Below are 223,623 nucleotides of genomic sequence, written 5' to 3'. Positions count from 1 at the left end.
ACTTGGCGGTGGGATCGTCCATCGTCTTGTCGCTGGTGGCGTAGACGTGGTCGAGCAGGTCGCCCATCTCGTTCTGGCGGATCGGATCGCCCATGTGCAGGCCGAGAACGTAGTAGATCGCGCTCGACAGCGCGTCCGAATACTGGTCCGAACGCAGGCCACGCACCAGTACGAAGCCGCGCCCGAAATCCACGGCGTCCCGCCATGACTTCACCGCAGCGGCGCAGGCGACGAGGGGGTAGTCCTCGGCCTGCACGAAACGCAGATCAGGGTCTTCGTCGAGGAAGCGCTTGCCCAACGCCTCAAGCTCGGCAAGCTGCGCGGCGTCGAGTTCGTAGACCCAGTCCTGCCCTTCCATCAGCCGGTCGCCGCGCCACGCGGCAGCGGTCAGGACGGGGGAGGGGACTTCGGCGACGGTCATGCGGCAATCTCCTATGGCGCTTGCCCGGCACCCTAGCGCCTCGACACGACGCGGTCTTGATGCTGGACGCACGCGAACGTGCGTCCGGTGCCCCTCAGCGCTTCACACGCTCGGCGCTCAGCCGGGTCATGAGAAGGGCTGCGCGCTTGATCTGGCGCGGGAAACTGGAGAGATCGACGCGCTCTTCCGGCGTATGATCGCCGCTGCTGCTCGGGCCGAGGCCTGCAAGACCATCAACATCTCCCGCCACGAAGCTGATGTCGCCCGCGCCGCGCTTCAGCGGGTCGAGTGCAGGCATCGTGGGCAGCGCGAGGTCGGCATTGATCGTGTTGAGCCGGTCCAGCAGCTTCTGGTTGCCCGGTGTCGGAGCCATCGGTGGGTAGCCGTCCTTGAACGCGATCTTCGCATCGGTTTCCGGCAGGTGCGCGGCGACGATGGCCTGCATCTTCGCCTTGACCCGCTCCACCTGATCGGGCGTCAGGGCGCGGAAGTCGCCCTTGGCGATGGCGACGGGCGGGATGATGTTGGTCTTGCCGGTCGCCTCGACCTGCGCCTCGTCTGCGCTCAGCTTCGCCGTCGCACCGCCCGCGACGATGCCGATGTTGAAGGTGAGGTTGGGCTCCGGCAGCTCCCGGCGGAAAGCGTCGATGATCCGCGCCAGTTCATAGACCGCACCGCTGCCGACGCTGGGCGAGAATATGCCGCTCGAATGCGCCGTCTTGCCGGTGACGGTGATGGTGTAATCCCCGGCGGAGCGTCGCGCGACAGAGCCGTAGTCCTGCCCGTCGATCATCACCAGTCCCTCGAAGTCGAGCGCCACGTCAGCCCGCTTGCCTGCTGCGATAAGGTCGGCGCGGGCGATGGACGTCGGCGTGCCGGAAGCTTCCTCGTCTCCGGTCAGCACGACTTCGATGTTGGCGTTGGCCAGCGTACCCGCCGCCTTCATCGCCCTGAGCGCCGCCAGCATCACGACGATGCCGCCCTTGTCGTCGCCCGCACCGGGGCCGTGGAGCATGTCGCCCTCCCGCCTGGCGGTCTGGAACGGCGAACTCGGCTCGAACACCGTGTCGAGGTGGCCGATCAGCAGCATCCGCGTCGTGCCGACCTTGCCCTTGTGCGTGGCGATCAGGTGCCCGGCGCGCTTGACCTGATCCATCGGTACCCAGCGCACCGCAAAGCCCAGCGCCTCCAGTTCGGGCGCGACCATGTCGCGCACCTTCTTCACGCCCTCGACGTTGCGCGTGCCGCTGTTCTGCGCGACCAGTCTTTCGAGAAGGTCGAGGTTCTGCGCCGCCCCCGCATCGGCCGAAGCGACGATCTTCTGTTCGACGGACGATATCCGGGCAAGGGCGGGGCCGGAGACGAGCAGCAGCGGCAATGCTGCGAGGAGGGCGCGGTTCATGGCCGCAACGATACCGCGCCGGAGCCTCGGGGCAAGGTCAGATGCGGAAGGTCAGGTAACCCGCCGCGTAGAACAGGTCGCGCCCCGGCTTGAACTTCTCCGAAACGTCGCCGTAGATCGTGTAGAAGCCAAGCGTCGTGAACGGATTGAGCATATAGCGCCCGGCCGCCGTGGCGCGCGTGCCGAAGAAGCGGGAATCGCTCTCGTTGCCGCGCCGCAGAACCTGCCCGCCGAGCGAGTAGACGCCGTCGTGGATCGAGGTGCGCCACAGCCCCGCCGCCGAGAAGTCCAGTGTCAGCTTGCTCGTCGGCTGCAGCGTCAGCTGGGGCTGGAAGATCATCAGGTTGTGCGGCCCGAGGTCGCCATTGTAGGTGAGAGGCTTCGGGAACAGTGGCCCGTAAGTACCGATTTTTCCGTCATTCGGATTGCGATCGCCCGAGCCGACGTCGATCCGCAGCCCCAGCTTCGGCTTCCATCCACCCTGCCAGCCGTGCGCTACGGTGCCAGTGACATAATAGGCGTCGATGTCGAGATCGCCGAACGAGCCCCACTGCCTGATGCCCTCGACGTCGATGCTCCAGGCATCGGCCTTGCCCGCATAGCGCAGCGACAGCGTGCGGCGCTGGTCGCGTGCCGCGGGCTCGCTGTCGAACGCGACGCTGGCGCGGTCGGACGTGATGAACAGCGCCTCCGCGCGGCCTGTATGGCTGCCCGCCCCGAAATTGCGACCTGCATGCACGCCGGTCAAATCGTAGTCTTGGTTGGTCTTGTCGTCGAAAGTTCCCAGCTTTTCGAGGACAGCGTGACCCGTCAGGAACCCACCGTCCCACTTGCCTGCCGTGCCCATGACGCGCAGCAGATCCAGCGAACGGCGGGTGTTCGCGCCCTCGCGCATGTCGAACACGGTCTGGTTGCCGATGCCGATCTCCTGCCGCCCGAGCCGCGCGGTGATCTTCGCGCCGCCGACCGGGACATGCGCCTCGATGAAAGCCTGGTTGAAGTCGAGGCGGCCTTCCTCGATCGGGGCCATCACGGAATCGAGCCCGGAACTGGTGGCGTGCTCAAGGTCTACGAAGGCCCGCAGAATGCCTTCGATCTGGAGGTCGCCCCAGACGCGGGTGCGTTGCTGGAAGTTGCCGTCGTCGTCCTGAGGGCCGCGGCCCCAGCGTTCGCCGAGGCGCAGTTCGGGGCGCAGGCGCAGTTCGCCGCCGAGTGTCGCGTAAGTATCTCCAGCGATGGGAATATACTTGAGGCGGGTCCAGAGGTTGGCGTCGCGGACCGCGCGGAAGCTGGAGTAGTCCTCGTCGTGGTTGATCGGCTTGAACGCGGGCTTCGGGGCCTTGGGGCGATTCGGGGTTTCGGGTGCGGCGGCTTCGACGGAGACGGCTGTATCCGTCTGTTTTGCTTCGGTTTCTGCAGGCAGGGCAGGGGCTTGGGCGGTGGCTGCGGCGAGGGCGTGCGCCATGATCTGGAACATTGGTATTCTCCCGTTTTATCGTTTGTCTTTGAGCGGGGCGGCTAGCCGGCCGCCGCTTGCGCCGGTCTCGACGCGATGGTCTGGAGCACGTGGACCGCAAGGCCGAAGATCAGCCCCCAGAAGGCCGATCCCAGTCCGAAAAGCGTTATTCCCGAGGTGCTTACCGCGAAGGTGACGAGCGCACCGTCGCGTCCCCGCTCTGCGCGCAGGGCGGTACTGAGCGACACCGAGACGACAGGGAACAGCGCCAGACCGGCACAGGCGGCGACCAGCGTGGCCGGGAGCATGGCGAAAAGCGCCAGCACGGTGGCCGCGAACGCGCCGTAGACGAGATAGGCCACGCCGCCCGCGATCCCGGCCACGTATCGCTTCGCCGGATCGGGGTGCGCGTCCGGCCCGAGGCAGATCGCGGCGGTGAACGCGGCAAGGTTGAGGCCATGGCAGCCGAACGGCGCGAGCAGGATCGAGCCGATGGCGCTCGCTGAGATGATCGGCCGCGCGTCGGGCTTTTCGTACCCCGCCGCGCGCAGCACGGCCATGCCGGGGAGGAACTGCCCGGTCAGCGCGACCACCGCCAGCGGTAGCGCGATGCTGGCCGTTACGGTCCAGTCGAAGCGGGGCGTCGTCCATACCGGCAGGGTCAGGCGCGGCGTGCCGATGGCGCCGGTCAACCCGCCCTCGATCATGGTCAGCGCCACGCCCGTCACCAGCACCGCGACCACCGCATAGCGCGGGGCGAGCACGCGTCCGGCGAAGAACGCGGCGATCATCGCGCAGACCATCAGGGGGGCGGAGGGCACCGCGCCCACCATGTCGATCACGAAGCGGAACAGGATGCCCGCCAGCATCGCGGCGGTGATCGCGGAAGGCAGCATCCCGATCAGCCGGTCGAACGCGCCCGACAGGCCGACCGCCAGCACCGCGAGGTTGGCGACGATATAGGCGCCCACCGCCGTCGCAAAGTCCGTCTGCGGCAGCATCGTCACCAGCAGCGCCGATCCGGGCGCGGACCACGCCACCACGATCGGCACCCGCCAGCGCCAGCTCAGCACGATGCCGAGCACGCCGCTGCCGATCGAGATCGCCCAGATCCATGAGGCGACGAGGGCCGGTTCCAGCCCCTTCGCGGCCTGGAACACGATCACCAGCGGCCCGGCGTAGGATATGGTGGTGGCGATGATCCCGGCGACGATCGCCGGGATCCACGATGTTTGCCTGGTGACCATGGTTATCGTCTCACGCCGCGAGGGCGTAGGTTTCCCGATGGCGCTGGCGGTTGCGGCTGACCGTGTAGACCGCCGTCGCCAGCACCGAGATCACGCCCGGAACCGCGAAGGCGAGGAAGTTCAGCGCCATCGGCAGTTGCGCGGCGAGCAGCAGCCCGCCCAGCATCGGACCGACGATGGCCCCCACGCGGCCCATGCCCGAGGCCCAGCCAAGCCCGGTCGAGCGGACCGACAGGCTGTAGAACTCCGCGACGCTGGCGTAGAGCAGGATCTGCGTGCCCGTGGTGCCCGCACCGGCGATGAAGATCAGCAGGTACAGCACCGGCATCGCGCTGTTGAGGCCGAGCAGAGAGATGCACAGCGCGCCCAGCGCGAAGTAGGCCATGACCACGCGCGGCAATCCGAAGCGGTCGGCAAGGCGGCCACCGGCGATGGCCCCGAACATCCCGCCGAAGTTGAGCGCGAGCAGGAACGACAGGCTGGAGCCGAGGCTGTAACCGGCGTTGCGCATCAGTTGCGGCAGCCACGAACCGAGCGCGTAGACCATCAGCAGGCAGCAGAAGAAGCACAGCCACATCGACAGCGTGCCGAGCGTGCGGTCGTTGCGGAACAGTTCGCCGACCGATGCGGGCGCAGCGGCTTCCTGATGGACGAGAGGACCGTCGATCGCGGCACCGGGGGCAAGGCGCCGCAGGATGGCGCGGGCCTTGTCCTGCTCACCCGAGCGGACGAGGAAGCCGGCCGATTCCGGCAGGCCGCGCAGGATCAGCGGCAGCAGCACCAGCGGGACCGCAGCGGCAAGGAACATCGCCTGCCATCCGAACAGCGGCAGCAGCCAGATGCCGAGGCCCGCCGCGACCATGCCGCCCACCGCGTAGCCGCTGAACATCAGCGCGACGAGGGTGCTCCGCATCCGCCTGGGCGCATATTCGTTGGTCAGCGCCACCGCATTGGGCATCAGTCCGCCGCAGCCCAGGCCCGCCGCGAAGCGCAGCACGCCGAACATCGTCGGCGTAGTGACGAAGCCGTTGAGGAAGGTGGCGAGGCTGAACAGCGTGAAGCACAAGGTGATGCACTTCTTGCGGCCGATCCGGTCGCCCAGCGGTCCGAACAGAAGCGCGCCGGACATCATTCCGAACAGTGCCCAGCTTGCCAGAGAACCGGCCTGCGGCGCGGTAAGTTGCCACTGCTCCATGAGCTTGGGAAGAACGACGCCATAAATGAATACGTCGTAGCCATCGACTATAAGCAGCAGCGCGCAGGCTATTACGATCTTGAGATGCAGATTTCCAAATCTGGCTTCGTCGACAACACGACTTACATCGATACCTTGCATATCGATTCCTCTCCCGTTTCACATTGTGTGATTTGTCGGGAAAGTGAATGACCTGTCGGGTTCCAACAAATACCGTTTAAGTCCCGTTCGAATACGCAAAAGGTATGACAGGCGCGATCCGGCGTCTTTTCACCTTCGTCATTGCGAGCGCAGCGAAGCAATCCAAAGTCGGCCCACGCCGCTGGATTGCTTCGCTGCGCTCGCAATGACGAAGGGGACCCCCTACAACTCCTCCGTCAGCGCCACCGGCACATCATACCCCCACTCCGCATATTGCCGCGCGATCACCGAGGCCATCAGCGCCAGTTCGGGCGAGCGGTCGCCAGGTCGGTGGCTCATGATGATGGGCGAGGTCGCAGGCTCCACCAATTCGCGGAAAGCGACGTCGTGGCTGCGCGCGCGGCGGACCGATTCCGGCACGATGGCCATGCCTTCCTCCGCCGCGACGAGGCCGATGGCGATCTGGAGTTCGCGCGCTTCATGCACCACGCGCGGTTCTATCGCATGGTCGCGGAACAGCGAAATCACCTGGTCGGCATAGCTGGGGCGCGGCGAGCGGGGGTAGATGATCTGCGGTTCCTCCGCGAGATCGCGCAGGGAGATGGGCTCGTCGCTCTGGGCGAGTGGGTGGTCGACCGGGAAGGCGGCGATCAGCTTTTCGTTGCGCAGGATGATGCGGCGCACCGCCGGATCCTCGAAGCGGATGCGACCGAAGCCAACGTCGATGCGGCCGTCCTTCAGCGCGGCGATCTGGTCGAGCGTCGTCGCCTCGACCATGACCAGTTCGACGTTCTCGGCCACCTTGCGGAATTCGCGGATCAGTTCGGGCAGGCGCGCGTAGATGGTGGAGGCGACGAAGCCGATCACCAGACGACGGCGCGGGCTGGTGGCCGCCGCCTTCACCATGGTCTCCACGTCCTCCATGCGCGCGAGCACCTGCAGCGCCTGCGCGTAAAGCAGCTTGCCGACCGAGGTCAGCCGCAGCGGACGGCTCGCCCGGTCGAGCAGCGCGGCGCCGACGTGGGCTTCCAGTTGCTGGATCGCGCGCGAGAGCGGCGGCTGCGCGATGTGCAGGCGCTCGGCCGCGCGGTTGAAGTTCCCTTCATCCGCCACCGCCACGAAATAGCGCAAAAGGCGCAGGTCCATCACGAGATACGTCTCCATCATACCGGTACGGTATAGGGCCCTGACCGCATTGATCTTTGAACGACCTGCTACGGAGGACTACCTCTCGCTCGAAAGCTAAGCATACGGGAGAGTCGCTGCAATGGCCGTGTTGAGCCGAGCCGATACCTTTATCGTCGATATCCCGACGATCAGGCCGCATGTGCTGGCCATGGCGACGATGCACGCCCAGTCGATGGTGATCGTCCGCCTGACCGACGCGGACGGCGTCGAGGGGCTGGGCGAGGGCACCACGATCGGCGGGCTCAGCTACGGCGAGGAAAGCCCCGAGAGCATCAAGTCCGCGATCGACACCTACATCGTTCCGGTGCTGGAAACCTGCGACATCGCGCAGGTTGGCGCGACGATGGCGAAGATCGCCAAGTGCGTGCGCGGCAACCACTTCGCCAAGTGCGCGGTCGAAACCGCGCTGCTGGACATGCAGGGCAAGCGCCTCGGCGTGCCGGTGTCGGAGCTGATCGGCGGCGGGCGCGTGCGCGACAGCCTGCCGGTCGCCTGGACGCTCGCCAGCGGCGACACCGCCCGCGACATCGCCGAGGGCGAGGCCATGCTGGAGGCGCGCCGCCACCGCATCTTCAAGCTCAAGATCGGCAAGCGCGACGTGCGGGACGACGTCGCCCACGTCGGCGCGATCTGCAAGGCGCTGGGCGACCGCGCGAGCGTGCGCGTGGACGTCAACCAGAACTGGAGCGAGGCGCAGGCCAAGCTCGGCATGAAGATGCTCCTCGATGTCGGCTGCGACCTTGTCGAACAGCCCATCGCGGGCGACGCGATCGCCGCCATGGCGCGGTTGTCGAAGTCGCAGGCGGTGCCGCTGATGGCGGACGAGGCCTTGCACGGCCCGCGCTCGGCGCTGCGGATCGCCGCTGCCAATGCGGCGGGCGTCTTCGCGCTCAAGATCGCGCAGTCGGGCGGCCTCTTCGCCACGGCGGAAGTTGCCGCCATCGGCACCGCGGCGGGGATCGGGCTCTATGGCGGCACGATGCTGGAAGGCAGCGTCGGCACCGTCGCTTCGGCCCATGTCTTCGCGACGCTGCCTGAACTCGCCTGGGGCACCGAGCTGTTCGGCCCGCTGCTCCAGACCGAGGAAATCCTGAGCGAACCGCTCGCCTACGGCGACTTCTCGCTTGCCGTTCCGACCGGGCCAGGCCTCGGCATCGCGCTCGACGAGGACAAGATCGCCTTCTTCCGGCGCGACCGGAAGGCCCCCGCCCTCCACGCCGTCAACGCAGGAGCCTGAGACACATGCTTTTCATGGTCGAAATGGACGTCAATATCCCCCTGGACTTCGATCCGGCGGAAGCCACGCGGATCAAGGCGGAGGAGAAGGCCTACTTCCAGACGTTGCAGCAGGCGGGCACCTGGCGGCACATCTGGCGCAAGGTCGGGCTCTATTCCAACGTCTCGATCTTCGATGTCGAGAGCAATGCGGCGCTGCACGACACGCTGATGGCGCTGCCGCTCTACCCCTTCATGACGATGAAGATCACGCCGCTCGCCCGGCATCCCTCCTCAATCCATGACGACGATCGCTGATCGTCAAACCCCCATGACCGCCAACGAACGGGAGAGAATATAATGGACATCAGCTTCGTACAGACCCCGGAAATCCAGCAGCTGCTCGACCGCGCCGCAGGCGTGAACGAGAGCGGCGGCAACCCCCGCCTCAAGGCCATCGTGCGCGACCTGACGCAGAGCGTGATGGAACTGATCGTCAAGCACGACATCTCCGAGAGCGAGTTCTGGCTGGCGATGAAGTACCTCGCGGACAGCTCGGCCGAGATCGGCCTGATCGTTCCGGGCACCGGCATCGAGCACTTCCTCGACCTCTACATGGACGCCAAGGACGCCGAGGCGGGCCTGACCGGCGGCACCCCGCGCACCATCGAAGGCCCGCTCTACGTCGCAGGTGCGCCGCTGGTGGAAGGCAACGTCAACCTCAGCACCGATCCCGACGAGGGCACGCAGGTGCTGCACATGACCGGCACGATCACCGGCCCTGACGGCGAACCGGTACAAGGCGCCATCGTCCATGTCTGGCATGCGAACTCGAAGGGCTGGTACTCGCACTTCGACCCGACGAGCGAGCAGACCCCGTTCAACAACCGCCGTCGCATCAAGCTGGGCTCCGATGCGCGCTATGCGTTCCACTCCAAGCAGCCGAGCGGCTATTCCGTGCCGCCGCAGGGCGCGACCGACCAGCTGATGCAGGCGCTCGGCCGCCACGGCAATCGCCCGGCGCACGTCCACTTCTTCATCGAGGCGCCCGGCTATCGCACGCTGACGACGCAGATCAACTTCGGCGACGACCCCTTCGCCGCGGACGACTTCGCCTTCGGCACCCGCGAGGGCCTGCTGCCGGTGCCGAGCCGCCAGGGCGACAGCGCCTACATCCAGTTCGACTTCCAGCTGCAGCGCGCTCACGACGCGGGCGACGAGGGCTTCTCCTCCCGCACCCGCGCCGAGGCCACTCCGCTGCCCGAAGCCGAGACCGTCTGACAACCACGAAACGGAAGACAGGATCATGCACGAACATCTGATGAGCCGCGTCGCGACCGCCGTGGTCGACGACCCCGAGACCGGCCTGTTCCGCTGCCGCCGCGACGTCTTCACCGACCCGGCGCTGTTCGAACTCGAAATGAAGTACATCTTCGAGAGCAACTGGGTCTACGTCGCGCACGAAAGCCAGCTCGAGAAGAAGAACGACTACTTCACGACCTGGATCGGCCGCACCCCGGTGATCCTGACCCGCGCCAAGGACGGCGGCGTCAACTGCGTGGTCAATGCCTGTGCGCATCGCGGCGCCAAGCTGTGCCGCCGCAAGCGGGGCAATCAGCCGCTGTTCGTGTGCCCCTTCCACGGCTGGAGCTTCAAGACCGACGGCACGCTGATGCGCGCCAAGGACGCCAGCACCGGCGCCTATCCGGACAGCTTCAACCATGAAGGCTCGCACGACCTGACCAAGGCCCGCGTCGAAAGCTATCGCGGCTTCATCTTCGCCTCGCTCAACCACGATGTCCTCCCGCTGGAGCAGCATCTGGGCGAGGCGAAAGTCATCATCGACCAGATGGTCGACCAGGCGCCCGAGGGTCTGGAAGTGCTCACCGGCAATTCCACCTACACCTTCGACGGCAACTGGAAGATGCAGATGGAGAACGGCTGCGACGGCTACCACGTCAGCTCCGTTCACGAGAACTACCAGTCCACCATGGGCCGTCGCGCCGAAGGCGGCACCAAGGCGGTCGACGCCAACGGCTGGTCGAAGGCCCCTGCAAGCGGCGTCTACGGCTTCGAGCACGGCCACATCCTGCTCTGGACGCAGGTGCTGAACCCCGAAGTCCGCCCGATCTGGAGCCACAAGGCGGCGCTGGACGAACGTCTGGGTGAGGATCGCGCGAAGTTCATCCTCGAACAGACCCGCAATCTGGCGCTCTATCCGAACGTGTTCCTGATGGACCAGTTCTCCACCCAGATCCGCGTGGTGCGCCCGATCGACGTGCACACCACCGAAGTCACGATCTACTGCTACGCCCCCAAGGGCGAAAGCGCCGAGGATCGCGCCCACCGCATCCGCCAGTACGAGGACTTCTTCAACGTCACCGGCATGGGCACGCCTGACGATCTGGAGGAATTCCGCAGCTGCCAGAAGGCTTACGAAGGCGCGGGCGAACTGTGGAACGACCTCAGCCGTGGCGCTACCCGCTGGATCGCCGGTCCGGATGCCAATGCGAAGGCGATGGGCATGAACCCGCTGCTCTCCAGCGAGCGCAGCGAGGACGAGGGCCTCTTCGTGCGCCAGCACGAGTTCTGGGCGCAGATCATGCTCGACGGCATGGCCAAGGATGCCAGTCCCATGCTGGAGGCCGCGGAATGACCCTCGTTCTCGAAAAGACCGCCGCGGCGCTGTCCTACGCCGACATCTGCGCCTTCCTCTACCGCGAGGCGCGCCTGCTCGACGATCGCGAGTTCGACGAATGGCTGGAATGCTATTCGGAGGCCGCGGAGTACTGGATGCCCGCGTGGACCGACGACGATGCGCTGACCACCGATCCGCAGACCGAGATCTCGCTGATCTACTATGGGAACCGCAAGGGCCTCGAAGACCGCGTCTATCGCCTCAACACCGAGCGTTCGTCGGCCAGCACGCCGGAGGCGCGCACGGCGCACTTCATCGGCAACGTCGAAGTGCTGGAGACGCGCGAAGGCGCCGTGGACCTGCGCTACAACTGGAACACGCTCGCCCACCGTTACCAGCAGACGCAGCAGTTCTTCGGAACAACGTTCCTGACGCTCGACACATCCGGCGAGACGCCGAAGATCCTGAAGAAGAAGATCGTCCTCAAGGACGACTACATTCACCAGGTCATCGACGTCTACCACGTCTGATGGTGAGAGCAGCCATGGTTCATCATCCTGAAGCATATGCCGCAATCGCCTCCAAAACCTCGTCATTGCGAGGAGGCGCAGCCGACGAAGCAATCCAGCGCTGCACGACGTTGCCGATGGATTGCTTCGCTCCGCTCGCAATGACGAGCGGGGGAGCAACCGCTTCGGAGGTCGCAGCATGATCTTCGCAGGACGGTTCGCCGGCAAGGTCATGGTCGTGACCGGCGCGGCGCAGGGCATCGGGGCGGGCGTCGCCACCCGCGCGGCGGCGGAAGGAGCGAGTGTCGTCCTCGTCGACCGCGCCGACTTCGTGACCGAGGTGGAAGAGGCCATCGTCGCATCGGGCGGCAAGGCCGTGTCCGTGCAATGCGACCTCGAAACCTACGAGGGCGCGGCGCAGGCTATGGCGGCGGCGGTATCAGCGTTCGGACGCATCGACATTCTCGTCAACAACGTCGGCGGCGCGATCCGGATGCGGCCCTATGCCGAGTTTGAGCCCGCACAGATCGACGCGGAAATCCGCCGTTCGCTGATGCCCACGCTCTACTGCTGCCATGCGGTGCTGCCCGCGATGCTGGGGCAGGGTGCAGGCACCATCGTCAACCTCTCGTCCAACGCCACGCGCGGCATCCGCCGGGTGCCCTATTCGGCGGCCAAGGGCGGGATCAACGGGCTGACGCAGGCGCTCGCCATGGAATATGCCGAAGCGGGCATCCGCGTCGTCGCGACCGCACCCGGCGGCACCAGCGCGCCGCCACGCCGCGTCGCCCGCAATGCCGAGGGCGACAATGCTCAGGAACAGGCGTGGATGGCCGAAGCAGTCGCGCAAGTGACCTCCTCCGCCTTCCTGAAGCGCTACGGCACGCTGGAGGAGCAGATCGCCCCGATCCTCTTCCTCGCATCGGACGAGGCCAGCTACGTGACCGGATCGGTGCTTCCGGTCGCCGGCGGCGACATCGGCTGACACGCCACTTCACAGGAATACGACAAAGTGCCCAGACTGATCGTCGTCGACCGTTCGGGAGACGAAACCGCCATCGACGCCCGCGAGGGCGTGACCGTGATGGAAGCCATCCGCGACAACGGCTTCGACGAGCTGCTCGCACTGTGCGGAGGCTGCTGTTCCTGCGCGACCTGCCATGTCTTCGTGGACGCGGACTGGGCCGACCGGGCCGGTGCGCCGGGCGAGGACGAGAACGACCTGCTCGACAGCTCCGACCATCGCGGCCCGCTCTCGCGCCTGTCCTGCCAGATCGCGCTGAGCCCCGCGCTCGACGGCCTGCGCGTCACCATCGCCCCGGAGGATTGAGCCCATGCCCTTCACCCCAGACGGCATCTACTGGAAGCGCGACGGGATCGAGGATGCGCCCGCGCTGGTGCTGCTCAATTCCATCGGCACCGACATGGACCTGTGGGAGCCGGTGCTGCCGTTCCTGCGCGAACGCTTCGCCCTGCTGCGGATCGACACGCGCGGCCATGGTGCGTCGCGGGCCGAGCCGGGCGACCTGACCCTCGCCATGCTGGCCGACGACGTGCTGGCTGCCGCCGATGCTGCCGGGTTCTCGCGCTTTGCGCTGGCGGGCGTGTCGCTCGGCGGCATGATCGGCATGGAACTCGCCCTGCGCGCGCCGGAGCGGGTGGAGAAGCTGATCCCCGTCTGCACGTCGGCAACGATGGACAGCGCGTCGTGGAACGACCGCGTCGCGAAGGTGCGGGGTGAGGGCATGGCCGCGATCGCGCAGCTGGCGATGGGCCGCTTCCTCTCCGACGCCGCCAGCCCCGCGACCTATCAGACCGTGCTGCGCCAGTTGCTGTCCATGGACGCCGAGGGCTACGCGGCGTGCGGTGCGGCGATCCGCGACATGGACCTCGCCACCCGCATCGTCGCAATCGCCGCGCCGACGCTGGTCGTCACCGGCACCCGCGACACCTCGACCCCGTTGGAGGGCCACGGCGAGCACCTGCTGGCGACCATTCCCGGCGCGCAGCACCTGTCGCTCGAAGCGGCGCACCTGGCCCCCCTCGAAGCGCCCGGTGAACTCGCGGCGGGCATGATCCGGTTCCTGCAGGACTGAGCCATGAGCAAATCAGACATCGTCATCGTGGGAGCGGGACATGGTGGAGCGCAGTGTGCGCTTGCCCTGCGCCAGAACGGGTTCGAGGGGACCATCACCGTCATCGGCCGCGAGCCGGAGTATCCGTATGAGCGTCCGCCGCTCTCGAAGGAGTACTTCGCACGGGAGAAGACCTTCGACCGGCTCTACATCCGCCCGCCGACGTTCTGGGCGGAGAAGGACGTGGCGTTCCGGCTCGGCACCGAGGTGACGAAGGTGGACGCCTCGGCGAAGGAACTGACGCTCTCGGACGGCAGCACGTTCGGCTACGGCAGGCTGGTCTGGGCGACGGGCGGCGATCCGCGGCGGCTGTCGTGCTCGGGCGCGGATCTGGCGGGCGTCCATGCGGTGCGCACCCGCGAGGACTGCGACACGCTGATGGCCGAGGTCGATGCCGGGACGAAGAACATCGTCGTCATCGGCGGCGGTTATATCGGGCTGGAAGCGGCGGCGGTGCTCTCGAAGATGGGGCTGAACGTGACGCTGCTCGAAGCGCTGCCGCGGGTGCTGGCGCGCGTGGCGGGCGAGGAACTGTCCGAGTTCTACCAGAACGAGCATCGCGCGCATGGCGTCGACCTGCGCACGGGGGTGGCGGTCGAATGTCTGGAGGGTGACGGTCATCGTGTCACCGGCGTAAAGCTGGCGGATGGCGAGATCGTGCCTGCCGAGGCGGTGATCGTCGGCATCGGCATCGTGCCTGCGGTCGGCCCGCTGATCGTGGCGGGGGCATCGGGCGCGAACGGGGTGGACGTGGACGAGTTCTGCCGCACCTCGCTGCCGGACGTCTACGCCATCGGCGACTGCGCGGCCTTCGCCTGCGACTATGCGGGCGGCACGGTGATGCGCGTGGAATCGGTGCAGAACGCCAACGACATGGCGACCTGCGTGGCCAAGGCGATCTGCGGGGACGAGAAGCCGTACAAGGCGTTCCCGTGGTTCTGGTCGAACCAGTACGATCTCAAGCTGCAGACGGCGGGGATCAACATGGGCTTCGACCGGACCGTGGTGCGCGGCGATGTCGAGGGGCGTTCGTTCTCGGTGGTGTACCTGAAGGACGGGCGCGTGGTGGCGCTGGACTGCGTGAACATGGTCAAGGACTACGTGCAGGGCCGCAAGCTGGTCGAAGCCGGCGCGGCGCCCGATGTGGAGCGCCTCGCCGATGCGGGGACGCCGCTCAAGGAAATGGTGTAGCGCCCGGAACGCGCAGCCGCCGGATCGTGTGCCGTTCCCGCACGGTGCCGCGCAGGCGCTGGCGGATGGTTTCCAGCCCGGCCTCGGGATCGGCGGTCTCTCCGCAGACGAACAGGTCGACGGCGGCGAGACCGTCCTCGGGCCAGGTGTGGATCGAGATATGCGATTCCGCCAGCAGCGCCACGCCCGTCACGCCCATGCCCGCGCCGAAGTGGTGAAGCCGCACGTCCAGCACCCTGACGCGCGCCGCCTCCGCTGCCTCGCGCAGCGTCACCTCAATCAGCGCTAGGTCGTCGAGCCCGTGGGCGTCGGCGATATCGGCGATCAGGTGGACGCTGGTGCCTGCGCTGTGAGCCATGGTCAGGCGATGCTTTCGTAGGCGAAGCCGAGGTGCTCCAGCGCGCGCTCGGCGGCGGTGACCCCGTGGTGGTGGGCTTCCTCGAACAGTGACAGGCCACTGAGGTCGGAATGGGCGAATAGCACCGGCGGCGCGGAAGCGCGCGCGGCAAGCCGGGCCGGCTCGGTCAGGAAGCCGGGCGTCGGGCGGATCATCGCGTGGCCCCAGCGCCAGATGTCGATCCGCTCGATCGCGCCGTCGAGATCGGGGTTCATCTCCAGCAGATCCTCCCGCACGATCGCCTGCCAGCGTTCCAGCGAGCGGGTGAGCAGGATCTTGCGTGCCTCCTCCGGCGTCTCACGCGAGAGGGGCATGTACCAGGTGAGCACGGTCGGCCCGGCCCCACTGGAATTCTGGTGCGTGGCGACGACGTAGCCGAGCGACTCGCTCGCACTCGACACGTTGTCCCACGCCAGCGGCACGCCCTTGCCTTCGGGGTGCCGGTTCACGGTGACGTTGGCGACGACCCAAGGGGCATAGCTGAACCCGCCTTCCGCGCAGAGACCCGGCGCGACGCGAGCCGCCACGAAATGCGGCATGGCGAGGATCGCGGTACGTGCGCGAAGGCGACGGCTGCGGCGCGATGCGTGATCGAACACGTCGATCTCGGCATGGCTATCCGCTGTCCGCGCCACTCGGAATACACTGTGCGCCGGGCGCAGTTGGTGCCCGATCCGCTCGGCCATCAGCGTCGCGAGGCGGTCGTTGCCTTCGGGCCAGGTCAGTTCCCGGTCGCCGTTGCCGTGGGCCGCCCACCCGCGCCGCGCGGCGAAGTAGTGGATGCCCGCCCATGCCGAGACATGCTCCGGCTCGGCGCCGTAATCGTCCCGGCAGCAATAGCGCAGATAGGCGCGCAGCGCCGGGGCGGTGAACCCCTCGGCGTCGAGCCAGGCGGCGAAGGTCATGCCGTCGAGCACGGTGAAGCGCGGGTCGGTGCTCGACAATGCCATCGGGATCGCGAAGGCAGGGCGGCCATCCTTGCCCTCCGCCTCCCGATACTCCGAGATGCGTGCGTCGAAGGCCTTGCGCTGGGCGAGTTCGGGCTCGGGCAGGGCGCTCTGCGGAACCAGCCCTTCCTGCCACCTGCCGCGCCACAGCAACCGTTCCTCAAGGTCGGCGCAGAGCTGGTAGGGATCGTAGACCGGCCCCTGCGGCGTATCGCCGACGATCATGCCGAAGCCGCGCAGCATGTGGCGCAGCGCCCCGGCCTCGCGGTTGGGCACCGGCAGGTAATGCGCGCCGAGCGGATAGGCACTGACGGCGTTGCGGCCCGAGCGGGCATTGCCTCCGGTGCGGTCCTCCAGTTCGAACAGCGCGAAATCCTCGAACCTGGCCTCGGCGAAGCGCCAGCCCGCAGCCAGCCCGGCGACGCCGCCGCCGCAGATCGCGACGCCGATCTCCTCGACCGGACCTTCGGGCGGCGGAAAGCGCCGGTCGCGCAGCAGGTGCCCGCGCCGCCAGTCCGCACCGTCGAGCGTGCCCGCCATCGCGGGCGCCGCGCATCCCCCCGCCAGCGCCGTGCCGAGCACCGCCGAGCCGCCGGCAAGCACGCCGCGACGGCTCGTCTCAGCCTTCATAGCGGCCCCACTCGCGCGCGAAGCTGCGGACGAGCGCCTGATTGTCGAGCCGGTTAACAGGCGTTGGGCGGCGCGCCATGTCGGGCGGGAAGTCGAACATCGCCCGCTCGCTCGATTGCGTGAGGAACCTCAGATGAGCGGGCAGGCGCACGGCGTCGCCGATGGGATTGTGGGCGGCAAGGGTGAAGCCCCACTCGCCGAAGCTCGGCACATAGGCGTGATAGCCGCGCGCCCGGAAACCTGCGGCTTCCAGCGTCGTTGCGACGGTCCAGTAGGACTGCGGCGCGACCAGCGGCGAGGTGCTCTGCACCGTCATCACGCCGTCCGGGGCAAGCAGGCGCGAGACTTCGCGGTAGAAGCTTTCGGTATAGAGCTTGCCGAGCGAGAACTCGGTCGGATCGGGAAAGTCCACGATCACCGCGTCATAGCTGTCCCGCGCCTCGCGCACCCAGCGGAACGCATCGGCGTTGAGCACGCGCAGGCGCGGCGAGGCGAGCGATCTCGCGTTGAGCGCCGAGAGCTGCGGCGTATCGCGGAACAGGCGCGTCATCTCCGGGTCGAGATCGACGAGGGTGACGCGCTGCACGCGCGGATCGCGCAGCACTTCGCGCGCGGCAAGGCCGTCTCCGCCGCCAAGGATCAGGACGTTGGCGGGCTTCGCCACGCGGCCCAGCACCGGCCAGACCAGCGCCTCGTGATAGCGATACTCGTCGCGCGTGGAGAACTGGAGGTTGCCGTTGAGGTAGAGCCGCAGGTCGTCGCCGCGCCGGGTCAGGACGATGCGCTGGTACGGCGTGGAGCGGGCGTAGATCACCGGCTCGGCGTAGAAGGCCACTTCGGACCAGCGCTGCAACCGGTCGGCATAGGCCATCCCGGCGAGCAGGCTGGCGGCGACGATCAGCGCGGCGGCGACGTCCACCACGATGCGGCGCTGATGGCGCAGTGCGACCAGCAAAGCCAGCGCGACGGCGACGTTGGCCAGCCCGAACACGAAGCCGGTGCGCATCATCCCCAGCCACGGCACCAGCACCAGCGGGAACAGCAGCGAAGCGATCAGCGCGCCGACGTAGTCGTAGGTCAGGACGTTGGAGACAAGTTCCCGGAACGCGAAGCGGTGGCGCAGGATGCGGATAAGGAGCGGGATCTCCAGCCCCACGAGCACGCCGATCGCCAGCACCAGCGCATAGAGCACGATCCGGAAATCGCCGACGAGGGGGAACAGCAGGAACAGCCCCGCCGCCGACCAGCCTCCCAGCGCCGCGATCAGGATCTCGACCCGCACGAAGACGCCCATTTCGTCGCGCCGGACGTGGCGAGACAGCCAACTGCCGACGCCCATCGCGAAGAGGTAGGTGCCGATCACCGTCGAGAACTGGGTGACGCTGTCGCCCAGCAGGTAGCTGGCAAGAGTGCCCGCAAGCAGTTCGTAGATCAGGCCGCAGGTGGCGACGACCAGCACGGAGACGAGCAGGATCACCGCCAGCGACGCGGGCGCGCGGTCTGCGGATCGGGTATCGGTCACGACATTGGGTACAGGATCGGCCTCGGCCATGCGGGTCAGCCGTGGATGGCGGCGGCGATGATGTTCGAGATGCCGATGGCCACCGCGCCTGCGAGCAGGGCGACCGCGGTGTTGCGCTTCTCGATGATCTCGCGCCACAGCTCCCCGGGCGTGAGCTTGTCGACCAGCACGAAGCTGACCACGAAGATCAGGATGCCGAGCCCGGCGTAGAGCAGGGTGGCGAGGAAGACCGTGAGTGTCAGCATGGGTGTCTCCTTGGCTTTGGGCGGATCACTTGTGCGTCGGTCCGCGCGACCCGCCGCCGCGCGCGTAAAGGGACTGGTCCTCGTCCGAATAGGGCGACCAGGCGTAGTAGGACGCGCTCGCGCAACCGGCGAGGATCATCGCGATCCACAGGATGAAGGCGAAGAGGCGCAGGGTCATGGCCAGTGTCTGTTGCGCAGGCGCTGCCAGATCACGGTGCCGGGGAACAGGAACAGCAGCACCGCCGCCGTCCACCAGTTACCCCACGGCAGTGCGCCGGTCTCGACATTGATCGAAACGGTGATCGTCTCCGCCAGCGACCAGCCCGACGTATCGGGCGGCGGGTCCGAGGGCCAGGCATGCGCGGCGGCATCCACGTAGAGATCGTAAGTGCCGCGCGGCACCTTGCCCAGAAGCGTGGTGCCGCTGCGGCTGCCTTCGGTCCAGCTACCGTCGCTGTCGCGCCCGCTGTAGTGCTCGACGATGCCGTAGGCGTCGATCGACTGGCCGGTGGTGCGGTCGACGAGGCTGTAGTCGAGATCGACCCAGCGGTTGTCGAAGTCCCCCGCGTCCGCCGTCACCTTGACGAACTGCCACGGGCGGCGGACCGAGATCGTGCCGATCTTAACGCCCTCCCGCGTCGAGCCGAACGGTGCGGCGACAGTGCCGGAAGCACGTTCGACCGGGCCGGAAACGAAGACCATCACCAGCAGCAGGAGCACCAGTGCCGCGCAGGCGAGGCCCAGCATCGCGGGCAGGTCGTCCGCCTCGCGCTCCGGCTCGGCGATCTTGAACGCGCGCGGGGCGCGGCGGCGGGGCTCGCGGCTGACGCGGCCGAAGGCCTCGGTGATGGTGTCGCCGCTGACCGGGATCAGTTGCGTCCAGTTGACCTCGCCCCCGCCGCCTTCCCGCGAGAGCACGGTGTCGCCCCGCTCGAACGAGAGGGCATCCACGGTGTCACCCTCGCGCACGCGCCAGTAGAATTCGCCGACGACGGCGGTCGTCCGGGTCTTTTCGGCCGTGCCGTCGCGCGTGTAGCGGGCGCCGCGCCAGGCGACGGTATCGTCGTCGCCATCGGGCAGGTCGAGCAGCATCGTGCCGAACTGCCACGCCCCGTCGCTGAGGACGAGCCAGCGGTATCCGGCGTAGGGATTGAACAGCAGGTACTCGTCCCAGGTGTAGAGCCCGGCCTTGCGGCGCAGCGCGCCGATCGCTTCCCACTCCACGTCGAACAGCGTGCCGCGGGTGCCGAGCGGGAGGAACAGGCCCTGCATGGCGCGGCGGTGCGCCTCGATCAGCGCGACTTCGGGGCGGGAGACGTCGAGCAGCGAACCGCAGTAGCGGCAGGCGAGATTGACGCTGTAGCCCGCCGCGCGCACTTCCAGCGTGCCGCCGCAGTTGGGGCAGGAGACCGCGCGCGCCGTCATTGCGCCAGCTCGCGCGGGATCGTCCAGCCATCGACCGCGCGCAGGTTGCGCGGCATCAGCGCGCCAAGAGCGCTGTAGTAGCCCAGCCACGCCGATGCCCCGCGATCATCGCGCTGGAGGCTCACCGCCTCGCGGTTCGGGCCACGAAAGTCGATGCTGGTCATCGTGCGACCGGAAAGGGTGGGGAAGGGCAGATCACCTTCGCTGCCGAGGCACTGCGCCTCCTTGCAGTCGATGGCGACGAGGGACACGCCCTCGATGTCCAGCCGGGTGCCGACCGCGATCTCGCCCCCGGCGGCGAAGCCGTGCAGCATCGGCCGGTCGAGCAGATCGGGCCGCGCGGCGGTGAGCATGAACGCGCCCATCGCCTCGCCCAGCCAGCGCTCCACGCCGTCGCCGCCCTCGAGCAGCCATTCGTTCCATGAGCCGTCCGTCCAGCCCCAGCGGACGCGCCCGACGACCTGCAGCACCATGTCCTCGACATGCAGGGTCGTGCCGAGCTGGATCGGCGAGACGTCGACGGGCAGCACCGCGACCTTGCCCATGTCCTGCGCCGCCAGCCCCTCGCGCATGACGAGCGACTGGCAGTTCGCGCAAGTGGCATAGGGCATCGCGGCGCTGCGCACCGGCAGCGGCGCGCCGCAGGAAGGACAGTCGGTCATGCGCGGCCCCGGGTGCGGGTCAGCGGATGCGGGAGAGGAGCTCGGCCTTCTTGGCGTCGAACTCCTGCTGGCTGAGCGCGCCCAACGTCACCAGCTTGTGCAGCTTCTCGATCGTGGCGATGGGGTCCTCCTCGACCGGAGTAGCCGTGACCGCAGGGGCCGGAACCGCCACAGGAGCCGCCGCCGTGCCGAGGCCCTGCGCCATCGCGCCGCCCAGTGCCGTCGCAGCCGCCACGCCCGCGCCGATCCCGGCCATCGAGCCGCCTTCCTGACCGGCCGCCGCCTCGATCGCTTCCGCCGCCTGGAAGCGGGTGTAGTTGCCGAGATCGCCCAGCACCCGCATCGACGATCCCTTGTCGAGATGCGCCTGAACTTCCTCCGGCAGGGAGATGCTCTCGACGTAGAAGCTGAGGCAGGTCAGCCCCCACTGCGCGAAGGCCTTGTCCACCTCCACCCGGATGCGGTCGGACAGCGCCTGCTGGTTGGCGGCGAGATCGAGGAACGGCACGCCGCCACCGCCCAGCGCGGTCGCCATCGCGGTCTGGATCGCGGCGCGCAGCTGCGGCTCGATGGCATGGACGTTCACTTCGCCCAGCGTGCCGAGTACGCGATCGACGAAAGGCTGCACCGAGGAAATGCGGAACGAGTAGGAACCGAACGCCCGCAGGCGCAGCGCCCCGAATTCGGCATCGCGCACGGTGACGGGCTGGCTGGTGCCCCACTTCAGCCCCTGCTGCTCCTTGAGCGAGAGGAACACCACGTCCGACTTGAACGGCGAGCGGAAGCCCTTGTCCCAGTTCATCAGGCTGGTGAGGATCGGCAGGTTCGCGGTGTCGAGCCGGTGCAGCCCGGATTCGAAGGTGTCCGCCAGCGAGCCCTCGTTGACGAAAATCGCCACCTGGCCCTCGCGCACGGTCAGCTGCGCGCCGTTCTGGATCTCGCGGTCCTCGAACGGAACGCGCCATGCCAGCTCGCCCGGCTGCTCCAGCCAGTCGATGACGTCGACGAACTGCTTCCTCAGGAAATCGAACATGGATCCGCCCACCCCTGTGTTGATCGGCGCGCAGCCTAGAACGGCGATGCGGCGCTGAAAAGGGCAAGCAGTGTGCCCTCGGCATTGCAACGGCGTGACGGCGGGCGGCGAGATTGCTCAGGCGTTCACGAATTTGAACGATTCGTTCGATTCGCGCGGTGTGAGCGATATCGACCGTGGTGCAGGAATTGAAAAACCAGCGCCCAAACCGCGCCGCGGGCCGATCGTTCATCCCGCAAAATCCGGATTTTTCAGGCAAACGTTCGAAATGTTGCCCGACGGCGTCAAATATTTGACAGCCCGCGCCAACTGACCGATGATGTTCATGCATGTGAACAGGTGGTTCGGAAATATGAACGTACCACGAAATGCAGTCAGGGGCCAATGTGAGTGACGAGATCAAGTCTGCTGCGCGCGTGCTGGACATGCTGGAGCTGTTCTCCACGCGATGCGACGGACTGACCCTCAGCGAAGTCGCGCGCGGGCTTGAACTGCCAAAGAGCAGCACCCTCGGCCTGCTCCGCACGCTGCACAAGCGCGGCTACCTCGTCCGCGAGGATGAGGACGACACGTACCGCCTGAACGACATGATCCGCCGCGACGGCTTCGCCCGCCACGGCCGCATCCTGCGCGTCGCCCCGCCAGTCATGACCGCGCTCGCGGCGGACTCGGGCGAGACGGTGCTGCTGGGAATGCCCGACGCACCGGGCCTCGTGCGCCTGATCGCCAAGGAGGCGTCCCCCTCCGACATCCGCTTCGACATCGAACTGCCGCGCAAGGTTCCGGCCTACTGCACCGCGCTCGGCCGCGTGCTGCTCTCGCGCCTCGAACCGGCCGCAGTCGAAGCCGCGCTCGACGCGGTGCCGCGTGCGGCGCTGACCGGCGCGACGCGGGTCGAGCGCGCGGCGGTCGTCGATGCGGTCGATGCGGCGCGCGAAACCGGCTTCGCCATCGTCGAAGACGAGTTCGCGGTCGGCGGCACCGGCGTTGCCGCCGTGATCCCGCTCGGCCCCGGACAGCCGCTCGCCGCGCTCGGGCTCGGCTGCATCTCGCAGCGCTATCGACAGGATCCCGCCCGCCTCCAGGCCCATCTCGGCGCCGCGATCTCGCGCATCGCCGAGGCCATGGCGGGCCAGGGCAACATGTAATCGGCACGAGAAGAAGATGACGGTCGCACAATGAACACGCATTCCATCCGCACTCTCGCCCTTCGCGGGCTGGCGCTCGGCGCGCTCGCGCTTGCAGGCGCTGCCGTCGCCGCGCCGCCGCAGGGCGACACCGTGCCACGCAGCGACCGCCATGAGTGGATCGCGCCGGGCAGTAACACCGACCACACCCCGCGCATGGTGCCCGAGCGTCCCGAAGCGGCGACCGGCCCCGTCACCGTCCTGCGCGGCGGCCTGATCTTCGACACGCCGTCCCTTCGGGTCGCACCGGGCAGCGTGGTGATGCAGGGTCGGCGGGTCATCGCGGTTCTCCCGCCGGAGAGCAGCGCATGGCCCGCCGGTGCGAAGGTGATCGACGTCACCGGCAAGTTCGTGATGCCCGGCCTCATCGACATGCACGTCCACCTGACCTACCCCGACGCCGACACGCCCTACGACGTGCAGGCCGAGGCGGCTGACGGCGTGCTGCGCGGCATGCGCAACATGCGCTGGTTCATCGAATCCGGCTTCACTTCGGTCCGCGATCTCAACGGTGTGGGCGATGCGCCCTACCGCCTTGCGGACTGGAGCGCCGAGGACGCCATCCCCGGCCCGCGGGTATTCACCGCCGGGCACATCATCACCGGCACCGGCGGCCATGCGACGGAGCGCCCGGTGCGCCCCTCGCACGGCCCGGATTATGCGTGGGAACGCGACGGCGCCGACGCTTGGCGCGCCGCCGTGCGCGATACCTTCAAGAAGGGCGCGAGCGTCATCAAGGTCGCCAGCCACTTCGCCCCGGACGAGATCAGGGCCGCCGTCGACGAGGCGCATCGGCTCGGCCTGAAGGTGACGTGCGACTGCGAGACGATCTATACGCAGATGGCGGTGGAGGCAGGCATCGACATGATCGAGCACCCGCTGCCGCGCACCGACGCGACGATTTCGGAGATGGCCAAGCGCCACACGGCGGCGGTGCCGACCCTGCAGGTCTACCAGAACGTGCTCGACCGTGCGGGCGGCTTCTGGGATTCGACTTCGCGCCGTTTCACAATGACTTCGGACGCGAACTTCGACGTGTTCCGCAAGATGAAGGCGGCGGGCATCGTCATGGGCGTCGGCACCGACACTATCGGGGATGCCAACCGCATGACGCCGAACATCTACCTCGCCGAGCTCAAGTGGTTCGTGAAGGGCGGCTACTCGATCCCGCAGGCCCTGCAGGCGGCGACGCTGACCAATGCGAAGCTGCTGGCGATGGACGACCTCATCGGCGCGATCCAGCCGGGCAAGCTGGCCGACGTGATCGTCGTCGACGGGCGGCCCGATCAGGACATCGACGCGCTCCACAAGGTCTCGATGGTGTTCAAGGACGGGCAGATGATGGCGCGGGACGGTGCGGTGGTGATCCCGCCGCATGTGCCCAAGCCGCTGCCCAAGGCTTCGCCCGCCGACACGCAGAACTGACCCGCTTCACCGCGAACGCATAGACGAGAGACCCGCCATGACGACAACGGCGCTACCCGCCGACGGGACAGTCGCGCGCCCGGCATCCGGTTACGCGCCGGGCCGCAAGGACATTGCCCGGGCGCTCGCCTCGGCGATGATCGGCAACTGGTTCGAACTGTTCGACTTCATCATCTACGGCTACTTCGCCGCACAGATCGGCATCGCCATGTTCCCGGAAGCGGACCCGGTGACGACCATCCTGTCGAGCTTCGCGACGTATGGCGTGGGCTTCGTGATGCGCCCGGTCGGCTCGATGGTGCTGGGCTCGATGGGCGACCGCTTCGGACGCAAGTCGGCGCTGGTGCTGACGATGATGCTGATGGCGGGCGCGACTTGCGCCACCGGCCTGATCCCGCCCTATGCCTCGATCGGCATTCTCGCCCCGGCGCTGCTGGTGGTCTGCCGACTGGTGCAGGGCTTCGCGGCGGGCGGCGAGTGGGGCGGGGCGACGACGTTCCTCGTCGAATATGCCCCGGCCAACCGGCGCGGGCTGTTCGGCGCGCTCCAGCAGCTCAGCACCAGCCTTGCGGTCATCTCCGCCGTGCTGGTGGCGCTGACCCTCAACACCGTGCTTTCGCCCGAAGACCTGCAGGCCTGGGGCTGGCGCGTGCCGTTCGTGGCGGGCATCCTGATCGCGCCCCTGGGCTTCTACCTGCGCGCCAAAGTGCCCGAGACCCCGCACTTCACGGCCGAGCGCGAAGTGCCTGAGCACCCCTTGCGTGAGGCGCTGACGATCCACCGCCGCACGGTGCTGACGATCGCGGGCATGGTCGTGATCTGGACCGTCGCGGGCTATACCTACGGCACGTTCCTCGTCAGCTTCGCCAGCCAGGTGCTGGAAGTGCCTTCCCGCTATGCTCTGCTCGGCACGCTGACTGGCGCACTGTGCAACGTTGCGGTGATCCCGCTGGCGGGCTGGGCCTCGGACAATGTCGGCCGCAAGCCCTTCCTGCTGGCGAGCGCCGCCGGGTTCGCGCTCTGCTCGATCCCGCTGTTCGCCTTCATGGCGGAGGCGCGCAGCGGCATCTCGGTCATCACCGCAACGGCGGTGGCGGGCGTGTTCTCCGGCCTGTTCAGCGGCACCGCGCCGACGTACCTGTGCGAACTGCTGCCGACCCGCGTGCGCTACACCGCGCTCTCCGTGGGCTACAACGGCGCGGTCATGCTGTTCGGCGGCTTCGCGCCGTTCATCGCCACGCTGCTGGTGCGGATCACCGGTGCCGACATTGCCCCCGCCTTCTACGTCACCGCCGCCGCTCTGCTCTCCTTCGTGGTGATCGCCTGCGTGCGCGCGCCCGACCCCGCAAAGGCCATCGACCGATGAGACTGACCCGCGCTCTGCTCCTCGCCACCTGCCTGACGCTGGCGACGCCCGTCGCCGCGCAGGAGAGGCCCGTGCTCACGCCCGAGCAGGTTCCTACTCCTGAACAAGTATTGGGTCATCGCATGGGCGAGGACCGCTACGTCCCGTCCTACGACGACATGATGGCCTACTGGAAGGCCGTCGCCGCCGCGAGCGACCGGGTGAAGCTGGTCGACATCGGCCCTACCACCGAAGGGCGGCGGCAGGTCATGGCCGTGGTCTCCTCGCCCGAGAACCTCGCGAAGCTCGACGAATACCGCGAGACGAGCCGTGCCCTCGGCGCCGCGCAGGGCATCGACGAGGCCCGTGCCCGCGTCATGGCCGCGACCGGCAAGGCGATGATCTGGATCGACGGCGGCCTCCACGCCAGCGAGGTCGAGGCGCAGACCGCGCTGATCGCCCAGGTCCACGATCTCGTTGCCTCCGACGACGCCGAGGCGCGCAAGATCCGCGACAACGTCGTCACCCTGTTCGTGCCGGACAACCCGGACGGCCAGCAGTTCGTGGCCGACTGGTACATGCGCTTCAGGGATCCGATGCAGCGCGAGCCGGACCTGAAGTCGCTGCCGCGCCTCTACCACCCCTACGTAGGGCACGACAACAACCGCGACTTCTTCCTCGCCACGCAGGTCGAGACGCAGAACATGGTGCGCGTGCTCTACCGCGACTGGCGCCCGCAGATCGTGATGAACCAGCACCAGACCGGCCCGGCTGGCACCGTGCTGTTCCTCCCGCCGTTCCGCGATCCGTTCAACTACCACTACGAGCCGCTGGTGATCTCCAGCCTCGACGAAGTTGGTGCGACGCTCCAGAGCCGCCTGCTGTCGGAGAACAAGGGCGGCGCGACGAGCCGCAACGGCGCGCATTACGACACCTGGTACAACGGCAACCTGCGCACCTCGACGTACTTTCACAACGCGGTGGGCATCCTCGTCGAGATCATCGGCAGCCCTGTGCCGGAGACGATCCCTTTCGTGCCCGAGCGGCAGGTGCCCGGCAACGACCAACCCTTGCCCGCCAGGCCCGGCCCGTGGTCGATGGCGCAGTCGGTGTCCTACAGCCTCTCGCTCGCGCGCGGGCTGCTGACTTATGCCGCGAACAACCGCGAGAAGCTGCTGTTCGACCGCTGGCAGATGGGCGCGAACGCCATCGCCAAGGGCTCGACCGACAGCTGGACGATCTCCAAGGACCGCATCGAGGCCGCGCACGCCGCCCTTGCCGAGCGCGGCGGCAAGCCGAAGCCGGTGCGCACGCGCGGATGGAGCGAGATCGATCCCGACCTCTACGACAGTGTGCTCCACGATCCGGCCCAGCGCGACGCGCGCGCCTACATCGTGCCCGTAGACCAGCACGACTTCCCGACGACGGCGAAGTTCCTGACCTCGCTCGCGCGGCTCGGCGTGGAGATGGGGCGTGCCGAAGCGCCGTTCACCGCAGCGGGCAGGCAGTGGCCCGCGGGCACTTACGTGATCCCGGCGGCGCAGGCCTATCGCGCCCACGTGCTCGACATGTTCGAGCCGCAGCACTACCCGAACAACTTCGCCTACCCCGGCGGCCCGCCGATCCCGCCCGCCGATGCATCGGGCTATACCCCGGCGTTCCAGGCGGGCGTCGAGTTCGCCCGCGTGCTTGATCCCTTCGCGGTGAAGACCCGCCCGGTCAGCGGCGAGATCGCCCCCGACGCGCAACCGATCGCCGACGCGGGCAGCGAGGGAAGCTCGGGAGGCTGGCTCGTCAGCCACGACCAGAACGATGCGTTCCGCCTCGTCAACCGGTTGCAAAAGGCGGGCATCGCGGTGAGCGCCTACGAGACGCCGCTGTCGGTCGCGAGCCGCCCCGCACAGCCCGGCGCATGGTTCGTCCCGGCGTCGGCAAAGGCTCGCGCGATCGTCGAGGAAGGTGCGAAGTCGCTCGGCCTCTCGGTACAGGCGGTCGCCGCCGCGCCCCAGGGAAGCCGGATTGCGGTGAAGACGCCGCGCGTCGCGGTGGTCGATCTCTACGGCGGGCTGCACCCGACCGGCTGGCTGCGCTGGATCCTCGACGGGCAGGAACTGCCGTACTCGATCGTCTACCCGCAGGAACTGGACAAGGGCGGCCTCGCGAAGAAGTTCGACATCGTCGTCGTCCCCGACGCCGCGATCCCGAACGCGCGCTCGGGCGTGGACGGCGGCATGTTCCGTGGCCGCTTCGACAGCCGCCAGCCCGCCGCGAAGGATATGCCGGCGCAGTACCGCGCCTCGCTTGGCGATATCAGCGTCGAGAAGACGATCCCGGCGCTGGAGCGGTTCGCAGCCGACGGCGGCACGATCCTTGCCATGGGCTCGTCCTCCTCGGGCCTTGCCGCGCTGCTGAAGCTGCCGGTCGTCGATCCGCTGCAGGTCGAGAAGGACGGCAAGCGCGTCCCGCTGCCCAACACGCAGTTCTACGTGCCCGGGGCACTGCTGACGGCGGATGCGGACGTGGCCGACCCGATTGCCTGGGGCCTCAACCCCAAGGTGGACCTGTTCTACGATTCCAGCCCGGTGTTCCGCCCGACCGCGCCGGGCGCGAAGGTCGCGGTGTCGTTCGGCGACGGCAAGCTGCTCCACAGTGGCTGGGCCTGGCATCCCGAGCACCTGAAGGACACCGCCGCCGTGCTCACGGTTCCGAAGGGCAGGGGCAAGGTCGTCCTCGTCGGACCCGAAATCGCCCTGCGCGCCCAGACGCAGGGCGCGTTCAAGATCCTGTTCAACGCCATCGCGCTCTCCGCCGCGACGCCAACCGAAACTTCCGAAGGAAAGTAAGATGCTGCGCGCATCCGTCATCCAGCTCAACACCCAGAACGACAAGACCGCCAACCTCGCCGCGATCGAGGCCGCCGTGCGCGCCAGCGTCGCGCGGGACCGGCCCGACTGGATCCAGCTTCCCGAGCATTGCGAATGGCTCGGCGGATCGAGCGGCGCGCCCGCCGTCGCCGAACCCTCGCGCGACGGCGCGACGTGGACGCTGCTCTCGCGCCTTGCCCGCGAACTGAAGGTGTGGATCCACGGCGGCTCGTTCTACGAGCAGTCGGACAACCCCGGCCGCGCCTACAACACCACCGTCGTCTTCGACCGCGACGGTGCGGAGCGCGCGCGCTACCGCAAGATCCACCTGTTCGACGTGACCACGGCGGACGGCGCGAAGTTCCACGAATCCGCCACCGTCGATCCGGGCCGCGAGATCGTCACTTATGACTGCGAGGGCGTCAGCGTCGGCTGCGCGATCTGCTACGACGTGCGCTTCCCCGAACTGTTCCAGCAACTGATGACGCAGGGCGCGCAGCTGATCGCGGTGCCCGCCGCCTTCACGCTGCTGACCGGCAAGGACCACTGGGAAGTGCTCCTGCGCTCGCGCGCGATCGAGACCGAGTGCTGGGTCGCTGCCGCCGGGCAGTGGGGCACTTATCCGACGCCTGCGGGCGAGCGGCAGTCGTTCGGCCAGTCGATGATCGTCGATCCCTGGGGCGCGGTCGTCGCGCGGGTTTCGGATGGGCTCGGCAGCGCCTCCGCCGCCATCGACATGGACCTGCTCGCCCGCGTGCGCAGCCAGATCCCGGTCGCGGCGAACAAGGCGATCCGCATCGAGGCCAGCCTGTGAACTGCACCCGCGCACATGCCCTGCAGGACTTGAGCCACGCCGCCTTCGCCGCGCGGATTGCGGCGGACCGCCCGGTGATCGTGCTTCCGCTCGGCAGCCAGGAGGAGCAGGGGCCGCACGCACCGATGGGCGATTTCGTCGCCGCCGAACGCATCGCCATGGCCGCCGCAGAGGCCGCAGGCGCGGTCTGCGCGCCGGTGCTGCCGTTCGGGTTCGCGGAGTTCTTCCGAGGCTTCCCCGGCGGCGTGCAGCTTCGCGGGCCGACCTTCCGCGCGGTGCTCCGCGACATGATCGACAGCTTCCTCGACCACGGGCTCGACCGGGTGGTGATCGTCAACGGGCACTCCACCAACGCCCCGCTGATCGCCGAGGTCGTCCATGCCGTGCGGCGCGAGACCGGCGTGGTGGTGCCCGCCATCCACCTCTGGCGCTCGCTGCCCGACGCGGTGTGGGAGGAAGCCCACGCCGATCGCGCCGCCGCTGCGCGCGGGCACGGGGCGGACCCGGTGACTTCGGTCATGATGTACCTCGCCCCCGGCCTCGTCGGGCAGGCGCCCTCAGACACGCCGGAGCGCAAGCCGGTGTTCGGCCTGCCGTCCGACCCGCATTTCGCCAGCGCCCGCTTCGGCGGCGCCTCGGTGGACCTGCCGCTCGACGCGACCGAAGTGGCGGACGACGGCATCGGCTCGGGCGATCCGTCGCTGTCGAGCGCGCAGGCGGGGCGGACCTTCACGCGCTTCCTCGTGCGCCACGTCGCCGACTTCCTCGACCATTTCGCCAAGTGCGATCCGCGCCGCCCCGATCTCGGGCCGGAGGAGCGCTGACATGACGTTCGAGCGCCATGCGATGCCCGCTCCGGTCCCCGCCGATATCGTGCGCGGGCTGGCGGCAGTGGAGACATCGACCCTCGGCCACTGGCGGCTGTGGGGCATGTGCGACCCGGCGCTGCGTCCGCTCTCGCCCGACATGCGCGCCTGCGGGACGGTGGTGACGCTGGCGCTGCCCGGACCCGACGGCGCGCTGCTCCACGAAGCGCTCGCGCAGCTGCGGAGCGGCGACGTGCTGGTGATCGACCGGCTGGGCGACACGATCCATGCGGCGGTCGGCGGCGTGGTCGCGGCAGCCGCCGTGCAGCGCGGAGTGGCGGGCGTGGTCGTCGATGGCCCCGTTGCGGACCTCGGCGAGATCCTCGCCACCGGCCTGCCCGTCTGGGCGCGCGGGGTGAGTGCGCGCACGACGCGGCGGCTCGGGCTCGGCGGGCGGTTCAACGCGCCGGTCAGTGTCGGCGGAGTGGTCGCGCGGCCGGGCGATGTCGCGCTGTGCGACGGAGACGGCGTGGCGTTCCTCTCCCCTGAGGAAGCGGTCGCCGACATCGCCCGCGCCGCTGCCGCCGCGCGGCGCGAAGCGCTGATCCGCGAGGGGCTGGCCAAGGGCATCGCGCTCGTGGACCTGCTCGCCCCGCCCGCCCTGCAGGAGGCCCGCTGACATGGCCGCTTCGATCCCCGGTCGCCTCTCGCTCGACGATGCCGACATCCGCATCCTCTCCGCGCTCCAGAAGGACGGCACGCTGTCGGTCGCGGCGCTGTCGGAGGTCGTCCACATGTCGCACAACAGCTGCTGGCGGCGGCTCAAGCGGCTCGAGGCGGCGGGGGTCATCAAGGGCCGGGTGGCGCTGCTCGATGCGGAGAAGCTCGGCCTCGAACTGACCGCCTACGTCTCGATCCGCACCAGCGAGCACAACGACGAATGGCTGCGCAGCTTCGCCCGCGCGGTGGAGGCGCTGCCCGAGATCGTCGAGCTGTACCGCATGACTGGCGACGTCGACTACCTGCTGAAGATCCGCGTCGCCAACATCGCCGCCTACGACGCGGTCTACAAGAAGCTCATCGGCATGGTGAAGCTCACCGACGTCTCCTCTGCCTTCGCCATGGAGGAGATGAAGAACACCACCGAGCTGCCGCTCTCCACCTCCCCGTGCAGGAGTTCGGGATGAACATGCGGCATCATGAGTAACAAGCATGATGTCCATCCCGAAGTTTCGCGAAATGCGCGAAAATGAGGGTGAGATCGTCACCCCCTACAACGATTAGAACGCCACCGACACCGAACGATCCATGGTCGCCGCAGAATATAACGGGAATTGCCGAGTGAATACCGAAGACGCCGCCAATGCAGAATCCACCCGGATGATCCATCCGGCGACGGATGACACTCTGGTCCTGCGCACGGCTGCGCCGGTACTTCAGCGCGGGACGACGGTTCTTCTCGACGACTACGAGTGCTTCGGCCGCAAGGCGCCCACTTACGGTCGTGGCGGCCTCGCCACGCAGGCCGCGCTGCGCCAGTCGCTCTGCGATCTCGAGGGCGGCGAGGTGGCCGAACTCTACCCCTCCGGCCTCGCCGCGCTGTCGGGCGCGATCCTCGCGGTCTGCCGCACGGGCGACGAGATCCTCGTCTGCGATACCATCTACGGCCCGACCCGGCGCTTCGCCGAGACGACCATGGCCGACTACGGCGTCGCCACGCGCTACTTTCCCGCCGACATCGCGCCGGGCGATCTGGCGGCGATGATCGGCCCGGCGACGCGGTTGATCGTGCTGGAAGCGCCCGGATCGCTGACGCTCGACATGCTGGACATCCCCGCCGTCGCCGCCATCGCGCGGGAGCGGGGCGTGCTGACGCTGGTCGACAACACCTATGCGGCGGGCGTGCTGTTCAAGCCGCTGGCGCACGGGGTCGACATCTCGGTGCAGGCGCTGACCAAGTACGTCTGCGGCCACTCCGACGTGTTCATGGGCAGCGCCGTCGCCAGCGGCGAAGTCGGCGCGTTGCTGAAGCGCGGCGCGCGCAGCGTGGGCTGGGCGGTCTCGTCCGACGACGCCTACCTTGCCCTGCGCGGCCTGCGCACGCTCCACGCGCGGCTCGCCCGGCACGGCGCGGCGGCGCTGGAAGTGGCGACTTGGCTGCGCGGGCAGCCCGCCGTGCGCGAGGTGCTGTGTCCCGCGCTGCCCGGCACGCCGGGACACGATCTCTTCGCGCGGGACTACAGCGCGGGCAACGGCCTCGTCACCGTGATCCTCGACGGGCCGGAGAGCGCCGAGCAGGCCTTCCTCGACGCGCTGCGTCTGTTCGGCCTCGGCTTCTCGTGGGGCGGCTTCGAAAGCCTCGCCATCCCGTGCAACGGCCAGATCCGCCAGCGGCACTTCGCCGCGGACACCTCGAACCCGGTGATCCGGCTCCACGTGGGGCTGGAGGACACCGCGGACCTCATTCGTGAACTCGACGGCGCGCTTTCCGCATTCGCGGCAGCGGTCGGCGAGGACACGCAAACCGGGACGGGACAACCCGCCGGAAACATCGGCGCCGTCGCCCCTTCGGGCCGCGATGCCCAGGGAGACAGCGTCATCAATCCGGCGGTCGCACAGACGCCGCCCACCATGGGGGTTTGAATGCGTAGAATACTGGTTACCTCGTCCATCCTCGCGCTCGGCGCCGCGACCTGCGGCACGGCATTCGCGCAGAGCGCGGAGGATGCCGCCGCACAGGGCGGTTCCGACATCGTCGTCACCGGTTCGCGCGGGCAAGCGCGCACCGTCGCGACCAGCCCGACGCCGATCGACGTCATCAGCGGCGAGCAGATCGCCCAGCTCGGCGGCTCGATGCAGCTTCGCGACGTGCTGTCCCAGCTCGTCCCGTCGTTCCAGTCGCAGCAAGTCGGTTCCTCGTCGTGGAACTCGGTCACGCGACCGGCGGGCCTGCGCGGACTTTCGGGCGTCCACGTCCTCGTGCTCGTCAACGGCAAGCGCCGCCACAACTCCTCGCTGATCGACCTCAACTCGGGCTCGACCTCGATGGGCGGCAACCCGGTCGACCTCGACCAGATCCCGGCGAGCGCCATCGCCCGCATCGAGGTTCTGCGCGACGGCGCGGCGGCGCAGTACGGTTCGGACGCCATCGCCGGCGTCATCAACGTCATCCTCAAGAGCAACCCCGATGCGGGCAGCGGCTCGATCGAGGCGGGCCAGCGCTTCAAGGACAGCGTCAACGGCAGCGACGGCGAGACCGTCTCGGCCCAGTTGTCCAAGGGCTTCCACCTCGGCGAAACCGGCTCCATCGTGGTGTCGGCCGAAGGCAAGCTGCAGAAGCCGACGGTGCGCAACTCGGACTACACCGGCCGCGTCTACTCGCGCGTCAACGGTGCCGACGACCCGCGCGAAGCCACCGCCGACCGCCGTCGCTACCAGGGCGGCCTGCCGGACCTCAAGTCGATCAACCTCGCCCAGAACAGCCAGATCGAGGCGGGCGACCTGACGATCTACAGCAACGCAACTTTCGGCTACCGCGAGGCGCGCGTCGGGCAGGCGGGACGCTATCCGGCGACCACCAGCGACATCGTCGAGATCTATCCGGACGGCTTCACGCCGTACTACACGATGAAGGAAACCGACTGGCAGGCGACCGCCGGCATGAAGCAGACGGTGGACGGCTGGAACCTCGACCTCAGCACCACCTACGGGCGCGACTACGTGCGTTCGGGCGCGGACAATACGCTCAACGCCTCGCTCGGCACCACCAGCCCGACCAGCTTCGACACCTTCAGCGCCGCGTTCGACCAGTGGACCACCAACTTCGACGTCACCAAGGGCTTCGAAATCCTGGGCGGCCGCAACCTGCAGGTCTCGGCAGGCGCGGAATTCCGCTATGAAAGCTACGTCACCAAGTCGCTCGACACGGCGTCGTGGGCCAACGGCGGCTACACCTATCCGGTCGGCTCGCCGCTGGCGGGACAGCCGGGCGCGATCGGCGCGCAGGGCGCGACCGTCATCACCCCGGCGGACGAGGCCGACGCCAAGCGCACCATCGGCGCGGCCTACATCGACCTCGCGCTCGACCTGACCGACCGCCTGCTGGTGACCGGCGCGGGCCGCTTCGAGACTTATGACGACAGCTCGGGCAGCGTGTGGAGCGGCAAGGTCTCGGCGCTGTGGCGCGCGACCGACTGGCTGAACTTCCGCGGCGCGTTCTCGAACGGCTTCCGCGCGCCCTCGCTCTCGCAGCAGGCCTATGCGCAGACGGCGACGCAGGTGTCGCTGGTCAACGGTTCGTACCAGCTGATCGAATCCAAGATCCTCCAGACCGGCTCGCCCATCGCGCAGGCGCTCGGCGCGCAGGATCTGAAGCCCGAAAAGTCGCGCAACTACAGCTTCGGCGTGACGATGACCCCGCTCGCGGGCTTCACGCTGACGGTCGATGCCTACCAGATCAACATCGACGACCGCATCACCCTGACCGGGCTGCTCTCCAGCGCGGGCGTGCGCCAGATCCTGCGCAACAACGGGTTCTCCGGCGACCAGTACGTGCGCTTCTTCGCCAACGCCATCGACACCCGCACGCGCGGCATCGACGCGGTGGCGAACTACAGCTTCTCGCTGGGCGATTTCGGGCAGGTGCGGGCCAGCGCGGCCTACAACTACAACAAGACCAAGATCGCCCGCATCGCGGAGAACCCCGATGAACTGGCGAACCTCGGCCTGACGCTGTTCGACCGCCAGACGCAGGGCTACTTCACGGTCTTCACCCCGCGCGACAAGGTGATCCTCGGCCTCAACTGGTCCAAGGGCCCGTTCTCGATCAACGCCAAGGAAACCCGCTACGGCAGTTGGAAGGCGCTCGCCAACAGCGCCTCCAGCGACCAGAGCTATGGCGCCAAGTGGATCACCGACCTCGAGGCCGGATACCAGGTCACCGAGAAGATGAAGCTCGCGGTCGGCGCCTACAACCTGTTCAACACCTACCCGGACAAGAACACCGTGGTGAACACCATCGGCAGCTCGCCCTACGGCAGCAACTCGCCGTTCGGCGCCTACGGCGGCTACTACTACGGCCGTCTTTCCTTCGACTTCTAACCAGACCCACCCTCGCGGCCGACACGGCACCGACCCCATCAGCCGGTCGGCCGCACTTTTCCCCACAACCAGACGATCACCACGGGCGAGGGCACGGCTTTCGCGCGGGTGACGTCGCGCGCCCGGTCCCCCGCCCATGCTGCTCCTGCTTCATGCCCATCCGCTGATGACCGCGATCTGCTGCGGCGGGCTGATCGGCCTCGTGCTCGCGCTGATCGGCGGGGGCGGGTCGGTGCTGGCGACGCCGATGCTGGTCTACGTGATCGGCCTCGGCAATCCGCACCTCGCCATCGGCACCGGCGCGATCGGCGTCGCCGTCAACGCCGCGATGGCGCTTGCCGGACATGCCCGCGCTGGGCGCGTGCGCTGGCGCAGCGGGGCGCTCTTCGCGCTCTGCGGCCTTGCCGGGGCCAGCCTCGGGTCGAGCCTCGGCAAGCTGTGCGATGCGCAGTGGCTGCTGCGCGGGCTCTCGGTGCTGATGCTGGTGATCGCCGCCTCGATGGTGCTGCGCCGCGCTGCGGAAGCGGCGACCGACCCGGAGCCGACGGGCTGGCGTCGCCTTGCGGGCTTCGGCGCGGGCAGCGGGTCGCTCGCCGGGTTCTTCGGCATCGGCGGCGGCTTCCTGATCGTGCCCGGCCTCGTCAGCGCCACCGGCATGTCGACGGCGGAGGCGGTCGCCACCTCGCTCATCGCGGTGACCGCCTTCGGCGCGGCCACCGCCGCCAACTATGCCATGTCCGGCCTCGTCGACTGGCCGGTCGCGGTGGCGCTCATCGCAGGCGGCCTGATCGGCGGCATCGGCGGCGGCATGATCGCGGGCCGGCTGACGGGTGGCCGCGACCTGCTCCGTTTCCTCTTCTCCACGCTCGTCGCGGCAATGGCCCTGGCCATGCTGGCGAGCACTCTCAACTGAAGGACAATCCCCCATGCTTCGCAAGATCTTCCAGGATCATCCGGAATCGGTCGGCGAGACCTATACCGAGCACTTCCACTCGGCCTTCGGCTTCGGCACCGCCATGATCGCGGGCGGGGTCAAGTGCATCATCCATGGACTGCTGCCGATCGTCTTCACCACCTCGGGCAGCGACGTCGTGCGCAGGCTCCACGTCAGGATGGTGACGCATCGCCGTCGTGATGGACAGGATGCTGCCTCGCCCACCGCCGGTAGTCGCTGAAGGCAGCCATCCGCCGCCTCGGGGCCGCTCAGCGGCCTCCAGGTACGCCTGGGTGCCTCTAGGTTCAGTTCAGTACACCCTTTTTGCCTCCCCGGCGCGGCTTTGTTGCAGCCGACTGCAACATATTTATTTATTTCAAAATATTTCTTATTTCACCAAAACGTCATCATTGAGACCCGGAAGCGTCACGCCCGCTTCCTAGGGGCCCCCGCAAGACTGAACGTCTCACTTCGGGGAAGCTCTCAATGACCATTACAAAGCGCACGCTGGCGTCGTCGGCGTCGATCCTCCTGCTCGCGGCCCTCAGCGCCCCGGCGCTGGCTCAGACCGCGCCGACGCCCGACGCCGAGCCGGCCTCGGGCGAGATCGTCGTCACCGGCACTTACGCGCAGAGCCTGCGCACCGCGACCGAGGCGAAGCGCAAGGCGGCCTACGGCGTCGACTCGATCAATTCGACCGACATCGGCAAGTTCCCCACCCAGAACGTCGCGGAAGCGCTGCAGCTCGTCACCGGCGTCGCCATCACCCGCCCGCGCGGCGAGGGCCTCTACGTGAGCGTCCGCGGCCTCGGCCCGCAGTTCCAGAACACCCTGCTCAACGGCAGCCCGGTCGCCATCAACGAACTGATCGAAAACGGCGGCGCCGCCGGTCGCCAGTTCCGCTTCGAGATGCTCCCGGCCGAGTTCACCTCGGGCATCGACGTGGTGAAGACCCCGACCTCGGACATGACCGAGGGCGCGCTGGGCGGCAACATCAACGTCAAGACCTTCGAGCCCTTCGACGTCGGCACCAAGACCACGCTCAACCTGCGCGGCACCTACACCACCAAGACCGACAAGGTGAAGCCGAACGCCACCCTCATCACGAGCTGGGTGAACAAGGACGACACCTTCGGCGTGCTCGTCGGCGGCCAGTACTGGGCCAAGGACGTGCGCAACGACAAGTTCATGAACTTCGGTTGGTACAAGGACCGCTTCGCGTCCGCGCTGGGCACCGGCTACTACCTGCCGACCCGCACCCGTCCGACCGTTGAGACCGAGCAGCGCGAGCGCGTTTCGGGGATGCTGTCGATGCAGTGGCGCCCGAACCCCGAGATGACGACGACGCTCAACGTCCTGGCAACCCGCCTCGAGGTCGCCTACGACGAGTTCGGCCTCGACATCTACCCCGACGACACGAGCGTCGCCGGCCATCGCCCGACCATCGTTCCGGCCAGCGTCGTCCTCGACGGCGACACCGTGGTCAAGGCGACCATCAACGACGTGCGCTTCATGGCCTCGCGCGAGTACAGCCTGAACCGCCACGACCTCATCAACGTCGGCCTGCGCCAGACCTGGGACCATGACGCCTGGCACGTCTCGGGCAACGTGAACTGGTCGTTCGCGCACAGCTACCACCCCAGCTACGACGTCGGCACGGTGCGCAGCCGCGCGATGTTCTTCGCCCCGCTCACCTACGATGCGACCGGCGGCTACAAGAACGTGCCGACCTTCAACACCACCGTCGATCCGACCAACCCGGCCAACTACCAGCTCTACCAGTTCAACATCGCGCCCAAGAACAGCAAGGACTGGAACCTCTACGCGCGCGGCGACGTGGCGCACGATTTCGAGGGCTTCATCTCGAAGATCGCCGTCGGCGGTGAGTACCAGTGGCGCAAGCGCGACTATTTCCGTCGCGATTTCAACGTGAACCCGGTGGCCGGCACGGCGCTGTCGAGTCTCGGCGCGGGCGCCTACGAGCAGCTGCCGTTCGACGACTACCTGAGCGGTCTCGGCGGCAATATCCCGCGCAGCTTCCTGGTGCCGGTGACGAGCGCCTACCTCGACGCATTCTTCACGCCCACCGTCGAGAACTCGGCGCTGACGCCGGGCGACCTTGCCGCCTCGTTCCATACGACCGAGAAGATCATCAGCGCCTACGCCCGCGCCGACTATGACTTCACGCTCGGCGCGGTGCCCGTCACCGGCAACATCGGCGTGCGCTACGTCCACACCGATCAGGTTGCCAGCGGCAACCTGCGCAGTGGCAACCTCATCACGCCGGTGAGCTATCCCAAGACGTTCAACAACGTCCTGCCGACCTTCAACCTGCGCGCCGAACTGACCGACACGCTGGTCGGCCGCCTGGGCGCAAGCCGCGTCCTGACCCGTCCGAACGTGACCGACAGTGCCCCGCGCATCACCGTCTCGACGGACTCGCCCACCGCGAGCGGCGGCAACCCGGACCTCGTGCCGTTCCTCGCCACGCAGTTCGACGCCTCGCTGGAGTGGTACTTCAACCGCTCGGGCTCGCTCACCGGCGCCGTGTTCTACAAGGCGATGGACGACTACATCACCCAGCAGAACGTCGCGATCGACATTCCGGGACGTGGCACCGTGCAGCTGAGCACACAGGTCAACGGCGGCAACGCCAAGGTCTACGGCTTCGAGGCGGCCTACCATCAGGTCTTCACCTTCCTGCCGCAGCCCTTCGACGGCCTCGGCGTGCAGGCGTCGTATACCCGTACCTCGGTAAAGGCTGACTACACGGCGGGTTCGCGCACCATCAAGGACGAGATGATCGGCCTGTCGAAGAACAGCTTCAACCTCGTCGGCTTCTACGAGAAGGGTCCGATCCTGGCCCGCCTGTCCTACGTCTGGCGCGACCGTTACCTGTCGGGCGTCGGCAGCACCGCGCAGGCACCGACCTACACCGCTTCGTTCGGCTCGCTCGACGGCTCGCTGGGCTATCGCGTGACCGACAACGTGACGCTCAGCCTCGAAGCTATCAACATCGCAGGCGCGCGCCAGTACACCTACAACGACAACCCGCTGCGCTTCGGCGACATCAACGACTACGGCACGACGATCCTCTTCGGCGCGCGGGCAGAGTTCTGATGCGCAGGGCAGGGCTCCTCGCAGTCGCGCTGGGTCTCGGGGTGAGCGGGGGAGCTTCGGCTTCCCCGCCGCCCGCGCATCCGGGTGCGGCGCTGCGCATGAACGACATCCAGGTCGTCGGTTCGCACAACAGCTTCAAGGCGCGCATCCCTGCCGAGGTGATGGCGCAGATCCGCAAACGTGACGCGCGACTGGCGGACGGGCTGGACTACTACCATGTACCGCTCGCCGCCCAGTTGGACGCGGGCGTGCGGCAGCTGGAGATCGACATCTTCGCCGATCCCAAGGGCGGGCGCTATGCCGATCCGAAGGGCGCGAAACTCGTCAAGGCGACGGACAAGGCGAGCGGGTTCGACCGTCCGGCGATGCTCAAGCCGGGCTTCAAGGTGCTCCACATTCCCGACATCGACTACCGCTCGACCTGCGCGACGCTGGTGCGGTGCCTCGGCGAGGTGACCGCATGGTCAAAGGCCCATCCCGGCCACCTGCCGATCATGATTACCCTCAATGCAGCGGACACGCCCCAGTCGCACGGCGTCTCCGACCCGCTGCCGCTGGACGACGCAGCGCTGCTCGACGCGCTCGACGGCGAGATCCGCAAGGCCATTCCGGGCAAGCGCCTTCTCACTCCGGACGAAGTGCGCGGCAAGGATGCGACGCTCGCCGGGGCTGTGAAGGGCAAGGGCTGGCCCACGCTCGATGCAGCGCGCGGGCGCATCTACGTCCTGTTCGATGTGCGCCCGGCGGTATCGGAAGTCTATCGCACCGGGCATCCCTCGCTGCGGGGCCGCGCGATGTTCGGGTGGTATCCCGATGGTGAGGCGGAAAGCGCCGTTCAGATCGTGCAGGATCCGCTGGTCGATGGCGCGAAGATCCGCGAACTGGTTAAGTCCGGCGTGATCGTGCGTACCCGCACCGACGCCAATACCGTGGAAGCGCGCGCGCATGACTTCGCGAAGGCGCGTGCGGCGGTGGAAAGCGGCGCTCAGGCCGTCAGCACCGACTACTACCCCGGCGCACCGGACCCGCTCGGCCTCGGCTTCATGGTCACGTTGCCTCAGGGCGAGATGGCCCGCTGCAATCCGGTTCGCGTTACCGGCCCCTGCGCGGTGAAACCCTGAAACGGAGAACCGCGTGAGCCAGTGGCTCACGCGGTCTCAGATCAGACGTCCTGCGCGCCAAGCCAGTGCTCGTTCTCGGGCGGGACGAAGTTGACGATCCGGTCGATCATCGTATCCGGATCCTTCTCGACGATCAGCATCGAGCGGTGACGGGGCTGGAGGAAGCCTTCTTCCACCACGTTGTCGATGAACTGGCGCAGGCCCGAGTAGAAGCCGTTCACGTCCAGCAGGCCGACCGGCTTGTTGTGATAGCCGAGCTGCGACCAGCACCACGCCTCGAACATCTCCTCGAAGGTGCCGATGCCGCCGGGCAGGGTGACGAACCCGTCCGACAGGTTCGCCATCATCGCCTTGCGCTGGTGCATGGTCTTGACGACATGAAGCTCGGTGATGCCCTGGTGGTCGTGCTCGCGTGCGCGCAGCGCCTCGGGAATGACGCCGATGACTTCGCCGCCCGCCGCGCAGACCGCGTCGGCGACGACGCCCATCAGGCCGACCATGCCGCCACCGTAGACGAGGCCGATGCCGCGCTTCGCGAGCAACGTGCCGAACTCGTTCGCGGCCTCGCGATAGAGCGGGTTAACCCCTGCCGACGAGCCGAGATAGACGCAGATCCGCATGGCGATTTTCCTTCGGCTCCGCTTCGTGAAAGGCAGCCGTCATTGCGAGGCCCGCAGGGCCGCGGCGATCCGGAGCACGGGCCATGACCCCGGATTGCATCGCTTCGCTCGCAATGACGAACGGATCAGGTTTGGATCAGCCCAGTCGCTCGGGGACCGAGCGGGCCTCCTCGACGATGGCTTCCTTGGTACCGACCGATTCCCACGGGAAGACGAACCAGCGCTTGTCCTCGTCGCGGTCGATGGCATCGACCCACAGTTCGGCGACGGCCTTGGAGCGGGTGTTGTTGATGAGCACCGCGAAGCGCAGGTTCTCATTGTCGCAGCCGTTGTCGCCGAGCAGCTTGCGGATGTATTCGATGGTGCCGCCGCTGTCGTTGATGTCGTCTACGAAGAGCAGGCGACGGCCTTCCGCGCTCATGCCAGCGACCTTGCCCAGCAGTTCGTCGGCAAACCCGGGAACCTTGGCCGAATGGTCGATGGAGAGCATCGGCAGTTCGAGCTGGTGCGAGATGTAGACCGCCGGAACCAGACCGCCACGACCGACGCCGATGATGAACTCCGGCTGCCACTCGCCCTCACGGATATTGCGCGAGAGGACGCGGACCTTGGCGAGGAATTCTTCGTAGTATTCGAGGTAATGCAGCTGGGGCTCTGCAGTCTGGCTCATGGCGGCGCGAATCCTGTGCGACGATGTCGGGAAAAATTCGCGATTATCGCCAGACCGGCTCAAGGGCAATCGTGTGTAGGGCTCAGGCGCCTTTATCTTCCGACGCCAGCATCGACTCCGCATAGCTGAGGCTGGCGAAGCCGTTCTCGATCTCCGACAGCACCAGACTGGCCGCATAGGAGGGATTGCGCGCCGAATTGGTGCAGAGCGCCAGCGTCATCGGCCTCAGCAACGCGTCGGAAATACGCGTGAAGGCGACCTTGCCGGTCTTCACTTCGGTGATGACGTCAAGCGAGGACAGGATGCCGACACCTGCGCCAGCCTGCACCAGTGAGGAAACGAGCTGGATATTGTCCGAAGTCACCTTGCGGACCATCTCCATGCCCGTCGTACCTTCCAGCACGGCGATCTGCTGGCTGATCGCCAGACTGTCCGCAGGAACGATCAGCGGCTCGCCGATGGCGGACGAGAAGCGCGCCTCGCGCTGCTGGCCGATGGGATGTCCGGGCGGGGTGATGAAACCGAGCACCACCTCCACGAAGGATCGCACCGTTAGGTCGCGGTAGCTGTGCGGCTCGAACAGGATGCCGAAATCGACCTCGCCGTTGGCGACGGCCTTGCGCACCTCGTCGTTCGCCTGAACTTTCACGCCGACGGTGATGCCGGGATAGCGCTCCTGGATCGAACGGATGGTCGCCGGAATGTAGCCTTTGGCGAGCGCGTCGATGATCGCGAAGTCCACGTGGCCGCGTTTCAGTCCGCGCAAATCCTCGATCTGCGCGCGGATGTCCTGCATGTTCTTCTGCCAGCGGTTGCCCGCCGCCATCATGATCTCGCCCGCCGCCGTCAGCCTGAGCCCGGTGGGCAAACGCTCGAACAGCGGCGTACCGATGTCCGCCTCGACGTTGAGGATCTGCCGCGCGATCGCGGAGGCCGAGACGTTCAGTTCATCGGCCGCCTTGCGGATCGAACCGTGGCGGCCGACCACCATGAAGTAGCGAAGGAAGCGGGAAAACGCGGGCATGAGGGGCTTTCGTGAACCTGCTCTAATTTTTGCAACAGACTGTGGGATTCATTGCGTTTGCTAGCGCCAAGTCAAGTGCCTTACCACCGTTTGCAATACCGGAAGGTGCGATCCGACCCGGCGCGATTTTTCGATCCTCCCCGAAAAATCACCGGCCGCTGAACCGCACTTTCGGGACGGGAGCGCGCTGCGTGCGGGGTCGAGCCACCAAGACCCGGCGCAGCGCGCTCCCGATTGTGGGGTTCGGGGTATAATGACTGTGATTCGTTCCGACCGCCCTCGGAGGGCTCGATTGCGCGCGCTGGCGCTGGCCTGCACGGCTGTGTTGCCTGCGCCGATGGGAGCGCTCGCGGCTGAGCCGCCGGTGCCGGAAGTGCCGAAAGTCACGCCGATCCCGGTCAAGGTCATCGTCATCGCCAATTTCGAGCCGGGCGCCGATACCGGCGACGCTCCGGGCGAGTTCCAGCTCTGGGCCGAGCGTGAGCACCTGGACGAAGTGATCCCGCTCAAGGGTGCGCTCCATCCGCTGCGCCGCAATGCGCAGGGGCTCTACGGCATGGTCTGGGGCAGCCCCGACACGATGCTGGGCGGCGTTGCCGAGCAGTTGATGGCGCTGCTGCTCGATCCCCGCTTCGACTTCACCAAGACCTACTGGCTGTTCACCGGCATTTCCGGCGTCGATCCGCAGCTTGCCTCGGTCGGCAGCGCGGCATGGTCGCGTTGGGTGGTGCAGGGCGATACCCTGCGCGAGTTCGACGACCGCGAGGTTCCGAAGGACTGGCCCTACGGCCTCTTCGCGATCGGCGCGGACAAGCCGAACATGTTGCCCAAGGCGACCGAGGACTTCGCGGGTTTCACCGATACCGGCAAGCTGGCGATGTCGGTGAAGCTCAACCAGGGCCTCGCGTCCTGGGCCTATGCGATGACGAAGGACGTGCCGATCCCGGACTCGCCGGAGTTGAAAGCCGACCGTGCGCGCTGGAAGGGCTATCCGAACGCCCAGAAGCCGCCCTTCGTGCTGATGGGCGAGACTCTCGGCTCGGTGCGCTACTGGCACGGGCCGGGTCGCACGCAATGGGCACGCGACTGGGTGAAGCTGTGGACAGGCGGCAAGGGCCGCTTCGCGATGACCAACATGGAAAGCCAGTCGATGGCCGGCGCGATGCAGATCGCGGCCAAGCAGGGGCTGGTCGATCCGAACCGCGTGCTCGTCCTGCGCACCGGCAGCAATCCCTCGATGCCGCCGCCGGGTGTCTCGGCGGTGGAGAGCGTCGCCAACGAGGGCGCGGGCCAGAAGGCCGCGTTCGAGGCGAATTACCGCGTCGGCGTCCCGGTCGTGCATGAACTGCTGGAGCATTGGGACAAGTACGCGACCGCGATTCCGGAGGCTCCGGCACCGTGAAGCGCCTGATCGCCTCCCTGCTGTCCACGCTGGCGTTGCCTCTCGCCGTGCCCGTCGCGCATGCCGATGCGGCAAGCGAAGCTGCGGCCTCGACGATGCTCGACGAGATGGCGGGCAATGCCGCGCGCCTTCGCGTTTTCCTCCAAGCGATGCCCAAGGGCGGAGACCTGCACAATCACCTCGGCGGCTCGGTCTATGCCGAGGATTTCCTCAAGGTCGCTGCCGCCAAGGGGATGTGCGCGGACGAGGGCATCACCCGCATCGTGGCGGGGCCGTGCCCGGCTGACCTCCAGATCGGCGCGATGGCGGTCAAGGATCCCTTCACTTACGCAAAGCTGATCGACGCGATTTCGACGCGTGGCTTCCAGAAGGGCATCGGCCCGGCGCTCGTGTCCGGGCACAACCAGTTCTTCTCCAGCTTCCGCAAGTTCGGCCCCGCCGCCGATGGAGAGGATGCACGCTGGCTAGCGGATGCCTATGCCAGCGCCGGGCGCAACAACCTCGTCTACCTCGAACTGATGCACAATCCGGACACGCTATCGCGCTTCATGATCGCGGCGCCGGATGCACCACTCGACGTTTCGGGTCTTGCCGCCGCCTACAAGCGCGACCTGCCCGAAGTGCAGGCCCTGCTGGGCGCCACGTCGGCCGAAGTCACGCGCGAGGAGGAGACGGCCCGCAAACGCCTCGCCTGTGACACCAAAGACGCCGACCCGGGTTGCTCTGTCGCCGTCCGCTACCTTTTTTCCGGTATGCGCGGGTTGCCGCCGCAGGTCGTATGGCGTTCGCTGCTGGCGGGTTTCGCACTGGCCGACAGGGATCCGCGCTTCGTCGGCGTCAACATCGTCATGCCCGAGGACGATCCCGTCGCGCTGCGCGACTACGACCTGCACATGGCGATGTATCGCTTCCTCGAAGCGAAGTACCCCAAGGTCAACGTCACCATGCACGCGGGCGAACTGGCTCTCGGGCTCGTCCCCCCCAAGGATCTGGAAGACCACATTGCCAAGGCCGTCGCCTCGGGCGCGAAGCGGATCGGCCATGGCGTCGACATTTCCTACGAAAAGGCAGCACCCGAAACGCTCGCCCGCATGGCACGTGAAGGCATCGGGGTTGAGATCAACCTGACCAGCAACGCCGTCATCCTCGGCGTCGAGGGCGGCGTTCATCCGTTGCACCTCTACCGCTCGATGGGCGTCCCCGTGATGCTCTCGACCGACGACGAGGGCGTGCTGCGTTCCGACATGACGAACGAGCATGTACGCGCAGTCCAGCAGCAGGGCCTGCATTACGCAGACCTCAAGGAACTGGCACGCAACAGCCTCGAATATTCCTTCGCACCGGGCGTCAGCCTCTGGCGCGCGCACCGCTTCGGCACGGTCGCCGAACCGTGCGCGACCGGAATGGCGACGGCGGCCTGCAAGGCTTTCCTCGCGGGAAGCGAGAAGGCGCGGCTGCAAGCGCGCCTGGAAACCAATTTCGACCGGTTCGAGCAATCGCTCGACCGCTTCAGGCAGGGAGCGAAGGGAGACTAAAGCTCGCTTACGAGTGCGGATGCCAGCGTCGATGCAATGCCGGCACCGCAGCACAACTCACGGTGGAAACGTGGAGAGGAGGAACAACAACAGCAACAGCCGGCGGGGCATCCTTATGCCCGCTCCGCCGGATTCAGGGGGCATGAACATGATGGATACGATCCGCTTCAATACGCGCAAGTCGGCTCTGGTCGCCACCGCGCTTCTGTGCTGCACCGCCATGACCACACCTGCCTTCGCGCAGGATCCGCAGGCGACCGACGAGAACGGCAACGAAATCGTCGTCACCGGCTCGCTCGGCGCGCTCCCGATCGAGGGCGTGGGCTCCGTCTTCGGCTTCGACAAGACCATCGTCGAGACGCCGCGCTCGGCCTCGACGATCAGCGCCGAGCAGATGGAACGCTTCGGCATCACCGACATCTACGACCTCGTCGCGCAGGCACCGGGCACGTTCACCAATTCGTTCTTCGGTGTCGGCGGCGCGCTCGACATCCGCGGTACTCCGGGCGAAGTCTACTTCCGCGGCGTGCGTCGTCTCGACAACCCCGGCAACTACCCGACCCCGATCGCCGCTTCGGAACGCATCGACATCGTGCGCGGCCCGGCCTCGCCGATCTACGGCCCGTCCAAGACCGGCGGCTATATGAACTTCGTGCCCAAGTCGGCGCGCGTGCAGGGCGGTTCCTATCTCGCCAGCCCCGAGGGCAAGGTCTCGTTCACCGGCGGTAGCTGGAACAAGGCAGACCTGCAGGCGGAATTCCGCGGCCCCGGCAAGATCGGCACGCAGGAATTCGGCTACAGCCTCTACGCCGAGGTCGAGGATTCCGGCTCCTATTACGACAACATGTCGACTAACCAGACGATCCTTCAGGCCGCGTTCGACACCGACCTCACCCCGAACCTGCGCCTTGAATTCGGCGGCATGTACCAGCGCTATCGCGGTCAGCAGAACGGTGGCTGGAACCGCCTGACGCAGGATCTCGTCGATAACGGCACCTACATCACCGGTTCGGCGATCTCGCTCGACACCAACGGCGACGGCCAGATGTCGCAGCAGGAGATCAACGCGGCAGTGCCTGGCGGCCTGTCGATCTTCGGCGGCTTCGCCTGCGGCGGATCGCCCTTCGCTGCCTCCATCACCGATGCCTGCTTCACCAGCAGCCCGAACAACCTGCTCAACCTGCAGAACGTCGGCACCACGAAGCTGAGCCGCAAGAAGACGCTGACCGGCAAGAACGACCGTCTCGACAACAACGGCACCACGCTCTACGCCGACCTCATCTGGACCGGTCCCGGCGATATCGAGATCAAGAACCAGGCGTTCTACGACAGCTACGAGAACATGAACGAGAACTCCTACGGCTTCTCGCAATTCCACGACTCGTATGTGTTCGAAGACAAGATCGTCATCTCGAAGACCTTCGAGAACACGGCGGGCAAATTCTCGTTCCAGCTCTCCCCGTCCATCCGCTACACGCACTTCAAGCACGGCGAGGATTTCAACTACGAATACTTCCATCGCGTCGATCTGACCCAGGGTTATACCCCGGCCAGCGACCGTCTGCTTTCGACCGAGTGCGATTGCGACTACACCAGCTACGTGAGCGGCCACTACACGGACCTCGCGTTCGCGGGCCTCGTCGATCTCGACTTCAGCTTCGGCCTCGATGTCACGCTGGGCGCGCGCTACGATCGCATCAAGGGTGTATCCAACTACAACCGGGCCAAGATGGAGGTCGATCCCGGCTTCTCGGGCGCCAAGGATACCAAGGGTGCGTGGTCGTGGTCGGCAAGCGCCAACTATAAGCTGCCCTTCGGCATCATCCCCTACGCCACCATCGCACGCCAGTCGGTGGTCATCGTCGGGCAGGGTGCCGAGCTCGACCCGGCCAACCTCCAGGCAGGCACCTGGATTTCGGCCTCGAAGCTCTACGAAGGTGGTGTGAAGGGCAGCTGGCTTGACGATCGCCTCTATGCGGCCGTCTCGGTCTACAAGCAGGAGCGTACCGACTATTCCTCGCAGTCGATCACCGTCAACCAGGCGGTGCAGACCAAGGGCCTCGAAGCCGAAATGCGCTGGGCGGTCGATGACCACCTGCTCGTCACCGGCGCCTACACCCGCACTAAGGTCTACAACCTGACCGCCCTGCAGGACGGCACGTTGTTCAGCTTCTTCGGTATCGAGGATCTGGTCAACGTTTCGAACCCGGCACTGTATCTCGGCGGCCAGCCCATCGGTCTGGTTCCGATCAACTCGAAGAGCGACGCCCGCCGCGCGGGTATCCCGACCAACCTCTACTCGCTGACCGGCACTTACGCCTTCGACAACGGACTGGCGTTCTCGGGCAGCATGGTGGCGGTGGATTCGGTCTATTCGGGCCAGTCGAAGGCGGTGAAGCTGCCCGCCTACGTCAAGTTCGACGCGGGCGTGACCTACGAGACCGGCCCCTGGCTGTTCCGCGGCGTCGTCAAGAATCTGACCGACAAGAAGTACTTCCGCGCGAACTTCACCGAGTTGTTCGGCTCGACGATCGTGCTGCCTGAACTGCCGCGCAGCTTCCAGGCGACCGTGTCGTACAAGTTCTGATCTGAAATGCCGGGGAGTCTGGGCGCAAGCCGAGGCTCCCCGTTTTGTTCGAATTCGAAAGGTTTCCCATGCGCTTCCAGACGCTCGCGACTTTCATGGCGGGCGCCATGCTGTCCATGGCCTCGCCAGCCTTCGCGGCTGACGCCCCTGCCGCTTCCGCAGTTGCCGACTGCGAGCCCGGCGCGCCATGCGATCATCCGCTGCCGGTCAAGGTCGTCGTCGTCTCGCTGTTCGAGATCGGCAAGGACGAGGGCGATGTCGCGGGTGAATTCCAGCTCTGGAAGACGCGTCGCGGTCTGACCCAGCGCATTGCCTTCCCGCAGAGCTTCCACGACCTTTACTACAACCCCGAAACGCAGGTGCTCGGCGTCGTGACCGGGATCGGCACGTCGCGCTCGACAGCGGCGATCATGGCGCTTGGCCTCGATCAGCGCTTTGACTTGTCGCAATCCTACTGGCTCGTCGCGGGCATTGCGGGCATCGATCCCGAGGACGCCTCGATCGGCTCGGTCGCCTGGGCACGCTATGTCGTCGACGGCGATCTTGGCCACGAGATCGATGCGCGCGAAATCCCGGCCGACTGGAAGACCGGCTACTTCGCCCGACATACCAAGGGCCCCAACGATATGAAGGGCAAGGCCGACCCGTCGGGCGGCGAGATGTTCGAGGTCAATCCCAGCCTCGAAAAGTGGGCATACGACCTCACGAAGAACATCGAACTTCCGGACAGCCCCGCCATCGCCGCAGAGCGCGCCAAGTTCACCGACTATCCTCATGCCCTCGAAGCCCCCTTCGTGCTGGAGGGCGACACGCTGTCCGCCATGACCTTCTGGCACGGCGAGAAGCTGACCGACTGGGCGAACGACTGGGTCCGCTACTGGAGCGGCGGCAAGGGCGAGTTCGTGACCTCCGCGATGGAAGACACCGGCGTCATGCAGGCGATGACCTATCTCGACAAGGTCGGCCGCGCCGACCGTGATCGCGTGCTAGTGGTGCGTGCCGGGTCCAACTTCACGATGCCCCCGCCGGACGTCGACGCCGCAACCTACCTCCTGCGCGAGAACGAAGGTTACGCGGGCCTCGAAGCGGCGGTGGAGAACCTCTACACCGTGGGCTCGAAAGTGGTCGACGAACTGCTCGGCAATTGGGATCGCTACAAGGACGCGACGCCCTGATGGGCGTGACCCTGCTCCGCCATGCCGACGTGCTGGTCTGCATGGACGATGCCCGGCGCGAAATCGCCGATGGCGCGCTGGCATGGCGGGACGGGGTGATCGTCGCGGTGGGGACCAGCGCTGAACTGGCCCCGCTGGCGGACGAAGCGGACGAGGTGATCGACGCGCGTGGCTGCGTCGTCACCCCCGGCCTCGTCAACACGCACCACCACCTCTACCAGACGCTGACCCGCGCGCTGCCCGGCGCCATCAACACGTCGTTGTTCGGGTGGCTCAAGCGGCTCTATCCGATCTGGGCACGCTACACGTCGGAGGATGTCTTCGCGGCGACGCAACTGGGGCTGTCCGAACTGGCGCTGTCCGGCTGCACGATGAGTTCGGACCACCACTACCTCTTCCCGGACGGCGTGCGACTCGACGATTCCATCCACGCAGCGCAAGGCGTCGGCCTGCGCTTCCACGCGACGCGCGGGTCCATGAGCGTGGGAGAAAGCAAGGGCGGCCTGCCGCCCGACAGCGTGGTCGAGGATGAGGACGCCATCCTCGCCGACACGATCCGCGTGATCGACAGTTTCCACGACGCTTCCGAAGGCGCGATGCTGCGCGTGGCCGTTGCGCCATGTTCCCCGTTCTCGGTCAGCACCGACCTCATGCGGGAGGCGGCGCTGCTGGCCCGCGACAAGCGCGTGATGCTGCACACGCATCTGGCCGAGGATGCCGACGACGTCGCCTTTTCCCTCGAACGCTTCGGCTGCCGCCCCGGCCAGTACGCCGAGGATCTGGGCTGGACCGGCCCGGACGTCTGGCATGCGCATTGCGTCCAGCTTGACGCGCAGGAGATCGACCTGTTCGCCCGGACCGGCACGGGCGTGGCGCATTGCCCATGCTCGAACTGCCGCCTCGGCTCCGGCATCGCGCCGGTGCGGGCGATGGTCGATGCGGGTGTGCCGCTGGGCCTCGGCGTCGACGGTTCGGCCTCCAACGATTCCGGCCACCTGCTGAACGAAGCGCGGCAGGCGATGCTGCTCCAGCGCGTCCAACTCGGCGCCGACCGCTTCGACCCGCGCGAGGCGCTGCATCTGGCGACACGCGGCGGGGCTCAGGTTCTGGGCCGCAGCGATGTCGGCGCGCTGGAGCCGGGCAAGCGCGCGGACCTTGCCGTATGGGACATGTCCGACATCGCCTCCACCGGCGCGTGGGACAAGGTGGCCGGACTGGTTCTCGCCCCGCCGACCGGCGCGCGCGATGTCTTCGTCGATGGCCGCGCCGTCGTCCGCAGCGGTGAACTCACGCAGGTCCGGCGCGAGGATGTGCTGCGCAATGCCCGCCGCTCGCTCGACCGGCTCATGACTTTCGCCTGACAGGAGTACCTCGGAAAATGACCGCCCTGATCGCCCCCGAAATCGCGGCCGAGCGGGTCACTCCCCCCGCCGGGATTAGCAGGACGGAGGCACGCGACCCGAACTGGTTCCCGGGCTGGGCCACGGCCATTCCGCTCGGCGTCCAGCACGTCCTTGCCATGTTCGTCAGCAACATGACCCCTGCGATCATCATCGCGGGCGCGGCGGGCTTCGGGTTCGGATCGCGCGACACGACCGAGATGGTCTACATGATCCAGATGGCGATGCTGTTCGCAGGGATCGCCACGCTGATGCAGACGATCGGCTTCGGCCCGGTCGGCGCGCGGCTACCGCTCGTGCAGGGCACCAGCTTCGCCTACATCCCGGTGATGATCCCGATCGTCGCGGGCAAGGGCGTGGAGGCCATGGCGACGCTGACGACGGCGGCGCTGTTCGGCGGACTGCTCCACGCGTTCCTGAGCATGTTTGTTGGCCGCATCCGCTTCGCGCTGCCGCCGCTGATCACCGGGCTCGTGGTGCTGATGATCGGGCTGTCGCTCATGCGTATCGGCATCCAGTATGCGGCGGGCGGCGTTCCCGCTGTCGGCACGCCTGCGTTCGGGGCATGGCAGAGTTGGCTGCTGGCGGGCGTGGTCGTGGTGGTGACGCTGGGCCTAAACTTCTTTGGGCGGGGCGTCTGGTCGACGGCTGCGGTGCTGATCGGCCTAATCGCGGGCTACGTCGTGGCCCTTCTGATGGGCCGGATCGACTTTGCGCCCGTGTCGAGCGCCGGGCTGGTCATGGTGCCGATGCCGTTCCACTTCGGCTTCGCGATTTCGGCCTCGGCGATCCTCGGCTTCTGCCTGACGGGTTTCGTCTCCTGCATCGAAACCATCGGCGATGTCGATGCGATCTGCGAGGGCAATGCCGGTCGTCCCGCCACCGACAAGGAGCTTCAGGGCGCCGTTGCGGCGGACGGCGTGGGCACGGCGCTGGCCGCGGTGTTCGGGGCCATGCCCAACACTACGTTCAGCCAGAACGTGGGCCTCATCGCCATAACCGGCGTCATGAGCCGCCATGTCGTGACGATCGGCGCGCTGTTCCTCGTCCTGTGCGGACTGTTGCCCAAGGTCGGCGCGGTCATCACCACGATCCCCATCGAAGTGCTGGGCGGCGGCGTCATCGTGATGTTCGGCATGGTCGCATCCGCAGCGACCTCGATGCTGGCGGGCGTCGAATGGACGCAGCGCAACATGCTGATCTTCGGCGTCTCGCTTTCGCTGGCGCTGGGGCTGCAGCTTGAGCCGACCGCCCTGCAGCACCTGCCGGAGACGGCGCGCATCCTGCTTGGTTCGGGCGTCCTCCCTGCGGCGGTTACTGCCGTGTTGCTGAACCTGCTGGTGCCCGGCAGACGCGATCAGTAAGCGGGCGCATTCCCGAACTGGAATCCGGTCGATACCGCCCAGGCGAGCGCGACCGCGATGGCGATGCCCACCAGCGCGAGCACCGGCGACCAGCGCAGGTCGCCCGCCGTTTCGCCATCCGCTGCCGGGCGCTTGCCGGTAATCATCGGACGGATGAGGTTCTGCCGCTTCCACAGCAGGTAGAACACCACGGCGACAACGTGCAGCGCCACCAGCGCGAGGATCACGTTGAACACGGTGGAGTGGAGGTCCGCCGCGCTCTCGCTCTGCTCGAACGAGACGTAAGTGGCCAGCGGGCCGGACTCGATGCCGTCGACGTCGCTGGCGAACAGCCCCGCGCCGACCATCAGGGCGACCGCTGCCAGCATGGCGACGACGCTCCACCCGCCCAGCGGGTTGTGCCCGTCCGCACGGTGGCTGTCGCGCTTGCCAAGGCACTTCATGTAACCGATCACCGCGCTCGGCCCGCGCACGAAGCTGGAGAACCGCGCGGTTCGGGGGCCGAAGAAGCCCCAGAACACGCGGAACACGATCAGAGCGAGGATCGCGTAGCCGGAGAGGCGGTGGCGCTCCATGTCATGCTGCTCGCCGCTCCACCACGAGAACGCGAGGAGGGCGACCAGCAGCCAGTGGAACAGGCGGACGGTCGGATCCCAGATCCGGGTGGTGGAGGGCGAGGTCATGACTGTGCGCCTCAGTTGTCGGCGCGGAACTGCTTGTGGCACGAACCGCAGGTGCCGCCCACGGCCTTGAACTGCGCGCCGATAGCGGCGGCGTTGCCGGTGCCTGCGGCGGCGACGAGCTTGTCGGCCTGCGCGATGTAGGCCTTCATCTGGCTGTCGAAGGTGGCGCGATTGGTCCAGATCGCGGGGAGGGCGTCAGTCTTCACGCCTGCCGAGGCTCCCGAACCGTTCGGGAACAGACCCGCCTGCGCGCGGCCGGTGGCGGCGAGGGTCTTGGCGGCGGCGACGGCCTGCGCCTTGTCGATCGAACCGCTGGCAAGCTGGTCCTTCAGCACCTTCATCGCGCCGCCCATCTTCTTGAAGTTGGCCTGGCGGGTAGTGACGGCGGTGGCGGCGGGAGAGGCTGCGACGGCCATCGTGCCGGTCACGGCGACGACAGCGGCGGACATGCCGAGGACGGCAAGCGAAAGCTTGTTGGAAAGCGTCATGGTTTGTCGATCCTGATCGGGTTGTTGGGATTCAAGGACGATTGTTGGCTAACACAGGCGCGGCCTTTTGGCCAAAGACTTGATCATAGACCGCTTTCACCGTCGCAAGTCCGCCCTCGGCCATCTGCGCAGGCGTGGTCCCCTTCGCGTTGGCGAGGTCCGGTTTCGCGCCATGCGCGGCAAGAACCCGCAGCATCGGAGCGAGCTGATCGTGTATGCCCGCGCCGAGGACGATATGCAGCGGCGTGGTGCCCTTGGCGTCTCGCACGTTGGCATCGGGAGCAAGGGTAAGTGCCTCTTCCAGCGCAGCGGCACTGTGCCCGGAGGCCGCCGCAAGCACGACGTTGACGCCGTTCTCCGCCGCGAAGCCCGGGTTCGCGCCCGCCGCGATGAGGCGTTTCATCGCCGCTACCTGCCCCGCCTGCGCGGCGATCAGCAGCGGAGGCGTCGGCGGCACCGGCGGCGGGGGCATGCCGAAGTTCGCCTCCGTGACCCACTTGATCCGCGAGGGGCCGGTCAGCCCGTTGACGTCCGCACCCTTGTCCAGAAGCAGCGTGATGAGCGCTTCGTCCCCGCCCGCGACAGCGACGTGCAGCGGCTGTTCGCCATTGCGGTCGCGCTCGGCCAGATCGGCGCGCCCGATCAGCATCTCAGCGGCGCGCCAGTTCTTCTGGTAGAGTGCTAGTTGCAGGGCGCTGGTGTTCTCAGGTCCGCGATGACCGGCCTTGGCCCCGGCATCGAGCAGCAGGCGCGTGGCCTCGCCCGAACCGCTCGCGATCGCGAAGAACAGCGGCGTGAAGCCCTCCTTGGTCTCGCGGTTTGGCTTGGCGCCGGACTTGAGCAGCGCGGAGATACCCTCGACGTTCCCCGACGATGCAGCCCACATCAGCGGCGTCTGGCCGCGCGCGTCGGGTGCATCCACGCGGGCGCCCTTGTCGATCATCCGCACGACCGTCCCACCCGTCGAGAAACGCGCGCATACGGCCAGCGGCGTGGTGCCATCCGGTGCCGTCTTGTTCACATCGGCGCGCGCATCGAGCAGGAGCCCAACAATTGCGGGACTGCCACGTTCGCAGGCGAGCGAAAGAGGCGTGAGGCCCTCGGCATCGACGAAGTTGGGGTTGGCCGCGTGGTCGAGCAGCAGGTTGACCAGCGCCGCGTCCTGCGTCTCGACGGCGCGAGCCAGCGGGCTCTCTCGATAGGCGAGTGGGGCGTTCACATCCGCGCCGCCATCCAGCGCGGCCTTGACCGCAGCGGGATCGGCGGCGGTTAGGGCGTCGCCCAGCGCATCGGCATCCGCCGGGCTCGCCACCAGCGCAGCCGCAGCGAGCAGCAACGCCCGTGTCGGCGCATCACGCATCGGTCAGTTCCCGCAGCGGGGCGGTGCTGTCCCCGAACTTCGTGGCGGGCACGTCCAACGCATGCAATCCGGCGAGCATCAGGTTGGACATCGTCGTCCCCTTCTCGACCTTCGTATGCCGCTCTCCCTTCACCAGCCCTCCGGCGACGATCATCGGCAGGTCCATGTAGTCATGCTCGTTGGAATCGCCGAAGGCGGAGCCCCGGATCACCAGCGTGCGGTCGAGCAGCGAGGCGTCGCCGTCGCGCGCTTCCTTCATGCGCTGGAGGTAATAGGCAAAGAATTCCATGTGATAGCGGTTGATCTTGGCAAGCTGCACCATCTTCTCGGGACTGTTGCCATGGTGGCTGAGCATGTGGTGCGAGTCCGGCACGCCGATCTCAGGATAAGTACGATTAGACAGTTCGCGCCCGATCATGAACGTGCCCACGCGCGTGATGTCCGCCTGCATGGCGAGCACCTGCAGGTCGATCATCAGCTTCACGTGCTCCGCGAAGTCTTCGGGAATCCCAGCAGGTTGCTGGAGGTTCGCCGCCTGCGTGGTAGCGGGCGAAGCGGCGCTGCGCTGGATGCGCTTCTCGATGGCGCGGGTAGCGTCGAGGTATTCGTCCAGCTTGCGGCGGTCCTCCATACCGAGCTGACCGGATAGCCGTTTGGTATCCTCCATCACGAAGTCGAGGATCGAGGACTGGCGGCGCAGCTGGGCGAGGCGGCCAGCTTCATCCGTGTCGCCATCGCCGAACAGCCGCTCGAACACCGCGCGGGGGTTGGCCTCGACCGGCAGCGGCACGCTGGGGGTGAGCCATGATATGCCGTTGGTGTAGGCGCAGGAGTAGTTGATGTCGCACGATCCGAGCAGGCTGGCCGTGTCGATGCCGAGTTCCAGCGAGGATAGCGGCGTCGCGTCGCCGAGATGCGCGGCGAAGACCTGATCCATTGACACACCCGCGCGGATATCCGGCCCCTCGGTCTGCTTGGCGTGCGAGCCGGTCAGGAACGCGGGGCAGGAGCGGCCATGCCCGGCGGGACGGTCGCCCATCGCCGCCGCCTGCGGATGGCCGAGGCCGGTGATCACCGCGATCTCCGCCCGGTGCGGCGCGAGCGGCTCCAGTGATGAGGGCAGGGCATAGTCCGCGCCAGTCGTCGTCGGCACGAAACCGGGCATGGTCATGCCATTGGGGGAGTAGAACACCTGAAGCCGCTTGGGCCGGGACGCGGCATCGGCAGCCCGGGCGGTCGGCATCATCGCTTCGAGGAACGGCAGCGCCATCGCGGCACCGGCGCCACGCAACAGGGTACGGCGGGAGAGGGCGGGGCGGATCACTCTCATGGCGTTGCCCTCCTTGGGGCGAGATAGGCGGCCTTGTAAGGCTCCGGCACGCGGCGCAGGGTGAAGGCGGGGCTTTGTGCGATGCCGCGCACGATGGTCTGGATGCGGTATTGATCCGCTGCGGCCTGTCCGGCGATGGCGCGCACGGTGGGCATGTCGTTGGCGGAGAGGCCGCGTGCGACGGCGTAAGTCATCAGGCGTTCGGTAAAGGCGCGGGTGAATTCGTCCTTGCGATCCATGAGGATGCGCTGGAGACCCGAGATGCCTTCGAACTTCATGCCGTCGGGCATCGTCGCCATCGCGTCTATGGCCTGTCCGGCGTCGACCGTGCGCCAGGCGCCCACGGCGTCGAAGTTTTCGAGGCTGAAGCCCATCGGGTCCATCTTGACGTGGCAGGCGGCGCAGGTCGGGTTGGCGCGGTGCAGTTCCAGCTGCTGGCGCGCAGTGAGCAGGCGCCCGTCATGCTCGGTCTTGAGCGCGGGCACGTCGGGCGGCGGTGGAGGCGGTGCGGCGGCGAGCATGTTGTCGAGGATCCACTTGCCGCGCTTCACCACGCTGGTGTGGTTGCCGTATGACGTGACCGTCAGGATGCTCGCCTGCCCCAGCAAGCCGCCGCGATGCCATTCGGGGCGCAGCGCCACGCGGCGGAAGGCGGGCCCGGAGACGCCCGGAATGCCGTAATGCTCGGCAAGGCGCTGGTTGAGGAAGGTGTAGTCGGCGCTGATGAAGTCCAGCACGGGGCGGTCGTTGCGCAGGACGTCGGCGAAGAACATCTCCGTCTCGGTCGCCATCGCGCTCTTGAGCCGGGTGTCGAACTTCGGGAACACCTCGGTGTCCGGGCGCTGCTGGTCAAGGTTGCGCAAGTAGAGCCACTGGCCCGCGAAGTTCGCCGTCAGCGCCCTGGCGCGCGGGTCGGCCAGCATCCGCGCGATTTCGGCGTCGAGCACGGCGGGCTGGCTCAGCTTGCCCTGTTCGGCGAGCGTCAGCAGGCGGTCGTCGGGGATCGAACTCCACAGGAACAGCGACAGGCGCGTCGCCAGTTCGAGGTCGGAGACGCGGTTGACGCTGCCGGGCATCGCGCCTTGCGGATCGCGCTCGACCACAAAGAGGAACTCGGGCGAGACGAGCACCGCTTCCAGCGCGGCCTCGATGCCATGCTCGAAGTCCGATGCCTTACGCTCCGCCGCGTAGATGCGCATCAGCGGCGCCACGTCGAAGCCGCCGACCGGGCGGCGCCATGCGCGACGGGCGAGGGCGGTGACGATCTTCGTCGCGCAGGCTTCCTCCTCGCTGGCCTTCTTCGGGCGACAGAGGAACACGGCGCGGCGGCTTGGCGTGTCGGGAACCCCAGCGGCCTCGAACGGGCCGGCAACGTCCACCTGCAGCACGTCGCGCGGGAAGTTCTGCTGCGAATAGCGCTGGTGCATACGGTAGCTGGGCACGCTCAGCGTCTTCACCAGCTTGCCGTCGATCCACACGTCGAGCGGCAACATGCGCGGCACGTCGAGCGGCATCGGCACCTTGTCGGTATCGTTGCGCAGCACCTGCACTGCCTCGGACGGGGCGATGGTGCGGCGGAACGACAGCGCGACGAGGTGCGAGCCCGCCGTCATCGGCACGCGGGCGGTGAACTTGTCCTCCGCCAACCGGTCGGTTTCGTTGTTTGTGTTGGCGTTCAGCCACGCTGAGATGTCGTACTGGCCGTCATAGCGCGCGTAATAGCGCTGCGCGTAGCCCCCGCGCGAAGCGAGCGGCAGGTTCGCGCCCGCGCGCTCGTTCCAGGCGGGAACGCCCGAGTTCTGCACCGAACCGTCCTTGGGCACCTGCCATGTCGTGACGATCTCCCGCCGCGGGGTGAGCCCGGTGGCGAGGCGGCCCACCTTGCCCGCGACGGCAACGTAGCGCTCCATCAGCGTCGGCGAGACGGAGAGCACGTCGGCGATGTTGTCGAAGCCGAAGCCGGAGTTGTCGGCGGGCAGTTCCTTCGCGAAGTCCACGTCGAGCGCCAGCAGGTCGCGCACGGCGTTCGCATATTCCATGCGGTTGAGGCGGCGGATCGTCGCGCGGCCGGGATCGGGGTTGGCGGCAAGGAAGCCCGCGCGCGAACCGTCGAGCCAGTTCACGAAGGCGGTGCGCATTTCGGGCGAGGGCTGGTTCTTGCCGTGAGGCGGCATTTCGCCTGCGGCAACGCGGCGCAGGATCTTCTCCCACTGCTCGGCATGCTTGCCGGTGCGAATGTCCTCCGCCTTGAGATCCTCCACCGAGAGGTCGGCTATGTTGTCGATGTCGTTGTGGCAGCGCGAGCAGTACTCGCCGAGCATCGGCTCGACGAAATCGGCGGCCTGCTGCGGGGTCATGCTGTCGAATGCGGGCGCGTCGTCCTGCGCCGCCGCGTAGACGGTGGCGGCAGTGACCAGCGCGCTCAGTGCGAGCGCGGTTCTGCCCAGAGTTGGTCGCCCGGTAAGGCTCATCGCAATTTCCGACCCCATGGCCGGAGCCGCGTCCTTCGCGATTTCCGGCGTGCCCTGTCCCGCCGTGGCGGGCTCCTGTCGGGGAACCGGACTACCGGCAGGGGGTGTTGACGTCCAACACCATTAACCGGACATGGTGTGCGAGAAATTGGAGCGGGGTGGGGAGAGCGATCCGCCGTCGATGTAAAACGAGGGGGCTTCGACAGGCTCAGCCTGAGCGGGGAATAGAGATAAGCTCTAAACCCCGCTCAGGCTGAGCCTGTCGAAGCCCCCTCGTCCTATCGCCTCCGGAGCAGGTCCGGGACGATGAAGTCTCAGAGCGAGCCGATCGCCAGGAAGCGCTCTTCGCGCTGGCGGATCAGTTCGGCGGGCTTGCGACGACCCAGCGCATCCAGTTCGCGACCGATGGCATCGGCGAGAGCGCTCGCGGTAGCCGCCGGATCGCGGTGGGCACCGCCGACAGGCTCGGACACGATGCCGTCGATGACCTTGAGGCCGAGCAGATCCTGCGCCGTCACCTTCATCGCGGTGGCCGCATCGGCTGCCTTGTCGGGCGTGCGCCACAGGATCGAGGAGGCACCCTCGGGCGAGATCACCGAATAGACCGAGTGCTCCAGCATCAGCACGGTGTTGGCCGCCGCGATGGCGACCGCGCCACCCGAACCGCCTTCGCCGACGATCACCGCGACCATCGGCACGCCAAGCGCGAGGCAGGCCTCGGTCGAACGCGCGATGGCTTCGGCCTGACCGCGTTCCTCGGCCTCGACGCCGGGGAAGGCGCCTGCCGTGTCCACCAGCGTCACGACGGGCAGGCCGAACTTGCTGGCCATCTCCATCAGGCGGATCGCCTTGCGGTAGCCTTCGGGCTTGGCCATGCCGAAGTTGTGCTTGATGCGGGTCGCGGTGTCGTGGCCCTTCTCATGGCCGATGACCATGACCTTGCGGCCGCCCAGCGTGGCGAAGCCGCCGATGATCGCCGCGTCCTCGCCATAGAGGCGGTCGCCGCCGAGCGCGACGAAGTCGGTGAACATCAGGCGCAGGTAATCGACGAAGTGCGGGCGCTGCGGATGGCGGGCGACCTGCGTCTTCTGCCAAGGCGAGAGCTTGGCGTACGTGGCCGCCAGCATGCCGCTGCTCTTCTTCTCGAGCTTGCCGATCTCGCTCTCGATGTCGAGGTCGCTGCCGTCGGCGGTCGCACGCAGTTCGGCGATGCGCGCTTCCAGCTCGGCGATCGGCTTTTCAAAATCGAGGAACGAAATCATGCTTATCCAGTCCGTGTCGTCGGCGGGAGAGTGCCCGGCCGATACCACAATGCCTTTACTCACTCGTCACCCTGAACTTGTTTCAGGGTCCATTGTGCCGATCGACCCGCCGTGTGGGCCGAGGGGTGGACCCTGAAACAAGTTCAGGGTGACGCGGTGGTATGGGGAAGGCGTCACACCCGCCCCATACCAGTTAGTTCAGTTCGCGGCCCGCTTCGCCAGCCATTCTTCCAGCCACTTGATCGTGTAGTCGCCGGTCTTGAACTCGGGATCGTCCAGCAGAGCCTGATGGAGCGGGATCGAGGTCTTGACGCCGTCGATCACCATCTCGCCCAGCGCACGCTTCAGGCGCATGATCGCGCCCTCGCGGGTACGGCCCGAGACGATCAGCTTGCCGATCATCGAATCATAGTACGGCGGGATGCGGTATCCGGCGTAGAGCCCGGAATCGACGCGCACGTTCATGCCGCCCGCCGCGTGGTAGCCCGTGACCTGCCCCGGCGAAGGGGTGAAGTTCCACGGGTCTTCCGCGTTGATGCGGCACTCGATGGCGTGGCCCTTGAACTCGATCTCTTCCTGACGGAACGAGAGCGGCTGTCCGTCGGCAACGCGGATCTGTTCGCGGACGAGGTCGACGCCGGTGATGGCCTCCGTCACCGGATGCTCCACCTGCAGGCGGGTGTTCATCTCGATGAAGTAGAACTCGCCGTTTTCCCAGAGGAACTCGATCGTACCCGCACCGCGATAGGCCATGTCGGCCATCGCCTTGGACACGATGCCGCCCATGCGGTCGCGCTCTTCGGGGGTGATGACCGGCGAGGGGGCCTCTTCCAGCACCTTCTGGTGGCGGCGCTGGAGCGAGCAGTCGCGTTCGCCCAGATGGACCGCATGGCCGTTACCGTCGCCGAAGACCTGGAACTCGATGTGGCGCGGGTTGCCGAGGTACTTTTCCATGTAGACCGTGGCGTCGCCGAAGGCCGCCTTGGCCTCCGAACGGGCCTGGCCCATCTGGCTTTCCAGTTCCTCGGCGGAGTTCACGACCTTCATGCCGCGACCGCCGCCGCCCGAAGCGGCCTTGATGATGACCGGATATCCGATCTTCTCGGCCAGTTCGCGCGCCTCGGCGAAGTCCTCGATCGCACCGTCCGAGCCAGGGACGAGCGGGAGGCCCAGCGCGCCAGCGGTGCGCTTGGCCTCGACCTTGTCGCCCATCGTGCGGATGTGCTCGGGCTTGGGGCCGACCCACTTGATGCCGTGTGCCTCGACGATCTCGGCGAAGCGGGCGTTCTCGGAGAGGAAGCCGTAGCCGGGATGGATCGCGTCGGCCTGCGTGATCTCTGCGGCAGAGATGATCGCGGCGACGTTGAGGTAGCTGTCCTTCGCGGCGGGCGGCCCGATGCAGACCGCGTGGTCTGCCAGGCGGACGTGCATCGCGTCGGCGTCGGCGGTCGAATGGACCGCCACGGTCTCGATGCCCATCTCGTGCGCGGCACGATGGATGCGCAGCGCGATCTCGCCGCGGTTGGCAATCAGGAGGCGCTTGATGGCCATGTCAGTCCCGCTCTCAGCCGATCACGACGAGCGGCTGATCGAATTCGACCGGCTGCTGGTTCTCGACGAGGATCTGGGTGATCGTGCCGCCCTTGGGCGCTACGATCTGGTTCATGACCTTCATGGCCTCGACGATGAGGAGCACGTCGCCGGCCTTCACGGTCTTGCCGACGGTGACGAAGTCAGGCGCGCCGGGCTCTGCGGCGAGGTAGACGGTGCCGACCATCGGGGACTTCACGGCATCGACCGGAGCGGCCGGGGCAGCGGCAGGCGCGGCCTCGACGGCGGCGGGTGCGGCAGCGACCGGAGCGGCGGCGGCAGGCGCGAAGGCCGGCATGGCGGCGGCCATCTGCTGGATCATCTGGCGCGAGACGCGGATCTTGCGATCGCCATCCTCGACCTCGATCTCGGAAAGGCCGGTTTCGGCCAGCAGTTCGGCGAGCTCGCGAACGAGGGCGCTATCGATATTCACGCGACTTCCTTTCGTTGAAGGTATCCGAGCAGCGTTGCCAGCGTGCCTTTGAGGTCCTTGCGGTGGACCACCATGTCGACCATGCCGTGGGCATGGAGGTACTCGGCGCGCTGGAAGCCGTCGGGGAGTTTCTCTCGGATCGTATCCTGGATCACGCGCTGGCCGGCAAAGCCGATGAGCGCGCCGGGCTCCGCGATCTGCACGTCGCCGAGCATCGCGTAGCTGGCGGTGACGCCGCCGGTGGTGGGATCGGTCAGAACGACGATGTAGGGCAGGCCCGCTGCGGCAAGGCGACGGGTCGCCACGGTGGTCTTGGGCATCTGCATGAGAGACAGGATGCCCTCCTGCATGCGCGCGCCGCCCGCAGCGGTGACGATGACATAGGCGCACTTTTCGGCGATGGCCTTCTCGACACCGGCGACGAACGCCTCGCCCACCGCCATGCCCATCGAGCCGCCCATGAAGGCGAAGTCCTGCACTCCCACCACCGCCTTGGTGCCGTTCAGTGCACCGTAGGCGTTGGTCAGTGCATCGGGGTACGGGTTGGCGGCGCGGGCGGCCTTGAGGCGGTCGGGATACTTCTTGGTATCGCGGAAATTCAGCGGATTTTCGGGCACCTTGGGCGTCGGCAGGACCGTGTAGCCCGCGTCGAGCAGCAGGTCGAAGCGCGCCTTGGCGCCGATGCGGCCATGATGCTCGCACTTCGGGCACACCGAAAGGTTGGCCTCGAACTCCTTGATGAAGAGCATCTCGCCGCAGCTCTGGCACTTCATCCAGAGGTCATCGGGCGTATCGCGCTTGGCGAGGCTCGATATGGAATTGCGGACCTTGCTGAGCCAACTCATTTCGGTTTCGTACCAATCCTGCAGAAAAAGGGCCTTCGAGACCGGCCTTTTTCCCTGTTTCGGCGCGTCTCGAACACGACCGGCTGCGACCCGGTTCGCCTCATTGCCGAGGACGCCGGAGCCGGTACGAGGCGCGCCCATTAGAGGAATCCGCGGTAGGGTCGCAAGCCAATTCGGGTTGGCCTGTGGGCAACTACGCATCGATTGCATCGCCGGGGCGTAGCGGGAGAGCGATGCCATGAGCTATATTGGATACATAATAGAAATTTTCCTCGGCGATTGTCCGATATTTTCGGATAATTGGATGCATCCTGATGTCTCGACTTTGAACAAGCCTTTTGCGCATCAGCAGGCTTGATCCCGTGCCACAAGAGGGCCTTAAAGAGCCATCAGCGCCCGCTTAAGGAGGCAGTAGTGGACAATCGCGAGCATTCGGTCGGCTCCGTCCCGATCATCGTCCGCCGCAACGCCTACGACGATGCCGATGGCGACGCGCACGAATTTCCCGTGCCCGTAGAGGCACCCATCGCCATCGAGACCAACGGCATCGCCTATGCCGTGATGATGGCGACACCGCTCCAGATCGAGGACTTTGTGATCGGCTTCATCATGGCGGAGGGGCTCGCGCAGCCCGACGAGGTGGGAGAAGTGGCGGTCCATTCGACCGATGACGATCGCTGGGGGCGCGGTTACGTCGCCCGCGTAAATCTGCCGCCCGAACGCCTCGGCCCGATCCTGGAGCGCGCGCGCCGCCGCGTGGGAGACAGTTCCTGCGGTATCTGCGGTATCGAGGGCGTGGAGTCGGCCCTGCGCCCGCTGCCACCGCTGACGCGAGCCTCTCAGAGCAGCCCCGCTGCGATCCGGCGCGGGCTGGATGCCATGCGGGAGCGGCAGGAACTGGGCAATCTGACTCGCGCCACCCATGCCGCTGCATTCTGCGACGAGAGCGGCAACCTGCTGGCACTGCGCGAGGATGTCGGGAGGCACAACGCCCTGGACAAACTGGTCGGCGCCCTCGCGAGTCAGAAAATCGATATTGGACATGGTTTTATCGTCATAACCTCACGCTGTTCCTACGAACTCGTCGAGAAGACCGTGCGCGCCGGGTGTCCGCTGCTGGTGACGATTTCCGCGCCGACCGACCTTGCCGTGCGGCGTGCGCAGGCGGCGGGGCTCAGGCTCGCGGTGGTCGCGCGCGACGATTCCATGCTCATGGTCGATCCCGGTCAGCCGTTCGTCGAGTAGTAAGCTGCGGTTATCCTTGCAGTCCGCCCGGCGCGCACATAGGTTTGCCGACAACCGGGTTTTCACGAGGATTTCTACATGGCTACGGCCACTGAAACTGTTGGCGAACTGAAGCTCACCCCGCCCGATCCGGTGCCGACCGTCGCGCCCGCGCAGGCTGCGGGGCTGGTTCCCGTGGGAGACGAGGCGAAGTCGAAGCTGCAGGTCCGCGTCGACGAGTTCGTCAACGATCTCGTCGCTTCCGACGCCGCCTCGCCCGAATTCGGCCGCAAGGTGGACCAGATCACCAACATGGGCCGCAAGGAGATTTCCGAGGCGTCCGGCCATTCCAACCGCTTCCTCGACCGCCCGGTGCGGGCGATGGACAAGGACGCGGGCGTCGGAGCGGACCTTGCCGAACTGCGCCGTACCGTCGAGGATCTCGATCCGAGCCAGAAGGGCAATCTGCTGGCGCCGCGCAAGATTTTTGGCGTGATCCCCTTCGGCAACAAGCTGAAGAACTACTTCGACGGCTACCAGAGCGCGCAGGGCCACATCAGCGCGATCCTCGCCCGCCTTCAAGGCGGCAAGGACGAGTTGCTGATGGACAATGCCGCCATCGACGTGGAGCGCCAGAACCTCTGGGCGGCGATGGGCAAGCTCGAACAGATGATCTACATGGCCCGCACGCTCGACGATGCGCTGGAGCAGAAGGCCAACGATCTCGACCATATCGATCCCGCCAAGGCCAAGGCCGTGCGCGAATCGGCGCTGTTCTATGTCCGCCAGCGCACGCAGGATCTGCTGACGCAGATGGCGGTGTCGGTGCAGGGCTATCTCGCGCTCGATCTGGTGAAGAAGAACAATGTCGAACTGGTGAAGGGCGTCGACCGCGCCTCCACCACCACGGTCGGCGCGCTGCGCACCGCCGTCACGGTGGCGCAGGCGATGGCGAACCAGAAGCTGGTGCTCGACCAGATCACCGCGCTCAACACCACGACCGCGAACATCATCGACGGCACCGGCCAGATGCTCAAGGACAACACCGCACGCATCCACGAGCAGGCGGCGAACTCCACGATCCCGCTGGAGACGCTCAGCCGCGCGTTCCAGAACATCTACGACACGATGGATTCGATCGACACCTTCAAGCTCAAGGCGCTCGATTCGATGAAGCAGACGGTCACTTCGCTCGAAGGCGAGATCGGCAAGTCGAAGGCCTACATCGCCCGTGCGCAGGGCCAGTCCGAAGGACTTGCCGCCGGTGACGATACCGCCGCCAGGACGCTGCTGGAGGCTCTGGACTGAGCGACATGGCCCAGGTTCCAGCCAAGAACTCCCAGCGCGTCTCGCAGGACATCGTGCGCGCCGCCCGGCGTCAGCGCGCCGCGCGCATCTACAATGCCCGCAAGGAGCAGTGGCGCTTTCGCATGCGCCGCCTGCGCCGGGCGTTCCTTGCCATGGCGGGCATCTACATCGCCGGGCTGGTGGCGGCGCTGGCGCTGGGCGGGGTGTCCTTCACCGCGACGCTGCTGACGTTCCTGCTGGGCGTCGCGGTGTTCACCGTGCTCTCGATCTACCCGGCGACGCCGCGCACGCATGTCGAAGACCTCAACGCCGCCAGCCTGCCGGAGCTGGCCGGTTCGACCGAGCTGTGGCTGGAAGGCAAGCGCAAGGCGCTGCCCAACGCGGCGGTCGATGCGGTGGACATGATCGGCGTGCGCCTCGAACAGCTTGCCCCGCAACTGGCCATGCTGGACGAGCGCGGCCCCGCTGCGCGCGAGGTCCGCAAGTTGTTGACCGAGCACCTGCCCGAGATGGTCAACAGCTATACCCGTATCCCGGCGCAGCTTCGCGGCAAGCAGGGCGCGGGCGGCACGTCGCCGTCCGAGCAGCTGGTCGATGGCCTGTGCGTCATCGCCGACCAGATCGAGGCAATGAGCGAGGACTTGTCCCGCAACGACGTCGATGCGCTCGCCACGCGCGGGCGGTTCCTCGAAGTGAAGTACCTCGACAAGGAGTAGGGTCTGATCGCCCCGGCGGCGGGTGTCGCCTCGGTCGCCGTGCTACCTCTCGTCCCGACAAGAGGGGGAGGCGGCGATGGCGTACAAGATCCTGCTGTTCATGAAGCGGCGGCCGGACATCTCGGTCGAGGCGTTCCGCGACTATTACGAGACGCGCCATGCGCCGCTGGCGGAGAAATACTCGCGAGGGGTGAGCCGCTATATCCGGCGCTACATCGATCCGCAGCCGCACCCGGAGACCGGCGCTTTCACCGATGGGCCGGACGTCATCACCGAACTGTGGTTCGATGACGAAAAGGTCTGGCGCGCCACGCTTGGCTACATCACCACCAGCCTGATGCCGGACGAAATCGTCGCGGACGAGGCGAACCTGTTCGACCGCGCGTCCTTTCGCATCGCTACGGTGGTGGAGCGGGAGTCGGAACCAAGATCGCTGGCTGATGGCCCGGGGGCTTCGACAAGCTCAGCCTGAGCGGATTTGAGAGAATACCGCCAAAGGCCGCTCAGGCTGAGCTTGTCGAAGCCCCGGCGGCAGGGTGCGCTTTACCACCGCACCCCTTCCTCCTTCGGCTTCCACGTAATCGGTCGCTCGTAGGACGGATCCTCCCGGCTCCACTGGTGCTTGAGGAAGCCCTTCACCGCATCAGAGAAGACCCAGTTCGGATCGGCGTCCGCCGTCATCTCGATGGTGCAGCGGCGCACGGCAATGCGCCATTCGCCGCCCCGTTTCTCCAGCCGGTCGAGGTAGCGGCCGAACGCGATGGAGGTGTGGCCGGAATCCTTCCAGAACAGCCCGCCGACCACGTAAGTCTCGCAATTGGCGGTGTCGCCGTCGATGTCGCACAAGTGGTTGGTGATGTTGTGGCTGGTGGCCTGGAAGGCGGCGCGGTGCCCGGCGTTGGCGCGATGGGGATAGTCGGGCGCGAAGGTCACGACCGCGCCGTGTTCGTCCACGCCGTCCTCCCACCAGCACGAGGCGATCTGCTCCGCATCCTGCCGATCCCGCGCGCGGCATTCGCGCACGATACAGTCGAGGATGTCCTGGCGGTCCTTCAGGTATGCCACGGTGGCTGCAAGGTCGCTCACTGCCCGCTGCCTTTCGCGTTGAGGAGGCCGATGATCCCGCCGTCGACCCGGATATCCACCCCGCTGACATAGGACGCGTCGGGCGAGCACAGGAATTCGGCGACGGAGGCGATCTCATCGCCGTGGCCCATGCGGCGCTGCGGGACCATGCCGATCAGGCCGCGCAGCTGCTCATTCGCCTCCGCTTCGGCACGGCCCATCGGGGTGTCGATGAAGCCCGGCGCGATCGAGGCGATGCGCAGTCCCTTCGCACCGAAGGCCGGGGCGTCGCGCTCGACGATACCGATGACCGCCCGCTTGGAGATGGCATAGGCCATGCCCGGATGGTCCATGTACCCGGCGATACCGTCGCGCGAGCCGGTGGTCACGAAGTCGCGGATCGAGGCCAGCAGGGCCGGATCGCCGAGCATGTAGGCCGAGACGGACGAGATCAGCACCGCGCAGCCGCCCTCGGTAAAGTGCGGCAGGAGCCCGGCGACGAGCCGCTCGGTCGCGTCATAGTTCACCGCGAATATGCGCGCGCCGTCGCTCATCGTGGGCGAGAGGCCCGCCGTATGGATCAGGGCGCCGATCCCCGCTCCGTCCAGCGCGGCAATGGCCTGCTCGGCAAAGTCCGGCGCGGCGATGTCGGCGGCGAGCACCGTCACGGTTCCGGCTGCGGGGCGCAGTTCCTCTGCCAGCGCCTCAAGCCGTGCGGCGTCGAGGTCGCACAGCAGCAGCGCCCTGCCCTGCGCGGCGAAGCGGTGGGCGGCGGGGCGGCCCATGCCGCCAGCGGCTCCGGTGATGACGACGGTTCCGGTGGTCATGCTTTCTCCATGCTCTTCGATTGTCATGTAAGGTCGAACCGCGTCGGCGCGATCTTCACTCCGGGCACCGGCGAGCGGCCGCGCTGGAGAGTCGAGGTGCCCGAGAGCGGCCGCCCGGTGCGCAGGCTCTCCCCGGCATCGGCGGGAACGAGGGTGATGTAGATGTCGCGCCCGTCCGCGCCGCCGAAGCGCACTTGCGTCGTCGCGCCCGGCGGGGTGGGCAGGGGTGGTAGTTCCACGCCGTCCGGCGTCACGCGGTGGATGATGCCGGGCGAATAGACGCCGGGAATCCAGATCGCATCCTCGGTGTCGATGGCAAGGCCGTCGCAATCGTTGCGGTCGAGCAGGACGCGGCGGTCGGTCAGCGTGAGGTCGGGCGTGACGCTCCACGCCAGTCCCTGCCCGAATGTCTCGGAGCAGTAGAACTGCGCGAGGCGGGGGTTGTAGCCAAGCCCGTTGGTGAAACGTAGTCCGTCGGCCAGGCGGATCGTGCGGCCATCGCGGGTCAGCCGCCAGATCGCCGTGGGCCGCGCCGGTTTCGCGGCGATGACGTGCTCGATGTCGAGAGTGCCGAAGAACATGCCGCCTTCGCCATCGGGCCACATCTCGTTGATGCCGTTGACCGGCTCGCCGTCGAGCGTGTCGATCAGCCAGCCCGACGTGCCGGTGTCCGGGCGGTTCCAGCGCACTCCGCCCTGACCGCTGGAGAGCACCGCGCCGTCTTCGTTGATGAGGATGCCGCCGGTCCACATGCGTTCGGGATCGAGCACGGCCACTGGGGCGCCGTCGGGCAGGACGCCATGGACCCCGCCGCCCAAGACGTCGCTGTACCAGATGACGTCGCGCGCGTGATCGACCGCGAGGCCCTCAAGGTACACCCCGCTCGCCAGCGTCTCGTACTCCAGCATGTTCCTCTCCTTGGCGCGCACGCTAGCAGTCCGGCGCGTCTGGGCGAGGGGAAGGGCAACGCCGGGGCGGTATCGGGCGGAACATAAGATCCATAGTCGCTCATAAATACTTGCATCGCGGACTGTCCCGGCGTTCAATCCTTGAAACGAAAGGCTGGGAGACACCGCAATGCAGATGACGGGCGAGCAGCGCATCGCCGCGCCGAGGCCGAAGGTCTGGGAGGCGCTCAACGATCCCGCGGTGCTGGCCCAGTGCATTCCCGGCTGCCAGAGCCTTGAGCGGGAAGGGGACGACGGTTTCCTAGCCGTGGCGGAAGTGAAGATCGGACCCATCGGCGCGCGGTTCAAGGGCAATGTCCAGCTGTCCGATCTCGACGCGCCGAACGGCTATACGATCACCGGATCGGGCAACGGCGGCATCGCGGGTTCGGCCAAGGGTGGGGCAAAGGTGCGCCTGTCCGACGTGGAGGGCGGCGGCACGCTGGTCGCCTACGAGGTGGACGCGGAAGTCGGGGGGCGCATGGCGCAACTGGGCGGGCCGATCATCGATGCGACCGCGAAGAACCTTGCGGGCAAGTTCTTCGGCAGGTTCGGGGAAGTCGTCGGCGGAAGTGCGCCGGCGCCATCTACCGCCACGACGGCCACTGCGGCTGCCTCTGTGCCGCCGATCATGGCCGCCGCGCCGGTTCAGGCGGGGCCGGTGATGCTGTGGGGCTGGGTATCGGCCGTGGTGCTGGCGCTCGTCGCCGGGTACATGCTGGCGTCGGTGGGAACCACGGCGATGCTGGTCGTGCCGATCCTGCTGGTCGTCACCGCCGCTGCCGCCTACGAAGCGGGCCATCGGGGGATCGGCTCGTGAAGCCCGCGCCGTTCGATTATGTGCGCCCCTCCGGCATCGAGGAGGCGTGCCGCACCCTTGCCGAAGCGGGCGGCGGCGCGACGATCATCGCGGGCGGGCAGACGCTGATGCCGCTGCTGAACCTGCGGATGAGCCAGCCGTTCATTCTCGTCGACATCAACGGCATCGCCGATCTGAAAGGTGTCTCGCAGGTCGAGGGCGGCACCCGGATCGGTCCGGCGACGCGGCAGGCGGATGCGCTGAAGGACGCAACGCTGGCGCGGCATCTGCCTGCCTTCGTCACCGCGCTCGGCCATGTCGGGCATTACCAGACGCGCAACCGCGGGACCATCGGCGGTTCCGTGGCGCTGGGGGAGCCGGCGGCCGAGATGCCCGCGACCGCCGTGGCGCTGGGCGCGCGGATCGAGATCGCATCGGTGCGCGGCACCCGCACGGTCGCGGCGGATGCCTTCTACCTCGGCCCGTACATGACGGTGCTGGAGACGGACGAACTGGTGACGGGCATCGTCTATCCGGACTGGCCGGACGGCCACCTCGTCCTGTTCCGGGAAGTGGCGCAGCGGCCGGGAGACTTCGCGCTCGTCGGCATGGTCGGGGCGCTGGTGCTGGAGGGCGGCACGGTGACGCGGGCCGGGATCGCGTGGTTCGGCATGGGGGCGACGCCGATCCGGGCGCGGCAGGCGGAAGCGGCGCTGCTGGGCACCGCGCTCGACCGCATCGACCCGCAAGCCGTGGCACGCGCCGCGGTGGCCGACACCGCCCCGTTCGACGACCATCACGCCAGCGCGGAATACCGCCGCACCATAGGCGCGCGCATCTTCGCCCGTGCTCTGGCCGAGACGCTGGACCTCAGGAGCGCGGCATGAGCGAGCATCGCATCGACCTCACCGTCAACGGCCTGCGCCATTCGGCAAGGGTGGAAGCGCGCACCGGGCTGGGCGAATTCCTGCGCGACGCGCTGGGCTATACCGGCACGCACCTCGCCTGCGAACATGGGGTCTGCGGTGCCTGCACGGTCATGGTCGATGGGGTGGCCATGCGATCGTGCCTGATGCTGGCGGTGCAGGCGGACGGTGCCGAGGTGACGACGGTGGAGGGCCTCGCCGCGCCGGACGGCACGCTCCATCCGGTGCAGCAGGCGCTCAAGGACAACTTCGGCCTCCAGTGCGGTTTCTGCACGCCGGGCGTCGCGATCACCCTCGCCACCGTTACGCGCGACAATGCGGGCGTGGAAGGCGCGGCGATGGAGGAGGCGCTGACCAGGGCGATGTCCGGCCACATCTGCCGCTGCACCGGCTATCAAGGCATCCGCCGCGCGATCCGCCAATTGTCGGAGACGGCGCGATGAACGTTCACGCGAAGAGCGTCGGTGCTGCGCGCTATGTCGGGGCCAGAACCCCGCGCAAGGAGGACGGGCGCCTGCTCACCGGGCGGGGCCAGTTCACCGACGACGTGCGCGTGCCGGGGATGCTCCACGTCGCCTACGTCCGGTCGCAGGTGGCGCGCGGGCGAATCCTGTCCATCGACATCAAGGCCGCGCGCGAGATGCCGGGCGTCCATGCGATCTACACGCAGGCCGACCTTTGCGCCGTTCCGGTGAACTTCCAGACCTTCTTCTTCACGCCGGTGGAGGCCCCGGTGACGCTGCTTGCCGACGGTCGCGTCGCCTGCGTGGGGGAGCCCATCGCCATGGTTGTCGCCGAGAGCCGTGCGCTGGCGGAAGACGCGGCATCGCTGGTCGAAGTCGCGATCGAGGAGGAAAAGCCCGTCGTCACCATCGCCGATGCGAAAGTCGGCCCGCTCGTCCACCCCGAGCGCGACGACAACGTGGCGGCGGAAATGGGCGACGAGGACACGCGCGACGCGATCCAGCCGGTGCTCGATGCCAGCGCCCATGTCGTCACCACGCGCATCCGCCACCAGCGCATCGCCCAGTCCCCGATGGAAGCGCGCGCCTGCGCCGTCTCTCCGGAAGGAGAGAACGAGATGACGGTGTGGATCGGCTGCCAGAGCCCGCACCTTGCCGCGCGTTACATCGCGCTGGTGCTCGGGCTGCCGCAGGAGGCGATCCGCGTGATCGCGAAGGATGTGGGCGGCGGCTTCGGCCTCAAGAACATCCCGTGGAAGGAGGAACTGGCGGTCATCGCCGCGGCAAAACTGCTGCGCCGTCCGCTCAAGTGGATCGAGGATCGCTTCGAGGCGCTGACCGCCTCCAGCCACGCGCGCGATCAGGACGTGACGCTGACGGTGGGCTTCGATGCCGAGGCGCGGCTGCAGGCGGCGTGGTGCGACTATGCCTGCAACAACGGTGCCTGGCCCATGGGCGAGGACGCCAACATCGCCGTCCACATGTTCATGTGGCCCTGCTACAAGCTGCCCGCCTACGGCTTCGTGACGCGCGGGTGGTACACGAACACGATGGGCCTCGGCGCCTATCGCGGGCCGTGGGCGATGGAATCGCTGGTGCGCGAGACGCTGCTGGACAAGGCCGCGCGCCGGATCGGCATTGATCCGATCGAACTGCGCCGCCGCAACCTCGTCTACCTGACCGACCAGCCGCACACCTCCACACTCGGCATCCCGGTGGAGGACATCACGCCCGGCGAGTGCCTGGAAAGGCTGGTCGCCAATGTCGATTTCGCCGCGTTCCGGCGCGAGCAGGTCGAGGCGCGCAAGCAGGGTCGCTACCTCGGCATCGGCGTCGCCACCTATATCGAGCCGACCGGCGCGGCAGGCTCCATGGCGCCGATGACGGGCGAGACGGTGCATCTGCGCATCGAGCCGACCGGCAAGGTGGTCGCCATGCTCTCCACCCATTCGCAGGGCCACGGCACCGCGACGACGATGGCGCAGGTCATCGCGGAGCAATTGGGCGTGCCTTACGAGGACGTGGCGGTCTACGAAGGCGACAGCGCCATCGGCGCGTTCTCTCCGGGTGCGGCGGGCAGCCGTCAGGGCGTCATCGCCGGGGGCGCGACGTGGAAGGCGGCGCAACTGCTGGCGGACAAGGTGAAGCTGGTCGCCGCGCACCTCTCCAACGCCAGCGTCGATGCCGTGGTCATCGAAGGCGGCATGGTCCACATCGCGGGCGCGCCGGAAATGTCCCGCTCGCTGCGCGAGGTCGCCGAGATCGCCTACGGGGAGCCCGGTCGCCTGCCGGAAGGCGCGGCGACCGGGCTGGAGGCGCAGTTCCGTTACCAGCCGCCGCCGATGACGATGACCAGCGCCGCTCACTGCTGCATGGTGGAAGTCGACGCCGAGACCGGCTTCGTGAAGATCCTGCGCTGGATCAGTTCGGAGGACTGCGGCACCGTTATCAACCCCGGCGTCGTCGAAGGGCAGATCGCGGGCGGGCTGGCGCAGGCCATCGGGCAGGTGCTGCTGGAGGACATGCCTTACGACGCGCGCGGCAATCCGCTGGCGGCGACGTTCAAGGACTACAGGATGCCGACGATCTCCGACGTGCCGGATTTCGAGTACCTGCACGCCAGCACGCCGTCGCAGACCATCGGCGGGATGCGTGGGGTGGGCGAGGGGGGCTGCATCATCGGCCCGCCGACACTGGTGAACGCCATTGCCGATGCGCTCAGCCCTTTCGGAGAGATCGACGAACTGGTGCTGCCGCTCACCCCGGCGCGCATCCTCGACGTGATCGAGCGGCGCGACGTGTCCGGTACGCGAGCGCATCTGGAGGGGGTGACGCCCGAGCCGGTCGTGGAGGAAGTCGCTCCGGAGGAGATGGCGGCCCCAGTTGGCGCATCCGGCATCGAAGGCGACTGGAACATGGTGCTCAAGACGCCGATGGGGCCGCAGGCGATGGTCGCGCACTTCGACTGCGAAGGGACTGCGGTCTGCGGCTATCTGGAAGCGCCGGAAGGCCGGCAGGACTTCGCGGGCGGGGTGCTCTCGGGCAACCAGTTGAAGTTCGAGATGAAGGTCGAGAAGCCGATGAAGATCACCCTCAAGTACGACCTGACATTTGACGGCGACTCGGTCTCCGGAAAGTGCAAGATGGGCATGTTCGGATCGGCCAAGGTCAGCGGCGAACGGGCCTGACCGGACTGCGCATTTATATGAGGGACATGCGGTTTTACCTCAATTAACCTCGGTGGAGCGCAGTGCCGTGATAGCTTCCCGCTCTGTTCCGGTTCAGTGGGAGCCGGAACGTTTCGGGGCTCGAACAAGACCATGGCCACGCGACTGTCTCTCTCCGATCCGGACGACCTCGGAAGCGATATCGTCGGGGATGAGATTGACCTCAGGATTGCCGAGTATGCCGTAGCGCTCAGCGCCTGGCGTGCCGCTGCCCTGACGCGGCGGGTCAGCCGGGCCCAGAGGCTTGCCGCGACCTCCCGCGAGCGTCAGCAGATGCTCGCCATGCGGTCCAAGTTCGGCATCGAGTAGCCAGCCCATGCTGCCGCCGGGGGGTGCGCGCCCTGCGCCGGTAGTGGCGGACTGCACCGACCTCGCCGTCAGGGCCTGACGCCATGGCAGCCGCCGCACCAGCACCGCCGCTCAGCGTCCGGGGCACATGGTGTGCGCTCCGCATCCCTACGGGCCATGACGTCCTGTTCTCGGCCAAGGCGGCGCTGGCGGCTTCGCTCTGTCTGCTGATCGGGTTCAGCCAGCATCTGGAAAACCCCTACTGGTCGGCGCTCACAGTCTATGTGCTGGTCGGCCAGCCGGAAGCGGGGGCGATCCGGTCCAAGGCAGTGTTCAGGCTGGTTGGCACGCTCGTCGGCGGGGTGATTTCCATCCTGCTGGGCATGGCCTTCGCCAGCAATGTCGGCGCGCTCCTCATCGCCTCGATCATTATGATCCTTGTCACCTACTATCCCAAGACCATCGACCGCACGCCGACGAGCTACACCTGGTTCTCGGCGCCGCTCACCATCGCCGTCATCGCGATCACGCAGGCGCCCGTGCCGGGAACGATCTTCGCTTTCGCGATGACCCGCATGGCCGAGATCGCGCTGGCCATCCTGATGGTCGGGCTGGTCGACAGCGCGATTGCGCCGCGTAGCGCTATGCCCGCTTTCGTGCGGACCATGACCGACTGGCGCGACCGTGCAAGCGAATGGGCCGGGGCCGCTCTCGCCCCCGATGCATCCGCCGCCACCGCGGCGCGGCAGGAACGGCGTCTCGGCCTGCACAAGCTGGCGGGCCTGCTTGTCCCGCTGGACGGTCTCGCGGTGCAGCTTCCCTACGATATCGTCCCGCGTCCGCCGGGCAGGCGGGAGATGCGGCTGATCCGGCTGACCATCGGGCACCTGATAGCCCATTTCGGCTCGGCCAACATATGGGTCGATGCAGCGCGGTGCAGTTCCCACGGCGCAGAGGCGTTCGAAGCGCTCGTCCAGGAAACACGCGACTGGCTGCTCGACCGCCATGCCCTCGACGATCCGGCGATCCTTGAGCATGCGACGCGGGGAGAGGCGCTGTCCGAACGCCTAGCCGCCTTCGAGACGCACATGGCGCTGGCGCAGGACGACGACACGCTCGTCCGCGCGGTGACGTTGCTGCGCCTCGTCGATCTCGTCGAGCACTGGAGCCGAATGGAGCAGACGCTTCACGCCGTTGCGACCGGCAAGGCGCTGCCACGGCTTCTTGCGATTGCCGCGAAGCAGGCGAAGCCGATCCGCAGCACCGACTTCCTGCTCGGCCTGATCGACATGGTGCCGCTTGCGCTGGCGCTCACGCTCTGCGCGGCGCTGTGGTACTCTACGACCTGGACCGCGAGCATCGCGGCGATGGTCTTCGTGTTCATCTCGCTCGGCTTCGTGATCGGCACGCCCGGAGCGCTGCAGGCGGCCAACGGCATTACCGTGTGGATCACGGGCACTTCGGTGATGGCTCTGGTCTACCAGTTCCTCGTTCTGCCACGGGTCACGGCCTTTCAGGTACTGCTAGGTGTTCTTCTGGTCGTGCTGTTTCCGCTGGGGCTGCTTGCCGCCATGTCCCCGGCAGGGGTGCTGATGTTGGCTAATGGCTTCGCGTTCCTCGGCCTGCAGAGCGCCTATACGGCCGATCCCAACGTTACGCTGGAACTGCTGTTCGGATCGCTGGCAGGCTGTTTCATCGCCGCTGCCGCGCTCCACCTGTGCCGGTTCGATCGCGACCGCTTCCATGCGCGCAGGCTGGAAATCGGCCTGCGCCAAGACCTTATCGACATCGCGCGCAACCGCCGCGTCCCTGATCGCGACCGGTTCCTGTCGCTCAGCGTGGACCGCATGGCACTTTACTATGGCATAGTCGATGCGCTGCCAGCCGCCGATCCGCTCCATCGCGCTGACCTCGTCGACACCTTCCGCACGGCCGCAAACCTGCTGCGGATGCGCCTGCGGGAAAGCGCTGTCTCCGACGATACCGCCGCAGCGGCGAGGACCGTCCGCGCCGGTTTCGCCGCGCTGTGCGAAGGGCAGCCGGAGCCGGGACGCGAGCAGTTGCTGGGGCAGGTTGAGGTAGCCTGCCGCGCCGCACTCGCCGAGCCTCCCGGCCCCGCGCGGACGCAGATGCTCGCCGGACTGGTGGGCCTGCGCCTGTCGCTCACCGCGCCGCCCGCATTTTCGCAGGATGGGCAGGCGGCATGAACAACGAACTGCTCATCGGCGGCGTCCTGTTCTCCCCGATCGTCGCCGCCTGCGTGCTGGCGCTGATCGGGACCACATTGCTGTCGATGCTGCTGGTGCGCATCGGCTTCTATCGACTGACCTGGAACAGGCCCTTGGTGGAGGTCTCGATCTTCTGCATCCTTCTGGCGGCGGCGGGCTGGCTGCCCTTCGTGGGCATCTCCACATGACGCGCGTGGCGACAGACATCGGGCGCGTCGTGCTGACGCTGCTCTTCCTCGGCGCGGCGGTGATCGCGCTTATCTACCTGTGGCGGCGCTATGAGAACGACCCATGGACGCGCGACGGCAAGATCCGCGCGGACAGCGTGGAAGTCGCGTCCGACGTTTCCGGCCTCGTCACGCAGATCCTGGTCCACGATAACCAGTTCGTGAAGACCGGGACGGTGCTCTTCGTGGTAGACAAGGAGCGCTTCGCAGCCCAACTCGAACAGGCAGACGCTGCCGTTGCAAGGGCGCAGGCGACACTGGCCAATGCCGCGCGTGAACAAGGGCGCTACATCGCGCTGGGCGATCTTGTCAGCCGCGAGGAGCGCGACCAGCACGTCACCGCCGCCGACGTCGCCCGCGCGGCGCTGCGGCAGGCGCAGGCCGATCGCCGCGTCGCCCGGATAAACTTCGACCGCTCCGACGTGCGCGCCCGGGTGGACGGCTACGTCACCGGGCTCACAATGCGACCGGGCGACTACGTGACGAGTGGCGCCGCACGTTTCGCATTGCTGGATACGTCCAGCTACTACGTGCTGGGCTATTTCGAGGAGAACAAGCTCCACCGCATCCACACCGGAGACCGCGCGCGGATCGTGCTGCTGGGCGATACGCGGCCACTCTACGGGCACGTCGTCAGTATGGCTGCAGGCATCACCGACCGCGAGGATACCGCCCGCGCCGGAACGCTGCCGAACGTGAATCCGACGTTCTCGTGGATCCGGCTCGCCCAGCGGGTGCCGGTGCGACTAGTGATCGACAAGGTGCCAAAAGGCATGAGGCTGGTTGCCGGACGCACCGCCAGCGTTATCGTGCTGCCGACCACGCATCCGACGGATAAGCCCGCCAAGAAGGCTTCGCTCGCTCCGCCTGCGGCACCGGCGTCCGGGCGATGAAGGCGCGCCACACCGCGCTTGCGGTGCTGGGACTGGCGGCATCGTGCTCTTCCGGCCCGGATTACCGTCCTCCGGCGACCCTGACGTCGCCTGCCACTGCACCGTCACTGCTGGAAGCCGCCGCGCCCGAGTATCTGACCGCAGAGCCACCGGCGCAGTGGTGGCGTCTCTACGAAGCGCCGGAACTCGACGGGCTGGTGGACAAGGCGATGCGGCGCAATACCGATCTGCGCGCCGCGCTGGCCAGCCTGGAAGCCGCCGAGGCGGGCCTCCGCGCCATCGAGGTCGAACGCACTGTCCAGACCGGGTTGTCCGCCAGCACGACTTACGGACAGGCCTCGGCCGATCAGGTCGGCGCGTCGAGCGCGCTCGATCCCGGCCCTGTCTTCGCTTGGGGTCAGTCGGTCTCCTACGACTTCGACCTGTTCGGACGCATCAAGCGCGGGATCGAGGCTGGTACGGCGGATGTCGAGGTGGCCCATGCAGCGCTCGATCTCACCCGCGTGAACGTCGCAGCCTCGGTGACGGGGGCCTATGCAGCGGTCTGCGCGGCAGGCAACCAGATCGCGGTCACCAACCGCTCCATAACCCTTGCCCGCAACATCGTCTCGGTGACGCAGCGCCGGTTCAGGGGCGGGATAGCGGGCATCAACGATGTGGTGCGCGCAAAGGCGCTGCTGGCGCAGACCGAGGCGAGCCTTCCGGTCTATGTCGCGAGGCAGAGGGCCGGCCTCTACTTCTTGGCAACGCTTGTCGGCGATCCGCCCGAAGCGTTCCCCGTGGCTGTTGCGCAATGCGCGGTGCCTCCCGCGATCCGCGATCCGATCCCCGTCGGCGACGGGGCCTCGCTGCTGGCCCGCCGTCCCGATGTCCGGCAGGCTGAGCGGCGCCTGGCCGCGTCGGTCGCGCGGATCGGGGTCGCGACGAGCGCGCTCTATCCCTCCATCACGCTCGGCGGCCAGGTGGGCATCGTCGCGACGCGGAGCAGCGACATCGTGCGCGACCGCGCCTTTCGTTGGGGCCTCGGGCCGCTGGTGCAATGGACGTTCCCCAACACCCGCGCCGCGCGCGCCGGCATCGCGGAATCGAACGCGCTTGCGCGTGAGCGGCTTGCCCTGTTCGACGGCACTGTTCTCACGGCGTTGCGGGAAACGGAGACCTCGCTATCCGCGCTGGCCCGGCAACTCGATACCGAGCGCAGCCTTCGGGACGCGCGGCAGGAGGCCGCTGTCGCGGCCCGCAATACGGAACGGCTCTACCGGGGCGGCGTCGGCCAGTTCATCGACACCCTCGACGCCGAGCGCACGCTGATCCAGGCGGACGCGGCGCTGGCCGAGGCGACCGCGCGGGTCTCTGATCTTCAGGTGAGGTTGTTCCTCGCACTCGGAGGAGGGTGGCAAGATGCTCCACCACTATCAGAAACTTCTCTCGGCGAGGTGACGGGCGAGCGCAGATAGGCCCTACGTCGCCGGATTTACGGCGATTCACGAAGTTTAACCTCGCTCTTGGACACATAAGGACTAAACTCGGCGTGCAGGCAAGCGGGGCTACAGACAAGGGTGTCCGGGTGGCCGGCGAGCCGTGCAGGTTCGAGGTCTCGCGATGATTGCACTGACCATAAACGGGGAAGCGCGGCAGGCTGACGTTCCACCCGACATGCCACTGCTCTGGGTGCTGCGCGACGTGCTCGGCCTGACTGGGACGAAGTACGGTTGCGGCATCGCCCAGTGCGGCGCCTGCACTGTCCACATGGATGGTCGTCCGGTACGCTCCTGCGTCCTGCCGGTCGGCACGGTGGGATCTCGCGCCATCACCACCATCGAAGCCATCGGGGAGGAGCCTGACGGCGCCCGCGTCCAGAAGGCCTGGCTGGACCTGGAAGTCATCCAGTGCGGCTATTGCCAGTCCGGACAGATCATGGCGGCGGCGGCATTGCTCAGGGACATTCCACACCCGGACGACAGCGACATCGACGCCGCTCTGGCCGGCAATATCTGCCGCTGCGGCACTTACGTGCGCATCCGCGAGGCGATCAAGCATGCAGCGGCGGGCGTCTGACATGGCCGCGCAACCTGACACGATCGGACAAGCCGCACGCGTCACCCGGCGCGGGGTTCTGGCGCTCGCCACCGGTGGCGCGCTCGTGGTGGCGCTGCAACTCCCGCTCTCGGGCCGCAGCGAGGCCGAAGGTGCAACGCTGGCGCGCAACGGCTTCATCCGGATCGCTCGCGACGGCAGCGTGACGCTCATCATCCCACAGGTCGAGATGGGACAGGGCATCTACACGGCGCTGGCGATGGTCCTTGCCGAAGAACTCGACGCGGACTGGGCAAGCGTGAAGGTCGAGCACGCGCCAGAGGACAAGGCACTTTACGCCAATCCGCTCCTGCAGGAACAGATCACCGGCGGCTCCACGTCGGTCCGTGCGTTCTGGATGCCTCTGCGCAAGGCCGGGGCGGGGGCGCGGGCCTGCCTCGTCGCAGCGGCGGCGGGTAAGCTTGGCGTCACGGCATCGAGCCTGCGCACCGAGAAGGGTGTTGTCATCCACGACGCCTCCGGGCGACGCCTGCCTTACGCCAGCCTGATCGACCGCGCGGCAGGACTTTCCGTGCCCGAAGACCCGGTGCTCAAGACACGGGACACCTTCAGCCTGATCGGCAAGCCGCTGCACCGCCTCGACACGCCGCCGAAGACCGACGGGAAAGTCATATACGGCATCGACGCCATGCCGCCGGGCGTAAAGTTCGCGACGCTGCGGATCAGTCCCGTGCTCGGCGGTCGCGTTGTCAATGTCGATCGCAGCGGCATCAAGGACATTCCCGGCGTGCGGCAGGTCGTGGTGCTCGACGACGTTGTTGCGGTCGTCGGCGATCACATGTGGGCGGCCAAGCGTGGGCTCGACGCGCTCGACATTCGATGGGACGAGGGCTCGAACGCCAGGGTCGATACCGCGATGATCTGGGACCGGCTGCGCAACGCCAGCAAGCGTGACGGCGGCGTGGCCCGCAACGACGGCGATGTTGCCAAGGCCTTCGAGGACGGTGACGTATTCACCGCCGAGTACGAGATGCCTTTCCTCGCCCATACCTGCATGGAGCCGATCAACTGCACGGTGCATATGCGCCCCGGAGAGGCCGAGATCTGGATCGGTACGCAGGTGATGACCCGGGTGCGGGATACCGTTGCCAAGGTCGCCGGCATCCCGCGCGAGAAGGTCCACATCAACCAGCACCTCATCGGCGGCGGTTTCGGGCGCAAGCTCGAACCCGACATGGCAGGATATGCCGCGCGGATCGGGAGGGAAGTGGAAGGGCCGGTCAAGGTCGTCTGGACGCGCGAGGAGGACGTGCGGCACGACTACTTCCGCCCATGCTATCACGACACGCTTTCCGCGCGCGTGCAGAACGGAAAGATCACGGCATGGAAGCACAAGGTCGCGGGGTCTGCGATCACCGCCCGCTTCGCGCCCGTGGTCTTCAAGGACGGCGTGGATGTCGATGGCGTAGAAAGCGCGCACGACATGCCTTACGACATTCCCAACATGCGCGTCGAATTCGTGCAGGAGGAGCCTCCCGGCGTCCATACCGGATGGTGGCGCGGCGTTGGCCCCAACAACAACGTCTACGCCATCGAAAGCTTCATCGAGGAACTGGCGCGGCGGGAGAAGGTCGATTCCATCGAGTTCCGCCGTGCACATCTCGGCAAGGCGCCGCGCGCTCTGGCCGCGCTCGACCTCGCGCGCGAGAAATCGGGCTGGGGAACAATGCTGCCGCCCGGGTGTGGCCGTGGGGTGGCCGTCCAGAACTCCTTCGGGAGCTTCATCGCCACCGTGGTCGAATGCGAAGTGGACGACTATGGCGAGATCAAGTTGCGTCGGGTCATCACCTGCGTGGACACCGGTGTGGTGGTCAATCCCAACTCCGTGATCGCGCAAATGCAGGGCGGCCTGATCTACGGCCTGACGGCGGGTCTATATGGTGAGATCACGCTGAAGAACGGCCGCGTCGAACAGTCCAACTTCCACGACTACCGCGCCTTGCGGATCGACCAGACCCCGCCGATCGAGGTTCACATCATTCCCAGCGCCGAGCTTCCTGGAGGGCTTGGCGAGACCGGCACCACCGCCTCCGTTGCTGCGCTGCGCAACGCGATCTACGATGCCACCGGCGTGCCGCTGCGCAGGATGCCCGCAGAACGCGCTCTGATCGCGAAGGAGGCGCGGCCATGACCCGGCGCTGGAAGATCATCCTCGGTGTCGGTGCCGCCGCTGCGGTCGTGATCGGCGCGCCGCTCACGTGGCATATGCTGCCGCCGGGGCCGTTCAGCTTCGTCGGGGGCAGGAACGTCTCCCTGGCAGAATACGGAGGACCGAGCCCCGTTGGCGTGCCAGCACAGCTGCGCAATGCCAGCCTCGTCGAACGGGGTAAGTACATCACCGAGGCTGCCGACTGCGCCGCGTGCCACACTACCACCGGCGGCACCCCCTATGCCGGTGGTCGCGCATTCCGCACGCCTTTCGGCACGCTCTATTCTCCGAACATCACTGCGGACAAGGAAACCGGCATCGGCACCTGGACCGACGCGGACTTCGTGCGTGCGGTGCATCAGGGCATCGCGAAGGACGGCACGCGGCTCTATCCAGCCTTTCCCTACGAGTCCTATTCGCTGCTGACTGACGACGACGTGAAGGCGATCCGGGCCTACCTGTTCAGCCTCCCGCCGGTGCGCGCCGAGACGCCGGCAAACGCCATGAAGTTCCCGTTCAACCAGCGCTCGCTGATGGCGTTCTGGTCGTTCTTCTATAACCCTGACAAGCGCTTCCGGCCGTATCCCGACCGTTCTCCGGAATGGAACCGCGGAGCCTACGTGACCGAGGCGCTCGCGCACTGCGGGGACTGCCACACGCCCCGCAATCTCGGGCAGGCGCTGGATAACCGTAACAAGTTCGCAGGTTTCGTAGTCGACGGCTGGAATGCCTACAACATCACGCAGGACCGGGATTCCGGCATAGGCGCGTGGACGGACGATCAGATCGTCGAATACCTCAAGACCGGGCACACGGTCGGCCGGGGCGGTGCGGGTGGTCCCATGGCCGAAGTGGTGGAGGTCAGCCTCAGCCGTATGGCGGAATCCGATATCAGGGCGATGGTGACGTACCTGCGCACGATCCCGTCCGTCCGCACGCCGGACCTGCCTGCGCCCAAGGCGGAAGCCGCATCGGACTCCCACCGCAAGATGACTGGCACTTCGGACGCGCGGGGCAAGCAGGTGTTCCAAGGCGCCTGCGTAAGCTGCCATGGCTGGTCGGGCAACAGCCTGCTCACGCCCGAGGCGACACTGATCGGCGCGCGCTCGGTCAACGACATCTCGGCCGCCAACGTCGCGCTGGCCGTCCTGAGCGGCATCGAGCGGCCTGCGCCGGGCTTGTCCATGCCTTCATTCCGCCGCGCCTACACCGATGCAGAGGTCGCCGCCGTCGCCAACTACGTGACGGCGCGGTTCGGAGCCAAGGGTTCAGCGCTTACGGCTAAGGATGTCGCGGAGCTGCGCGCCCAGTCGGAGCCCTGAGGCAGCGACCGGACGCGCAGTTCGACAAGTTCGGAAGAGATCAGGGCTCGGTGATCGAGGCCGGATCGCTGGCAGGGAAGCTGTCGCTCAGTGCATCGTCGAGCGCGTCGGATGCCCCGGCCGGTGGGTGAAGCTTCATCGCCACCTCGGCGATGCGCTTGCCCTGATAGTGTGCCCCGGCGAGTTCTTCCTCACCCGGTTGACGGCTACCGTCCGCCCCGGCGATGGTGGTCGCACCATAAGGCGCACCGCCGCGAACGATGTCCACGCCCATTTGGCCTGCGAAGCCGTAGTCCAGCCCGACGACGACCATGCCGAAGTGCAGCAGGTTGGTGATGATCGAGAACAGCGTCGTTTCCTGTCCCCCATGCTGGCTACCGGTCGAGGTGAAAGCCCCGCCGACCTTGCCGTTCAGCGCACCGCGCGCCCAGAGGCCGCCGCCCTGATCGAGAAACGCCGCCATCTGGCTCGACATGCGGCCGAAGCGGGTGCCCGTGCCGACGATGATCGCATCATAGTCGGCAAGATCGGCGATGGCTGCGACAGGAGCGTCCTGGTCGAGCTTGAAATAGGCACCCTGCGCAACGTCGAGCGGCACCGTTTCCGGCACCCGCTTGACATCGACCTGCGCGCCTGCGGATCGAGCACCTGCGGCGACGGCATTCGCCATCGTTTCGATATGTCCATAGGACGAATAATAGAGCACTAGAACTTTCGCCATCGGGATCTCCTCGGCCTTGTTTTCCCTCAAGCCGCCGTGGCATCGAGGGTCTTGAAGTCGGTGTAGCCCTCGGCGCCGCCGCCATAGTACGTTTCGTGCGGAGCATCGACCAGCAGGGCATTCCGGCGCAGGCGCTCGACCAGATCGGGGTTGCCGATGAACGGGCGACCGAATGCGATCATGTCGGCATGACCGGACTCCACAGCGCTGATCGCAAGATCCCGGTCATAACTGTTGTTCGCGATGTACTTCCCGCCGAACGCCTCGTGCAGTGCCTTGAAGTCGAATGCGTCGGCGGCGTTGGCGCCGCGGGTCTGCCCTTCGACGCAGTGCAGGTACGCGAGCCCAAGCTTGCCGAGCTTTTCGCCCAGATAGCCGTAAGTTCCTTGCGGATCGCTGTCGAGCGGGGCCGCGCCTGCCGACTGGGTGAGCGGCGAGAGCCGCAGGCCGACGCGATCCGTGCTCCAGATTTCCGACACAGCGCTCACCACCTCGATCGCCAGACGCGCACGGTTCTCCACCGATCCACCGTACTGGTCGGTCCGCTTGTTGGTGCTGTCGCGCAGGAATTGTTCGAGCAGGTAGCAGTTGGCGGCGTGAACCTCGATCCCGTCGAATCCGGCCTCCAGCGCTTTCCGGGCAGCGTTGCGATAGTCCTCGATGATCCCGGGAATTTCGCCGGTTTCCAGCGCGCGCGGCATTGAAGGCGGCTGCGGGCCATCGAGCGTGAAGACGGTTTCCCCGCCCTGTATCGCCGATGGGGCGACCGGGCCGCGCCATTCTCCTGCAGGCTGACATGCGACATCCGCCCGACGTGCCAGAGTTGCACGACGATCTTGCCCCCGGCGGCATGCACCGCCTCGGTCACCGGCCTCCACGCCGCTACATGCGCGTCGGTATAAATGCCCGGCGTCAGCGCATAGCCGCGCCCCTGTCGGGAGATGTTGGTGGCTTCGGTGATGATGAGCCCGGAGGAGGCCCGCTGGCGATAGTATTCTACCGCCAGCGGCGTATGCACGCCTTCCATGTCCGCCCGTGACCGGGTCAGTGGCGCCATCGCCACCCTATTGGCGACCTCGATCGCGCCGATGGCGGTGGGCGTGAAAAGCGCTGGCTCGGTCACCAGAAACCTCCTTGAAGCGGCGTCCGAAACATATGGCCCGGTAAGCCTTGCTGCCCGTAAATCGATGTAAAGCCCGGCCCGCCCCCTATCGCTTGACCTGTCGGTCGAGGAAATCGTGGATCAGCGGCGCCATGACATCCAGTTGATCCTCCAGCGCGAAGTGGCCGCTGTTCAGGATGTGCATCTCTGCCTTGGGCAGATCGCGCAAGTAGGGATGAGCCCCTGCCTCGGGGAAGATCTTGTCGTTCTTACCCCAGACGATCAGCGTCGGCGGCTTGTACTTGCGGAAGAATTCCTGGAATTGCGGGTAGAGCGGCACGTTGCTGCCGTAATCGTGGAACAGGTCGAGCTGGATGTCGCGGTTGCCCGGACGGTCCAGCAGCGCCTGATCGACGACCCAGTTGTCCGGGCTGATGTGGCTGAGGTCCGACATGCCGTCGGTGTACTGGAACTTGGTGGTCTCCAGCGTGACCAACCCGTTGAGCGCATCGCGCTTCGCCTGCGATCCATCCGCCCAGTAGGCCTTGATCGGATCCCAGAACTCCCGCAGTCCCTCCGTATAGGCGTTGCCGTTCTGGACGATCAGCGCGCTCACCCGCTCCGGGTGCTTAAGCGCGAGACGATATCCGACCGGGGCGCCGTAATCCATCACGTACATCGCATAGCGCTGGGCGCCGAGCTTCACCGTGAGAGCTTCCACGATATCGGCGTAATGGGCGAAGGTATAGGCGAAGGCGCCGTGATCGGGCGCATCGCTCTGGCCGAAGCCGGGGTAGTCCGGCGCGATCACATGGTAGCGATCAGCCAGCAGCGGAATGAGATTGCGGAACATGTGCGAGGATGTGGGAAAGCCGTGCAGCAGCAGCACGACCGGGGCATCCGCAGGCCCGGCCTCGCGATAGAACACCTTCACGCCCTCGATCGTCGTGGTGTTGTAGCGGATGACGGGGACAGGTCGCATCGCAGTCGTCGTGGGGCTGGCCGCCTGACCCACCGCCGGAGCCATAGCCATTGCGCAGGCCATAGCGATCGCAAGTACACGGTACTTCATGAGTCTCTCTCCGTCGTTGCTGCCGGGACGCTACATGAGCCCGGCGGGACGGGCCGGTAAAAGGATGTAAGATTATGTAGTTCTCGCTCGTCGAGGCCGGGGTCACTCACAAGCGCACATTAAATACATTCACGATTGTCTTTAATGTCATTGCATCTAGTCTTCCATCAAGGCGACAGGCGCCCATCGAGCGCAACGGCCGGAGAGGAGAGATCAATGGTAACCGACGCCGATATCGAGGATCTCGTCGCGCGACGCGACATCTATGCCGTGCTCACCCGCTACTCGCGCGCTCTGGACCGTTGCGACGTGGACCTCATGCGCAGCGTCTACTGGCCCGACGGCACCGACAGCCACGGCGTGTTCGACGGCAACGCAGCGGAGTTCGCCGACTTCATCGTGCGCGAGATCCAGGAATGGTTCGAAGTCACCATGCATGGGCTCATGAATGTGCATATGGAGATCGCCGGGGACCGCGCCGCGACCGAAACCTACCTGTTCGCCTATCACAAGGTCAGGGCGGACAAGGCGGACGAAATCTTCGGCTCCCGCTACATGCAGATGTATGCGGGCAAGGGGCTCGATCCGGCGCATCACACGTTCTATTTCGGCGGCCGCTATCTCGACCGGTTCGAGCGGCGCGATGGCGAGTGGCGCATCCTTCACCGCAAGGTCGTCATGGACTGGAACGATAGTCATCCGTCGAACGAGATTCTCGACCAGGGCATGTTCGCCACGCTGCGCCCGCTCGGAGAGCGCGGCCCGGGCGATCCGGTATGGGCAAACCTGCCGTGAGCGGCGCAAGTACGGCGCGCGAACGCCTCGCCGAACTCGTCGCCCTGCGCGATGTCGGCGACGTGCTCACGCGCTACTGCCGCGCGCTCGACCGGGCGGACCTCGCGCTGATGGAGACCGTGTACTGGCCCGATGGCGAGGACATCCACGGCATCTACGTCGGTCGCGCGAGCGAATTCGTGCCGTTCATCATCGGCGAGATCACGCGCTATTTCACGATGGGCACGCATTGCCTGCTCAACGTGCATATCGATATCGCCGGAGACATCGCGACAGCCGAGAGCTACCTCTATTCCGCCTGCCGCGTGCGCGCCGACATGATCGAAACAATTCTCGGCAGCCGCTACTTCGGACAGATGGCCGGGCGCGGCCTCGATCCCGAAAACGCGATGTTCGTGATGGCGGGGCGCTATCTTGACCGGCTGGAGCGCCGCGACGGCGAATGGCGCATCCTGCGTCGGCAGGTCGTCACCGACTGGAACGATTCCCGTCCGAGCGACGAAATCCGCAATGAAGGGATGCACGCCAGTCTGCGCCCGATCGGAGAATGGGGGATGGGCGACCCTGTCTACGCCAATTCCCGCTTCGTGACCGGATAGCGATCGACCGCACCGGGTTGATGGCGATGATGTTTGACGGTACATGTCTGACAAGGACGCTGCCACAGCCTTCGTGTCGCGGGCGACCGCAGAAGGATGTGCCAGATGACCGGGAAGCCCCCGTCGAAAAAGCTTTACCAGACCATCATCGCCGTACTTCAGGCGGAAATCGCACAAGGCGTCTACCGTGCCGGAGACCGCCTCCCACCCGAACGCCTGCTTGTGGACCGCTTCGACGTCAGTCGACTGACGGTGCGCGAGGCAATGATCGGAATGGAGATACTGGGGCTGGTGGAAACCCGGCGCGGTGCGGGCGTATTCGTCACAGGCAATGCGGTGGAAGTGCGCGCGGCGGCCGATCTCAACATCGGCGCATTCGAACTGACCGAGGCCCGTCGTCTGATCGAGGGCGAATGCGCTGCCTTGGCAGCAGCCGCTGTCACCGAAGCCGATCTTGAGGCGCTCAACGCCATCCTCGACAAGATGACGGCAGAGAACCAGCACGAGATCCACGACGAGATCGCCGACCGGGAATTCCATCTGCGCATTGCCGAGGCCACGCAAAATCAGGCGATGCTGCTGGTGGTCGAGACCCTGTGGGATGTACGCAACCGCTCCCCGCTCTGCGCCGAAATGCTGCAACGATCGCGCTCAGCGGGCGTGAAGCCTATCGTGGACGACCACCGTCGGATCGTCGAAGCCCTCACGAATCGTAATCCCACCGAGGCGCGGCGTGCCATGCGTGACCATCTGGGACGGGTGATCGAGAACCTGCTGGCCGTCACGGAACTCGACGCAATCCGCCGCGTAAAGCAGGAAACTGCCAAACTCCGCAATCGACTGGAGCAACATCCGGCCCTCTGACCGGAGCCTAAAATCGCGCTTGCTTCCGCATTGACGCCTCGTTATCAGACATATCATCCTTGTTGTATGATGAATTATGTGTCGACATCGGGAGAGGGCAATTGGATAAGTCGGGGGCGGGCAGCGCCATCAGGATCACGCGCGCCAATGTGATCGTAACATCTCCCGGGCGCAATTTCGTGACGCTCAAGATCGAGACCGATCAGGGGCTCTATGGTATCGGCGATGCCACGCTGAACGGGCGTGAACTGGCGGTCGTTTCCTATCTCCAGGATCATGTCGTGCCCAACCTCATCGGGCGCGACGCGCAGCAGATCGAGGACATCTGGCAGTTCCTCTATCGCGGCGCTTACTGGCGGCGCGGGCCGGTCACGATGTCGGCGATCGCGGCGGTCGACACGGCGTTGTGGGACATCAAGGCCAAGGCCGCCGGAATGCCGCTCTACCAGTTGCTCGGCGGTCGGTCGCGCGACGGCGTGCTGGTCTATGGTCATGCCAACGGCGGGGATATCGAGGAAACCGTAGATCAGGTCGGTCGCTACAAGGATGCCGGTTACCGCGCGATCCGGGCGCAGAGCGGCATTCCCGGCGTCAGGCACGCCTATGGCGTCGGGCGCGGCGACATGTACTATGAGCCCGCCGACGCCACGCTGCCGACCGAAACGCTCTGGTCCACGTCGAGCTACCTCAACCACACCCCCAAGCTGTTCGAGCGGCTGCGCGACGTCCATGGCCCTGACATCGAACTGCTCCACGACGTCCACCACCGACTGACGCCGATCGAGGCCGGACGCCTTGGCAAGTCGCTGGAGCCGTACCGCCTGTTCTGGATGGAGGACGCCACCCCGGCGGAAAACCAGGAAGCGTTCCGCCTCATCCGCCAGCACACGGTAACACCGCTGGCCGTCGGCGAGATCTTCAACACGATCTGGGATTGCCGGGAGCTGATCCAGAACCAGCTCATCGACTATATCCGCACCACCGTCGTCCATGCTGGCGGCATCACGCACTTGCGCCGCATCGCCGACCTCGCCTCGCTCTATCAGGTGCGCACAGGAAGCCACGGCGCTACCGACCTGTCGCCGGTCTGCATGGGTGCGGCGCTGCATTTCGATACCTGGGTGCCGAACTTCGGCATCCAGGAATACATGCGCCATAGCCCCGAAACCGACGAGGTTTTCCCGCACGATTACAGCTTCGCGGACGGCTACCTGAAGGTCGGTGACACGCCCGGCCACGGCGTCGATATCGACGAGAAGTTGGCGGCGAAATACCCCTACGAACCGCGCCAGTTGCCGATCGCCCGCCTTGCGGACGGCTCGATGTGGAACTGGTGAGCCATCTCCTGCCAGCGCTGGCGTTGGCGACCGCCATCGCGCCGCTGCCTGCCGCCGCCCGCACCGATGTCGTGCTGGCGGACGGCTGGCGCTCGGCCGTGTTCGACGCCGATGCGGAAGGCCGGGCTCCCGAAGCCGACAAGCCGTTCGAGCGCCCCGACTTCGACGACCACGCCTGGCAGACCGTCTCGGTGCCGCACAACTGGCAGGGATACGCCTACAACCGGCAGGTCGTGAAGGGCGCGCGCCATGGTTCCGCATGGTATCGCATGCCGGTCGAGATCGCCGCGCCGAAGGGCGACGAGCGCGTCTTCCTGATGTTCGAGGGCGTCAACAGCTACGCCACCGTCTGGCTGAACGGGCGCGAAGTCGGCAGGCATGGCGGCGGCCTCACCAGCTTCACGCTCGACGTCACCGAGGCGGTCCGCGGCGGGCGCAATGTCCTTGCGGTTCGCGTGGACAATCCCGCCGGGATCACCGACCTGCCGTGGGTGTCGGGCGACGATCAGCCGCAGAACGGCTTTGCGGAGGGCTCGCAGCCCTTCGGCATCTTCCGCCCGGTTCACGTCATGCGCACTTCGGGGCTGCGTGTCCGCCCGTTCGGCCTGTTCGCGTGGGGTGACAAGGGCCGCATCACGGCGCAATCCGCCAGCCTGACGACGCGGACCGAGCTCCAGAACCTGTCCGGGCGCAGCCGTCGGTTCGAGATCGTCACCGAACTGCTTGACCCCTCGGGCCGGGTAGTCTCGAAGGCGCGCCAGACGCAGCAGCTTGCGGCAGGGGCCGAGGCGAGCTTCGACGCCCCGCTGCCGACGATCTCCCGACCGCGCCTGTGGTCGCCCGCAACGCCGACACTCTACACCCTGCGTGCCCGGATCATGGAGGGTTCGCGGACGGTGGATGAGACGTCAACGCCGTTCGGCCTGCGTTCCTACGCGCTCACCGAAACCGCCGGAACGCGGCGGCTGACCGTCAACGGAGCGCCGTTCTTCTTGCGCGGAACGGCTGAATACGAGCATCTCCTTGGCAATTCGCATGCGTTCTCGCCTGACCAGATCGCCGCGCGGGTGGAGCAGGTGCAGGCCGCAGGATTCAACGCATTTCGCGACGCGCATTACCCGCACAACCTGCTTTACGGCGATCTCGTCGCCAAAAAGGGCCTGCTGTGGTGGCCGCAGTTCAGCGCCCACATCTGGTTCGACAATCCGGCCTTCCGCTCCAATTTCAAGGCTTTGCTGGCCGACTGGGTACGCGAGCGGCGCAACAATCCGGCGCTGTTCCTCTGGGGTCTCCAGAACGAAAGCGTCCTGCCGCCGGAGTTCGCGCGCGAGGCCGTGGCGATCATCCGCGAGTTGGACCCGACCGCCTCGGTCGAGCGCCTGATCGTCACCTGCAACGGGGGTGAAGGCTCCGACTGGAACGTGCCGCAGAACTGGTCCGGCACGTATGGCGGCAACCCCGACAACTACGCGCAGGAGCTGGTCAAGCAGGGGCTGGTGGGCGAATACGGCGCGTGGCGCTCGCTCGAAATGCACGGCGAACAGCCGTATTCTGACAGCGCCTTTTCCGAGGATCGCTTCGCCGCGCTGATGGCGAAGAAGGCGAGGCTCGCGGATTCGGTGGCGGATCGGTCAGTCGGCGACTTCCAGTGGCTGCTGACGACGCACGAAAATCCGGGCCGCCCGATGCGCATCGACGGCACCCAGATCTGGGACGGCGTGCGCCCTCTCGACCATGTCGGCCCAGCCAACAACAAGGGCCTGATGACGCTCTGGGGCGAGCCGCTCGATGCCTATTACATGTACCGCGCGCTGCATGTGCCCGCAGCCATGAAGCCGATGGTCTACCTCGTTTCCCACACATGGCCGGATCGCTGGGAAGGCCCCGGAATCCGTTCTGGAATAGAGGCTTACTCAAACTGCGATGCGGTGGAACTGCGCAACGGCGCGGTCTCGCTGGGACGGCGCGAGCGGGACGGAAGCGGCACTTTCCGCTGGGACGGCGTCGCGGTGCGTACCAACCGGCTGTCGGCGCAATGCCTTCAGGGCGGGCGCGTGGCGGCGGAGGACACCGTGCTTCTCAACAACCTGCCTGCGGAGGCGCAGGCCGCGGCACCTGTTTCCGTGACGACGCCGGAGCCGGGCCGCAGCTACCTCTACCGCGTCAACGTAGGCGGGCCGGAGGTCGTGGACAGCCATGGGCAGCGCTGGGCGGCGGACCGGCATCGCAACGCCGGGATGGGCTGGGGATGGCGAAGCTGGGCCGATGCCTATGGCGATCTCGACCCCGGGCTTGGCAGTCGCCGGCCGTTTTCCGATCCGATCGACGGCACGGCGGACGACGCGCTGTTCAGCAGCCTGCGCTATGGGCGCGAGCAGCTGGAGTACAGCTTTGCCATGCCCGAAGGGCGCTACCGCGTCGAACTCTACTTCATCGAGCCGTGGTACGGGCGGGCCGGGATCGATGCGAAGGGGTGGCGGCGCTTCGATGTCGCGGTCAACGGAAGCACGGTCCTGCGCGATCTCGACGTGTTTGCGGAGGCCGGTTTCGGGCGGCCCTTGCGCCGGATCGTGGAGGCGGAGAGCCGAGACGGCAGGCTGGTCGTTACGTTCCCCCGGGTCGATGCCGGGCAGGGAATCCTGTCCGCCATCGCGGTGTCGGCGGCGGGGAAATCGGCGCCCGTGCCGGTTCAGGCGGAGACCGATCTGGTTGCCGGGATGACCGGAGGGCAGGGCACGCTCCAGGCCTATCTCGACAATGGGCAGCCTGCTTTCGGCGCGGAAAACGGCCGTTGGAGCAGACTTCCGGCAGCTCTCCTCGACAGCGACTGGGTGCGCACTGAACGGCACCTAGATGGTACAGAGGGTGTCGTGAAGGTGCGCTACGGGAGCGAGGTGTACCGCACGCTGCCTCAGGACGCGCCCTTGCCGCAGGGCTGGACCGACACCGGGCTTAAGGCCGCGATCATCGCCCCGGAGACGATCGAGCGGGTGCGCTTCGCCTCGCGCCGTTTCCCCGCCGGGGCCGATGTCGAAGTGCCCGCCGGGTGGCCCCTGCTGGTCCGGCGTGCGCTGCCTTCGCCCTATGCGCCCGGCGTCTTCTCGCTGAGCGCGAAGAAGGGCGTCAACGAAGCGGAGAAGGGCGCGCTCACCGGCGGCGCCATCTCATCAGACATCAAGGGGTACGGCGGCAGCGGTTTCGTGAGACTGAGCGCCGGACTGACTGGGGGCCGCATCGAGTGGCCTTACGAGACGGGCATCGCCGCAAGGCACGGGCTCAGCCTGCGTTATTCGCTGCCGACCGGGGCGGCGGGCAGGACCGTGGTCGTGACGCTGCTGGATTCCAGCGGGATCGCGATGTCGGAAACCCGCGTACCGGTGGAGCCGGGCGAAGGCTGGCAGATCGCGAAGGCGACGACGGCGACCGCGGTGAACGCGGGGAAATACACGGTGCGGCTGTCCTGGGAAGACGGCGCACCGCTGGCGGTGGACTCGCTGACCATCGAATAATTATCAGACATCTTTGATGACAAAATCATCATACATATGTCGAATCATCTTGACGAAATCGGCGAATGTGAGAATTTCTTGCGCAACAGATAGCCCCTTGAAGGGCAAATCGGAGGGGATTTATGTCTGATAAGTCGAAATTGCTGGCTTCGGCCGCCTTGCTGCCGTGCCTGTCCGCAGCACTGTTCACCGCAACGCCTGCCCATGCGCAGCAGGCCGCCGATGCGGTGCCGCAGGATGTCGCCGATCAGGCGCCCGAGATCATCGTCACCGGCTTTCGCCAGAGCCTCCAGAACGCCGCGCGGATAAAGCGGGATTCGCCGCAGATCCAGGACTCGATCGTGGCGGAGGACATCGGCAAGCTGCCCGACACCAACATCGCCGAAACGCTGCAGCGCGTGCCGGGCGTCCAGATCCTGCGCAACGCGCGCGGCGAGGGCAACAACTACGCGGTGCACGGGCTCACGCAGGTGCAGACGGTGCTAAACGGTCGCGTCGTCTTCACCACGTCCAACCGCAACGCCAACCTGCTCGACCTTTCGGCCGACATCCTTTCGGGCATCGACGTCTACAAGACCGCGACCGCCGACCAGATCGAGGGCGGCCTCGGCGGCCTCATCAACATCCGCACCGCGCGGCCGTTCGACTATGACGGCTTCCGCCTCGTCGGCTCGGCCAACGCCAACTACAGCCGCATCCGCGAGAAGGCCGAGCCGCGCCTTGCCGCGCTCGTTAGCAATCGCTGGGACACCGGCATCGGCGAAGTCGGCGTGCTGCTGGGCGTGACCTACGAGCGCGTGACGACCGGCGCCTACGACACCAACGTCAACACTTACGTCAACCGCACCGACCTGATCCCCGGATCGACCGTCACCGCGCCGACGCAGGCACAGGCGCGCTATACCTATGGTGACCGCACGCGCTTCACGGTGACGGGATCGGCCCAGTGGAAGCCGACCGACAACCTCAGCTTCTACGTCGACGGGCTCTATGCCTATTCCAACGGCAAGTCGGCCACGCAGTCGCTCGCCGTGCAGACCAGCGCGGGCAACGGCTCCTCCGCCGTGCCGGGCTCGTTCACCTTCAAGCCGGGCACGACGATCCCGGCGACGGCGAGCTACCGCAACGCCGTGATGCTGGCGGGCGCGGGCGCGACGACCAACCCCTACCGCATCTACCAGGGCGCGTTCGGCGCGAACTGGAACTCGGGCGGCCTGACCCTGAGCGGCGAATTCTCGTTCTCGCAGAGCGAAGGCCCGTTCTACTCGCGCTCGCTCAACTTCCGCGGCATCGCGCCCAACGCGACCGTCGACATCTCCGGCGCCACGCCCGACGTATCGGTCAGCGGCGTCGATCCGACCAACCCGGCGGCGTTCAGCTACACGACCTACAGCGACCTCATCACCAACGCCTTCGGCAAGGAGCCGGTCGTCCGCTTCGATGCCAAGTACGATTTCGAGGAAGGCTTCCTCAAGTCGCTGATGGCGGGCGTGCGCTACGTCCATCACACCACCGTCACCGATCAGGTCAGCCTGAACTACAACACCGGCAACTCGGGCCTGACGCAGCCCGTCGCCGACGTGATGGAACTGACGCCCGACAAGCTGTTCCAGGGCCGCACCAGCTCGCTCAACCAGTGGTCCACCGTGGGGCTCGACTACATCCGCGATCCGCGCAAGGTGCGCGAACTGCTGGGCCTCAACGGCGACGACCCGGCCTTCACTCCCGCTTCGCACTACGAAGTGCGCGAAAAGGTGATCGCGGGCTACGGCGAGGCGGTGTTCGGCACCGATCTCGGCGCCATCGGCATCGACGGCAATATCGGCCTGCGCGCGCTCAAGACCACGTCCGAGCAGAAAACCGCCACCGCAGTGGGCAAGAGCTCCTACGAAAACTATCTGCCGAGCGCGAACCTGCGCTTCAAGTTCACGCCGGACTTCTTCCTGCGCCTTGCCGCGTCGAAGGCGATCTCGCGCCCGGCCTACGGCGACCTGTCGCCCGCACTCTCGCTCAGCCCGTCCTCGGGCACCGGTTCGGGCGGCAATCCCAACCTGACACCGGTAAAGGCCGACCAGTACGACGCCTCGCTGGAATACTACTTCGGCCAGTCGAACCTGATCGTCGCCTCGCTGTTCCTCAAGAACGTGAAGGGCTTCGTCCAGAGCTTCGCCGTGGATGAGACCATCGGCGGCACCGTCTACCGCGTCAGCCGCCCGCGCAACGGCGGCGACGGGCGGATCAAGGGCTTCGAGGTCAGCTACCAGCAGTTCTTCGACTTCCTGCCGGGCCCGTTCGACGGCCTCGGCATGCAGGCGAACTACACCTACATCGACAGCTCGATCGAGATCGTCGGCCGCCCGGACAAGGTGCGCGCGGAGAACCTCTCCAAGCACAACTACAACATCACCGGCATCTACGAGAAGGGGCCGGTCTCGGTCCGCCTCGCCTACAACTGGCGCAGCGACTACGTGGCGACGACCTCGGCGGACTCCTCGGGCCGTCCGCTGCTGGTGGCGCCGCTCGGCCAGCTCGACCTGTCGATGACCTACGCGCTGACCGACCGCATCTCGCTCAAGTTCGACGCGGTGAACCTGACGCGGACCTTCCGCGAGCAGTACTACCTGAACAAGGACTATCCGCAGATCGCGAACCAGTTCGACCGCAGCATCGAAGCCGGCGTGCGCGTGCGGTTCTAAGGTTCCTCCCGAGCCCCCGGCCGCCGCTTGTCCGGCGGTCGGGGTGCATCGCAAGGCATGACTACCCGACCACCTTGTCGATCAGGCCCTCGTCGACCGGGATCTGCCCATCGAGCATGAGCATGGCGAGACCGTGGACCAGAGCCCAGGCCTGCACGGCATGGACCTGCGCCTCGCCGCCCTGCCGCGCCGCTTCGGCGGCAGCATTCGCCTGCAACAGCGTATTCGCCTCGGACGACGCCGGACTGTCGAGGCGGCAGGGCGCCACGGCGGGCGTCGCGAAGATCAGGCGAAACAACGCCGGATTCGCCAGCGCGAAGCGGACATAGGCGCGGCCCGTCTCCTTGAAGCCCGCTTCGCCGCCACCCACCGCATCCGAAGCCGCGCGCTGCGCAGCGCCCAGCTGCGCCAGCCCCTCGACCGCCAGCGCCGTCATCAGCGCATCCTTGTCCGGGAAGTGGCGATAGACCGACGTCGCGCTGACCCCGACGCCGCGCGCCAGTTCGCGCAGGGACAGCGAATCGGCATCGCGCTCGCCCAGCACACGCAAGCCTTCGTCGATCAGGCTCTGGCGCAGATCCCCATGATGATAGGGCCTTTTCTCCATGTTGACACTGTTACTATCGTCACTCATAGTAACAGCGTAAACATTGGAGACGAGCATGGGAAGCCCAATCGAGACTCTGATACGCGGCGCCGTGACCAAGGGCGTCGAGGCGCTGGCCGATTTCAACCGCAAGCGCATGACCCCGCCGGTCGGCGGCAATCCCTTCCTCACCGGCATCCATACGCCGATGACCGAGGAACTGACACTCACCGAACTGCCGGTGACCGGCACGATCCCGCCGGGGCTCGACGGGCGCTACATGCGCATCGGGCCGAACCCCATCGACGCCGATCCGGCCTCGCACCACTGGTTCATCGGCGACGGCATGGTCCACGGCCTCGCCATCGCGGACGGCAGCGCGCTGTGGTATCGCAATCGCTGGGTCCGCTCCAATGGCGTGGCGAAGGCGCTGCAGGTCGCGCCCGCACCGGGACCGCGCCTCAACAACCAGTTCGACACGGTGAACACCAACGTCGTCGCCATCGGCGGGCGCACTTTCGCGCTGGTGGAGGCGGGCAGCTATCCGGTCGAACTGGGCGAGCGGCTGAACGAGCAGGTCTACAACCCCTTCGACGGCACGCTGAAAGGCAGCTTCACCGCCCATCCGCACCGCGATCCGCTGACCGGCGAGAACCACGCGATCTGCTACGACAGCCGCGATCCCGGCACGATCCGCCACGTCGTCATCGACACGGCGGGCAAGGTCGTGCGCGAGGAGCCGGTGGCGGTGCAGCACGGCCCGATGATCCACGACTGCGCGATCACCGGGCGCTTCGTGGTGATCCTCGACCTGCCGGTCACCTTCTCCATGCGCACGCTGATCGAGGGGCACGGCTTCCCCTATCGCTGGAACCCGGCGCATGCGGGCAGGGTGGGGCTGATGCCCCGTGGCGGCACGCAGGAGGACATCGTCTGGTGCCCTGTCGCGCCCGGCTACGCGTTCCACGTCGCCAATGCCTACGACACGCCCGACGGCAGCGTGGTGATGGACCTGTGCGTCTACGACACGATGTTCGGCGACGGCGCGCAGGGGCCCGACGCCCGCTCGCGCGGGCTGGAGCGCTGGACCGTCGATCCGGTCGGCCGCACCGTGGACATCCGCACGATCGACGCCGCCGCGCAGGAATTCCCGCGCCCCGACGAACGCTTCTTCGGCCAGCCGTACCGCTTCGCCTGGACCATCGCGATCCCGGAGGAACCGGTGGCGCGCTACATCGGCTCGACCAGCCTCTATGCGCACGACCTCCAGACCGGCACGCGTCAGGAGCATGACTTCGGACCGGGCCGCCATCCGGGCGAGTTCGTCTTCGTGCCCGAAACGCCCGACGCGCTCGAAGGCCACGGCTGGCTGATGGGCTTCGTCATCGACACACGCGATGACACGACCGATCTCGTCATCCTCGACGCCCGCCATTTCGAAGGCCCGCCAGTCGCCAGCATCCACCTGCCGCACCGCGTCCCGCCGGGCTTCCACGGCAACTGGATCGAGCAGAATCAGGGCTGACACGCCCGCGCTTTATATTTTACATAATACTTATTATCAATCCAGTTGGTGGGTAGCAGCAATTCAGGTTGTTGCTGCCCACCAACTGCTGTTTCACGATCCCATGTGTTTTCCGGCACATCATCGACTGATCAACGACGCCACCGGCTCCGAAGACGCTGCCCCTTGCCGCCAGCGGCTCGAAGCACCCCATGGTGGGCGATGTAACCCCGACAAGTCCAAAAAAGCGAAAGCGACGCGACTTCGCAATACCCTCAAGCGCTGAACGTCGCAAACGAAGAGCCTTTAGCCAATCCCATCGAATAGAAGCGGCCTCTTCTCATATTAAACCAAGTTATACTAACGCCGATTAACCAATTGGCCTCGCATAGTAATTTCTCACAAATTCCAACTTTACCGGAAAATCGCGCTTTCGTATTGATTTAAATAGCTAATTTAATTTATGAGGTATGTTCAAAGCGGTTTCAATTGAGATCTTTTACATCCTGAACGACGCCTTGCCGTTGATTATGTTGTCACAACGATCGCCCACGTCTCATTAATATTTTAATATTTTTAGAAGGGGTATGAAATTGAATTCGAACGATCTGAAGGATAACTGCAATTTTACATATAAAATAGAATATTTTTTAAATGACATTTCAAATAATTGCTCAAATTCGGTACTGACATACATGTTCGGGCCATTTTCTCTCCAACCTGAGCGGCAGCTATTACTCCACGGGACCAAGCCCGTCCGAATTGGCGGCCGTGCGCTCGACATTCTGACAGTACTCGTATCTCGTGCAGGTGAAGTCGTGCGAAAGCGAGAATTGATGGAATTAGTTTGGCGTGATTTGACCGTTGAAGAGTGCAATTTGAAGGTCAATATTGCCGCGCTACGCAAAACGCTCGGCGATCAACCTATTGAACCTCGCTATATCGCGACAATCGTCGGTCGGGGCTATCGGTTTGTAAGTCCGGTGCATATTCGTTCCGTCTTACGATAAACCCGCCGCGCATGTGCCGGAGGCGGTGCCGCGCTGTCGCGCCCAGCAGGATCAATTGCAGTCATTATGGGCGCCCCATACCGCCGATGGCGCAGGGGCGATGGACTTGCGCCTCGGGTTGTACCATTCCCGCGATCCTGCCCGATGGAGTCGAGGATGAGCGAGGATCTGCGCACGGTCGGTAATCCCGGGTCGGATGACTTCCGTCTCGACGCTTACCCGTTCTACCTGCTCAATCGCGCGGCCAGCCGGTACAACATGAAGCTGGAAGCCCAGCTGCGCCGCATCGGCGTCGACATCCCGACATGGCGCGCGCTGATGGTGCTCGGCGATCGCGAGCCGCTGGCGATCGGCCAGGTCGCCCGGTCCGCCGCGATCAACCTCTCCACGATGATGCGCATCGTCGAGCGCATGGCCAAGGCGGGCCTCGTCGAGACCGGCACCAGCGAGACCGACGGGCGCGTCACCGAGATCAGGATGACGCCCGAAGGCCGCGCCAAGCTCGCCGAGGCGCGCGGCGTGGCCGCACCGCTCTACGAGAAGATCATCGGCGGGTTCTCCGCGAGCGACTTCTCGAGGATGCTCGAACTGCTTGGCCGACTTTACGACAACCTCGACTGACGCCCCTCAGCCGACGCTGTGCAACCGGGCATCGGCGGACGGCGCGCGGCCCGGACGGCCGAAGTAGTAGCCCTGCGCCTCGTCGCAGCCCTGCTCCTTCAGTAAATCGGCCTGCCCCACCGTCTCCACGCCTTCGGCGAGCACCGGCATGCTGAGGCTCTGGCCCAGCGCGAGCACGGCCTTGATGATCGCCCTCGCCTCCGCGCTCTGCTGCGACTTGAGCACGAACGACTTGTCGATCTTGATCTTGTCGAACGGGAACGAGTGCAGCGTGTCGAGCGAGGAATAGCCGGTCCCGAAATCGTCGATGGCGATGCTCACGCCCAGCGCCTTGATCTGGCGCAGCAGATGCAGCGCGCGCAGCTTGTCGGCGATGATCGCGGTTTCGGTGATCTCCAGTTCGAGGCGCGAGGGATTGAGCCCCGTCTCGATCAGGATGCCGCGCACCACGTCGACGAGATCGGTCTGGAGCAGCTGCACCGCCGAGAGGTTCACCGCCACCTTGAGCGCGGACGGCCAGTTGCGCGCCTCGCGGCAGGCCTCGCGCAGCACCCATTCGCCGATCTGGAAGATCTCGCCGGTTTCCTCGGCGATGGGGATGAACTCGACCGGGGAAACGAGCCCGCGCATCGGGTGATGCCAGCGCAGCAGCGCCTCGTAGCCGTTGAGCCCGTTGGTCGCGAGCGAATGCTGCGCCTGATAGACGAGGCTCAGTTCCCCGCGCTCGATGGCGTGCCGCAGGTCGTTGGCAATCTGGCGGCGCGCGCGCGCGGTCTCGTCCATCTCCGGCTCGTAGTAGGCGATCCGCTCACCCAGATTGCCCTTGGCGCGGTACATCGCGAGGTCGGCGTTGTTGAGGATCTGCTCGCGCCACTCGCCGTCGTGCGGGTAGATCGCGACGCCAAGGCTGCCGCCGAGGTGGAAGGTGTTGTCCGCCGGACCGAACGGCGTCGCAAAGCAGGCTTCGAGGCGTTCGAGGAAGTTCTCGACCTCGGCGCGCTCGCGAAAGCGCTTGGCGGCGGCGAACTCGTCTCCGCCGAGACGGGCGATGACCTCGCCATCCTCGGTCACGTCGAGCAGCCGCTTGGCGAGGTGCTGGAGCGCCATGTCGCCCGCGCCGTGGCCGCGCGTGTCGTTGATTTCCTTGAACCGGTCGAGGTCGATCATGACGGCGGCGAGCTGGTGGCCGAAGTGGCGCGCCTGCTCCAGCTCGGCGTCGATCCAGTGCGCGAAGGCCGGGCGGTTGGGCAGCCCGGTCAGGCTGTCATGCATCGCCATGTGCGCGATCTTCGCCTCGGAGCGGCGGCGCTCGGTGATGTCCTCGAACGTGATGACGCGCCCGCCGTCCGGCATCGAACGGCATAGCATCGAGACGACGAGGTGATCGCCGAAATCCATCTCGACCGAGGAGCCCGAAGCCTGCTCGAACGCCTGCGAAAGCTGGCGGCGAAGCCCCTCGCGACGCTCGCCGGGAAGGCCTGCCGCGGCCTGCGCATCGAGTACGGTGCAGGCGATTGCGCCAAGGGTGCGTCCGCTCGGGTTGGCCCCCTCGCCCAGCCCCCAGATCTCGGCGAAGCGCGGGTTGGCCATCAGCAGGTTCTGGTCGGCATCGAACAGGCACAGGCCCTGATGCATGTTGCCCAGCGCGGCATCGAGGTGCCCGGCCATTTCGCGCAGGCGGTCCTCGTCTTCCTTGAAGCGGCTCATGTCGCGGGTGATCTTGGCGAAGCCGATGTGATCGCCGTTCTCGTTGGCGACCTTCTCGATCGTGACGTGCGCCCAGAAGCGCGAGCCGTCGCGGCGCATCCGCCAGCCCTCGCCGCTGAACTTGCCGGTCGCCGCGGCGCGCGCGACGGCGTGTTCGGGCAGGTGCTGCTCACGATCCTCGGGCGTGTAGAACGCGGCGAGCGGCAGGCCGATGGCCTCGCCCGCCTCGTAGCCCTTGAGGCGCTGCGCACCCGCGTTCCAGTTCATCACCCGGCCGTCGTGGCCGAGCATGTAGATCGCGCAGTCGGTGATGCCCTGCACGAAGATGCTCATGTCGCGCTCACTGGCATGGAGCGCGAGGCGCGACTGGCGGGCCATGGCGAGCAGGGCAATGCAGATGGTGAGCAGGCCGAGCGAGCCTCCGGCGATGGCGGCGGCCATGCTGCCGGGCGAGAGCAGCACGCCGTTGCGCAAGTCGAGCGGCGCGGGCGTGAGGCGCAGCGCCGCCATGCCGGTGAAGTGCAGCAGGACGATGGCGAGCGTCATCAGCAGCCCCGCCGCGATACCGCTCCGCAGCGTCCTGCCGCGCACGGCCAGCGCCAGCGCCGGATAGGCGGGCAGCACGGCGAAGGCCAGCGAGGCGGCCACGTAGCCGCTGCGCCAGTGCATCTCGGCGGGAAGCTCCAGCGCGGACATGCCGATGTAGTGCATCGCCGCGATGCCGCCGCCGCCGAGCACGCTGGCGATCGCGATGCCGCGACGATCCGGCCATGCGAGCGAGACGAAGAACGAAGCCGTCGTCATCGCCACCGCCATGACCAGCGAGATCACCGTCGCAGGCACCTGATAGCCCGCGATCACGCCCGGATCGTAGCCCAGCATCGCGACGAAGTGTGTCGCCCAGATGCCGAAGCCGATGGCGAGCCCCGCTCCCGACACCCACCGCGCGGCGGCAGCGCCGGACAAGTGGCGCGCATGGCGCAGCAGCAGCACCGAACTCATCGTCGCGATGACGCAGATCGCCGCAGCCAGCAGGACGAGCCAGTGGTCGTGCTGATCGTGGATGCAGAGAAGGACGTCGAACATGCAAAAAGCCTCAAGATTTCATGAGGCTGGTAAGGTACATTGGTTAACGTCGGCCTAAGCGCGTTTAGCGGTATTCGATTGGTATACCGGAAAGAATGCCGCTTTCGCGCCACGCGGGCGTGTTTGCGCTATTTCCTGTTGCTCCCCTGCCCCTTGAGGATGCAGGGAGGGATTTCCGTACTTTTCGCAAACGCACACCGGAGCCCAGATTGGCCGTCAGCCCCGCCCGCAAGCGCACCGAGCGCGCCCCTGCCCGCCCCTCGACCCGCAAGGCGGCGACGGAAGGCGGCCCGACGCGCCAGTCGCTCAAGAGCGCGCAGACCCGCGGGAGGCTGATCGAGGCGACCATTCAGTGTCTCGTCAAGGTCGGCTATGCGGGCACCACGACGCCGCTGGTGGCGACCGAGGCGGGCCTGTCGCGCGGGGCGATGCTCCACCATTTCGAGAACAGCGCGACGCTGATCCGCGCGACCATCGTCGAACTCCACGAACGCCGCCTGCGCGCCTTCCGCCGCTCGTCCGAGACGACCGAGCACGAACCGGCGACGATGGTCGCCGCCTACTGGAAGCAGGTTCACAAGCCCGCCTTCGTCGCCTTCCAGGAACTCGCCATGGCGGCGCGCACCGATGCCGATCTCGCGCAGATCATGCGCCCGCTCCAGGTCGAGTACCGCGAGCGGTTCCATGACGAGGCCATCGCCCTCTTCCCCGAATGGCAGTCCGCGCCCGCGCAGTTCGAACAGGCGATGGCGCTCTCGCAGACCCTCATCGAAGGCATGGCGACCGGCCTGATGACCGGCGCGCTGGACGAGGAGATGGTGCCCGCGCTCCTCAAGATGCTCGAGGACCAGATCCGCACGCTGCGCCCCAAGGCGGCCTAACCCGCCCGGCGGTCGCCGTTAGCATCGAAGTAGGTCGGCGCGCGGGCGTAGTACTCCGCACCAAGGCGGCAGTCGACGAGCCCCGCGTCCACCGCAATGACCTGCCCGGTAACGTTGAGGCCGTCGTCGCTGGCGAGATAGGCGAAGGCCCCGGCGATCTCGTCCGCCTCCACCACCCGGCGCAGTGGATTGCGCGCCTCCGCCGCCCGGCGCATCGCCTCGGCATCGCCATAGGCAAGCTCGGTCATCCGCGTGGGCACGTTGCCCGGCGCGACGGCGTTGACGCGGATGCCGTCCGCCGCGAGTTCCGACGCGACCGAGCGGGTCAGCCCGATCACCGCATGCTTGGCCGCGGTGTAGGCATGCGGCCCCAGCGGCGCGAGCCCGGCGGCGCTGGAGGTCGACAGGATCACGCCCGACCCCTGCGGGCGCATCACGCGGGCGGCGTGCTTCATGCCGTAGAACACGCTGTCGAGCAGCACCGCCAGCGTATCGCGCCAGCCCTGCGCCTCGATCTCCTCGACCCGGCCCACGGCGCCAAGCTGCCCGGCGTTGTTGACCATGCAGTCGAGCCTTCCGTGCGTGCTCATCGCTAGGTCGACCAGTGCGGCGACATCCTCCTCGCGGGTGACATCGCAGCGCAGGAATGTCGCGCCCAGTTCGGCGGCCAGCGCCTCGCCCGCATCCTCCCGGATATCGCCGAGGACGAGCGGCGCGCCCTCCCGCGCAAAGCGCCGTGCGGTGGCCTCGCCAAGCCCGCTCGCCGCACCCGTAATGACCGTGACCCTGCCTTCGAGCCGCTGCATCGCATCTCTCCTGTGGTATTACTTCGATCGTTTTCCGGATGCCATCGGCCCGTCGAAGCCGCTGGAATCCGCCGATCCGTTGTCGCCACATCTCCTGCCCGAGCATCCCTGCGCACGTCAAATAAAATACAGTCTTGACTGCTTGTTTTTATACCGTGACAACCGCAGCACTGATCGCAACGACGACGGTGAGAGGATCATGAGCAGGCTCTATGGCGGCGCCATGCAGGCGGGTTATCTGGTCGAGGCGCTGGAGCCTGCCATCGCGTTCTGGACTGGAACGCTGGGCATCGGCCCCTTCTTCATCATGCCCCCGCCGCAGTTCGTCTGGCTGCGCAACGGCGGCGAGGATGCGGACCGGACCGACATCATCTCGCAGGTCGCCCTCGCCCACAGCGGGGCGATACAGATCGAGCTTATCGTCCCCGGCCCCGCGCCCTCGACCTACCGGGACTTCCTCGCCGCCGGTGGACGCGGCCTGCATCACGTCGGCATGGCGAGCGAGGATTTCGACGCGCAGCGGGAGGCCGCGCTCGCGGCGGGGCTGACCATCGCCACCGAAGGCGCATCGCAGCGCACCCGCTTCGCCTACCTGCAACCGCCGCCCGATGCGCCCGGGCCCATCGTCGAGCTGATCGACATGGTGCCGGTGATGCGCGAGATTTTCGAGCGTGTGCGCAGCGCCTCGATCGACTGGGACGGCAGCGATCCCGTCCGCCACCTCTGACCCCGGAGCCCATGCCGTGACCCCACGCCCCCTTGGCCGCACCGGCCTCAGCGCCGCCCCGCTCATGCTGGGCGGCAACGTCTTCGGCTGGACCGCGGATCGCGCCGAAAGCTTCGCCATCCTCGACGCTTTCGTGGATTCCGGAGGCTCCCTGATCGACACGGCAGACGTCTATTCGGCCTTCGCTCCGGGCAATGTCGGCGGCGAATCCGAGACGATCATCGGTGAATGGCTGCGTCACAGCGGGCGGCGAAACGATGTACTGATCGGCACCAAGGTGGGGCTGATGGATGGCAGAGGCGGCACCGGCCTGCACCCGGCGCGCATCATGGGTGCGGTGGAGGAGTCCCTGCAGCGCCTCGGCGTCGAGACAATCGACATCTACTTCGCCCACCGCGACGATCCGTCCACGCCGCTGGAGGAATCGCTCGAAGCGTTCGACCGGCTGGTCCGCGAAGGCAAGGTTCGGGTGCTGGGTGCATCGAACTACGCGCCGGACCGCCTGGAGACGGCACTGGCGATCAGCGACGCGAACGGGTGGGCGCGCTTCGCCGTGATCGAGCCGCTCTACAACCTGCTCCAGCGCGATGTGTACGAAGGCGCGTTGCAGGATATCGCGCTGCGCGAGGGGCTGGCGGTGGTGCCGTTCTACGCCCTCGCCAACGGCCTGCTCACCGGCAAGTACCGCAGCGTCGAGGACATCGCCGGACACGCGCGTGAACCCTACCTGCGCCCACTGTTCGAGCGCCCCGAAGTCCCACGCCTGATCGCCGCCATGGACCGGGTCGCGCAGGACACCGGCGCTTCGATGGTGAGCATCGCCGTCGCCTGGATGCTCACCCGCCCCGGCATCAGCGCGCCGATCGCCAGCGTATCGCGTCCCGGCCAACTGGGTGACCTGATCGCCGGCCCCACGCTGGACCTCGACGCCGCGCACCGCGCGCTGCTGGACGAGGCCGCTGCGTGAGCCTTCGCCGCTCGCCATGGTTCGCGCTCATCGCACTGACCACCACGTTCAGCGTCGGCTTCATCGACCGGCAGGTGCTCAACCTGCTGGTGCAGCCGATCAAGGCCGACTTCCGCCTCAGCGACCTTGAGATCAGCGTGCTGCAAGGCGCGGCGTTCTCCATCGCCTACCTGCTGATGAGCCCGGTGTTCGGGCGCTGGGTGGATACCTCGGGACGACGCCGCATCCTGCTCGGCTGCATCGGCGTGTGGAGCCTGTTCACCGCCGCCTGCGGCTTTGCCCGCAGCTTCGGCGCGCTGTTCGCCGCGCGCTCGGGCGTAGGCGCGGCGGAGGCGGGGCTGACCCCATCGTCATGGTCGCTGCTGAGCGACCTGTTCGACGAACGGCGCCTTGCCCGCGCGCTCAGCATCTACAACATGGGGCCGTATATCGGCAGCGGCATGGCGCTGCTGCTGGGCGGGCTGGTGATGGACTGGGCGGCGGCGACCGACTTCGCCGGAGTGCCGGTGCTGGGCGGCATGGCGCCGTGGCAGATCACCTTCGTCCTCGTCAGCACGCTCGGCCTCGTCTGCATCGCGCTCGTCGCAGTCATGCGCGAGCCGCCGCGCGGGCTGGTGGACCGCGACCACACCGAGGCCCCGCCGCCGCTGACGCTCGGAGCGACGCTCGCCGTCCTCTGGGCCAATCGCGGCTTCTACGGCTGGTTCTACATCGGCATGGCGCTGGCGATCATCCCGATCTACGCCTTCCCGGCCTGGCTGCCGACCGTCGCGATCCGGCAGTACGGCGTGAGCATCGGGCAGGTCGGCATGACCTATGGCCTTGTCACGCTGGTCGGCGGATCGCTCGGCGTGCTGGCCGGGCCGACCTTCGGGAAGTGGCTCAATGGCGCGGGCTATCGCGACGCCAACATGCGCCTCGGCGTCATAAGCGCTTTAGGCGTCTTCGCCTGCTGCGTCGCGCTCATGCTGAGGAGCGGGTACGAGATGGTGCTGGCAGTCGGCGGGATCATCAGCTTCTGCTACTCGATCCCTACCGCCATGGCCGCGACCGCGCTTCAGGTGGTGACGCCCAACCGGATGCGCGGCCTCGCCTCCTCGCTCTATATCGTGCTGGTGACGCTGATGGGCCTCGGCATCGCGCCGGTCAGCGTGGCGTTCCTGACCGACAAGGTGTTCCGCGACGAACTGCGCGTCGGCGATTCCCTCGGCATCGTCTGCGCCATTGCCGCGCTGCTCAGTTGCGTCAGCCTGTGGCTCAGCCTCAAGGCCTACCGCCGCCTGATGGCCGAGCCGATCACGCTGCGCTGAAGCTCAGGGGCCCGTCCACGTCGTCGCGCCCGCGTCCCACAGCGGAGCGCCGCGCGTGGCGCGCAAAGACGGGATCGCGTGGCCGTCCGTGTCGGTCAGGCCGTATTCAGCGGCCAGTTCGGCGTTGATGAAGGTGCCGCCGGACTTCGCCTTGAGGTCCGGGTCCATAGCCAGCGCCGCGATCACCCGGCCCGGAAACTCCGGCGAGGAGCCGACCGCGCTGTTGAGCTGGTTCGCCATGCCGGGCACCGACTTGAGGTTCTCCGTCGCCCGCTCGGTGTAAGTGAAGCCCTGCCAGAGCGACACGGCGCTGACGCCGGTGTCGCGCAGTTCGTGGCCCATGTCGCGCATCATCCGGTCGGTCGCGGTCTTGGTGGTCCCGAACACCACGTCGTAGGTGTAAGTGACGCCGACGTAGCCGGAGAGCGCCGCGATCAGGCCGGAGCCCTGCGGCACCATGATGCGCGCCGCATGCCATGCCACGATGTAGGCGGCGCGCATCCCGGTCTCCCAGATCTGCCACTCCCCGGCGAGCGGCTTTTCCCAGAACCCGGCGCGCTGCGTCATCGTATCGGGAATGGCCATCGCATTGTTGACGAGGAGGTCGAGCCGCCCCTCGTCCCGCGCGATGCGCTCGAACAGGGCGGCGATCTGCGCGTCGTCGAGCAGGTCGAGCGCGACCGCGACACCGCAACCGCCCCGCGCGTTCACCTCCGCCACCGTCTCCTCCAGCGAGCCCGGCAGCGCATGGTCGCCCGCCGCCACGGTGCGCCCGGTCACGTAGACCGTGGCTCCCTGTTCGGCGAGCGCACAGGCGACGCCTTTGCCGATCCCGCGCGTGGCCCCGGTGACGAGCGCGACCTTGCTGACCAGTCCGCTCAAGACGGCTTGCCCGGATTGGCGGGCGCGCGCAGGTTGACCAGCGGCCGGCGGTACGAAGGATCGCTAGGATCGCGGGCAGTGACGCCGTTGACCGCGATATCGGGGACGTCGCCGAAGGGCACCGCCATCGGCGGCGGCAGGCAGCCCCACTCGATCACGTTGGTGCGCAGCGCGATGCGCCATTCGTCGCCGCGCCGCTCCAGACGGTCCACGTAGCGCCCCCCGGCGATCCACAGCGTCTCGCCATGGTTGCGGCCGACGAACTGATAGTAAGTCTCGGCATGGGCGGTGTCGCCGTCGAGATCGATGTTCGACTGCAACAGCGCGTGATGCGTCAGGATCTGCCCCGCGCGGTGCAGCGGAACCGCCCAGTCCCAGCAGTCCGCCGCGCTGCCGACGAACGGCCCGGCGGCCATCTCCGCGTCGTCCCAGAAGGCCGAAAGGTAGATGTCGCGGTCGAACCGGTCCATCCCGCGGGAGAAGCGTTCGAGGCATTCGCGGATCTCGTGCTTGTCGAGCATCGCCGCCATGCGGGTTTCACGGTCACTTGCCACGGTAGTCGACCTCCGAAATCGGTTTCCAGATCGGCGATCCACGGCTCGCCCGCGCCGATGCGATCACGCTTCCGTCCACGTCGGTCACGCCATATTCCTGCGCCAGTTCCGCCGTGACGAACTCCCCTCCCGAGCGTTTCATGACATCGGGATCGGCGGCCAGAGCGGCGATGACACGGCCCGGATGCTCCACGCTGCTGCCCTGCATGGACGTGATCGACGTGGTCATCTTGTCGCCCATCTTCGCGAGGTTGTCTTTCGCTTTCTCGGTCAGCGTCAGCCCCTGCCACAGCGTCAGCGACGCGACGCCGTGGGGTTCCAGTTCGATCGCCATGTCGCGCGCCATGCGGTCCACCGCGGACTTGGACGTGCCGAAGATCACGCCGTAAGTATAAGTCACCGCCGCGAAGCCGGAGATCGCGACGATCAGCCCGCTCTTCTGCGGGGCCATGATCTTCGCCGCGTGCCAGGCCGCAACGTAGTTGGACTTCACGCCGACGTCCCACATCTCCAGATTGGCGAGCGGCTTCTCCCAGAAGCCCTTGGGCTCCAGCAGGTCATCGGACAGCGTGAAGGCGTTGTTGACGAGGATGTCGAGCCGACCCTGCTCGGCACCGATGCGCGCGAACAGGGCTTCAACCGCCGCGTCGTCGCCATGGTCGCAGGCGACCGCGACGCCGCGCCCGCCGCTGGCGCGCCCGCGCTCGTCGCACTCGGCGGCGGTGCCGCCCACGGTGCCGGGGAGGTAATAGTCACCCTCGTTCACGGTGCGCCCGGTGACGTAGACGGTGGCCCCTTGCTCGGCCAGCACCAGCGCGATGCCCTTGCCGATGCCCCGGCTGGCCCCGGTGACGAGCGCCACCTTGCCGGCAAGCGGCGCGCTCACGCGGCGTTCCCCGCGAACCAGCCTTCGCTGAAGTCACCCTTCGCGCGGCCGGGGAAATGCTCGGCGGTGAAGGGATAGCCCATGACGCCCTTCGACCAGTCCGCCGCCGCGCCCCAGTCCTGCTCCCAGTCGTAGAGCATCACGCGGTCGGCGATGCGCCACTCGCCATCGCGCCGCTCGAAGCTGTCGAGGTAGCGCCCGCCGATGCAGGTGTCGCGATCGCCCGCGCCCATATCGACGCGGTGATAGGAGAAGACGTGGGTTTCCGCCTTCGCGGCATCGCCCGCAAGCTCGACATGCGTCTGGCCGAGGAGGTGCTGGGTGTCCTTGATCGCGTCCGCGCCCGGCACCACCCATGCGAGGTACGTCTCGAAGTCCCCGCTGTGGACGCCGTAATCGAAGCGCGCCTCGGGCCACCAGCAGGCGCGGATGAGGTCGGCGCTGCGCCGGTCCTCCCCGCGTGCGAGCCTTGCGACGCAGGCGCGGATCGCCTCGCGGTCGAGCATGTCGCGCAATATCTGCTCCATCGAACCTCTCCTTGATGCGCCGTTCTCGGGACGCCTGCGCCCTGTCTATCGGAACCGGCGCCGGGAAGTTTGACCAATGTGGACAGAATGGGGTGGCGACGCGCATCATCGTCACTGCGGAGTGGCGATGCCGTGAAACCACATCGGCGCGCGTCAACTTGACCGATGTGGACAAAGCAGGCAGCCATGGGCCTGCCCTCACTCGCTCTGCGGAAGGCCCTGCCGATGTCATCGACCACCGACATGGACTTCGCGAAGCTCAACATCCCGCTACTGCGCCATTTCCCCGTGCTGGCGACGGAACTGGGCGGCGATCCCGGCGAACTGCTGCACTCGGCGGGCATCAGCCCCGAGGGATTCCGCGACGACGCCGGCGACCTGACTTATCCCGAAGCGATCCGCCTCCTCGCCCTTGCCGCGCGGCGGCTGGACTGCCCCGACTTCGGAATGCGCCTCGCCCTGCGCCAGCGTCGCGGCGCGATCTTCGGGCCGCTGGGGCAGGTCATGCGCAATTCGAAGACCTTCGGCGACGCCCTGCGCTTTGCCAGCGAGCATATCGGCGCGCACAGCCGCGCCGCGCGGGTCTGGCTCGATCCCGATGCCGGAAACGAGCGGGTGTTCGCCGGGCACGACCTCCTCGTCGAAGGCAGCGGCGACCGCATCCAGGCGATCGAGCAACTCCTCCTGCTCGGCCATCTGCAGGCGATGGACATAACCGGCGGCTATGCCCGCGCCCGCTGCGTCCATTTCCGGCATGAGGCGCTGTCGTCGCCGGACGGCTACCGCCGCCATTTCGGTTGCGAGGTGCGGTTCGGCGAACCGGCGGACGGGATCACCTTCTCGGTCCGCGACCTCTCCAGCCCGATCCTCAGCCAGAACGCGGAAATCCACCGCGATCTCGTCGCCTACGTGGAGGCGCATTTCCCCCGGCAGCGACTACCCTTCGATGCCGAAGTGCGCGGCCTCGTCATGCGCAGGCTGGCCAGCGGCGACTGCGCCAGCGGCGAGGTTGCCCGCGCGCTCGGCATCCATCACCGCACCCTGCGCCGCCGATTGCAGCAGGAGGGCACCGGCTTCCAGGCGGTGAAGGACGACGTGCGCCGCGACCTGACGCTCTACTACCTGCAGCAGACGCGGCTCGATTTCCGCGACATTTCGGAGAAGCTGGGCTTTGCCGAACAAGCGGTGTTCTCGCGCAGTTGCCGCCGCTGGTTCGGCCGGTCACCCACGCAGATCAGGGGCTGAACCGGCCCTCAGACCGCCAGAATGACGCCATCGTCGCTGCGCGGCGGCGCGCCGTCGAACGATCCCAGCGGCTCGAACGGCTCGTCCGTGATCGCAAGCTCGGACAGGCCCGCAAGCTTGAACTGGCCCAGCGTCGGCTCCTCGTCGCTGCGGCGCGCCTTGTTCGGATTCATCGCGCTGATGACGAGGTCGCCATGCCGCTCGAACAGGATGTGCGGCGCGAGGGTGATGGCATTGCCGTTGTAACGCGCGACCACGAACCTGCGTGTCGCGATCGCTTCCATCACTATGAGGCGAGGATCATTCATGTGACCGCAGATCGCATGGCTGGCGCGAAATGGAAAGACAGGTCTGCACCGGAATCCCACGTAACAGAAGGCCGGTGCGCGACATGGAGGCTTCGCGCACCGGCCAGGAGAGGATGGTTGTCCTGCACGCCGGGAGGACGACCGGTCGGTTGCTTGCGGATCAGTAGTGGTACGTGACCTGCACCTGCACCGTGCGCGGGATGTTGGCATAGCCGCGCTGGTCGCCGAGGCGGCCCGCTGCCGTGCCGGTGCCCGAACCCGTGCCCGGCGAGTCCAGCGCGCCGGAGATGACGAACTGGTTGGTCAGGTTCTTGCCGATGACCGCCAGATCCCACCCCGCCTTGGAGCTGAGCGTCACCGAGGCATCGAGGTTCACGTACTTGGGCTGCGTCGCGATCGGGTTGTGGAACGGCGATGCGTTGTAGCTGGCCGAATAGCGGGCGTCCGCCGAGAGCGCGAGCGACAGGTCCGGGGTCAGGTCCGTCTCGTAGCTGGTGCCCAGCGCCGCCGTCCAGCGCGGGGCGTTGGCGGTGGGCTTGCCGCTCAGATCCTGCACGAGCAGACCGCCGTAGGGGCTCGATGCGGTGGGGTTGCAGCCCTGCGCCGGGGTCTGGCCGGTGACGCACGGAGCGATGAAGTCCACGTAGCGCGCCTTGTTGTAGTTCAGCGAGCCACGCATGGTGAGGCCCGGCACCGCGATCGGCGCCCACTCGGTCGAGACTTCGACGCCCTTGGTCCGCGCCGAACCGGCGTTGGTGGTGATGTAGCGGAAGGTCTGCGCCTCGAAGAAGTCCACCTGCAGGTTGGTGTACTCATAGGTATAGAGCGCGACGTCGAAGCGGAGCTGGTTGTTGAACAGCGTGGTCTTCACGCCGCCCTCGAAGCCCTTCGCCTTCTCCGGCTCGAAGTCCAGATCCGCCGGGATCGAGGCGTTGGTATAGGAGCTCTGGTTCGAGAAGCCGCCCGACTTGTAGCCGGTCTTGAAGCCGCCGTAGATGTTGACGTTAGGCACCGGCTTGTACGACGCGGTGACTTCCGGGCTCCAGTTGGTGAAGGTCTGGTCGGTGTAGATAGGGTCGTTCAGGCGGTTGATCTGGCCGGGACGGTTGACCGGGTGGACGAAGAAGCTGTCCTTGGTCTCATGCGTGTAACGGATGCCCGAGGACAGTTCGAGTTCCGGGATGACCTTCCACGTCACCTGCGCGAAGGGAGAGATCGTCTCGCCCTTGGTGTAGGAATCCTTGCCGAAGGCGACGTATTCCCACTCCGGCCGCTGCGTGCTGACGCGCACGTTGCCCGAATAGACGTGCTGGTCGGACTGCAGCTTCGTCTTCTGGTAGAGCACGCCGACCATCATGTTGACGGGGCCGTCGTAGTTGGTCTGCGCGCGCAGTTCCTCGGAGAATGCCCACCACTTCTCGCGCGATCCGACGTAGATCTGCGTGGCGCGCTGCTGGTAGTCGCTGTCGGTCAGCCAGCGGTTGTTCTGGTTCTGGTAGTTCGTCGCCGAAGTCAGCGTGACGTCGCCGAGGTTCCATTCGAGGTTGTTGGTCGCTTGGTACGAGCGGTACTTGGTGTAAAGCTCGCCGTCATCACGCGCGAAGGGGAAGTTCGCGGAAATTTCGGTCGGCATCTGGTTGTGGTAGTATTTCCAGTCGCGCTTGCAGGGCACGCCGGGCTGGAGGGTGCTGAACCCGGTGGCGCAGGAGAACACGATGTTGTTCCACGCACCGTCGTTGGTCGTCGTCTCGTTGGCGGAGACCTTGAAGGTGTTGGTGATGTTGTCGGTCGGCTCCCACTTGAGCGTGATGCGCCCGACGAGCTCCTTCTCCTTCGGCCCGCGACGATCGCCCGGCGGAGCGACGAGGTTCTGCACCGGGCCGCCGGCCTGGTCGGTCACCGTGAAGGGCTGCGCGGTCGCGTAGTTGCGCGAATAGCCGCCGAACATCTTGGACGCGCGCAGCGCCACGCGCACGCCCAGCGTGTCGGTCAGCGGCGTGGAGATCATCTGCTCGATATAGGGGCGCTTGGCGCGGAACTCGTAGCCGACGCGGGTCGAGCCCTCGAAGCTGGCGCCGGGGTCGGCGGTGGTGATCGAGATCACGCCAGCCGTCGCGTTCTTGCCGAAGAACAGCGCCTGCGGGCCTTTCAGCACTTCGATGCGCGAGAGGTCGAAGAAGCCTTCGTTCAGGATGCGGCCGCTGGCGTAGTAGATGCCGTCGACGATGATCGCGGTGGAGGACTCGATGCCCAGCGCGCTCGCCGGGGTGCCGATGCCGCGCAGCGAGATCTGCGCGCCCGAACCGGTGGTCGCGCGACCGACCGTCAGGTTCGGCGTGGTCGCGGCGATGCGTTCGATGTTGGAGATGTCCTGCCGGGCGATCTGCGCGGGCGAATAGGCCGTCACCGCGACAGGGATGTCCTGCAGCGATTCCGTGCGCTTGCGGGCGGTCACGACGATCTCCTCAAGGCCGCCGGTGGCGGCCTGGGGCGCTTCCTCCTGCGCCAGCGCCGGGCTTGCCAGCCCGAACGCCGATGCCGACGCCAGCAATCCGGCGGTCAGGCAGGCGCGATGGAAATTCGGTAGATCCTTCATTCTCTTCTCCCCGTCTATCCCTTCGCTGCGAAGGATGACTTATTTTAGAAATTGAAGGCGTTGTCGCCGTCTCGGGCCTTTGCCGAGTACGTGACCGAGCCAGTCTTCATCCCATTCCCCGAGCCACCGGGCGATTCGCTCCTTGGTGACTCAACCTCTTTTCTACGCCGCTTTATGCGCAGGAAGTGGCGGCATGACAATAAAAAAGTCGATCATGATTGCTTTTTTGTGATGGTAGACGCCCCGCAACCCGGCCAAACCTGCGGGTTTCGCGATGGACACCTCCGCTTCGGGTGACTAAAGAGCAACAATTGAGCTAGACTTACTAGTCGACGCTCGTCATGCTTCGGGTCATCGGCCAGCCACGCCCTGCTTCGCGCAGGGATGCGTCGGCCCAACGACAACCATGAATGGAGAGGCGTCCTATGCCGGTCACGGCCGAAAGGATTTGCGTTGTGCCGCCCGCCGGGAGAACCCGGCAATGAGTGATGGCGACGATCTCGACTACGACGTCATCGTCATCGGCACCGGCGCGGCGGGCCTGAGCGCGGCAGCCCTCGCGGCGGAGAACGGCGCGAGCGTGCTGATGGTGGAAGCGGCCGACCGCACCGGCGGCTCCAGCGCGCTGTCGGGCGGGGTGTTCTACGCCGCCGGAACCTCGCTCCAGCGCGAAGCGGGCCTTGCCGACGATACGGCCGAGGCGATGTATCACTATTACATGACGCTCAACCAGTACAAGCTGGAGCCCGCGCTGGTGCGCAGGCTGTGCGAGCAGTCCGCCGTCGCCTTCGAGTGGCTGCGCGAGATCGGCGTCGGCTTCACCACCGACAACCTCTACGCATCGGGCGTCGACAAAGTGCGGCGCGGCCATCGCGCTACCGGCGACGGCGCGGGCATCGTCGAAGGGCTTGAGGGCTTCCTGTCCGGCCGCAGCGTCGAGACGGCGCTGGAAACCCGCGTCGAAAGCCTGCTGGTCGAGCAGGGCCGCGTCTGCGGCATCGTCGTCGATGGCCAGCCCGTGCGCAGCGCCGCGACGGTGATCGCCACCGGCGGCTTCGGCGCCAATCCCGAGATGCTGGCTCGGCACTATCCCGACGCCGCGCGCTATGGCGACCTGCACTGGTACATCGGCGCGCCGACCTGCCGGGGCGACGGAATTGCCCTTGCCGCGCAGGTCGAGGGGCAGTTGAGCCAGGCGAACCGCGGCCTGCTGCTCATCACGCCCGGTTTCGCCAGAGACCTCGAGAGCTACCTCCCCGGCTGGCTGATGATGGTGAACCGCGAGGGACGCCGCTTCATCGACGAGACCATAGAATACTCGGTGCTCGCCGCCGTGCTCGACGAACAGCCGGGCAAGGACTGCTACGCGATCTTCGACGAGACATCGCGCCTTGCCTCGAAGACCACGCAATACCGCCCTGCGCCAAGCTGGGCGGCGGATCGCCTGCTCGAACACGTCGAGGCCGGAACACTCGTCAGTGCGCCGACGCTAGAGGAACTGGCCGACAAGCTGGGACTTCCTACCACGCGCCTTGCTGCCACCGCCGAGCGCTACAACGCGCTGGTCCAGGCGGGCGAGGATGCCGACTACTTCAAGCCCTCGGCCATGTTGCGCAGCGTTTCTCAGGGACCGTTCTACGCCGCGCACATCCGCCCCGGCATCATCTGCTGGACCGGTACCGGCATCCGCATCGACACCGAGGCGCGCGTGCTGGGTGCCGACGACCGCCCGGTGCCGGGCCTCTACGCCGCCGGGGAGACCACCGGCGGCATGTTCGGACAATGCTACGCGGCGGGCGGTGCCTCGATCGGCAACGCCGTCGTCTTCGGCCGCATCGCAGGGCGAAACGCTGCCATGGAGAAGATAAGCGCATGACGACTTCAGACAGGACCGTCGACGTTCTCATCGCAGGCACCGGCGCCGCCGGCCTTACCGCCGCCGTCACCGCGCGCCGCGCCGGGCTCGACGTGCTGGTGGTGGAGAAGGAGGCCGTGTTCGGCGGCACCACCGCGACTTCGGGCGGGGTGCTCTGGGTGCCTGGCAACCACCACTCCCCCGCCATGCAGCGCGCCACCGGGCAGAGCGACGACGTCGCCAACGCCCGCGCCTATCTGATCGAGGAAACCGGCAACTACATCGAGCCGGACCGTGTCGAGGCCTACCTCGATACCGCACCGCGCATGGTCCGCTTCCTTGAGGAGAACAGCCATGTCCGCTTTTACGGCATGGACTATCCGGACTACCATTCGGAAAGCGGGCACAGTTCCATCGTCCGCTCGATCGGCACCGTCGATTACGAAGCGCGCGAACTCGGCCCGCACCTGAAGAACCTCAAGCAGCAATTGCCGCAGACGCTTTTCCTCGGTTTTGCCGTGGGTTCGGGGGTGGAGATGATCCAGTTCATGAAGGCGGGCCGTTCGGTGAAGGCGCTCGGCTTCGTCGCGAAGAAGCTGGCCAAGCACTTCACCGACGTGGTGCGCTATGGCGAGGGACAGCAGGTCGTGCGCGGGCGCGCGCTGGTGGCCCGGCTTGCCCGCACGCTGTTCGATCTCGACGTGCCGATCTGGCTGTCCTCCCCCGTCGCCGCCCTCACCCGCGAGGACGGGCGCGTAACCGGCGCCGAGATCGACACGCCGCAGGGCCGCGTCCGCGTTACCGCGCGGCGAGGCGTGGTGCTCGCCTGCGGTGGCTATCCCAACGACCCGGAACGCCGCGCCGCCACTTTTCCCGCACCGGCCAACAACCGCGAGCAGCGCAACCCGACGAACCCCGGCAACACCGGCGACGGCATACGCCTCGCCGAGAGCGTCGGCGGCGTGTTCAACGGCAACGTCGCCCATCCCGCGCCGTGGATGCCGGTCTCGGTCCTGCCCGGCTCCAGGGACTTCACCGGCGTCTGGCCGCATCTGATCGACCGGCAGAAGCCCGGCTTCATCGCCGTTCGTCCCGATGGCCGCCGCTTTGGCGACGAGTCCAGCTCCTACCACGACCTCATCCCCCAGATGACCCGCGCCAGCGAGGGCGACAGCAGCGCCTGGGCCTGGCTGATCGGCGATGCGGCGGCGGTGAAGAAGTGGGGCATCGGCATGGTCCGGCCCTTCCCCATCCCGCACGGCCAGCACTTGCGCAGCGGCTACCTCAAGCGCGCCGACACGCTGCAGGCCCTTGCCCAGATCTGCGGCATCGACGCCACTGCGCTGGAGCGCACCGTGACGGCCTTCAACGCCAACGCAGAGGCGGGCGTCGACCCCGATTTCGGGCGCGGCGGGCGCGTCTACGACGTCTATCAGGGCGACCCCGAGCACAAGCCGAACACCTGTCTCGGCCCGCTGACCAAGGGCCCGTTCTACGCCATCCGCATGGAGGCCGGGATCATCGGCACTTTCGCAGGCCTCAAGACCGACCGCCATGCCCGCGTCCTCGACGGCGAGGGCGCGCCCGTGACCGGGCTTTATGCAGTGGGCAACGATCAGGCCAACGTCTTCGCCGGAGCCTATCCCGGCGCGGGCGCGACGATCGGCCCGGCCATGACCTTCGCCTACATCGCGGGCAGGCACCTCGCCGGGCAGGCTGCATGAGCGACGAGTTCGACTTCATCGTCAGCGGTGCGGGCTCGGCCGGCTGCGTGGTCGCGGCGCGGCTCAGCGAGAACGGGCGCTATTCGGTGCTGCTGCTGGAGGCCGGGCCGAGGGACACCGCGTTCTGGATCAAGCCGCCCATGGGCTATCCCATGCTGTTCACCGACCCCAAGGTGAACTGGATGTTCGAGAGCGAGCCGGAGGCGCAGCTCAATGGCCGCCGCATGTACCAGCCTCGCGGCAAGGTGCTGGGCGGGACGAGTTCGATCAACGGCATGCTCTACATCCGCGGCAACCGGCGCGACTACGACCACTGGCGGCAACTCGGCTGCGAGGGGTGGAGCTTCGAGGACGTGCTCCCGTATTTCCGCAAGGCGGAGGACCAGAAGCGCGGACCTAATGCCTACCATGGCGTCGGCGGGCCGCTGACCGTGTCGGACCAGCCCGACCGCTCGGAGATCGCCGTCGCCATCGTCGATGCGGCGCGGCAGGCGGGCATTCCCTACAACCCGGACTTCAACGGGGCTGAGCAGGAAGGCACCGGCTTCTTCCAGACCACAACGCGCAACAACCGGCGCTGGAACACATCGCAGGCATACCTGACCCCGGCGCGGGGCCGCGCGAACCTCAAGGTCGAGACCGGCGCCCACGCCACCCGCGTGCTGATCGAAGGCGGGCAGGCAACCGGGATCGAGTATCGCACAAAGGCGGGCCTGCGCACGGCGAAAGCCCGGCGCGAGGTCGTCGTCTGCGGCGGCGCGTTCGGATCGCCGCAACTCCTGCTGCTGTCGGGCATCGGCCCGGCGGAGCACCTGCGTGCCAACGGTATCGCTCCGCTGCTCGACCTGCCGGGCGTCGGCGCGAACCTGATGGATCATTTCTACATCTCGCTGATGTTCCGCTGCACCAAGCCGATCACGATCAACGAACTGGCCAACAGTCCGCTGAAACAGCTCAAGGCGGGCATCGATTACGTTCTGTTCAACAAGGGGCCGCTCGCCAGCAACGGCATCTATGCGGGCATCTTCACCCGCACGGACGAGCGGCAGGACCGGCCCAATCTTCAGGTCAACACGAACATCTGGACCGTCCAGAGCCGTACCGCAGCGGGCATGAAGGCGCACCCCTTCCCCGGCTTCACCATGAGCCCGGTCCACCTCAACCCGCGCGCCACCGGATCGGTCACGTTGCGCGGGCCTGATCCGCTTGCCGACCCGGTGATCCGCCAGAACTTCCTGACCGACCGCGTCGACGTCGAGGCGATGATCGCGGCGGTCAGGATCGTGCGAGGCGTCGCCGCCCAGCCCGCGCTCGCCCCCTACAACGCGGGCGAGATCTCGCCCGGCGCCGACGCGCGCAGCGACGATGAGATCGAGGCTTTCGTACGCGCCGCCGCCATCGCCAATCTGCACCCGGTCGGCTCGTGCCGCATGGGCGCAGGCGCGGATGCCGTCGTCGATCCCCGCCTGCGCGTCCACGGCATCAGGGGACTGCGCGTCGCCGATGCCTCGATCATGCCGAGCCTGCCCGCAGGCAACACCAATGCCCCCTCGATCATGATCGGCGAGAAATGCGCCGACATGATGCTCGAGGATGCCCGCTGACAATCAAGGAGAGAACCATGCCGACCCTGGAAGAGCGTATCGCCAAACTCGAAGCGGAATCGCAGATCCGCCAGCTTATCGCCCGCTACTGCTTCACCATCGACGACCGCGACATCGATGCCATCCGCGTCCTCTTCGCACCCGATGCCGTTCTCAAGTCGGCGGACGGCGTGATGAACGCCACCGGCATCGACGCGATCATGACGCAGTACGACGGGCGCTTCGATGTGCTTGGTCCCGGCCATCACTTCATGCACGACGTGCAGATCGACTTCGTGGGTGATGGTTCTCAGGAGGCGACCGGCCGGGTGATCGGCCATGCGGAACTGTGGCGCAACGGCAAGATGATGGTCACCGCCATCCGCTACGACGACAAGTACAGAAACACCGATGCGGGGTGGAAGTTTGCCGAGCGCACCATCGGCTTCCTCTACTACGTGCCGATCGAGGAATATCCCGGAATCCTCTCCACGCCCTTGCGCAACCACGCCTATCCCGAGCCAATGCCCGCGGACTTCCCGGAGCGCCTGCCGACCTGGATCGCCTACGAGAAATCGCGCGGCAGAGGCTGAAAATTCCTCCCCGAGCTTGTCTCGGGGAGGTGGCAGCCCGTCAGGGCTGACGGAGGGGGAATGGCGCGAAGTTCTCCCCCTCCACCACCGCCTGCGGCGGCACCCCCCTCCCCGAGACAAGCTCGGGGAGGAATTGGCGCTCTACCCGATCATCGCTTCCACTTCCTCACGGATGATCTTGCCGCTGGCGCTGCGTGGGAATGCCTCCATCTCGATGAAGCGCACATGCTTGGGGCGCTTGTATCCAGCCAGCGCCTGACGGCACATCTCCAGCACCATCGCCTCGTCGAGCGAGGGGTCATTCCGCGCGATCACCGCCACCGGCACCTCGCCCCACTGCGGGTCCGGGCGGCGCACGACGATGGCGTCGTTGACGCGAGCGTCGGCGAACAGGACGCGCTCGATCTCCGCCGGATAGATGTTCTCTCCGCCTGACTTGATGAGATACTTGGAGCGCCCGACGAACTCGAAGCCTTCCGGCTTCCGCCGGAACAGGTCGCCCATGTGGAAGCGGTCCCCTGCGAAGCATTCGGCGTTTGTGGCGTCCGCGTTCCAATAACCGCTGAAAAGCGTCGGCCCGCGCACGCAGGCCTCGCCGGTCTCGCCATCCGCGACCTCGCGCCCCTCGGCATCGAGCAGGCGCAGGTCGCACAGCATGCTGAGTCGCTTGGGAAAGGCGGAGGGCGTCGCGCCGACCGGGATGAGGTCGGCTGAAAGCGGCGGCATCCCCGTTTCCGTCGCGCCAAAGGAGTTGAGGTAAGGAGCCCCCAATGCGGTCGTGATCGCGGCGATCGTCGCAGAGGGGACGAGATCCGCCATGCAGCCCACCGCCTTCACCCCGCGCACACGCGCCTGCCGCGCGGCGAGGCGTTCCAGCAGCGGCTCGATCGTGGCGGGGACCAGCATGAGCCAGCCCACCGGGAATTCCTCCAGCGCATCGACCAGCGCATCGGGATCGAAGCCGTCGACGATGACGCCGGTGCCGCCGCACATCAATGTCGCTAGCAGGTGCTCGGTCCCGCCCATGTGGAACATCGGCGCCCAGGAGATGTAGGCGTCGGACATCTCCACGCCCATGTCGAGCCGCATCGCGCACATCCGCGCGACCTCCGCACGATGGCTGATGACGGCGGCCTTGGGCAGTCCCGTAGTGCCGCTTGTGTAGATGATGAGCAGGCCGTCCTCGGGCTCTGCGACGCTGGCCGTCTCACCCGGCGCGCCGAGCGTGTCGATGGCCGCCAGCGCGCGCCCATTGGCAACCTTGCCTGCCGCCTCCAGATGGCGCGGCGAAGCGACGATCAGCGACGGGGCCACCAGTTCGACGCAGTGCCGCATCTCGGCATCGGACAGGCGCCAGTTGAGGCAGGCGGCGATCAGGCCCAGCTTGGCACAGGCGATCTGCACCGCCGTATACTCGAAACGGTTCTCCGACAGGATCGCCACGCGCTGCCCGCGCACCAATCCGCGGGCGGCGAAGTCGGCGGCGACGGCATCGACGCAGGCCATCACCTCGGCATAGCAGAGGCGCATGTCGCCCTGTACGATAGCCAGCGCCTGCGGAGCCGCCCGCACGCGCATGGCGATCAGGTCATAGACGCTGGCTGCGAAGGCCTTCTCCATCATCAGGCTCTCTCCCGTGAGACATTTCTATTCTTGCCTTGAGGACCGTCTGGTCCGGTGCGACCGCCAGTTCGGCGTCGCAGGTGTCATCATGCCACGTTCCGCGCGCTACGACAGCATCTCCCGCCAGCACGTTGCCGAGCAGCGCCGCCTCGACCGAGCGGATCTCCGCACCCGGCCGCGTCTCCATCGCCATGTTGAGGAGATAGGCGAGGTTCGTCGGCCCCGGATTGACCGTGCGCGGTCCGAAGCCGAGCGCTTCGGCGGCGGCGGGATCGACGTGGATGGCGTTGTCGTCGCCCAGCGCCTCGCACCACAGCGCCATGACTTCGGCAGGCACGGCGTCGAGTTTCCACGCGCTCATGCGATCACCGGCATGATGGTGGTCAGTTGCACCCGCGCATGGGGCCGTCCGCCCGCGCTGACCGTCATGCCCAGCGTCAGATGGTCCGCCGCGCCGAAGCGGCGACTGGCCTTGCGCTCCAGCAAGACGACCTCCGCCGCGACGTCGTAGGCGGTATCGACAGTCATCGGCGCGTCGTAGTCGATCCGGCAGCGGCCCAGCACCGCCCCGCTGTCGAACGCGAGTCCGAGGTCGCGGCATACGTCCCGCACCCGTGCGCCCATGCCGCCGAGCGCGGCGACGAAGGCGAAGATCGGGTGCGCTTCAGCACCGGAGCGAGCGGGCGCGGCGCAGGATGCGCGGATCGCGTCGTCCAGCGCGGCAGACAGGTCGAAGCGCCCGGGGGCAATCGTGAAATGGCCCATGCTTCTCCCGTATCGCATGGTTGATGAGTTCGACCTGACTTCTTGCAAGTCGCCGCAATTGCCGTAAAGCTGCAAGTCCTGCCCTCGGGTGTCAACTGCAAATGAGGATAGTTCAATTACCATGGCGAAGAGCACCGAGGCAGAGCCGCTCGCCTGGCGGCGTCGCAAGGACTACCGCCCGCAGGAAATCCTCGCCGCCGCGCGCCAGCTTATCGAGGAGGAAGGCGCGAAGGCCACCTCCATGGCGAAGATCGCCAAGCTGGCGGGCGTGTCCGAGGCCACGGTCTACAAATACTACGACAACAAGCAGGAGCTTGTGAACCAGGTTCTTGCCGATTGGGCGACGCCCTTCGTCGAGCGGCTCACGGGCGAGTTGCGCAACATCGACGACCTGCGCTCGCAGCTGACGCTGATCGCCGTGCGCTTCATGCGGTCCATGGAGGAGACGCCCAAGCTGCACCGCGTGTTCTACCAGGAACTGCGCTGGCAGGACTATCGCGGCACCGCGCTGCACAAGCTGAACCACCTGTTCGCGAAAAGCGTGGTGGATGCCGTCCAGCAGGCCAAGGACGCGGGCAAGGCGCGGGCCGATGTGGACCCCGTGATGATCCGCGACATGATGTTCGGTGGGCTGGAGCACGTCGCTATGCGCACCAGCTTCATCGGCCGCCCGCTCGACATCGACGCGGAAGCCAAGCGCTACGTGGACGTGCTGCTCTCGGGCGTGCTGTCGGATCCGGGGGAGCCCAAGGGGCCGTCCGAGATCGACCGGCTGGCGGGGCTCGTCGCGCGGATGGAGGCGGTGCTGGATACGTCGTCCCGGACTTGATCCGGGACCGCGGGCCGTGAATAGCCTCATCCTGCCCGATCCAGCACAGAGCGGGTCGCAGCAACGGCGCGGCTGACCCGCTCGGCGGCAGTCATCCCGGCCTTGGCGTCATCAGCGCGAGGGACTTCCACCTCGATCACGGTGCCGTCGCGCAAGGCGCGCACGATCTCGACCAGCGGGAAGTCGCCGGAGCCCGGCAGTTCGCGGGCTCGGACCGCTTCGGCCCACCACTCCTCGCGCGGGCGGAACAGCGGGCCATCGCATAGCTGGGCGTAACCGATGATATCGGCATGGGCCGCTACGTCCGCCACCGAGCCGCCGTTGCGGATCAGGTGGAGCGCGTCACAGGTAATGTTCCCCTTGCCCGCACCGCGCACCACGGCGGCCGCCGCGCCGATGTCGGCGATGGCGGAGAAGCCCATGAACTCCAGCCCCGGGACGATGCCGTAGCCTGCCGCAAGATCGCAGAACGCACCGAAGCGATCCACCGCCTCGGCAATCCCGGACACCTCATGGACATGCGCGGTGGCCTTGGTCGCCCCCAGCTTTGCGCCGGTTTCCAGCGCGCGGGCGAAGGCGTCGAAATCCTCGCTGCCGTCGAGCGGGAAGACTTCGAGGTTGCACAGCGAGACTCCGGCATCGGCCATGCGCGCGGAAAGATCGGGCACATCGGCGGCGCTGACCAGAGGGTAGCGCCCACGCGCGGCCTCGGGCACGAAAGTGAACAGGCAGACGTGATCACAGCCCTCCGCTCCCGCCAGTTCGACGAGGCGCGCGGGGCTGGCATCCAGCGCGGTAAGCTGGTGCAGCGACAGGGCAAATCGGCTTGTCGCGCTCATCGGCGTCTCTCCCGTTCGATTCGCGCCAGCATAATTATAAAAGACATTCATGGATGTCTTTTTTTATGCTCCGGATTGCGCTACCCAATGAAGTTCGCGAGGCCGGACGCACCGGCCCGCCAGCTTGGGAGAGCGCAACACCCGTGAGACGGACCGGCGCGGACGAACCGACGATGCAGGCGCTGAAAAGCGCCCAGACCCGCGCGCGCCTGATCGACGCGACGATCCGGGTGCTCGTCCGCAGCGGCTATTCGCGCACCACCACGCCGCAGGTGGCGATCGAGGCGGGGCTTTCGCGCGGAGCGATGCTCCATCATTTCGACAACGGCGTCTCGCTCATCAAAGCGACGATCATGCACCTGCACGAACGCCGCCTGCGGGCCTTCCGCCGCGCGGCGGAGCGAAGCGCGCTGGACCACGGTGCGATGGTGCGCACCTACTGGAAGCAGATCCAGAAGCCCGCCTTCATCGCCTTCCATGAACTCGCCGTCGCCGCGCGCACCAACCCCGACCTCGCCGCCGTGCTGATGCCGTTGCAGGTAGAGTTCCGGGAACGGTTCAACCAGCTCGCCGTCCAGCTCTATCCCGAATGGCAGGCGAGCCCCGAAAGCTTCGCACTGGCCATGGCGATCTCGCAGGCGACGATGGAGGGCATGGCGGTCAACCTGCTGACCGGCGCGATGGACGCTGGGCTGGTGGAGCCGGTGCTCGAAGCGCTGGAAACCCAGCTCCACGCCCTCAGGCCGGAGGATCAACCGGCGTGAGCAAGCCCCCACGTAATGCCCCGGCGCAGCAGTTCATGGAACACCGGGTAGTTCCAGGCACAGCGCTGCGGATGCGGCCAGAACGGGCTTACCGGCAGCAGGTCGTAATGGCCCCGGCAATGGCCGAGCGTCAGGTACATGATCCCGCCCTGCCCCACCTTGCGCTCGTAGAGCACGGGCACTTCGGCCTCGTCCCAGTCGGCGTCTCGGAACTCGTCGCAGCGGCCGGTGAAGCTGGTGTGCAGCAGCACGTCGATGTCCGCGGTGCGGTGCGTCAGGTAGAGTTCGTCCTCCACCCGGAAATCGCGCAGGCCCTGCGTCATTTCGTGATCGTCGCGGGTGACGAAGACCTTGAACGGCGCGATGGGCGGGTGCCCTGCGAAGCGCGTGCCGAGCAGGCCGGTAAAGGCCGGAACCTCGTCCGGCGTATCGACCACGCCATCCGCGCCGAAGCGCAGCACCGCGTTGGTGCCGTGAAGAGCCAGCCAACGGCCGCCGCGTTCGAGGAAAGTGGTCAGCGCGGCCACTTCGGCGTCGCTCGTCGGCACCATGTCGCAGGTGTAGCTGATCAGCAGGTCCGCCGCTTCGAGGCTCGCCAGATCGGCGTAGTCAGACGCCACCGAAGTGCGGATGCGCGGCCGCTCGGCCAGCAGCTTGAGCAGTTCGAGGCGGGCATAGTCGATATCGTGGAACTTGCCCGCGGCGATCAGGTGAACTTTCATTTCAACGGCCTCCCCTCACGTGTGCTCACGTACATGCGCACGAGGGTAGGACCGGGATCGGGCTTGGCAATGAACAGAAACTTTGGGACCGGAGAATTTCTATGAGCGGCATGGGCAAGGGCCCTCTGGCGGGCGTGAAGGTGCTCGACCTCACCAGCGTGCTGATGGGCCCCTACGCGACCCAGATCTTCGCGGACCTCGGCGCGGACGTGATCAAGGTGGAGAGCCCGCAGGGTGACACCACGCGGTTCATCCCGCCGGGGCCGGACGCCTCGCGCGGGGCGATGTTCCTCAACGTCAACCGCGGCAAGCGCTCCATCGTGCTCGACCTCAAGCAGCCGGAGGCGCGCGCGGCGCTGCTGCGCATGGCGGAGGGCGCGGACGTGTTCATCCACTCGATGCGGTCGAGCGCGATCGGGCGGCTCGGGCTGGACTATACGGCGCTGAAGGCGGCCAATCCGGGGATCATCTACGCCAACATGTACGGCTTTGCCCGCAACGGCCCGTATCGTGACTATCCCGCCTACGACGACATCGTGCAGGCCGCGTCGGGCATCGTCGACCTTCAGGCGCGGCTTTCCGGAGGGCAGCCGACTTATGCCGCGACGGTGATCGCGGACAAGGTTGCGGGGCTTACCGGCGCCTACTCGGTGATCGCCGCGCTCTATGCGCGGGAGAAGACCGGCATCGGTCAGGAGATCGAGGTGCCGATGTTCGAGACGCTGGTCTCCTTCGCCATGGTCGAGCATTTGTGCGGATCGCTGTTCGTGCCGCCCGAAGGCCCGCCCGAATATCCACGCGCGACCTCCGAAGCGCGGCGGCCCTATCGCACGGCGGACGGCTACATCGGCGTAATGATCTACAACGACAAGCACTGGCGCGCCTTCTTCGATGCGCTGGGCAACCCGGAGTGGTCGCGGCACGAGATGTTCGCCTCGATGCGGTCGCGCACGCAGAACATCGGCACGGTGCTGGCCAAAGTGGCGGAAGTGATCGAGACGCGCTCGACCGAGGAATGGGTGGAACTGTTCCGACAGGCGCATATCCCGGCGACCGCGATCAAGAGCCTGACCGACCTGCTCGACGACCCGCATCTGGTCGAGACCGGCTTCTGGCAGGAGCGCGACACGCCCGAAGGCAAGCTGCGCTTCCCCGGCATCCCGACGACCTTCTCCGAAACCCCCGGCGCCATCGGCGATCCCGGCCCCGCTCTCGGGGGCGAGAGCCTCGATGTGCTGCGCGAAGCGGGCTTCTCGGCTGATGAGATCGCCGATTTGCAGGAACGCGGCGCGGTGAGGACGGCGGCATGACCGGACCCGAGGCGCACTGGCGCGCGGCGCTGGCGGAAGGGCGGCTGCTGCTCCAGCGCGCGCCGGACGGCTCGGTGGTTTTCCCGCCCCGCCTCGCCGCACCGGGCTCCAGCGAGGCGCTGGAATGGTTCGAGGCGTCCGGTCGCGGCAGTGTCTATACGCTGTCGTGGATCAGCCGAAAGCCGCCCGCCGAACCCTACCACGTCGCGCTGATCGACCTCGACGAAGGCGCGCGCCTGATGAGCCGGGTGGAGGACGTGACGCCCGAGACACTGCGCATCGGCATGAAGGTCGAAGCCTTCGTGGAGCAGGGCGGCGAGGCTCCGCTGCTCCTGTTCCGTCCGGTGGAGGACTGACGATGGCCGACACCTTCCCCCGTGGGCGTACCGCCATCGCCGGACTGGCCACTTTCGGGATCGGCGAGATGCCGGGCTGGACCTCGATGGAACTGACGGCGCAGGCGGCGCTGCTCGCTGTCGCCGATGCCGGGCTGACGCTGCCGGATGTGGACGCCCTGTTCATCTGCCAGCCCGACGACTTCTTCGCCGGCATGTCCTTCGCCGAGCATCTCGGCCTGCAACCGCGCTATACGGACAACAACCGCACCGGCGGCTCGGCCTTCATGAGCCACATGGCGGTCGCCGCGATGCTGCTGGACGCTGGATATATCGACTGCGCGCTGATCGCCTACGGCTCCAACCAGCGCAGCAATGGCGGCAAGCTGGCGACGAAGATCACCAGCAACCAGTGGGACGCGCCCTATGCGCCGCTGTTCCCCCTCACCTCCTACGCGCTGGCGACCGCGCGGCACATGCATGAATACGGCACCACGCGCGAAGACCTTGCCGCCGTGGCGCTGGCAGCGCGGGCATGGGCGAACACGAACCCCGATGCCTTCGCCAGAGGGCCGCTGACGCTGGAGGACTGCCTCTCCGCCCGGATGATCAGCACACCGATCTCGGTACGCGACTGCTGCCTCGTCACGGATGGAGCGGCGGCCATCGTGATGACGCGGACCGACCGCGCACGCGATCTGCCCAAGCCGCCGGTCCCGGTGCTGGGCGCGGCGGCGGCGACCTGGTGGAACTCGATAGCGCAGGCTAAGGACGTCACCGTCACCGCCGCCAGGGAATCCAGCGCACGGGCCATGGCGATGGCGGGCGTCTCGCCGTCCGATATCCGCACCGCGCAACTCTACGATGCGTTCACGATCAACACGATCCTGTTCCTCGAAGACCTCGGCTTCTGTCCCAAGGGCGAAGGCGGCCGCTTCGTGAGCAGCGGCGCCATCGCGCCCGGTGGCACGCTGCCGGTCAACACCAACGGCGGCGGGCTGTCGTACTGCCACCCGGGGATGTACGGCCTCTTCGCCATCGTCGAGGCCGCCCGACAGATCCGGGGCGAGGCGGCGAACCAGATCGACGCAGTGGACGTCGCGCTGGCTCACGGCAATGGCGGCACGCTATCCAGTCAGGCAACGGTCATTCTGGGCAGCGTGGCTACCCTCTAACCCTACCCCGTCATTGCGAGCGTAGCGAAGCAATCCAGCGCCACGCTCGCAATGCCGAAGGTCAGTAGCCCTTCGCCAGTATCCGCCGATATCCCTTGAGCGCACGCCCGACGAAGAACGCCGAAACCGCAGCCGCGCCCGCACAAGTCACCGAAAGCGACAGTCCGACGCTGCGCTCATCGGCGAAGACATGATCGGTCAGCAGCGCCACGATCGTCGGCGCCGCGCCAAGACCCATGACGCTCGCCACGAAGACATAGACCGAGGACGAAATCCCGCGCATCCGGTTCGGCGTCGCCATCTGGAGGCCGGAAGATGCCAGCGCCTGCGGCAGCGAATAGGCAAAGCTCGCCAGCGTCGCCACGACCATCGCGAAGCCGTAGCTCGGCGCAAAGGCGAGCGCGAGGGAGATCGGGATCAGTGCCAGCGCGGCGAAGAACGGCACCCGCATCAGCGCATCGATGCGCCCGGCCCGTTGCAGTCGACCGGCGATCACCGGCCCGGCAAGCACGCCGACCGATCCGGTGATGAGCACCGCGACGCCATACTCCACCCCGACCTCGGCCGGACTGGCCCCAAAGCGGCGCATCAGCATCGCGGGCATCCACGCCGGGAAGGCGTAGAGCACGATCACCAGCGAGGCCATGCCGGCATAGAAGTTGCCGTAGAAGTCCCGGTGCTCCACGAAAGTCCGCCAGACCTGCGAGAACGGCATCCGCTCCGCCGTATCCTTCGCAGCCAGCTTGCGCACGGGTTCGCGGATGCGCAGCATCATCAGCATGATGAGGAAGCCAGGCAAGCCTGCGACGAGGAACACCACCTGCCACGGCTGCAACGTGCCGAGGTAGGGCACGGCCGACAAGTCCCATCCCTCTGCCGCTTCCAGCAGAAGGCCGCCGAAGATCAACGCCAGCCCGCCGCCAATGTACGGGCCCATCAGGAAGATGCTGAAGGCGCGCGGGATCATCCGCGTGGGAAAGCTGTCGGCGATGATCGACCACGCCGCCGGGGTCAGGCTCGCCTCCGCCCCGCCCACCGCCGCGCGGGCGAAGAACAGTTGCCAGTAATTGCGCGCAAGGCCGCAGAGGCTGGTGCCAAGGCTCCACAGGCCGATGCCGCCGAGCAGGATCGTCTTGCGACTGCCGGTGTCGGCCATGCGCCCGAACACCGGGCTCAGCAGGATATAGGCCAGCGTGAACGCCAGTCCCTGCAACAGGCTGAGCTGCGTATCGGAAATCCCGAAGTCCGCCTTCAGCGGTCCGATCAGCAGGTTGAGCACCTGCCGATCGACGAAACTGACCGTGTAGGCCAGCGTCAGCACGAAGATCAGATACCATGCCGCCGCCGTCGGCGCGGGTTCGTCCATCGGCAAGGGAACCGTCTCGTCCATGGGCTCGGCCATCGCCATTGCCGCGCCGCTCATGCGCCTTTCGCCATGGCTGCGACGTCGATCTTGCCGGTAGGAGCGAAGTTCTCGCGCAGTTCGAACTTCTGGACCTTGGTGGCGCTCATCGGCCATTCGGTGACGAAGCGGACGTAGCGCGGGATCTTGTAGCTGGCGATGCGCCCGATGCAGTGGCGCACCAGTTCCTCCTCGGAGACCGCCCCTCCGGGCGTGACCTCGATATAGGCCGCGGCGACTTCCATCAGCCGGTCGTCGGGCACGCCGATGACCTGCGCCATCTTCACCGCCGGGTGCGTCATCAGGAAGCTCTCAAGTTCCACCGCGGCGACGTTCTCGCCTCCGATCTTGAGCATGTCCTTGACGCGACCGTCGTAGATCACCCGCCCGCCCGGACCGATGCGGCCCCGGTCGCCTGTATGGAGCCAGCCCTCGGGCGTGACAGCGGCGGCGGTCGCCTCAGCATCGTCGTAATACCCCGCGAAGATCGCATAGCCGCGCAGGCAGATCTCGCCCGGCACGCCATCGGGCACGGGCTCTCCGGCGGCATCGACGACGCGCACTTCCATGCCGTCGAACACGCGGCCGTTGGTTTCGAACAGGAGTTCCTGCGGGTCGTCGAGATCGCTGTAGCACGGCACGCCGGTCGCTTCGGTCAGGCCGTAGCTGTTGACCGGCACTGCCTCGGGGAAGTCCTTCGCGTAGCGCCGCAGCAAGTCGGGCGGGCCGACGACGTGGTTGATCCGCAGGCGCGACTGCTCGTAGCGGGCGAAGTCGGGGTGGGTGACGAGTGCGCCGACGATCGTCGGAAAACCGGCGTAGTGGACGGTAGGCTGCTCGGCGATCAGCAGCCTCATCGCGCTGTCGGCGTCGAAATGGCCCATGCCCATGAAGCAGGCGCCCGTCGCGCGGCATCCGGCGAGGGGCAGGATCGTCGACATGTGGAACAGCGGCAGCGGATCCCACACCTTGTCTTCGCTGGTGAAGCGGAACCGCTCGGCCATCGCCGCACCGGTCTGGCATAGGGACAGGTGGGTGAGCATGCATGCCTTGGGGCGTGATGTCGTTCCCGAGGAAAAGATCATCAATCCAATGTCTTGCGGTTTCACTGCCGCTGCCCGTTCGAGCACCTGTGCGCGCGTCACACTTCGCGCCACCGCGTCCAACGCGGCCTCGTTCAGCCATGCCCCGGGGCGCTCGTCGCCGAGTTCGATGACCTGCTCCAGATCGGGCGCACCCGTGGCTTTCCCGCCCTCTGCAAGCTCCGGGAATACGCTCGCCAGCATCGGGCGATAGTCGCAGTGCCGCCAGGCATGGCCGCCGACGAACAGGAAACGAAGCCGCGCCTTGGGGATCACGTAGGCCAGATCGTCGGGTCTATAGCGTGCATTGAGAAGCACCGAGCGCGCACTGACAAGGCTTATGGCGTAGTAGAGCACCACATAATCCCAGCAGTTCGGCATAAGTACGCCGACATGGTCGCCCGGCCTGACACCGAGGCCGATCAGCCCCCTCGCCCGCTCGATCACTTCCTCGAACAACTGCGCATATGTCGCCCGGCGCCCGTCGTAGATCAGCGCTTCCCGTCCGGCGTATTCCCTCGCAGCGCGGGCGAGCGTGCCTCCCACCGTCTGCGGATCGGGAGCGGACAAGGTCTCGGGGTCATCCATCAGTCGTGCATCCTTCATCCGCGCGTCCTCTCCATGCCGCTGCGCTCTGCCGCCCAGCGCCGCGCCTCGGGGGAGGCGACCCAGCGCAGCGCGTTGCCGAGCAGCAGGCGGTAGTTCTCGTTCTCGTATGTCTGGGGACCGTCGCCGGGCTGGAGGTAGACCAGCGGGCTCGCTCCCGCCGCCTTGGCCCACGCGATCACCCGGTCGTCGGCGGGCGGGGTCCAGTCCCCCTGCTCCTCGCGCCGCACCGCGTGCATGGCGGACAGAACGCGCTCCTGCTCGACCGGCGTTTCGCGCGTGAGCAGTGGCACCATCGAGGGATCGGGCAGTCGCTCGCAGGCGTAGAGTTCGTCGAACAGATCGAACCGTTCGGGCAGCCCCGCCAGCACCGGATGCTCGGCAGTCTGTCGCACGGTGTAGCCAATGTCCGGGACGTAGCCCGAACTGCCGCGGCCGCCCGACGGCTTGTAGAGGAACCTCCCGCCCAGCGCCGCGCCATAGTCCGGCCAGGCAGGCCAGCCCGCCAGCGAATGGTGCATGGCGACGATGCCCTTGCCCGCCTGCAACAGCGCGCTGAAGCCCTCCCGAAACGCAGGCTCCGGCTCCACGAAGCCGGGCCTCTCCGACACCGGAGCGCCGAAATCCATGCCGGGCATGTCGTAGAGCAGCACCGCGTCGAACCGCGCCATCGCGCCGGGCTCCAGCAGCATCGCGGCGGCGGGCTGGTCGACCATCGTCGGCTCGACCCCGACCGCCCGCAACATGCCCTCGAAGGCATCCCGGCAGAAGGCATGGCCCTTGGTGGCCACAAAGACTTCCAGTTTGCGCGGCAAGCCGCTCTCCCGCTTCTAAGGTGACGCGGATACGCCACAACTCAGCCCATCTTAATTAGGAAACCCGATTCATCGGGCAGGGATATGAGCCTTCATGAACGAGGCCCTCGCGAATCCCTTCAAACATCACGCTATATAAATAAGTATACCTCATCAAGAGGCGATCCACTCCTCGATCATCGGCCGGATCGGCTCTCCCACCACTTCGAGGACCGGCCCGCCATCCCGCGCCATGTACGCCATCTGGCCGTAGCGGTGCTTCGGCGAGGCGCCCGCCGCGATCACGCGCCAGCCGTCGGTCAGCAGCGCCTCCACTTCCGCGCCGACATCGGCCACCCACGCGCCGACGTGCGCCGGAGAAACCGCGCGCAGCGCCTCGTAAGCGCCGCCCGGAATCATCTCGATCAGTTCGTAATGAATTGGTCCTTGCCGCGAATAGGTCACGGTAAGATGCGCTTCCGACCATCCCATATCCGGCAACCACACACGTAATGGATCGAAACGCCTGATCGGCGCCCATTCGACGCCAAGTTCATTACCCAATACTTCCATGGATCGCGAAATATCATCCACGATCAATCCATGATGATGAAGATTTCCAAAGACTTTCAATCCATCCTCTTTCCGTATTATCAATCTTCTCAATTATCATGCGACTCGCGAATTGCTTCGCCGAAGTCGCCTCTTCGGGAGAAAACCAGGATGACCGGCCTGATCGTCGAACGCCGTGGGGCCGTGTGCCTGCTGACCATAAATCGCGAAGCCGCACGCAACGCGCTCGATGCGGCGACCTCGCAGGCAATGGACACGGCCATCACCGAGGCCGAGGCCGACCCGGAAGTGGGTGCAGTGATCGTCACCGGCACGGGCACGCGCGCCTTCTGCGCAGGCATGGACCTCAAGGAAGCGGAGCGGATCGGCGCGGGCCACGGCCTCATTCCGGGGCGCGGCTTCGGCGGAATCACCGAACGTCGCCGCACCAAGCCGCTCGTCGCCGCGATCAACGGCACCGCCGTCGCGGGCGGGTTCGAGATCATGATGGCCTGCGACATGGTCTTCGCCGCCGAGCACGCACTGATGGGCCTCAGCGAAGTGAAGCGCGGCCTCTTCGCCTTCGCGGGCGGCATCCAGCGCCTCGCCCGCCAAGTGCCGCGCGCCACGGCGCTGGCGATGATCATGACCGGCGAACCGCTGCCCGCTCGCCGCCTCTACGAGCTCGGCATCGTGACCGAAGTGGTGCCCGGCGAGCGACTGCTCGACCGCGCGCTGGAAGTGACGCAGGCGATGCTGGCGAACAGCTGGCAGGCCATCGCCAACGGGCGTGAACTCTACGAACTCTCGATCGGCATGGATATCGCGCAGGCCCTTGCCGTCGGCAATGCCTGGGGCAAGGCGACGCTCGCCAGCGCAGACAGCCGCGAGGGCATCGCCGCGTTCGCGCAGAAGCGCGAAAGCCGGTTCGATTAGGGCTGAGGCGCCAGCTTGTCGAGATGCCAAAATTACAATCACTGTTGACTGTTTTATCGCGCCAAGGATAAGATCGCAAGCATCACATCGACAGAATCAAACATTCATGTCTGTTTTTGATTCGGTCACGGCCGCCCCCGGGTGAACTCGGGACGCAAGGCAAGGGAGAGAAGGCCGATGCTCGATCTGGTCACAGATCAAAAGCCCGAGAACGATTTCGCGCGCATGGACTACGAGCGTGACCGCAAGGGTCCGCCCGAGGGTTTTCCCAAGCTGCCCGACATTCCCGGCAGCCGCTACACCGACCCCGAGTTCCTGAAGCTCGAAAGGGAGATGATGTGGGACAAGGCGTGGCTCTATGCGGGCCATGTCGATCAGGTGCCCAAGCCGGGCTCCTGGTTCCTCAACCGCAATTCGGGCGTGCCGATCATCATCACCCGCACGCTCAAGGGTGAGGTCAAGGCGTTCTACAACACCTGCCAGCATCGTGGCGCCCCCCTCGTCACCGAGGAATCGGGCGAGGCGCGCGGCTTCGTCTGCGGCTATCACGGCTGGAGCTACACCCTCGACGGCAAGCTGACGGCGGTGCGCGACAAGCGCGACTTCGTGGACTTCGACCCCTCCTGCCGCTCGCTGGTGCAGGTGCGCTGCGAACTGCTGGGCACGCTGATCTTCATCAACCGCGATCCCGACGCGCAGCCGCTGATGGAGCACATCGGCCCGATGGCCGCGCAGCTCGAACAGTTCGAGCTGGACACGCTGCGTCTGGTAGACAGCCGCAGCTACGAGGTGGACTGCAACGTCAAGGTGCTGCTCGACGCCTTCCTCGAAGTCTACCACATCAAGTCGATCCACGAGAACACGGTGGACCGCTTCCTCGATCACCGTTCGATGATCGTGACGCTCTGGCCCAACGGGCACAGCCGCATGGCGACGCCGAACCGTCGTCCCGACTGGGTGGACCCGGGCACCGTGGGCATGCCCTCGATCCCCTCGATCACCGAATTCCCGGCGAAGAACAACGTCAGCTACCAGATCTACCCGAACTTCATCATGCCGCCCGCGCCGACCGGCATCCCGATCCTGCAGTTCTGGCCGATCGGAACCACCCGCACGCGCGTCGTGTCGAGCTGGCTGGCGCCGGGGCACGATCCGGAGAACCCGCATCCGCTCTGGCCGACCCGCCTCGGCAACTGGGAGCGTATTCTCTACGAGGATCTCCAGTACGCCCCGCAGATCCAGGAATCGCTCGAAAGCCCTGGCTTCAAGGGCATCCCGCTCAACTATCAGGAGCGGCGCATCTACCACTGGCATGAGGAACTCGACCGCCGCATCGGCCTCAACCGCGTGCCCGAGCATGCGCGGGTAGAGCAGGTGCTGCACGACTGGGTCCAGCGCGACTGAACGATAAGAACAATACGGGAGAGTGCAGGAATGGCCGATCTGGCTGGGAAGGTCGCCGTCGTCGTGGGCGCGGCGAACCGGGACAACATGGCGCAGGTGATTGCCCGCCGCCTCGCCGCCGATGGCGCCACGGTGATCGTCGCCGGGCGCAAGGCCGAGGAACTGGAACGCCTCGCCGGGGAGATCGGCGGCCTTGCCGTGACCGGCTGCGACCTGACCGACGAAGCCGACCTCGCCCGCCTCGGCGACACGGCGAAGGCCACTTACGGCGGCATCGACATCGCCGTGAACGCAACCGGCTGGGGCCTGCTCAAGCCCTTCCTGGACACCACCAAGGCCGAGATCGAGAAGATGACCGCGCTCCAGTTCACCGGGGCGATCCTGTTCTATCAGGCGATGCTGCGGGTGATGCGCGACGGCGGCTCGCTGGTGCAGATATCCTCGGCCACCGCCTCGATCATGCTGGAGGACCACGCGGCCTACATGGGCACCAAGGCTGGCGCGGACCATGTGATCCGCTGCGTCGCCAACGAGTTCGGCCATCGCGGCATCCGCGCCAACTCGGTCGCGCCCGGCTTCACCGTCACGCCGATGACGGAGAAAGCGTCTCAGAACAAGGCGATAATCCAGACTTTTGAGAAGGAATATCCGCTCGGCCGCGTGGGCACCAGCGAGGACATTGCCGAGGCCGTGTCCTGGCTGGCGAGCGACGCCTGCTTCATGAGCGGGCAGGTTCTGCAGGTGAACGGCGGCCTCACCCTGCGTCGCAACCCCACCAATGCCGAGATCGTCACCGCCGTGAAGGCCGCGAGGCAGGCCGCATGATCCGCGGCGTCCACCACCTCGCCATCTCGACCCCGGACCTCGAACGGTTCGTCGACCACTACCAGCGCTGGTTCGGCTTCGAGCGCGCGGGCAAGGAAGGCGGCTGGCAGCCGGGGAACGAGCGGATCGACACCATGGTCGGCCTCAAGGACAGCAGCGCCCGCTACGAGATGATCCGCCTCGGCAACCTCCACATCGAGGTCTTCGAGTACGTCAGCAATGATCCGCAGACCGTCCACCCGCGCATGTGCGACCGGGGCATCACCCACTTGTGCCTCTACTGCGACGACGTCTTCGCCGAATACGAGCGGCTGACCGCGCTGGGCATGCACTTCAACTGCCCGCCCGGCGGCTCGGCGGCGACGCGGGCGACTTACGGCAGGGACTGCGACGGCAATGTCGTCGAACTGCTCCAGATCGTCGATCCGGAATGCGGTTTCGGATTCGAGAAGCTGGCGGTCGCATAATGCGCGATGCGGGGTGTGATACGGGGGTTGATCCGGGGACCGAGGCGGTCTTTAGCAACGGCCGACCTGAGCGGATGGACCCTTTGCCCGAACAAAACCCCTACCCCGACGATCCCGAACTCGAACGCCGCCTCGCCTATGAATTCGAGGAGATTGGCCCTGACCGCTTCCGTGTCGGCCCGATCCCCAGCGGCTTGCTGCGGCTCTACGGCGGCATGGTCCTGTCGCAGAGCCTCGCCGCCGCACGCCTGACGGTGCCGCTGGACAAGGTGACGCACAGCCTCCACGCCTACTTCCTCCAGCCCGGGCTCACCGACAGGCCCGTCGAGTTCGCCGTGACCCGCGAGAGCGACGGGCGAACCTTCGCCAACCGCACCGTGCGCATGACGCAGGAAGGCGCGCCGATCGTGAACCTGATGGCCTCGTTCAAGGCCCCCGAGCCATCCGGCCGCCACGCCTTCGCGATGCCGGACGTGCCTCCGCCGGAGGGCCTCACCAGCCTTGCCGAACTGGTCGCTGCCTATGGCGACCGCCTGCCCGAACGCCACCGCCCGTTCTGGCGACGCGCGCAGCAGGTGGACTGGCGGCCCATCGGTTTCTTCCCCTTCGACGAGCGTAAAATTCGCCCCGCTGCACGAAACTTCTGGTTCCGTTTCAACGGAATGGTCGGTGGACCTCTGGACGTACATCAACGACTACTCGCCTACGCCTCGGACCTCCACATCTTCCACACGGCGCTTGGACCGCTCGGGATCGGCTGGGCGAACGACTTCCTCCAGAGCAGCAGCCTCGACCACGCGATCTGGTTCCACGACGAATTTCGCGTCGACGAATGGATGCTCTACGCGCTCGACAGCCCGGCAGCCACCGACGCGCTGGCGCTGGGCCGGGGCAATGTGTTTCGCCGCGACGGTACCCTCGTCGCCACCGTCAGCCAGCAGGGCCTGGCGCGGATGCTGGAAGAAAAGCGCGAGGGCAAGCTGTGACCGAAGCCTTCGTCCCGGCAAAACCCCATCGCACGTTCGAGGATCTCGAACTCGGCGAGTTCCGCAAGTCCTCGCCGCGCACGGTGACGCAGGAGGAAATCCTCGAGTTCGCGCGGCGATACGACCCACAGTGGTTCCACACCGATCCCGAAAGCGCCACGCAGTCGGTCTTCGGCGAAGTGGTGGCGAGCGGCATCCACGTCCTCGCTCTTTGGCGGCAGATGGACCATGAGATCAACTGGGACATCGACTGGGTCTGCGGCGTCGGCTGGGACGAACTGCGCCTGAAGCGCGCCATCCGCGCCGGGGACACGATCCATGTCACCAGCGAGATCGTCAGCCTCGAACCCTCGAAGACCCGCACCGATCGCGGCACGGCGATGACACGCTATGCGGTCGTGCTGGAGGACGGAACCGAAGCGGTGACGTTCACCTCCATCAACCTCGTCTACACGCGCGGGGCGAGGGAGCGGATGGCCGGCACCGCGCGCTGACAGCGCGGGTGCCGGGCCACCCCCTCATGGCCCGGTCAGCCCTACCGCCGCTGATCGAACCGCCGTCCGAGCATGGCCCCGGCGATGTTGACCTTCTGGATGTCGATCGCGCCGCCCGCGATGCCCCAGCCCCATGAATCGCGCAGGCGGCGCTCCATCGGGAATTCCTTGGAATAGCCGTAGGCACCCATCAGCTGCATCGCATCACCCGTCACCTCGCGCGCGATGGTGTTGGCAAAGCACTTGCCGGTGGAACTGTGGAGGACCGAAGGCAGACCGTCCTCGGCCAGCGAGGCGGCGCGCCAGATCAGCAGGCGGGCGGCCTCGACCTTCATCTGCATCTCGGCCAGCTTGATCTGCACGGCCTGGAACTCGGCGATGGCCTTGCCGAACTGCTTGCGCTCCTGGACATAGGCGCTGACGTCCTCCAGCGCGCCCGAGGCCTGCGCCAGCGACATCGTGGCATTGCCGCAGCGTTCGAGGTCGAACGCCTCCATCAGCTTCTTGAAGCCGCCGCCCGCGTGGACGATCACGTTGTCCAGCGGCACCTCGCAGTCGTCGAAGTTGAGGTCGGACGAGGGAATGCCGCGAAAGCCCATAAGTTGCTCATTCGGCCCGAACGAAAGGCCCGGCGCGTCCTTCTCGACCAGCACCGCGCCGATGCCCTTGGCGCCCGGCTCGTCGGACAGGCGGCAGTAGACCACGTAGGCATCGGCATGGCCGCCGCCCGAGCACCAGCGCTTGGTGCCGTTGATGACGAGCTTGTCGCCCTTCACCACGCCCTTGGTCTTGAGGTCGGTCAGCGCGCTGCCCGCGTCCGGCTCGGACATCGACACGGCCACCACCATCTCGCCCGCGCAGACCGCCGGAACCACCCGCCGCTTCAGCGCATCCGACGCGAAGTGTTCGATGGCACGCACCGGCCCGACCGAGCTTTCGAAGATCGGAAAGCCTACGGCGGAGGAAATCTTGCCGAATTCCTCCAGCACGATCAGCGCCTCGATGTTGCCGAGGCCAAGGCCGCCCAGATCGCTGGACACGTTGATGCCGAGGAAGCCGAGTTCGGCGTAGCGCTTCACCAGCGCGCGGCTGGGTGGCTTGTTGTCGCGCTCCAGCTCTGCAGCGATGGCAGGAAGCTCGGCGCGGGCGAATTCGCGGGCGGCTTCCTGCAGCTGCATTTGATCTTCGGTCAGCTTGAAGTTCATCGCGTAAGTCTTTCAGAGGAAATGAGGTTGTTCGATCAGCTTGGCGAGCGCCGCCATGAAGCGACCCCCGTCCGCGCCGTCGATGGCGCGGTGATCGCAGGACAGCGAAAGGTGGAACACCGGCACGATGCGGATCGCGCCGTCGTCGTCGATAGGCTCCGGCCGGGCAGTGCCGACCGCCAGGATCGCGCCCTGCGGCGGGTTGATGATCGCGTCGAACTGTTCGACGCCGAACCCGCCGAGGTTGGAAAGCGAGAAGCTGCCGCCAGTGAACTCCTCCGGCTTCAGCTTGCCGCTGCGGGCGCGCTGGGCGAGGCCCTTCATGACCCCGCCGATCTCGGCCACGGAAAGGTCGTCCGCACCGAAGACGATAGGGGTAACAAGGCCCTTCTCGGTCGCCACCGCCACCGAGATATCGGCGGAGCCGAAGCGGTGGATCTCGTTGCCGTGGACCTGCACGTTGACGGCAGGCACCTCCATCAGCGCAAGCGCCGCGGCCTTGACGATGAAGTCGTTGACGCTGGGCTTGTCGGCGCCAAGCGAGGCCCGCAGCGCCAAGAGGCGGTCCGCACGAACGCGGCGGCGAACGTAGAAGTGCGGGATCTGCTGTTTGGCCTCGGTGAGCCTGCGCGCGATGGTGCGGCGCATCGAGGACATCGGCATGACGTCGACATCGCCCGAAGCCGGACGCGGTGCCGAGACCGCCGCGACAGGTGCGGGCGCAGCCGCCATCGGAGTGGAAGCAGGTGCCGATGCGGCCTGATGGACGACAGCGAGAACGTCGTCGCGACGAACCTTTCCGCGTGCGCCCGAACCCTTCACCGTCGCAAGGTCCAGCCCATGCAGACTGGCGAGACGCCGCGCTACCGGGGTGGACAGAACCGGACTATCCGGCGTCGCCGCGAACACGCCGACGAGTTGCGGCTTCGCCTCAGGCCGCGCGGCCTGGTGGACGTCCTGCGCGAAGATGCGGCCGTTACGCCCGCTGCCGCTGACAGTCGCCAGATCGACCCCGAGGCGCTGGGCTTCCGCCAGAGCCGCCGGGCTTATGGCGAGACCTTCAGGGATCGGCAGTGCTGCCGGAGCGGCGGACTTTTCCGGTTCGGCGACCGGCGCGGGCGCATCGCCATCAGGGCCGAAGCCTGTTTCGGAAGGGCGGAACGCCGCGATCACGGCGTCGATCTCCGCCGCGCTGGCCTCGCCTCCATCGCTCAGAACCGCCAGCAGCGCACCGACCGGATAGGTCTGGCCCGCTTCGGCGAGGATGCGCACGAAACGGCCGTCCTTTTCCGCCTCGATTTCGTTGGTGATCTTGTCCGTCTCGACGAGCGTGAGCACTGCGCCGCGCTCGAACGGGGCGTTTTCCGCCACCATCCAGTCGGCGATCGTGCCTTCGGCCATCTCGATGCCCCACTTGGGCATCGTGAAGGGAGTGAGTTTGGCCATGTGCCCTCCCCTCAGCGGAAGGCGAGGACGCGGCGCACCGCATCCTCGATCTTCTGCGGTGAAGGCACCCAGGCGCGCTCAAGGTTGCGGGCGAAGGGGATCGGGCTGTGCGGCGCCGTCACCATCGCGGGCGGTGCCTTGAGGCTGGTGAAAGCGCGCTCTGTCACCATCGCGGCGATGTCAGCGGCAAGGCTGCAACGCGGCGGGCTTTCGTCCACGACGACGAGGCGCCCGGTCTGCTCGACGGATTCGAGGATCGCATCTTCGTCGAGTGGGCTGGTGGTGCGCAGGTCGAGCAGGTCGATGCCGATGCCGTCCTTCGCTACCGCATCCGCCGCCTTCTCGGAGAAGTTCACCATGCGTCCGCAGGCGACAACGGTGACATCGCCACCCTCGCGCACCACGCGCGCCTCGCCGAAGCGCTGGCGGTGGTCGCCGTCGGGCACCTCGCCCTTCACGCCGTAGAGCGTCTTGTGTTCGAAGAACATCACCGGATCGTCGCCGCGCAGCGCTTCGGTGAGGAGGCCCTTGGCATCCGCCGGGGTGGTGGGAAGCACAACTTTGAGGCCCGGCATCGCCGTCAGCATCGCATAGACCGACTGGCTGTGCTGCGCCGCCGTCTGCATCCCCGCGCCATAGACCAGACGCACGACGGCGGGGCACTTGGTCTTGCCCCCGAACATGTAGCGGAACTTGGCCATCTGGTTCCAGATCTGGTCGAGGCTGACGCCCACGAAATCCGCGAACATCAATTCCGCAACCGGCCGCTTGCCCGAAAGCGCCGCGCCCGCCGCCGCGCCGATGATGGCGCTTTCACTGATGGGGGTGTCGATAACGCGCTCGGGCCCGAACTTCTTCCAGAGGCCGGGGCTGGTGCCCCAGATGCCGCCGATAGCCTCGGGACCGCCTGCGGTGCCGTTGCCGCCCACGACGTCCTCGCCGAGCAGGATGATGTCGGAATCGCGTTCCATTTCCGCGTGCAGCGTCGAGACGATCGCCTCGCGGATGTTCATGATGGCCATCTGCGGTCCCTCAGTAATATTCGACGTAGACGTCGTCGGCGACGGTCGCGGGATCGGGCTGCTCGTCGGCACGGGCCTCGGCCACGGCCTCGTCGATCAGGGCGAGCACTTCGGCGTCGATCGTATCGAGATCAGCGTCCGTCAGGAGCGCGGCTCCCGTCACCCTGGCGCGGAAAGCCTTGAGGCAGTCCCGCTCGGCGCGGATGCGATCGAGTTCGCCCTTGCCGCGATAGCGCTGCGGGTCGCCCTCGAAGTGGCCGTAGTAACGCTCGGTATCCAGTTCGATGGCTGCGGGTCCGTTGCCGGCGCGAACATATTCGAGAATTTCTGTGAATGCTGCGTAAGTCTCGAAGAAATCACAACCATTTGCCCGCCACGCCTTCATTCCGAAACCTTCGGCGCGACTGGCGATGTCGCGATTGGTGCCGACGGCATAGGCGTCGCCGGTGTGCTCGGAATAGTGGTTGTTCTCGAAGACGAAGATGGCGGGCACCTTGGTGACGACGGCAAGGTTCATCGCCTCGAACGTGGTGCCCTGGTTGCAGGCACCGTCTCCCGAGAAGGTGACGCCCACCCGGCCTTTGCCGTCGATGCGCGCGGCGATCGCGGCGCCCACCGCCTGAGGCGCGCCGCCGCCGACGATGCCGTTGGCGCCCAGCATCCCGACATCGAGGTCGGCGATGTGCATCGAGCCCGCGCGGCCCTTGCAGAGCCCTCCGGCGCGGCCGTAGATTTCCTTCATCATCCCCTTCACGTCGCAGCCCTTGGCGATGCAGTGCCCGTGGCCGCGATGGGTGGAGACGATCTTGTCATCGATCGTAAGCTGGTCGCACAGGCCGACGGCAACCGCCTCCTGCCCGGCATAGAGGTGCGTGAAACCGCCGATCTCGCCGGTCTTGATCTCTTCGTGCAGGCGCTCCTCGAACTCGCGGATGGTCTTCATCCGGCGATAGGCGCCCAGCAGTTCGTCGCGGTTCAGTTGCAAAGCCGCTCTCCCGTGAATTGTTTTTTACAGGTCGGTCGGCTGCTTGCCGTCGCCGTAGATGTAGTCGTCGAGCACCTTGTGGAAGTGGCGGATGCGCAGTTCCTGATCGCCGATGTGCAGTCCGGGGAAGAAGTCCGACTGCATACCTGTCTGCACCGTCGGCAGGTTGAATGCATCCTGGTCAAGTACTTGACCGATGGTTTTATCACCATGCCTGAAGTGTTGATGGCGAACCCGTTCGGGCCATTCCTCGCCCTCCGGAACAAGGCCGAACATCCAGATGTCGTAGTACATCCTGTTCGGGTCGGTGGCGTGGGGGCGCTGGCGGAACAGCATGACGTCGTCCGCGTGGACGTTGACCGACACGTTCGGGAAGATCGTGTAGTGATAGTCGTCGGTCAGCTGCTCGTCGTTCAGCTCGGAATAGTCCTTGCCCTGAGCCGGGCCGTGCTCGCGCTTGAAGAGCTGCACGTCACGGCGGATGTCGGAGACGCGGCCCTCATACTCGGCGGGGTCCATGCCGGCGTGGACCATGATCTCGTGGATCGCGGGCGGAATCTGGCTCGGCATCGCCACGCGCGGAGAGATGGCTGCGAAGGGGATCAGGTAGCGGTTGTGCTTGCCGTAGCAATCGATCTGGACGTTGACGTCATCGAGATACCATTTGAGCTGCGGATGGATGCCCTGGACGTGATACGTCTCGCTGAAGGCGTCGACCGAGGTCTTCCAGTTGCAGTCCCATTCGACGGTGATGTCCCTAGTCCAGGCCATCCGCTCGGGGTGGTAGGGTTCGAGGTGCTGCTTGAGCGGGTCGATGAAATCCTCGAACGATTCGACGTTCGGGTCGAGCGAGAACCACACGAAGCTGTTCCACTCGACGCAGGGCAGCGAGGTCAGCTTCATCCCCGGAGGACCGCCCTGATGGAAGGTACACATATCCGGGATGTGGTTCAGCTTGCCGTCGAGGCCGTAAGTCCAGTGATGGTACATGCACTGGAACTTCTCGGCATTACCGCGTCCTTCGGGGCGCAGGCGGTTGCCGCGATGGAGGCACAGGTTCGGGAAGGCGCGGATCGACCCATCGGCCTGCCGCACGATCAGCACGGATTCCTTGCCGATATCGGTGCAGATGTAGTCGCCCGGTTCCTTCAGGTCGTCACTGCGACCGCCCAGCAGCCAGACCTTGGTCCAGACCCGCTCCCACTCCAGCTTCATGAATTCGGGCGAGTAGTAACGTGCCGCCGGAATGATGTCGGTGCCGAGTTCCGGATCAGGCGCGCGCTCCACCGGGGTGCCGTTGCCCACGGACTCGGGATCGACGCGGAAGACGTCGACGACCCGCCTGACGTCCATCGCCGCGCGGTCCCAGCCCATGACATGCGGTTTCATCAGAAGTGCGTCCTGTTGGTGAAGCCCCCGTCGACGACAAGGTGCGAACCGTTGCACCAGCTCGCCGCGTCGCTGGCGAGGAAAGCGATGGCCTTGGCCACTTCCTCAGGGCGGCCGAGGCGGCCCATCGGCTGCTGGCGAAGCTGGGAAGCGTAGAACTTCTCCATGGTGCCCTTGATCATGTCCCAGTTGCCGCCCTCGAACTCGATCGGGCCGGGGGAGACGACGTTGACGCGGATACCGTTCTTGCCGTGCCAGAGCGCCAGCTGCTTGCCCCAGGTGACGAGGCTGGCCTTCATCGCATTGTAGGGCTGCGGCCCGCCCATGGCTTCCAGCACCGAAGTGGTGGCGATCAGGACGATGGAGCCGCGCTGCTGCTCGGCCATCTTCTCCACCACGCCGTCGACCGCGCGCACGGCGCCCATGACGTCGGTCTCGAAGGCATTGTACCAGTACTTCTCGGAGCCCATGCCGCTGCCCGCGGAGGTGAAGGGGACGAGGATGTCCACGCCATCCAGCTCGTCGATCGCCCACTGGATCCACGCCTTGTAGTCGTCCGCCGACTTGGCGTTGATCGGCTTGCCGACGATGCGGGTGCCGTACTTGGAGAGTTCGGCGACGGCGTCCTTCACGCTGTCCTCGCTGCGGGCGGTGAGTGCGATGTCGCAGCCCTCACGCGCCAGCACTTCGGCCACCGAGTAGCCGATGCCGCGCGCCGCGCCGACGAGAATCGCCTTCTTGCCCGCCAGTCCCAGATCCATTCGCTTCTTCCTTGTGTCGCCGGGCCGCCGAAATCGCCGAAGCGGCCCTTGAGTTCTTGAGAAGACTGTAAGCCCGCTCCATCCCCGGATGCAATAAAAAAGACAATCACGACTGCCTTTTTTAGCGCCTTCGCTTGGGTTCAGACGGCCTGCAGCTCCGCGATCAGCCCTTCGCGCAGGCGGAACTTCTGGATCTTCGAAGTGGACATCGGCCAGTCCGCGACGAAGCGCACATGGCGCGGAATCTTGAAGCTGGCGATGCGGCCCTTGCAGTGGTCGATCAGCTCCTGCTCGCTGGCGGCTCCGCCTTCGGCAAGTTCCACGAAGGCGGCAGGGACTTCGGAGTAACGGTCGTCCGGCAGGCCCACCACCTGCGCCAGCTTCACCGCCGGATGGGTCTGGAGCATGGCCTCGATCTCGGCCGCGGCGACGTTCTCCCCGCCGACCTTGAGCATGTCCTTGGTGCGACCGTGGAACATGACGTTGCCGTTGGCGTCGATCGAGCCGATGTCGCCGGAGAAGAACCAGCCGTCGCGGATGGCCTCGGCGGTCTTTTCAGGCGCGTTGTAGTAGCCTTTGAGGATGTTGGGGCCGCCCAGCACGATCTCGCCCTGCTCGCCGGGGCCGCAATCGAGGCCGGTTTCGGGATCGACGATCCGCACCTTCCATTCATCGAGCGGCACGCCGCAACGACCGGTGCGCACCTCGTAGCTGTCGGAAAGGCGGCTGGTGGAGACGGTGCCCGCGCCTTCGGTGAGGCCATAGGTACCGACCTGGATCGTGTGCGGCATGGCCTCTGCCACCGCCAGCTTGATCCACTCGGGCTGGACCGCGAAGTTGGAGTTCATGACCCGCAGCTTCGACAGGTCGGTGTCCTTGAAGGTCGGGTGCGTGATGAGATCCTGCATGATCGTCACGAAGCTGGGATAGGCGATCGTCGCGCCTTCGCGGCCCAACATCTCCAGCCCAACCCCGGCGTCGAACTTCGGGATAGTCATGTAGGTGCCGCCAAGGTCGAGGATCATCGTCATCGGCAGGATGCCTGCGATGTGGAAGATCGGCAGCGGCGACCAGACCTTATCCTCGCCCGTGCATTCGTAGCGCACGCCGAGGTTGCGGCTGTTCGCCACCTGCGCACGGTGGCTGATCATCGCGCCCTTGGGATTGGCGGTGGTGCCCGAGGTGTAGAGGATCATCGCGGTATCCTGCGGCGACACCTCGTCGATCCGCGCGTCGATCCGCGCCTCCGGCGTCTCCATGCCCGCGCCCAGCGCCGCGCGCGCGGGAACGAGATAGGGCGCGCACCGATCGTCCAGGCACACGATGCTGCGCAGGCGGGGAGCCTCGGGCAAAGAGAGCGCCCAGGGATCCTCCGCCTGCGTCAGCGAGGGCAGCGCCGCCTCGAGGCGTGCACTGAAGTCGAGCCCGTCGGCGACCTTGCCGATGGTGATGATCGTCACGAGGTCCGCGTCGGCAGTCACGAAACCGAGTTCGTTCGCCTGGTAGCGGGCATTGACCGGCACCGCGACCGCGCCGGTCATGGTGATGCCGTAGAAGGCGGTGATGAAGTCCACGCAGGTCGGCAGCAGAAGGCCGACGTTGTCGCCCGGCTTCACGCCCATCGCGACGAGCGCCCGCGCCCATGCGCGCGCCGCCTCGTTCAGTTCGGTGTAGGTCAGCCGCCGATCCGGCAGCACGATCGCGTCGCGGTCGGCGAACTTGCCGGCCGATGATCTTATCATCTCGCCCATAGTCAGGATCGGCTTGTCGCCCATGCCCGCTCTCCCATGTCCTGTGCTCTATCAGATCGCGCGCCGGAATGCGCGACCATGCGAACTGTGTTTGACGCCAGCTTACCAAGCGGACGAAAAAACACAATCAGTCATGTCTGTTTTGTTTACCGCCCCTGAGAGCGCTCTGCGGTCCGGCGATATCCGCAGGAAAGGCCGGACTCCGGCGATGCGTGGCGCTTGCCTAGTCCGTGGCGATGGGCGTAAGCGGCATGAATACACAATCACCGGCGACAGCAATTTCCAGGCGAATCACATGGCCCTCTCGCGCACTCGCACGACCCGCATCGCAAAGCCTACTCCTGCCAAGGCGGCGACCGGCAGCACCCTGCAGGCCACCAAGGCGGCGCAGACGCGCGGACGGCTGATCGATGCGACGGTGCGCTGCATCGTCAAGCACGGCTACGCCAACACCACGACACCGCGCGTAGCGGAAGAGGCGGGTCTGTCTCGCGGGGCGATGATGCACCACTTCGAGAACGGCGCCGCGCTCATCAAGGCGACGATCATCGAACTGCATGAAAAGCGCCTGCGCGCCTTCCGCCGTGCCGCCGAGAAGCCGGAGGAGCATGACGTCGACACGCTGGTCGAAGTCTACTGGGCGCAAGTGCAGAAGCCCGCGTTCATCGCCTTCCACGAACTCGCGGTGGCGGCGCGGACCGACAAGGAACTCGGTGCGATCCTGTTCCCCTTGCAGGAGGAATTCCGCGAAAAGTTCAACGCGCAGGCCGATGCGCTCTTCCCCGAATGGCGCGATGCTCCGCTGGAATTCGACATGGCGATGAACCTGTCGCAGACGATCCTCGAAGGCATGGCCATCGCGGTGCAGACCGGCGCGATGGACAAGGCCAAGGTGCCCGCGATGCTGACGCATCTGGAAAACCAGATCCGCGCTCTGATGCCATGGCACCGCAACGCCACGGCGGTCTGATCGCCTGCACAAAAACAATCTTGTTTGTCTTTTTGATCCGCCGCGTCTAGGCTGACGGCGGGCAGAGGATGAACGCGGCGCAGGCCGGCCTCTGTCTCGATTCGCAAGGACAGAGATTTGAACGCGCCCAAGACCTTCACCGCCAAGACCTTCCGTCCCGAGGACGACGGCCCTAACCGCCCCGCGCGCGGACTGGACGAGGATGCGCTGCGTGAGCAGACGACCGTCTATCGCGAGGATCTGCTGGCCGGGAAGACGATGCTTATCACCGGCGCAGGCAGCGGCATGGGCAAGGCGGCGGCATTTCTCGCGGCGAAGCTCGGCGCCAACGTCGCCATCTGTGGCCGCGATCCGGAGAAGTTGCAGACGACCGTCGATTTCGTGCGCGATGCGGTCGGCAGCGAGGTGCTGGCCGTGCCCACCAACATTCGCGACCCCGAGGCGGTCGAGGCGTTGATCGGCACGGTACATGACCATTTCGGCGGGCTCGATACGCTGGTCAACAACGCGGGCGGACAGTTTCCGCAGGACGCCATCGACTTCAGCCGCAAGGGCTGGATGGCGGTGATCGACACCAATCTCAACGGAACCTGGTGGATGATGCAGGAAGCCGCGAAGCGCTGGCGCGCCGATGGCAAGCCCGGCAACATCGTCAACATCGTCGCCAATGTGGAACGCGGGATGCCGCAGGCCGCGCACACCTGCGCGGCGCGCGCCGGGGTGATCTACCTGTCGAAGACGCTCGCCACCGAATGGTCGCAGTGGAACATCCGCGTAAACTGCATCGGCCCCGGCGTGATCGAGACGGAGGGCTTCCGCATGTACCCGGAAGAAGCCCTCGCCCGCTTCCACAAGGCCAACCCGATGAAGATGCGCGGCAATGCCTGGGACGTGGCCGAGGCCATTGCCTACCTCGCCTCCCCGGCGGCCCGGTTCGTCAACGGCGACCTCATGATCCTCGACGGCGGGCAGGCCCAGTGGGGCGTGATCTGGCCGGCCGGGATGCCTGACTATTTCAAGGAAGATGGGGCGGCGTAACGCTGCTCCGGATCGCTTCGCTACGCTCGCACTGACGAAGCGCTATCACAACGGGAGAGAGACATGGGCAGGGTTGAAGGCAAAGTCGCGCTTGTCACCGGCGGCGGCTCGGGACTGGGCGCGGCGGACTGCGAGGCGCTGGCCCGCGAGGGCGCGACCGTGATCGTCACCGACGTGAAGCTGGAGCCTGCCCTCGCCGTCGCCGACCGTATCGGCAACGGCGCGCTGGCTATGGCGCTCGACGTCGCGGACGAAGCGCAGTGGATCGCGGTAATGCAGGAGATCAAGGCCCGCTTCGGACGGCTCGACGTACTTGTGAATAATGCGGGCGTGGTGCTCAGCGCCGACGTGGAGGACACCACGCTCGAGCAGTTCCGTTGGGTCAGCGCGATCATGACCGACGGCGTGTTCCTCGGCTGCAAGCACGCGATCCCGTTGATGAACAAGGGTGGCGGCGGCTCCATCGTCAACATGAGTTCGACCGGCGCACTGCTCGGCTATCCGATCTTCTTCGCCTATTCCGCCGCCAAGGGCGCGGTGCGGGCAATGACCAAGTCGGTCGCGGTGATGTGCCAGGAAAAGGGCTACAAGATCCGCTGCAACTCGGTCCACCCGGGTGCCATCGAGACGCCGATGGTGCAGACGGCGGAAGGGCGGCTCGACAAGCCGAAGGAGATACCGGACGGCGTCCTGCCGCCGGGCACGCCGGGCCATCCCAAGGACGTGGCAGCGCTGGTGCTGTTCCTCGCATCGGATGAATCGCGCTTCATTACCGGCGCGGAACTGGTGATCGACAACGGGGTGACGATCCGCCCATTCTGAGGCCGCCCATTCTGAGGCCGCCTGTTATGCCGCTTCACAGCAGCAGCGGCTGGCCTTCTTCCATCGCCAGCAGCCATGCTTTCGCTTCGATCCCGCCCGCGAAGCCGGTCAGGCTGCCGCTCTTGCCAATGACGCGATGGCATGGTGCGATGATCGAGATGGGGTTGCGCCCGTTGGCGGCTCCGACCGCACGGCTGGCGTTGGGGCTCCCCAGTAAGCGGGCGATCTCTCCGTAGCTGCGCGTCTCACCGAAGGGAATTTCCAGCAGCGCGGCCCAGACCTTGCGCTGGAATTCCGTGCCGCGAAAGTCGAGCGGCACGTCGAACACGCGCCGCCCGTCCGCGAAATATTCACGCAGTTGCACCTTCGTCGCCGTTAGTACGGGATGCTCCTCGTCGATCAGCGGGCCGAGAGGAACGCGGGCGGGCCGGTCGTTCTCCCACATTACCGCGACCAGCCCGGCGTCCCCGCCCACCAGCGTGAGTTCGCCCACCGGCGACGGCATCGTGCAACTGTAGAGAGGCAGCTCCATCCGCGCCTCCTTGCCCCCGCAAGGCCGGGTGTCAATCCTTCAGCGGATCATAACCGGAACATTTATCCGGCCAGCCAGCGATCCAGTTCGACATGGAAGTGCCGCAGGCGCGCTTCCTGCTCGCCCCACAACGGCCCCCGGAACCCTCGCGACCGGGCACCCGCCTGTACGATTGGCAGAAGGTCGGAGTCCTGATCGAGAACTTCGCCCATATTCGGCGGCTCGCCAAGCCCGGTGTGGACCACTTCGGGTCGCGTCGCGCCGGTGACGTCCACCTCCGCGCCCAGCCCCATCCACCCCGGCGCGCCGTAACCGGGGGCGTCGACATGGCGATAGAGGATGGTCGTCTCGTAAGTGAACTGCTCCGGATCGCTGGCATGCGGCTTGAAGCGGTGGAGGAACACCGCCTCCGGATGGCAGCCGATCTGCGTGTTGGGAAAGATGCCGAAGATCGTGGCATCGGTCAGTTGCGCATCCGAGAAATGCGAATAGTCGAGCCCGATCCGCGCTGCCCTTTCCCGCTTGGCATGGGCCACGGCGGCGCGGCTTTCCATCGCGGTGCCGGTGAAGCTGTCGGGATCGACACCCGCATCGGCCAGCAGCGCGGCGATGCCCGGGTTGATGATCTCCTGATCCGGGAAGTGCGAGTTCGGCTGCGCCATCGGCACGAACTGGCGCGACAGGCCATGCGGGAACAGGTCGATGTGCGTCCTGTCGTCGATCACCCCCATCGTCTGCGGATGGATCGCATGGAGGTGGTAGCTTTCGTAGAAAGCGTCGATCCCGCCCTTCCAGTTCGCCGCCCAGTCCGACCGGCGATGCTGGACAACGTGCATCCGGTCCATGCCGTAAGTCTCAAGCATAGGCAGGATCGGCGCGAGGAACTCGGCCAGCGATGGCCCTTCGTCCGACATGTTGATGAAGACGAGGCCCGCCGCTTCCTCGGCGCGCACCGAGGTCAGGTTGAGGTCGTGGCACAGGACTTCGGGGCGGAAGGTCTCCGGATCGGTGACTTTCTGGTTATGCCCGTCGATGCCGAAGCGCCATGAATGGAACGGGCAGGTGAAGCTGTCCTGGCTGCCCATCTCCCCCGTCACCAGACGACTGCCGCGATGCGGACACACGTTGTAGTGTGCCGCTACCGAGCCGTCCGCCTGTCGCACGACGATGAAGCTCTCCGGCCCGGTGTCGAACTTCACCCAGTCTCCGGGCTCGGGAATGTCGCTGGACGGCGCGGCAAGCTGCCATGTGCGGGCAAAGACGTCCTCCCACTCCCGCGCGAAGAATTCGGGCGAGGTATAGCGGACCGGGTCGGGCCTTGCGGTGCCGTTGTCGATGGGCGGTGCGGGCTGGTCGAACGGGTGATCGGAGCCCTTGTGGACGGTCCAGCTGCGGGGATCGTAGTTCATGCGCGCGCTCCCATCCGGCGGTCGAGTTCGGCATGAAAGTGCCGCAACCGCCCCTCCTGCTCGCTCCAGAGGGGACCACGAAAACCCCGCGACCTTGCGCCCGCCTGCACGATCGGCAGGAGATCGGAATCTTGATCGAGCACTTCGCCCAGCCCCGGCGGTTCTCCCAGCCCGGTATGGACGATCTCTGGCCGGGTGGCGCCGGTCAGGTCGGTCTCATCGCCCAGCCCCATCCACGCGGGCGCGCAGTATCCCGGCGCATCGACGTGCCGGTAGAGGATGCAGGTGTCATACGTGAACTGGTTCGGGTCGCTGGCGTGCGGGATGAAGCGGTGGAGGAAGATCGCCTCCGGATGACAGCCGATCTGCGCATTGGGGAACAGCCCATAGACCACGGAATCGCTCAGTTGGCTGTCGCTGAACTTCTCGTATCCGAGGCCCAGTTCGGCCGAGCGGCGGCGCTTGGCCTGCTGCACGGCGCGGCGCGTCTCGGCGGCGGTGCCGTCGTAGGTCTCCGGGTCGATCCCGGCGTCACGCAGCATCGACTGGATGCCGGGGTTCACCGTCTCCTGATCGGCATAGCGCGAGGCAGGCTGCGCGAAGGGCACGAACTGGCGAGAGAGGCCGCCCGACCATAAGTCGATCTGCGTGCGGTCGTCCATCAGGCATTGCGTCTGCGGGTGGACGGCGTGGAGATGATAGATCTCGGCGAAGGCGTCCACCCCGCCCTTCCAGTTCGCGCCCCAGTCCGACCGACGGTGCTGCACGACGTACATCCGGTCGATGTCGTAGAGTTCGAGGTGCGGCAGGATCGGCGCCAGCCACTGCTTCAGCGGCTCCACTGCCGGGTCCATGCAGATGAACACCAGCCCCACCGCCACTTCGCAGCGCACCGAGGTCAGGTTCCGGTCATGGCAGAGCACTTCGGGACGGAACGTCTCCGGGTCCGTCACCGCGACGTTGCGGCCTTCGAGGTCGAACTTCCACGAATGGAACGGGCAGGTGAAGCGGTCGAGCGAACCGAAGTCCGATGTCACCAGACGGCTGCCGCGATGGGGGCAGACGTTGTAGTGCGCATGGATCTGCCCGTCGTCGCCGCGCACGACGACGAAGCTTTCCGTCCCGACCTCGAAAGTGAAGAAGTCGCCCGGCTCGGGAATGTCGGAGGCGGGACCGGCCAGCAGCCAGCTCTTCGCGAAGACCTTTTCCCACTCCTCGCGCATGAAGGCGCGGTCGTGATAGCGGCGCGGGTCGGGGCGGTCGGTGCCGTTGTCGATCGCGGGCGAGACGCGCGCGTTGAACGGGTGCGGCGTGCCGACGTGGATGTTCCAATCGTCGAATTCGAGCTTCATCATGGTGCTCTTACCTCTCCAGGCCTCTCCTCTGGGGTCCACCGGATGGTCGTCTCTATGGCCGACTCACCCTCGGGGTGGACATTCAGTAGAAAACAGTCATGAATGTTTTTCAAGCAGGATCGCGAACACCCGCGCCGACATGACGCGGGGGCGCGCCATAGCGGGAGAGTGACCGAAATGAGCCGCATCTATGGCCGGATTTTCCAGATCGCCTACGTCGTCCCCGATCTCGACGAGGCTGTCGAGCACTGGACGCGGAACATGGGCGTCGGCCCGTTCTACGACTTCCCGATCCCCCTGCCCTTCGAGGAACTCTCCGTCGCCGACAAGGCCGCGCCGCTGGACGAGCCGATCTTCGGCGGCGTCTCCATCAGCTACAGCGGCGACACCATGATCGAACTGATCCAGCCCGGCATCGCGGCGTCTACCTACCGCGATTTCCTCGAAAGCGGTAAGAGCGGCGTCCACCACTACGGCACCTGGATCGACGATTACAAGGCCACGCTGGCGCAAGCCCGCGCAGACGGCGTGCCGGTGCTGCTGGAAGGCCGCCTTCCCCTGTCGCGCTTCGCCTACCTCGACACCGCACGCGACGGGCTCAGCCCGCTGGTGGAGGTGATCGCGCCGCTGCCGCCGATGGTAGAACTGTTCGGCATGATAAAGGGCGAGGCGGACCGTTGGGACGGCAGCGACCCTCGCCGCTCGATCTGACCCGTCAGAACATGGCGCGCACGCCGACGACGGCGGATACGCCCGAGGCATCGTCGCCTGCCGCCCGCGCCAGGCGGGCGGTCTGGCCGAGCTTGCGCTCCCAGTGGACGCCCACATAGGGCGCCAGCGAACGGTTGCGGTCGTAGCGCAGGCGGGCGCCGAGTTCGAGGCGCTCGAAGCCGGAGCCGACGCTGAGATCGGGCACGTCCTGAAAGGCGAAGTCCACTTCCGCCTCGGGCTCGACCACCAGCGTGCGGGTGATGCGCTGCTGGTAGGCGGCCTTGCCCCGCGCGTGGGTGTCGCCCTTGTCCGAGACGAGCACTTGGCCGCTCACCTCGAACCAGTAGGGCGCAAGCCCCTCGATGCCGATAAGGGCGTAGGTGCGCTGCGGGTCGGGGCGGAAGTCGTGCCGCACGCCCAGTTGCAGGTTGAACCACGGATCGAGTGCGTGGCGCCAGTAGCCCGCCAGTTCGATGCGCTCGGCTCGTTCGCCGAAGCTGCCCTCGCCCTCGCTGGCGAGCACCACGCGATCGATGTCGCCGCCGTACCACGCCTGTGCGTCCCAACCGGAGCCGTCGCGCCCCTTGGCCGCGCGGTATTCCAGTTGATCGACCTGCAGCGCGAAAGTGCTGAAGCGCATCTCGCCGATCATCGCCTTGCGCGACGCGGCCATGCGGTCGGGCGCAAAGATGCGGTCGGCGGGGTGGTCGGTCGGGACCGGAGGGGGCGGTGCATCGCCCGGCTGGTCGGACACGGTGGCTTCGGACGTCGCGTGACCCGCGTGTGCGGAATGGTCCATCACGGGGGTAGCCGTTGGTTGAGGCATTTCCTGCGCAGGCATCTCCATGCCGTGCATCGAGTGGTCCATGCTCGAATGGTCGTGCGTCGCGGCAGCCGAGGCTTCCTGCGCGCAGGCAGCGAAAGGCATCGTCGAGACCAGCAGCGGCGCGAGAATGAGACGGGAAAGCGTCGGCGCCATCAGCCTTCTCCCGCGCCCATATGGCCCTGATGGCCTTCGTGGCCGCTATGGCGTTCCTCGGGCTCGCCATCGCGCCGCACCGTGACCACGCGCATCATCCCGGCGTGCATGTGCAGCAGCATGTGGCAATGGAAGGCCCAGTCGCCCTCCCCGTCCGCCGTCAGGTCGAACGATACCTTGCCGCCGGGGAGCACGTTGACGGTGTGCTTGCGCGGGCGATTCCCCGGTTCGCCGCTCACCAGTTCGAAGAAGTGGCCGTGCAGGTGGATCGGATGCGGCATCATCGTGTCGTTGACGAGGTTTACGCGCACCCGCTCGCCCAGCCGGAACGGGATCGGATCGGGGTTCTCCGACATCGCGGTGCCGTCCATCGACCACATGTAGCGTTCCATGTTCGCGGTCAGGTGGACATCGATCTGCCGGCTCGGCACGCGGGGATCGGGGTTGGGATCGCGCGCGCGCAGTTCGGCATAGGTCAGCACCCGGTGATCGACATCCTCCAGCCCGGTCGGCCGGTCGGCGAGCCTGTCCACCGGCATCGGCGACAGCGTCGCCACGCCCGGCCCCATCTTCACGGTGGGCGCGACCGCAGGGTCGCGCATCTTCATCGAATGCCCGGCCATGCTCTCGTTGGCGGGCTTGCTGAGGTCGATCTCGCCGTCCTGCCCCATGTCCATGCCGGACATGTCCATCCCCATGTCGCGCATGGTGAGGACGGGGCGCCTGCGGATCTCAGGCACCGCCGCCGCCAGCCCCATGCGCCGTGCCAGCGTGGCGCGGACCTGCCCGGAACGGTCGAGCGCCTCGGCGACGATGGCGTAGCTTTCCACCTCGCCCGGCTCGACGATGAAGTCGTAGGTCTCGGCGATGGCGATCTGCACTTCGTCGGTCTCGACCGGCTGCACCGGATTGCCGTCCGCCGCGACCACCTTCAGCGGCAGGCCGGGAATGCGGAAGTTGAAGTTGGTCATCGACGAGGCGTTGATGACGCGCAGCCGCACCCGCTCGCCCGGCGCGAACAGGCCGGTCCAGTTCTCCGCGGTGCCGTGGCCGTTGACGAGGAAGCTGTAGGTCGTGCCCGTCACGTCGGAGATGTCGGTCGCATCCATGCGCATTTGCCCCCAGGCGAGGCGGTCCGCCAGCGACTGGTCCTTGCCCGCCAGCAGCCCGGCCAGATCCTGCTTCTGGCGGTTGAAGTAGCCGCTCATCATCTTGAGGCGGCGCATCTGCTCGTGCGGGTGGATCGGGCTCCAGTCGCTGAGCACGAGGACGTGCTCGCGCTCGCAGGCCAGCGGATCAGGTCCGGCGGGGTCGATGACGATGGGGCCGTAGAGCCCGACCGCCTCCTGCATGCCCGAGTGCGAGTGATACCAGAACGTGCCCGAATGGGTCAGCGGGAACTCGTAGGTAAAAGTCTCGCCGGGGTCGATGCCGGGGAAGCTCACGCCGGGCACGCCATCCATGTGGAACGGAACCAGCAGTCCGTGCCAGTGGATCGAGGTCTGTTCGGCAAGCGTGTTGGTGACGGCGATGCGCACCGTCTGCCCTTCGCGCAGGCGCAGCAGCGGCGCGGGCAGCGTGCCGTTGACCGTCACCGCATGCGAGGATCGCCCGCCGGTCGCGAAGTGGCTTTCGCCGATGCGAAGGGCGATGGCAGCGCCGGACAGCACTCCCGAGCCTGCGGTTGCATGAGGGGAGGCATGGGCGATGCCCGCCGTACCGCTCCGTGCCCAGGCAGGGAACAGGCCCGCCACGCCGAGGCTTCCGGCAAGCGCCCCGCCCATGGCGAGCAGACGGCGGCGGGGGATCGGGGCGGCGGCGGGATCGAACTTCGACATGCCTCTCTATACGCGGGCCAAGCGCCTAGCCCTCGACCAGATGCGACAATTTCTGGCGCGCGCGGTAGATGCGCGTCTCCACCGCCTTGCGGCTGATGCCGAGGATCGCCCCCGCCTCGTCCTGGGACAGCCCCTCGATCGCGCAGAGCAGCAACGGTTCCTTCAATGCAGCAGGCAGCGCGGCGATGGCGGCATTGATGCGCGCGACCTCCTGCCGGGACGCAAGGACGGCTTCGGGGCCGAGCCCATCGTCAGCAACCTCGCCCGCCTCTTCCAGCGGCAGGGCGAACGCGAACAACCGCCGCACCGCACGTCGGCGCGCCCAGTCGTGACACTTGTTGAGCGCGACGCGCAGGATCCACGCCCGGAACGGCCGCGCCGGATCATAGCGATGGAGCGCGAGAAACGCGGCGACGAAGCTCTCCTGAGTGACGTCGAGTGCATCCGCCTCGCTGCCGGTGTGGCCACGCGCCAGTCGGAACACGGCATCGCGATGGGCGCGCATCAGCGCCTCGTAACCGGCTTGCCGCCCGGCAAGCGCCGCCGACACGGCGCGCGCATCTTCGCTCGGCACCATCTCCAGTCCGGTTCCGGCCACGCCGGTTCAATCCACCGTGGGAGAAGTCAGCGCTTCGGCCACCGCCTTGTCGAAGCGGTCGGTCTGATCCGCCCGCAGGACGCCGCGCATCGCGAAGACATGCTGCAACGTCGCCTTCTGGAGTTCGCCCATGGCGACGTGCGACTGGTCGACTGCCTTTTCCACGTCCGGACCGTAAGCATGTTCGCGCACAATGGCCGTTGCGAGGCGGGCATTGGCGGCGCGCAGTTCGCCTTCCAATTGCGCGCGACGCTGCCCGAAACCCCGCTCCAGCGCGTCGACCCTCGCCTCCTGATCGGCGTCGAGCTCCAGTTCGCGATGCATGATGGCATGGATACGCGTTTCCTCGGGCTCACCGCTTCGTACCCGCTGCCCGATCCACAGCGCGCCCAGCGCCACAAGGAACGCTGCCAGCGCGACGATGACGTAGCGATGCATTCCGGAAACTCTCATGAGCCCAGCAGGTGCGACGGCGCAGTTGCGGGCAGGGCAAGCAACGACCGATCATGCGCCCGCGCAGGCATCGGCCCCACAAGGCCACCCCACAGGCCGACACCCGCAGCGACGACACAGGCGAGCATCAGCGTCCTGCGCCCAGCCAGTCGCTCCCGCCCGGCCGCAAGCCCGGCGATCACCCCACCATCAAGCCCGCCGAAAGCCTCGGGCATCGGTTCGTCGCGCAATCGCGCGAACATGCGGTCGAGATCCTCCAAGCCTTCGCTCCTTTCACGCAGACATCCGGCCTGCCCTCGATACGCGGCTGAACCCTGCTTCCCTCATCCATCAGGAATTTTTTCACGGTACAAGAGGGATCGCGAAAAGTGCTGCGTATGACCTCATGCAAGTCCGGACCAAATGGTCGTCCGGATCGAAGAGGAGTTCCCGCAATGCGTTTTGCTGCCCTCGCCGCGACCGTCTGCATGACGCTCGCCGCCCTGCCTTCCGCCGCGTTCGCCCACCCCAAGCTGCTGAGCGCGACTCCCGCAGCCGAGTCCGCGGTCGCCAAGCCAACCTCGATCACCCTCAACTTCTCCGAAGACCTCGTCGCGCCGCTTTCCGGCATCGACCTCGTCATGACAGGCATGCCGGGCATGGCAGACCACAAGCCGATGCCGATCAAGGGCATCGCTGCCAAGGCCAAGGGCAAGACGTTGAGCGCTACGCTCCCCCGCCCCCTGCCCACCGGTACCTACGTCCTCACCTGGCATGCCGTCGCGGCGGACCAGCACCGCATCGAAGGCAGCTACGGTTTCACCGTCCGCTGACCGATGGAACAGGCGAGCCTGACGTGATCCGCAGTCTCGCCGGCTTCATCCCATCGCTTCTACGCTTCCTGCAAATAATCCCGACATCACCGCAGGACACCGACGGACGACCGCGAAGCTGGCAGAATTGCCGCTTTTATGAGCATCGGTTGCTCCACCTGATGGGTAAATGTCAATTTACAGCAAACGTTGCTGCTGTCCTGATGCGGTTGACTTTGCGCCATGATTAGATCTCTGTAGCCGCCGCGCCGGAAATCCGGCGCGACGACATTTCTTCGAAGCGAGCAGATCAGAAGCGGAAGCTGCTGGTCACCATCACGCTCTGGGTATCGAACTTGTCGCCACGATTGATGCTGGCTCCGCCCGAGGGGGTAATGCGGAAGGGATTGGTCGCAGGTGCGGTGCCGGCACCGACATCGACGCGATAATCGTCGGCATTGTAGCGGGTATAGAGGTAGCGCGCGCCGATAGAGAAGTTCTGCGCGACCTTGGCTTCCACGCCGCCACCGACGTTCCAGCCCCAGGCATCTTCCTTGCGGTTCACTTCGGTGAAGCTGTTCGCACCGTTGCTGGTATCAAAGCTGTTCTGCACCTTGGCGTAGGACAGGCCGCCAGTCACGTAGGGCATGATGCCGCTGCGCGTGGTCACGCCCAGTCGGGCGCGCAGGTTGCCGTTCCAGTCGATCTGGCGGCGCATGGTGTAGTATGCGGGTGTCGTCGAGTATTCGCTCACCGCGTCGTCGATGTACGTCTTACCTGCTTCGGCGACCACGCCTGCCACAATGCTGCCGAACTGGCGGTCGTAGCCGACATGGCCCATCCAGCTCAGCGCGTCCTTGTCGCCCCGGCAGCCGCTGGCCGGTGTCGAACCACGCGCCCCGCCGCCGCATGTCCCCGGGGAGAACGCGTTCGCGCCGGTGGTCGTCGTGACCGTGTCGTTGAAGGTGCCGTCGGCATTGGTGTCGAAGCGAAGATGCTCGTTGTTGTCGCTCTTCTGGAACGTGTAGCCAATCGAGCCGCCGACATACGGGCCGCTCCAATCGACCGCATCGCTATCCTGAGCGAATGCCGGCGCGGCAAGAGCGAGCGCCATTGCGCCCATAGGCGCAAAGTACAGTGCCCTCATGGAAATCCTCCTTATCAGTCAGCCAGATCGGCTGCTTTCGGAAGGACAAACAGCGAGGTGGCACCGTTAGTTGCGTCACCTTACCATGACGTTTTGTTGCCCATGTGCCATTGTGCGCACAGACCGATGGCACGCCTCAGCCGAACGTGAATGCGTAGGCCTGAACTCCGGGGTCGAGGAACTCGATCGCGAAAGTGCGCTCAGCCGTGCCGCCCTGCATCCTGATCAACTGGTAGAGCCGCTGGCCATCGACCACGCCGTTGCCACCCGGATCGACATCGGTCCCGTGGTCCGCGCCGGGCGCCTTGCCGTCGACGGTCACCCGGAACCGTACCCGCTGCCCCGAGCGTGCCGGGCCGAGCACGAGATGCACGTCGCGCGCGTGAAAGCGATAGACGATGCGTCCTCCCGCAGCATCGAGCGATGCCTTTTCGCGACCGGCCGTCCATGTACCGGCAAGGCCCCACGCGTCACGCTGCTGGGAAGCAGGAGCGGCATAGTCGTGACGGGCGTCGCGAACGAGACCGCCCGGCGAGGCGAACCGCAGCGCCTTGCCATAGCCGAGGTAGGTTTCGGGCGATCGCGCTTTCCTCTGCCCCGCAGCCGCTCCCGCACCGTCCGCCGACACGTTGACCGTGCCGACGTCGCCCACCGCGCTGCCGTTTTCCGCCAGCAGGCGCTGGATCACCCTCTCCGACTGCGCATAGTCGCCCTCGCCGAAGTGGTGGTAGCGGACGCGGCCCTTGCCATCGATGAAGTAGTGGGCGGGCCAATAGCGATTGCGAAATGCCCGCCAGATGCCATGGTCGTTGTCGATCGCCACCGGATAGGCGATGCCGAGGTCGCGCACCGCCTTGCGGACGTTCGCAGGATCCTTCTCGAACGCGAACTCGGGCGTATGGACGCCGATCACCACCAGACCCTGATCGCGGTACTTCTCCGCCCAGGCCCGCACATAGGGCAGCGAGCGCAAGCAGTTGATGCAGCTGTAAGTCCAGAAATCGACCAGCACGACCTTTCCGCGCAGTGATGCCGGAGTCAGCGGCTGCGAATTGATCCATTCGTTCGCTCCCGCCAGCGACGGGAACGCACCTTCGTCGGCCAGTTGCCCGCCTTTGCGCATGGCAGCCGAAGGCACCGCGTCGTCAGGATGAAACCGGTCGAGCAGGCCCTGTTCGAAACGCGCCGTGCCTGACAGCGAAAGCCGGGTCAGCAGTCCGGTGTCCAGCCCCAGCGCGATCGCGGCGACGCCAACCAGGACGGCGACGCCCAGAACCTTGCGGATACGCTCTCCGACGCCGATCGAGCGCTTCATCGCCGCGAAGACCTTGCCGCCGACCAGCAAGGCCAGCGCCAGCGAGGTCGCCGCCCCTGCCGCGTAAGCCAGCAGCAGCAGGCTCGTATGCGCGCTTGCGCCCTGCAGAGCCGCCCCGGTGAGCACGAGGCCGAGCACCGGCCCCGCGCAGGGCGCCCACAGCAAGCCGGTGGCGACGCCCAGCAGGAGCGAGGCGAGGAAACTCGACGCACCGTGATCCGCCCGATCCGCGGACTGTGACAATCTTCCTCCCAATGCCACCAGCGGACGCGTCGCCCGATCGGCAAGGGAGGGAAACAGCAGCAGCAACCCGAACGCCGCAAGCACGGCCAGCGCCGCGATCCGGCCATAGGCATTCGCCTGGACGGCCCATCCTCCCCCTACCGCCGCCAGCGTCGCGACGGCGGCAAAGGTCATCGCCATGCCCAGCAGCAACGGCAGGCCGCTACGCAGGAACGGTTTGTCGGCGCGCGCGAAAACGAAAGGCAGCACAGGCAGGATGCAGGGGCTGATGATCGTCAGCACACCGCCCAGGTAAGCCAGCAGAAAAAGGATCATGCGTATCGCCACCTTGCCGCAGATGCCGGAACTTGCCGCGCTCCCTGCGTCGGCCGATCGGATGTTGCCGGCCCATAAACGCCCCGACACCATAATGATGGATGAACGACGCCGCCATGCATCCTTTCGACAACTTCTGTCGTATCTTCATGTAGAAGACCACCAAGTCGGAGCATCCCGCCATGAACCGCATAGCCAGCACCGCCGTGTTCGTTGCCGCCCTCGCCGGGAGCATGGTTGGCATCGCCACGCTCCTGCGCGAGAACAGCGTCGAAGCCGCTTCGACGCAGGCCGTATTCCGCATACCCGCCCCGACATTCCAAGCGCCCGTGGCAGGCAAGCGCGAAACCGCGGTCTTCGCGGGCGGGTGCTTCTGGGGCGTTCAAGGCGTATTCCAGCATGTCAAAGGCGTAAGTAGCGCGATATCGGGCTACGCGGGCGGCGACAGGAAAAGCGCGCAGTATGCAGTGGTCTCGCGCGGCGGCACCGGCCATGCCGAGGCGGTCAAGGTCACTTACGATCCCCGGCAGGTCAGCTATGGACAACTCCTGCATGTGTTCTTCTCGGTGGTCGCGGACCCTACGATGTTCAATGCGCAAGGGCCGGATCGCGGGACGCAGTATCGCAGCGCGCTGTTCCCTCAGTCGCCGGGCCAGCGCGAGACAGCCGAGCGGTACATAGCCCAACTAGGCAAAGCCGGGGCATGGAAGCGCCCGATCGTGACACGAGTGGAACCGTTCAAAGGCTTCTATGCAGCCGAAGCCTACCATCAGGACTACCTGACCCTGCACCCGGATTCGGCCTATATCCGCCGCAACGACCTGCCGAAGGTCGCCGCGCTGAAAGCAACCTTCCCTGCACTCTATCGCATCAATCCCGTTCTCGTATCCGGGCCCGGCACAAGTTCTGCGCAGGATCGTTGATGCTTCGGCGAAGCAGGGATGAGACCGGCGAATGCATGAAGCGAGTTCTGCGGCACGGTCGGAAAACCGGGCACTTCTGGTCTCGGCGATCCATCTTGCCGCCAGCGGCGATGCTGCCGGATTGCGCCGCGTCTACGATCTCACCTCCGCCAAGCTGTTCGGCATTTGTCTTCGCATCTGCGCGGACCGGGAAGCCGCGGAGGATGTGCTTCAGGATGTCTACGTGAAAGTCTGGAGACGGGCTGCGTCGTTCGACGACACTCGGGCCAGTCCCATAAGCTGGCTCGCCATGATCGCGCGCAACGCCGCCGTCGACTGGCGCCGGGCCGAACATCGCTATGACGCCATCCCCGATGAGGCGATGGCCGGAATAGCGGATGATGCGCCGCTCGCCGACGCGCTGATGGAAGGCGATCAGGAAAGACGCAGGCTGCTCGTGTGCCTCGAAGATCTTCCTAGCGAGCAGTCCGGGGCGATCCGCAGCGCATTCCTTCAGGGCCTGACCTACCAGCAACTGGCGGAGCGCAGCGATACACCGCTTGGCACGGTCAAGAGCTGGATCCGGCGTGGCATGCTCAGGCTGAAGGACTGCCTTGGCCATGGTTGACACGGCCGAAGAACCGAATCGCGGTGCTCTTGCCGCCGAACTCGCACTTGGGCTGCTGGAAGGAGAAGAGCGTGCGCAGGGCTTGCGCCTGTGCATCTCCAACCCTGCCTTCGCCCGGGAGGTGGAAGGATGGAGCACAAGGCTCGCGCCCCTGCTCGATACGCTGCCGCCCGGCCTGCCTTCGTCCCGGGTCTGGAATGCAGTCGCGGCGCGCATCGGTGACAAGCCGGAGAGACCCAGCCTGAACAGGCTGCGTGCCTGGCGCGCTGGCGCCCTGACCTCGGGAGCCATCGCGGCTGGGCTTGCCCTTTTCATAGTATCGCGTCCTATCGAGCCACCGGCACGCATTCCGATGGCCGTCTCGCAACTCACCGGGACCGGCGAGGCGCAGGTTCTCGCCATAAGCTACGATCCGCAGAAAGGTGTACTTCGGGTCGGCGCGCAGAAGACGCCCGGGGATGGCAAAGGCCCCGAGCTATGGGTCATTCCGCAGGATGGCGTCCCGCGCTCGCTGGGCATGATGACACACGAAGGAGGCGCGATGCCCGTCGATCCCGCAATGCGCCCGCTCCTTGCTGCAGACGCGACGCTGGCCATTACCATGGAAGATCCCACCACGGCTCCCCATGCCGCGCCGAGCGGCCTGCCGGTGATGACAGGAAAAATCTCGATCATCTGATTTCTTGCCGCATCCGGATCGGCGGGTGCTCCGTATCTTCGGGGCACTCCAAACACGAGAGTGCGCGAAAGAGGATGCCTGACATGCAAGCATTATCCCGCAAGTTCGCCTCCGGCCTCGCCGCCTCCCTGTTGCTCACTGGAAGCGTGGCCATTGCGGCCAAGAACCCGATGGTGGGCGGCGCCGCGATGTATTCGACCAAGGACATCATCGACAACGCCGTCAACTCCAGGGACCACACTACACTCGTCGCGGCGGTGAAGGCCGCCGGGCTTGTCGATACGCTCAAGGGACCCGGTCCGTTCACCGTCTTTGCGCCCACCAACGCCGCATTCGCCAAGCTGCCCAAGGGCACCGTGGATTCGCTGCTTGAGCCTGAAAACAAGGCGATGCTCACGAAAGTGCTGACCTACCACGTCGTCGCGGGCCGCATGACCGCAGCCGAGATCGCGGCCAACGCCAAGGCCCACGGCGGCAAGGCAATGCTGACGACCGTCGAGGGCGAGAAGTTGACGGCCTGGAAGGACAAGGCCGGAGGCTGGTGGCTTACTGACGCCAAGGGCGGCAAGGCGAAGATCACCATCGCCAACGTCATGCAGTCGAACGGTGTCATCCACGTGGTCGATACCGTGCTGATGCCCTGACCACAGGAGCAACGACACATGGGGCTTGTGGGTTGTTGGCCCGCAACCCCATGTATCGCCTGCACACTCTCAGCCGACAGGATTTGCGAGGCGATGACTTCGAACGTTTTCTCACTGAACCGCCGTGCGTTTACGTCGACGCTGTTTGTTACGGGTGCCGTCGTACTGGCCGGTGGCGCCGCGATCGCCGCTCCGGCGACAGGTCTCAGCCTGCCGGACGCGGAATGGCGCCGACGGCTGTCCCCTCAGGCCTATGCGGTGCTGCGACAGGGGAGTACCGAGCGTCCCTATTCAAGCCCTCTTCTGAAGGAGCACCGCAAGGGCCGCTTCCTATGCGCGGGCTGCGACCTGCCGCTGTTCTCCTCCTCCACCAAGTTCGATAGCGGGACGGGCTGGCCCAGCTTCTGGAACCATTTCCCCCGCGCGGTGAAGATCGTCACCGATCGCTCCATGGGCATGGTCCGCAAGGAAGTCCGCTGCACCCGTTGCGACGGTCATCTTGGCCATGTCTTCGATGACGGGCCGCCGCCTACCGGGCTACGGTACTGCATGAATGGTGCTGCGCTGGCATTCCGGCCCGCCTGACGCGCGCGACCGGGATGGTCAGGTGCGCGGTCGGAATGGCCAGGCCGTGACGCGCGCCGCCCATAACGGCCACCAGATGAGCACCGGCTGCAACGCAAGGCGTGGTATGTGGTACGCAAGCCCGAGACCATGCTCAGGCCTCGCAAGATCGAGCAGCATGTGCTGAACGTTCGCCGGCCATACGCACAAGGCATGAGCTGCAAGCCCCCAGGCTGCAGTTGAGCGCAGTCGGCACGACCAAGGTTGCCCGATGCCAACGGCGCCAAAGATCTCCGCAATACCGGTTAGAATGACGACTGAGGTAGGCGCAGGAACCCAATCCGGGACGATAGCGACGAATGGCGCCGGAACAATCAAATGCAGAACACCGGCTACAGCATATAGCACAGCCAAGACTGTACAGGAAATTATCCGAATGTTCATTGCGGATCCGGGTCGAGCCCGATGCGTTGCCGAGGATCACCAGTTGGTCCGATGCGGTTACCGCCGCATTTACGTCGAGACGAAGCGCAGCATCGCCCCGACCGACATAGTCGCCGCTCAGGGTCAGCAAATCACCAACTTTGCCATCGCCGAGGTCGATCACGCCGCTGTTCTCGAAGCGCTCCAGCCCGTTGATGGTCGCCTTGCCGCCCGTCAGACGAACAAGGCCGCTGTTGCGTACGACGTCGATGCCCGCACCGAAGTCGCATACATTGTCGCCCGTGCCGTGGATTGATCCGACATCGACCCGGACGTTTCCGCCGATGACCATTTCGATTCCGTTCCCGCCCAAGCCTTCAAGGCTGATGCTACCAGCATTGATATTGATCGCCCCGATCGCGTTCTGCGCGATGATGCCCGATACACCATCGCCGCTGACGGTCACAGAACCGACGTTGATCATTTCGTTACCCCAAGCTGAAGCCGCCAGGATGCCCCCGTGTACATGCCGGGTGCTTCCACCTGCGTGGTTACGCTGGCGAGGTCGATAACCAGATCACCCTGCGCTTCTGCGAAGACCCCGAAACCATCCTTGCTGTTGATCGAGGCACCAGAGCCGTCGATCCACAGAGATCCGCCCGAGCCGATCGTCGAGATCGCCATGAGCGCCGTCTTTCCGGCGACAGTATCCAGCGACAGGCCCGGTTCGAGATGGACGACGAGGTTGCCCGCTTCGTCGTAGCGGATTCCATCATCATAGGGACCGCCGTCCACTGTGCAGGTCACTTCGCCATCGACGAGACCGCAGGCATCCTGGGTAGCAGCAACTACAGGGGTAGCACACAGCATAATCGCCATGGCGCCGACACTGACGGAGCCGAGTTGCAGGCCGGTTCGATGGAGTTTCATTTTTCGTGTTTTCCTCCCCTGGGATCGTATGACGGAAGGAAGACACCACGCCTCGGACATACCCGTACCGGGATTGCGAATTTTTGTTACGCGTCGAGATGGATTGTTGCGCTCTACAGATACAAATCCCCGGGGAACCAGCGGAAAAATGCGCGGTTGAAAATCTTTGCCACCCTTCAGTGGCAGGCCAATAAATGTGCAGGCAAACTGCAGAGATCATCTTGGCCGCCTTCGTGGCATGACGCCTCACCAATGCGACCCAAAGCATAGCGAGGAAAATATTTCAGCACGCTGTGCCATCGCTGATTTGATCACCCGGCAATCTGGTTTTTTCCGACAATCACCGTGATGCAGTCCATCACCAGAGTTGCTGCGAGACGCATCAGAAAATCGATCGCGAACAGTTCAACAGCGGGACAATCCGCATCCTCCTGCGTCAGGTTCGTTGGCACTCATGGAAAGGTAGCGTCCCCGATACCGATGGGAGTGATTTTTTCGAACCCTACGAAATCACTGGTCGTGAAGAATAAATGCGGACAATCCGCACGCACGGTGCCATGCCTCTCCCAACGCGGACAACATCGGGCGCTTCATGGACCTCAAGGAAGAAGACATCCTCGGCGAGCGGATCGAGGATCACTGGTACTATCGTGCCAAGCTGAAGGCGGTCCTGCACGATCTGGACAGCATCCCGTTCGAAAGCGTGCTGGATGTCGGGGCAGGATCGGGCTTCTTCTCGCGTCGCATCCTTGCCGCCACGCAGGCTCGCGAGGCGACTTGCGTCGATCCCAATTATCCTGCTGAAACCGAAGAGACGGTCGCGGGCAAGGCCCTGCGCTTCCGCCGCAGCGTGGAAGCCACGCCGGCAGATCTCGTGCTCATGATGGACGTCATCGAGCATGTGCCGGACGACGTGGCTCTGGTACGCGAATATGCGGCGCAGGCGGCATCGGGCACGCATTTCCTCGTCACGGTCCCCGCCTTCATGTGGCTGTGGAGCGGTCATGACGTATTCCTAGAGCATTATCGCCGGTACACCCTCCCCGGATTGGCCGGAGTTCTGGGCAAGGCCGGGCTGGAGATGGTGCACGGGCACTATTTCTTCGGAGCCGTACTCCCCATGGTCGCGGCCGTCCGCGGCTGGAAACGACTGACCGAAAAAGGAAAGCCTGCCACCAGCGACATGAAGCCCGTGAGCAGGCCGATCAATGACGCGCTATTCGGCCTCAGTGCGCTGGAAGTGTCGCTTATGCGGCTGAACCGGCTGGGCGGCACAAGCGTCTTTGCGCTGGCCCGAAAGGCCTGAGTGCGGCGCTAACGGTCAACCTACGGCAAGGCGGACGGACTTTTCCATTTCCAGCCGGTTGCGCCCCTTCGCCTTGGCCACAAACAGCGCCATCTCGGCCCGCTCAATAGTAGAATCGAGCGTGCCGCCGATGTTCGCCACGCTGGCGCTGACGGTCATGGCGAAGTGGCTGGCACCGACCGTCTGCTTGAGCTCGGCGAGCGTGGTTACCACCCGGCGACATATGGCCTCCGCCTCGGCAGGGGTAACGCGCGGGAGGATCACCGCGAACCGCTCCGACCCGATGCGCGAGATGATGTCCTCCGTCCGCAGGAGTTCGCGCAACAGGTCAGCGAACACCGTGAGCACCTCGTCGCCGACGCTCTGGCCGTACTGCATGTTGATGGTGCGGAAGAAATCGATGCTGAACAGGCCAAGACACCCGTCCATCCGCGCTTCCAGCATGTGCTCCAGCATCGAGATGAAGGCCGTGCGGTTGGTGAGCCCGGTCAGCGGATCGGTGTAAGTCGCAGTGAAGAGCCGTTCGCTGAGCGAGCGCATCTCGTCCACGTTGCGCATTACGCCCAGCACGCCATACGGGGCGCCGTCATGGCGCAGGAGTGCCCGCAGTCGCAGTTCGAACCAGCGCTTGCGTTCGTCGCGGGTCAGCGCGGGAAATTCGATCCAGTCGACATCCTCGCCCGCCATCGCCCGTGCATGAGCGCGAGCGATCTGCTGCTTCGCCTCCGGCGCCACGAGATCGAGGATGTGCGGACCGACCAGCGCCGCGCCATCGCGCGCGGCTTCTTCGGCACCGAGTTCGGCGATGCCCGAGGTCGCGTGGACGATGAAACCCTTGGGGTCGGTCTTCAGGATGACGTCCGTCGTGCTCTCCGCGAGCATGCCGTAGAGGACCGAGCTTTCCTGGAATGTAAAGTTCATGCCCATGCCGACTACTTCCCGGATGCTGCCTCGACCGCCCTTCAGCGGCCCACATGACCGCCTCGAATCCGCCCTAGAAGCTTTTAGTAAAACACTCCGGAGATAAAATTAATATCATTAACCAAATTTCTTTGCGCCTCAATTTTTTGATATTAGTTTTGTTATATAACCAACTTAATCATCATTGTTATTTGTGAAGAATTTACCATTCAATTCATTTACTGAAAGCGCAAACGCGGTCTGCAATTTATTAGAGCGCCACAACAGCACAGAAACTGCCGTGCGGATCGAATCAGAGTTCGATCATGATCCGAACCTTCTCCGGCGTCGTCTCGACGGCGGCGGCAATCTGATCGCGACAGCGGGATATCAGCTCGGACAGGCCTGGCACGGTGCGGCTCGGCCGCAGTTCCGCCACTTCGACCCCAAGCGCTTCCGCGATGGCGTCGATGCGCTCTTCGATCGGACGCGCCCGCCCCTGCTCCCATGCCCAGACCGTCGGCTTGCTGACGCCGAGGCGGTTGGCCAGTTCGCCCTGCGTCAGTCCGCGCAGTTTGCGCAGGCGATGGAGGCGCTCGCCAAGGCTCTCACCTCCGATGGCGCCCGGACCTGCCGGAGCCGGGGCCGCACCAAGGCCAAGCTCGGTCTGCACGGCGCTGCGAAGCTGGGCCGCGCGCAGGGTGGCGCTCGGGATCGGTGTGATGAAGGCACAGCCGTAAAGCTTGCCGCTGGCCCATATCACCTTCGCACGCGAATGCGGCGCGTCGGGCAGATCGAGTTCAATCGTCTCGCCGATCTCCAACTCGACCTGGCTTTCCAGCAGCACGCCGGTTTCGGAGAAATTATGCAGGACCACCGGGGTATGCTGGCCGGATTCCAGCGCGCCTTGCGTCTCAAGAAGCAGTCGACGACGCTCCGCACGAGGACGCCCGACGACTTCGTCTGCTTCGAAATGAGCCGCAATGGCCATGCACCACCTCCATTTGGTGAAGCAAACGTCCATTGGTTCGGTTAAAATTTGGTTAGGACGCGGGTTAATGATGCACCGCAAAAGCTTTTTATTTTCATCCAACCCGTGTGATCTCACCGACCATAAAGCTCCCCTTACCCCCCACAAAGCCATTCTGGCTGGCATGGGAACGCGCTCAGGCCCATCTGCGCCTGACCATGGCACAGAGTCGCGATCCCAAAGCCCCCCGAGTGGGCACAGTCTATCTCGTCGGCGCAGGCCCCGGCGATCCGGACCTGCTGACGCTGCGCGCCGCGCGCCTGCTGATGAGCGCCTCGATCGTCGTGCATGACGGCCTCGTCGATCCCGCGATCCTTTCCATGGCACGCCCGACCGCGCGGCTGATCTCCGTCGCCAAGGCCCGCTCGCGCCACACCATGAAGCAGGAGGAGATCAACGCCCTCCTCGTGCGCGAGGCGCTGGCCGGCAACGATGTCGTGCGGCTGAAGGGCGGCGATCCCTTCGTGTTCGGCCGTGGCGGCGAGGAAGCGGAAGCCTGCAAGGCGGCGGGCGTGCGCGTGGAAGTCGTGCCCGGCATCTCCTCGGCACTCGGCGCATCGGCCGCCGCGCAGATCCCGCTGACCCACCGCGACCATGCCTCGATCGTCAGCTTCGTGGCGGGCCAGTGCAAGGGCCTATCCGACCAGGACTGGTCCGGGCTTGCGGGCAAGGGCCGCACGCTGGTGATCTTCATGGGCATCGCCACCGCCGCGCAGATTTCTGACAAGCTCATCGCCGACGGCCTTGCGCCCGACGTGCCGGTGGCTGTGATCGAGAAGGCGACGCGCGCCGACATGCGCGTGCTGCGCAGCCCGCTCGCCGGACTTGCTCATCTGGTGGAGATCGAAAGGGTGCAAAGCCCCGCGCTTATCGTTATCGGCTCCGTGACCGCGGAAGCGGACAACACCATTCGCGCCGTGGCGCTGGAGGCAGTACAGTGAAGATCCTGACGGGCAACGACCTGAAAAGCGGAGCCGTCGTCTGGTGGACCGGCGTCAGCTGGTCGCTCGACGTGAACGACAGCGCCGACGTGGGCGATCATGGCGCCGCGATCATCGCGCGCGAGGAAGGCGTGCAGAACGTCTTCGCGGCCTACGTCGTCGATGGCGAGAAGACCGAAGAGGGCGTGCGTCCCGCGCATATCAAGGAGCGCATCCGCGCCTTCGGTCCGACCGTGCGCCTCGATCTGACGCTCAAGCCTTCCGATCCCGACGCTCTGAACTGGGTGATCTGATGTACAAGTATGACGAATACGACCAGCAGATGGTCGATGTGCGGGTCGAGGAATTCCGCGATCAGGTCCGTCGCCGCATTTCCGGCGATCTGACCGAAGACCAGTTCAAGCCGCTGCGCCTGCAGAACGGCCTGTACCTCCAGCTGCACGCCTACATGCTGCGCGTGGCGGTGCCCTACGGCACGCTGAACTCCACGCAGATGCACCTGCTGGGCGACATCGCGGACAAGTACGACCGTGGCTATGGCCACTTCACCACCCGCCAGAACATCCAGTACAACTGGATCAAGCTGGAAGAGACGCCCGACATCCTCGCCGAGTTGGCGAAGGTGGAGATGCACGCGATCCAGACCAGCGGGAACTGCATCCGCAACATCAGCTCGGATCAGTTCGCCGGTGCCGCAGCCGACGAGATCATCGACCCGCGCCCTTATGCGGAGCTGCTGCGCCAGTGGTCCAGCTTCCACCCGGAATTCCTGGTGCTGCCGCGCAAGTTCAAGATCGCCGTCATCGCATCCGAAAAGGACCGCGCGGCGATGCGTCTGCACGATATCGGCATCAAGATGGTCCGCAACGATGCGGGCGAGATCGGCGCGCAGTTCTACGCCGGTGGCGGCATGGGCCGCACCCCGATGATCGCGCCGCTGATCCGCGAATTCGTGCCGCTGGACCAGCTCATCACGTTCTCCGAGGCGTGCCTTCGCGTCTACAACCGCTATGGCCGCCGCGACAACAAGTACAAGGCGCGCATCAAGATCCTCGTCCATGAACTGGGCCGTGACGAATACGTCCGCCAGGTCGAGGAGGAGTTCGCCCACCTGCTGACCCAGCCGATCGAGCCGCCGCTTGCCGAGCTGGAGCGCATCAAGGCGCACTTCGTCGAGCCCGCCTTCGAGACCGGCCTTTCGGACGATCTGGACCTGACCGATCCCGACTTCCGCCTCTGGGTGGAGCGCAACACCACCGCGCACAAGCAGCCGGGCTACGTCATCGCGACGGTGAGCCTCAAGCCCGTGGGCGGCATTCCCGGCGACGCCTCGGCCGACCAGATCCGCCTGATGGCAAAGCTGGGCCGTGAATACTCCTTCGACGAACTGCGCGTGACCCATGCCCAGAACATCGTCCTGCCGCATGTGAAGAAGGCGGACCTCTACACCGTCTGGCAGGCGCTGGACGAAGCGGGCCTCGCCACCGCCAACCTCGACACCGTGGGCGACATCATCGCCTGCCCCGGCCTCGACTACTGCTCGCTGGCGAACGCCCGCTCGATCCCGGTCGCGCAGAAGATCTCCGAGCGGTTCGGCTCGGCGCAGAAGCAGGCGGAGATTGGTGAGCTGAAGCTCAAGATCTCGGGCTGCATCAACGCCTGCGGCCACCACCACGCGGGCCACATCGGCATCCTCGGCGTCGACAAGAAGGGCCTGGAAAACTACCAGCTCCTGTTCGGCGGCAGCGAGGGTGCGGACACCTCGCTCGCAAAGATCATCGGCCCCGGTTTCACCGAGGATGGCGTGGTCGACGCGATCGAAAAGGCCACCGAAGTCTATCTCGCCAACAAGCAGGGCGAGGAGCGCTTCCTCGACACCTATCGCCGTATCGGCATGGACCCGTTCAAGGAGGCCATCTATGGTTGACGTCCAGTTCCGCTTCCGTGACGACGAGGCCGTCAACGATCCCGCCGTCACCGTGGATGCGTTCTCCGAACAGTCCAACGCCACCGCCGTGCGCATCGAGCCGGGCGACGACGCCCGCGATCTGCTGCCGCATCTCGACCGTATCTCGCTGGTGGAAGTCAATTTCCCCGCGTGGACGGACGGTCGCGGCTATTCATCGGCCCGCATCCTGCGCGAAGCGGGATACGAAGGCGAGATCCGCGCGGTCGGCGATGTCGTGATCGACATGCTGCGCCACCTGCGCCGCTGCGGTTTCGATGCCTTCGCGCCCGAAAAGGCGCTCAACCCCGCTGACGCGAAGAACGCCTTCGAACGGTGGGACAACGTGTACCAGGCAACCGTCGTGGACGGCCGCCAGGCCATCTGGGCCAAGCGCCACCCCGCCTGAACGGGAGCGTAAGTCCAAGGGCCAGAAGGGATATCCCTATGTTCCGTACCGAAGCTGAAAACGAAGACCGTATCAGAGACCGCATCGACACGTCCGCCCGGTTCACCGAGGCGGACGCGGTGCGGCTCAACCGCCTGTTCCGCGGCACCGACACGAGCGAGATGCTCGAAACGCTGCTGAACGAACGAATGGCGGGCGATGTGGCGATCGTGTCCAGCTTCGGTGCGGAAAGCGCCGTCCTGCTCCACCTCGTCGCGAGCGTGGACCCGAACGTGCCGGTGCTGTTCCTCGAAACCGGCAAGCACTTCCCGGAGACGCTGGCCTATCGCGACACGCTGATCGCGCGCCTCGGCCTGACGAACCTCATCAACCTGACGCCCGACGCGGCGGAGATCGCCAAGAAGGACGAGAACGGCCTGCGCTGGTCATTCGATCCCGACGGCTGCTGCGAGATCCGCAAGGTCAAGCCGCTGGCCAAGGCACTGGCGCACTACGACGCCTCGTTCACCGGGCGCAAGTCGTTCCAGGCCGCGACCCGCTCGCACCTGCCGCGCTTCGAGATCGACACCACCGACGCGCAGGGTCGCCTCAAGATCAACCCGCTGATCGACTGGTCGGCGGAGCGTCTGGCCGAATACATCGCCGAGCATGACCTGCCCCCGCACCCGCTGGTGGCGGAAGGGTATCCCTCGATCGGCTGCATGCCCTGCACCAGCAAGGTCGCGCCGGGCGAAGACCCGCGTTCGGGCCGCTGGAAGGGCTGGGACAAGACCGAGTGCGGCATCCACGTCCCCGGCAGCGACGACAAGAGCGGCCCCGCCAGCGAACTGCCCCCGGGCTTCGATCCGGTCTTCTGAACCGGCACAGGCATGGTAGACTTGCCGGGTCGGGCACACACCCGACTCCGGAGAACTTGCCATGCGCCTGTTCGGGATTCTTGCCGCTTCGCTGATCGCCTTCCCCGCCCTTGCGCAGGATGAGGGTAGTCTGCGTCAGGCCGATGCCGCCCAGCATCAGGCCGCCCGCACTCGCGACGCTGACGCGCTCGACGCCATGATGCACCAGGCATTCGCCGTGAACTCCCCCGAAGGCGAGATCTGGTCGCGCGAGCGAACGCTGGCGCTCTGGCGCAACCGGGGCATCGGCCACGACCGCTTCGACCGTTTCGTCGAGAACGTGTCGCTCGACGGCAATGTCGGCGTAGTGGCGGGGCGGGAGATCGTCCAGCCCTCCACCGACAGCATCGCGGGCAAACGCCGCGCCGACGGCGGGCAGCCGGTCGAACGGCGCTTCACCAACGTGTGGCTATGGAAGGACGGTCGCTGGTGGTTCTTCGCCCGCCACGCCAACGAAAAAGTGGCGAAGTAGGCGGTCAGGTTCGTCCGTCAGCGCTGCTTCTTGGTGATCGCCGCGTTGAAGTCGGGATCCTTCTTGGCCACCCAGTCGACGAACTTGCGCACGTTGGGGTGGAGCAGCAGGCCCTCCACGTCCATGCCGTGGCGCTGCAGTTCGGAATTGGTGAAGTTGGCGATCAGCGTCTGCTGGCAGATCGGGTGCATCGGCACCACGTCGCGCCCGCCCCGACTCTTGGGCACGGGATGATGCCACACGATCGTCTGGCCGGTGGGTCGCCCGCACAGCCAGCAGGGCACGGGCTCTGCCGGGGTTTCCTCTTCCTCGACATGCAGGTCTTCGCGGGGACCATGCTTGGAATACTTACGGGCCATGGGTCTGCCTGAATTGCCTGAAATCGCCCCGGCCTCTACAGCGCCTGCCTTCGCGACACCATAGCCCGCCACGCGCCAACCCGGCGACAACCGCCGGCGATGCAGGTTATTCACAGCAGCGTTGCGTAATTTGCACGGCTCACCGGGTAGCCGTGATACGCAAACGTTTCTATGTTGCAACGCAACATGACTCAGCACAGTTCAGCCCCCAGCCGCGCGACCCACCCCGCGCTCGTCATCCTTGCCCTTGCAATGGGTGCCTTCGCCATCGGTACCACCGAATTCGCGGCGATGAGCCTCGTCCCCTTCTTCGCCCGCGACCTCGGCCTGACCGAGCCACAGGCAGGCCACGCCATCAGCGCCTATGCACTGGGCGTCGTCGTGGGCGCACCGGTGATCGCGGTGCTGGCAGCCAAGCTGGAACGGCGCAAGCTGCTGATCGGCCTCATGGGCGTCTTCGCCATCGGCAACGGGCTGTCGGCGCTCGCCGCCAACTATCCGCTGCTGCTGCTGTGCCGCTTCGTCAGCGGCCTCCCGCATGGCGCCTACTTTGGCATCGCCGCGCTCGTCGCCGCCTCGATGGTGCCCGCCAACAAGCGCACGCAGTCGGTGGCGATGGTGATGTCGGGCCTCACCGTCGCGACCATCATCGGCGTTCCCGCCGCCAACTGGCTGGGTCAGGCGCTTGGCTGGCGCAGCGGCTTTGCGGTCGTGTCGGTGCTCGCCATCACGACGATGGCGCTGGTCGCGCTCTACGCCCCGCGCCAGCCTGCTGACGCCGCCGCCAGCCCCCTGCGCGAACTTGGTGCGCTGCGCCGCCCGCAGGTGCTGCTGACGCTCCTCACCGGCGCGATCGGCTTCGGCGGCCTGTTCTGCGTCTACACTTACGTCGCCTCGACCATGATCGAGGTTACGCACGTCTCCGAGCAGTTCGTCCCTGCCGTGCTCGCCATCTTCGGCATCGGTATGACCGCGGGCAACCTGTTCTGGGCCTGGATCGCCGACCGCGCACAGACCAAGGCAGCCATCGGCGCGCTGCTGTTCAGTGCGGCCTCGCTGGCGCTGTTCTCGCTGATGGCGGGCAATATCGTGACGCTGTGCATCGTCGTGCTGCTGATCGGCTTCGGCGGTGGCCTCGGCACGGTGCTGCAGACGCGCCTGATGGACGTTGCGGGCGATGCGCAGGCACTAGCGGCAGCGGCGCATCACAGCGCCTTCAACATGGCCAATGCGCTCGGCCCATGGCTTGGCGGCATGGCCATCGCGGCAGGCTACGGCCTGACCTCGACCGGCTGGATCGGCGCATGCCTCGCGCTGGCGGGCCTGGCGATCTTCCTCGTCACGATATCGCTGCACAAGCGGGACGCGGCGATGAGCGCCTGCCCCGCCTGACCGTTCAGGCGTCCAGCCTGCGCTCCAGATGCATGTGGACGGCGTCTGCGGTCGTATCGAGTTCGGACACGAAGTAGTTCTCGACCGGGATGTCGTCCTCGAACAGCGGCGCTCCGTTGCCGAGGGTGCGGGATACCACGCGCAGCCAGATCTCGTCCGCATCGCTGGACCGCAGCGCCGCCCGCATGGCGCCGCCCTCTCCCACGACCAGCACCGCCTTGTCACCGGCCGCTTCCTGAGCCGCGGCGAAGGCGGCGGTGTAGCCGGTCATGAAATGGAACACCCCTCGCGCGGGAATAGCGGAAGGCGCATCCGTCACCACGAAGACCGGGGTCTTCGCCGGATAGGCATCCTCGATCCAGCCGGTGTCGGCGGAGAGTTCGAACGAACGGCGGCTCATGACCACCGCGCCGCACACCTCGTCCAGCCGACCTGACAGGCCGGAACCATGGAGATCAGCGGCGGAGACAACACTCCTGCCGCGAGCGTCAGCCCAGAACCCATCGAGGCTCGAGGCCGCATCGACGATCAGTCTGCCCATATCCTTACTCCCGCCTGCATTCTAACGGAACACGGTGTGGTCGCAACGGCGCAAAGCTTGGACTTTCGTATAGGTTTCCGAGATTCAACCCCATTGTTGCCCATTTGCGACAGCGGGAGCGCTGGCGCACGACGAGGCGAACGAGAATACGTTATATTACGGTAGTTTGTCAGCCGATCATCATGAGGCTGGCATTGCCGCCCGCCGCCGTCGTGTTGACCGAAGTCGACACTTCCTCCAGCAAACGCGCGCAATTCGGCCCTGCGCCCTGCTCGTCCCAGCGATAAACCGGCACGATCGGGCCAGACAACTGCGCCGCCGAGTCGCAAGCGGAACGGACGGCCTGTGCGTCGCCCTCGACCAGGCAGGCGGCGAAGACTTCGGCCGGATCAGCCGCAAAGCGCGCCGCGATCGCCGCTGGAAGCCCGCGAGGCAGCGCCATACCCTCCACCGTTGCGACGTTGCCGGTGGCGAGAACGGCGGCCATCTGGCCGATGAGCCCTGCATGCGTCGTCGGCCGCAGTAGCACTCGACCGCGCGGATGCAGCGCATAGACATTGCGCTCACCCACCGGCCCCGGGAGCAGGATTTCCATACCGAGCGCCGAATTCCGACCCAGTTCCCGGGCAGAGGCGCCCAGCGGGCTTTCGCCCTGACCGTCCAGCCATTCGGCGAACTTCGTCAGCAGTGCCGGGGCTTCGCCCGAGGCCGCCAAAACGGCCGGAGCCTGCTGCACCAGACGCCCGAGATAGAGCGGCCCGCCCGCCTTCGGGCCGGTGCCCGAAAGCCCGCGTCCGCCGAATGGCTGGACGCCGACGATGGCGCCGATGGTGTTGCGGTTGACGTAGAGATTGCCCGCCCGGATCGCGCCCGTCACCCGCGCCACCGTCTCGTCGAGGCGGGTGTGCAGGCCAAAGGTCAGGCCGTAGCCGGTGGCGTTGATGCTTTCGATCAGCGCGTCGAGGCCATCGCGGCGGAAGCGCACGACATGCAGGACCGGGCCGAAAACCTCGCGTTCCAGCTGGTCTATCGAAGCAATCTCGATGATCGTGGGGGCGACGAAAGTGCCGCGCGCAGTCTCCTCGCCCAGCGCGACCTGCTCGACGCGGCAGCCCTTGGCGCGCATCGTTTCGATGTGGCGCACGATGTTCGCCTGCGCCCCGGCGGTGATGACGGGGCCGATGTCGATGGCGAGGCGCTCCGGATTCCCGACTTTCAGTTCCGCGAGTGCGCCCTTGAGCATCGTCAGCGTGCGGTCGGCGACGTCTTCCTGCAGGCACAGCACGCGCAGCGCCGAGCAGCGCTGGCCGGCGCTGTCGAAGGCGGAGGCAATGACGTCGGCCACGACCTGCTCGGCCAGCGCGGAGCTGTCGACGATCATGGCGTTCTGGCCGCCGGTCTCCGCAATCAGCGGAATCGGGCGGTTTTCCGCCGAAAGTCGCGTCGAAAGCTGGCGTTGGATGAGGCGCGCGACTTCGGTGGAGCCGGTGAACATCACCGCGCAAACCTGCGGCGCGGCGACCAGCGCAGCGCCGAGTTCGCCTGCTCCCGGCATCAGTTGAAGCGCATCGGCGGGGACGCCCGCTTCGTGCAGGATACGCACCGCTTCGGCGGCGATCAGCGGGGTTTCCTCGGCGGGCTTGGCCAGAACCGGGTTCCCCGCCACCAGCGCCGCAGCCACCTGCCCCGCGAAAATGGCCAGAGGGAAGTTCCACGGAGAGATGCACACAACTGCACCTAGCGGTGCCTGAGCGACACCGAAGGTATCCCGAGCCTGCTGTGCGTAATACCGCAGGAAGTCGATCGCCTCCCGAACCTCGGCGATGGCGTTGGCGGCGGACTTGCCCGCCTCGCGCATGGCAAGACCCATCAGCGGACCCATGCGCGCCTGCATCAGATCGGCGGCGCGTTCCAGCATGGCGGCGCGTTCCGCGACCGGGACCGTGCTCCAGTTCGAGGCGGCGGCACGAGCGACGGCGGCGGCGGCATGTTCGGGCGCGAGTTCGACCACGGTGCCGACCACGTCGTCATGATCGGCGGGGTTGCGGACCGGCTGGCCCTCCCCTTCCACGCCCTCGGGCGCGGCGCGCCATGCGACCTTCGCGGACTCGACCAGCGCCTGCGCGAGCGCGGCCAGCGCGGGCTCGTCGGTGAGGTCGATGCCGTCCGAGTTGCGGCGGTCGGGATAGAGACCGGCGGGCGCCGCGATCAGGTCATGCCGCGCGCCGGGGCTGGGCATGGCGCGCACCACCTCGACCGGATCGGCGACCATAGATTCCACCGGCACCGCAGGATCGGCGATGCGGTTGACGAACGAGGAATTCGCCCCGTTCTCCAGCAGGCGGCGCACCAGATAGGCGAGCAGCGTCTCGTGCGTGCCGACCGGCGCATAGATGCGGCAGGGGCGGTCCAGCTTGTCCTTGCCCACCACCAGCGAATAGAGGGGCTCGCCCATGCCGTGGAGGCACTGGAACTCGTACTGGCCGACAGCAAAGTCCGGTCCGGCAAGCTGGTAGATCGTCGCCAGCGACTGCGCATTGTGCGTCGCGAACTGCGGGAACACCGCATCCGGCGCCGCCAGCAGCTTCTTCGCGCAGGCGACATAGGCGACGTCGGTATGGACCTTGCGCGTGTAGACCGGGAAGTCGGCGAGGCCGTCCACCTGTGCACGCTTGATCTCCGCATCCCAGTAAGCGCCCTTGACCAGCCGCACCATGATCCGACGTCCGGCGCGGCGGGCAAGATCGACGATCCAGTCGATCACGAAGGGGCAGCGCTTGCCGTAAGCCTGGATCACGAAGCCGAGGCCGTTCCAGCCCGCCAGATCCGGGTCGAGCGCCAGGCTTTCCAGCAGGTCGAGCGAGAGTTCGAGGCGATCGGCCTCCTCCGCGTCGATGTTGAAGCCGATGTCGTAGCCCTTGGCCATCAGCGCCAAGGCCTTCACGTCGGGCAGCAGTTCGCCCATGACGCGCTCCGCCTGCGCACGGGCATAGCGCGGGTGCAGGGCGGACAGCTTGATCGAGATGCCCGGCCCCTCGTAGATACCTTTACCAGCAGACGCCTTGCCGATGGCGTGGATCGCGTTCTCGTAATCGGCGTAGTAGCGCTTGGCGTCGGCGGCGGTCGTCGCCGCCTCGCCCAGCATGTCGTAGCTGTAGCGGAAGCCCTTCGCCTCCAGTTCGCGGGCGCGCTTCACTGCCTCGTCGATGGTCTCGCCGGTGACGAACTGCTCGCCCATCATGCGCATCGCAAGGTCGACGCCGCGCCGGATCACTGGCTCACCGGCGCGCGCGACAAGGCGGGTGAGCGCCGCGCCAAGACCCTTGTCGTCCACCGAGCCGACCAGCTTGCCGGTTACGACGAGGCCCCAGGTCGCCGCGTTGACGAACAGCGACTTGCCGCCGCCCAGATGCGCGCCCCAGTCGCCATCGGCGATCTTGTCGCGGATCAGCGCGTCGCGGGTGTCGTTGTCGGGGATGCGCAGCAGCGCCTCGGCAAGGCACATCAGCGCCACGCCTTCCTGGCTGGACAGCGCATATTCCTGCACCAGCCCCTCGACGCCGGTGCCCTTGTGGTTGGCACGCAGCGTGGTGACGAGCGCGGTCGCCGTCTCGCGCACGGCCCTTCCCGTCTGCGCATCCAGCGTCGCCGCGTCGAGCAGCGGCGCAAGGCACTCGGCCTCGTCGCGGCGGCGGGCATCGGCGATGGCCTGACGCAGCGGCGACATGGGACGGACGGCGGGGGCGAACTGGGCGAAGGGCGTGCTCATGGCCGCGATGCTATCCGATTCCCGCTTGTCGATCTGCCTTTTCAGAGCCACAGAATGATCCGATCCGACTTATTATCGGCATTCTTCAAGGTGAATTGCATGGCCAAGGCCAATCAGCCGGTCGATCTGGACGACCTCGACCGCAAGATCATCGCCGTGCTGCGGGCCGACGGGCGGATCACCGTGACCGATCTCGCCAAGGCGGTCGGCATGTCGAAGACGCCGTGTCAGGTGCGGCTGCGGCGGCTGACCGAGACCGGCGTGATCCGGGGCTTTCGCGCCGTGGTCGATCCCGCCAGCCTCGGCCTCGATCACGTCGCCTTCGCCGAGGTCAAGCTGTCCGACACCCGCGAGAGCGCGCTGACCGAGTTCAACCGCGCCGTGCGCCGCATTCCCGAGGTGGAGGAATGCCACATGATCGCCAGCAGCTTCGATTATCTTCTCAAGGTCCGCACCGCCGACATCCGCCGTTACCGCGTGGTGCTGGGCGAGAAGATCTCCAGCCTCCCGCATGTCGCCAGCACCTCCACGTTCGTGGCGATGGAGACGGTGAAGGACGCCTCAAGCTGATCGCTGCGGCGGTGATGGGGGCGGGCGCGTTGACCTGGGTCGCCCTACCCATAGGGTAAGAACAAGGCATCAATCTTCGTCATTGCGAGCGAAGCGAAGCAATCCTGGACAGCTCCACAAGGCTCCGGATTGCTTCGCTTCGCTCGCAATGACGAAATGATTGGCCAAATGGGGAGAACTTGCATGGCCGATCAGCCACCCGTCGCCATCGTGACCGGCGCCAGCCGCGGCGCGGGGCGCGGCATTGCCGTCGCGCTCGGCTCGCACGGTTGCACGGTCTACGTCACCGGCCGCTCGCAGAAGGAAGGCGACGCCTCCATGCCGGGCACCATCCACGCCACCGCGCGCGAAGTGACCGAAGCCGGAGGGCACGGCATCGCGGTCGCCTGCGACAGCGGCGACGACGCGCAGGTGGCGGCGCTCATCGCGCAGGTCATCGCCGAGCAGGGCCGCATCGACATCCTCGTCAACAACGCTTGCGCCGTGCTCGACAGCCTCAGCGCGCCGGGGCAGTTCTGGGAAAAGCCGGTGGAGATCGGCAACATGATCTCGGTCGGCGTGCGGAGCGGCTTCGTGACGAGCTGGCACGCGGCGCGCCACATGGCGAAGCAGGACAAAGGACTGGTGCTGTTCACCTCCTCGCCCGGATCGATGCACTACTGCTTCGGCCCGGCGTATGGCGCGCACAAGGCGGGGCTGGACAAGATGGCCTTCGACATGGGCACCGACTTCGCCGATGCGGGTGCGAACGTGGCGGCGGTGTCGGTGTGGATGGGCTCGCTCACCACCGAGCGGCTGATGCAGATGATGGAGCAGATGCCCGAACGCTTCGCCCATCTGGAAGGCACGCTGGAATCGGCAGGCTATACCGGCCACCTCGCCTGGGCGCTGTGGAGCGACCCGCAGATGATGCGGCACAATGGCCGCACGGTAATCGGCGCGGAGCTTGGCCGCGAATACGGGATCACCGATATCGCCGGGAAATTCCCGCCCTCCTCGCGCGAGGGGACGGGCGCGCAGCCGCCGGTCTATGCGGCCTACAAGGTGAAGTAAGGCATCCCGGAAAAGGCGAAGGCCGCGGCAGGGGCAACCACCGCCGTGCTACCCCACCCGGAACTGCTTCTCTCTGGAGGTTGCGCCGCGCAGCAGTTCCACGCTCGATGCCGCCACCCCCAGCGCCCGCGCCAGCAGTTCCCGCACGGCTTCGTTGGCCTTGCCGTCCTCCGGCTTGGCACGGACTTTCGCGCAGAGGCGGCCCCCGACGATCTCCAAAGCTTCAACCTTTGCGCCGGGGGTGACGCGCAGCGCCAGCCTGCCCTCACCGTCGATCAACGCGCGCAGCATGTCCGCATCGGGAAAGTCCGCCTTTACCCGCGCCATCAGCCTTTCAACCCGAGCGCCTCGGCATGCATGGCGGCATTGACGACGTAACCCCGGACGCCTGCGAGGTTCGCCGCGATGGCCTCGTCGGTCAGGTCGCGCAGGTACTTCGCCGGGCGGCCCATCCAGAGCTGGCGCGCACCGATGCGCTTGCCCGTAAGCTGCGCGCCCGCAGCCAGCATGCCGTCAATCTCGATATAGGAGCCGTCCATGACGATGGCGCCAAGGCCGACGAAGGCGCGGTCCTCCAGCGTGCAGCCGTGGATCATTGCCATGTGGCCGATCAGAACGTCCTCGCCGATGATGGTCGCGTAGCCGTCCGGGCGGGAGGGCTTGGGGCTGTCGCAGTGGACGACGGTGCCGTCCTGGATGTTGCTGCGCGCGCCGATGACCACGCGGTTGACGTCGGCGCGAATCACGCAGTTGTACCAGATGCTGGCATCCGGCCCGATCTCGACGTCGCCGATGATGCGGCAGCCAGGCGCGATGAAGGCGCTGGAATGGATGCGCGGCGTCTTGCCGTGGATCGACGCGATGGTGATGTCGTGGCGCTCTGTCATGGATTCCCCGTCAGCCTGCTCCAGCGGACATGCGGAAGGATGGAGGCATGATCGTCCGTCCACGGTTCCGGCGCCCGTTCTTCGAGCGTCTTCCATGGGCTATCGGGTTGCGAACGCGCAAGCCTGTCCAATACGACAGCGTCCGCCGAAAGCGCGATCCAGCGCGAGGGCGTGTAGCGCACCTCGTCTTCCGGGAAGTCGAGCCGGGACAGCGCCGCCAGCCCGGTCGCCCGCGCATTGGCGCCGACCACCGGCGCCAGGTCGATGTAGCGATTGGAGATGTGCAGCATCAGCAGCCCGCGAGGGGTCAGCGCGCGGCGGTAGACCTGCATCGCTTCCGCCGTCAGCAGATGCATGGGGATCGCGTCGGACGAGAACGCGTCGATCACCAGCACGTCGAAGCTGCGCGGCGCGATCTTCGCCAGCTCCAGCCGCGCATCGCCGATGACGACGCGGGCCTTGGGGGTGCAGTCGCCGAGGAAGGTGAACTTGCGCTCGGTCGAATAGCGCAGGATCACCGGGTCGATCTCGAAGAAGGTCCACGCCTGTCCCGGCTGCGAACGGCAGGCGAGCGATCCGGTGCCGAGGCCCACCACGCCAACACGGGCGCGCGGACCTTCGATGGCGGGCGTGGCGGCAAGCGCGAGGGCGACGCCGGAGGTCGGGCCGTAATACGTCAGCGCATCGTGGGCGTGCCCCGGTTCTAGCGACTGCATGCCGTGCAGCGTCGTCCCGTGGGCGAGCGTGCGCAGGGTGCCCTCGGCATTGTCGCGCAGGGTGTAGATGCCGAAGTAGCTGCGCGTGCGCTCCCCCTCCAGCGTGGCGCGGATGGTCCACAGGCCGCCCTGCCCGACCATCGCGATCAGCAGGACCAGCGCGAAGGCCCAGCGCCAGCCCATCACCATGATCCCGGTGCCGACGAGGAACACCGTCAGCATCATCACGAAGAGCGCGGCATCGTCGTCCAGCACGCTGTCGGCCAGCTGCCAGCCGAGAAACAGCGCGAAGAGCAGCAGCAAAACGAGCGCGATCCGGCGCATGGCGGGATCGGTGCGGTCGGGGTCTTGCCAGTTCAGCAAAGGCTCCAGCGGCATCAGCAACGCGGCGGCGAGGACCAGCAGCGGGTGCTCCCAGGCCCAGTCGAACACCAGCGGCGCGATCAGCGCGGTGAACATCCCGCCCAGCGCGCCGCCCGCCGACATCGTCAGGTAGAAGCGGGTCAGCTGGCCCTCGGCAGGCCGCAGGTCGTAAAGGCGGGCGTGCAGCGAACTCGCCACGCAGAACAGCAGCAGGCAGGTGCCGCCGACCATCCAGAGCGTGCCCGATCCGTTGGACAGCATCGCGAAGCTGCCCGCGCACAGCACCACCACCGGCGCGATCCGGCTCACCAGATGCGCTGGTCCACGCCGGTCGGCGAAGGCGACCACGAAGCTCAGCAGGTAGAGCCCGAGCGGGATCACCCAGAGCAGCGGCATCGCGAAGATGTCGGTGGTGAGGTGCGTCGTCGTCGACAGCATCAGGCCCGAGGGCACGGCGGAAAGCAGCAGCCACAGGGCGATGGTGCGTCCGGGAATGCGCTCGGCACTGCCGGCCTGCACGACCGGCGCGGGCGCATCGCGGCGGCTCGCACCGGCCAGCGCCACCAGCACGACCAGCACCGCGAAGCCGCAGGACCACGCCAGGCTCTGCATCCGCACGCTGAGCAGCGGCTCGGCCAGCAGCGGATAGGCGATCAGCCCCGCGAAGCTGCCGAGGTTGGAGGCGGCATAGAGCGCCCACGGAGCCCCGGCGCTGGGGGATGCGGCGAACCAGCGCTGCATGAGCGGCGCCTGCGCGGAGACGACAAAGAACACCGGCCCGATGCTCGCCGCCAGCAGCAGCGGCACCCACAGCGCCTCGGGCAGACCGGAAACGCGCGGCAGGTCGGCCAGCCCGACCGGCAGGGTCAGCGCGGCTATCAGCAGCAGTGCGACATGGACCATGGCCTGCCGCTTCAGCGTGAACCGGCCCAGCCAATGCGCGTAGGCGTACCCGGCCAGCAGCAGCGCCTGATAGACCAGCATCGCGCTGTTCCACACGTTCGGCGCGCCTCCCAGCCGCGGCAGCGCCATGCGCGCGACCATCGGCTGGACGAGGAACAGCAGGAAGCTCCCGACGAGGATCGTCGCCACGAACAGCCCGCGCCTTGCGCTGGCGGGAGTGGCGGTTTCGTCGGTCTGTTGCGTCATGCGGGCAGTGGTCCCCTGAATGTGGGGAACAGGTACTTGGCGCGGAACGGGAAGGATAGTCCTGAGAGGCCGTATCCCTCATTCGTCATTGCGAGCGCAGCGAAGCAATCCAGCGGAGCGGGCCGACCATGGATTGCTTCGCTGCGCTCGCAATGACGAAGGTTGGAGTTTGAGCATAGGATCTCTCAGCGCCCTGCCCGCCAAGCCTCCGCCGTGATCGAATGCACAATTGTATTGCCCACCGGCGGCTCGAAGCGCGGGTCGACGAAATCCAGTTCCTCGCGCCGGACCATGCCGAGGCGGCGCATCAGGCCCCAGCTGGCGGTGTTCTCGATGTTGGTGATGGCGAAGATCGCGCCCGCACCGAACTTCTCGAACCCGGCCTCCAGCGAAGCGGCGGCGGCTTCCTTCGCATAGCCCTGCCCCCACGATTCCTCGCGAAAGCGCCAGCCGATCTCCATTTCGCCGGGAAAGGTCGCGCCCGGTGCGTCGATGACCTTGAGGCCGCAGAAGCCGAGAATCTCGCCGTCCGTCTTGCGCTCCACCACCCAGAACGTGTGGCCGAGGCGCTGCTGGAAGCCGATGACGCGCTCCTCGAACAGCGCCACTTTCGCCGCGTCCATCACCCCGCCGAGATGGCGCATGACGGCAGGGGTGTTGGTGACTTCGGCGAAGCGCACGATGTCACCCCCGCGCCAGTCGCGCAGTATGAGCCGGTCGGTTTCGAGCCGGAACTCAGGCCGAGGATCAGCCACGCAGCAGCCGCGCGGCGTGGGCGGCGTGGTACGTCAGCACACCCGAGGCCCCTGCCCGCTTGAACGCCAGCAGCGTCTCCAGCACCATCGTGTCACGATCCGCCGCGCCAGCCGCGACGGCATGCTCGATCATCGCGTATTCGCCCGAGACCTGGTAGGCGAAGACGGGAACCTCGAAGGTGTCCTTCACCCGGCGCACGATGTCGAGGTAGGGCAGGCCCGGCTTGACCATCACGCTGTCCGCGCCCTCGGCCAGATCCATCTCGACCTCGCGCAGCGCTTCCTCGGTGTTGCCCGGGTCCATCTGGTAGGTCTTCTTGTCGCCCTTGAGCAGCCCGCGCGAGCCCACCGCGTCGCGGAACGGGCCGTAGAACGCCGAGGCGTATTTGGCGGCATAGCTCATGATCTGGACGTTGATGTGGCCGGCTTCCTCCAGCGCGTCGCGGATCGCGGCGATGCGGCCATCCATCATGTCCGAGGGCGCGATGATGTCCGCGCCCGCGTTCGCCTGGTTGAGCGACTGGCCCACCAGCGCCTCCACCGTGGCGTCGTTGAGGACGTAGCCCGCCTCGTCGATCAGGCCGTCCTGACCGTGGCTGGTATAGGGATCCAGCGCCACGTCGGTCAGCAGGCCGATCCGGTCGCCCAGCTCCGCCCGGATCGCCCGGATCGCGCGGCACATCAGGTTGTCGGGATTGAGCGCCTCGGCCCCGTCCTCCCTGCGCCGCTCGGGCTGGGTGTGCGGGAACAGCGCGAGCACCGGGATTCCCAGCTCCACCGCTTCCTTCGCGCGTTCCACGATCAGATCCACCGACCAGCGCGATACGCCCGGCAGCGCGGCGATGGGCTGCTCGACGCCCTCACCCTCGGTGATGAACAGCGGCCAGATGAGGTCCGCCGGGGTCAGCACCGTCTCGCGATGGAGCGCGCGGCTCCAGGCGGTGGCGCGGGTACGGCGAAGGCGAGTGTGGGGGTAAGTGCCGGTCATGCGGCGCTACCTGCCGGAAAACGGCGGTGGGGGCAATTGGCCGAGGGTTGCGAAGGATGACGGGACGGTTGCGTAATTCCTCCCCGAGCTTGTCTCGGGGAGGAACTCAGTTATCGCGCCAGCTTGTCGATCTCGCGCTGCGGTTCGGCCACATCGCTCGGCGCCGGTTCGATGGAGGACAGCGCCGCGCCGGGGGTCACGCCCAGCAGCGCATTGAGCCGCGCCTTGAAGGCATCGCGCTCGCGCCCGTCGATCTGCGGGCTCTGCACCACGGCGATGCCTGCGGGGTTGATGGTGCGCCCGCCGCGATAGGCTTCGAAATGGAGATGCGGCCCGGTGGAAAGCCCGGTGGAGCCGACATAGCCGATCACCTGCCCGGCCCGCACCCGCGTGCCGTTGCCGACCGCGATGCGGCTCATGTGGCCGTAGCCAGTGCCCAGCCCGCCCGCATGCTGGAGCCGCACGTAGTTGCCGTGCCCGCCGTGCCGCCCGGCGAACGTCACGACGCCGTCGGCCACCGCATAGATCGGCGAGCCGTAGCGCGCGCCGTAGTCGATGCCCGCGTGCATGCGCACATAGCCCAGGATCGGATGGCGGCGCGCGCCGTAGTTGGAGGTAATGTGCCCCGCCACCGGCTGGCCGATCGGCACGCTGCGCGGCTGGCCGACGGCGGTGGCGGCGAACATGTCGCCGTCCTTGCCCCAGCGCAGCAGTTGCAGCTTCGATTTGCCGCCGCGCTCGACGCCCGCATAGAGCAGATCGCCGACTTCACGCTCACCCTTGGCGGAGCGCTTGTAGCTCAGGATCATGTCGAACTGGTCGCCCGAGCGCAGGTCGCCATCAAGGCTGAGATACTTGTCGACCGCGCGCAGGTACGACTGGATCGCCCCCACCGGAGCCCCCGCATTGCGCGCCGAGCGATAGAGGCTGGAGCCCACGGTGCCGCGAATGCGCAGCGGAGTCTCGTCGACGCGGATCGGGTGGCGGACGGCCATGAGCCCGCCTGCACCGCGTTCGATAGAAAGGTCGAGGTCGAAGCGAGCGCGGAACGCCAGCGAATCGAGCCCGCGCGGCGCCCCTTCTGCGGCGCGGCGGCCAAGCGTTATGTCGAACTGGGTGCCGGGGCCGATCTCTCCGGCGGGAACCACCTGCCCGACCAGTTGCGTCACTTGCGCCACGTCGCCGGGGGCAAGCCCCGCGCGGGTGAGCATGCGGGCAAGGTCGTCGCCCTGTCCCAAAGTGGAAACGAGCTGGATGGTCGGGCGCTCGGGCACGCCGGTCAGCGGGCTGACCAGTGGCGTCGCGCCCATGTGGCGGCCGGTGTCGGCGCCGAGCGCGAGCGGGGCGATGGACTGGCTGCGGAACTCGTCGCGCGCATGGACGTCGAGCGGCATCGTCGTGGCGGCCTCTACCGCCGTGAATCCGGGAAGCAGCGCCAGTGCCGCACCGCTGAGGCCCAGCATCGTCGCCAGCCCGCGCAGCCATGTCCTGCTACCGATGTCGCTGGCAAGATCGGGCGCAAGGTCGACGCGCGCGCACCAGCTTTCGATTCTCTCACGCAGGCCGGGCCGGGGAAGGGCGGTCTCATCCTCGGCAGGAACGGTCGGGAAGGCGAGAATGACGGGTTCGTCGTTCGGGCGAGGGGAGCGATGCGGGGACGCGGAATCCGCCGGGACCGCCCGCTGGGCGTCCTCGACTTCTGCCCGATCCTCTCGGTCACGCTGCTGCGCCCTGAACAAGATGCGCGGTTCCCTTTTAGCAACCCATTGCGGCCCGCAGCGCGGACCTCGCGCACTTTCCCTGCCCGAACAAGGTTACGAACATCCTAAGACTGTGGATTCATGGGGGTCCGTCCGACGACCCGAGTCTTGCGAGCGGCGGGTGGCGGTGCCACATTCACCGGCATAATGGTTCATCACCGGAACGGCTCGGCAATCAAGGACGCTCCCGGCGCGGTGAAGGCGGTATTGGGCCCCACCAACACCGGCAAGACCCACCTCGCGATAGAGCGGCTCTGCGCCCATTCCAGCGGCATGATCGGCTTCCCGCTGCGGCTGCTGGCGCGCGAGGTCTACGACCGCGTGGTCAAGATCAAGGGCGAGGGCAGCGTCGCCCTCATCACCGGCGAGGAGCGGATCGAGCCGAAGAACGCGCGCTACCTGCTCTGCACGGCGGAGGCGATGCCGGTCAGCGAGCGCTCGATGGCCTTCGTCGCCATCGACGAGGCGCAGCTTGCGGCGGACCGGGAGCGCGGCCACGTCTTCACCGACCGCCTGCTGCACGCGAGGGGAAGGGAGGAGACGATGATCCTCGGTTCCTCCACCGTCGAACCGCTGGTGCGCGCGCTGGTACCGCAAGCCGAGATCGTCACCCGCCCGCGCTTCTCCACGTTGACGCATGCGGGCGCTAAGAAGCTCAGCCGGGTGCCGCCCAGAAGCGCGATCGTCGCCTTCTCGGCCGAGCAGGTCTACGCCATCGCCGAGATGCTGCGCCGTTTCCGGGGCGGGGCGGCGGTGGTGATGGGTGCGCTTTCGCCCCAGACCCGCAACGCGCAGGTCGCGCTCTACCAGTCGGGCGAGGTGGACTACCTCGTCGCCACCGACGCCATCGGCATGGGCCTCAACCTTGATGTCGAGCATGTCGCCTTCGCCGGGCTCTCGAAGTACGACGGCCGCCGCCATCGCCGCCTGACGCCTTCGGAGATGGCGCAGATCGCGGGCAGGGCGGGGCGCCACCAGAAGGACGGCAGCTTCGGCACGCTCACGGGCTCCGGCGGCCACGATTCCGAGTTCGAGGCGGATGAAATCTACGCGATCGAGGAGCACCGCTTCGCTCCGTTGACCAAGCTGTTCTGGCGCGAACCGGAACCGCGCTTCGACAGCCTCGGCATCCTGATCGCAGATCTGGAAACGCCGCCGATGCGCCCCGAACTCGCCCCCGCACCCGAGGCCATCGACCTTGCCGTGCTCAAGCGCCTGGCGGACGACGGCGATGTGGCCGACACCGTGCGCGGCTTCGGACAGGTCCGCCGGTTCTGGGATGTCTGCCGCCTGCCCGACTTCCGCCAGCAGGGGGTGGAGACGCATTCCCGCTTCGTCGCGCGGCTGTGGCAGGACTTGCGGCATGGCGAACTCGGCGCCGATTTCGTCGCCGCGCAGATCGCCCAGCTCGACCGCACCGGCGGTGACATCGACACGCTGCAGGGCCGCATCGCCGCGATCCGTTCCTGGGCCTACATCGCCCAGCGTCCCGATTGGGTACTCGCCCGCGACGAAATGGCCGCCCGCGCCCGTGCGGTTGAGGCTCGACTTTCGGACGCGCTTCACGGAAAGCTGACGGAACGATTCATCAACCGCAGGACTGCCGTTCTGATGAAGAAACTGGGACCGGATGCCGGACTGCTCTCAGTACGGCTTGAGGATGAGGAAGTGCTGGTCGAAGGCGAGCACATCGGCTCGCTGCGCGGCTTCACGTTCCAGGTCGATCCGGGCGCGCGCCTGTCCGACCGCAAGCTGCTGCTGGCGGCAGCGGAAAAGCACCTCGCCGGCCTGCTTGCCCGGCGCGCCGACGCGCTGGTGGAAGGCATCCACGACGGCAGTGCCCAGATCGCGCTGACCGATGGCGCGCTCGTCTGGGACGGCCAGAAGATCGCCACGCTGGCGCAAGGCCGCTCGCTGCTGGCGCCCGTGCTGGTGCCTGACCGTGCGCTCGACGCGGTTCCCGACGGTTCTCGCAAGGCGCTGGTAGCCGCGCTGGAGGCGTGGCTGGACACTGCGCTCAAGCCGCTCGCCCCGCTTGCCAAGCTGGACGAGGCGAGCCGCGCGACCGACGCCGGGCCTGACCTGCGCGCGCTGCTCATCACCCTCGTCGAACGCGGCGGCATGTCCGCGCGCGAAGGAATGGGGCTCGACCGGCTCGACAAGGCCCGGCGGGCGATGTTGACCCGGCTCGGGGTGAGGGTGGGGACGCTCGACCTGTTCGTGCCCGCCATGCTGCGCACGCCGGTCATCGCACTTTGGCGCCAGCTTGCGAAAGTCGCGGGCAAGAAGGACGGCGGCGTGCCCGATCCCGCGATGCCGCCGGTCCTGCCAGCCGGAAACCACCGTCCGCCACCCGGCTACCGCGGTCTCGGCAAGCAGTTGCTGCGCCTCGACATGGCAGAAAAGCTGCTGCGCGAGGCGCATGAAGCGAGGGGGACTGACAAACGCGGCAGCTTCGCGCTCGATCCGGCGCGGGCGGTGTCGATGGGGCTGACGACCTCCGGTTACGCGCGGTTGCTGCGGCTCGGCGGGTTCCAGCCCGTGATGCCGCGCGCGCTCGTGGAAGGACAGCACGGCCCGCCCGCACCGGTGCGCTGGCGCTGGCGTCCGCCCCGGCGACAGGCCGAGCCCGAGCGCGCGGCTCCGGTCAGGCGCGACGGAGCGTTCGCCGCGCTGGCCGACATGGTTCGATAACGGCGTGATGGTTTGACACGGGAGGCGCGATGAGGGTCGATAAGCTGCTGTGGTTCCTGCGCCTCGCGCGGACCCGTCCCGTCGCTCAGGAGATGGCCGAGGAAGGCCACATGCGCCTCAACGGCCGCCGCATCGACCGCGCCCACCAGAAGATCGCCGTGGGTGATGTACTTACGGTTCCGATAGCTGGCGGTGTGCGGGTGATAGAAGTCCTATCCTTGCCCGAGCGGCGCGGACCCTATAGCGAGGCATCAAGCTGTTACAGGGTGCTTGACGGCAGGCCTGTCCATCCCATAGCTGCGCCCGAATCGAATGACGCCTGAAGGAAGGATACCGCACTCATGACGTATGTCGTCACCGACGCCTGCATCAGGTGCAAGTACACGGACTGCGTGGAAGTCTGCCCCGTGGACTGCTTCTACGAAGGCGAGAACATGCTGGTCATCAACCCCAGCGAGTGCATCGACTGCGGCGTGTGCGAGCCCGAGTGCCCGGCCGAGGCGATCCTGCCCGACACCGAGAGCGGCCTTGAGCAGTGGATGGAGATCAACGCCAAGTACTCGGCGGAATGGCCCAACCTCACCACCCGCAAGGATGCGCCGGACGACGCCGATGCCATGAAGGGCGAGGAAGGCAAGTTCGAGAAATACTTCTCGCCGGAACCCGGCGAAGGCGACTGAATCAGCGCGGCGGGCAGAGTGCTCGCCATCTGATCCGCAGATTTGCGTGGTTTGCGCTTTGCGCAACCCAACCATGAGGCGCGAAACGGAAACGTTTTCGCGCCTCTGGATTTTTTTGCGTATTGCTGCTATATAATCGTTCAACTGCCCGGGCCTTCTGCCCGTTCGGCAGGCATTTTCAATGCGAGGCAGGGTTCGAAAGCAAACGGTTGGGAGAGTGATCTGACCGGGCGCGGAGGCGATTCGTCTCCATGTCGCACCCCCGGCCACTCCCGATTCGTGCACAACGGGAACCCTGCAGGTGAAAGGACGATACATGGCAACCAGGATCGATGCCTTCGATGTTGGAGATTACGTCGTTTACCCGAAGCACGGTGTTGGTCGGGTGATTGAACTGCAAAAGCAGGAAATCGCCGGGATGCAGCTCGAACTTTATGTGCTGCGGTTTGAAAAAGAGCGCATGACCCTGCGCGTTCCGGTGAACAAGGTCGAATCGATCGGCATGCGCAAGCTGTCTTCGGACAAGACGCTGCGTGAAGCCCTCGATACCCTGAAGGGCAAGCCCAAGGTGAAGCGTACCATGTGGTCGCGCCGTGCCCAGGAATACGAAGCCAAGATCAACTCGGGCGATCTCGTCTCGATCGCGGAAGTGACGCGCGACCTCTTCCGCGCTGACGACCAGCCCGAGCAGAGCTATTCGGAGCGCCAGATCTTCGAAGCGGCGTCCTCGCGCCTGGCCCGCGAACTCGCGGCCATGGAAAAGACCGACGAGCCGGCAGCGCTCAAGAAGATCCTCGCGATCCTCAACGAGCATGCTCCGAAGTACTACGATACCGCTGAAACCGCGTAACCCACGCGCGTTCCACGTGAAACCATGAGGCCGCTTCCGCAAGGAAGCGGCCTTTTGCGTTGTGGTGCAGGCTGGCAGGTATTTGCGGCGAAACGGGTGCAACGTTCATTGCGCCGTCATCGCCTGCGTGTGAGGGTGCTGGCATGAACCGCGCATCCGCCCTTGCTCTGGCCCTCATCGCCATTCCCATGCTTTCCGGCTGTGTCCGGACGGTGGCCAGCGTCGTCACCGCGCCCGTGCGCGTGGCGGGCAAGGCGGTCGACTGGACGACGACCAGCCAGTCCGAAGCCGACGAGAAGCGCGGCCGCGAAGCCCGCAAGCGCGACGAGCAACTCGGCAAGCTCGACCGCCGGTATCAGAAGAACATGCGCGAGTGCGAAAAGGGCTCGGACGAAGCCTGCGACCGCGCGCGGGCCGACTACGGCCAGATCCAGGAACTGCGCGGCCGGGGCTACTGAGCCAATCCTTCGTCATTGCGAGCGCAGCGAAGCAATCCAGCGATGGCCCACTCGGCTCTGGATTGCTTCGCTGCGCTCGCAATGACGAAGGATGGAGCTAAACCCGCTCAGGCAGAGCCTGTCGAAGCCCCCTCGGTAGCCCGCAACCTCAATGCACCGGCGGATCGACCGGGGGCACATTGCCGACCGGCGCAACCGGCTCGCCGGGCTCGCGCGGGGGCAGGGCGTTCTCGGGCACCTCGTCGATCTGCATCGCCGGAGTGGGCACCTTCTCCAGATTGCGCGCAGTCACGACGATCCGGTCGCCGTCGATCACGATCTCGTTGAAGCTCGGCGGGGTCGAGCGGATGCGCTTCGACAGCGTACCCGCGCCGATCATCCGCAACGGGCCCGCCGGCGTGTCGGCGGTCAGATCGAAGGGGTCGTGCACATGGCCTGACAGCACGCCCATGACCTTGCGTCCAGCCAGCACCTCCATCGTGCGCGTGCCGTTGATCGTCAACAGCTTACCGTCCGCGCGGCGCTCGGTCAGCGGGTGGTGGCAGGCGACGAGAACGCGCGTGCCCTCGGGCAGTTCGTCGATCGCCGCCAGCGTCTGCTTCAGCGCATGATCCGTCACCCAGCCGTTGGACCAGGGGAAACGCTGGTACTGCGCGCGCGTCGTGGTGCGCAGCGGCACGATGGCGAGGTTGGGCAGGTCGAGCCGCGTCTCCACCATCCGCTCGATCGCCTTGAACCTTTTATAAGGGTCGAAGAAGCGCTGGTAGAGGTTGAAGTAGGGGATGTCGTGGTTGCCCACCTCGACCGTCACCGGCACGTCGAGCGCGATGATCCATTCGCAGGCTGCCTGGAATTCAGGGTGGCGCGCGCGCATCGTCAGGTCGCCGGTGATGGCGACGGCGTGGGGCTGCTCGCGGCGGATGCACTCGACCGCCCATTCCAGCGCGCGGGTGTCCTCCAGCCCGAAATGGATGTCGCTCAGGTGGAACAGCCGCAGCGGACCATTGTACATCGAGGCCGTCCTGCCGTGCATTATCCGTCGAACTCCTTCGTCGTCACCAGCGCCACCTCGCAGGGGCCCAGTTCGAATTCTTCCTCGGCCGCGCCGTCGAACGGCTCGCCGTCGATCAGCAGGCCCATCGGCTCGCCCGTCGGGCAGACCAGCCGCAGCTTCGGATGACGGCCCATTTCATCGTGCGGGCCGTCGCGGAAGTTGCGGTTGAGCAGGGCGATGCCTTGCCCTGCATAGTCCGCCAGCGATTCGGCATAATAGCCGTTCGCCCGCAGGCCGTCGTCCTTGGGAACGATCGTGATCGCCGCATAGCCTTCCTCGCGCGCGCCGTCGACCTCGATGCCGTCGACCTTGACCTTCGGACCACTGGCCGACTGCGCGATGGCTTCCTTGGTCGAGGCGATGAAGTCGATCACGTTCATCGCCCGCATCGCCTCGCGCACTTCGTTCCAGACGGTGCCCGGCCCGGCGAGCGCCCCGGTAAGGCCGATGCCGTGGCGCGAGCGGATCACATTGGGCCGCACCGTGCGCACCGGCGCCGTGCCGAGCCGCGCAACGATCTCCGGGGCAGGGACATCGCCATGCATCCGCTTCGCCAGCAGGTTCATCGTCCCGCCGGGCAGCACCAGCACCGCGCCGTCCCAGCCGCTTGCCTTCATCACCACCGAATGCGTCGTCCCGTCGCCGCCGAATACGGTCAGGACATCGACGCCTGCCACATCGAGATCGGCAGGGGAGGGGGCCGGATCGTCCGGGAAGCGCAGGACGCGGTCGAGGTCCAGCCCTGCAGTCTCGAAGGCCGCGATCAGTTCCTCGACTGCCGCGTCGTTGTTGCTGCCGCTGGCCGCGTTGCAGACGAGCCAGACTTTCGATGATGTACCGGTTTCAGGTGCCATGCGCCCAGAAGCCCCCGAACCGCCGCGAGGTTCCCGTCAGACGCGCCCGCTGAAGATCAGCCAGGCCGAGACGCCGTTGAGCCCGGTATAAAGCGCATAGAGCAGGGCCCAGCCCTCCGATCCCGCCACGACCATGATCATCGCGCCCAGCAGCATCACGAACTCGACGATCAGGCTCAGCCTGCCGCCCAGCGCCTGAAAGAACCATGGCACCTGCAGGAGCATGGGGTGGTTGCTGTCCAGCATCGCCCGATGCGCGGCGAAATTGAGGATTCCAAAGCAGAAGACGAGGATCAGCGGCAGCATTCGCGATCAGTCTACCTTGCGAATCCGACTCGCGCCACTGCCGGACGCACGATTCGAACACCGTTTGCCGTGCAAGCGCATCATCCTGCATGTCGTTCGTCGACTACAGATGTCGTTGGTCCGCCGGACTCCACGTTGGTCGGACGGCTTCGGCGGAAAATCGACCTCCGCGTGATCCGGATCAGCCTCTCGGGCACATCACACTCATCGAGCCGGACGGAACACTTCTTCCCCAAGGCTCAGACCCTGAGGAGGAAAGATCATGTTCAAGACCAACGCCATCGTCGCCGCCGCTCTCTGCACCGCCGCCCTGTTCTCGGCCCCCACCGCTTTCGCCAGCACCGTCGAAGTCCAGTACAAGGATCTCGATCTGGCGACGACCGAAGGTCAGGCCGCCCTCGACAGCCGCATCGACCGCGCCGCCAAGAAGGTATGCCGCGCCGAGCGCCCCGCCACCGGCACGCACCTGACCGGCGCCGTCGACCAGCAGTGCTATCGCCAGGCCCTGAAGGACGTGCGCCAGCATGTCGCCGCTGCGGTGGCCAAGGCTGACGACAACCGGCTCGGCGGCTGAGCCAATCCCCATCCATCCAGGTCCCAAAAGAGAAAAGACCCGGAAAAAGACTGGTGGGCCTAACGGCCCGCCATTTTTTTTACCGCCGGAAGATACGTCCGGCCGATCCGCAACGCCTCGCCATCGGCGGTCTCCGCCGACCAGACGCCCAGCCCTTCATGCCGCAGGCCCGCGACATGGCTGCGCCGCAGGATGCAGCTGCGGTGGATGCGGATGAAGCTCTCGGGGTCGAGCCGCTCCTCCAGGCTGGTGATGGTCTGGAGCAGCAGGTAGCTCTGCGAGCCGACATGCAGGCGCACATAGTCCCGCTCCGCATCGATCCGCTGCACGTCGCTGGCCGGCACCCGCACAAGTTCGGAGCGGTGCGGCACCCAGAACTCATCGAGCCACTGGCTGGCGGGCGGCTGCGACCGTTCCCCGCGACGCGAGACGACGCGCGTGACCGCACGTTGCAGGCGGTCGGGTGCCACGGGCTTCAGCACGTAGTCCACCGCATCGAGGTCGAACGCCTCGACCGCGAATTCGTCATGCGCGGTCACGAAGATCACCGCAGGCGCATTCGCCTGCCCGCCGAGATTGCGCGCGACAGTAAGCCCGTCCGTCTCCGGCATCGTCAGGTCGAGCAGCACCAGATCGGGCGACAGCGCGTCGATCAGGCGCAGCGCCGCCTGCCCATCACTGGCGGTGCCGATCACCGAGATCCCCTCGATCCGCGAACAGATCACCTGCATGCGCTCGACGGCCAGCGGCTCGTCGTCGACGATCAGGGTGCGCAGCGGCGCACCACCTTCGGCATCATGCATTCCCGGCCTCCAGCGGCATGCGCAGGATCGTCGCGAAGCCGCCGTCGGATCGCTTGCCGTAAGTGATGGTCGCCGCATCGCCGTAGCGGGCGCGCAGGCGGTCGCAGACGTTGTTCAGGCCGATGCCGATACCGTCCGCCTTCTTCTGTCCTTCGCCAAGGACGCCGGGGCCGTCGTCGTGGACGGCGATGACGAGCTGGCCGCCTTCGCGCCGCGCCTCAATGGCGATCGTCACCGGCCGCTGCGTGGCGGCCACGGCGTACTTCACGGAATTCTCGACGAGCGGTTGCAGGATCATGCCTGGAACTTTCGCATCCATTACGGCGTCGTCAATATCGATATGCGTCAGCAATCGATTGGGGAAGCGAACCGCCTCGATCGCGAAGTAGAGCCGCTGCAATTCGATCTCGTCAACCAGCGACAGGTCGTTGGTCGGATCACCCGACAACGTGCGGCGGTAGAAGGTGGACAGCGTCTGGATCATCTCCTCCGCATCGTCCTGCCGCCCGACCATCACCAGCGCCGAAAGCGAGTTCAAGGTATTGAACAGGAAGTGCGGATTGACCTGATAGCGCAGCGAGCGCAGCTCCGCCGCCTCCGCCGCGCGCCGGTATTCGCCCTCGCGCCGTTCGGCGGCCCGCGCCTCCTCGGCCTTGGCGAGCGCGAAGTAGAGCGCCGCCCACGCGAGGACGAGGAAGTAGCGCCCGAACGCGGTATCCGCGATCCCGGCCCAGTGGCCGAGGCTCTTGCCGAGCGCGGTCCCGGTATTGATCGTGATCGCCGACGAACTGCTATCCTCGGTCGATTCTTCGCTCGGAACCGTCGGAATCTCCGGCGCCTCGGTCGAACCCGGCACGGGCGGCGCGGGGATCGGCGGCAGCTTCGGCAGATCGACAAGGATGTTGCCCGCCTCGTCGCGGGATATGCGCACGTTGCCCGCCTTCGCTTGCGCCGCCTCGTCCTCGGAGCCGTAGGGGGCGATCTCGATGTCGGCGAAGATCACGTCGTTGACGATGCTCAGCGCCAGCGACAGCGGAAGCGCGCCGATCAGAACGATGCCGAGCCGCATCCCGCCCGACTTGCGCTCCAGCAGTTGCAGCAGCGGCCAGACCGCCGCCATCAGCAGCATGGAGACGATGCAGATCGTCAGACGGCGCGATAGGATCGGCCAGGCCAGCTCGAAGCCCATGACCACGCCGCGCAGGCTCGCGACGATGAAATAGCAGGCCCAGAGGGCCGCGAGCGACAGGAGGACGAGCCGCGCGGGAACGCGGGGATGAAGATCGGCGTCGGACATTACTGCCCGGTCTAGCGCGAAAACGGTTCGTCGCACCAGCGCATCGGTCGGACGGGGAGTGCCGTTGGTCGAAGTGCGGAAAGTTGGAACTTCAAATCACCGCATCGTCATTGCTAGCGCAGCGAAGCAATCCACATTGGCCCTTGCCCGCTGGATTGCTTCGCTGCGCTAGCAATGACGATAAACGGGTGCCTAGCGGTCCCGGTCTGGCACCGGGACCGCCAAAAGCAGATCACGCCAGCAGGTGTTCCTCGGCGATCTTCGTCTTCCACACCGGCGGGGCCAGCGTGTGGACGTTGTTGCCTTCACTGTCGACGGCCACGGTCACCGGCATGTCCTGCACGGTGAACTCGTAGATCGCCTCCATGCCGAGATCCTCGAAGCCGACGACCTTGGCTTCCTTGATCGCGCGGGCGACGAGGTAGGCCGCGCCGCCGACCGCCATGAGGTAGGCCGACTTGTGCTTGGCGATGGATGCGGTCGCCGCCGGGCCCCGCTCGGACTTGCCGATGCTGGCGAGGAGGCCGAGGTCGAGCATGGTGTCGGAGAACTTGTCCATGCGCGTCGCGGTGGTCGGGCCGGCCGGGCCGACGACTTCCTCACGCACCGGATCGACCGGGCCGACGTAGTAGATCACGCGGCCCTTGAAATCGACGGGCAGCTCCTCGCCCTTCGCCAGCATGTCGGCGATGCGCTTGTGCGCGGCGTCGCGGCCGGTGAGCATCTTGCCGTTGAGCAGCAGGCGGTCGCCCTGCTTCCAGCTCTGCACGTCTTCGGCAGTCAGCGTGTCGAGATCGACCTTCTTGGCTTCCTTGCTGGGCTTCCACTCGACCTGCGGCCATTCGTCGAGCTTGGGCGCCTCGAGGAAGCTCGGCCCGGAGCCGTCCAGCGTGAAGTGCGCGTGGCGGGTGGCGGCGCAGTTCGGGATCATCGCGACGGGCTTGCCCGCGGCGTGGCACGGCCAGTCAAGGATCTTGACGTCGAGGATGGTGGCGAGGCCGCCGAGGCCCTGCGCGCCGATGCCGAGCGCATTGACCTTGTCGAAGATCTCGATGCGCAGCGCCTCGATGTCGTTCTGCGGGCCGCGCTGCTTGAGCTGGGCCATGTCGATCGGCTCCATCAGGCTCTGCTTGGCGAGCTTGACGCAGTGCTCGGCGGTGCCGCCGATGCCGATGCCGAGCATGCCCGGCGGGCACCAGCCGGCGCCCATCTGCGGCAGCATCTCGACCACCCAATCGACGATGGAATCGCTGGGATTCATCATCTTGAACTTGGACTTGTTCTCCGAGCCGCCGCCCTTGGCTGCGACGTCGACCGAGATCTTCGAGCCCGGGACCATCTCCACCGACAGCACGCAGGGGGTGTTGTCCTTGGTGTTGCGGCGGGTGAAGGCGGGATCGGCCAGCACCGAGGCGCGCAGCTTGTTCTCGGGGTGGTTGTAGGCGCGGCGCACGCCGTCATCGACCACTTCCTGCAGGGACCGGTCGGACTCGAGGCGGCAGTTCTGGCCCCACTCGATGAAGACGTTGACGATGCCGGTGTCCTGGCAGATCGGACGGTGACCCTCGGCGCACATGCGGCTGTTGGTCAGGATCTGCGCGATCGCGTCCTTCGCCGCCGGGCCCTGCTCGGCGTCATAGGCATCGCCCAGTGCGCGGATGTAGTCCATCGGGTGGTAGTAGCTGATGTACTGCAATGCGTCGGCGACGGACTCGATCAAGTCCTCTTCGCGGATGGTCACCATTTCTGTCATGGAATCGGCTCCGGTCTTTTGGCCCGTTGTGGCGGATTATGTCGGATTTGCGCCGTCCCATAAGCCGCATGGGGGTGATCGTCAAAGTGCTTGATCGGATCGACGGGCGTCGTCGCATAGGGCTTGGCCTGAACGGCGCGTTCGCATAGAAGCGCCGCATCAGTGCCGTCTTCGCGATTGCAGCGGATTGCCGCATCTTTCGCGAGCGAGTGAGGGAATTACACGAATGACCTTGACCGAAGACCGGTCCGCGTCCGCCAACTTCGCTGACGCCCGTCGCGCCATGATCTCCAGCCAGCTGCGCACCAGCGGCGTCAACGAGCCTTGGGTGCTCGAGGCGATGGCGAGTGTTCCACGTGAAAACTTCGTCCCCGCCGACCTGCGCGACGCCGCCTATATCGACCGCGCGGTTGCGCTGGGCGAGGGCCGCTTCCTTGCCGCGCCGCTGGTCCAGGGCAAGATGCTGTCCGAAGCCGTGCCGACCGCGACCGACAAGGTGCTGCTCGTCGGCGACGGCGAAGGCTATCTCGCCGCGCTGCTGCGCCCGCTGTCCGGCTCGCTCGACGCCGTGGCTCCGGCCGAAGCCGCCAATGCAGGTGAGGGCGGTTACACCCTCATCGTCGTCGACGGCGCGATCGAAGTCCTGCCCGAACCGCTCGGCGCGCGTCTTGCCGAAGGCGGCCGCATCGTCACCGGTCTCGTCGAGCGTGGCGTGACCCGTCTCGCCGCCGGCACGAAGACCGCGGGCACCGTCTCGCTGCTGCCGCTGGCAGAGATCGGGATTCCGGTTCTCCCCGAATTCGCCGCTCCCAAACGCTGGAGCTTCTGAGCATGGCCCGGTTCGCTAAGCGTGCCGGGCTGCTCGCGGGGGGATGTCTGATTTTGGCAGCCGGCGCGCCAGCGCAGGCCGATACCCTGCGCGATGCACTTGTCGCGGCATACCAGTCCAACCCCACGCTCGAAGCGGCACGCGCACAGCAGCGCGCCACCGACGAGGGCGTGCCGATCGCCAAGGCGGCGGGACGGCCCACCGCCAGCGTCAGCGGCACCTACACCGAGTATCTCAAGCAGAGCGAGAACTCGTTCAACGCGCCCTCTCGCGTGTTCAGCGGCGGTGCCGACCTCGGCGTGCCGATCTATTCGGGCGGCGGCGTCAAGAACCGCATCAAGGCTGCGAAGATCCGTGTCGAGGCAGGCCAGGCCGACCTGCGCGCCACCGAGGCTTCGGTGTTCTCGCAGACCGTCGCCGCCTACATGGACGTGATCCGCACTGAAGCGATCGTCGGGCTGAACCGCAAGAACGTCGGCGTGCTGAAGACGAACCTCGACGCGACCAGCGACCGCTTCGAGATCGGCAACCTCACGCGCACCGACGTCGCGCAGTCGCAGTCGCGCCTTGCCGTGGCGCAGAGCGATCTGCTGACCGCCGAGGCCAACCTCGCCGCCGCGCGCGAGACATACATCCGCCTCATCGGCCGTGCGCCGGGCGCCCTCGAAGCACCGCCGCCGCTGCCGAACCTGCCCGCCAACGCCGACGCCGCGACCGAGATGGCGCTTGACACCAATCCCGACCTCATCGCCGCGCGCGAACGCACGAAGGCGGCGGAGAAGGACATCGACGTCGCCGGTGCGAGCCGCCTGCCGACGGTGCGCCTGTTCGGGCAGGGCAGCTACAACAACTACTTCAACACGCTGGCGCGCGGCGTGCCCAGTTCGGGCGTGTCGCAGCACGATTCCGCCGCACAGGCCGGGGCGCAGCTTTCGATCCCCATCTTTCAGGGCGGTCTTCCCGCCGCGCAGCGCCGGCAAGCCCAGGCGACCGCCTCGGCCTCGCTTGAGCAGGAGATCGCGACCGAGCGCGACGTGATTGCGCAGGTCCGTTCGGCCTTCACGTCGTACACCGCCTCGAACGACCTGATCCGTTCGTCGCAGGTGGCGGTGGACGCAGCCGCGCTCAGCCTCGAAGGCGTGCGGGCGGAGAACTCGGTCGGTCGCCGCACGGTGCTCGACATCCTCGACGCCGAGCGCGAACTGCTGAACGCGCAAGTCACGCTGGTGACGGCACGGCGCAACGCCTACGTCGCCGGGTTCACGCTGCTGGCCGCGATGGGCAAGGCCGAAGCGCGCGACCTCAACCTCGACGGCGGCACGCTCTACGACCCCGAGGTCAACTACGAGCGCGTGAACGACAAGTTCCTCGACTGGGGTGACGACGACGATGCGCCCGTCGCCCGCTCGACGCGCACCGTTGACACGCCCGTGCAGGACGGCAACATTCCCGCTTCGCAGCAGCCCTGATCCCGTTTAGGGAGAACGGCTTGCGACAACAGGGGTCGGTTGAGATGCGTCAGAACGGTGAACCTTCGGTGGAGGAGATCCTCCAGTCGATCAAGCAGGTCATCGCGCGCGACAGCCGCCTGGAAACCCGCACCAGCCGCACCGAGCGCCTGATGCGCGAGCCTGAGCCGATCTACGACGACGAGGATGAGGACGATATCCTCGAACTTCAGGAAACGGCACAGATTCCCGCGGCTCCCGAAGCCGAGGACGAACCGCTCCTGCACAATCAGGCCCACGATTCGATGCGCGAGTCGCTGGCGGCGCTCGCGATGCTCTCCGAACCCGGCGCGCAGCCGCAGATCGTCCGCTCGGGCGAGACCTCGCTTGAGGCGCTGACCCGCGAACTACTGCGCCCGGCACTCGCCGAATGGCTGGACAAGAACCTGCCGCCAATGGTCGAGCGCCTCGTCGCCGCCGAGATCGCGCGCATCGTCGGCAAGAAGGGCTGACGCACTATCGCGCAAGCGGGCTGGACCTGAGGCTGCCCGCTTCCTACCTTCGGGACTTATGCCAAAGCCCGATCCCGCGCTGCTCGACGCCGCACGCTATCCGTTCTCCTGCCGCATCGAGCCCCGTTTCGGCGACCTCGACGTCAACATGCACATCAACAATGTCGCGATGGCCGGATTCCTAGAGGATGGTCGCGTGCGATTCCACCGCCAGAGCGGTTACCGTGAGGGGCTGGTCGGCCTGTCATCGATGATCGCCAGCGTCGCGATCGAGTACCTCGGCGAAGGGCACTATCCCGATGCGTTGACGGTGCATTGCGCGATGGAGGACATCGGGCGCACCAGCCACCGCCTCGTCCAGCTGGTGACGCAGGATGACCGTCTCGTCGCCTTCGCCCGCTCGACCATGGTGACGGTCGGCAAGGACGGCCCCGCACCGCTGCCCTCCGTGTTTGCCGACCGGGCAAGGGAATGGAGCCTTCGTTCATGAGCCACGGACACGACATCAGGAAGGCCCAGGCCGCCTTCGCCAAGACCGGCAGCGACGCCATCGAGCGCCATATCTTCATCTGCGCCGAACCGCAGAAGGGCGAATGCTGCTCCCCCGAAAAGGGGCAGGCGGCATGGAAGTACCTCAAGAAGCGCCTGAAGCAGCTCGGGCTGGATGGGCCGAAGACCGCCGAGGGCGGCGGCGTCGCCCGAACCAAGGCAGACTGCCTGCGCATCTGCCATGGCGGACCGATCGCGGTCGTCTGGCCCGATGGCGTCTGGTATCACTCCTGCACCGAGGACGTGCTGGAGCGCGTGATCCAGGAACACCTGATCGGCGGTCAGCCGGTGGAGGATTATCGCCTCCACGCACCGCGCGACTGACGCCTATTTGTAAGGATTGTCCTCTTCGAGCGGATCGACGATCGACTCGTCGTGACCGGTCCCGCTCGACAGGAAGGCGAGCCCCATCAGCGCCGAGGCCAGCAGCATGGTGAACCCGATTCCCAGCGCCGTCGCGATGTAGAAGTGGATCGAGACCATCCCGTTCGAACGGTAGAGCAGGATGATCGAACCGATCACCAGCCCCACCGTCACCGTCATCATCCAGCGCATGATCCGCAGGTATCGCGCCCATGCGTGCGCCGCCTTCTGCGGATCGTCGAGGGGGGAGGGCGGTATCATCGCGCCTATCTGGGCCCGATGGCATCGCGCCGCAAGCATTGCGTGACTAGATGCGTGACGGAGCGGCAATCCCTGTGATACATTTCGCGTCGGGGGCAAGCTGCGGGAACAGAGGCTCCGTCTACAACAGGGAGAGCTGACGATGACCATTGGTCGCATTATCGAAGGCCGCGCCGACGTCATTACCTGCGACGTCGCCATGTCCGTGCGTGACGCCACGGGAATCCTCGCCGAAAAGCGCATCGGCGCCGTGCCCGTGATGGAGAACGGCGAGATCGCCGGGATCTTTTCCGAACGTGACGTGATCTACAAGCTGCGCGAGATCGGCGCCGCCGTGCTCGACATGCCGCTCGGCCACATCATGACCGCGCTGCCGGTGACGATCGAGCCGGAAACCTCGGTCATGGCCGCACTGTCGCTGATGACCCGCCGCCGCATCCGGCACCTGCCGGTGGTCAAGGACGGGCGCATGGTCGGGTTCGTGTCGATCGGCGATCTGGTGAAGTACCGGATCGACAAGATCGAGAACGAGGCCGCCGCGATGCGGGACTATATCCAGACGGCGTGAGGCCGGCTTCGAAGGGCGCGGAACTTGCCGCAGCCCTTCGTCGCGCCTACATCGGGCGCATGGACCAGAAGACCGTCACACTCAGCCCCTCGGCCGCGGCGCGCGTCGCCGCGATCGCGACCAAGCAGGGCAAGCCCGCCATTCTCCGGCTCGCCGTCGAAGGCGGCGGCTGCTCGGGCTTCCAGTACAGGTTCGGCCTTGCCGACGCACCCGAGGCAGATGACAGCATCGCCGAGACCGATGGGGTGAAGCTCGTCGTCGACTCGATGAGCCTCGATCTCGTTCAGGGCTGCGTCGTCGATTTCGTCGAGTCCCTCGGCGGCGCGGCGTTCCGGGTGGAGAACCCGAACGCGGCGGCAGGCTGCGGCTGCGGGTCCAGCTTCTCGGTATGAGAATCTCGACCTTCAACATCAACGGCGTGAAGGCGCGCCTGCCCCGTCTGCTCGAATGGCTTGAGGAAACCCGCCCCGCCGTCGCCTGCCTGCAGGAGATCAAGACGCAGGACGAAGGCTTCCCGATCGCCGAGTTCGAGAAGCTGGGCTACAAGGGCATCTGGCACGGCCAGAAGGGTTTCAACGGCGTCGCCATCCTTGCGGACGGCGAAATGCCGGTCGAAGTCCAGCGCGGGCTGGATGGAGAGCCCGAGGACGAGCATTCGCGCTATCTGGAGGCACAGGTCTTCGGTGTGCGCGTCGTGTGCATCTACCTGCCCAACGGCAACCCGGTGCCCGGCCCCAAGTTCGACTACAAGCTGCGCTGGATGGAACGCCTGCGCCGCCGCATGGACGCGATCAAGGCCGAGGAAGTGCCCGCAATCATCACTGGCGACTACAACGTCATCCCCACCGACCGCGATGTCTGGGCGCCGCCCGCAATGGCCGCCGATGCGCTCATGCAACCGGAATCGCGCGACGCCTACTTCCGTCTGCTCGGCGACGGCTGGACCGACGCGCTCGCCACGCACAATCCGCGCGGCGGGGTGTGGACGTACTGGGATTATCAGGCGGGCGCCTGGCAGCGGGACCACGGGTTCCGCATCGACCACTCGCTGCTCTCGCCCGAGCTGGCCGACCGTCTGGTCGCCTGCGGGGTCGACAAGGCCCATCGTGGGCGTGAGAAGGCCAGCGACCATGCGCCCGTCTGGGTGGAACTGAGGGCGGCTTAAGGCCTACTTAGAGCGGGCATAACGAAACGACCCGGGACAGTCAGTCTGTCCCGGGTCGTTTCGTTTCCGGCTGACCTAAATCAGCGCCAGGTTCAGCGGTAGAAGATGTGGTTGTCCACCTGCGCCAGCTTGGTCAGCTTGCGCCACTTGGGCGAGACCCGCTTGGCGTGGAAGAACAGCGCACCCTTGGCCTTGCTTTTCCAGACGCCGTCTTCGGCGATCTGGGCGATGGCGACGGCTTCCTGCCACCCGGCCGAATTCTCGCGCACCGCAGGCATCGAGCGGCCACGGATGAACGAGAACTGCGAGGGCTGGTAGACCACGCCGCAGTAGCTGGTCGGGAAGCGGCCGGACTTGGTACGGTTGACGATCACCCGGCCCACGGCGAGCTGACCTTCCAGCGATTCACCGCGTGCTTCGAAGTAGATCGCGCCGGCAAGGCAGCGCATGTCGCGCGACATCGCGTCCGGCGTCTCCTGCTGGGACACCAGTTCCTGAAGAGTATCCGCGTCGGGGGCTTCGACTTCCTCTGCCTCGGTATCGGCGGCGGGAAGCGCCTGCACGACGGGCTGGGAAACGAACTGCGGTATGGGCTTCGTTTCGGCGAGGATCGGAATGAGATCCGATGCCGCCGCGCCCGAACCCGGGGCGCCTAGAAGAGCGGTGAGAACCGTCGCGGCCAGCGCAAACGCGCTCGCCCACTCAACTTTCGTTCGCATTCAATCTTGGTCAAAGGCGGTGAACCGGTCCGACACAGGCTGGAACGGAAAGCCACTTTGTGGCGTTCAATGTCCGTTGAGCCTGCCGACGATTCCCCGTCTGCGTGCTAGCAGGGCTGCCGAAGTGCCGCCCACGCCGCTTTCGCGTCTGTGGAAGAGGCCTTTAGGCCGTGCGCCGGGCAAGTCAACCCGCGCCCGGTTCCACCCCGATGAAGCGTTCGGCGTCTGCGGCGTCAAGCTCGACGATCCACACGTCGGGATCCTGATGCCTGCGCCGGTCGACATAGTCCTGAAATTCGAACGGATCTTCAGGATCCTGAGTCCTGGCGCAGCGCCAGCGCCGGGTGCCGTCGAGTTCGGGCATCCGCTCGTAGAGCCGCAGCCCCGAACCGTTGTGAGAGAGAACCGCAAGGATCGTCCCGGCGTCGTGCTCGCCCTTGGCCAGCACCGTTGCGAAGCCGCCTTCGGCATTCACGCGCCGAATCAACGCGGAAACTTCCAGATGGGCGGGAAGGCGAGCTTCCATGCCCTCAGCCTTGCGGGATCGCGTAGCCCGGGAGGCTGGAGAGCGCGATGCGCGAGCGCATGAAGGTGCCGGTGCCGCGCCCGCACTCGTCACCGTCCTCGTCGGTCAGCCAGGATTCGGCCACCAGCACGCGGCGACGGCCGCTGACCCAGCGCCCTTCGGCGATGATGCGGCCACCCTTGATCGGCTTGCTGAGGTGCATGTTGAACGAGGTCGTCAGCAGGAAGCGGTCGGTGACGTGGGTGTTGGCGGCGTAGAACGCGGCGTCGTCCAGCATCTTGAAATAGATCGTTCCATGCGCCGCACCCGCCGCATGGAAGCAGTCCGGCTCGACGAGAAACGTGATGCGCGAACGCCCGTCTCCCAGGATCTCCAGGTTCGAGCGGAACATGTGGTTGATCGGCGCCGAGGCGTAGAGCCCTTCCAATGCGCGCCAGTGCAGCCCGGCTCCCGCCGGGCCGGTCTCGTCTTCAGGCGGCATCGCGGTCGATGACGTTGCTCAGCAGGCTGTAAAGCGCCTCGGTGCCGGGAGCGGCGAGCAAAGCCTCGTGCATGCGCTCGTCACGCATCATGCGCGAGATCGCGGCGAGAGCGTGGAGGTGCGTCGCACCCGCGCCCTCGGGCGAGAGCAGGCCGAACACGAGATCCACCGGCATGCCATCTGCGGATTCGAACTCGACGGGGGAGGCGAGGCGCATGAACACCGCGACCGGTCGGGTCAGCCCCGCCATGCGCGCGTGGGGAATCGCGATCCGTCGCCCGAACCCGGTGCTGCCGAGCCGCTCGCGCTCGGTGATGCGCGCCAGCACGGCCTGATGGTCGAGACCATAGACCGCAGCAAACCGGCCCGCGAGCCGGTCGAGGATGATGTCCTTGCTGTCCGCATCGACCGTGATGACGGCCTCGGGCAGCAGCGAAAAGAGCCCACTCATTGTGTTTCTGATACTAGACCGGTTTCCGTTGGTTGCATGCCCCCAAACCCCCGGCGGAAAAACCGGGGGTTCTCTCTTCCTCTCGTAGCGATCAGAAGTGGTGCGCGAAATGCGTCAGTGCGGTTCGACCCAGCCGATCGACCCGTCACCGCGGCGGTAGACCATATTATGACGCCCGGTGCCAGCATTTTTGAAAAGCAGCGCCGTAGTATTGCGCAAGTCGAGCATCATGACGGCGTCGGAAACGGTCGCTTCCGGCACATCGACGCGCGTTTCGGCGATGACGACGGGAGCGTCGGTCTCGTAATCGTCCTCGTCGTTGTCGGCGACGGGCTCTTCGAAGATCGTATACGCTGCGTCTTCAGCCGCATTGGCGAAGGCGGTCTGTTCGGAACGATCCTTGAGGCGACGCTTGTAGCGGCGCAGCTGCTTGTCGATCTTTTCGGCAGCCTGGTCGCAGGCGATGTGCGCGTCCTGTGCCATGCCGCTGCCCTTGAGCACGAGGTTCTGCATCACGTGCATGATGATGTCGCACTTGAACGCCCCCGCCGGCGCTCGACCGAAAGTGACGTGAGACGACAGCGCCCGGTTGAAATACTTCTCGATGATCGCCGTGAGCTTGTCGTTCGCGTGGACCTGAAGGGCCTCGCCGGTTTCGACCTGGTGACCAGAGACGCGGATATCCATGGGCGTTTCTCCTTAGTACTTAGAGTTCAGGCACCCCAGAGCGGGGTATCGACCGACTTGAGAAACTCTGCATGCGCAACAAGTTCCTCTTCGGTAGCCGCGTGGGGACGCGGCTGACGGAAGATACGGTCCTTCTTGGCGAGAACCTTGATTTCCGTCACGATCTCAGTGATTTCGGCAGAAAGTTCGAGGCCGATCTGACGGCCCCCGCGCAGCTCGACATAGACTTGCGCGAGCAGCTCGGAGTCGAGCAGCGCGCCGTGCTTGGTGCGGTGGCTGCGGTCGATCCCGTAGCGTGAGCAGAGCGCGTCGAGCGACAGCTTGGCGCCCGGATGGCGCACCTTGGCGAGCGCCACGGTATCGACCATGCGGCTCATGCTGACCGGCGGCAGGCTGCACAGCGCCAGTTCGGCATTGATGAAGTTGAAGTCGAAGTTCGCGTTGTGCGCCACCATCGGGCTGTCCTCGATGAAGTCGAGGAAGTCCTGCGCACAGGCGGAGAACAGCGGCTTGTCGGCGAGGAACGCGTCGGACAGGCCGTGCACCGCCTCGGCCTCGGCGGGCATCGAGCGCTGCGGGTTGAAATAGGCGTGATAGGTGCGACCGGTCATCACCCGGTTGACCATCTCGATGCATCCGATTTCCACCATGCGATCCCCGTTTTTCGGGTCGAAGCCGGTCGTTTCGGTGTCGAAGATGATCTCTCTCATCCCTCTCCATATCTGCCTGTGTGCACCCATGTGCAAGGGGCAGGAGAGGATTATTCGGCTCGCCTCAGCGCCCGCACGATACCGGCCACCTGTTCGCGGGTCGCATCGAGCGACGTGCCGGTATCGATGACATGGTCGGCCCGCGCGCGTTTCTCGGCGTCGGGAACCTGAAGTGACAGAATCTGCTCGAATTTCTCGACCGTCATGCCGGGCCGGGCGAGCACGCGGCGGCGCTGTTCATCGGCCGGAGCGGAGACCACGGCGACCGCGTCCAGCCCCTCGTGGCCGCCCTTTTCATAGAGCAGCGGGATGTCGAAAACGACCAGCGGCGCTTGCCTATTATACTTAAGAAATTCGGCCCGCATCGCCGCGACGGCGGGGTGGACGAGTCGTTCCAGAGTCGCGAGCTTGTCCCGGTCTCCGAAGACCGCTGCGCCGAGTCTCGGGCGGTCGACGCCGTTTGGCCCGGTGGTGCCCGGAAAGGCCGCCTCGATCTGCGGCAGGAGCGCGCCATTCGGGCCCTGCAGTTCATGCACCGCCGCATCGGCATCGAACACCGGCACGCCGAGATCGCGCAGCATCGCCGCGACGGTCGACTTGCCCATACCGATCGATCCGGTGAGGCCCAGGATTTTCATCAGGGTATCTTTGTCATTTCAGAATCAGCTCGCGCAATGCCGCATCCCTGTTGCGCGGCGGGTGGGTGCCGAAGAAATGCGCGAAGGCGAGGTCGGCCTGGCCGATCAGCATGGAGAGGCCGTCGATGGTCTCGAATCCGACCCCGCGCGCGTCCTGCAGGAACTGCGTGTCGAGCGGGCTGGTGACGATGTCGTAGACCACGCTGCGCGGCGGGGCATGGCTGAAGTCGAAGGCGAGGGGGGGCTGCCCCGTCATCCCGAGCGGGCTGGCGTTGACGATGAGGTCGAAGCAGTGCTCGCGATCGTCGAAGGCGAAATCGGTCGCATCGGCGAAGTGATCGAGCCCGATGGCATGGTGCTCGCCGTCCGGCGCCAGTTCGTCGAGCATGGCGCGCGCCTTGCCCGGATCGCGCCCCGCCAGCACGATGACGAAGTGCTCCTGCGCCAGCGCGGCCACGATCGCTCGCGCCGCACCGCCGGTGCCGAGCACGCGGGCCATCCGGAACAGGTGGGTCTTCGCCAGTTCGTCGCGCACCGGCTCGAGGAACCCCGGTGCGTCCGTGTTGTACCCGGTCAGTGTGCCGTCGGTGCCTCTCACGACCGTGTTCACGGCACCGATCCGCTCCGCCAGAGGATCGAGCCGGTCCAGCAGTGGCAGGATCGCCAGCTTGTGCGGCATCGTGACATTGCAGCCGCGCCAGTCGGAATCGGCCCGCCGTTTCGCGAGGTAGTCGACCAGTTCCTCCAGCCTGACGAGGCAGTGGTCGTAGCGCCCCTCCAGCCCGAGTTCACGAAGCCAGAAATTGTGGATCGCGGGTGACTTGGACTGCGCGATGGGATCGCCGATCACTTCGGCATACGGGGTGCTCATCGCGCAAGAACTCCCAGATTGCGAAGCGCCGCCTGCACCTTGAGCAACGGCATGCCGAGGATGGTGAAGTAGTCGCCATCGATGGATTCGAACAGCTGCACCCCGCGCGCCTCGATGCGGAACACGCCGACGCAGCCGGCCACCGCGGGCCATTCCGCGTCGAGGTATTCGGCGATGAAGGCCTCGGACAATTCGGCGACGCGCAGTTCGGCGACGGCGGGCTCGGCCCAGAGCACCTCGCCATCACGGACAAGCGCGGCGGCGCTGTGCAGTTCCATCACCTTGCCTGAGAAGAAGCGCAGGTGCTCGGCGGCGTTCTCACGGCTCGTCGGCTTGTCGAAGCGGCGACCGCCGCAGGACACAAGAGAGTCGCTGCCGAGGACGATCTCGCCCGGTGTTTCACGTGAAACATTTCCCGCCTTAGCCACGGCCAGCGCCAATGCGATCTCCGCCGGAACGGCATCGCCAAGCGCCGCTTCGAGCACACGTTCATCGACATGCGCGGGCTGGGCCCGGAAGGAAATGCTCGCAGCTTCGAGCATGGCGCGGCGCGAACCGCTCTGGGATGCGAGGACGATCATCTCTGCCTTCGATTATCAGATGGGCTTCGGGCCGACCGGTCCGGTCTGACCGGCAGCCTTGCGTTCGTTGTAGAGGTTGATGACCGCCGCGGCGGTCTCTTCGATCGAGCGGCGCGTGACGTCGATCACCGGCCAGGAATTGTCCGCGAACATGCGCCGCGCATATTTCAGCTCGCTCTCCACCTTGTCGCTGGCGACGTAATCGGTGTCGGGCGACTGGCTGAGCGAAAGCAGGCGGTTCCGGCGGATCTGGATCAGCCGGTCGGGCGCGGTCGTCAGGCCGACGACTAGCGGCCGCTTGAGCCCATAGAGCAACGGCGGCGGTGGGCTTTCCACGACGATCGGGATATTCGCAACCTTGTACCCGCGATTGGCGAGATAGATCGAGGTCGGTGTCTTGCTGGTGCGCGACACCCCGGCCAGAACGATGTCCGCCTCCTCCCACTCTTCCCACAGGACGCCGTCGTCATGCGCGATCGTGAACTGGATCGCATCGACGCGCGCGAAATAGGCATCGTCGAGCCGGTGCTGGCGCCCGGGACGGCCCTTGGCCTCCTGCCCGAGCAGCGCTTCGAGCGCGTCGGTCACACCATCGAGCACCGCGATCGCGGGCAGGCCGAGCTGCTGGCACTTTTCTTCAAGCCGCCCGCGCGTCTCCTCGTTGACGAGGGTGAAGAACACCAGGCCTGGGTTCGAGGCGATCTCGCCCATGATGCGGTCGAGGTGCTGCTGCGAGCGGACCATCGGCCAGAAATGGCGCAGCACATCGCCATCGTCGTCGAACTGCGCGAGCGCCGCCTTGGCGATCATCTCCAGCGTCTCGCCGGTGGAATCTGACAGGAGGTGCAGGTGAAAACGCGCCATGGACGGCTGCTGGCTCCATTGTGGATATGTGGCGGCATAAACCACGGGAGAGTCCCGGTGACAACTCGGCAGGCGGTTTTCCTGCCCGCTATGGGGATTCAACGAGTCAGGTTCTGGACAGGGCGACCGACTCTTCCCACACCCTGTGGACAAGGTGGACAACCTTTCGTTGACTCAACCTCGTCCAAGAGTCGCATGTGACTCTTCATCCTGTTCATCCGGGTACAAATCGGGCAAGGCGCGCCAATCCCCGATATCCACAGGGCCAACAGACTCCATCATCCTTCTATAAAAATTCTATTTTTTGTTGGGACGTGACGCGATGCCCGGAATTCTCCTCGACACCCTGCGCGGAACGAACGCGCGCCGCCGCCCGCTCTGGCTCATGCGCCAGGCGGGGCGCTACCTGCCCGAATACCGCGAGTTGCGCGCTGAAAAGGGCGGATTCCTGGCGCTCGTCTACGACACCGACGCCGCGGCCGAGATCACCCTGCAGCCAATCCGCCGCTTCGGTTTCGACGGCGCGATCCTGTTTTCCGACATCCTCATCGTCCCTTACGCGATGGGGCAGGATCTCCAGTTCCTCGCCGGGGAAGGCCCGAAGCTGACTCCGCGGCTTGTGGACAATGCGCTGTCGGGGCTGACTCAGGTGCCCGAGCGCCTCTCGCCGATCTACGAGACCGTCCGCAAAGTCCGTGCCGCGCTGGATGTGGACAAGACCATGCTCGGCTTCGCGGGATCGCCCTGGACGGTCGCCACCTACATGGTCGCGGGCGAGGGCAGCCGGGACCAGCACGACACGCGCGCGATGGCCTATCGCGATCCGGGCGCGTTCGGGGCGATCATCGAAGCGGTGATTCAGGTGACCGTGAAATACTTGTGCGGCCAGATCGAGGCAGGCGCAGAGGCCGTGCAGCTTTTCGATTCATGGGCCGGAAGCCTGTCGCCGACGCAGTTCGAACGCTGGGTCATCGCGCCCAACGCCGCCATCGTCGCAGCCGTGAAGGCGCGCCATCCCGAGACCCCGATCATCGGCTTCCCGAAGGGCTCGGGCGAGAAGCTTCCCGCCTATGCCCGCGAGACGGGTGTGGACGCGGTCGGAATCGATGAGACGATCGACCCGATCTGGGCCGCGCGCGAACTGCCTTCGGGCATGCCGGTGCAGGGCAATCTCGATCCACTGCTCCTGCTGGCGGGCGGCGAGGATCTCGACCGGCAGGCCTGCGCCGTGCTTGACGCTTTCGCCGACCGTCCCCACGTCTTCAATCTCGGCCACGGAATCGGGCAGCACACGCCCATCGCGAACGTCGAGCAGCTCCTTGCCACCGTCCGCGCCTGGGAGCGTTGAGACGGCGCCCCAGACCCGCTAGAGGACATCCATGACCATCCTCCAGAGTCTCTACCCCTGGCTGAAGGCCGGGCACGTCATCTTCGTGATCTTCTGGATGGCGGGGCTGTTCATGCTGCCGCGCTATTTCGTCTACCATCAGGAAGCGGAATCCGGCTCGGCGGAAGAGGCGCGCTGGGTCGATCGCGAAGCGAAGCTGCGCAAGATCATCCTGACCCCCTCGATGATCCTGACATGGGTATTCGGCGTGCTGACGGCGCTGGCGCTGGGTGCGTTCAGCGAGGGCTGGCTTCATGCGAAGCTGCTGTTCGTGATCGCGCTTTCGGGGTATCATGGCTGGCTCGTCGCCTATGCCAAGAAACTGGCGCGGGGTGAGCGTTCGCTGACCGGCAGGAAACTGCGGATGCTCAACGAAGTGCCCGGCCTTGCCGCCGTGGTGATCGTCATTCTGGTGGTCGTGAAGCCGTTCTGACCCGTTCGGGAGCCCTGACATGATCCTGATGCCTGTCCTCGCCGTGGCGATGATCTCCGCGCCGCCCCAGGCCGATCAGGATGACCTCCATTGCCTCGCCTACCTCTCGGTCGCCGCCGGGAAGGTCGAGGGCGAGCTTCGCCACAAGGTGGAGGCGGGAGTGCTCTACTACTTCGGCAGGCTGGAGGCGCGTCGGCCGCAGTACGACATTGCCGTCGAACTGGACAGGATTCTGCGCGCGCCGGGCTATGGCGCGCAAAGCTATCAGGCCGACAAGGCCCGCTGCCACGCGCAGCTCGATCCGCTGGCTGACCGCTTCGAGGCATGGCGCGGCCGTTACGAGAACGGGCAGTAGCGCTTCGGCGGCACCCCATTCCATTCGCCCCGTTCCGGTGGCGTCTGGCGGATTGACTCGTTGACCGCGAGGCGGGGAACGCTTATCTGAGCCACGTTCCGGCAACAGGGCGCGAGCCTTTGTCTCCTGCCTGGATCCGCTTTCCCCAAGCCCGATGATCCCGCCGGCCGACACTACAAATCCATCTGGAATCCAAGAAAATGCATCTCAAAGAACTCAAGAAGAAGTCATCGGCCGAGCTGGTCGAGATGGCAGAGGAACTGGGCGTCGAAAGCGCCTCCACGCTGCGCCGTCAGGATCTGATCTTCGCCATCCTCAAGGAAGTGGCTGAAGACGGTGAGGAAATCATCGGCCAGGGCACCATCGAAGTGCTGACCGACGGTTTCGGCTTCCTGCGCAATGCAGAGGCGAACTACCTCGCCGGTCCCGACGATATCTACGTCTCGCCGAATCAGGTCCGCAAGTGGGGCCTGCGCACCGGCGACACCGTCGAAGGCGAAATCCGCGCCCCCAAGGAGGGCGAGCGCTACTTCGCCATCACCAAGCTCATGAGCGTCAACTTCGACGATCCCGACGCGGTGCGCCATCGCGTCAACTTCGACAACCTGACGCCGCTCTATCCCGACAGTCGCCTCAAGCTCGACGGCCTCGACCCCACGGTCAAGGACAAGTCGGCCCGCGTGATCGACCTGATCTCGCCGCAGGGCAAGGGCCAGCGCGCCCTGATCGTCGCGCCGCCGCGCACCGGTAAGACCGTGCTGCTGCAGAACATGGCCAAGGCCATCACCGACAACCATCCGGAAGTCTTCCTCCTCGTCCTGCTCGTCGACGAGCGTCCGGAGGAAGTCACCGACATGCAGCGCTCGGTGAAGGGCGAGGTCATCTCCTCCACCTTCGACGAACCCGCGCAGCGCCACGTCCAGGTCGCCGAAATGGTGATCGAGAAGGCCAAACGCCTCGTCGAGCACAAGCGCGACGTGGTCATCCTGCTGGACTCGATCACCCGCCTCGGCCGCGCCTACAACACCGTGGTCCCCAGCTCGGGCAAGGTGCTGACCGGCGGTGTCGACGCGAACGCCCTGCAGCGCCCCAAGCGCTTCTTCGGCGCCGCGCGCAACATCGAGGAGGGCGGCTCGCTCTCCATCATCGCGACCGCGCTGATCGACACCGGCAGCCGCATGGACGAAGTCATCTTCGAAGAGTTCAAGGGCACCGGTAACTCGGAAATCGTCCTTGACCGCAAGGTGGCCGACAAGCGCATCTTCCCGGCTCTCGACGTGGGCAAGTCCGGTACCCGCAAGGAAGAGCTGCTCGTCCCGAAGGACCAGCTCACCAAGATGTGGGTGCTGCGCCGCATCCTCATGCAGATGGGCACCGTCGATGCGATGGAGTTCCTGCTCGACAAGATGAAGGACTCGAAGACCAACGAGGACTTCTTCTCGACGATGAACCAGTAAGCGGCCTGAAGGGGGGCAGTCTTGGATATCCTGACGATTCTAGCGGCTGCTCCGGGCATTCAGAGTCCGGCGGAGATCTGGCACCACATCGTCACCGACTTCGCGAACATCGGCACCCCGGCGGCGCTTTCCGCGTTCCTGCAGGTGCTGATGATCGACGTCGTGCTGGCGGGCGACAATGCCATCGTCGTCGGTGCGCTTGCGGCGGGGTTGTCTGCGGATCAGCGCAAGAAGGTCATCGCCATCGGCGTGATCGCGGCGCTCGTCCTGCGCATCGGCTTCGCGCTCGTCGTGACGTGGCTGCTGGGGATCGTCGGGCTCGTCTTCGCGGGCGGGCTGCTGCTGCTGTGGGTCGCGTGGAAGATGTACCGCGAACTGCATCACAGCCCGGTCGGCGAGCATTCCGTGGGCTCGCCCGAGATCGTCGGGGACGAGCGTTCGGGCCTCGCCCCCGCCAAGAGCTTCGGTTCGGCGGCGCTGTCCGTGGCGGTGGCGGACGTGTCGATGTCGATCGACAATGTGCTCGGCGTCGCCGGTGCGGCGCGCGAGCATCCCGGCATCCTGATCGTCGGACTGATCGTGGCAGTCGCCATGATGGGCCTCGCAGCCAACTTCATCGCGCGGTACATCGAGCGCTACAAGTGGATCGGCTGGGTCGGCCTCGCCGTGATCCTCTACGTCGCGGTGAAGATGATCTATGAAGGCTGGACGGATCCGGCGCTGGGGATCGTTTCGCTGTTCTGAGGAAAAGAGGAAACGCACCCTGTCATTATCTTCGTTACGCCCCGCAGCCGTCTTGCGCTGCGGGGCTTTTTTATGAGATTCAGGGGATGAGGACGGTGGAGCCGGTGGTCGCCCGGCTCTCCAGCGCACGATGGGCTTCCGCTGCATCCGCAAGCGCGAAGCGCTCGCCGATCTGCGGCGTGAGCACGCCCGATGCGATGCGGTCGAACAGCTTCTTCGCACTGGCAGCGAGCAGGTCCGGCGTTGCCACATAGTCTGCCAGAGTGGGCCGTGTGACGTAGAGCGAGCCGCCGCGCATCAGGTCCAGCACGCCGATCGGCGGCACTGCGCCCGAGGCATTGCCATAGCTCACCATCAGGCCCCGCTTGCGCAGGCAGGCGAGCGAGGCATCCCAAGTTGCAGCGCCGACGCCGTCGTAGACGACATGGCACATCGCGCCGCCGGTGATCGCGCGAACGGTGTCCGGCAGTTCGCCGACCGGGCAGGAGAGTGAATGCTCGCCCGGTACCTGAGCGGCCTTCTCCGGCGATCCGGAATGCGCGATCACCGTCACGCCCTTGTCGAGCAGCCAGGGCACCAGCAACGATCCCACGCCGCCCGCCGCCGAATGGACCAGCGCCACGTCGCCTGCCTTGGCGGGGAAGGTGTCCTCGGCCAGATAGCAGGCGGTCAGGCCCTTGAGCATGACAGCGGCGGCGATCTCCGGCGCGATGCCTTCCGGGATGCGGATCGCCTTGGCAGCCGGGATGGCGCGGTGGGTGGCATAAGCGCCGCCGTTCTGCGTCGTGCCAACCCGATCGCCTACGGAAAGACCCGTCACGCCATCACCCAGCGCGACGATCCGGCCGACGCTCTCCGACCCGAGGCTGATCGGCAGGGCATCGGGGTAGAGGCCCTTGCGGTAGTAGGTGTCAATGAAGTTGAGGCCGACCGCCTCGGTCTCGATCACGACTTCGCCGGGACCGGGGGAGGGCACGGCGAAGTCCTCGCGTTCGATCACTTCGGGGCCGCCGTGGGCGCGGACGATCATGCGGTATGCATCAGTCATGTCTCGGTGTCTCTCAGCCCAGGTGCTCGGCGAAGAAGGCGGCGGTGCGTCCGTCCGCCAGTTCGGCGCCCGCCTCGTCACGGCGCGCGCCGATCTCTGCGGCGAAGCCATGGTCGAGGCCCTCGTAATCGTAGAGGGTGACCTTCGGGTGATCGTCGAGCCCTTCGTGGATGACCTTCTGCGTTGCCGCATCGACGAAGTGATCGGCCATGGGAATGTGCAGCATCAGCGGCTTCGCGATCGCGTGCTTCTCGCCCAGCATCTGATCGATCATCACACCGTAGTAGCCGACCGAAGCGTCGATGTCGGTGCGTGCGGCGGTCATGTAGGCGATCTTGCCGCCCATGCAGAAACCGACCAGGCCGACCTTCTCGACGCCCTTCTCACGGCGGACCCAGTGGATCACGGCTTCGATGTCGCGGATGCCGAGGTCGAAGTCATGGCTCATCATGTGATTGATGGCCTGCTGGAACTCCCCCTCATCGTAGGGGCTCAGTTCGATGCCAGGCTTCTGGCGCCAGAACGTGTCGGGCGCGACGGCAAGGTAGCCCTTGGCCGCCCACTCATTCGCCTTCTTGCGGATTCCGGGATCGACGCCGAAGATTTCCTGCTGCACGATGATCGCGCCGCGCGGGGTGCCTTCGGGCTCCGCGACGTAGGCGGGGATCATGCCGTCATGGTCGAGCGTGGGAATCTCGGTGTTGGTGGCCATTGCTGTTCTCCTGCTGTCCGATGCGGTTGCGAGTAAGGCACTTGCAATGGACTTTGCCAAGCGCATGTGTCAGTCATGCTGCGATAAACGAGCAGGAGCCGGGCGATGAAGGTCAATGTCGAGGTCGAATGCTCGCCGGAGGAAGCGCGCCGTTTCCTGGGTCTGCCCGATGTGACCAAGGCCAACGAGGCTTACGTCGATGCGCTGACCAATGCGATGCAGGGCACCACCAATTTCGACCAGCTGAACGAGCTGACCAAGCAGGTCGCGCCGATGGGGCAGATGGGCCTCAAGCTGTTCCAGCAGTTCCTCGAGAACGGCGTCGCCATGGCCATGAGCGGCGCGACGACCAAGCCCAAGTAAGGCCTCCGGTAGAAAGCTTCCGGCGGCCCTGCTAGGGAGCGCGCGATGGACGATACGATCTTCGCGCTTTCCAGTGGCTCGCCGCCTGCTGCCATCGGGGTCATTCGGATAAGCGGGCCAAGCGCTGGCACAGCGCTGACAACACTGGCAGGACGTTTTCCCGAACCGCGCCGCGCTAGCTATCGCACTCTGAGTGTTTCACGTGAAACAGTGCTCGACCATGCGCTGATCCTCTGGTTCCCCGGGCCGAATACCGCAACCGGCGAAGATCTCGCGGAACTGCATCTGCATGGCGGCAAGGCCGTGGTCGGCGCAGTGGAAGCGGCGCTGGCAGAGCTGCCGGGGCTGCGTCGAGCGATGCCGGGTGAATTCACGCGCCGCGCCTTCGCCAACGGTCGGATCGATCTCGCCGAAGCAGAGGGGCTCGCTGATCTGCTCTCCGCGGAAACCGAACTCCAGCGCCGCAGTGCCATCGCCATGGCAGGCGGAGCGTTATCCCGACAGGTCGAGGACTGGCGCCTGCGTGTCCTCGGTGCCTCTGCTGCGGTCGAGGCGGTGCTCGATTTCGGAGACGAGGACGATGTCTCCGATCTCCCGCCCGACTTCATCGCGAGGCTCGATGTTCTTACCGCAGAGCTTGCCGACTGGCTTGCGCGCCCTCGCGCCGAGACCTTGAAGGACGGTTTCCGCGTGGTGCTGGCCGGGCCTCCCAATGCGGGCAAGAGCACCCTGTTCAATGCGCTGGTCGAAGACGAGGCAGCAATCACCGCGCCGCTCGCCGGCACCACGCGTGACGTCCTGACCCGGGCGGTCGCGATCGAGGGAGTGCCGTTCGTCTTCGCCGACACGGCGGGCCTGCGCGATGAGACTGACGATGTGATCGAGGCCATCGGCATCGACCGTGCCCGTGTGGCGCTCGATCGGGCGGACCTCGTGCTATGGCTTGGCGCCGAAGGACAGGGGCCTGACGGTGCGTGGGAGATCGCCGCGCAGATCGACCTGCCGTCTCATGAGCGCAAGGAGCAAGCACGGCATCAGGTTTCGGCGGTAACGGGGCAGGGGCTCGATGACCTGCGCCGCGATCTCGTCGATACCGCACACCATGCCATGCCGCGACCCGGAGACGCTGCACTCAACGTGCGCCAGCACCAGATTCTGGGCGAGGCGGAAGCGGCGCTGCGGGACGCAGGACTGGAATCCGATCCGCTGCTGGTAGCTGAGTTTCTGCGTCGCGCGCGCGTCGCCTTCGACGGATTGGTCGGGCGGGCCACTACGGAAGATATGCTGGACGCCTTGTTCGGCCGCTTCTGCATCGGAAAATAAGCGATGTTCCACGTGGAACACGACAAGGCGCTTTGACGGGAATTGCGCAAGGCGCTAAACGCGCGGCCATGCATTCCTTTGACGTGATCGTGATCGGCGGCGGCCATGCCGGCTGCGAGGCGGCTGCCGTCGCCGCGCGCATGGGCGCGCGCGTCGCGCTCGTCAGCTTCGACCTCGATGCGGTCGGCGCGATGAGCTGCAACCCGGCCATCGGCGGGCTCGGGAAAGGCCACCTCGTCCGTGAGGTCGATGCCTTCGACGGCCTCATCGCCCGTGCCGCCGACGCCGCCGCGATCCACTATCGCATGCTCAACCGCTCTAAGGGGAGTGCCGTGCAGGGGCCGCGCGTCCAGGCTGACCGCGCGCTGTTCAAGGCAGCGATCCATCGGCTGCTGAAGGAGCAGGGCGACCTGACCCTTGTCGCGGGCGAGGCTTCGGCGCTGGTGATCGAGGGCGGGCGCACAGTCGGCATCGACCTCGCCGATGGCACCCGACTCATGGCTCCCGCCACCGTCCTGTGTACCGGCACCTTCCTTGGCGGCACCCTGTTCCGGGGCGAGGAGCGCCTTGTCGGCGGTCGCATCGGCGAGGCATCTGCACAGCGGCTTGCGGCCCAGATGCGCGATGCGGCGCTGCCGATGGCGCGGCTCAAAACGGGCACGCCGCCGCGCCTTGATGGGCGCACCATCGATTGGGCCCGGCTGGGCGAGCAGCCGTCCGACGGTGAGGCCTGGACGATGTCCGCGATCGAAAGCCGCCGCACCGTCCCGCAAGTCTTCTGCGCGATCACCCGGACCAACGCGCGCAGCCACGATGTCATCCGCGCCAACCTCCATCGCTCGCCGCTGTTCTCCGGCGCCATCGGAGCGCAGGGGCCGCGCTACTGCCCCTCGATCGAGGACAAGATCCACCGCTTCGCCGACCGCGACGGGCACCAGATCTTCCTCGAGCCCGAGGGGCTGAGCACGCATCTGGTCTATCCCAATGGTATCAGCACCTCGCTGCCCGCCGACGTCCAGCTGGAAATGCTGCGCACCATGGAGGGGCTGGAGACTGTCGAGATGGTCGTGCCCGGCTATGCCGTGGAGTACGATCACATCGACCCGCGCGCGCTGCGCACCAGTCTGGAACTGCGCGAGATTCCCGGACTCTATTGCGCTGGCCAGATCAACGGCACCACCGGCTACGAGGAAGCAGCGGCGCAGGGACTGGTCGCGGGGCTTCATGCTGCGGCTGCGGTGCTCGGTCGCAATGCTCCGGCGCTCGACCGGGCGAACAGTTACATGGCGGTGATGATCGACGATCTGACGCTGCATGGCGTCAGCGAGCCCTACCGCATGCTCACCGCCCGCGCCGAGTATCGCCTGCGCCTGCGGGCCAACAATGCGACGACGCGCCTGACCCCGCTCGCCCTCGAAGTGGGTGCAGTGGGAGCGGGGCGGCGCGAATGGTTCGCGCGACGCGAGGAGGCGAGGGCGGCTCTGGCCGAAGCATTCGATCAGCCGGCCGCTTCGACCGAACTGGCGGCGGCGGGACTTCCCGTTCGTGCCGATGCCGGGCGTCTGCCGCTGCGCGAGTGGCTGCGCTTTGGCGGCGTGGATATGGCGGGGCTGTCGCCGTGGGTCGATCCCGCGTTGCGCGCTGACGAAGACTTGCTCGAAGAGATGGCCGAAGATGCGGCCTATGCGCCTTACCTCGAACGGCAGGAGCGTGAACTGCGCGACCTGCGAGCCAGCGAGGCGCTGCGCCTTGGCGACCACTTTCCTTATGCCGACATCGCCGGCCTCTCGCGTGAGATGGTCGAGCGGCTGACCAAGGCGCGCCCGGCGACGCTGGCGGCGGCGGGGCGTATTCCCGGCATCACTCCGGCAGCGCTGGCAGCGCTGCTCGTTCACGCCCGCAGGGAGGCTGCGTGATAACTACCGAAGACGAAGCGCGCGAATGGCTGCACGCTCTACCCGAATGCGATGATGCTGCAATGCAGCGACTGGAACTGCTGGTGGAGATGCTGGCGGAGGAAAACCAGCGCCAGAATCTCGTTTCCGCGGCAAGTCTGGACCAGGTTTGGTTGCGGCATATCGTCGACAGTGCCCAGCTCCTGCCGCATGTTCCACGTGAAACATCTTCGCCGTGGATGGACCTCGGGACGGGGGCAGGGTTTCCCGGACTGGTGATCGCCGCGTTGCGTCCCGAGTGCGAAGTCGTCATGGTCGAATCGCGCGCACGCCGGATCGAATGGTTGGACCGTGCGCGAATCGCGATGGGTCTGGACAAGGCGCGTGTCGAAGGACAGCGTCTCGAACTGGTCGAAACTCGTCAGGCCGCTGTCATCTCGGCGCGCGCTTTTGCACCGCTTGATAAATTGCTGACGTTATCAGCCCGATTTTCCACAAGTGACACCGTGTTCCTGTTGCCCAAAGGGCGGTCTGCCGGTCAAGAATTGGACGACCTTCGCAAGTGGCGGCATGTGTTCCACGTGGAACAGTCCCTGACGGACCCGCAGGCAGGCATCATTGTCGGCACGCTCGCCGGCGGGAAGGATATGACCAGGTGATCCGGATTGCCATCGCCAACCAGAAAGGCGGCGTCGGAAAGACGACCACCGCGATCAACGTCGCGACGGCGCTTGCCGCGACGGGATGGCGGACGCTGCTGATCGACCTCGATCCGCAGGGCAACGCCTCGACCGGGATCGGTGTCGGCGCGTCGGAGCGTGAGGCGTCTTCCTATGACGTGCTGGTGGACAAGGTGCCGGTCGGCCAGTGCGTGATGCCCACGCGCATCCCCAATCTAGACTTGCTGCCCGCGACCGTGGACCTGTCCGGTGCCGAGGTCGAACTCGTCAGCGCCGACGACCGCGCCCATCGCCTTCAGCGCACTCTCACGCCGGAACTCGGCTACGACGTTTGCCTGATCGACTGCCCGCCTTCGCTGGGGCTGCTGACGCTGAACGCGCTCAATGCCGCAGACACGCTGCTGGTGCCGCTGCAGTGCGAGTTCTTCGCGCTGGAGGGCCTCAGCCAGTTGCTCCAGACGGTCGAGCGCGTGCAGCAGCGCTTCAACCCCGATCTGGGCATCATTGGTATCGCTCTGACCATGTTCGACCGCCGTAACCGCCTGACCGAGCAGGTCTCCGAGGACGTGCGTTCGGTGCTCGGCAAGCTGGTGTTCGAAACCGTCATCCCGCGCAATGTGCGCCTGTCCGAAGCGCCGAGCCATGGGGTTCCGGCGCTCATCTACGATCACGCCTGCGCCGGTAGCCGCGCCTACATGGCGCTTGCCCGTGAGCTGATCACCCGACTGCCCGAAAAGAGGAAAGCGGCATGAACGACGATCCCATCATCCGCTTCAGCATCCCGCAGCCCAAGGCCGCGGGCGGCGCGCAGAAGCCCAAGGGCCTTGGCCGCGGCCTCGGTGCGCTGCTTGGCGAGACCCGGCGCGAGGAGCCCGTGGCACCTTCCGGCGGGGGCGGCACGATCGCGCCGTCGCGCGGTGGCCTTGCGGTGCTGTCGATCTCCGACATCAAGCCCGATCCGCATCAGCCGCGCCGCTATTTCGAGGAATCGGCGCTGGAAGAACTCGCCGCGTCGATCGCGCAGCGCGGGGTGATCCAGCCCATCATCGTGCGCCCGCTCGACAACGGGCGCTACCAGCTAGTTGCCGGTGAACGTCGCTGGCGTGCGGCGCAGAAGGCGCAACTGCACGAGATTCCCGCGCTGGTGCGCGAGCTGTCCGACCGCGAGGTCATGGCCTTGGCGCTGATTGAAAACCTCCAGCGCGAGGATCTCAATCCCATCGAAGAGGCGCGTGCCTACAACCGCCTTGCCGAACTGGAGGGCATGACCCAGGCCGAGATTGCCCGCATGGTCGACAAGAGCCGCAGCCACGTCGCCAACTTCCAGCGCCTGCTGGCACTGCCGGATGGCGTGATCGGTCTGGTCGAGAAGGGCCAGCTGTCGATGGGCCATGCCCGCGCGCTGATCGGCTGCGACGATGCAGAGGATATCGCGGACGCTGCCGTCTCGAAGCAGATGTCGGTGCGCGACGTGGAAAAGCTTGTCCGCAAGAAGCAGCGCGGCGACGTGACTCCGCGCCGTTCAGCCCGTGCCGCGCGCAACGCAGCTGAGGACGCTGACATCGCGGCGGTGCAGAACCACCTTGAGGAGTTCCTTGGGCTGCCGGTGAAGATCAGCGCCGATGCCGATCCCTCGACCGGTACCGTGACGATCCGCTATGCGACGCTCGATCAGCTCGACCTGATCTGCCAGCGCCTGACTGGCGGGGCGATCTAAGCTTTAACTCTCGTCATTGCGAGCGTAGCGAAGCAATCCAGCGGCGTGGGCCGGTCGTGGATGGCTTCGCTACGCTCGCAATGACGAGGCTCGATTACTTCACCAGCACTCGCTTGTCGGGAACGATCTTCACCCGCTTGTCCGGCACCGCCTTGCTGCGGCGGGGAAGGACGCGGCGGGCAGGGCGGACGGGCACGTCCTCGTAGACATATTCGACGGTTTCGGTGCAGTTCGGCTCTGCCGGGCGCGCCACCGGAACCATCATCATCGGCTGCGCCATGCAGCAGCCTTGCGCCGGATAGCCGTAGCCATAGGCGGGATAGTAGCCCTGCGGCGCGTAGCCCGGGCCATAGCCTCCGCCGTTGTAGCGGGCGTAGTAGTCGTCGAGATAGGCTTCGCACTCGTCGCGGTTGCGGCCGCGATCCTCAGCCTTGTCGATGGCGGCTCCTGCAACGGCGCCGACGGCTGCACCCACTACGGTACCCGCGGTACGGTTGCCGCGACCGGCGATCCGGTTGCCTGCAAGACCGCCGACCACACCACCGATCACCGCACCGCCAACGCCCGAATCGCGCGAGGAGAGGCGCTGCCGGC

219 protein-coding genes and 3 pseudogenes (2 of these 222 cut by a window edge) are annotated in these 223,623 nt (G+C 66.4%); 120 read left to right on the top strand and 102 right to left on the bottom strand.

Annotation, left to right across the window (positions count from 1 at the left end):
- The 6 genes from LO787_RS08225 to LO787_RS08200 all read right to left on the bottom strand — a co-directional run.
- Nucleotides 1-421, bottom strand: the start of a protein-coding gene (locus LO787_RS08225; RefSeq protein ID WP_232495359.1) for a TauD/TfdA family dioxygenase. The gene continues 656 nt to the left of window position 1, outside the view; 421 of the gene's 1,077 nt are visible here — the first part of the coding sequence; it begins with the start codon at nucleotides 419-421; the stop codon falls past the left edge of the window.
- A 94-nt stretch (nucleotides 422-515) separates the two neighbouring features.
- Complete coding sequence (locus tag LO787_RS08220; protein ID WP_232495358.1) at nucleotides 516-1,823, bottom strand: M20/M25/M40 family metallo-hydrolase; 1,308 nt, start codon at nucleotides 1,821-1,823, stop codon at nucleotides 516-518.
- A 37-nt stretch (nucleotides 1,824-1,860) separates the two neighbouring features.
- The gene (locus LO787_RS08215; protein ID WP_232495357.1) at nucleotides 1,861-3,300 is read right to left on the bottom strand and encodes an alginate export family protein; all 1,440 of its coding nucleotides are present in this window, start codon (nucleotides 3,298-3,300) and stop codon (nucleotides 1,861-1,863) included.
- 41 nt (nucleotides 3,301-3,341) lie between these two features.
- Nucleotides 3,342-4,526 carry a benzoate/H(+) symporter BenE family transporter gene (locus LO787_RS08210; RefSeq protein WP_232495356.1) on the bottom strand — a complete coding sequence of 395 codons (1,185 nt, stop codon included), beginning with the start codon at nucleotides 4,524-4,526 and terminating at the stop codon, nucleotides 3,342-3,344.
- Between the two features lie 10 nt (nucleotides 4,527-4,536).
- Nucleotides 4,537-5,862 carry an MFS transporter gene (locus tag LO787_RS08205; protein WP_232495355.1) on the bottom strand — a complete coding sequence of 442 codons (1,326 nt, stop codon included), beginning with the start codon at nucleotides 5,860-5,862 and terminating at the stop codon, nucleotides 4,537-4,539.
- Between the two features lie 222 nt (nucleotides 5,863-6,084).
- Complete coding sequence (locus LO787_RS08200) at nucleotides 6,085-7,008, bottom strand: LysR family transcriptional regulator (RefSeq protein ID WP_232495354.1); 924 nt, start codon at nucleotides 7,006-7,008, stop codon at nucleotides 6,085-6,087.
- 121 nt (nucleotides 7,009-7,129) lie between these two features.
- Here LO787_RS08200 and LO787_RS08195 point away from each other — a divergent pair, with 121 nt between their 5' ends.
- The 9 genes from LO787_RS08195 (at nucleotide 7,130) to LO787_RS08155 (ending at nucleotide 14,738) form a co-directional block, all read left to right on the top strand.
- The gene (locus LO787_RS08195; RefSeq protein ID WP_232495353.1) at nucleotides 7,130-8,287 is read left to right on the top strand and encodes a muconate/chloromuconate family cycloisomerase; all 1,158 of its coding nucleotides are present in this window, start codon (nucleotides 7,130-7,132) and stop codon (nucleotides 8,285-8,287) included.
- A gap of 5 nt (nucleotides 8,288-8,292) precedes the next feature.
- A complete protein-coding gene (gene catC / locus LO787_RS08190) occupies nucleotides 8,293-8,583 on the top strand; it encodes a muconolactone Delta-isomerase (protein ID WP_232495352.1) in 291 nt (96 codons plus the stop codon).
- Nucleotides 8,584-8,625: 42 nt separating this feature from the next.
- Complete coding sequence (locus LO787_RS08185) at nucleotides 8,626-9,546, top strand: dioxygenase family protein (protein ID WP_232495351.1); 921 nt, start codon at nucleotides 8,626-8,628, stop codon at nucleotides 9,544-9,546.
- A gap of 25 nt (nucleotides 9,547-9,571) precedes the next feature.
- A complete protein-coding gene (locus LO787_RS08180) occupies nucleotides 9,572-10,921 on the top strand; it encodes an SRPBCC family protein (RefSeq protein WP_232495350.1) in 1,350 nt (449 codons plus the stop codon).
- Nucleotides 10,918-11,433: a benzoate 1,2-dioxygenase small subunit gene (gene benB, locus LO787_RS08175; protein ID WP_232495349.1), complete on the top strand. Its 516-nt coding sequence runs from the start codon at nucleotides 10,918-10,920 to the stop codon at nucleotides 11,431-11,433. Before LO787_RS08180 ends, benB begins: the two co-directional genes overlap by 4 nt.
- 178 nt (nucleotides 11,434-11,611) lie before the next feature.
- A complete protein-coding gene (benD, locus tag LO787_RS08170) occupies nucleotides 11,612-12,397 on the top strand; it encodes a benzoate diol dehydrogenase BenD (RefSeq protein ID WP_232495348.1) in 786 nt (261 codons plus the stop codon).
- A gap of 27 nt (nucleotides 12,398-12,424) precedes the next feature.
- Nucleotides 12,425-12,742 (top strand): 2Fe-2S iron-sulfur cluster-binding protein, encoded by a 318-nt coding sequence (locus LO787_RS08165; RefSeq protein ID WP_232495347.1) that lies wholly within the window; start codon nucleotides 12,425-12,427, stop codon nucleotides 12,740-12,742.
- Between the two features lie 4 nt (nucleotides 12,743-12,746).
- Entirely contained in the window at nucleotides 12,747-13,508 is a 762-nt protein-coding gene (locus LO787_RS08160; protein WP_232495346.1) for an alpha/beta fold hydrolase, read from the top strand.
- A 3-nt stretch (nucleotides 13,509-13,511) separates the two neighbouring features.
- Nucleotides 13,512-14,738 (top strand): NAD(P)/FAD-dependent oxidoreductase, encoded by a 1,227-nt coding sequence (locus LO787_RS08155; protein WP_232495345.1) that lies wholly within the window; start codon nucleotides 13,512-13,514, stop codon nucleotides 14,736-14,738.
- Here LO787_RS08155 and speD read toward each other — a convergent pair.
- From speD to LO787_RS08115, 8 genes are read right to left on the bottom strand one after another with little or no spacing between them, the layout of a single operon-like run.
- Nucleotides 14,722-15,096, bottom strand: a complete 375-nt coding sequence (gene speD, locus LO787_RS08150; protein WP_232495344.1) for an adenosylmethionine decarboxylase — start codon at nucleotides 15,094-15,096, stop codon at nucleotides 14,722-14,724. The two genes, LO787_RS08155 and speD, sit on opposite strands and share 17 nt — an antisense overlap.
- A 2-nt stretch (nucleotides 15,097-15,098) precedes the next feature.
- On the bottom strand, nucleotides 15,099-16,712 hold the full coding sequence (locus LO787_RS08145) for an NAD(P)-binding protein (protein WP_232495343.1): 1,614 nt from the start codon (nucleotides 16,710-16,712) through the stop codon (nucleotides 15,099-15,101).
- On the bottom strand, nucleotides 16,702-18,264 hold the full coding sequence (locus LO787_RS08140; RefSeq protein ID WP_232495342.1) for a polyamine aminopropyltransferase: 1,563 nt from the start codon (nucleotides 18,262-18,264) through the stop codon (nucleotides 16,702-16,704). Before LO787_RS08140 ends, LO787_RS08145 begins: the two co-directional genes overlap by 11 nt.
- Nucleotides 18,265-18,269: 5 nt before the next feature.
- Entirely contained in the window at nucleotides 18,270-18,479 is a 210-nt protein-coding gene (locus LO787_RS08135) for a DUF350 domain-containing protein (protein WP_232495341.1), read from the bottom strand.
- Nucleotides 18,480-18,504: 25 nt separating this feature from the next.
- A complete protein-coding gene (locus tag LO787_RS08130) occupies nucleotides 18,505-18,657 on the bottom strand; it encodes a hypothetical protein (protein WP_232495340.1) in 153 nt (50 codons plus the stop codon).
- Nucleotides 18,654-19,904 carry a DUF4178 domain-containing protein gene (locus LO787_RS08125; RefSeq protein ID WP_232495339.1) on the bottom strand — a complete coding sequence of 417 codons (1,251 nt, stop codon included), beginning with the start codon at nucleotides 19,902-19,904 and terminating at the stop codon, nucleotides 18,654-18,656. Before LO787_RS08125 ends, LO787_RS08130 begins: the two co-directional genes overlap by 4 nt.
- Nucleotides 19,901-20,566 (bottom strand): DUF4178 domain-containing protein, encoded by a 666-nt coding sequence (locus tag LO787_RS08120; RefSeq protein ID WP_232495338.1) that lies wholly within the window; start codon nucleotides 20,564-20,566, stop codon nucleotides 19,901-19,903. Before LO787_RS08120 ends, LO787_RS08125 begins: the two co-directional genes overlap by 4 nt.
- Nucleotides 20,567-20,585: 19 nt before the next feature.
- On the bottom strand, nucleotides 20,586-21,599 hold the full coding sequence (locus tag LO787_RS08115) for an SPFH domain-containing protein (protein ID WP_232495337.1): 1,014 nt from the start codon (nucleotides 21,597-21,599) through the stop codon (nucleotides 20,586-20,588).
- Between the two features lie 94 nt (nucleotides 21,600-21,693).
- Here LO787_RS08115 and LO787_RS08110 point away from each other — a divergent pair, with 94 nt between their 5' ends.
- From LO787_RS08110 to LO787_RS08040, 15 genes are all read left to right on the top strand, one after another.
- Nucleotides 21,694-21,912, top strand: a complete 219-nt coding sequence (locus LO787_RS08110; RefSeq protein ID WP_232495336.1) for a hypothetical protein — start codon at nucleotides 21,694-21,696, stop codon at nucleotides 21,910-21,912.
- Nucleotides 21,913-21,985: 73 nt separating this feature from the next.
- Nucleotides 21,986-22,747: an IclR family transcriptional regulator gene (locus tag LO787_RS08105; protein ID WP_232495335.1), complete on the top strand. Its 762-nt coding sequence runs from the start codon at nucleotides 21,986-21,988 to the stop codon at nucleotides 22,745-22,747.
- A 30-nt stretch (nucleotides 22,748-22,777) separates the two neighbouring features.
- Nucleotides 22,778-24,211: an amidohydrolase family protein gene (locus tag LO787_RS08100; RefSeq protein ID WP_232495334.1), complete on the top strand. Its 1,434-nt coding sequence runs from the start codon at nucleotides 22,778-22,780 to the stop codon at nucleotides 24,209-24,211.
- Nucleotides 24,212-24,248: 37 nt separating this feature from the next.
- Nucleotides 24,249-25,577: an MFS transporter gene (locus LO787_RS08095; RefSeq protein WP_232495333.1), complete on the top strand. Its 1,329-nt coding sequence runs from the start codon at nucleotides 24,249-24,251 to the stop codon at nucleotides 25,575-25,577.
- On the top strand, nucleotides 25,574-28,399 hold the full coding sequence (locus tag LO787_RS08090; protein WP_232495332.1) for a M14 family metallopeptidase: 2,826 nt from the start codon (nucleotides 25,574-25,576) through the stop codon (nucleotides 28,397-28,399). The genes LO787_RS08095 and LO787_RS08090 overlap by 4 nt, the downstream gene beginning before the upstream one ends.
- 1 nt (nucleotide 28,400) lies before the next feature.
- A complete protein-coding gene (locus LO787_RS08085) occupies nucleotides 28,401-29,234 on the top strand; it encodes a carbon-nitrogen hydrolase family protein (RefSeq protein ID WP_232495331.1) in 834 nt (277 codons plus the stop codon).
- Between the two features lie 29 nt (nucleotides 29,235-29,263).
- On the top strand, nucleotides 29,264-30,058 hold the full coding sequence (locus LO787_RS08080) for a creatininase family protein (protein ID WP_232495330.1): 795 nt from the start codon (nucleotides 29,264-29,266) through the stop codon (nucleotides 30,056-30,058).
- Nucleotide 30,059: 1 nt separating this feature from the next.
- Nucleotides 30,060-30,719: an RraA family protein gene (locus LO787_RS08075; protein WP_232495329.1), complete on the top strand. Its 660-nt coding sequence runs from the start codon at nucleotides 30,060-30,062 to the stop codon at nucleotides 30,717-30,719.
- A 1-nt stretch (nucleotide 30,720) separates the two neighbouring features.
- Nucleotides 30,721-31,227, top strand: coding sequence for an Lrp/AsnC family transcriptional regulator (locus tag LO787_RS08070; protein ID WP_232495328.1), 507 nt, complete (start codon nucleotides 30,721-30,723; stop codon nucleotides 31,225-31,227).
- A 154-nt stretch (nucleotides 31,228-31,381) separates the two neighbouring features.
- The gene (gene metC / locus LO787_RS08065; protein WP_232495327.1) at nucleotides 31,382-32,683 is read left to right on the top strand and encodes a cystathionine beta-lyase; all 1,302 of its coding nucleotides are present in this window, start codon (nucleotides 31,382-31,384) and stop codon (nucleotides 32,681-32,683) included.
- The gene (locus LO787_RS08060) at nucleotides 32,684-35,140 is read left to right on the top strand and encodes a TonB-dependent receptor plug domain-containing protein (protein ID WP_232495326.1); all 2,457 of its coding nucleotides are present in this window, start codon (nucleotides 32,684-32,686) and stop codon (nucleotides 35,138-35,140) included.
- Between the two features lie 136 nt (nucleotides 35,141-35,276).
- Nucleotides 35,277-36,053, top strand: coding sequence for a sulfite exporter TauE/SafE family protein (locus tag LO787_RS08055; protein WP_232495325.1), 777 nt, complete (start codon nucleotides 35,277-35,279; stop codon nucleotides 36,051-36,053).
- Between the two features lie 13 nt (nucleotides 36,054-36,066).
- Nucleotides 36,067-36,315 carry a DUF6356 family protein gene (locus tag LO787_RS08050; RefSeq protein ID WP_232495324.1) on the top strand — a complete coding sequence of 83 codons (249 nt, stop codon included), beginning with the start codon at nucleotides 36,067-36,069 and terminating at the stop codon, nucleotides 36,313-36,315.
- A 245-nt stretch (nucleotides 36,316-36,560) separates the two neighbouring features.
- Nucleotides 36,561-39,194, top strand: a complete 2,634-nt coding sequence (locus tag LO787_RS08045) for a TonB-dependent receptor (RefSeq protein ID WP_232495323.1) — start codon at nucleotides 36,561-36,563, stop codon at nucleotides 39,192-39,194.
- Complete coding sequence (locus LO787_RS08040; protein WP_232495322.1) at nucleotides 39,194-40,315, top strand: Ca2+-dependent phosphoinositide-specific phospholipase C; 1,122 nt, start codon at nucleotides 39,194-39,196, stop codon at nucleotides 40,313-40,315. Before LO787_RS08045 ends, LO787_RS08040 begins: the two co-directional genes overlap by 1 nt.
- Before the next feature lie 41 nt (nucleotides 40,316-40,356).
- Here LO787_RS08040 and LO787_RS08035 read toward each other — a convergent pair whose 3' ends face one another.
- From LO787_RS08035 to LO787_RS08025, 3 genes are all read right to left on the bottom strand, one after another.
- Nucleotides 40,357-40,935: an LOG family protein gene (locus LO787_RS08035; RefSeq protein WP_232495321.1), complete on the bottom strand. Its 579-nt coding sequence runs from the start codon at nucleotides 40,933-40,935 to the stop codon at nucleotides 40,357-40,359.
- A 136-nt stretch (nucleotides 40,936-41,071) separates the two neighbouring features.
- Entirely contained in the window at nucleotides 41,072-41,605 is a 534-nt protein-coding gene (locus LO787_RS08030) for a phosphoribosyltransferase (protein ID WP_232495320.1), read from the bottom strand.
- Between the two features lie 82 nt (nucleotides 41,606-41,687).
- On the bottom strand, nucleotides 41,688-42,629 hold the full coding sequence (locus LO787_RS08025; protein WP_232495319.1) for a LysR family transcriptional regulator: 942 nt from the start codon (nucleotides 42,627-42,629) through the stop codon (nucleotides 41,688-41,690).
- A gap of 337 nt (nucleotides 42,630-42,966) precedes the next feature.
- Here LO787_RS08025 and LO787_RS08020 point away from each other — a divergent pair, with 337 nt between their 5' ends.
- The 6 genes from LO787_RS08020 to LO787_RS07995 all read left to right on the top strand — a co-directional run bounded on the left by LO787_RS08020 (nucleotide 42,967) and on the right by LO787_RS07995 (nucleotide 52,092).
- Complete coding sequence (locus tag LO787_RS08020) at nucleotides 42,967-44,031, top strand: purine-nucleoside phosphorylase (RefSeq protein WP_232495318.1); 1,065 nt, start codon at nucleotides 42,967-42,969, stop codon at nucleotides 44,029-44,031.
- Nucleotides 44,028-45,566, top strand: coding sequence for an adenosine deaminase family protein (locus tag LO787_RS08015; protein WP_232495317.1), 1,539 nt, complete (start codon nucleotides 44,028-44,030; stop codon nucleotides 45,564-45,566). Before LO787_RS08020 ends, LO787_RS08015 begins: the two co-directional genes overlap by 4 nt.
- A 148-nt stretch (nucleotides 45,567-45,714) precedes the next feature.
- Nucleotides 45,715-48,153, top strand: a complete 2,439-nt coding sequence (locus tag LO787_RS08010; RefSeq protein WP_232495316.1) for a TonB-dependent siderophore receptor — start codon at nucleotides 45,715-45,717, stop codon at nucleotides 48,151-48,153.
- Nucleotides 48,154-48,221: 68 nt separating this feature from the next.
- Entirely contained in the window at nucleotides 48,222-49,328 is a 1,107-nt protein-coding gene (locus LO787_RS08005; RefSeq protein WP_232495315.1) for a purine nucleoside permease, read from the top strand.
- Between the two features lie 5 nt (nucleotides 49,329-49,333).
- Complete coding sequence (locus LO787_RS08000) at nucleotides 49,334-50,689, top strand: 8-oxoguanine deaminase (protein ID WP_420847795.1); 1,356 nt, start codon at nucleotides 49,334-49,336, stop codon at nucleotides 50,687-50,689.
- 17 nt (nucleotides 50,690-50,706) lie between these two features.
- Nucleotides 50,707-52,092, top strand: coding sequence for a nucleobase:cation symporter-2 family protein (locus LO787_RS07995; RefSeq protein ID WP_232495313.1), 1,386 nt, complete (start codon nucleotides 50,707-50,709; stop codon nucleotides 52,090-52,092).
- On the opposite strand, the gene LO787_RS07990 is transcribed toward LO787_RS07995, so the two are convergent.
- The 9 genes from LO787_RS07990 to accD all read right to left on the bottom strand — a co-directional run bounded on the left by LO787_RS07990 (nucleotide 52,086) and on the right by accD (nucleotide 62,554).
- The gene (locus LO787_RS07990) at nucleotides 52,086-52,775 is read right to left on the bottom strand and encodes a cytochrome b/b6 domain-containing protein (protein WP_232495312.1); all 690 of its coding nucleotides are present in this window, start codon (nucleotides 52,773-52,775) and stop codon (nucleotides 52,086-52,088) included. The genes LO787_RS07995 and LO787_RS07990 overlap by 7 nt on opposite strands.
- Nucleotides 52,776-52,786: 11 nt before the next feature.
- The gene (locus LO787_RS07985; protein WP_232495311.1) at nucleotides 52,787-53,263 is read right to left on the bottom strand and encodes a c-type cytochrome; all 477 of its coding nucleotides are present in this window, start codon (nucleotides 53,261-53,263) and stop codon (nucleotides 52,787-52,789) included.
- A 31-nt stretch (nucleotides 53,264-53,294) separates the two neighbouring features.
- Entirely contained in the window at nucleotides 53,295-54,623 is a 1,329-nt protein-coding gene (locus LO787_RS07980) for an ankyrin repeat domain-containing protein (RefSeq protein WP_232495310.1), read from the bottom strand.
- Complete coding sequence (locus LO787_RS07975; protein ID WP_232495309.1) at nucleotides 54,616-55,953, bottom strand: DUF1552 domain-containing protein; 1,338 nt, start codon at nucleotides 55,951-55,953, stop codon at nucleotides 54,616-54,618. The genes LO787_RS07980 and LO787_RS07975 overlap by 8 nt, the downstream gene beginning before the upstream one ends.
- On the bottom strand, nucleotides 55,950-58,424 hold the full coding sequence (locus tag LO787_RS07970) for a DUF1592 domain-containing protein (RefSeq protein ID WP_232495308.1): 2,475 nt from the start codon (nucleotides 58,422-58,424) through the stop codon (nucleotides 55,950-55,952). Before LO787_RS07970 ends, LO787_RS07975 begins: the two co-directional genes overlap by 4 nt.
- A 314-nt stretch (nucleotides 58,425-58,738) precedes the next feature.
- A complete protein-coding gene (locus LO787_RS07965; RefSeq protein WP_232496284.1) occupies nucleotides 58,739-59,686 on the bottom strand; it encodes an acetyl-CoA carboxylase carboxyltransferase subunit alpha in 948 nt (315 codons plus the stop codon).
- A gap of 198 nt (nucleotides 59,687-59,884) precedes the next feature.
- Nucleotides 59,885-61,237 (bottom strand): acetyl-CoA carboxylase biotin carboxylase subunit, encoded by a 1,353-nt coding sequence (accC, locus tag LO787_RS07960; RefSeq protein ID WP_232495307.1) that lies wholly within the window; start codon nucleotides 61,235-61,237, stop codon nucleotides 59,885-59,887.
- Between the two features lie 13 nt (nucleotides 61,238-61,250).
- Nucleotides 61,251-61,709: an acetyl-CoA carboxylase biotin carboxyl carrier protein gene (gene accB / locus LO787_RS07955; protein WP_232495306.1), complete on the bottom strand. Its 459-nt coding sequence runs from the start codon at nucleotides 61,707-61,709 to the stop codon at nucleotides 61,251-61,253.
- The gene (gene accD / locus LO787_RS07950) at nucleotides 61,706-62,554 is read right to left on the bottom strand and encodes an acetyl-CoA carboxylase, carboxyltransferase subunit beta (protein WP_232495305.1); all 849 of its coding nucleotides are present in this window, start codon (nucleotides 62,552-62,554) and stop codon (nucleotides 61,706-61,708) included. The genes accB and accD overlap by 4 nt, the downstream gene beginning before the upstream one ends.
- Nucleotides 62,555-62,968: 414 nt before the next feature.
- Here accD and fdhD point away from each other — a divergent pair, with 414 nt between their 5' ends.
- The 4 genes from fdhD (at nucleotide 62,969) to LO787_RS07930 (ending at nucleotide 66,274) form a co-directional block, all read left to right on the top strand.
- Nucleotides 62,969-63,799: a formate dehydrogenase accessory sulfurtransferase FdhD gene (gene fdhD / locus LO787_RS07945; RefSeq protein WP_420847794.1), complete on the top strand. Its 831-nt coding sequence runs from the start codon at nucleotides 62,969-62,971 to the stop codon at nucleotides 63,797-63,799.
- A 78-nt stretch (nucleotides 63,800-63,877) separates the two neighbouring features.
- Nucleotides 63,878-65,086: a toxic anion resistance protein gene (locus LO787_RS07940; RefSeq protein WP_232495304.1), complete on the top strand. Its 1,209-nt coding sequence runs from the start codon at nucleotides 63,878-63,880 to the stop codon at nucleotides 65,084-65,086.
- A gap of 5 nt (nucleotides 65,087-65,091) precedes the next feature.
- A complete protein-coding gene (locus LO787_RS07935) occupies nucleotides 65,092-65,802 on the top strand; it encodes a hypothetical protein (protein WP_232495303.1) in 711 nt (236 codons plus the stop codon).
- 76 nt (nucleotides 65,803-65,878) lie between these two features.
- Nucleotides 65,879-66,274, top strand: a complete 396-nt coding sequence (locus LO787_RS07930) for an EthD domain-containing protein (protein ID WP_232495302.1) — start codon at nucleotides 65,879-65,881, stop codon at nucleotides 66,272-66,274.
- A 71-nt stretch (nucleotides 66,275-66,345) separates the two neighbouring features.
- Here the strand turns inward: LO787_RS07930 and LO787_RS07925 are convergent, their stop codons facing one another.
- The 3 genes from LO787_RS07925 to LO787_RS07915 are packed head-to-tail and all read right to left on the bottom strand — an operon-like array spanning nucleotide 66,346 to nucleotide 68,602.
- Complete coding sequence (locus tag LO787_RS07925) at nucleotides 66,346-66,888, bottom strand: nuclear transport factor 2 family protein (RefSeq protein WP_232495301.1); 543 nt, start codon at nucleotides 66,886-66,888, stop codon at nucleotides 66,346-66,348.
- Nucleotides 66,885-67,694, bottom strand: coding sequence for an SDR family NAD(P)-dependent oxidoreductase (locus tag LO787_RS07920; protein ID WP_232495300.1), 810 nt, complete (start codon nucleotides 67,692-67,694; stop codon nucleotides 66,885-66,887). The genes LO787_RS07925 and LO787_RS07920 overlap by 4 nt, the downstream gene beginning before the upstream one ends.
- A 23-nt stretch (nucleotides 67,695-67,717) precedes the next feature.
- Nucleotides 67,718-68,602, bottom strand: coding sequence for an SMP-30/gluconolactonase/LRE family protein (locus tag LO787_RS07915; RefSeq protein ID WP_232495299.1), 885 nt, complete (start codon nucleotides 68,600-68,602; stop codon nucleotides 67,718-67,720).
- Between the two features lie 169 nt (nucleotides 68,603-68,771).
- On the opposite strand from LO787_RS07915, the gene LO787_RS07910 reads away from it, so the two are divergent.
- From LO787_RS07910 to LO787_RS07855, 12 genes are all read left to right on the top strand, one after another.
- Nucleotides 68,772-69,461 carry an SRPBCC family protein gene (locus tag LO787_RS07910; RefSeq protein ID WP_232495298.1) on the top strand — a complete coding sequence of 230 codons (690 nt, stop codon included), beginning with the start codon at nucleotides 68,772-68,774 and terminating at the stop codon, nucleotides 69,459-69,461.
- Nucleotides 69,458-70,327: an FAD binding domain-containing protein gene (locus LO787_RS07905; protein WP_232495297.1), complete on the top strand. Its 870-nt coding sequence runs from the start codon at nucleotides 69,458-69,460 to the stop codon at nucleotides 70,325-70,327. Before LO787_RS07910 ends, LO787_RS07905 begins: the two co-directional genes overlap by 4 nt.
- A complete protein-coding gene (locus LO787_RS07900) occupies nucleotides 70,324-70,809 on the top strand; it encodes a (2Fe-2S)-binding protein (protein ID WP_232495296.1) in 486 nt (161 codons plus the stop codon). The genes LO787_RS07905 and LO787_RS07900 overlap by 4 nt, the downstream gene beginning before the upstream one ends.
- The gene (locus LO787_RS07895; protein WP_232495295.1) at nucleotides 70,806-73,517 is read left to right on the top strand and encodes a xanthine dehydrogenase family protein molybdopterin-binding subunit; all 2,712 of its coding nucleotides are present in this window, start codon (nucleotides 70,806-70,808) and stop codon (nucleotides 73,515-73,517) included. The genes LO787_RS07900 and LO787_RS07895 overlap by 4 nt, the downstream gene beginning before the upstream one ends.
- A 132-nt stretch (nucleotides 73,518-73,649) precedes the next feature.
- A complete protein-coding gene (locus tag LO787_RS07890) occupies nucleotides 73,650-73,865 on the top strand; it encodes a hypothetical protein (RefSeq protein ID WP_232495294.1) in 216 nt (71 codons plus the stop codon).
- Nucleotides 73,866-73,948: 83 nt separating this feature from the next.
- Nucleotides 73,949-76,051, top strand: coding sequence for an FUSC family protein (locus LO787_RS07885; RefSeq protein ID WP_232495293.1), 2,103 nt, complete (start codon nucleotides 73,949-73,951; stop codon nucleotides 76,049-76,051).
- Nucleotides 76,048-76,260 (top strand): DUF1656 domain-containing protein, encoded by a 213-nt coding sequence (locus LO787_RS07880; RefSeq protein ID WP_232495292.1) that lies wholly within the window; start codon nucleotides 76,048-76,050, stop codon nucleotides 76,258-76,260. The genes LO787_RS07885 and LO787_RS07880 overlap by 4 nt, the downstream gene beginning before the upstream one ends.
- Nucleotides 76,257-77,192, top strand: a complete 936-nt coding sequence (locus tag LO787_RS07875) for an efflux RND transporter periplasmic adaptor subunit (protein WP_420847793.1) — start codon at nucleotides 76,257-76,259, stop codon at nucleotides 77,190-77,192. Before LO787_RS07880 ends, LO787_RS07875 begins: the two co-directional genes overlap by 4 nt.
- Nucleotides 77,189-78,649, top strand: coding sequence for an efflux transporter outer membrane subunit (locus tag LO787_RS07870; protein ID WP_232495290.1), 1,461 nt, complete (start codon nucleotides 77,189-77,191; stop codon nucleotides 78,647-78,649). Before LO787_RS07875 ends, LO787_RS07870 begins: the two co-directional genes overlap by 4 nt.
- 199 nt (nucleotides 78,650-78,848) lie before the next feature.
- Complete coding sequence (locus tag LO787_RS07865) at nucleotides 78,849-79,250, top strand: (2Fe-2S)-binding protein (protein WP_276574173.1); 402 nt, start codon at nucleotides 78,849-78,851, stop codon at nucleotides 79,248-79,250.
- A gap of 1 nt (nucleotide 79,251) precedes the next feature.
- The gene (locus tag LO787_RS07860; protein WP_232495288.1) at nucleotides 79,252-81,420 is read left to right on the top strand and encodes a xanthine dehydrogenase family protein molybdopterin-binding subunit; all 2,169 of its coding nucleotides are present in this window, start codon (nucleotides 79,252-79,254) and stop codon (nucleotides 81,418-81,420) included.
- The gene (locus LO787_RS07855; RefSeq protein ID WP_232495287.1) at nucleotides 81,417-82,760 is read left to right on the top strand and encodes a cytochrome c; all 1,344 of its coding nucleotides are present in this window, start codon (nucleotides 81,417-81,419) and stop codon (nucleotides 82,758-82,760) included. Before LO787_RS07860 ends, LO787_RS07855 begins: the two co-directional genes overlap by 4 nt.
- Before the next feature lie 127 nt (nucleotides 82,761-82,887).
- Here the strand turns inward: LO787_RS07855 and wrbA are convergent.
- The 3 genes and pseudogenes from wrbA to LO787_RS07840 all read right to left on the bottom strand — a co-directional run.
- Nucleotides 82,888-83,481: pseudogene (gene wrbA / locus LO787_RS07850) on the bottom strand (NAD(P)H:quinone oxidoreductase); the annotation flags it as partial.
- A gap of 26 nt (nucleotides 83,482-83,507) precedes the next feature.
- Nucleotides 83,508-84,538 (bottom strand): annotated as a pseudogene (locus tag LO787_RS07845) (alkene reductase).
- 151 nt (nucleotides 84,539-84,689) lie between these two features.
- Nucleotides 84,690-85,655: an alpha/beta fold hydrolase gene (locus tag LO787_RS07840; RefSeq protein WP_232495286.1), complete on the bottom strand. Its 966-nt coding sequence runs from the start codon at nucleotides 85,653-85,655 to the stop codon at nucleotides 84,690-84,692.
- A gap of 216 nt (nucleotides 85,656-85,871) precedes the next feature.
- On the opposite strand from LO787_RS07840, the gene LO787_RS07835 reads away from it, so the two are divergent.
- From LO787_RS07835 to LO787_RS07810, 6 genes are all read left to right on the top strand, one after another.
- Nucleotides 85,872-86,450, top strand: coding sequence for a nuclear transport factor 2 family protein (locus tag LO787_RS07835; protein WP_232495285.1), 579 nt, complete (start codon nucleotides 85,872-85,874; stop codon nucleotides 86,448-86,450).
- Nucleotides 86,432-87,049, top strand: a complete 618-nt coding sequence (locus LO787_RS07830; RefSeq protein WP_232495284.1) for a nuclear transport factor 2 family protein — start codon at nucleotides 86,432-86,434, stop codon at nucleotides 87,047-87,049. Before LO787_RS07835 ends, LO787_RS07830 begins: the two co-directional genes overlap by 19 nt.
- Nucleotides 87,050-87,154: 105 nt before the next feature.
- Nucleotides 87,155-87,913 carry a FadR/GntR family transcriptional regulator gene (locus tag LO787_RS07825; RefSeq protein ID WP_232495283.1) on the top strand — a complete coding sequence of 253 codons (759 nt, stop codon included), beginning with the start codon at nucleotides 87,155-87,157 and terminating at the stop codon, nucleotides 87,911-87,913.
- 128 nt (nucleotides 87,914-88,041) lie between these two features.
- The gene (manD, locus tag LO787_RS07820; RefSeq protein ID WP_232496282.1) at nucleotides 88,042-89,250 is read left to right on the top strand and encodes a D-mannonate dehydratase ManD; all 1,209 of its coding nucleotides are present in this window, start codon (nucleotides 88,042-88,044) and stop codon (nucleotides 89,248-89,250) included.
- On the top strand, nucleotides 89,247-92,759 hold the full coding sequence (locus LO787_RS07815) for a malectin domain-containing carbohydrate-binding protein (protein ID WP_232495282.1): 3,513 nt from the start codon (nucleotides 89,247-89,249) through the stop codon (nucleotides 92,757-92,759). Before manD ends, LO787_RS07815 begins: the two co-directional genes overlap by 4 nt.
- Before the next feature lie 122 nt (nucleotides 92,760-92,881).
- Nucleotides 92,882-95,455: a TonB-dependent receptor gene (locus LO787_RS07810; RefSeq protein WP_232495281.1), complete on the top strand. Its 2,574-nt coding sequence runs from the start codon at nucleotides 92,882-92,884 to the stop codon at nucleotides 95,453-95,455.
- Between the two features lie 61 nt (nucleotides 95,456-95,516).
- On the opposite strand, the gene LO787_RS07805 is transcribed toward LO787_RS07810, so the two are convergent.
- Nucleotides 95,517-96,089 carry a TetR/AcrR family transcriptional regulator gene (locus tag LO787_RS07805; protein WP_232495280.1) on the bottom strand — a complete coding sequence of 191 codons (573 nt, stop codon included), beginning with the start codon at nucleotides 96,087-96,089 and terminating at the stop codon, nucleotides 95,517-95,519.
- Between the two features lie 28 nt (nucleotides 96,090-96,117).
- On the opposite strand from LO787_RS07805, the gene LO787_RS07800 reads away from it, so the two are divergent.
- The 3 genes from LO787_RS07800 to LO787_RS07790 all read left to right on the top strand — a co-directional run bounded on the left by LO787_RS07800 (nucleotide 96,118) and on the right by LO787_RS07790 (nucleotide 99,176).
- Nucleotides 96,118-97,566 (top strand): 8'-apo-carotenoid 13,14-cleaving dioxygenase, encoded by a 1,449-nt coding sequence (locus LO787_RS07800; RefSeq protein ID WP_232495279.1) that lies wholly within the window; start codon nucleotides 96,118-96,120, stop codon nucleotides 97,564-97,566.
- A gap of 674 nt (nucleotides 97,567-98,240) precedes the next feature.
- Entirely contained in the window at nucleotides 98,241-98,555 is a 315-nt protein-coding gene (locus LO787_RS07795; RefSeq protein WP_232495278.1) for a winged helix-turn-helix domain-containing protein, read from the top strand.
- 156 nt (nucleotides 98,556-98,711) lie between these two features.
- Entirely contained in the window at nucleotides 98,712-99,176 is a 465-nt protein-coding gene (locus LO787_RS07790) for a MarR family winged helix-turn-helix transcriptional regulator (RefSeq protein ID WP_232495277.1), read from the top strand.
- Between the two features lie 6 nt (nucleotides 99,177-99,182).
- Here the strand turns inward: LO787_RS07790 and LO787_RS07785 are convergent, their stop codons facing one another.
- Complete coding sequence (locus tag LO787_RS07785) at nucleotides 99,183-101,969, bottom strand: bifunctional diguanylate cyclase/phosphodiesterase (protein ID WP_232495276.1); 2,787 nt, start codon at nucleotides 101,967-101,969, stop codon at nucleotides 99,183-99,185.
- A gap of 209 nt (nucleotides 101,970-102,178) precedes the next feature.
- Here LO787_RS07785 and LO787_RS07780 point away from each other — a divergent pair, with 209 nt between their 5' ends.
- The gene (locus LO787_RS07780) at nucleotides 102,179-102,850 is read left to right on the top strand and encodes a TetR/AcrR family transcriptional regulator (protein ID WP_232495275.1); all 672 of its coding nucleotides are present in this window, start codon (nucleotides 102,179-102,181) and stop codon (nucleotides 102,848-102,850) included.
- Here LO787_RS07780 and LO787_RS07775 read toward each other — a convergent pair.
- Nucleotides 102,847-103,656 carry an SDR family oxidoreductase gene (locus LO787_RS07775; protein ID WP_232495274.1) on the bottom strand — a complete coding sequence of 270 codons (810 nt, stop codon included), beginning with the start codon at nucleotides 103,654-103,656 and terminating at the stop codon, nucleotides 102,847-102,849. The two genes, LO787_RS07780 and LO787_RS07775, sit on opposite strands and share 4 nt — an antisense overlap.
- 199 nt (nucleotides 103,657-103,855) lie before the next feature.
- On the opposite strand from LO787_RS07775, the gene LO787_RS07770 reads away from it, so the two are divergent.
- From LO787_RS07770 to LO787_RS07760, 3 genes are read left to right on the top strand one after another with little or no spacing between them, the layout of a single operon-like run.
- Nucleotides 103,856-104,383: a VOC family protein gene (locus tag LO787_RS07770; protein ID WP_232495273.1), complete on the top strand. Its 528-nt coding sequence runs from the start codon at nucleotides 103,856-103,858 to the stop codon at nucleotides 104,381-104,383.
- A 16-nt stretch (nucleotides 104,384-104,399) separates the two neighbouring features.
- Entirely contained in the window at nucleotides 104,400-105,350 is a 951-nt protein-coding gene (locus LO787_RS07765) for an aldo/keto reductase (RefSeq protein WP_232495272.1), read from the top strand.
- Nucleotides 105,347-106,660: a spinster family MFS transporter gene (locus LO787_RS07760; protein WP_232495271.1), complete on the top strand. Its 1,314-nt coding sequence runs from the start codon at nucleotides 105,347-105,349 to the stop codon at nucleotides 106,658-106,660. Before LO787_RS07765 ends, LO787_RS07760 begins: the two co-directional genes overlap by 4 nt.
- Before the next feature lie 3 nt (nucleotides 106,661-106,663).
- On the opposite strand, the gene LO787_RS07755 is transcribed toward LO787_RS07760, so the two are convergent.
- Genes LO787_RS07755 through LO787_RS07740 form a run of 4 tightly spaced genes read right to left on the bottom strand, consistent with a single transcriptional unit; the run spans nucleotide 106,664 to nucleotide 109,509 of the window.
- On the bottom strand, nucleotides 106,664-107,542 hold the full coding sequence (locus LO787_RS07755) for an SDR family NAD(P)-dependent oxidoreductase (RefSeq protein WP_232495270.1): 879 nt from the start codon (nucleotides 107,540-107,542) through the stop codon (nucleotides 106,664-106,666).
- Nucleotides 107,539-108,096, bottom strand: a complete 558-nt coding sequence (locus LO787_RS07750) for a nuclear transport factor 2 family protein (protein WP_232495269.1) — start codon at nucleotides 108,094-108,096, stop codon at nucleotides 107,539-107,541. The genes LO787_RS07755 and LO787_RS07750 overlap by 4 nt, the downstream gene beginning before the upstream one ends.
- On the bottom strand, nucleotides 108,086-108,982 hold the full coding sequence (locus tag LO787_RS07745) for an SDR family NAD(P)-dependent oxidoreductase (RefSeq protein ID WP_232495268.1): 897 nt from the start codon (nucleotides 108,980-108,982) through the stop codon (nucleotides 108,086-108,088). The genes LO787_RS07750 and LO787_RS07745 overlap by 11 nt, the downstream gene beginning before the upstream one ends.
- Complete coding sequence (locus LO787_RS07740) at nucleotides 108,979-109,509, bottom strand: nuclear transport factor 2 family protein (protein WP_232495267.1); 531 nt, start codon at nucleotides 109,507-109,509, stop codon at nucleotides 108,979-108,981. Before LO787_RS07740 ends, LO787_RS07745 begins: the two co-directional genes overlap by 4 nt.
- Nucleotides 109,510-109,734: 225 nt before the next feature.
- Between LO787_RS07740 and LO787_RS07735 the strand changes: the two genes are divergently transcribed.
- A complete protein-coding gene (locus tag LO787_RS07735) occupies nucleotides 109,735-110,754 on the top strand; it encodes an AraC family transcriptional regulator (RefSeq protein WP_232495266.1) in 1,020 nt (339 codons plus the stop codon).
- 8 nt (nucleotides 110,755-110,762) lie between these two features.
- On the opposite strand, the gene LO787_RS07730 is transcribed toward LO787_RS07735, so the two are convergent.
- Entirely contained in the window at nucleotides 110,763-111,062 is a 300-nt protein-coding gene (locus LO787_RS07730) for a hypothetical protein (protein WP_232495265.1), read from the bottom strand.
- Between the two features lie 160 nt (nucleotides 111,063-111,222).
- The gene (locus LO787_RS07725) at nucleotides 111,223-113,658 is read right to left on the bottom strand and encodes a TonB-dependent receptor (protein WP_232495264.1); all 2,436 of its coding nucleotides are present in this window, start codon (nucleotides 113,656-113,658) and stop codon (nucleotides 111,223-111,225) included.
- Nucleotides 113,659-114,139: 481 nt separating this feature from the next.
- On the opposite strand from LO787_RS07725, the gene LO787_RS07720 reads away from it, so the two are divergent.
- Genes LO787_RS07720 through LO787_RS07705 form a run of 4 tightly spaced genes read left to right on the top strand, consistent with a single transcriptional unit; the run spans nucleotide 114,140 to nucleotide 119,413 of the window.
- Complete coding sequence (locus LO787_RS07720; protein ID WP_232495263.1) at nucleotides 114,140-115,534, top strand: FAD-dependent oxidoreductase; 1,395 nt, start codon at nucleotides 114,140-114,142, stop codon at nucleotides 115,532-115,534.
- Nucleotides 115,531-117,237, top strand: a complete 1,707-nt coding sequence (locus LO787_RS07715) for an FAD-dependent oxidoreductase (protein ID WP_232495262.1) — start codon at nucleotides 115,531-115,533, stop codon at nucleotides 117,235-117,237. The genes LO787_RS07720 and LO787_RS07715 overlap by 4 nt, the downstream gene beginning before the upstream one ends.
- Nucleotides 117,234-118,841 (top strand): GMC family oxidoreductase, encoded by a 1,608-nt coding sequence (locus LO787_RS07710; protein ID WP_232495261.1) that lies wholly within the window; start codon nucleotides 117,234-117,236, stop codon nucleotides 118,839-118,841. The genes LO787_RS07715 and LO787_RS07710 overlap by 4 nt, the downstream gene beginning before the upstream one ends.
- A gap of 17 nt (nucleotides 118,842-118,858) precedes the next feature.
- Entirely contained in the window at nucleotides 118,859-119,413 is a 555-nt protein-coding gene (locus LO787_RS07705) for a nuclear transport factor 2 family protein (RefSeq protein ID WP_232495260.1), read from the top strand.
- 141 nt (nucleotides 119,414-119,554) lie between these two features.
- On the opposite strand, the gene LO787_RS07700 is transcribed toward LO787_RS07705, so the two are convergent.
- The 3 genes from LO787_RS07700 to LO787_RS07690 are packed head-to-tail and all read right to left on the bottom strand — an operon-like array spanning nucleotide 119,555 to nucleotide 121,801.
- Complete coding sequence (locus LO787_RS07700) at nucleotides 119,555-121,036, bottom strand: class I adenylate-forming enzyme family protein (RefSeq protein ID WP_232495259.1); 1,482 nt, start codon at nucleotides 121,034-121,036, stop codon at nucleotides 119,555-119,557.
- A complete protein-coding gene (locus tag LO787_RS07695) occupies nucleotides 121,002-121,397 on the bottom strand; it encodes a hotdog family protein (RefSeq protein ID WP_232495258.1) in 396 nt (131 codons plus the stop codon). The genes LO787_RS07700 and LO787_RS07695 overlap by 35 nt, the downstream gene beginning before the upstream one ends.
- Nucleotides 121,394-121,801, bottom strand: coding sequence for a hypothetical protein (locus LO787_RS07690; protein WP_232495257.1), 408 nt, complete (start codon nucleotides 121,799-121,801; stop codon nucleotides 121,394-121,396). The genes LO787_RS07695 and LO787_RS07690 overlap by 4 nt, the downstream gene beginning before the upstream one ends.
- 121 nt (nucleotides 121,802-121,922) lie before the next feature.
- Between LO787_RS07690 and LO787_RS07685 the strand changes: the two genes are divergently transcribed.
- Nucleotides 121,923-122,630 carry a TetR/AcrR family transcriptional regulator gene (locus tag LO787_RS07685; protein ID WP_232495256.1) on the top strand — a complete coding sequence of 236 codons (708 nt, stop codon included), beginning with the start codon at nucleotides 121,923-121,925 and terminating at the stop codon, nucleotides 122,628-122,630.
- A gap of 26 nt (nucleotides 122,631-122,656) precedes the next feature.
- Here LO787_RS07685 and LO787_RS07680 read toward each other — a convergent pair whose 3' ends face one another.
- Nucleotides 122,657-123,469 carry a sugar phosphate isomerase/epimerase family protein gene (locus LO787_RS07680; protein ID WP_232495255.1) on the bottom strand — a complete coding sequence of 271 codons (813 nt, stop codon included), beginning with the start codon at nucleotides 123,467-123,469 and terminating at the stop codon, nucleotides 122,657-122,659.
- A 143-nt stretch (nucleotides 123,470-123,612) separates the two neighbouring features.
- Between LO787_RS07680 and LO787_RS07675 the strand changes: the two genes are divergently transcribed.
- Nucleotides 123,613-124,233: a TetR/AcrR family transcriptional regulator gene (locus tag LO787_RS07675; protein WP_232495254.1), complete on the top strand. Its 621-nt coding sequence runs from the start codon at nucleotides 123,613-123,615 to the stop codon at nucleotides 124,231-124,233.
- Here the strand turns inward: LO787_RS07675 and LO787_RS07670 are convergent.
- Nucleotides 124,221-124,955, bottom strand: a complete 735-nt coding sequence (locus tag LO787_RS07670) for a ThuA domain-containing protein (protein WP_232495253.1) — start codon at nucleotides 124,953-124,955, stop codon at nucleotides 124,221-124,223. The genes LO787_RS07675 and LO787_RS07670 overlap by 13 nt on opposite strands.
- A gap of 101 nt (nucleotides 124,956-125,056) precedes the next feature.
- Between LO787_RS07670 and LO787_RS07665 the strand changes: the two genes are divergently transcribed.
- From LO787_RS07665 to LO787_RS07655, 3 genes are read left to right on the top strand one after another with little or no spacing between them, the layout of a single operon-like run.
- The gene (locus LO787_RS07665) at nucleotides 125,057-126,265 is read left to right on the top strand and encodes a CaiB/BaiF CoA transferase family protein (RefSeq protein ID WP_232495252.1); all 1,209 of its coding nucleotides are present in this window, start codon (nucleotides 125,057-125,059) and stop codon (nucleotides 126,263-126,265) included.
- Nucleotides 126,262-126,621: a Zn-ribbon domain-containing OB-fold protein gene (locus tag LO787_RS07660; protein WP_232495251.1), complete on the top strand. Its 360-nt coding sequence runs from the start codon at nucleotides 126,262-126,264 to the stop codon at nucleotides 126,619-126,621. The genes LO787_RS07665 and LO787_RS07660 overlap by 4 nt, the downstream gene beginning before the upstream one ends.
- A 2-nt stretch (nucleotides 126,622-126,623) precedes the next feature.
- Nucleotides 126,624-127,775: an acetyl-CoA acetyltransferase gene (locus LO787_RS07655; protein WP_232495250.1), complete on the top strand. Its 1,152-nt coding sequence runs from the start codon at nucleotides 126,624-126,626 to the stop codon at nucleotides 127,773-127,775.
- A 61-nt stretch (nucleotides 127,776-127,836) separates the two neighbouring features.
- On the opposite strand, the gene LO787_RS07650 is transcribed toward LO787_RS07655, so the two are convergent.
- The 4 genes from LO787_RS07650 to LO787_RS07635 form a co-directional block, all read right to left on the bottom strand.
- Nucleotides 127,837-129,198: a spinster family MFS transporter gene (locus tag LO787_RS07650; RefSeq protein ID WP_232495249.1), complete on the bottom strand. Its 1,362-nt coding sequence runs from the start codon at nucleotides 129,196-129,198 to the stop codon at nucleotides 127,837-127,839.
- On the bottom strand, nucleotides 129,195-130,847 hold the full coding sequence (locus LO787_RS07645) for an AMP-binding protein (protein ID WP_232495248.1): 1,653 nt from the start codon (nucleotides 130,845-130,847) through the stop codon (nucleotides 129,195-129,197). Before LO787_RS07645 ends, LO787_RS07650 begins: the two co-directional genes overlap by 4 nt.
- Nucleotides 130,848-130,861: 14 nt before the next feature.
- The gene (locus tag LO787_RS07640) at nucleotides 130,862-131,680 is read right to left on the bottom strand and encodes a ThuA domain-containing protein (protein ID WP_232495247.1); all 819 of its coding nucleotides are present in this window, start codon (nucleotides 131,678-131,680) and stop codon (nucleotides 130,862-130,864) included.
- Between the two features lie 153 nt (nucleotides 131,681-131,833).
- Nucleotides 131,834-132,292: a VOC family protein gene (locus tag LO787_RS07635; protein WP_232495246.1), complete on the bottom strand. Its 459-nt coding sequence runs from the start codon at nucleotides 132,290-132,292 to the stop codon at nucleotides 131,834-131,836.
- Between the two features lie 90 nt (nucleotides 132,293-132,382).
- Here LO787_RS07635 and LO787_RS07630 point away from each other — a divergent pair, with 90 nt between their 5' ends.
- The 6 genes from LO787_RS07630 (at nucleotide 132,383) to LO787_RS07605 (ending at nucleotide 137,323) form a co-directional block, all read left to right on the top strand.
- Nucleotides 132,383-133,147 (top strand): enoyl-CoA hydratase/isomerase family protein, encoded by a 765-nt coding sequence (locus LO787_RS07630; protein WP_232495245.1) that lies wholly within the window; start codon nucleotides 132,383-132,385, stop codon nucleotides 133,145-133,147.
- Between the two features lie 177 nt (nucleotides 133,148-133,324).
- Entirely contained in the window at nucleotides 133,325-134,551 is a 1,227-nt protein-coding gene (locus tag LO787_RS07625) for an aromatic ring-hydroxylating oxygenase subunit alpha (protein ID WP_232495244.1), read from the top strand.
- Between the two features lie 30 nt (nucleotides 134,552-134,581).
- Nucleotides 134,582-135,376 carry an SDR family oxidoreductase gene (locus LO787_RS07620; protein ID WP_232495243.1) on the top strand — a complete coding sequence of 265 codons (795 nt, stop codon included), beginning with the start codon at nucleotides 134,582-134,584 and terminating at the stop codon, nucleotides 135,374-135,376.
- Nucleotides 135,373-135,843, top strand: a complete 471-nt coding sequence (locus LO787_RS07615) for a VOC family protein (RefSeq protein WP_232495242.1) — start codon at nucleotides 135,373-135,375, stop codon at nucleotides 135,841-135,843. Before LO787_RS07620 ends, LO787_RS07615 begins: the two co-directional genes overlap by 4 nt.
- Before the next feature lie 74 nt (nucleotides 135,844-135,917).
- Nucleotides 135,918-136,829: an acyl-CoA thioesterase gene (locus tag LO787_RS07610; protein WP_232495241.1), complete on the top strand. Its 912-nt coding sequence runs from the start codon at nucleotides 135,918-135,920 to the stop codon at nucleotides 136,827-136,829.
- Nucleotides 136,826-137,323, top strand: a complete 498-nt coding sequence (locus LO787_RS07605; protein ID WP_232495240.1) for a MaoC/PaaZ C-terminal domain-containing protein — start codon at nucleotides 136,826-136,828, stop codon at nucleotides 137,321-137,323. Before LO787_RS07610 ends, LO787_RS07605 begins: the two co-directional genes overlap by 4 nt.
- A gap of 41 nt (nucleotides 137,324-137,364) precedes the next feature.
- On the opposite strand, the gene LO787_RS07600 is transcribed toward LO787_RS07605, so the two are convergent.
- The 7 genes from LO787_RS07600 to LO787_RS07570 all read right to left on the bottom strand — a co-directional run bounded on the left by LO787_RS07600 (nucleotide 137,365) and on the right by LO787_RS07570 (nucleotide 145,906).
- Entirely contained in the window at nucleotides 137,365-138,528 is a 1,164-nt protein-coding gene (locus LO787_RS07600; protein ID WP_232495239.1) for an acyl-CoA dehydrogenase family protein, read from the bottom strand.
- Nucleotides 138,529-138,540: 12 nt separating this feature from the next.
- Nucleotides 138,541-139,974, bottom strand: a complete 1,434-nt coding sequence (locus LO787_RS07595) for a 2-oxo acid dehydrogenase subunit E2 (RefSeq protein WP_232495238.1) — start codon at nucleotides 139,972-139,974, stop codon at nucleotides 138,541-138,543.
- A gap of 11 nt (nucleotides 139,975-139,985) precedes the next feature.
- Entirely contained in the window at nucleotides 139,986-140,996 is a 1,011-nt protein-coding gene (locus LO787_RS07590; protein ID WP_232495237.1) for an alpha-ketoacid dehydrogenase subunit beta, read from the bottom strand.
- A 10-nt stretch (nucleotides 140,997-141,006) separates the two neighbouring features.
- The gene (locus tag LO787_RS07585) at nucleotides 141,007-141,981 is read right to left on the bottom strand and encodes a thiamine pyrophosphate-dependent dehydrogenase E1 component subunit alpha (RefSeq protein WP_232495236.1); all 975 of its coding nucleotides are present in this window, start codon (nucleotides 141,979-141,981) and stop codon (nucleotides 141,007-141,009) included.
- Nucleotides 141,982-142,005: 24 nt separating this feature from the next.
- Nucleotides 142,006-143,370, bottom strand: a complete 1,365-nt coding sequence (locus LO787_RS07580) for an aromatic ring-hydroxylating oxygenase subunit alpha (protein ID WP_232495235.1) — start codon at nucleotides 143,368-143,370, stop codon at nucleotides 142,006-142,008.
- Nucleotides 143,370-144,131, bottom strand: coding sequence for an SDR family NAD(P)-dependent oxidoreductase (locus LO787_RS07575; RefSeq protein WP_232495234.1), 762 nt, complete (start codon nucleotides 144,129-144,131; stop codon nucleotides 143,370-143,372). Before LO787_RS07575 ends, LO787_RS07580 begins: the two co-directional genes overlap by 1 nt.
- A gap of 140 nt (nucleotides 144,132-144,271) precedes the next feature.
- Nucleotides 144,272-145,906 (bottom strand): class I adenylate-forming enzyme family protein, encoded by a 1,635-nt coding sequence (locus LO787_RS07570; RefSeq protein WP_232495233.1) that lies wholly within the window; start codon nucleotides 145,904-145,906, stop codon nucleotides 144,272-144,274.
- A 271-nt stretch (nucleotides 145,907-146,177) separates the two neighbouring features.
- On the opposite strand from LO787_RS07570, the gene LO787_RS07565 reads away from it, so the two are divergent.
- From LO787_RS07565 to LO787_RS07555, 3 genes are all read left to right on the top strand, one after another.
- Nucleotides 146,178-146,852 carry a TetR/AcrR family transcriptional regulator gene (locus tag LO787_RS07565; RefSeq protein ID WP_232495232.1) on the top strand — a complete coding sequence of 225 codons (675 nt, stop codon included), beginning with the start codon at nucleotides 146,178-146,180 and terminating at the stop codon, nucleotides 146,850-146,852.
- A 117-nt stretch (nucleotides 146,853-146,969) separates the two neighbouring features.
- Complete coding sequence (locus tag LO787_RS07560) at nucleotides 146,970-147,890, top strand: SDR family oxidoreductase (RefSeq protein WP_232495231.1); 921 nt, start codon at nucleotides 146,970-146,972, stop codon at nucleotides 147,888-147,890.
- Nucleotides 147,891-147,953: 63 nt separating this feature from the next.
- A complete protein-coding gene (locus tag LO787_RS07555; RefSeq protein WP_232495230.1) occupies nucleotides 147,954-148,712 on the top strand; it encodes an SDR family oxidoreductase in 759 nt (252 codons plus the stop codon).
- A 34-nt stretch (nucleotides 148,713-148,746) separates the two neighbouring features.
- On the opposite strand, the gene LO787_RS07550 is transcribed toward LO787_RS07555, so the two are convergent.
- The 3 genes from LO787_RS07550 to LO787_RS07540 form a co-directional block, all read right to left on the bottom strand.
- The gene (locus LO787_RS07550) at nucleotides 148,747-149,244 is read right to left on the bottom strand and encodes a methylated-DNA--[protein]-cysteine S-methyltransferase (protein ID WP_232495229.1); all 498 of its coding nucleotides are present in this window, start codon (nucleotides 149,242-149,244) and stop codon (nucleotides 148,747-148,749) included.
- Nucleotides 149,245-149,306: 62 nt separating this feature from the next.
- Nucleotides 149,307-150,653 carry an aromatic ring-hydroxylating oxygenase subunit alpha gene (locus LO787_RS07545; protein ID WP_232495228.1) on the bottom strand — a complete coding sequence of 449 codons (1,347 nt, stop codon included), beginning with the start codon at nucleotides 150,651-150,653 and terminating at the stop codon, nucleotides 149,307-149,309.
- The gene (locus LO787_RS07540; RefSeq protein ID WP_232496281.1) at nucleotides 150,650-152,005 is read right to left on the bottom strand and encodes an aromatic ring-hydroxylating oxygenase subunit alpha; all 1,356 of its coding nucleotides are present in this window, start codon (nucleotides 152,003-152,005) and stop codon (nucleotides 150,650-150,652) included. Before LO787_RS07540 ends, LO787_RS07545 begins: the two co-directional genes overlap by 4 nt.
- Before the next feature lie 180 nt (nucleotides 152,006-152,185).
- Between LO787_RS07540 and LO787_RS07535 the strand changes: the two genes are divergently transcribed.
- A complete protein-coding gene (locus LO787_RS07535) occupies nucleotides 152,186-152,719 on the top strand; it encodes a VOC family protein (protein WP_232495227.1) in 534 nt (177 codons plus the stop codon).
- A 4-nt stretch (nucleotides 152,720-152,723) separates the two neighbouring features.
- Here the strand turns inward: LO787_RS07535 and LO787_RS07530 are convergent, their stop codons facing one another.
- Genes LO787_RS07530 through LO787_RS07510 form a run of 5 tightly spaced genes read right to left on the bottom strand, consistent with a single transcriptional unit; the run spans nucleotide 152,724 to nucleotide 156,847 of the window.
- Nucleotides 152,724-153,698 carry a copper resistance protein B gene (locus tag LO787_RS07530; protein WP_232495226.1) on the bottom strand — a complete coding sequence of 325 codons (975 nt, stop codon included), beginning with the start codon at nucleotides 153,696-153,698 and terminating at the stop codon, nucleotides 152,724-152,726.
- Complete coding sequence (locus LO787_RS07525) at nucleotides 153,698-155,536, bottom strand: copper resistance system multicopper oxidase (RefSeq protein ID WP_232495225.1); 1,839 nt, start codon at nucleotides 155,534-155,536, stop codon at nucleotides 153,698-153,700. The genes LO787_RS07530 and LO787_RS07525 overlap by 1 nt, the downstream gene beginning before the upstream one ends.
- 25 nt (nucleotides 155,537-155,561) lie before the next feature.
- Nucleotides 155,562-156,113 carry an RNA polymerase sigma factor gene (locus LO787_RS07520; protein WP_232496280.1) on the bottom strand — a complete coding sequence of 184 codons (552 nt, stop codon included), beginning with the start codon at nucleotides 156,111-156,113 and terminating at the stop codon, nucleotides 155,562-155,564.
- 27 nt (nucleotides 156,114-156,140) lie between these two features.
- Nucleotides 156,141-156,587 (bottom strand): periplasmic heavy metal sensor, encoded by a 447-nt coding sequence (locus tag LO787_RS07515; protein WP_232495224.1) that lies wholly within the window; start codon nucleotides 156,585-156,587, stop codon nucleotides 156,141-156,143.
- Complete coding sequence (locus tag LO787_RS07510; RefSeq protein ID WP_232495223.1) at nucleotides 156,584-156,847, bottom strand: hypothetical protein; 264 nt, start codon at nucleotides 156,845-156,847, stop codon at nucleotides 156,584-156,586. The genes LO787_RS07515 and LO787_RS07510 overlap by 4 nt, the downstream gene beginning before the upstream one ends.
- Before the next feature lie 174 nt (nucleotides 156,848-157,021).
- Here LO787_RS07510 and copC point away from each other — a divergent pair, with 174 nt between their 5' ends.
- Complete coding sequence (gene copC, locus LO787_RS07505) at nucleotides 157,022-157,399, top strand: copper homeostasis periplasmic binding protein CopC (protein ID WP_232495222.1); 378 nt, start codon at nucleotides 157,022-157,024, stop codon at nucleotides 157,397-157,399.
- Nucleotides 157,400-157,688: 289 nt separating this feature from the next.
- Here the strand turns inward: copC and LO787_RS07500 are convergent, their stop codons facing one another.
- Both LO787_RS07500 and LO787_RS07495 read right to left on the bottom strand, forming a co-directional pair.
- Complete coding sequence (locus LO787_RS07500; RefSeq protein ID WP_232495221.1) at nucleotides 157,689-158,525, bottom strand: outer membrane protein; 837 nt, start codon at nucleotides 158,523-158,525, stop codon at nucleotides 157,689-157,691.
- Nucleotides 158,526-158,661: 136 nt separating this feature from the next.
- The gene (locus tag LO787_RS07495) at nucleotides 158,662-160,398 is read right to left on the bottom strand and encodes a cytochrome c biogenesis protein DipZ (protein WP_232495220.1); all 1,737 of its coding nucleotides are present in this window, start codon (nucleotides 160,396-160,398) and stop codon (nucleotides 158,662-158,664) included.
- 182 nt (nucleotides 160,399-160,580) lie between these two features.
- On the opposite strand from LO787_RS07495, the gene msrA reads away from it, so the two are divergent.
- The 5 genes from msrA to msrB all read left to right on the top strand — a co-directional run bounded on the left by msrA (nucleotide 160,581) and on the right by msrB (nucleotide 163,836).
- A complete protein-coding gene (gene msrA, locus LO787_RS07490; protein ID WP_232495219.1) occupies nucleotides 160,581-161,321 on the top strand; it encodes a peptide-methionine (S)-S-oxide reductase MsrA in 741 nt (246 codons plus the stop codon).
- 31 nt (nucleotides 161,322-161,352) lie between these two features.
- Entirely contained in the window at nucleotides 161,353-161,928 is a 576-nt protein-coding gene (locus tag LO787_RS07485; protein WP_232495218.1) for a sigma-70 family RNA polymerase sigma factor, read from the top strand.
- Nucleotides 161,921-162,607: an anti-sigma factor gene (locus LO787_RS07480; RefSeq protein ID WP_232496279.1), complete on the top strand. Its 687-nt coding sequence runs from the start codon at nucleotides 161,921-161,923 to the stop codon at nucleotides 162,605-162,607. The genes LO787_RS07485 and LO787_RS07480 overlap by 8 nt, the downstream gene beginning before the upstream one ends.
- Before the next feature lie 83 nt (nucleotides 162,608-162,690).
- Nucleotides 162,691-163,251: a fasciclin domain-containing protein gene (locus tag LO787_RS07475; RefSeq protein ID WP_232495217.1), complete on the top strand. Its 561-nt coding sequence runs from the start codon at nucleotides 162,691-162,693 to the stop codon at nucleotides 163,249-163,251.
- 93 nt (nucleotides 163,252-163,344) lie between these two features.
- A complete protein-coding gene (msrB, locus tag LO787_RS07470) occupies nucleotides 163,345-163,836 on the top strand; it encodes a peptide-methionine (R)-S-oxide reductase MsrB (RefSeq protein WP_232495216.1) in 492 nt (163 codons plus the stop codon).
- An 18-nt stretch (nucleotides 163,837-163,854) separates the two neighbouring features.
- On the opposite strand, the gene LO787_RS07465 is transcribed toward msrB, so the two are convergent.
- The 4 genes and pseudogenes from LO787_RS07465 to LO787_RS07450 form a co-directional block, all read right to left on the bottom strand.
- Nucleotides 163,855-164,259 (bottom strand): DoxX family protein, encoded by a 405-nt coding sequence (locus tag LO787_RS07465; protein ID WP_232496278.1) that lies wholly within the window; start codon nucleotides 164,257-164,259, stop codon nucleotides 163,855-163,857.
- A 46-nt stretch (nucleotides 164,260-164,305) separates the two neighbouring features.
- Nucleotides 164,306-164,590 (bottom strand): annotated as a pseudogene (locus tag LO787_RS07460) (hypothetical protein); the annotation flags it as partial.
- A gap of 128 nt (nucleotides 164,591-164,718) precedes the next feature.
- Nucleotides 164,719-165,168: a hypothetical protein gene (locus tag LO787_RS07455; RefSeq protein ID WP_232495215.1), complete on the bottom strand. Its 450-nt coding sequence runs from the start codon at nucleotides 165,166-165,168 to the stop codon at nucleotides 164,719-164,721.
- Between the two features lie 311 nt (nucleotides 165,169-165,479).
- On the bottom strand, nucleotides 165,480-165,620 hold the full coding sequence (locus LO787_RS07450) for a hypothetical protein (RefSeq protein ID WP_232495214.1): 141 nt from the start codon (nucleotides 165,618-165,620) through the stop codon (nucleotides 165,480-165,482).
- 140 nt (nucleotides 165,621-165,760) lie between these two features.
- Between LO787_RS07450 and LO787_RS07445 the strand changes: the two genes are divergently transcribed.
- Nucleotides 165,761-166,474, top strand: coding sequence for a class I SAM-dependent methyltransferase (locus LO787_RS07445; RefSeq protein ID WP_232495213.1), 714 nt, complete (start codon nucleotides 165,761-165,763; stop codon nucleotides 166,472-166,474).
- 15 nt (nucleotides 166,475-166,489) lie between these two features.
- Here the strand turns inward: LO787_RS07445 and LO787_RS07440 are convergent, their stop codons facing one another.
- Together LO787_RS07440 and LO787_RS07435 are read right to left on the bottom strand one after the other, a co-directional pair.
- A complete protein-coding gene (locus tag LO787_RS07440; protein WP_232495212.1) occupies nucleotides 166,490-167,395 on the bottom strand; it encodes a GGDEF domain-containing protein in 906 nt (301 codons plus the stop codon).
- A gap of 292 nt (nucleotides 167,396-167,687) precedes the next feature.
- A complete protein-coding gene (locus LO787_RS07435; RefSeq protein ID WP_232495211.1) occupies nucleotides 167,688-168,467 on the bottom strand; it encodes a helix-turn-helix domain-containing protein in 780 nt (259 codons plus the stop codon).
- A 95-nt stretch (nucleotides 168,468-168,562) separates the two neighbouring features.
- Between LO787_RS07435 and cobA the strand changes: the two genes are divergently transcribed.
- The 6 genes from cobA to LO787_RS07405 all read left to right on the top strand — a co-directional run bounded on the left by cobA (nucleotide 168,563) and on the right by LO787_RS07405 (nucleotide 173,067).
- Complete coding sequence (gene cobA, locus LO787_RS07430; RefSeq protein WP_232495210.1) at nucleotides 168,563-169,345, top strand: uroporphyrinogen-III C-methyltransferase; 783 nt, start codon at nucleotides 168,563-168,565, stop codon at nucleotides 169,343-169,345.
- Nucleotides 169,342-169,638, top strand: coding sequence for a DUF2849 domain-containing protein (locus LO787_RS07425; protein ID WP_232495209.1), 297 nt, complete (start codon nucleotides 169,342-169,344; stop codon nucleotides 169,636-169,638). Before cobA ends, LO787_RS07425 begins: the two co-directional genes overlap by 4 nt.
- Nucleotides 169,638-171,272 carry a nitrite/sulfite reductase gene (locus LO787_RS07420; RefSeq protein WP_232495208.1) on the top strand — a complete coding sequence of 545 codons (1,635 nt, stop codon included), beginning with the start codon at nucleotides 169,638-169,640 and terminating at the stop codon, nucleotides 171,270-171,272. Before LO787_RS07425 ends, LO787_RS07420 begins: the two co-directional genes overlap by 1 nt.
- Complete coding sequence (locus tag LO787_RS07415) at nucleotides 171,265-171,699, top strand: DUF934 domain-containing protein (protein ID WP_232495207.1); 435 nt, start codon at nucleotides 171,265-171,267, stop codon at nucleotides 171,697-171,699. Before LO787_RS07420 ends, LO787_RS07415 begins: the two co-directional genes overlap by 8 nt.
- 38 nt (nucleotides 171,700-171,737) lie before the next feature.
- Nucleotides 171,738-172,556 (top strand): phosphoadenylyl-sulfate reductase, encoded by an 819-nt coding sequence (locus LO787_RS07410; protein WP_232495206.1) that lies wholly within the window; start codon nucleotides 171,738-171,740, stop codon nucleotides 172,554-172,556.
- A gap of 61 nt (nucleotides 172,557-172,617) precedes the next feature.
- Nucleotides 172,618-173,067, top strand: a complete 450-nt coding sequence (locus LO787_RS07405) for a nuclear transport factor 2 family protein (protein WP_232495205.1) — start codon at nucleotides 172,618-172,620, stop codon at nucleotides 173,065-173,067.
- Nucleotides 173,068-173,084: 17 nt separating this feature from the next.
- Here the strand turns inward: LO787_RS07405 and LO787_RS07400 are convergent, their stop codons facing one another.
- The gene (locus LO787_RS07400; RefSeq protein WP_232495204.1) at nucleotides 173,085-173,426 is read right to left on the bottom strand and encodes a hypothetical protein; all 342 of its coding nucleotides are present in this window, start codon (nucleotides 173,424-173,426) and stop codon (nucleotides 173,085-173,087) included.
- 186 nt (nucleotides 173,427-173,612) lie between these two features.
- Here LO787_RS07400 and LO787_RS07395 point away from each other — a divergent pair, with 186 nt between their 5' ends.
- Entirely contained in the window at nucleotides 173,613-174,818 is a 1,206-nt protein-coding gene (locus tag LO787_RS07395) for an MFS transporter (RefSeq protein WP_232495203.1), read from the top strand.
- A gap of 4 nt (nucleotides 174,819-174,822) precedes the next feature.
- On the opposite strand, the gene LO787_RS07390 is transcribed toward LO787_RS07395, so the two are convergent.
- On the bottom strand, nucleotides 174,823-175,359 hold the full coding sequence (locus LO787_RS07390; RefSeq protein WP_232495202.1) for a dihydrofolate reductase family protein: 537 nt from the start codon (nucleotides 175,357-175,359) through the stop codon (nucleotides 174,823-174,825).
- Between the two features lie 169 nt (nucleotides 175,360-175,528).
- Nucleotides 175,529-179,128: a trifunctional transcriptional regulator/proline dehydrogenase/L-glutamate gamma-semialdehyde dehydrogenase gene (putA, locus tag LO787_RS07385; protein ID WP_232496277.1), complete on the bottom strand. Its 3,600-nt coding sequence runs from the start codon at nucleotides 179,126-179,128 to the stop codon at nucleotides 175,529-175,531.
- Nucleotides 179,129-179,227: 99 nt separating this feature from the next.
- Between putA and LO787_RS07380 the strand changes: the two genes are divergently transcribed.
- Together LO787_RS07380 and LO787_RS07375 are read left to right on the top strand one after the other, a co-directional pair.
- Complete coding sequence (locus LO787_RS07380) at nucleotides 179,228-179,698, top strand: Lrp/AsnC family transcriptional regulator (RefSeq protein ID WP_232495201.1); 471 nt, start codon at nucleotides 179,228-179,230, stop codon at nucleotides 179,696-179,698.
- Between the two features lie 183 nt (nucleotides 179,699-179,881).
- Complete coding sequence (locus LO787_RS07375) at nucleotides 179,882-180,751, top strand: SDR family NAD(P)-dependent oxidoreductase (protein ID WP_232495200.1); 870 nt, start codon at nucleotides 179,882-179,884, stop codon at nucleotides 180,749-180,751.
- 48 nt (nucleotides 180,752-180,799) lie between these two features.
- On the opposite strand, the gene LO787_RS07370 is transcribed toward LO787_RS07375, so the two are convergent.
- The 6 genes from LO787_RS07370 to LO787_RS07345 all read right to left on the bottom strand — a co-directional run bounded on the left by LO787_RS07370 (nucleotide 180,800) and on the right by LO787_RS07345 (nucleotide 187,348).
- Nucleotides 180,800-181,078 carry a DUF167 domain-containing protein gene (locus LO787_RS07370; protein WP_232495199.1) on the bottom strand — a complete coding sequence of 93 codons (279 nt, stop codon included), beginning with the start codon at nucleotides 181,076-181,078 and terminating at the stop codon, nucleotides 180,800-180,802.
- Entirely contained in the window at nucleotides 181,078-181,638 is a 561-nt protein-coding gene (locus LO787_RS07365; RefSeq protein WP_232495198.1) for a gamma carbonic anhydrase family protein, read from the bottom strand. The genes LO787_RS07370 and LO787_RS07365 overlap by 1 nt, the downstream gene beginning before the upstream one ends.
- Nucleotides 181,635-183,866 carry a spermidine synthase gene (locus LO787_RS07360; protein WP_232495197.1) on the bottom strand — a complete coding sequence of 744 codons (2,232 nt, stop codon included), beginning with the start codon at nucleotides 183,864-183,866 and terminating at the stop codon, nucleotides 181,635-181,637. The genes LO787_RS07365 and LO787_RS07360 overlap by 4 nt, the downstream gene beginning before the upstream one ends.
- A 185-nt stretch (nucleotides 183,867-184,051) precedes the next feature.
- Nucleotides 184,052-184,621, bottom strand: coding sequence for a GNAT family N-acetyltransferase (locus LO787_RS07355; RefSeq protein ID WP_232495196.1), 570 nt, complete (start codon nucleotides 184,619-184,621; stop codon nucleotides 184,052-184,054).
- Nucleotides 184,614-185,609 (bottom strand): porphobilinogen synthase, encoded by a 996-nt coding sequence (hemB, locus tag LO787_RS07350; RefSeq protein ID WP_232495195.1) that lies wholly within the window; start codon nucleotides 185,607-185,609, stop codon nucleotides 184,614-184,616. The genes LO787_RS07355 and hemB overlap by 8 nt, the downstream gene beginning before the upstream one ends.
- Nucleotides 185,610-185,719: 110 nt before the next feature.
- Complete coding sequence (locus tag LO787_RS07345; RefSeq protein WP_232495194.1) at nucleotides 185,720-187,348, bottom strand: M23 family metallopeptidase; 1,629 nt, start codon at nucleotides 187,346-187,348, stop codon at nucleotides 185,720-185,722.
- A 168-nt stretch (nucleotides 187,349-187,516) separates the two neighbouring features.
- Here LO787_RS07345 and LO787_RS07340 point away from each other — a divergent pair, with 168 nt between their 5' ends.
- The 5 genes from LO787_RS07340 to LO787_RS07320 all read left to right on the top strand — a co-directional run bounded on the left by LO787_RS07340 (nucleotide 187,517) and on the right by LO787_RS07320 (nucleotide 192,051).
- Nucleotides 187,517-190,063 carry a helicase-related protein gene (locus LO787_RS07340; protein ID WP_232495193.1) on the top strand — a complete coding sequence of 849 codons (2,547 nt, stop codon included), beginning with the start codon at nucleotides 187,517-187,519 and terminating at the stop codon, nucleotides 190,061-190,063.
- Between the two features lie 29 nt (nucleotides 190,064-190,092).
- Entirely contained in the window at nucleotides 190,093-190,386 is a 294-nt protein-coding gene (locus LO787_RS07335; RefSeq protein WP_232495192.1) for an RNA-binding S4 domain-containing protein, read from the top strand.
- Between the two features lie 18 nt (nucleotides 190,387-190,404).
- On the top strand, nucleotides 190,405-190,743 hold the full coding sequence (fdxA, locus tag LO787_RS07330) for a ferredoxin FdxA (protein ID WP_008830932.1): 339 nt from the start codon (nucleotides 190,405-190,407) through the stop codon (nucleotides 190,741-190,743).
- 316 nt (nucleotides 190,744-191,059) lie between these two features.
- On the top strand, nucleotides 191,060-191,593 hold the full coding sequence (locus LO787_RS07325; protein WP_103099370.1) for a CarD family transcriptional regulator: 534 nt from the start codon (nucleotides 191,060-191,062) through the stop codon (nucleotides 191,591-191,593).
- Between the two features lie 143 nt (nucleotides 191,594-191,736).
- Complete coding sequence (locus tag LO787_RS07320; RefSeq protein WP_232495191.1) at nucleotides 191,737-192,051, top strand: hypothetical protein; 315 nt, start codon at nucleotides 191,737-191,739, stop codon at nucleotides 192,049-192,051.
- Nucleotides 192,052-192,199: 148 nt separating this feature from the next.
- Here the strand turns inward: LO787_RS07320 and LO787_RS07315 are convergent, their stop codons facing one another.
- From LO787_RS07315 to LO787_RS07305, 3 genes are read right to left on the bottom strand one after another with little or no spacing between them, the layout of a single operon-like run.
- Nucleotides 192,200-193,084, bottom strand: coding sequence for a metallophosphoesterase family protein (locus tag LO787_RS07315; protein ID WP_232495190.1), 885 nt, complete (start codon nucleotides 193,082-193,084; stop codon nucleotides 192,200-192,202).
- The gene (locus LO787_RS07310; protein ID WP_232495189.1) at nucleotides 193,084-193,959 is read right to left on the bottom strand and encodes a diacylglycerol/lipid kinase family protein; all 876 of its coding nucleotides are present in this window, start codon (nucleotides 193,957-193,959) and stop codon (nucleotides 193,084-193,086) included. Before LO787_RS07310 ends, LO787_RS07315 begins: the two co-directional genes overlap by 1 nt.
- A 36-nt stretch (nucleotides 193,960-193,995) precedes the next feature.
- On the bottom strand, nucleotides 193,996-194,265 hold the full coding sequence (locus LO787_RS07305) for a hypothetical protein (protein ID WP_232495188.1): 270 nt from the start codon (nucleotides 194,263-194,265) through the stop codon (nucleotides 193,996-193,998).
- 262 nt (nucleotides 194,266-194,527) lie between these two features.
- On the opposite strand from LO787_RS07305, the gene LO787_RS07300 reads away from it, so the two are divergent.
- The gene (locus tag LO787_RS07300) at nucleotides 194,528-194,839 is read left to right on the top strand and encodes a UrcA family protein (RefSeq protein ID WP_232495187.1); all 312 of its coding nucleotides are present in this window, start codon (nucleotides 194,528-194,530) and stop codon (nucleotides 194,837-194,839) included.
- Nucleotides 194,840-194,898: 59 nt separating this feature from the next.
- On the opposite strand, the gene LO787_RS07295 is transcribed toward LO787_RS07300, so the two are convergent.
- From LO787_RS07295 to LO787_RS07285, 3 genes are all read right to left on the bottom strand, one after another.
- Nucleotides 194,899-195,642 (bottom strand): LytR/AlgR family response regulator transcription factor, encoded by a 744-nt coding sequence (locus LO787_RS07295; RefSeq protein ID WP_232495186.1) that lies wholly within the window; start codon nucleotides 195,640-195,642, stop codon nucleotides 194,899-194,901.
- Nucleotides 195,635-196,939: a sensor histidine kinase gene (locus LO787_RS07290; protein ID WP_232495185.1), complete on the bottom strand. Its 1,305-nt coding sequence runs from the start codon at nucleotides 196,937-196,939 to the stop codon at nucleotides 195,635-195,637. The genes LO787_RS07295 and LO787_RS07290 overlap by 8 nt, the downstream gene beginning before the upstream one ends.
- A 232-nt stretch (nucleotides 196,940-197,171) precedes the next feature.
- Nucleotides 197,172-198,692, bottom strand: coding sequence for a fumarate hydratase (locus LO787_RS07285; protein ID WP_232495184.1), 1,521 nt, complete (start codon nucleotides 198,690-198,692; stop codon nucleotides 197,172-197,174).
- A 226-nt stretch (nucleotides 198,693-198,918) separates the two neighbouring features.
- Between LO787_RS07285 and LO787_RS07280 the strand changes: the two genes are divergently transcribed.
- Genes LO787_RS07280 through LO787_RS07260 form a run of 5 tightly spaced genes read left to right on the top strand, consistent with a single transcriptional unit; the run spans nucleotide 198,919 to nucleotide 202,354 of the window.
- Nucleotides 198,919-199,521, top strand: coding sequence for a protein-L-isoaspartate O-methyltransferase family protein (locus LO787_RS07280; protein ID WP_232495183.1), 603 nt, complete (start codon nucleotides 198,919-198,921; stop codon nucleotides 199,519-199,521).
- A 2-nt stretch (nucleotides 199,522-199,523) separates the two neighbouring features.
- The gene (locus tag LO787_RS07275; protein WP_232495182.1) at nucleotides 199,524-200,990 is read left to right on the top strand and encodes a TolC family outer membrane protein; all 1,467 of its coding nucleotides are present in this window, start codon (nucleotides 199,524-199,526) and stop codon (nucleotides 200,988-200,990) included.
- Nucleotides 200,991-201,034: 44 nt separating this feature from the next.
- The gene (locus LO787_RS07270) at nucleotides 201,035-201,481 is read left to right on the top strand and encodes a DUF2497 domain-containing protein (protein ID WP_232495181.1); all 447 of its coding nucleotides are present in this window, start codon (nucleotides 201,035-201,037) and stop codon (nucleotides 201,479-201,481) included.
- Between the two features lie 58 nt (nucleotides 201,482-201,539).
- Nucleotides 201,540-201,971, top strand: coding sequence for an acyl-CoA thioesterase (locus LO787_RS07265; RefSeq protein WP_232495180.1), 432 nt, complete (start codon nucleotides 201,540-201,542; stop codon nucleotides 201,969-201,971).
- Nucleotides 201,968-202,354 carry a (2Fe-2S) ferredoxin domain-containing protein gene (locus tag LO787_RS07260; protein ID WP_232495179.1) on the top strand — a complete coding sequence of 129 codons (387 nt, stop codon included), beginning with the start codon at nucleotides 201,968-201,970 and terminating at the stop codon, nucleotides 202,352-202,354. The genes LO787_RS07265 and LO787_RS07260 overlap by 4 nt, the downstream gene beginning before the upstream one ends.
- Before the next feature lie 3 nt (nucleotides 202,355-202,357).
- On the opposite strand, the gene LO787_RS07255 is transcribed toward LO787_RS07260, so the two are convergent.
- Entirely contained in the window at nucleotides 202,358-202,654 is a 297-nt protein-coding gene (locus LO787_RS07255) for a hypothetical protein (RefSeq protein ID WP_232495178.1), read from the bottom strand.
- Nucleotides 202,655-202,796: 142 nt separating this feature from the next.
- Between LO787_RS07255 and LO787_RS07250 the strand changes: the two genes are divergently transcribed.
- From LO787_RS07250 to xth, 3 genes are read left to right on the top strand one after another with little or no spacing between them, the layout of a single operon-like run.
- Nucleotides 202,797-203,222 carry a CBS domain-containing protein gene (locus LO787_RS07250; RefSeq protein ID WP_232495177.1) on the top strand — a complete coding sequence of 142 codons (426 nt, stop codon included), beginning with the start codon at nucleotides 202,797-202,799 and terminating at the stop codon, nucleotides 203,220-203,222.
- A gap of 59 nt (nucleotides 203,223-203,281) precedes the next feature.
- Nucleotides 203,282-203,614: an iron-sulfur cluster insertion protein ErpA gene (gene erpA, locus LO787_RS07245; RefSeq protein WP_232495176.1), complete on the top strand. Its 333-nt coding sequence runs from the start codon at nucleotides 203,282-203,284 to the stop codon at nucleotides 203,612-203,614.
- A complete protein-coding gene (gene xth, locus LO787_RS07240) occupies nucleotides 203,611-204,387 on the top strand; it encodes an exodeoxyribonuclease III (RefSeq protein WP_232495175.1) in 777 nt (258 codons plus the stop codon). Before erpA ends, xth begins: the two co-directional genes overlap by 4 nt.
- Before the next feature lie 92 nt (nucleotides 204,388-204,479).
- On the opposite strand, the gene LO787_RS07235 is transcribed toward xth, so the two are convergent.
- The 10 genes from LO787_RS07235 to LO787_RS07190 all read right to left on the bottom strand — a co-directional run bounded on the left by LO787_RS07235 (nucleotide 204,480) and on the right by LO787_RS07190 (nucleotide 210,915).
- Entirely contained in the window at nucleotides 204,480-205,106 is a 627-nt protein-coding gene (locus LO787_RS07235; RefSeq protein WP_232495174.1) for a cell wall hydrolase, read from the bottom strand.
- Between the two features lie 184 nt (nucleotides 205,107-205,290).
- Entirely contained in the window at nucleotides 205,291-205,632 is a 342-nt protein-coding gene (locus LO787_RS07230; protein WP_232495173.1) for a DUF1491 family protein, read from the bottom strand.
- Nucleotides 205,633-205,636: 4 nt separating this feature from the next.
- The gene (locus LO787_RS07225; protein ID WP_232495172.1) at nucleotides 205,637-206,113 is read right to left on the bottom strand and encodes a PaaI family thioesterase; all 477 of its coding nucleotides are present in this window, start codon (nucleotides 206,111-206,113) and stop codon (nucleotides 205,637-205,639) included.
- Nucleotides 206,103-206,564 (bottom strand): PTS sugar transporter subunit IIA, encoded by a 462-nt coding sequence (locus LO787_RS07220; RefSeq protein WP_232495171.1) that lies wholly within the window; start codon nucleotides 206,562-206,564, stop codon nucleotides 206,103-206,105. Before LO787_RS07220 ends, LO787_RS07225 begins: the two co-directional genes overlap by 11 nt.
- Nucleotides 206,565-206,678: 114 nt before the next feature.
- Nucleotides 206,679-207,251: a ribosome hibernation-promoting factor, HPF/YfiA family gene (gene hpf / locus LO787_RS07215; protein ID WP_232495170.1), complete on the bottom strand. Its 573-nt coding sequence runs from the start codon at nucleotides 207,249-207,251 to the stop codon at nucleotides 206,679-206,681.
- Between the two features lie 26 nt (nucleotides 207,252-207,277).
- Nucleotides 207,278-207,961 (bottom strand): DNA polymerase III subunit epsilon, encoded by a 684-nt coding sequence (gene dnaQ, locus LO787_RS07210; RefSeq protein ID WP_232495169.1) that lies wholly within the window; start codon nucleotides 207,959-207,961, stop codon nucleotides 207,278-207,280.
- Nucleotides 207,962-208,011: 50 nt separating this feature from the next.
- Nucleotides 208,012-208,599, bottom strand: coding sequence for a dephospho-CoA kinase (gene coaE / locus LO787_RS07205; RefSeq protein WP_232495168.1), 588 nt, complete (start codon nucleotides 208,597-208,599; stop codon nucleotides 208,012-208,014).
- 13 nt (nucleotides 208,600-208,612) lie between these two features.
- Nucleotides 208,613-209,470 (bottom strand): shikimate dehydrogenase family protein, encoded by an 858-nt coding sequence (locus LO787_RS07200; protein WP_232495167.1) that lies wholly within the window; start codon nucleotides 209,468-209,470, stop codon nucleotides 208,613-208,615.
- Complete coding sequence (locus LO787_RS07195) at nucleotides 209,467-210,051, bottom strand: Maf family protein (RefSeq protein WP_232495166.1); 585 nt, start codon at nucleotides 210,049-210,051, stop codon at nucleotides 209,467-209,469. Before LO787_RS07195 ends, LO787_RS07200 begins: the two co-directional genes overlap by 4 nt.
- 15 nt (nucleotides 210,052-210,066) lie before the next feature.
- Nucleotides 210,067-210,915, bottom strand: coding sequence for a pyruvate, water dikinase regulatory protein (locus LO787_RS07190; RefSeq protein WP_232495165.1), 849 nt, complete (start codon nucleotides 210,913-210,915; stop codon nucleotides 210,067-210,069).
- Between the two features lie 322 nt (nucleotides 210,916-211,237).
- On the opposite strand from LO787_RS07190, the gene hemE reads away from it, so the two are divergent.
- The 5 genes from hemE (at nucleotide 211,238) to LO787_RS07165 (ending at nucleotide 215,291) form a co-directional block, all read left to right on the top strand.
- Nucleotides 211,238-212,263, top strand: a complete 1,026-nt coding sequence (gene hemE, locus LO787_RS07185; protein WP_232495164.1) for a uroporphyrinogen decarboxylase — start codon at nucleotides 211,238-211,240, stop codon at nucleotides 212,261-212,263.
- A 31-nt stretch (nucleotides 212,264-212,294) separates the two neighbouring features.
- On the top strand, nucleotides 212,295-212,735 hold the full coding sequence (locus tag LO787_RS07180) for a CopD family protein (RefSeq protein WP_232495163.1): 441 nt from the start codon (nucleotides 212,295-212,297) through the stop codon (nucleotides 212,733-212,735).
- 19 nt (nucleotides 212,736-212,754) lie between these two features.
- Nucleotides 212,755-213,090, top strand: coding sequence for a hypothetical protein (locus tag LO787_RS07175; protein ID WP_232495162.1), 336 nt, complete (start codon nucleotides 212,755-212,757; stop codon nucleotides 213,088-213,090).
- 200 nt (nucleotides 213,091-213,290) lie between these two features.
- Nucleotides 213,291-214,547, top strand: coding sequence for a transcription termination factor Rho (rho, locus tag LO787_RS07170; RefSeq protein WP_232495161.1), 1,257 nt, complete (start codon nucleotides 213,291-213,293; stop codon nucleotides 214,545-214,547).
- 21 nt (nucleotides 214,548-214,568) lie between these two features.
- The gene (locus tag LO787_RS07165; protein ID WP_232495160.1) at nucleotides 214,569-215,291 is read left to right on the top strand and encodes a TerC family protein; all 723 of its coding nucleotides are present in this window, start codon (nucleotides 214,569-214,571) and stop codon (nucleotides 215,289-215,291) included.
- A 79-nt stretch (nucleotides 215,292-215,370) separates the two neighbouring features.
- Here the strand turns inward: LO787_RS07165 and LO787_RS07160 are convergent, their stop codons facing one another.
- Both LO787_RS07160 and LO787_RS07155 read right to left on the bottom strand, forming a co-directional pair.
- Complete coding sequence (locus LO787_RS07160) at nucleotides 215,371-216,339, bottom strand: quinone oxidoreductase family protein (protein WP_232495159.1); 969 nt, start codon at nucleotides 216,337-216,339, stop codon at nucleotides 215,371-215,373.
- Between the two features lie 13 nt (nucleotides 216,340-216,352).
- Nucleotides 216,353-217,051, bottom strand: coding sequence for a dienelactone hydrolase family protein (locus tag LO787_RS07155; RefSeq protein ID WP_232495158.1), 699 nt, complete (start codon nucleotides 217,049-217,051; stop codon nucleotides 216,353-216,355).
- Nucleotides 217,052-217,156: 105 nt separating this feature from the next.
- Between LO787_RS07155 and LO787_RS07150 the strand changes: the two genes are divergently transcribed.
- From LO787_RS07150 to LO787_RS07125, 6 genes are all read left to right on the top strand, one after another.
- Entirely contained in the window at nucleotides 217,157-217,414 is a 258-nt protein-coding gene (locus tag LO787_RS07150; RefSeq protein ID WP_232495157.1) for a DUF6489 family protein, read from the top strand.
- Nucleotides 217,415-217,459: 45 nt separating this feature from the next.
- Nucleotides 217,460-218,737 (top strand): tRNA uridine-5-carboxymethylaminomethyl(34) synthesis GTPase MnmE, encoded by a 1,278-nt coding sequence (mnmE, locus tag LO787_RS07145; RefSeq protein WP_232495156.1) that lies wholly within the window; start codon nucleotides 217,460-217,462, stop codon nucleotides 218,735-218,737.
- Between the two features lie 68 nt (nucleotides 218,738-218,805).
- Nucleotides 218,806-220,653 carry a tRNA uridine-5-carboxymethylaminomethyl(34) synthesis enzyme MnmG gene (mnmG, locus tag LO787_RS07140; protein ID WP_232495155.1) on the top strand — a complete coding sequence of 616 codons (1,848 nt, stop codon included), beginning with the start codon at nucleotides 218,806-218,808 and terminating at the stop codon, nucleotides 220,651-220,653.
- Nucleotides 220,650-221,291, top strand: coding sequence for a 16S rRNA (guanine(527)-N(7))-methyltransferase RsmG (gene rsmG / locus LO787_RS07135; RefSeq protein WP_232495154.1), 642 nt, complete (start codon nucleotides 220,650-220,652; stop codon nucleotides 221,289-221,291). Before mnmG ends, rsmG begins: the two co-directional genes overlap by 4 nt.
- Nucleotides 221,288-222,064 (top strand): ParA family protein, encoded by a 777-nt coding sequence (locus tag LO787_RS07130; protein ID WP_232495153.1) that lies wholly within the window; start codon nucleotides 221,288-221,290, stop codon nucleotides 222,062-222,064. The genes rsmG and LO787_RS07130 overlap by 4 nt, the downstream gene beginning before the upstream one ends.
- Nucleotides 222,061-223,029 (top strand): ParB/RepB/Spo0J family partition protein, encoded by a 969-nt coding sequence (locus LO787_RS07125; protein ID WP_232495152.1) that lies wholly within the window; start codon nucleotides 222,061-222,063, stop codon nucleotides 223,027-223,029. Before LO787_RS07130 ends, LO787_RS07125 begins: the two co-directional genes overlap by 4 nt.
- 94 nt (nucleotides 223,030-223,123) lie before the next feature.
- On the opposite strand, the gene LO787_RS07120 is transcribed toward LO787_RS07125, so the two are convergent.
- On the bottom strand, nucleotides 223,124-223,623 hold the 3' portion of the coding sequence (locus tag LO787_RS07120; protein ID WP_232495151.1) for a glycine zipper 2TM domain-containing protein. It continues 163 nt past the right edge of the window; the window shows 500 of its 663 coding nt (coding positions 164-663); the start codon falls outside the window, past its right edge — the gene reads right to left on this strand; the stop codon is at nucleotides 223,124-223,126.

It is taken from the genome of Novosphingobium kaempferiae (genome assembly GCF_021227995.1).
Taxonomy (GTDB): domain Bacteria; phylum Pseudomonadota; class Alphaproteobacteria; order Sphingomonadales; family Sphingomonadaceae; genus Novosphingobium; species Novosphingobium kaempferiae.
The sequence above is the reverse complement of the archived record's forward strand: the minus strand, read 5'-3'. Positions and strand labels throughout refer to the sequence as shown.

Excerpts from the sequence above, each read along its gene's own strand:
- LO787_RS08035 (WP_232495321.1), bottom strand. The coding sequence starts at position 40,935 with ATGCGGATCTGCGTCTATCTCGGCTCGTCGGCAGGGGTTAACCCGCTC.
- LO787_RS07995 (WP_232495313.1), top strand. The coding sequence starts at position 50,707 with ATGACCGCCCTGATCGCCCCCGAAATCGCGGCCGAGCGGGTCACTCCC.
- LO787_RS07200 (WP_232495167.1), bottom strand. The coding sequence starts at position 209,470 with ATGAGCACCCCGTATGCCGAAGTGATCGGCGATCCCATCGCGCAGTCC.
- LO787_RS07775 (WP_232495274.1), bottom strand. The coding sequence starts at position 103,656 with ATGCAGCGGCTCGAAGGCAGGGTCACGGTCATTACGGGTGCGGCGAGC.
- LO787_RS07285 (WP_232495184.1), bottom strand. The coding sequence starts at position 198,692 with ATGACAGAAATGGTGACCATCCGCGAAGAGGACTTGATCGAGTCCGTC.
- LO787_RS08025 (WP_232495319.1), bottom strand. The coding sequence starts at position 42,629 with ATGCCCGCGTTTTCCCGCTTCCTTCGCTACTTCATGGTGGTCGGCCGC.
- LO787_RS07150 (WP_232495157.1), top strand. The coding sequence starts at position 217,157 with ATGAAGGTCAATGTCGAGGTCGAATGCTCGCCGGAGGAAGCGCGCCGT.
- LO787_RS07865 (WP_276574173.1), top strand. The coding sequence starts at position 78,849 with ATGCCACTGCTCTGGGTGCTGCGCGACGTGCTCGGCCTGACTGGGACG.
- LO787_RS07405 (WP_232495205.1), top strand. The coding sequence starts at position 172,618 with ATGCGCCTGTTCGGGATTCTTGCCGCTTCGCTGATCGCCTTCCCCGCC.
- benB (WP_232495349.1), top strand. The coding sequence starts at position 10,918 with ATGACCCTCGTTCTCGAAAAGACCGCCGCGGCGCTGTCCTACGCCGAC.
- LO787_RS08120 (WP_232495338.1), bottom strand. The coding sequence starts at position 20,566 with ATGACCGACTGTCCTTCCTGCGGCGCGCCGCTGCCGGTGCGCAGCGCC.
- LO787_RS07380 (WP_232495201.1), top strand. The coding sequence starts at position 179,228 with ATGGCCAAGGCCAATCAGCCGGTCGATCTGGACGACCTCGACCGCAAG.
- LO787_RS07565 (WP_232495232.1), top strand. The coding sequence starts at position 146,178 with ATGGCCCTCTCGCGCACTCGCACGACCCGCATCGCAAAGCCTACTCCT.
- LO787_RS07305 (WP_232495188.1), bottom strand. The coding sequence starts at position 194,265 with ATGCTGCCGCTGATCCTCGTCTTCTGCTTTGGAATCCTCAATTTCGCC.
- LO787_RS07400 (WP_232495204.1), bottom strand. The coding sequence starts at position 173,426 with ATGGCCCGTAAGTATTCCAAGCATGGTCCCCGCGAAGACCTGCATGTC.
- LO787_RS07690 (WP_232495257.1), bottom strand. The coding sequence starts at position 121,801 with ATGGGCCATTTCACGATTGCCCCCGGGCGCTTCGACCTGTCTGCCGCG.
- LO787_RS07705 (WP_232495260.1), top strand. The coding sequence starts at position 118,859 with ATGCCGACCCTGGAAGAGCGTATCGCCAAACTCGAAGCGGAATCGCAG.
- LO787_RS08140 (WP_232495342.1), bottom strand. The coding sequence starts at position 18,264 with ATGGCCGAGGCCGATCCTGTACCCAATGTCGTGACCGATACCCGATCC.
- LO787_RS07325 (WP_103099370.1), top strand. The coding sequence starts at position 191,060 with ATGGCAACCAGGATCGATGCCTTCGATGTTGGAGATTACGTCGTTTAC.
- LO787_RS07545 (WP_232495228.1), bottom strand. The coding sequence starts at position 150,653 with ATGAACTACGATCCCCGCAGCTGGACCGTCCACAAGGGCTCCGATCAC.
- LO787_RS07260 (WP_232495179.1), top strand. The coding sequence starts at position 201,968 with ATGAGCCACGGACACGACATCAGGAAGGCCCAGGCCGCCTTCGCCAAG.
- LO787_RS07890 (WP_232495294.1), top strand. The coding sequence starts at position 73,650 with ATGGCCACGCGACTGTCTCTCTCCGATCCGGACGACCTCGGAAGCGAT.
- LO787_RS07550 (WP_232495229.1), bottom strand. The coding sequence starts at position 149,244 with ATGGAGCTGCCTCTCTACAGTTGCACGATGCCGTCGCCGGTGGGCGAA.
- LO787_RS07175 (WP_232495162.1), top strand. The coding sequence starts at position 212,755 with ATGATCCTGATGCCTGTCCTCGCCGTGGCGATGATCTCCGCGCCGCCC.
- LO787_RS07300 (WP_232495187.1), top strand. The coding sequence starts at position 194,528 with ATGTTCAAGACCAACGCCATCGTCGCCGCCGCTCTCTGCACCGCCGCC.
- LO787_RS07720 (WP_232495263.1), top strand. The coding sequence starts at position 114,140 with ATGAGTGATGGCGACGATCTCGACTACGACGTCATCGTCATCGGCACC.
- LO787_RS08040 (WP_232495322.1), top strand. The coding sequence starts at position 39,194 with ATGCGCAGGGCAGGGCTCCTCGCAGTCGCGCTGGGTCTCGGGGTGAGC.
- LO787_RS07835 (WP_232495285.1), top strand. The coding sequence starts at position 85,872 with ATGGTAACCGACGCCGATATCGAGGATCTCGTCGCGCGACGCGACATC.
- LO787_RS07735 (WP_232495266.1), top strand. The coding sequence starts at position 109,735 with ATGTCATCGACCACCGACATGGACTTCGCGAAGCTCAACATCCCGCTA.
- LO787_RS07595 (WP_232495238.1), bottom strand. The coding sequence starts at position 139,974 with ATGGCCAAACTCACTCCCTTCACGATGCCCAAGTGGGGCATCGAGATG.
- LO787_RS07880 (WP_232495292.1), top strand. The coding sequence starts at position 76,048 with ATGAACAACGAACTGCTCATCGGCGGCGTCCTGTTCTCCCCGATCGTC.
- LO787_RS08030 (WP_232495320.1), bottom strand. The coding sequence starts at position 41,605 with ATGAGCCAGACTGCAGAGCCCCAGCTGCATTACCTCGAATACTACGAA.
- LO787_RS07805 (WP_232495280.1), bottom strand. The coding sequence starts at position 96,089 with ATGAGTGACGATAGTAACAGTGTCAACATGGAGAAAAGGCCCTATCAT.
- LO787_RS07685 (WP_232495256.1), top strand. The coding sequence starts at position 121,923 with ATGGCGAAGAGCACCGAGGCAGAGCCGCTCGCCTGGCGGCGTCGCAAG.
- LO787_RS07920 (WP_232495300.1), bottom strand. The coding sequence starts at position 67,694 with ATGACCACCGGAACCGTCGTCATCACCGGAGCCGCTGGCGGCATGGGC.
- LO787_RS07390 (WP_232495202.1), bottom strand. The coding sequence starts at position 175,359 with ATGGGCAGACTGATCGTCGATGCGGCCTCGAGCCTCGATGGGTTCTGG.
- speD (WP_232495344.1), bottom strand. The coding sequence starts at position 15,096 with ATGGCTCACAGCGCAGGCACCAGCGTCCACCTGATCGCCGATATCGCC.
- LO787_RS07985 (WP_232495311.1), bottom strand. The coding sequence starts at position 53,263 with ATGACGCTTTCCAACAAGCTTTCGCTTGCCGTCCTCGGCATGTCCGCC.
- LO787_RS07570 (WP_232495233.1), bottom strand. The coding sequence starts at position 145,906 with ATGGGCGACAAGCCGATCCTGACTATGGGCGAGATGATAAGATCATCG.
- LO787_RS08130 (WP_232495340.1), bottom strand. The coding sequence starts at position 18,657 with ATGACCCTGCGCCTCTTCGCCTTCATCCTGTGGATCGCGATGATCCTC.
- LO787_RS07415 (WP_232495207.1), top strand. The coding sequence starts at position 171,265 with ATGGTTGACGTCCAGTTCCGCTTCCGTGACGACGAGGCCGTCAACGAT.
- LO787_RS08220 (WP_232495358.1), bottom strand. The coding sequence starts at position 1,823 with ATGAACCGCGCCCTCCTCGCAGCATTGCCGCTGCTGCTCGTCTCCGGC.
- LO787_RS07290 (WP_232495185.1), bottom strand. The coding sequence starts at position 196,939 with ATGTCCGACGCCGATCTTCATCCCCGCGTTCCCGCGCGGCTCGTCCTC.
- LO787_RS07625 (WP_232495244.1), top strand. The coding sequence starts at position 133,325 with ATGCTCGATCTGGTCACAGATCAAAAGCCCGAGAACGATTTCGCGCGC.
- LO787_RS07930 (WP_232495302.1), top strand. The coding sequence starts at position 65,879 with ATGGCGTACAAGATCCTGCTGTTCATGAAGCGGCGGCCGGACATCTCG.
- LO787_RS07500 (WP_232495221.1), bottom strand. The coding sequence starts at position 158,525 with ATGAGGGCACTGTACTTTGCGCCTATGGGCGCAATGGCGCTCGCTCTT.
- catC (WP_232495352.1), top strand. The coding sequence starts at position 8,293 with ATGCTTTTCATGGTCGAAATGGACGTCAATATCCCCCTGGACTTCGAT.
- LO787_RS07615 (WP_232495242.1), top strand. The coding sequence starts at position 135,373 with ATGATCCGCGGCGTCCACCACCTCGCCATCTCGACCCCGGACCTCGAA.
- LO787_RS07940 (WP_232495304.1), top strand. The coding sequence starts at position 63,878 with ATGGCTACGGCCACTGAAACTGTTGGCGAACTGAAGCTCACCCCGCCC.
- LO787_RS07575 (WP_232495234.1), bottom strand. The coding sequence starts at position 144,131 with ATGGATCTGGGACTGGCGGGCAAGAAGGCGATTCTCGTCGGCGCGGCG.
- LO787_RS07885 (WP_232495293.1), top strand. The coding sequence starts at position 73,949 with ATGGCAGCCGCCGCACCAGCACCGCCGCTCAGCGTCCGGGGCACATGG.
- LO787_RS07630 (WP_232495245.1), top strand. The coding sequence starts at position 132,383 with ATGACCGGCCTGATCGTCGAACGCCGTGGGGCCGTGTGCCTGCTGACC.
- LO787_RS08115 (WP_232495337.1), bottom strand. The coding sequence starts at position 21,599 with ATGTTCGATTTCCTGAGGAAGCAGTTCGTCGACGTCATCGACTGGCTG.
- LO787_RS08060 (WP_232495326.1), top strand. The coding sequence starts at position 32,684 with ATGCGTAGAATACTGGTTACCTCGTCCATCCTCGCGCTCGGCGCCGCG.
- hpf (WP_232495170.1), bottom strand. The coding sequence starts at position 207,251 with ATGGATATCCGCGTCTCTGGTCACCAGGTCGAAACCGGCGAGGCCCTT.
- LO787_RS07655 (WP_232495250.1), top strand. The coding sequence starts at position 126,624 with ATGGCCGACACCTTCCCCCGTGGGCGTACCGCCATCGCCGGACTGGCC.
- LO787_RS07480 (WP_232496279.1), top strand. The coding sequence starts at position 161,921 with ATGGTTGACACGGCCGAAGAACCGAATCGCGGTGCTCTTGCCGCCGAA.
- LO787_RS08210 (WP_232495356.1), bottom strand. The coding sequence starts at position 4,526 with ATGGTCACCAGGCAAACATCGTGGATCCCGGCGATCGTCGCCGGGATC.
- LO787_RS07220 (WP_232495171.1), bottom strand. The coding sequence starts at position 206,564 with ATGAGTGGGCTCTTTTCGCTGCTGCCCGAGGCCGTCATCACGGTCGAT.
- putA (WP_232496277.1), bottom strand. The coding sequence starts at position 179,128 with ATGAGCACGCCCTTCGCCCAGTTCGCCCCCGCCGTCCGTCCCATGTCG.
- LO787_RS07195 (WP_232495166.1), bottom strand. The coding sequence starts at position 210,051 with ATGATCGTCCTCGCATCCCAGAGCGGTTCGCGCCGCGCCATGCTCGAA.
- LO787_RS07975 (WP_232495309.1), bottom strand. The coding sequence starts at position 55,953 with ATGAGAGTGATCCGCCCCGCCCTCTCCCGCCGTACCCTGTTGCGTGGC.
- LO787_RS07825 (WP_232495283.1), top strand. The coding sequence starts at position 87,155 with ATGACCGGGAAGCCCCCGTCGAAAAAGCTTTACCAGACCATCATCGCC.
- accC (WP_232495307.1), bottom strand. The coding sequence starts at position 61,237 with ATGGCCATCAAGCGCCTCCTGATTGCCAACCGCGGCGAGATCGCGCTG.
- LO787_RS07645 (WP_232495248.1), bottom strand. The coding sequence starts at position 130,847 with ATGGATGACCCCGAGACCTTGTCCGCTCCCGATCCGCAGACGGTGGGA.
- LO787_RS07365 (WP_232495198.1), bottom strand. The coding sequence starts at position 181,638 with ATGACAGAGCGCCACGACATCACCATCGCGTCGATCCACGGCAAGACG.
- fdxA (WP_008830932.1), top strand. The coding sequence starts at position 190,405 with ATGACGTATGTCGTCACCGACGCCTGCATCAGGTGCAAGTACACGGAC.
- LO787_RS07725 (WP_232495264.1), bottom strand. The coding sequence starts at position 113,658 with ATGAAGGATCTACCGAATTTCCATCGCGCCTGCCTGACCGCCGGATTG.
- LO787_RS07770 (WP_232495273.1), top strand. The coding sequence starts at position 103,856 with ATGAGCAGGCTCTATGGCGGCGCCATGCAGGCGGGTTATCTGGTCGAG.
- LO787_RS07155 (WP_232495158.1), bottom strand. The coding sequence starts at position 217,051 with ATGGCCACCAACACCGAGATTCCCACGCTCGACCATGACGGCATGATC.
- LO787_RS07540 (WP_232496281.1), bottom strand. The coding sequence starts at position 152,005 with ATGAAGCTCGAATTCGACGATTGGAACATCCACGTCGGCACGCCGCAC.
- LO787_RS08070 (WP_232495328.1), top strand. The coding sequence starts at position 30,721 with ATGGCCGCTTCGATCCCCGGTCGCCTCTCGCTCGACGATGCCGACATC.
- dnaQ (WP_232495169.1), bottom strand. The coding sequence starts at position 207,961 with ATGAGAGAGATCATCTTCGACACCGAAACGACCGGCTTCGACCCGAAA.
- coaE (WP_232495168.1), bottom strand. The coding sequence starts at position 208,599 with ATGAAAATCCTGGGCCTCACCGGATCGATCGGTATGGGCAAGTCGACC.
- msrA (WP_232495219.1), top strand. The coding sequence starts at position 160,581 with ATGAACCGCATAGCCAGCACCGCCGTGTTCGTTGCCGCCCTCGCCGGG.
- LO787_RS08155 (WP_232495345.1), top strand. The coding sequence starts at position 13,512 with ATGAGCAAATCAGACATCGTCATCGTGGGAGCGGGACATGGTGGAGCG.
- mnmG (WP_232495155.1), top strand. The coding sequence starts at position 218,806 with ATGCATTCCTTTGACGTGATCGTGATCGGCGGCGGCCATGCCGGCTGC.
- LO787_RS07160 (WP_232495159.1), bottom strand. The coding sequence starts at position 216,339 with ATGACTGATGCATACCGCATGATCGTCCGCGCCCACGGCGGCCCCGAA.
- LO787_RS07370 (WP_232495199.1), bottom strand. The coding sequence starts at position 181,078 with ATGGCGCGGGTAAAGGCGGACTTTCCCGATGCGGACATGCTGCGCGCG.
- LO787_RS07320 (WP_232495191.1), top strand. The coding sequence starts at position 191,737 with ATGAACCGCGCATCCGCCCTTGCTCTGGCCCTCATCGCCATTCCCATG.
- LO787_RS07485 (WP_232495218.1), top strand. The coding sequence starts at position 161,353 with ATGCATGAAGCGAGTTCTGCGGCACGGTCGGAAAACCGGGCACTTCTG.
- LO787_RS07255 (WP_232495178.1), bottom strand. The coding sequence starts at position 202,654 with ATGATACCGCCCTCCCCCCTCGACGATCCGCAGAAGGCGGCGCACGCA.
- LO787_RS07475 (WP_232495217.1), top strand. The coding sequence starts at position 162,691 with ATGCAAGCATTATCCCGCAAGTTCGCCTCCGGCCTCGCCGCCTCCCTG.
- benD (WP_232495348.1), top strand. The coding sequence starts at position 11,612 with ATGATCTTCGCAGGACGGTTCGCCGGCAAGGTCATGGTCGTGACCGGC.
- LO787_RS07420 (WP_232495208.1), top strand. The coding sequence starts at position 169,638 with ATGTACAAGTATGACGAATACGACCAGCAGATGGTCGATGTGCGGGTC.
- LO787_RS07670 (WP_232495253.1), bottom strand. The coding sequence starts at position 124,955 with ATGAAAGTTCACCTGATCGCCGCGGGCAAGTTCCACGATATCGACTAT.
- LO787_RS07875 (WP_420847793.1), top strand. The coding sequence starts at position 76,257 with ATGACGCGCGTGGCGACAGACATCGGGCGCGTCGTGCTGACGCTGCTC.
- LO787_RS07665 (WP_232495252.1), top strand. The coding sequence starts at position 125,057 with ATGAGCGGCATGGGCAAGGGCCCTCTGGCGGGCGTGAAGGTGCTCGAC.
- LO787_RS08085 (WP_232495331.1), top strand. The coding sequence starts at position 28,401 with ATGCTGCGCGCATCCGTCATCCAGCTCAACACCCAGAACGACAAGACC.
- LO787_RS07600 (WP_232495239.1), bottom strand. The coding sequence starts at position 138,528 with ATGAACTTCAAGCTGACCGAAGATCAAATGCAGCTGCAGGAAGCCGCC.
- LO787_RS07190 (WP_232495165.1), bottom strand. The coding sequence starts at position 210,915 with ATGGCGCGTTTTCACCTGCACCTCCTGTCAGATTCCACCGGCGAGACG.
- LO787_RS07795 (WP_232495278.1), top strand. The coding sequence starts at position 98,241 with ATGTTCGGGCCATTTTCTCTCCAACCTGAGCGGCAGCTATTACTCCAC.
- LO787_RS08095 (WP_232495333.1), top strand. The coding sequence starts at position 24,249 with ATGACGACAACGGCGCTACCCGCCGACGGGACAGTCGCGCGCCCGGCA.
- LO787_RS08180 (WP_232495350.1), top strand. The coding sequence starts at position 9,572 with ATGCACGAACATCTGATGAGCCGCGTCGCGACCGCCGTGGTCGACGAC.
- rho (WP_232495161.1), top strand. The coding sequence starts at position 213,291 with ATGCATCTCAAAGAACTCAAGAAGAAGTCATCGGCCGAGCTGGTCGAG.
- LO787_RS07530 (WP_232495226.1), bottom strand. The coding sequence starts at position 153,698 with ATGGCGCCGACGCTTTCCCGTCTCATTCTCGCGCCGCTGCTGGTCTCG.
- LO787_RS07335 (WP_232495192.1), top strand. The coding sequence starts at position 190,093 with ATGAGGGTCGATAAGCTGCTGTGGTTCCTGCGCCTCGCGCGGACCCGT.
- LO787_RS07895 (WP_232495295.1), top strand. The coding sequence starts at position 70,806 with ATGAACGTTCACGCGAAGAGCGTCGGTGCTGCGCGCTATGTCGGGGCC.
- LO787_RS07340 (WP_232495193.1), top strand. The coding sequence starts at position 187,517 with ATGGTTCATCACCGGAACGGCTCGGCAATCAAGGACGCTCCCGGCGCG.
- LO787_RS07870 (WP_232495290.1), top strand. The coding sequence starts at position 77,189 with ATGAAGGCGCGCCACACCGCGCTTGCGGTGCTGGGACTGGCGGCATCG.
- LO787_RS07715 (WP_232495262.1), top strand. The coding sequence starts at position 115,531 with ATGACGACTTCAGACAGGACCGTCGACGTTCTCATCGCAGGCACCGGC.
- LO787_RS08160 (WP_232495346.1), top strand. The coding sequence starts at position 12,747 with ATGCCCTTCACCCCAGACGGCATCTACTGGAAGCGCGACGGGATCGAG.
- LO787_RS07225 (WP_232495172.1), bottom strand. The coding sequence starts at position 206,113 with ATGCCGCCTGAAGACGAGACCGGCCCGGCGGGAGCCGGGCTGCACTGG.
- LO787_RS07360 (WP_232495197.1), bottom strand. The coding sequence starts at position 183,866 with ATGACGCAACAGACCGACGAAACCGCCACTCCCGCCAGCGCAAGGCGC.
- LO787_RS08135 (WP_232495341.1), bottom strand. The coding sequence starts at position 18,479 with ATGCTGACACTCACGGTCTTCCTCGCCACCCTGCTCTACGCCGGGCTC.
- LO787_RS08205 (WP_232495355.1), bottom strand. The coding sequence starts at position 5,862 with ATGCAAGGTATCGATGTAAGTCGTGTTGTCGACGAAGCCAGATTTGGA.
- LO787_RS08050 (WP_232495324.1), top strand. The coding sequence starts at position 36,067 with ATGCTTCGCAAGATCTTCCAGGATCATCCGGAATCGGTCGGCGAGACC.
- LO787_RS07785 (WP_232495276.1), bottom strand. The coding sequence starts at position 101,969 with ATGTTCGACGTCCTTCTCTGCATCCACGATCAGCACGACCACTGGCTC.
- LO787_RS07700 (WP_232495259.1), bottom strand. The coding sequence starts at position 121,036 with ATGATGGAGAAGGCCTTCGCAGCCAGCGTCTATGACCTGATCGCCATG.
- LO787_RS08010 (WP_232495316.1), top strand. The coding sequence starts at position 45,715 with ATGATGGATACGATCCGCTTCAATACGCGCAAGTCGGCTCTGGTCGCC.
- LO787_RS07965 (WP_232496284.1), bottom strand. The coding sequence starts at position 59,686 with ATGATTTCGTTCCTCGATTTTGAAAAGCCGATCGCCGAGCTGGAAGCG.
- LO787_RS08090 (WP_232495332.1), top strand. The coding sequence starts at position 25,574 with ATGAGACTGACCCGCGCTCTGCTCCTCGCCACCTGCCTGACGCTGGCG.
- LO787_RS07730 (WP_232495265.1), bottom strand. The coding sequence starts at position 111,062 with ATGAATGATCCTCGCCTCATAGTGATGGAAGCGATCGCGACACGCAGG.
- LO787_RS08125 (WP_232495339.1), bottom strand. The coding sequence starts at position 19,904 with ATGACGGCGCGCGCGGTCTCCTGCCCCAACTGCGGCGGCACGCTGGAA.
- LO787_RS07935 (WP_232495303.1), top strand. The coding sequence starts at position 65,092 with ATGGCCCAGGTTCCAGCCAAGAACTCCCAGCGCGTCTCGCAGGACATC.
- LO787_RS07295 (WP_232495186.1), bottom strand. The coding sequence starts at position 195,642 with ATGCATGATGCCGAAGGTGGTGCGCCGCTGCGCACCCTGATCGTCGAC.
- LO787_RS07900 (WP_232495296.1), top strand. The coding sequence starts at position 70,324 with ATGAGCGAGCATCGCATCGACCTCACCGTCAACGGCCTGCGCCATTCG.
- LO787_RS08100 (WP_232495334.1), top strand. The coding sequence starts at position 22,778 with ATGAACACGCATTCCATCCGCACTCTCGCCCTTCGCGGGCTGGCGCTC.
- LO787_RS07710 (WP_232495261.1), top strand. The coding sequence starts at position 117,234 with ATGAGCGACGAGTTCGACTTCATCGTCAGCGGTGCGGGCTCGGCCGGC.
- LO787_RS07455 (WP_232495215.1), bottom strand. The coding sequence starts at position 165,168 with ATGAAACTCCATCGAACCGGCCTGCAACTCGGCTCCGTCAGTGTCGGC.
- LO787_RS08045 (WP_232495323.1), top strand. The coding sequence starts at position 36,561 with ATGACCATTACAAAGCGCACGCTGGCGTCGTCGGCGTCGATCCTCCTG.
- LO787_RS07910 (WP_232495298.1), top strand. The coding sequence starts at position 68,772 with ATGCAGATGACGGGCGAGCAGCGCATCGCCGCGCCGAGGCCGAAGGTC.
- LO787_RS07270 (WP_232495181.1), top strand. The coding sequence starts at position 201,035 with ATGCGTCAGAACGGTGAACCTTCGGTGGAGGAGATCCTCCAGTCGATC.
- LO787_RS07395 (WP_232495203.1), top strand. The coding sequence starts at position 173,613 with ATGACTCAGCACAGTTCAGCCCCCAGCCGCGCGACCCACCCCGCGCTC.
- LO787_RS07695 (WP_232495258.1), bottom strand. The coding sequence starts at position 121,397 with ATGAGCGCGTGGAAACTCGACGCCGTGCCTGCCGAAGTCATGGCGCTG.
- LO787_RS07620 (WP_232495243.1), top strand. The coding sequence starts at position 134,582 with ATGGCCGATCTGGCTGGGAAGGTCGCCGTCGTCGTGGGCGCGGCGAAC.
- LO787_RS07265 (WP_232495180.1), top strand. The coding sequence starts at position 201,540 with ATGCCAAAGCCCGATCCCGCGCTGCTCGACGCCGCACGCTATCCGTTC.
- LO787_RS07525 (WP_232495225.1), bottom strand. The coding sequence starts at position 155,536 with ATGTCGAAGTTCGATCCCGCCGCCGCCCCGATCCCCCGCCGCCGTCTG.
- LO787_RS07800 (WP_232495279.1), top strand. The coding sequence starts at position 96,118 with ATGGGAAGCCCAATCGAGACTCTGATACGCGGCGCCGTGACCAAGGGC.
- xth (WP_232495175.1), top strand. The coding sequence starts at position 203,611 with ATGAGAATCTCGACCTTCAACATCAACGGCGTGAAGGCGCGCCTGCCC.
- LO787_RS08020 (WP_232495318.1), top strand. The coding sequence starts at position 42,967 with ATGGGAGCGCTCGCGGCTGAGCCGCCGGTGCCGGAAGTGCCGAAAGTC.
- LO787_RS07660 (WP_232495251.1), top strand. The coding sequence starts at position 126,262 with ATGACCGGACCCGAGGCGCACTGGCGCGCGGCGCTGGCGGAAGGGCGG.
- LO787_RS07315 (WP_232495190.1), bottom strand. The coding sequence starts at position 193,084 with ATGCACGGCAGGACGGCCTCGATGTACAATGGTCCGCTGCGGCTGTTC.
- LO787_RS07125 (WP_232495152.1), top strand. The coding sequence starts at position 222,061 with ATGAACGACGATCCCATCATCCGCTTCAGCATCCCGCAGCCCAAGGCC.
- LO787_RS07310 (WP_232495189.1), bottom strand. The coding sequence starts at position 193,959 with ATGGCACCTGAAACCGGTACATCATCGAAAGTCTGGCTCGTCTGCAAC.
- LO787_RS08075 (WP_232495329.1), top strand. The coding sequence starts at position 30,060 with ATGACGTTCGAGCGCCATGCGATGCCCGCTCCGGTCCCCGCCGATATC.
- cobA (WP_232495210.1), top strand. The coding sequence starts at position 168,563 with ATGGCACAGAGTCGCGATCCCAAAGCCCCCCGAGTGGGCACAGTCTAT.
- LO787_RS08145 (WP_232495343.1), bottom strand. The coding sequence starts at position 16,712 with ATGAAGGCTGAGACGAGCCGTCGCGGCGTGCTTGCCGGCGGCTCGGCG.
- LO787_RS07590 (WP_232495237.1), bottom strand. The coding sequence starts at position 140,996 with ATGGCCATCATGAACATCCGCGAGGCGATCGTCTCGACGCTGCACGCG.
- LO787_RS07840 (WP_232495286.1), bottom strand. The coding sequence starts at position 85,655 with ATGAAGTACCGTGTACTTGCGATCGCTATGGCCTGCGCAATGGCTATG.
- LO787_RS08195 (WP_232495353.1), top strand. The coding sequence starts at position 7,130 with ATGGCCGTGTTGAGCCGAGCCGATACCTTTATCGTCGATATCCCGACG.
- LO787_RS07915 (WP_232495299.1), bottom strand. The coding sequence starts at position 68,602 with ATGCTGGAGTACGAGACGCTGGCGAGCGGGGTGTACCTTGAGGGCCTC.
- LO787_RS07790 (WP_232495277.1), top strand. The coding sequence starts at position 98,712 with ATGAGCGAGGATCTGCGCACGGTCGGTAATCCCGGGTCGGATGACTTC.
- LO787_RS07275 (WP_232495182.1), top strand. The coding sequence starts at position 199,524 with ATGGCCCGGTTCGCTAAGCGTGCCGGGCTGCTCGCGGGGGGATGTCTG.
- hemB (WP_232495195.1), bottom strand. The coding sequence starts at position 185,609 with ATGACCGGCACTTACCCCCACACTCGCCTTCGCCGTACCCGCGCCACC.
- LO787_RS08005 (WP_232495315.1), top strand. The coding sequence starts at position 48,222 with ATGCGCTTCCAGACGCTCGCGACTTTCATGGCGGGCGCCATGCTGTCC.
- LO787_RS07535 (WP_232495227.1), top strand. The coding sequence starts at position 152,186 with ATGAGCCGCATCTATGGCCGGATTTTCCAGATCGCCTACGTCGTCCCC.
- LO787_RS07970 (WP_232495308.1), bottom strand. The coding sequence starts at position 58,424 with ATGAGCCTTACCGGGCGACCAACTCTGGGCAGAACCGCGCTCGCACTG.
- accD (WP_232495305.1), bottom strand. The coding sequence starts at position 62,554 with ATGAGTTGGCTCAGCAAGGTCCGCAATTCCATATCGAGCCTCGCCAAG.
- hemE (WP_232495164.1), top strand. The coding sequence starts at position 211,238 with ATGCCCGGAATTCTCCTCGACACCCTGCGCGGAACGAACGCGCGCCGC.
- LO787_RS07610 (WP_232495241.1), top strand. The coding sequence starts at position 135,918 with ATGGACCCTTTGCCCGAACAAAACCCCTACCCCGACGATCCCGAACTC.
- LO787_RS07990 (WP_232495312.1), bottom strand. The coding sequence starts at position 52,775 with ATGACCTCGCCCTCCACCACCCGGATCTGGGATCCGACCGTCCGCCTG.
- LO787_RS08185 (WP_232495351.1), top strand. The coding sequence starts at position 8,626 with ATGGACATCAGCTTCGTACAGACCCCGGAAATCCAGCAGCTGCTCGAC.
- LO787_RS07495 (WP_232495220.1), bottom strand. The coding sequence starts at position 160,398 with ATGATCCTTTTTCTGCTGGCTTACCTGGGCGGTGTGCTGACGATCATC.
- LO787_RS07250 (WP_232495177.1), top strand. The coding sequence starts at position 202,797 with ATGACCATTGGTCGCATTATCGAAGGCCGCGCCGACGTCATTACCTGC.
- LO787_RS07280 (WP_232495183.1), top strand. The coding sequence starts at position 198,919 with ATGACCTTGACCGAAGACCGGTCCGCGTCCGCCAACTTCGCTGACGCC.
- LO787_RS07375 (WP_232495200.1), top strand. The coding sequence starts at position 179,882 with ATGGCCGATCAGCCACCCGTCGCCATCGTGACCGGCGCCAGCCGCGGC.
- erpA (WP_232495176.1), top strand. The coding sequence starts at position 203,282 with ATGGACCAGAAGACCGTCACACTCAGCCCCTCGGCCGCGGCGCGCGTC.
- LO787_RS07580 (WP_232495235.1), bottom strand. The coding sequence starts at position 143,370 with ATGAAACCGCATGTCATGGGCTGGGACCGCGCGGCGATGGACGTCAGG.
- LO787_RS08200 (WP_232495354.1), bottom strand. The coding sequence starts at position 7,008 with ATGGACCTGCGCCTTTTGCGCTATTTCGTGGCGGTGGCGGATGAAGGG.
- LO787_RS07740 (WP_232495267.1), bottom strand. The coding sequence starts at position 109,509 with ATGGAGCAGATATTGCGCGACATGCTCGACCGCGAGGCGATCCGCGCC.
- LO787_RS07445 (WP_232495213.1), top strand. The coding sequence starts at position 165,761 with ATGGACCTCAAGGAAGAAGACATCCTCGGCGAGCGGATCGAGGATCAC.
- LO787_RS07440 (WP_232495212.1), bottom strand. The coding sequence starts at position 167,395 with ATGAACTTTACATTCCAGGAAAGCTCGGTCCTCTACGGCATGCTCGCG.
- LO787_RS07515 (WP_232495224.1), bottom strand. The coding sequence starts at position 156,587 with ATGAGAGTTTCCGGAATGCATCGCTACGTCATCGTCGCGCTGGCAGCG.
- LO787_RS07180 (WP_232495163.1), top strand. The coding sequence starts at position 212,295 with ATGACCATCCTCCAGAGTCTCTACCCCTGGCTGAAGGCCGGGCACGTC.
- LO787_RS07230 (WP_232495173.1), bottom strand. The coding sequence starts at position 205,632 with ATGGAAGCTCGCCTTCCCGCCCATCTGGAAGTTTCCGCGTTGATTCGG.
- LO787_RS07235 (WP_232495174.1), bottom strand. The coding sequence starts at position 205,106 with ATGCGAACGAAAGTTGAGTGGGCGAGCGCGTTTGCGCTGGCCGCGACG.
- LO787_RS07465 (WP_232496278.1), bottom strand. The coding sequence starts at position 164,259 with ATGAACATTCGGATAATTTCCTGTACAGTCTTGGCTGTGCTATATGCT.
- msrB (WP_232495216.1), top strand. The coding sequence starts at position 163,345 with ATGACTTCGAACGTTTTCTCACTGAACCGCCGTGCGTTTACGTCGACG.
- LO787_RS07520 (WP_232496280.1), bottom strand. The coding sequence starts at position 156,113 with ATGGTGCCGAGCGAAGATGCGCGCGCCGTGTCGGCGGCGCTTGCCGGG.
- LO787_RS08215 (WP_232495357.1), bottom strand. The coding sequence starts at position 3,300 with ATGTTCCAGATCATGGCGCACGCCCTCGCCGCAGCCACCGCCCAAGCC.
- LO787_RS07680 (WP_232495255.1), bottom strand. The coding sequence starts at position 123,469 with ATGAGCGCGACAAGCCGATTTGCCCTGTCGCTGCACCAGCTTACCGCG.
- LO787_RS07650 (WP_232495249.1), bottom strand. The coding sequence starts at position 129,198 with ATGAGCGGCGCGGCAATGGCGATGGCCGAGCCCATGGACGAGACGGTT.
- LO787_RS07855 (WP_232495287.1), top strand. The coding sequence starts at position 81,417 with ATGACCCGGCGCTGGAAGATCATCCTCGGTGTCGGTGCCGCCGCTGCG.
- mnmE (WP_232495156.1), top strand. The coding sequence starts at position 217,460 with ATGGACGATACGATCTTCGCGCTTTCCAGTGGCTCGCCGCCTGCTGCC.
- copC (WP_232495222.1), top strand. The coding sequence starts at position 157,022 with ATGCGTTTTGCTGCCCTCGCCGCGACCGTCTGCATGACGCTCGCCGCC.
- LO787_RS07860 (WP_232495288.1), top strand. The coding sequence starts at position 79,252 with ATGGCCGCGCAACCTGACACGATCGGACAAGCCGCACGCGTCACCCGG.
- LO787_RS07810 (WP_232495281.1), top strand. The coding sequence starts at position 92,882 with ATGTCTGATAAGTCGAAATTGCTGGCTTCGGCCGCCTTGCTGCCGTGC.
- LO787_RS07980 (WP_232495310.1), bottom strand. The coding sequence starts at position 54,623 with ATGCGTGATGCGCCGACACGGGCGTTGCTGCTCGCTGCGGCTGCGCTG.
- LO787_RS08055 (WP_232495325.1), top strand. The coding sequence starts at position 35,277 with ATGCTGCTCCTGCTTCATGCCCATCCGCTGATGACCGCGATCTGCTGC.
- LO787_RS07410 (WP_232495206.1), top strand. The coding sequence starts at position 171,738 with ATGTTCCGTACCGAAGCTGAAAACGAAGACCGTATCAGAGACCGCATC.
- LO787_RS07555 (WP_232495230.1), top strand. The coding sequence starts at position 147,954 with ATGGGCAGGGTTGAAGGCAAAGTCGCGCTTGTCACCGGCGGCGGCTCG.
- LO787_RS07830 (WP_232495284.1), top strand. The coding sequence starts at position 86,432 with ATGGGCAAACCTGCCGTGAGCGGCGCAAGTACGGCGCGCGAACGCCTC.